This window comes from Lentzea chajnantorensis, assembly GCF_054300775.1.
In genome coordinates, this window is the sequence record NZ_JBSDZT010000002.1 from 7,731,640 (window position 1) to 7,957,596 (window position 225,957).

The following is a 225,957-nucleotide window of genomic DNA, read 5'->3' on the forward strand; positions in this document are numbered from 1 at the left end:
TGTCGCGCAACAAGGCCCGCAAGACGTTCACGACGCAGGATCTCGCCGACCAGACAAGTGGGGTGGAGTGCCGCAAGGACTCCGGTGTGGTGGACGAGATCCCGGGCGCCTACAAGGACATCGACACCGTGATGGCGAACCAGTCCGACCTGGTCGAGGTGGTCGCCAAGCTCAAGCAGGTGGTTTGTATCAAGGGTTGAATGTTTCCCCGGCGCGCGCATTGGAAAGCCTCCGGACAGCAGAGTTCCTGCCTGTCTTGGAGGTTTTCCATGTCAACGGGCGCCATCATCGGTCTGGTGGTCGCGGTTCTCGTGGTGCTGGTGGTCCTCGCGTTCGTGCTGAGGCCCGCCATGCAGCGCAAGAAGCTGCGCGACCGCTTCGGCCCCGAGTACGACCGCGCGGTCGCGGAAAGTGACGACAGGACGGCCGCGGAGAAGGAGCTCGCCGAGCGGGAGCACCGCCACAGCGAGTTCGACCTGAAGCCGCTTTCCCCTGCGGCGCAGGAGAGTTACCGCCGGCACTGGGCCACCGTGCAGGCCAAGTTCGTCGACTCGCCGAACACGGCGATCGCGGACGCCGACCGACTGGTGACCGACCTGATGGCCGAGCGCGGGTACCCCACCGAGGGGTACGAGGCGCAGCTGAGCGTGCTGTCCGTCGAGCACGCGCGGACGCTGGAGCACTACCGCAAGGCCCACGACATCTCCGAACGCCAGGAGATCGGCGAGGCGAGCACCGAGGACCTGCGCACCGCGATGGTGCACTACCGCGAGCTGTTCGACGACCTGCTCGAACGCGGCGCGGGTTCCCGCAAGGACGTTCCCCGGAAGGAGAAGAGCGATGTCTGAGGCCGTCCACTCACGGGCCGCGGCAGCGCAGGCACAGCAGGAGCAGAAGGACCAGACGGTGCGCGAGGAGCGGCGTGAGGAACGCGCCGCGCACGCCCAGCGCGAGGACATGCAGCGCGCCGACGCCCAGCGCGAGGGCACGCAGCGTGAAGGCGTGCAACGCGAGGGTGGTCAGCACGAGAACCTGGCCGCGCAACGGGAAACCCACCAGCGCGACGTCGTGCCGCAGCAGGCCCAGCGCCAGGAAACGCAGCGCCACGAGACCCACCGCCAGGACGCCGTGCGTCACGACGGCCGGGCGCAGGAGTCCGGACGCCAGACCCACACCCAGACCGCGCACACGGCGCAGGCCGAGCGCTCCCAGTCCGAGCGCCCCCAGGCCGAGCGGTTGCCGGGCCGGCTCGAGGACGAGTGGCAGGCGGTGCAGTTCGAGTTCGTCGACGACCCGCACGCCGCGGTGCGCAAGGCGGACGACCTCGTGCAGAAGGCGATCGAGGAGCTGACCTCGCGCCACCGCACGCTCTCCCAGCAGTGGAAGGGCGAGGGCAAGCACGAGACCGAGGAGCTGCGACTCGCGCTCCACCGCTATCGGGAACTGTTCAGGTCGCTCGTAGCGACCAGGTGATCCAACGCCCCGGCGCCGCGGCCGTAACAGGTTGCGGCGCCGGCAGGCATGTCCGCACCAGCTCGCCGGCGGTCAGCTGGGCAGCTCGCGGATCTCCATCTCCAGCACGTCGATCTCGTCGCTGATGGCCTCGTCGAGCATGTCGTCGAGCAGCTTGCGGCACTCCGCCGACCCGCACCGGGCCAGTCCCGTCCCGAAGCGCGGCACCTGCTCCCACCACACCGCCGGGTTGTTCCAGAACGACCCGGACCCCTGGTCGACGCCTTCGAGGCACCGCAGCCTCTGGTCGGTCTCCGGAAGTGAGCGGACGAACTCCACGAACAACGCCAGCGCGTCGGGGTTGCTCACCGGAACCGCGCCATAACCGCGCAGGCAGTCCTCCAGCTCAGCGAGGAACTCCGCCTTGAAGGACACGGCACACCCCCGCTCCTCCGCACCGCTGCGGACGTCTTGAGTTCGTGCCGTCAACAGTACCTCCGCAGCCTTTCCCGGAAACGAGTGCGAACGGGCGGTATCTTCCCGGGCCCAGGCAGGATTCCGGTGACCTTCAGTCACTTCTCCTGCCGTTCACGTGCCCTCGTGCGCAACGTGCCGGGACACGAGAACTCCGTTGTCCAGCTTGACGACCTGCGCGACGACCAGCTTGTCGACCGGGTCGCAGCCGGACGTGCCGCTGGCGTCGTCCCGGGCGAACGTCAGCCTCCCGGACGCGCCGTCGAAGTCACGCAAAGTACGCAGGTACTGGAAAACAGCCTGCCGGGCCTCACCGTGTTCAGCGGCGCGCGCGACGACCTTCACCGCATCATAGGCGAGGAGGATGTGTCCGTTGGGGCCCGAAAGAAATGCGCGCCGCACGTGCCGGTTCTGCGCTGTTTCGTAAAGCCGGAAGAACTGTTGCGTCGTTTGCGGAACTTGCGCCATGTCCGGCGTCCACGCGAACGTGGAGAAGTACAACCTCCCGTCGGCGAATTGTTTGACGCCCTCCAGGTCCGCGAAGTTCGTCGTCTCCAGTTGGGTGAGGTCGTCACCGCCGAAGACGACGGGGTCCTGGCAGTTGCCGTTGCCGCTGAGCTCGGTCAGCAGCCCGCCGATCTCCGCGGTGCGGCCGGTGTAGAGGATGAGCGGGTTGCGGGACTTGCCGCAGATGTCCATGACGACGTGCGCGAGCTGCGCGGCCACGGTTGTGCTCTCGTCGTAGCCGTGCATCCTGGGACGCAGCCGGCGTTCGAAGAGCTGCGCCAGATCGGCGCTGTACTCGTCTCCCGGGCTGTGCACGAGGTGCAGCGGGCGGCCGCGCAACGCCTCGGTGCGTTCGATGATCCGCGCGACGACCTCCGCCTGCCGGTCGTTGGACGGCGCGATGCGGAAGAAGTACGGCTTCTGGCTGTAGGTCGTCGACGACAGCGCCGACCCGACCATCGGGACGCCGACCTGGCGGTCCTTCGTGGGTGCCAGCGCCTGCAGCGCCGCGGCGGTGGAGGCGCGGCTCTGCCCGAGCCCGGTCACCGCGACGACGGTGCGGTCGCGTTCGGCGTAGGTCTTGATCTGCTCGGCGACCACCCTCGCGTGCGCCGACTCGCCGCCGAAGTTCGCGAGCACCAGGCGCACCAACGGGTTGCGGGCGATGCCGTCGAGCTGGTTCCACTCGTGCTGGGCGAGGTAGGCGCCGCGCAGCTCGTTCACGCCGGCCGACAGGTCGCGCTTCACCCGCTCCGTGGAGCTGAGCATGGTGGCGACGACGATCGTGACGCTGGGGCGGTCCTTGGCCTTCGCGACCCTGGCGTTCTCGTCGGCGATCAGCTGGGCCAGCTCGCCGACCTCGGCGTCGTCGCTGTTCTGCAGGGTCGGGTCGCCGTGGGCGAACCGGCCGGGCCGTTCGCTCATCCCGACGCACTGCACGTCATCCACTTTGGACAGACGGGTGCGGTGGCCGGACAGGTCGGCGACGAGCTCGCCGGGTTCGTAGATGCCGTAACGCAGGCAGTGGGTGCTGTTCTGGAGGTAGAACGCCGCGCCGTACCCCACGAGCAGCACCGCGACGAGGTAGACGACGACGCGGCGCACGCCGTTGCGGCCGGGCCAGTGCCGTGGGTACGGGTGGACGCCGACGGTGGACTGGCGCGGCAGCGGCGCGGGCGGTGAGGCGGGCGTGTTGTGCTCAAGCGCCCTCTTCGTCGCGCGGTAGGAGGTCAGGCGTTCCTCGGGACCGTGGAGCTCCTGGTGCGAGCGCAGCACCCGGTCGTACATCTCGACGGTCGGCCGCGCGGTGCGGCTGCGGGAACGCAGGTCCCACGTCGCGAGGACGGCGTCTTCGAGCAGCGCGGTCTCCGGGCGCACGACGCGGTCGACGTGGCGGTGCAGGGTCCGGCGGGCGCTGGTGCCGCGCAACCGCTGCCACCACGCGCGTGATTCCTCCTCACGTGGCTCTTCTCCCTCACCCGGCGGCATCGGGGCCTCGGCGATGGTGGCGAGCTCGGCGATCCAGCCGTCACCGCGTTCGTCGACGTGCGGCCGCAGCCGTTGTGCGACGAAGTGGACCTCGCCGAGCGCGAGCGCGTGGTAGAGCGCGTCCTCACGGCGGCCGAGGCTGTCGAAGCGCTCCTTCAGCAGCCGGTGCACGCCCACGTGCGAGAACTCGCCGTCCGGTGCCTCCCGCAGCCGCCGGGCGAGCAGGTCGCGCAGCAGCGGGTGCAGCACGAAGTCGTCGCCGTGGCGGGACGCGAAACTGAGCTGTGCCAGCAGAGCGCGCATGTTGTCGCGGTCCCACTCCCGCGGCAGCAGCGCGTGGACCACGTGCCGGTCCAGCACGCGCGGCGCGGCCAGGCGGGCGAAGATCTCGCGGGCGGCCTGGCGTTCCGGCATCTCCTCCGCACCGGGAATCCGCTGGAAGAACCGCAGCAGCAGGTAGTCGCCGACCGTGGCGTCCTGGAACGTCGTGGTCTCGTCGACCGGCAGGCGTTCGTCGAACACCGCGCGCACCGACGGCAGCACCTGGTCACGCGCGAACATGTACTGGACGAGCTGGATGGCCAAGCGGACCGCAAGCGGGTGCCCGTGCGTGACCTCGTGCAGCTCCTCGACGAGCGCCTCGGACTCCACGGTGCTGTTGCGGGCCCGGTTCCACTCGGCGAGGAACTGCCGCGTCTGCTCCGGCGTGAACGGCTTGAGCTGCACCGGCAGGAACATCGACTGGGCGGTCCGTTCGTTCTCGCACCGTTCCAGCCAGGCCGTGTGGTCGAGCTCGGCCTCGGGCAGCGGCGGGGCGGCCTGCTTGGTCGCGATGACTAGCAGCGGCACGTCCGGTTGCACGAGCCGGCGTTCCGCGAGCAGGTGCAGGAAGTCGGTGGGACGCGCGGCGGGCCGCGGGCGTTTCGGCGGCAGGTAGGAGTCGATGCCGTCGAGCAGGTCGGCGCCGTCGAGCAGCAGCAGGGAGTTCATCCTGCGGTAGCGGCGGAACCGGTACGCGGCCTGGACGTCCGCCAGGAACGCGGCGACCAGCACCCGGTCGAGCTCCAGCGTCTCCCCGGAGCGGTGCAGGCCCCACAGGTGCACGAGCGCCGCGTCGAACTTGGGCCGGTGCCCGCCCTTGAGCTCCTTGCCGGTGTGGTTCTCGAACCACCTCAGGGCGCGCGCGACCCGCGGGCCGCCGAGCAGCCACCGCAGCGGCTGCGGTGCGACGACCGCGAGACCGATGAGCCACAACAGCAACGGCCGCAGCACCTTGCCCAGGCCCTGGGCCGGGGGCAGCACCTCGACGACCTCCGCGGCGTCGGCGACCGCGACCAGCCGGGTCATCTGCTTGGCGGCGAGCTCGCGGGCGCGGTGGTGCGGGTCGTCGGCCGGTTCGCCGTGGAACGCGAGACGGGCGAGGTCGTAGCGCGGCAGCCGCATCCGGCCGAAGTCGGCGTGCCGGTAGGAGCGCAGCTGCTCGGCGGCGACGTCGAGGATGTCCTTGCAGGAGCGGGAGCCGGCCTTGTCGAGGTCGACGTGGGCGACCGGGGCCTCGCGGTAGCGCCTGCGGACGTGGTCGAGCAGCGAGGTCTTGCCGCTGCCGCCGGGACCGTACGCGACGACCACCGGCAGGGGGTGGTTGCCACGACGTTCGACCAGCGACTCGACCAGTCTGGTCAGCTCGTCTCTGCCGACGAGCCCGATCTCCGGTTCCAGCGCCATGGTCCCTAGACGCTCGCGAGGATGTATTTGTTCCGTTCCTAACGGTCTGCGTGCAGGCGTGCGACGAAGCTGAACCGATCACCCCGGTACAGCGAGCGCGCGCGTTCGATCGGATGGCCTTCCACGTCGTAGGAGACGCGGTGCAGCAACAGCATCGGCAAAGCGGGGTTCGTGCCGATCAGCAGTGCCTCGCGCGGGGTGGCGAGGACCGTCTCGACGCGTTCCTCTGCCTCGGCGAAGCGCACGCCGAGGCGTTCGGTGAGGCACGCGTAGAGCGAGCCGCCCGGGTCGAGCTTGTCGAGCAGGTCGGGGAAGCGGCGGCTGCTCAGGTAGGTCGACTCCAGGCCGATGCGCTCGTCGTCGGCGAGCAGCACGCGTTCGAGGTGGACGACCTTCTCGCCCGGTTCGAGCACCAGGTCGCGGGCGAGGCCCTCGTCGGCGCTGAGCTCCTCCAGCGTGATCACCGTGCGGGTGGGCTCCACCCCCTGCCTTCGCATGCCCTCGGTGTAGCTGACCAGCGACAACGGTTGCACGAGCTTGGGCGGGGCGACGAACGTGCCACTGCCCTGGCGGCGGAGGAGCTTGCCTTCGAGCACGAGCTCGCTGACCGCCTGGCGCAGCGTGACGCGCGAGACGGAGAACCGTTCGGCGAGCTCGCGTTCGGACGGCAGCACGGTACCTTCGCCGAGGGTCTCGACGAGGTCGAACAGCTCGGCCTTGACCGCGTAGTAGCGCGGAACTCGGCCGTGTTCTGGGATGCCCGCGCGAACAGGTCGATCAGCGCGGTGCGGCGGGACGCGGTTCACGTGGCGTGAGCCTACGTCACGCCCCGTGTGATCAGGCCGCGAGCTTCGGCGGGTCGGGGATCTTGTAGCCGGAAGATCCGATGTTGGCCTCCAGCGACTTGCGCCAGGCCCCCGTGTCGATCATCTTCTGCAGCGCGGCCTGGACCTTCGCCTTGCTCTCGGGGTCGTCGCGGCGCAGGCCGACGCCATACTCCTCCTTGCTGAACGGTTCGCCGACGACCCGCAGCAGCTCCGGGTTCTGCGCCGCGTATCCCGCCAGCAGGACGTCGTCGGTCGTGACGGCGTCGACGTTGTTGGCCAGCAGGGCGGTCACGCAGTCGCTGAACTTGGCGTACTCCTCCAGCTTCACGTCCTTCGCGAACTGCTCCTTCACGTAGGCCGCCGACGTGGAGCCGGCCGTGGAGCACAGCCGCAGGGTCGCGTTGAGCGACTTCGGGCCGGTGATGCGGTTCTCGTTCAGGCGCACCAGGAGGTCCTGGCCTGCGACGAAGTACGGGCCGACGAAGTCGATGACCTGCTTGCGCTTCTCCGTGATCGAGTAGGTCGAGACGACCATGTCGGCCTCACCGGTGGTCAGCAGCGTCTCCCGGTTGCCGGGCTGCGCCTCCTTCCAGGTGATGTTCTGCTCGTCGATGCCGATCTCCTTCGCGATGAACTTCGCGACGTCGACGTCGAACCCGCGGTAGGTGCCGTCGAGCCGGCGCACCGCCATGCCCGGCTGGTCGTAGGACACGGCGATGACGATGCGTTCGTTCTTGCTGACCCGGCCCACCATCGTGGACTCGTCACTGCCCGCGCACGAGGCCAGGAGCAGCACGGCCGCACATGTCGTCGCTACCAGGCGGAGGAGCGCTCTCGGCGTCATTCGTCCCTCTTACAGCTGGGTTCCACGGGCATGCGCCGATGCAACTTCCTGTGTGTGCTCGGCGATGTCGGAAACCTAGGCGGCCCGTGGACGCATGTCCATACCTCAGCGTGGATGAAACCTGCGGAATCGTTGCCGTAACCGGGGTCAGCGCAGCCGCCGCGGACCCGCGTCGTGCAACGAAGGAGGAGGTCCGAGCACTATTCGGGCACTGCTGACGAAAGCGCCTGCGGCAGAAGCAAGAACTGGTTCGAGCTTCAGCGAACGCACCTCCGGCAGGTCCTCCGCCAATGCCGCCAAACGGAGTACCAGGTCCTGGAGGGCTTTCAGGTCAGCGGGTTCGTCGCCGCGGTAGCCCGTCAGCAACGGTGCCGCCTTCGGTGCCGCGACGAGCTCCGCCGCGTCGGTGTCGGTCAGCGGTACCGCCCGGTAGGCCCGGTCGCCGAGCAGGTCGCTGACGACGCCGGACAGTCCGAACGAGACCAGCGTGCCGAAGCTGGGGTCGTCCTGCAGGCCCAGGACGCAGCTGACTCCCTTGGGCGCCATGCGTTGCACGTACACGTCCGGTTTGCCGGACAGCGCCGCGAGGTCCCGGTAGGCGGCCTTGACCGATTCCACCTGGGCGATGTCGAGCCGCACGCCGACCAGGTCCGTGCGGTGGCGCAGCCGTTCGCTGGTGGCCTTCATCGCGACTGGGTAGCCGAGCCCGGCCGCGGCCTGAGCAGCCTCTTCCGCGCTGTGGGCGATGCGGAACGGGACGACGTCGATGCCGTAGCACCTCAGCAGCTCGACGGCCGTGCGGTCGTCGATCGCGCGGTCGGTCGCCTCGATCCTCTCGTCCACAATGGATCTGGCCGCGGCCGCGTCGATGCCTTCCGGCCGCATGAAGTGGCCCTGGGGCGCGGCGCGCCATCGTGCATAACGAACCGCTCGCGCCAATGCGAGAACCGCGCGTTCCGGGCTCGCGTAACTGGGAATGGAGCCTTTCCCGGGAACCTTCAGCTCCTCGGGAATTCCTTCGACCGCGAGGAACGTCGACACGATCGGTTTCGTGCGGTGCGCGGCCTCTTTCAACGCGCGGGCATAGGCGGTGCCCGGAACCGCCACCGGCGGCACGAACACGACCACCAGCGCGTCGGTCTCGGGCCGTTCGAGGGCTTCCCGCACGGCCTTCGCGAACTCCTCCGGCGTGGCCTGGGCGCCGACGTCGACCGGGTCGCCCGCGAGCGCGAGGTCCTGGGCGAGCAGCGTGTCCGCGGCGAGCAGGCCGATGGCGGTGGAGTTGCCGACGACGGCGACCCGCTTGCCCTTCGGCAGCGGCTGGTGGGCCAGCAGCAGGGCGGTGTCGAAGAGCTGGGCCAGCGAGTCGACCCTGATCACGCCGGCCTGCTCGAACAACGCCTGGACGCTCGCCTCGTCGACCTTGACGCCGGTCGCGGCCAGGCCGGGCGTGACGGCGTGCCGGCCGGACTTCACGGCGACGATCGGCTTGGTGCGGCCGAGCCTGCGAGCGAGCCGGGCGAACTTGCGCGGGTTGCCGAAGGACTCCAGGTAGAGCAGCACGACGTCGGTGGCGGGGTCGGTCTCCCAGTACTGCAGCAGGTCGTTGCCGGAGACATCGGCCCGGTTGCCCGCCGACACGAACGTCGACAGCCCCAGGCCCCAGCCGGCGGCGTTGGCGAGGATGGCCGTGCCGAGCGCGCCGGACTGGCAGAAGAACCCCGCGCGGCCCTTCTCCGGCAGCTTCGGCGCGAGGCTCGCGTTCAGGCGGACCCTGGGGTCGAGGTTGAGCACGCCGAGGGCGTTGGGCCCCACGACCCGCATGCCGTGCGCCCTGGCCTCGGCCGCGAGCCGGCGTTCGGCGGACAGCCCGTCCGGCCCCGTCTCTCCGTAGCCGCTCGACACGACAACCAGCGCCTTCACGCCCTTCGCGAGGCACCCGTCCATGACCTCGTCGACACTGGCCGCCGGTACGGCGACGACGGCGAGGTCGACATCGTCGGGGATGTCGAGCACGGTCGGGTACGCCCGCACGCCCCGCACCGCGCGGTGCTCGGCGTTGACCGGGTAGACGGGCCCGTTGAAGTCGGCTTCGAGCAGGTTCTTGAGCACCGCGTGCCCGATCTTCGTCGGGTCGGTGGACGCCCCGATGACCGCGACGCTGCGCGGGTGCAGCAGGTTGTGCACGCTGCGCGCCTCGGCGGCCTGCTCGCGCGCCCTGGCGACGGCGACGGACTCGTCGGTCGGGTCGATCGCGAACTCCAGGTGCAGCACGCCCTCCTCGAACGCCCTGCTGACCTGGTAGCCGGCGTCGCGGAACACCCGGACCATCTGCCCGTTCTCGGCCAGCACCTCGGCCTCGAACCGGGCGAGCCCGACCTCCCTGGCCGCGGCCGCGAGGTGCTCCAGCAGGATGCTGCCGAGCCCGCGCCCCTGGTGCGCGTCCTCGACGACGAACGCGACCTCCGCCGACTCCCCGCGGTGCAGCCGGTCGAACCGGCCGACCGCGACGATGTCGTCGCCGAGCACCGCGATGAGCGCCACCCGGTCGTGGTGGTCGACCGTGCTGAACCGCTCGAGGTCGCGCTGCGGAATCCGCGGGTAGGGCCCGAAGTAGCGGAAGTACCGCGTCCGCTCGGACAGCCTGCCGTGGAACTCCCTGAGCTGCTCGGCGTCGTCCGGCGTGATCGGCCGCAGGTGCACGGTGCCGCCGTCGCTGAGGACGACGTCGGCCTCCCAGTGCCGCGGGAAGTCGAACGGATCCCTGTGCCCGTTCGTGTCGTCGGCCACTGGTGTCAGTCCCTCGGGTCGTCCGGGTCGAGTCCGTGCAGGGGGAACACCGCACGACGCGTCTCGCGGATCGCCCGGTCCACCGGCTCCTCCGCGTCCCCGCCCCACGGCTGGTGTCCAGGGTCGCACTCATCGGTCATCGACGCAGGCAGCGGCCAGCCGGGCGCGATGCGCGTCGCGTGCGCCACCCACTCCGCGGGCAACGGCCGGTGCACGTCCACATCGCGGTCCAGCACCGTCGCGAGCAGGTGCGTCCACGACCGCGGCACCACCCGCAGCAGCTCGTACCCGCCGCCGCCGAGAGCCAGCCACTTGAACCCGTGCTCGGTCACCAGCTCGCGGAACGCCTGGTAGATGGCCCGGTGCCCGTCCACGCTCAGCTCGAGGTCCGCCAGCGGGTCCTCCTTGTGCGTGTCGACCCCGCACTGCGTGACCAGCACCTGCGGCCGGAACGCCGTCAGCAGCGCCGGCACCGTCGCGTGGAACGCCCGCAACCACGCCCCGTCCTTCGTACCGGCCGGCAACGCCACGTTGACCGCACTCCCCTCGGCCCCCGCGCCGCCGACCTCACCGGCCCACCCGGTGCCCGGCCACAGGCTCATCGGGTGCTGGTGCAACGACACCGTCAACACCCGCGGGTCGTCCCAGAACGCCGTCTGCACCCCGTCCCCGTGGTGCACGTCGACGTCCACGTACGCGATGCGCTCGACCCCGTTGCGCAACAGCCACTCGATGGCCACCGCGCAGTCGTTGTAGACGCAGAACCCCGCCGCGCTGTCGGGCATGGCGTGGTGCAGCCCACCGGCGATGTTGACCGCCCGGTCGGCCTCCCCGCTCGCGATGGCCCGCGCCGCCCTCAGCGACCCGCCCACCACCAGCGCCGACGCCTCGTGCATCCGCTCGAACACCGGGTTGTCCGGCGTCCCCAGCCCGTGCCCCACGTCCCACCCGGCGGTGGGCGCCGCCTGCACCGCGCTCAGGTACCCCGGCCGGTGCACCAGCTCGATCTCCTCGTCGCCGGCCGGCTCCGGGACGAGCAGCTCCACGTCCTGCAGCACCCCGAGCGCCGTCGCGAGCCGCACCGTGAGGTCGAGCCGCACGGGGTTCAGCGGGTGGTCGCCACCGAGGTCGTACCCGAGGAAGGACCTGTCCCAGACAACAGCGGCTGGCTTACCCATGCCTGCAACCTACCCACCGATCGGCCCAACCCGTGATCACAACATGGTCGCCCCGTGTGCCCGTGCCCCGCCCGGCGCCTACAGTCCCCTCGCCGGGCGTGAACCCCCCACGGCCCCGGAACCGAACCCACCGAACAGGGGTCAGAGGCGACATGCACCCGCGACCAGCAGCAGCCCTCCTCCTCGCACTGGGCCTCGTCCTCACCGCCGCCACGGGCTGCGCGGAGCAGGTCAAGGGCTCGGCCGTCGCCGACACCAACGCGGTCCCCGAACCGGAGGCCCCGGTCTCCACCTCGAAGAAGCCGTCCACCAGCACCACGCAGAAGACCCCCTCCACCAGCAGCGTCCCGACCAAACCGGGCGACATCAAGATCGCCACCAAGAAGAAGACCGCCGGCCTCGAAACCTGCGGCGTCCTCAAGGCCGCCGACGTCGAGGCCGCGACCGGCGGCAAGTCCGCGGCGGACGGCGGCTGCATCCACACCCTCTCCAACCCCTCCGTGGTGGTGACCCAGATGGTCACCGTCCCCGAGGTGGTCGACGAGGAGGGCGAGAAGAAGCAGATCGAGATCGGCGGCAACACCGCCTGGCAGGTCGCCACCTCCAAAGAGGACTGCCAGGTCACCGTCATGCTGACCGACGACCCCACCGCCATCACCACCGCCTTCTCGGTGAGCGTTCTCGCCCTCGACGAACTGGACACCTGCGGCGCCGCCCTGAAACTCGCCACCGCCGGCTTCGACCGCATCCCGAACGCCTGACCCCGGACCAGCCATCCCGGCTGGTCACCCGTCAGCCCGTCGCCACCTCCCTGTCCAACGCACACCAGTTCGACCACGACCCGGCGTACAACGCCGCCGGCTCCTCCGCCGACGTGATCCCCGCCACCTCCAACGCGAGCACCACGGACGACGCGGTCACGCCCGACCCGCAGTACGCGCCGACGGCCACCGCACCGCCCGCCTCCGCCGGCACCCCGATCCCGGCGAACCGCTCCGCCAGTTCCTCCGCACCGAGCCACCGCCCGTCGGCCCCGACATGCCCGGCCGACGGCGCGTTGAGCGCCCCGGGAACGTGCCCCGCCTTCGGGTCCACGGGCTCGGTCTCCCCGCGGTACCGCTGCGGCGCCCGCGCGTCCAGCAGCACCCCGTCCCGCGCCAGCGCCGCCGCACCGTCCGCGTCCAGCACCGGCATCTGCCCGGCCCGCACCACGACGTCCCCCTCCTCCGGCACGACCTCCTCGGCGCTCACCGGCAACCCCGCCGCCTCCCAGGCGGCGAACCCGCCGTCCAGCACCGCCACGTCCCTGAACCCGGCCCACCGCAGGAGCCACCACACCCGCGCCGCCACCGAACCGTCACCCGCGTCATAGGCCACGACCCGGCCACCCTCACGCACCCCGGCACGCCGCAGCACCTCCTGCAGCCGCTCCGGATCGGGCAGCGGATGCCTGCCGCCCACCCCCGGCGGGGCGGACAACTCGGTGTCCAGGTCCACGTACACCGCGCCGGGCACGTGGCTGACCTCGTAGTCTTGGCGTCCGGGCGGCCCACCGAGCCGCCACCGGACATCCAGCACAACGGCCGCCGGCCGCGCACTCAGCGCGTCAGCGAGGGCTTCAGGAGTGATCAAGGCATGCACGGGTCACATCCTGCACCGCGCGGACACCTGTGTCCCCCGGCACGACTACCATTGACACCACACGAAGGGGAGCGGGTGTGAACGACCTCATCGACACCACGGAGATGTATCTCCGCACGATCTACGAGCTCGAAGAAGAAGGCGTGGTGCCCCTGCGCGCCCGCATCGCCGAGCGCCTCGGCCAAAGTGGACCGACTGTGAGCCAGACCGTCGGCCGCATGGAGCGCGACGGCCTGGTCGTCGTGGCGGAAGACCGTCACCTCGAACTCACCGACCAGGGCCGCAACCTGGCGATCGCCGTCATGCGCAAGCACCGGCTCGCCGAGCGACTCCTCGTGGACATCATCGGGCTCGAGTGGGAGCACGTCCACAGCGAGGCCTGCCGCTGGGAACACGTCATGAGCGAAGCGGTCGAACGCAAACTCATCAAACTCCTCGGCAACCCCACCACCTCCCCTTACGGCAACCCCATCCCCGGTCTCGACAAGCTGGGCGACGGCGAGCCCGCCCCGCCCGCCGAGGCGGACCTCGTGCGCATCGACGAGGTGGCCCGCCGCGGCGGTGGCCCCGTCGAGGTGCGCCGCATCGCCGAGCACGTCCAGCTCGACCCGGACCTGATGGCCGAACTGAAGGAGGCCGGCGTCATCCCCGGCGGCACCGTCAAGGTGGAGTCGCTCGGCAACGCCAAGGTCATCCAGGTGCGCGGCCCGAACGGCAACCTGGCCGAACTCGACCCGGCGGTCGCCCACGCCGTGCTGGTGCTCGCCCGGTGACCCAGGCGACGACGACTCCGGCCGCCAAGGCGGCGGAGACGTTCCACCGCCTGCACGGACGTGCACCTCACGGGGTCTGGTCGGCACCCGGCCGCGTCAACCTCATCGGCGAGCACACCGACTACAACGACGGCTACGTGCTGCCATTCGCCCTGCCCCACCGCACCGCGGTCGCGGCATCGCCCCGTGCCGACGGTGTGCTCGCTGTCAGCACGCTGGGCGACGACGGCGGGGTGCAGCACGCGGCGCCGGTCGCGGTCGCCGACCTAGCGCCTCGCACCATCCGCGGGTGGGCCGCGTACCCCGGCGGCGTCGCCTGGGCCCTGCGCGAACAGGGCCTCCCGGTGACCGCAGGAGCGGACCTCGTGATCGCGGGCGACGTGCCCGCCGGCGCGGGCTTGTCGTCCTCGCACGCCCTTGAATGCGCAGTCGCGCTCGCGCTGCTGGGCCTGGCGGACGTGACCGCCGAACGGCCGGACATCGCGCGCTGGGTGCAGCGGTCGGAGAACGACTTCGTGGGCGCGCCGACCGGCATCCTGGACCAGACGGCATCGCTGTCCTGCATCGAAGCGCACGCACTGTTTTACGACGTACGCTCCGGCAAGTCGGAGCAGGTCGCGTTCGACGCCGCCGCCAGCGGCCTTGAGGTGCTGGTTATCGACACCCGCGCCAGCCACTCCCACGTCGACGGCGGCTACGGCGCCCGGCGGGCGGGCTGCGAGCGGGCCGCCGGCATCCTCGGCGTTCCCGCGCTGCGCGACGTGGACATCACCGAGCTCGACGACGCGCTCGTCCGGCTGCCCGAAGAGCTGCGTCCGCTGGTGCGGCACGTGGTGACCGAGAACGATCGCGTCCTGCGGACCGTCGACCTGCTGCGCGCGGGCCGGCTCGCCGAGATCGGCCCTCTTCTTTCGGCGTCGCACGTGAGCCTTGACGAAGACTACCGAGTCTCCTGCCTCGAACTCGACGTCGCGGTCGAGGCGTCGAGGGCGGCCGGGGCGCTCGGCGCCCGGATGACCGGCGGCGGCTTCGGCGGCTCCGCGATCGCCCTCGTGCCCGTCGAACGGCACAACGCGGTCGAGCGGGCCGTGCTCGCCGCCTTCGCCGCGCGTTCGCTCGTGCGGCCGCGACTTTTCACGGCGGTTCCCTCTGCGGGCGCGGGCCGGGACAGGTAGCGGAAACCGATCTTGACGAGGATTGCGAGGACTGTGGTGAAGCTGCTCGTGACGGGCGGGGCCGGCTACGTCGGCAGCGTCTGCGCTGCGCGCCTGCTCGAAGCTGGGCACGAGGTGGTCGTGCTCGACGACCTCTCCACCGGCCACGAGGACGCCGTTCCCGCGGGTGCGCGCTTCGTGCGGGGTGACATCGCCGAGGTGATCGGCGACGTCCTCGCCGAGGGCTTCGACGGTGTGCTGCACTTCGCCGCGAAGTCCCTCGTCGGTGAGTCCATGCAGGACCCCGGGAAGTACTGGACGGGCAACGTCCTCACCGCGGTTCGCCTGCTCACCGCGATGAAGGAGCACGGCACGCCGAAGCTCGTCTTCTCCTCGACTGCCGCGACGTACGGCGAGCCGCGGGAGGTGCCGATCCCCGAGACCGCGCCCACGCAGCCCACCAACACCTACGGCGCCACCAAGCTGGCCATCGACCACGCGATCACGTCGTACGCCGCCGCCCACGGGCTGGCCGCGACGAGCCTGCGGTACTTCAACGTCGCCGGCGCCTACGGCAGCATCGGCGAGCGGCACGCGACCGAGACCCACCTGATCCCGCTCGTGCTGCAGGTCGCGCTCGGTCAGCGGGAGCACATCTCGATCTACGGCGAGGACTGGCCGACCGAGGACGGCACCTGCGTCCGCGACTACATCCACGTCACGGACCTCGCCGACGCCCACCTCCTGGCGCTCGACCACGCTACTGCCGGCGAGCACCGGATCTACAACCTCGGCAACGGCACGGGCTTCTCGGTGAAGCAGGTCATCGACACGTGCCGCGAGGTCACCGGCCACCCGATCCCCGCAGTCGTCGCACCGCGGCGGGCAGGAGACCCTGCTGTTCTCGTCGCCTCCGCCGAGCGGGCCCGCACCGAGCTCGGGTGGAAGCCCGAGCGCGCCGACCTCGCCGGCATCGTCCGCGACGCGTGGGAGTTCACCCGCGCCCGACACGGAGCCTGAACCACGATGACCGACTTCGCCTCTTTCGAGAGCTACAACTCCACCCCGCGGCTCGCGTCGCTCGCGCTGTCCCCGGACGGCACGCGGCTCGTCACCGTCGTCTCCTCGCTCGCGCCGGACGGCAAGACCTGGCAGGGCGCCCTCTGGGAGGTCGACCCCACCGGTGAGCGGGACGCCACCCGCCTCACCTACTCCACGAAGAGCGACGCCGCGCCGGTCTTCGCGCCGGACGGTTCGCTGCTGTTCCTGTCGAAGCGCCCGGACCCGCTCACGAAGCCGGACGAGGCCAAGGACAAGACGGCGCTGTGGCGGCTGCCGGTCCGCGGCGAGGCCGCCGAGGTGCTGCGGCCCGGCGGCGGGGTCGGCCAGGTGCGTGTCGCGGGCGAGACGCTGCTGCTGACGTCGTACGCGCACCGCCTCGCGGAGTTCGGCGGCGAAGACGACGCCAAGCGCAAGGCCCGCGAGGACGCCGGCGTGACGGCGATCCTGCACGAGTCCTACCCGATCCGGTACTGGGACTCCGACCTCGGCCCCAGCTACCCGCGGCTGTTCTCCGTCCCGCTGGACAGCCCGGCTGCCGAGCACGTCACCGCCCTCAGCGACGACTCCGAGAGCAGGCTGAGCGACGAGGACATCGCGCTCAGCCCCGACGGCAGGTGGGCCGTCCACGGGTACGCCGTCGACGTCAGTGCCGCCTACGGCCGCCGGACCGAGCTGCGGCTCGTCGCCACCGACGGCAGCTCCTCGCGGATCATCGCCTCCGAGGAAGGCTTCTCGTTCTTCGACGCCGCGTTCACCCACGGCTCCTCGGACGTGATCGCCATCCGGTTCCGCGAGTCCACCGCGGACGCGCCGTACCGCAGCAGCCTGGTGCGCATCGACCTGGCCGACGACTCGATCACGCCACTGGCGCCGGACTTCCAGGAAGAACCGGCGCACCCGGTGGTGAGCCCCGACTCCTCGGCCGTCTTCTTCGTCGCGAGCCACCTCGGGCACCAGCCGGTGTGGCGGCTCGACCTCGCCACGGGCGAGGTCACGAAGCTGACGCTCTCGGGTTACTACAGCGACGTGGTCGTGAGCCCGGACGGCGAGACGCTGTACGCACTGCGCAACTCGGTCGACCACCCGCCACAGCCCGTGCGGTTCGCCAGCACCGGAGCTGACCAGGACCCGGTGCGGCTGCCCGCCCCCGGTGCCCTGACCTCGGTGCCCGGCACGCTCACCGAGGTCTCCACCGTCGTGGCCGACGGCAGGACCGTCCGCGCCTGGCTGGTGCTGCCCGACGGTGCCTCCGCGGACTCCCCCGCCCCGCTGCTGCTCTGGGTCCACGGTGGACCCGTGATGAGCTGGAACGGCTGGACGTGGCGCTGGAACCCGTGGCTCATGGCCGCCCGCGGCTACGCCGTCCTGCTGCCCGACCCCGCGCTGTCCACGGGGTACGGGCCCGACTTCATCGCGGCCGGCTGGGGTCGCTGGGGCGCCGAGCCCTACACCGACCTCATGGCCATCACCGACGTGACCGTCGAGCGGCCCGAGATCGACGGCTCGCGCACCGCCGCCATGGGCGGGTCCTTCGGCGGTTACATGGCCAACTGGATCGCCACCCAGACCGACCGGTTCCGCGCGATCGTCACCCACGCCTCGCTGTGGCACCTCGACGCGTTCTCCGGCGCCACCGACGACTCGTACTTCTGGATGCGGGAGATGGGTGACCCCATCACCCGGCCCGAGCGGGTCCTCGCCAACTCCCCGCACCTGCGGGTCGCCGACATCAAGACGCCGATGCTCGTCATCCACGGGGACAAGGACTACCGGGTCCCCGTCGGCGAGGGGCAGCGGCTGTACTTCGACCTGGTCCGGCACGGCGTCACCGCGAAGTACCTTTACTTTCCTACGGAAAATCACTGGATTCTCACCCCCGGGAACTCTCGGGTCTGGTACGAGACGGTGTGGGCGTTCCTGGCCGAGCACGTCCTCGATCAGGAGTGGGAGCGGCCGGAGCTGCTCTGAGTTCCCGCGGAGAGCAGCTCGCGGGCGTTCAGGACGGCCTTGTCCGCCAGCGTCTTGAGCTCTTCGGGAGGCAGCGCGGCGCTCAGTGCGCCGCGCAACAGCCGCGCCAGCGCGTGGCCGAAGCAGGCTTCTTCGGCCACGTCGAGCGCGACCGACGCGAGTCCGCCGTCGCCGCGGTGGTAGGCGAAGAACGCCAGGAGACACGCGGGTTCCGCGCGTTCCGGTGACGGGCAGGACCTCGTGAGGTCGAGCCACAGCCGTTCGGCCGCCCTGGCGTTGTTCTGCACCGCGTACGACAGGCAGGCGTCACGCACCTCCGGGTGCGCCAGGGCTCTGCTCAACGCGACGATCTCCGCGTCGGACAACGGTCCCTTGCGTTGCTCCGAGGCGTCGATCGCGGCACGCACGCGACGGAGTTCCGCTGCCGGCTCAGGCGGTTCCTCGGTGTTCATCAGCTCGTCGAGCAGCACGGACCTGCGTTCGCGGGCCTCCACCGAGTCGAGCGTGACCACCGCTGCCAGCGCGGCGCGCGACTCGAACGTCACGTTGCCGTCGCTCGCGCACGCCGCGGCCACTGCGGACACCTGCGGGTCCGGCAACCGCCCGTGGCAGTCGAGGTCGAAGTAGCAGTACCACGGTGCGTCCTTCTCGCACGCATGCAGCCACACGGCTTCGAGGACATCGATGCCGTGCCCGCCGAGACTGTTCGCAAGTGCGGTGATCAGCGGCTCGTGCGGAAGCTCCTCCGGCATGTGCTCAGAGGGTGCGCTGATGACCGCGAGGATCACGCCCTCCGCGCCTTGCTCCAGGAGCGGCATTTCCAGCTGGGCCACCAGAAGCCCTCTATGTCGCGTGCGGGGCAGGTCGACGCGCATCGTCATGGAGACCGCGCCGTCCCGCAGGACCAGCACGACGAGCGACTCCGTCGGGTGGAAACCCATCAGGTGCGGGATGGCCGCGTAGAGGTCGCCGGGGGCGCGGAGGCGGATCGGTTTGGGGAGGGTTGTGGGCATGGTGCCACTGTGGCGGGTGGCTGGGCTGTGGGGCTTCGTTGATGTGGAAGCTGTGGATTACTCGTGAGTTGTGGACAGGTTGAGATCTTGGGGCGCTCGGGTTCGGGAGTGAGTGCTATCGTGCCGCGCTTCAGCCCTCACGAGACCGAAGCGCGGCACCACAGCTCAGAACGTCTGGAACAACGCGCGCCAGCCGCCGACGACCGGCAGCTCGACCGAGGTCCTGGCGAGGTCCAGCGAGAGGCCGGCACCCGGCTTCGGGCGCAGCGTGTAGTCGTAGTCGCTGGAGATCAGCACGAACTCGAGCCGGTGCCCGGCCTGCAGGACGTAGTCGTCCGGCACGATCGGCACGTCGACGTCGTAGAACTTGCCGGGTTTGACCGGCGAGGTCTTGTCGGGGCGTTCGCGGTTCTGCGGGTCGGTCCAGCCGCGGGTGATGACGTGCGACCTGCCGTCCGGAGCGCGGTCGACGAGCAGCGTCGTGACGTTGGCGGCGGGACGGTCGAACGCGACCCGCAGGTGCGCGGTCGACTTGCCGGACAGGCGCAACGGCTTCTGCGTCGGCTCGGTCGCGTAGGACAGGCGGTTCGGCGAGGTGGCCTGGTCGATCAACGACTCGGCTGTCTTCGTCGCGTCGTCGGTCAGGTTCTCCACGCCGTGGCCGGGTCGCAGGCCGAGGCCGCCCTTGGCCGGTCCGCCCGCGGACAGCCGCAGCCGCACGTCGGACGTGCCGGGGGCCGGCCAGTCCTTCTCGTCGACCCACGTCTTGTCCTCGCGCTGGATCGTCGCGCGCGGCTCCTTGTCGATGCCGTTGCGGTGGCCCCACAGGTACTGGGTGAACCAGCGGTTGAGGGTGCGGCGCCACTCGACCGAGCGGAGCGTGTCGGCGTCGGTGTGGCCGGACTGGTGCAGCCAGATCTTGTGCGGCACACCGACCTTCTTCAGCGCCGAGTACCACTGCTCGACGTGCGTCATCTTGACGTTCCAGTCGTTGAGCCCGTGGACGGCGAGGACGGCCGCACGCACCTTGCGGACGTCGTTGAGGTAGTTGCGCTTGTCCCAGAACCGGCTGTAGTCGCCGGTGATGCGGTCCTGGTCCTTCGCGATCTCGGCGATGATCGGCTTGCAGATCTCGCGGTCCGCGCGGGTGTAGACGTAGTCCGCGAGCACGTCGGCGTCCTCGCCCTGGAACGTGCCGGGGGCGACGACGGCGCCGTCCGCGCGGTAGTAGTCGTACCAGCTGGAGATCGCGGCGATCGGCACGATCGCTTCGAGGCCGCGGACGCCGGTGGAGGCGACGGCGTTGGGCAGCGTCCCGTTGTAGGAAACACCCATCATGCCGGTCTTGCCGGTCGACCACGTCGCCTTGATCGCCTCGCCCGTGGCGGTGCGTGCCGACGCACGGCCGTTGAGCCAGTCGACGACGACACGCGCGCCGATCGTCTCGTTGACGTCGCCCGTCGTTGGGCACCCCGTGGACTTGCCGGTGCCGAGCGACTCGGCGTACACGACGGCGTAGCCGCGTGAGATGAAATAGGACTCGTAACGACCCGACGTGATCGGGTTGGGACCGAGGGCTGCGGTGACGCGTTCGTCGGAGGAGGCTTTGAGCAGACGGCCGTTGCGCTTGTCGGGGACGTACAGCTCGACGTCGACGTTGTGGTTGGGAACGTCGTTGCCGCCGGAGAAGTACGGGCTGACCATGTAGACGACGGGGACCTTGAGCCCTCGTTCGGTGGCACGCGGCCGGACGACCTCGGTGTAGACCTCGTCGTCCTTGCCGTCGCGGTCGCTGTCGACCGGTGCGCGGACCCAGAGGCTCTCCTTGACCACGTCCTTCGGGTCGAAGACGGGTTGCGCCTCGCCGTCCTTGAACACCGGCCCCTCGGCAGCGGTGGCCGTGGCGGGCAGGAACGGCAGAACTAGCACCGCGGTCAGCAGTGCGACTCTTCGTGCGCCCCTCACGAGGCACCCCCAATGCGAAGCCGGGGACAGGGATTCGCCCTGCACCCTTCCCCGTGACTGCAAGACATGTCACCCGTCGAACGGCTCTTGACCTGAGAGCATGGACCGTGCCCATTTCCGACTTCGTCCACGCGTTGCCGAAGGCCGAGCTGCACGTCCACCTCGTGGGCGCGGCTTCCGTCGACACCGTCCTCGCGCTCGCCCGCAACCACCCAGGCGGTCCGGTTCCGACCGACGAGGCCGAGCTGCGGAAGTTCTACGAGTTCACGGACTTCCGGCACTTCATCACCGTGTACGGCGTCGTCAACGACCTCGTCACGACCGGTGAGGACGTTCGCACGCTGGTCGTCGGGTACGCGCGTGACGCGGCGCGGACCAACGTCCGGTACGCGGAAGTCACCGTGAGTGCGACGAGTCACCTGCGGGCCGGCATCGCGCCCGACGAGCTCGTCGAGGCGTTGGCCGCGGGACGGGCTGAGGCGTTGGAGCTGCACGGTGTGACATTGCAGTGGATCTTCGACGTGCCCGGCATCTGGGATCGCGACTGGGGCATGACGAGTGCGCGGTTCGCCACCGAGCACCGGCCGGAGGGGCTGGTCGGGTTCGGGCTCGGCGGGTTCGAGGCGGACTCGCCGCGGACGAAGTTCCGCGAGGCGTTCGCGATGGCGCGTGATGCCGGGCTGCACATGGTGCCGCATGCCGGCGAGACGATGCCGCCCAGCGAGATCTGGGCCGCGGTGCGGGACCTGCGTGCCGAACGGATTGGACACGGCGTCAGCGCGGTGCAGGACCCGGAGCTGCTGCGGTACCTCACCGACGAGGGCGTCGTGCTGGAGGTGTGCCCGACGTCGAACATCCGGACCGGCGCGGTCGCGTCGCTGGACGAGCACCCGTTGCCGCGGCTGGTGGAGGCCGGTGTGCCGGTGACGGTCAGCACCGACGACCCCGGCATGTTCCACACCGACCTCGACCGCGAGTACCTGGTGTGCCACGAGCAGTTCGGGTTCGGGAGCGATGAAGCTCGCGGAGCTGGCGCGAGCGGGAGTTCGGGCGTCGTTCGCGCCGGATGCGTTGAAGAAGCAGCTGTTGAAGGAGATCGACGCCGTATGACCACCGTGAACGTGGTGACGACGACCGTGGACTCCGCCGAGGCGGCGGAGTCGTTGGCGAGAGGGGTCGTCGAGGCACGGCTGGGCGCGTGTGTGCAAATCGTGCCGATCCGCAGCGTCTACCGGTGGGACGGTGAGGTGCGCGTCGACGACGAGTGGCAGTGCGTCGTGAAGACGTCTGCCGCTCGCATCGACGAGCTGATCGCGCACATCAAGAACCAGCACAGCTATGACGTGCCGGAGGTCGTCGTCACCCCCGTCGTCGGGGGCAACGACGATTACCTCCGCTGGGTCTCAGAGGAGACTTCGTAGGTGACGCGGGAGCGGCTCGGTGTGCAGGACGCCGAGTCGTTGCGTCGCCCTCGTCAACGCCACGTACAGCTCGCTCGGGGTCATGAGCTGCGGTTCGACGACGATGACGACGTCGAACTCCAGCCCCTTGGACGACCTCGGCGGCATCCAGCCGTCGCCGATCACGGCGATCGTGCGGCCGGGCAAAGCTTCGGCGTGTGCGTCGAGCTCGTCGCGGACCGCCGCTGAGAGGTCGGTGACGCGGCGGGCCCAGGGGCGGACGCCGGTGCTGCGCACTGACGTCGGTGCGGCGGCGTCGGGGTCGACGAGCTTCAGCACCGGGGTGGCGACGGCCATGATCTCGCCGGGAGTGCGGTAGTTGACCTCCAGCCTGCGGTAGGTGAAGCGGTCGAACACCGAGCCCCAGCTGCGGGCGCCGCCTGCGGCTTGGCGTTGCGCCAGGTCGCCGACGACGGTCATCGACCTGTTGGGGCAACGACGGAGCAGGACGCGCCAGTCCATTGCGGACAGCTCCTGTGCCTCGTCGACGACGACGTGGCCGTAGGTCCAGGTGCGGTCGTCGGCAGCTCGTTCGGCGAGCGTGCGGTGGTCGCGTGCCTCGTGCCGGTACGCGAGCGTCTCGGCGTTGACGAAGTCGGTGACGATGTACTCATCGTCGTCGGCACGCTCATCGATCGACAGCACGTCCATGACACCGCGGGCGTAGGCAAGTCCTTCCTCTTCCTCCCGCCGCGCCTGGCGTTCGGCTGAGCCGTCCGAGCCGAGCAGATCGGCGAGCTCGTCGAGCAGCGGCACATCGGACACCGTCCACGCGTCGGCGGCTTCGCGGTACAGCTCGGGTGCGCCGATCCGGTAGCACCGGCCCGCGTACAGGTCGGCGAGCAGCTGCTCGGGTGTGAGCTCCGGCCACAACCGGTCAACGGCGTCGCGCAATGCCGTGCTGTGGCGCAGCTCGTGCCGCACGTCCTCCTCGATCTCGGGCCAGTCGACGCCGATAAGCTTCATCGCCGGGGCGACGAAGCTCTTCGGCGAGAGCGAGGAAGAAGTACTTGCGTGCCGCGTTGTGCGGTAGCTCGTAGTACCGCGTCTTCTCGCGTGCGACGGCGGCGACGTGCGCGTCAAGGGGGACGACGACGTCCTCAAGCTCGATTTCGATGGGCTCGTCGGGGAGCTCCTGCCGGTCGGCCACGGCGACGGCCAGCAGGTCCAGCACTGATACATGGCCTTTGAGGTGTTGCAACGACGGGGTGTCCTCGACGTCGGTGACCACTCCGGGATAGAGCTCGCCGGGTGTTGCGAACACGACGTCGGTCTCCCCCAGCGATGGCAGCACGTCGCTGACGTAATGCAGGAAACCGGTGTTCGGTCCGACGATCAGGACGCCGTGGCGGGAAAGGCGCTCGCGGCGCGTGTACAGCAGGTACGCGACGCGGTGCAGCGCGACCGCGGTCTTGCCCGTGCCGGGGCCGCCTTCGATCACCAGCACGCCGGGGCCGGAGTAACGGATGATCTCGTCCTGCTCGGCCTGGATGGTCGAGACGATGTCGCGCATCGTCGCGGTCCGCGGCGCGTTGAGGGCGTCGAGCAATGCGGTCGCGTCGGCCAGCAGCTCGTCGTCGTGGAAATCGCGCAGCTCCCGGTCGCGGACGCGGAAGTGGCGGCGCAACACGAGGCCTTCCGGATTCGCGGCGGTCGCGGTGTAGAACGGCCGCGCCGCCGGCGCGCGCCAGTCCAGCAACAGCGGCTGGAACTCGTCGTCGAACAGGCCGACGCGCCCGATGTAGGTGCTTTCGCCGTTCTCCGAGTCGATCCGGCCGAAGCACAGACCGTCCTCCGCTGCGCGGTACTTGCCAATCTGCCTGGTCAGCACCTGGACGCTGGCTTCACGGTCCAGCCGTCCGGTGTGGGTGTCCCGCAGGGCGGCCGCAAGATCGGCGGCCGCTTTGTTCCGTTCCTGGTCGAGCTTTTCATACAGAGAGGTGATCCGTGCCTGTTCGCTCGCCAACACCTTGCCCCCCGTGATACAATAAATCTATCTTTCCGGAATATTCATTCCGAAACCCCAAATCTATTCTTTGTAGCACAGATTTGGCGTGCGCGGGAACCCCTTCGGGACTTATTTTCAGGGCAATGCGCGGGTAGTCCGAGCTGCGGGAACTGTCGCCGCTGCGGTGTGCGAACCAAGGATCTTGCTGATGCCTGTGCAGCGTTGGTTGTACGGTGCGTACTGCGGGAGAAATGTCGCCGGTGCGGAGTGGTGGGCATGAAGCTGGTTGTTCTCGGTGGCGGTGGGTTCCGCGTGCCGCTCGTATATCGCGCTTTGCTCGCCGACCGGTCCCCCGGCCGCGTCACCGAGGTCGTGCTGCACGACGTCGACGCCTCCAGGCTCGTGGCGATCAGCGGCGTTCTCGCCGAGCTCGCCGCCGATGTGCTGGATGCTCCCGTGGTGACGACGTCGACGGATCTCGACGAGGCGGTGCGTGGGGCGGACTTCGTGTTCTCGGCGATCCGCGTGGGCGGGCTCGACGGACGCGCGGCCGACGAGAGCGTCGCGGCCGGGCGCGGGGTGCTCGGGCAGGAGACGGTCGGGGCCGGCGGTGTGGCGTACGGGTTGCGCACTGTGCCGGTCGCGCTCGACATCGCACGTCGTATCTCGGTGCACGCGCCGGACGCGTGGGTCATCAACTTCACCAACCCTGCCGGCATGGTCACCGAAGCGATGGCCGCTCACCTCGGTCACCGGGTCATCGGCATCTGCGACTCCCCCGTCGGGCTCGGCCGGCGGGTCGCCCGCGCGGTCGGCGCGAGCCTCGACGACGCGTGGCTCGACTACGCCGGGCTCAACCACCTCGGCTGGCTGCGGGGTGTGCACGTGCGCGGGCGGGACGTGCTGCCGGATCTGCTGGCCGACACTGAGCAGCTGGAGTCGTTCGAGGAAGGCAAGCTCTTCGGGGCGGAGTGGCTGCGGACGCTGGGCGCGATTCCGAACGAATACCTGCACTACTACTACTTCACCCGCGAGGCGGTGGAGTCCGGTGCATCGCGTGGGGCGTTCCTGCTGGAGCAGCAGAAGCAGTTCTATGCGGCGCCGTCGTTGGCGAGCTGGGACCGGACGCGTCTGGAGCGTGAGCAGACGTACATGGCGGAGACTCGTGACGAGGAGCGGGACAGCAACGACCTCGACGGTGGCGGGTACGAGCAGGTCGCGCTCGCGTTGATGCACGCCATCGCGGCGGACAAGCGGACGACGTTGATCCTCAACGTGCCGAACAGGACGACGCTGTCGTGCCTGGACGCCGATGCGATCGTCGAGGTTCCGAGCTTGGTCGACGCCAACGGCGCGCGGCCTGTGGCGGTCAGCCAGCTGCCGGACGAGGGCGTCGGGCTCGTCACCGCGCTCAAGGTCGTCGAGCGCGCGACGATCAAGGCGGCTATCAGCGGCGAGCGCGCGCATGCCGTGAAGGCGCTGGCGCTGCATCCGCTGGTTGATTCCGTCAACGTTGCTCGGCGGATCGTGGACGCCCACCCGTTGCTGTCCGGGGCGTTCGGAGCACGCGGCGACTGATGTACCGGTGGCCGTTGCCGCACGGTGCCGGCGGCTTAACTACGCTCGTCGGCAAATGGACACCACCACTTCTCGCCGCGTGCCGCTCGTGATGGGCATCGCCGTGCTCGTGCTGCTGCTGGACCAGGCCACGAAGTTCTGGGCCGAGAACGCGCTGACCGGACGCGCGCCCATCCCGGTGCTCGGGGAGTTCTTGCAGCTCAGGCTTCTCTACAACCCCGGTGCCGCGTTCTCGATCGGCGCGGGGTCGACGTGGGTCTTCACCATCGTCGCCGCCGTGGCCGTCGTGTTCCTGACGCGGTACGGGCTGCAGCCGCAGACCCGGCTGCGGGCGGTCGCACTGGCGTTGATGCTGGGCGGCGCGACGACGCACCTGCTCGACCGGTTGTTCCGGCCGCCGGGTTTCGCGCGCGGGCACGTCGTCGACTTCATCGACTACAACGGCTGGTTCGTCGGCAACGTCGCGGACATCGCGCTTGTCTGCGGTGCGATCCTGCTCGTGCTGCTCAGCTTCCAGCCGCAGAAGCAGCCTGCCGAGTGAGCGCGTCGGCGCGGCGGGTCGTCTCAGGCAGCCGGTAGCGCGGGGCCAGGCGGAGCACCTCGGCGCACGCGCGGTCCAGGTCGATCTTGTGCCCGACCGACACGAACACCGGCTTCACACCGTCCTGCGTGCGCAGTGCGCGGCCGACGACCTCGTCGCCGTCGGCGCCGTCCATGACGAGGTCGCTCGTCGAGCCGCGCTTGTCGCCGGGCGGGTCGAACCTGCCCATCGGGTTCTTGGCCACGCCGATGCTCGGGATGCCGGTGTGCACGCCGAGGTGGCAGGCGAGACCGAACCGGCGCGGGTGGGCGACGCCCTGGCCGTCCGCGACCAGCAGGTCGGGGGTGACGGTGAGCTGGTCGAGGGCGCGTAGCAGCACCGGCATCTCGCGGAACGCGAAGAGCCCGGGGATGTACGGGAAGTCCGTGGTGTCCTCGACGACGACCTCGTCGAGGACGGCCAGCGTCGTTGCATCGAACACCACGCAGACGCCGACAACCGAGTCGTTGCAAAGGCCGGTGTCGCGGTAGCCGACGTCGAGGCCGGCGACGGTGTCGATGTGCAGGTCGGGGGCGCTGGTGGTGATCACCTGGTTGCGCAGGTGTTCTTGCAGCGCGATGGCGTCGTCAACCGTTCTGGGCCATTCCACGGGCGACAGTGTGCCGTGACGTGTCGTAGTGGGCGGCGAGGAGGTCGGCGCCGAAGTCACCGGAGTGTCGGCGCCACACGGTGTGGATGTGGTTGGCCTCGTTGGCCGTGTTGTCGTATTCGATGAGCAGCTCGGGACCTTGGACGCGGTAGTAGTGGCCTTCGCCGCGGCGCAGCGAGCCTTCCCACGAGAAGTGCAGGCGGTCGGGGTCGAGCGCGGCGAACTCGTCGTCGGCGAGCTCGAACGCGAGCCGGTCCAGGTAGAGGCGGACGATGTCGACGAGCAGCTCCCCCGCCTGTTTGCCGAGCTGCGCGGGTGTCACGCCGACGGGGTCGGACGGCGTGATGCGCGAGGCGTTGCCGGTGCGGATGTCGTGCGGGGCGGTGTCCGAGACAACGGCTAGGCCGCGAGCGGTCGGGCCCATGCGGTCGAGCAGCTCGCGGGCCAGTTCCTCCTCCAGCCGCAGCGGCTGGCTGACGACGCGGCCTCGGTAGGTGACGCGGGACGGGTTCGCGCCGAGGAAGAACGGGGTCGCCGAGACGCGGCCGTCGGCGACGATGACGTTCACGGACAGGTGGTGCCCCTCGACTCGCCACCCCCACGGTTCGTCGCCGCCGGGCGCGCCGAAGAGCACCGTCCAGTAGTCGCCGCTGTGCCGGTCGCGGTGGCCGCCCTCGCGGTGGTCGAGCACGTCTTCCAGAGCCATCACCGCCGCGACTTGTGCGTAGGCGTGTGGGCTCAGCACGGTCGCGAGCATGCCGTGAACGGCTTTGCGCTGATCACGTCGTAGCCCGCCGAACACGAGGCCGGAGCGGTCGCCGGGAGTGTAGGCCCAGCGGTGCCTGAGGTCGTCGTCGGTGATCGCGCGGACAGCTCGGTCGCGCTGGTCGTCGGCGAGCAAACCAATGTATTGGCGCGTGGCGTCAGCGACGTCGTGCAGCATCACTCGAACTTATAGGCCGGGCAGCTCGTTGCGCTGCTGATGACGTCGAGGTTCGTGTCACCGGGTGAGCACCGGGGCCTGCTTCCGTTCGATCCGGCGGGTCAGCGGTAGCAGCACCAGCGGGACCAGGACGGCGGCGGCCAGCGAGACGACGTTGCCGATCCGGTCAGCCACCGGCATGTGCCCCAGGTGGAACAGGTGGAAGGTCATGTGCGGCACCGCGAACACCAGGTAGCCGACCAGCACGGCCTGGGTCAGCGCGCGTTCGAGTGTCACCGCCGCGAACACCAGCATCACGCACAACGCGAGGTTCAGTGAGCCGAAGTCGCGCAGCAAGTGTTCGTTGAACGGCGGGAAGTAGGACACCCATGGGTTCGTGGGCAGCGGGAAGTTGTCGTAGAAGCTCTGCGGCGCTGCCAAGGGCCAGACGCCGATGACGGCTTGGACGACGGCGAGGAACGCGAGACCTGCGCGAAGAGTGCCCATGTAGATATGGACGAGACGCGAGCTCCTCTTGTGACGCGGTTGGGTGCTGGAAGCGATCCTCGGCGTGCTCGTGGAGCCGGGGGCCGGCAGCGGAGCAATCACCTGAGGGCGCCGGCGGTACCGCGCGTCACGTTGCGCAGCTCCGGCTGGACGGAGAGCGCCGAGCGGCTCGACAAGGTCGACGCGCCTTGGAAGAGCGTCCTCGCGTGCTCAAGCAGGTCGTTGAGACCGCGCAAACGTGAAAACCGCTTTTGCAATGAGTCTTTGGACGTCGTCGTCCAAAGACTCATTGCTAAGCAGCAGGTGAGGGCAGGGTGGTGAAGGTGATATATCGGTCGCGAGCTAAGCGTGGCAGGTGATGGGGCCGCCGTGGAGGATGGTCATGTCCTGCCAGACGCGGAGCAGTTCGAGGCGTTCGGAGAGCGGTTTGCCGTCGAGCTCGTGGTACGCGCGGTGGAGGTTGCCGACGAGTCGTTCGGACTCCTGCCACGACGAGAAGCGGGACGGGCCCGCGCCCTGGACGACCTGCAGAGGGGCGCGGCCGGCGGCGTGACCGGTGGCGGCGAGCTCGGACAGGTACGTCGTGTAGGCGACGAGGTCGTCGAGGACGCGGATGATGTCGGCGCCGCGCAGCAGCGGGCCGTGGCCGGGCACGAGGACCTCGGCGTCGAACGCGCGCAGGAACTCCAGGGCCGACAGGTAACCGCTGATGCTGCCCTCCGCGAGGAACGGCTGGCCGCCCGCGAACACCAGGTCACCGGTGAACAGCACGCGCTCGTCGGGCAGCCACACGACGGTGTCGCCGCGGGTGTGGGCGGGACCGGGGTGGTGCAGCTCGACGACGCGGTCGCCGAGGTGCAGCGTCAGGGACGAGGTGTAGGTGAGCGACGGCGGGCGCACTTCGAGGTGGCCGTAGTCCGGGCCGGTCAGCACCTGCGCGGCGAGCAGGCCGGCGGTGAGCACCTCGTCGCGGCAGGCGTCGTGGGCGACGATCACCGTCGACGAGGGGACCAGCCAGTTGCCGAAGGTGTGGTCGCCGTGGTGGTGGGTGTTCACGACGTAGTTGGGCGCAGCGTCGGACACCGTCGCCACCGAGGCGAGCAACGCGCGGTTGCGGGCCTCGGTGGACGTGGTGTCGACAAGCAGCAGCGTGCCGTCGGAGCCGACGACGACACCGGTGTTGTTGATCATCCAGGACCCGTCGGGCTGGACGTAGGCGTGGACGGACGGCGCGACCTCGACCAGTTCGGGCTTGCCGGGAGAAGGCTTCACCCGGCTGAGCCTAGTGAGGGGCGAGCCCGGTGAGGTCAGCCCTGGGCGATGTAGGCCTGGAGCTGGTCCTGGCTCTGTTCCAACTGTCCGATGCGGCTCTTCACGACGTCGCCGATGGACACGATGCCGACCAGTTCCCCTTCTGCCACAACGGGAACGTGGCGGAACCGCCGTTCGGTCATCACGACGGTCAGACTGTCCACTGTGTCCGAAGGCGTGCACGTGAAGACCTCGGCGGTCATGATCGACGACACCGGTGAGGTCAGCAGCCCGGCACCGGTTTCGTGCAGCCGGCGCACGACGTCGCGTTCCGACACGATGCCCACGACACCGGACGGGCCGACGACCACGATGGCGCCGACGTTGTGCTCCGCGAGTGTTCTGAGGAGATCGGACACCGGTGCGTCCGGGGCGATGGTCGCAACCGCAGAGCCCTTGGTCCGCAACACGTCAGCGATCCTCATCAGGCGCCTCCGATCCTGTCGGTCCGGTAGCACCTCAGGCTAGAGCGGATCCGGACAGAACGGGAGATCGTCCCACGAAGGGAGCAGGGGGACACGAGCAACGCGCGTCCCCCTGCCGTGGCCGCACCGGTTCGGGCGTCGGCTACGCGGATCCGCGGCGACGGGCGGCGAACTGGCGCGGCGGGACCACCGGAACCCGTTGCTGGGGCAACGCGAACCGGGTGTTCTGCTCGGCCGGCTGCTGGCCGCGCTTCTGGGCGCGGCGAGCGGCTCGGTTCGAGGGCGGGGTGGCAGCAGGCATGCGAAAGCCTCCTCTGTGACGAGGGCGTGCAAGGGCACGGCGGAAACGACAGCCGTGGAAAAGGACCCGCGAGAAGGGTCACCAAGAGCACACGCGGCAGCGGCGGAAGCGCTGCGGGGCTTCTCAGATGATGAGCATGACGGCAACGGTAGCGGCGCCGACCGGCGCCGCCAACCGATTTATCCGCGGGCGCGTGCGGCGGCCGCTCCGGCCCCCAGCATCACCAGGACAACCGTGACGATCGCCCACTTGCGGGACTTGGTCATCGGCGTGGTCTTCGGGTCGAGCGGGAAGCTCCGCACGGGACTGCGGTTCCCGCCGCGCCGCGCGTACCGGGACCGGCTGCGGCGAGGGTGCAGGTGCGGATGGCACCACCGCGGCGGGCGGGACGGCGGGGGCGACCGGTGCGGCCGGAACCGGGGCGGGCGTCGACACCCGGGGCGGCACAACGGGAACAGGTGCGGGCGCCGGTGGGACGTCCGGCTTCGGCGTGGGCGGTACCACCTGCGGTGGCATCGGCGCGGGCAGGCACCCGGCGCCGTCGATCAGGCCGAACGGCTGGTCGGTGGACAGCTCCACGGCGGCGCCGTCCGCGATCCGGTAGACGCGGCTGCGACCTTTGTAGCCGTTGTTCACCGCGTAGATCGTGCCCGCCGAGTCGATCGCGACGGCACCGTAGGTCGACTTGCCGGGCAGCCCCGCCACCTCGGCCCGCCGCACCGACCGCCCCGACACCGGGTCGAACGTCACGACCTCGCCCGGTCCGTGGCCCGCCGCCGAGACCCCGGTCAGCCCGCCGCCGGGTCCGGGGGTGAAGTCGTCCAGCGCGAGCGCCGGCCAGTCCAGCGCCACCGACCGCACGATCCGCAGGTAGGACGCGCTCGCCGGGTCGATGTCGATCGCGTGCAACCGGGCGTTGTCGCGCACGTAGAACGTCATCCCCACGACCGCGCCCGCGGACACGTCGTCGGTGCGGAACCACGGCGCCACGACCGGCCCGAGATCGTTGACCACGCCTTTGGTGTCGATGAGCACGACGTGCGTGGGATGCATCCAGCTGTGGTGGCCCTTCGAGGTGAGACCGACCAAGCGGCCCAGCACGGAGGAATAACCCAACGCATTCACCGAGTAGTCGATTCGCGCTACCGGGGTCACCCCACCGGATGACACGTCGAGCCGCGTGAGCGTCGACCACCCACCACGGTGAACCGCGCGGACCTGGAACGCGTCGCACGCCACCGGTGCGGCTTGGGCAACAGCGCTGGTGAGCGGGGTGGAAAGCGCGAGAAGAGCGGTGACGCCACCCAGGGCGAACGCATTCCTGCTCCACCGGAATGGAGCAGCTTGATACGACAACCGGGTAATTCTGCTGTTGCCGCGCATTCCCACCTGACCATTGCTCGTGACCGGACCGCGCTGTACCGGCCACAGTAGACCGTGGTCTAATCCCACACCAGAAAGGGGCCGAATTGAGTATTTACGTGTCCGGTCTGCTCTGGGTTCTCGGCGCGGCCGTGGTCTCGTCCGTCATCGTCGTCTTCACGCGCCGGTTCAACTCGGAGGAGGTCGGCGAGAAGAACCTCGCTGTCGGCGGCTCGGTGTTCAGCATCGTCGCCGGCCTGCACGCGGTGCTGACCGCGTTCATCCTCATCTCCCTGTTCGACGCGGCCAACGCCGCCGAGGAGCAGGTGCAGAAGGAGGCCAACGCGCTGGTCGCCGTCACCTGGTCGACCGGCTCGCTGCCCGAGCCGGCGAAGTCCCGCGTCGACCAGCTGGTCCGCAGCTACGTGCAGACCGTCGTCGACGAGGAGTGGCCGAAGATGCGCGAGGGCGAGAACGTCGACGGCAAGGGCTGGAACACCCTCAACCAGCTGCGGGACACCATCGCGGCGACCGCGCCGGACGGCGGCTGGCAGGAGGACCGCAAGACCGAGGCCGCGAACCAGCTGTGGGAGGTCTACCAGGCCCGCCAGGAGCGCGTCGACGCGGCCGACGGCGGCGTCAACCCCGTCGTCTGGCTCGCGCTGCTCATCGGCACCGGCCTGTCGCTGCTGTTCCCGTACCTGTTCGGTGGCCCGAACCTGGTGTCACAGCTGCTCATCACGGTCACGCTGAGCTCGACGCTGGTGCTGCTGCTGTTCGCGATACATCAGTTGCAGAACCCGTTCAGCGGCGGTGTGCAGATCTCACCGGACGCGTTCACCTCGACGCTCGACCGGCTCAGCTGACGGTTACCGCGACTCGGCCGTTCCGCCCGCTTCCTCGATCTCCACGGACAGCACCTCACCGTCGATGACGCTCGGCAACGGGTGCTCGCGGTCCGTCTGGGTGAAATAGCGGTTCGCGAACGCGCCGACCGCCCTGGTGGAAGCGGCGTCGACGCCACCGCCGATGACGCCGCCCAGGACCGGAACGCCCTTCACGACGACCGAACCGAGCTTTTTTGTACCGTATTTCGTGATGAGCGCCGAGGCGGCCTTCTTCGTGAACTGCTTGATGCCGACCTTTTTGAACAGTTCGGTTCCGGCATTGCCGAGCAGGCACAGCAGGATGGCCGTCTGCACTTCCTCGCTGTCGACGTCGTGGCCGCGCAAGGACGCGATCGACGCGATGAGGTGCGTCTGGATCACGTACGCGGCCGCGACGTTGGACGGCAGCGAGATCGGCAACGTGATCAGCCCGCCGAGGTTCGTGATGAACCCCTGCGCACCGGCCAGCGCCACGTGCGTGCGGACCAGGTGCCGGACCGCGGCGGTCTCGTCGCCCTTCTTCGCCAGGGCGTCGGTCGCGGCTTCGCGAGCGCTCTTGAACGGGCCGAACCCGTCCACACCGGCGCGCAGCAGGTAGTCGGCGATGCCCTGCTGAGCCTTGCTCAGCTCACCCTTGGAGTCGGCCACGACCCCGAGATTACGCGTCCGGGCGCCGCGGCGACGTGTCAACGGCCGGTAGCAGCGTTGTTCGTCGCCCTCAGCCTGGTGTGGTCACCGCGCCGGTGCTGCCGTCGACCGTGATGCGGTCACCGGTCCTGATCCGCGTCACGGCCTCGCGCACACCGACCACGGCGGGGATGCCGTACTCGCGGGCCACGACGGCGCCGTGCGAGTTCGCGCCGCCCATCTCCATCACGAGCCCGCCCGCGGTGAGGAACAAGGGCGTCCAGCCGGGGTCCGTCGACGGCGCCACGAGGATCTCGCCGGGTTCGAGGTGTGCGCCGACGGGGTCCATCACGACGCGCGCGGCTCCGGTGACGGTGCCCGCCGACGCCGGTGTGCCGACGAGGTCACCTTCCACCGCGGTGCCGTGGTGCACGGCTTCGGCGTCGGTGCCGTCGGAGAGCAGCACGCGCGGGATGTGCCGGCGCCGCATCTCACGGTCGTACACCTCACGCCGGCGGGCCACGACCTCGCGCAGATCACCCTGCGTGGAACGCAGTTCCTCGAAGTTCAGGAAGAACACGTCGTCGGCGGCCCGGAGCCGGCCCTGCGCCACCAAGTCCGCCCCGGCCCGGGCGATCCGCTCGCGCAGCACGCCGAACAGGGTGATCACCAGGTACTTCGGGTGCTCCCGCAGACCGGCGAGCACCCTCGTGCGGCGCAACGCGAAGCGCACGAACCAGCCGCGGCCCCACGAGCGCCGCGCCAGCGTCTCGATCATCGCCTCGGCCTCGGCGGCACCGCGGGCGAACACCGCGTCGGGAGCGGCGTCTGCGTCCTCCAGCAGCAGGAGGTTGCGCACCACGCCGATGACGTGCGCCGGGTCGTCCGACCAGCGCGGCAGTCCCAGGTCGATCTCGGCGACCGCCCGGTGCCCCCACTTCGCCAGGAACGCGTCCAGCGCCGCCGGGCGTTCACCGTTGCGGAACTGCCGCAGGGCGGCCGGGTCTCGGCGGATCTCCCGCGCGAGGTCCCACATCGCCAGGTCCATCTCGGTGGTGACGTTGTTCGGCAGGCCGCGCAGCACCGCCTGCAGCTCCCCCGGCCTGACGTCGACGACCTTGCCGACGAGCCCGAGCAGCGCGAACCCGGCGAGAGCGGTCGGTGCGAGCCGCGGCAGCACCGGGACGACGCACTGCCGCAACGCCTGCTCGACCGTCAGACCGGCGGCTTTCTCCAGGACCTCGCGTTCCAGTGCACGAGCGCCGCGTGCGGCCTTCTCCGGGTCGGCGAGCGCCCTCAGCACGGTCTGCGGCGCGTGGAAGCGGCGTGCGAGCCGGAGGACGCGCCGGAGCGCCGGCATCGGCGAGGAGCTCGTGACGGCGAACCGCGGGTCGTCGAACAGCCCGCGCAGCACCTCCGCCGACCGCGCCTCCATGACCCCGAGCAGCCGGGTGACGAACTCGCGGCCCACCCGGCTGCGCAGCACCTTGGTGACATCGAAGAAGATGCGCTCACCGACCTCCACATAGGACTGACTGGCCGGGTCGCCGATGACGATCTCGAACGCCGACCCGGCGATCTCCCGGAACACCGCGCGGCCCATCGGCGTGATCGGCCGTTCCAGCCCCTGGGCGAGGCTGAAGCAGAAGTAGGCGTGACCGGCTTTGTTGTTCTCCGGCAACGGGAACAGCGTCGTGATCGGCCGCGCCTGGGTGAGGTGGAGCGCGCCGGCGGCGTCGATCGCCCACTCGACGTCCTGCGGGCTGCCGTAGTGCGCCTGCGTCCTGCGGCCCAGCTCGGCGAGCGCGTGGACCTGGTCGTCGGTCAGGCACGGCCCGTCGGCGGCGTCGACCTCGACGTGCTCGGTGCCGCCGCCGGGCAGCGACCTGATGAGGAACCGCTTGTCCCCCGGGCGCCTCTGCACGATCTCGGTGCCGTCGACGACGAAGTGGTCCGGGTTCACCGCCCCGGACACGACCGCCTCGCCCAGGCCGGGGCTCGCGTCGATGACGACCTGGTCGCGCGTGCCGGTGACCGGGTTCGCGGTGAACAGCACGCCGGACACCGCGGACTGCACCATCCGCTGCACCACGACGGCGAGGTAGGTCGTGCGGTGGTCGATGCCGTTCGTCTCGCGGTAGCTGACGGCGCGGCCGGTCCACAGCGAGGCCCAGCACCGGCGCACCGCGTCGACCACGGCGTCCTCACCGACGACGTTGAGGAACGTGTCCTGCTGGCCCGCGAAGCTCGCGAACGGCAGGTCCTCGGCCGTGGCACTGGAACGCACCGCGACCGGGACGTCGTCGCCGAGGCCCCGGTACGCGGCGACGACCGCGTCCCTGATCTCCTGCGGCACCGGGGTTTCCAGCACGGTGCGGCGCGCGTTCCCCGGTGTGGTGCCCGCCGGCGCGCCGGCTCCCGCGACCGCGCGGTACGCGTCCGTGGTGACGCAAAAGCCCTGCGGCACCGGCAGGCCCGCTCGGGTGAGCTCGCCGAGGTTCGCCGCCTTGCCGCCCACGACGGCCGCCATCGTGCCGTCGATCTCCTCGAAGTCCCTGACGAACGCCATCGCAACCCCTCCGCGGTCTGCCCAGGGGATGACGCTACGAGCACACGGCAAGAAACTCAACATCTGATGAATAAATCACCTCTTCGCGGCGAACTCCCTGATCAGCGCGGCGATCTCGGTCAGCTCCTCCTCCAGCGCGAAGTGGCCGGTGTCGAACAGGCGCAGCTGCGCGTCGGGCAGGTCGCGCAGGTAGGCCCTGGCGCCGGGTTCGAGGAAGAACGGGTCGCCCTGGCCCCACACGATCAGCGTGGGCGGCTGGTGCTCGCGGAAGTACGCCTGCCACTGCGGGTACCGGGCGACGTTGGTGTGGTAGTCGAGGAGCAGGTCCACCTAGGGCTGCGGGCGCAGGTCGAGGTGGTGCTGGTCCAGCGTCCAGGTGTCCGGCGAGATCGACTCGGGGTCGCGGGCACCCTCCAGGTAGCCGAACCTCGTGTGCTCCGGCGCGAGCAGGGCGCGCGCGGCCTGCGGGTCGCTGTTGCCGATGAAGCCCTTGGCGAGGTCGGAGAGGCCGTCCTCGTAGGCGTTGCCGTTCTGGACGACGAGCCCCTTCACCCACTCCGGGTGGCGGGTCGCGACGCGGAAGCCGACCGGTGCGCCGAAGTCGAAGACGTACATGGTGAAACCGGTGAAGTTCAGCTCCTGCAGGAACTTCTCGACGGTGTCGGCGAGGAGGTCGAACGTGTGGTGCCGCTCCCCCGGCACCACGGTGTGGCCGGAGCCGGGGTGGTCGGGCGCCACGACGTGGAAGTCGTCCTTCAGCTCCTCGATGAGCCGCGCGTACTGGTGCGACGCGGACGGGAAGCCGTGCAGCAGCAGGAGTTTGGGCGCCGCGGGATCGCCCGCCTCCCGGTAGAAGACGGTGATCCGGCTGCCGCAGTGGCTGGCCGAGCAGGGTCTGCCCTGGTCGGAGGCCGTGGTGGAGCTGCGGGGGCAGGTGGAGGCGGCGGTGCTCGCCGCCCGTGACGGCACCGAACCGGACCTGGCGCCGTTGAACGCGGCGTTGCGCGGCGCTCCGGCGTTCGAGGTGCTGTCGTGGTCCGACGGCGTCGTGGTGTCCCGCGAACGCGCCGGGAACGAGGTCGCGCGGGCGCTCGGCCTGCTCGCGGGTGCGGCGGCGGAGCTGCTGGCGTCACCGGTCGTGCGGAAGGTGAAGACGTGCGAGGGGCCGGGCTGCCGGCTGCTGTTCGTGCCCGCGCACCCGCGACGCCGGTGGTGCGACCCCGCGACGTGCGGGAACCGGGTGCGGGTGGCGCGGTACTACCAGCGGCACAAGGACTAGCGCGCCGCCCTGGGCGTGAAGCGGTTCACCGGGACCGCCCGGCGGGGGTGAACAGGAAGCTGTCGCGGAAGTCGCCGTCACCCCGCCTCGTCGCCATCAGCCGCAGCTCCGGCATGAAGTGGAAGAACACCAGGGCACCCGACCGGTCCGGGTAGCCGAGCGTTTTCGGGAACGCCGGGTTCGTGCCGCCGAACCACAGCGGTGGCGCCCCGAACTCCTCTACCACCTCGGTCAGCACGCAGTCGCCCTCCCCGAGCACACCGGGAATCCGGCTGTCGGTGTCGAGCGTCAGCCAGCCCTGCCGGTGCGCGAGGTCGGCGTACACCGACGCCATCACGTCCTCGCTGCGGTACCCGAGCACCTCGTGCACGGCACCGGTCACCATCGCCGCGTTCGCCGCACCGCGCGTCACCAGTGCCTCCAGCTCGGCCTGCCACCGGTCCGTGCGGCTGTCGGCAAACGCCAAGGCGTCGAACAACGTCAGGATCACCGGCTCGCCGCCGTGCATGCCCGGCCGCCTGATCGCGGCGTTGAGCTGCTCGGACAGGTAATCGCGCAAGTCGTCGAACGAACGCATCCATCCCCCTGCGACAACACGGAAAGGGACGGCCGGGAGATGGCCGCCCCTTTGCCGTTGTTCTATCAGACGGCCCACATGCGAAACGCAAATGGCTCCACCGACGACAGGATGGTCAACAACCGGGGAGGGCAGATGGACGCCGAGCAGATCGTCGGGCACTGGGCGCCGCTGGAGCGGGTCGCCGTCGACTGGAGCGAAGCCTGCGAACGCTGCTGGCGCTGCGGATACCGGGCCTCGCTGGAACAGTGCCACATCGTGCCGACGTCGCTGGGTGGCACCGATGTGGTGTCGAACCTCGTGCTGCTGTGCGGCCGCTGCCACCGCGAGGCCCCGACGCACACCGATCCGCGCTACCTGTGGCGATGGCTGCGTGCGACGTCAGTGTCCTCGCACGACACTTACTGGACCATCCGCGGGTGGGCGGAGTTCGAGGTCATCTTCGGCCGCAAACCGTTGGAGTGCTTCAAAGAAGCCGCGGTCGACCACGGGACGTTGAACGCGGAGTGCCGCGAGCTGGCGGCTGACGAGTTCGCGAAGACCGTCGTGCAGTTCGGGGAGGGAAGGCTCAACCCGTCGACGATCGCGTGCGTGATCGCGGAGATCGAGAGGAAGCTGGCGGACCGCCACGGCATCGAGCTGCCGTGACGGTCCGCTCACCGCATCAGCTGCAGCCGGAGGTGCTGCCGCAGCCCTCGCACAGGTAGCACGAGCCGGCCGGACGCATCTTCGTGCCACAGGTCATGCACAACGGCGCGTCCGCCGCCTTGCCCAGGTGCAGCTCCAGCAGCTCGGTCGAGCTGCCGACCTGCTTCGGCGCCTCCGCGGGCGCGTCGACCTGGGTCGGCGCCGCCTCGACGGAACCACGCAGGCCCTCGAGGTCCACATCGGACGTCACCGGGGCGCCGTACTCGCCGGCGACCTGCGCCGAACGCTCGTCGGCGGTGAAGATGCCGAGCTGCGCGCGCTTGTCGTACGGCAGGTAGTCGAGCGCCAGGCGGCGGAACAGGTAGTCCAGCACCGAGGTCGCGATGCGCACGTCCGGGTCGTCGGTCATGCCCGCCGGCTCGAAGCGCAGGTTCTGGAACTTCGAGACGTAGAACTCCAGCGGGATGCCGTACTGCAGGCCCACCGAGATCGACATCGAGAACGCGTCCATCACACCGGCCAGCGTGGAGCCCTGCTTGCCGAGCTTGACGAACACCTCGCCGAGACCGTTGTCCGGGTAGGAGCCGGCGGTCAGGTAGCCCTCGGCGCCACCGACGGTGAACGACACGGTCTGCGACGGGCGCTTCTTCGGCAGGCGCTTGCGGACCGGGCGGTACTCGACGACCGTCTCCGTCGCGGCCTTCTTCTCCTCGGTCGCCTTCGCGCCCTTGCCCGCCGACAGCGGCTGGCCGACCTTGCAGTTGTCGCGGTAGATCGCGAGCGCCTTCAGGCCGAGCTTCCAGCCCTGGTAGTAGATCCCCTCGACGTCCTCGACGGTCGCCGTCTCCGGCATGTTGACCGTCTTGGAGATCGCGCCGGACAGGAACGGCTGCGTGGCCGCCATCATCCGCACGTGGCCCATGGGCGCGATGGAACGCTCGCCCATGGCGCAGTCGAAGACCTCGTAGTGCTCGCGGCGCAGGCCCGGCGCGTCCACGACGTGGCCGTGCTCGCCGATGAACTCGACGATCGCCTCGATCTGCTCGTCCTGGTAGCCCAGTGCCTTCAGCGCGCGCGGGACCGTCTGGTTGACGATCTGCATCGAGCCGCCGCCGACGAGCTTCTTGAACTTGACCAGCGCCAGGTCGGGCTCGATGCCGGTGGTGTCGCAGTCCATCATCAGGCCGATGGTGCCGGTGGGGGCCAGCACGGACGCCTGGGCGTTGCGCCAGCCGTTCTTCGCGCCGACCTCCAGGGCCTGCTGCCACGCCTCGGTCGCGACCTTGTGCACCGCCGAGTCGTTCGCGTGGTAGGTGCGGATCAGGTCGTTCGCCGCGGCGTGCTTGCGCATGACGCGCTGGTGCGCGGTGGCGTTGCGCTTGTAGCCGTCGTACGCGCCGACGATGCCCGCGAGCTCCGCGGAACGGCGGTAGGACACACCGGTCATCAGCGAGGTGATGGTCGCGGCGAGCGCGCGGCCGCCCTCGGAGTCGTACGCGTGGCCGGTGGCCATCAGCAGCGCGCCGAGGTTGGCGTAGCCGATGCCGAGCTGGCGGAACCTGCGGGTGGTGTCCGCGATCGGCTCGGTCGGGAAGTCCGCGAAGCAGATCGAGATGTCCATCGCGGTGATGATCAGCTCGACGGCCTTGGCGAACGTGACGGCGTCGAACTTGCCGTCGGCGCCGAGGAACTTCATCAGGTTCAGCGAGGCGAGGTTGCAGCTGGAGTTGTCCAGGTGCATGTACTCCGAGCACGGGTTGGACGCGGTGATGCGGCCCGACTCGGGGCAGGTGTGCCAGTCGTTGATCGTGTCGTCGTACTGGATGCCGGGGTCGGCGCACTCCCACGCGGCCTTGGCGAGCTTGCCGAACAGCTCCTTGGCGTCGATGCGCTCGATGACCTCGCCGGTCTGGCGGGCGCGCAGGCCGAAGTCGCCGCCGCTCTCGTAGGCGTGCATGAACTCGTCCGACACGCGGATCGAGTTGTTCGCGTTCTGGTACTGCACCGACACGATGTCCGCGCCACCGAGGTCCATGTCGAACCCGGCGTCGCGCAGCGCGCGGATCTTGTCCTCCTCGCGCGCCTTGGTCTCGATGAACTCGACCACGTCGGGGTGGTCGACGTCGAGGACGACCATCTTCGCGGCACGGCGGGTGGCGCCACCGGACTTGATGGTGCCCGCGGACGCGTCGGCGCCGCGCATGAACGACACCGGGCCGGACGCGGTGCCACCGGAGGACAGCAGCTCCTTGGAGGAGCGGATGCGCGAGAGGTTCAGGCCGGCACCGGAGCCGCCCTTGAAGATCAGGCCCTCCTCGCGGTACCAGTTCAGGATCGACTCCATGGTGTCGTCGACCGCGAGGATGAAGCAGGCGCTGACCTGCTGCGGCGACGACGTGCCGACGTTGAACCACACCGGCGAGTTGAAGCTGAACACCTGGTGCAGCAGCATGTACGTCAGCTCGTGCTCGAAGATCTCCGCGTCCTGCTCGCCCGCGAAGTACCCGTGCTCCTTGCCGGCGCCCACGTAGGTCTTCACCACGCGGTCGATGAGCTGGCGCAGCGACTGCTCGCGCTTCTCGCTGCCGACGGCACCGCGGAAGTACTTGCTGGTGACGATGTTCGTGGCGTTCACCGACCAGAACTCGGGGAACTCGACACCGCGCTGCTCGAAGTTCACCGAGCCGTCGCGCCAGTTCGTCATGACGACGTCGCGGCGCTCCCACGTGACCTCGTCATAGGGGTGGCGGCCCTCGGTGGTGTAGACGCGCTGGACCTTCAGCGCGGCAGCAGGCTTGGCAGCCGCCCGTGCGGCTGTCTTCTTGGCTGAGCCGCCGACGGTCTCGGTCACGGTGGATCTCCCTCGTGCTGGTGCTTCAGAAAGATGGTGTTGTCGCGCGCACTCAATGCGCGCGAATCACTGCTCCTGGGCCGCTTCGGCCCGGGCAGTGCGAAGATCGAGGATTTCCTTCTCGAAGTCCTCGACGGACGAGAAGGACCTGTAGACGCTCGCGAAGCGCAGATAAGCGACCTCGTCGAGCTCGCGCAGGGGCCCCAGAATGGCCAGCCCCACCTCGTGGCTCGGGATTTCCGCACATCCCGTCGACCGGATCGACTCTTCCACCCGCTGTGCGAGCACCTGGAACGCGTCCTCGTCGACCGGGCGGCCCTGGCACGCCCTGCGCACGCCGACGACCACCTTGTCGCGGCTGAAGGGCTCCGTCACCCCGGAGCGCTTGACCACGGCGAGAACCGCTTCCTCGACCGTGGTGAACCTGCGGCTGCAGCTGTTGCAGGAGCGGCGACGACGGATCACCTGACCCTCGTCCACCTCACGGGAGTCGACCACCCGCGAGTCCGAATGGCGGCAGAACGGACACCGCACGCCACCTCACCCCTTCCCCCGCGCAGCATTCGTCGCAGTAACCACACTGGTCGGGTTACCCACAACCTGTGGACTACTTACAACGGTGCAACCACTAGATGTAGGGGTAGAACCTAGATCGACGCCTGCGGGGATGCAAGTCGACACGACGCGTCGGCCATCACCCGGTTGGCGGAACCGCGAATGATCAGCGGCGATTACGCAAAGACGCCCGCACATGACGCTGCGTTGGCGTCACTGCGGGCGTGTCGGACACAAGATGTGGGGGCGCCTTACGGCGTGACACCCATCTGCTGGAGGTAGAGCACCCCAAGGGCGACGACGGTCAGCGCGCTCAGCACGCCGACGGCGATGAGCTCCAGGGTGGACTCGCGCTTCGACCGGACGTCGCACGAGCTCGACTCGCGCGCGGCCGGGACGACGACCGGGTGCGGCTTGGTGGCGGGGCGCCTGGGCATGACACGGGGACCCGAACGGAGTGGGCGGCCCGCTGCGACGTCCGCGTCTTCGACAACGCGCAACCGCTTCTCGACCAGAACCGCCATGACGCCCTCCATCGCAGGTCAAGCACCTTGATCGAACATGCGTTCTATCGAACGTCCGTGCGAATTTCTACCAGACCGCCTCTCGGGACGCCACAACACGCCGTCAAATACCTCGAACAGGTGTTTGATCTGCGCAGCAAACACGACTACCGTCGGGCAGGAAGATCGACGGAGGCCGGAATCCCATTCGAACTGGGGGCGGCGAGGAGGACAGCGACCGTGGCAGGCAAGACGATCGACCCAGACCCCGCTCTTGTCGAGCCGGCGGTGAGTGAGATCGCGGGCAACGCCGGTCTGACCCTGCGGCAGCGCAAGGTACTCGACGTGATCCGCGACTGGGTCGACCGCTTCGGCTACCCGCCGAGCGTGCGGGAGATCGGTGAGGCCGTCGGCCTGACCTCGACCTCGTCGGTGGCCTACCAGCTGCGCGCGCTGGAGCGGAAGGGCTTCCTGCGCCGCGACCCGAACCGCCCGCGCGCGGTGGGGATGCTGCCCACCGAGATCGACGCCGGTCTCGACCCGATGTCCAAGCCGACGCCCGCGTACGTGCCGATGGTCGGCCGGATCGCGGCAGGTGGCCCGATCCTGGCCGAGGAGTCGATCGAGGACGTGTTCCCGCTGCCGCGCGAGATCGTCGGTGAGGGCGAGCTGTTCCTGCTGCGCGTCGTCGGCGACTCGATGATCGACGCCGCGATCACCGACGGCGACTGGGTCGTGATCCGCAAGCAGCCGACGGCCGACCAGGGCGAGATCGTGGCCGCCATGATCGACGGCGAGGCCACGGTGAAGACGTTCAAGCGCAAGGACGGCCACGTGTGGTTGATGCCGCACAACCCGGCCTACCAGCCGATCAACGGCGACGAGGCCACCATCCTCGGCAAGGTCGTCACCGTGCTGCGGCGGCTTCCCTAGCTGCTCGGGCTGTCTCCGCGGGCGCGCTTCTTCTTCTCGAAGAAGTCGAGCCATTTCTGCCGCGTGGCCTCCATGTCCACGACGACGAAGCTGAAGAACTGCCCCATGTCCTTGAGGCGTGCACCCACTGGCGTGCCGAGACCGAAGATCTCGGCACCGTCCAGTGCGGTGCGCGCCCAGGTGGAGTTGCGCTGGGCGCTCGACAGCCACGCCCGGTACCAGATGTCGTCGTCGAGGTAGTAGCGCATGCGTTTGCCGTCGCGCTCGGCGCGCAGCAGTTCGAGCTCCTGCAGGTGAGCGGTGGAGCGTGAGATCGTGCCCGGGCTGACCGACAGCCGCAGCACCAGCTCCGTCGCGGTCAGGCTGCCCCTGTCGCACATGAAGACCTCGGCGAGGATCCGCGCCGCCGTGCGCGTCAGCCCGGTCTGCCGGAACACCGCGACCAGCCGCAGGTGGAACTCCTGCACCTCGCCGGGGCTGCGGTCGAACGAGTAGGCCTCGTCGTCGACGTCCAGGTCGTCCACCGCCGGCATCCGGCGCATGGCCCGTTCGCTCGCGGCCCGGTGCGCGGCACCCGGCAGGTAGTTGTTGTGGCCGCCGTTGCGCAGCACCTCGCGCTGGATCGTCGAGGCCGGCCTTTGCAACCGCCTGCCGATCTCGGAGTACCCCAGCCCGTCCCACAGCCACTGGGCGATGAGCTGCCGTTCCTCTTCATCCAGCCGTTTACCAGGCACGACCTCATCGTGCCTTGCCCCTCAAGCCATTGCAACGAGTCTTTTGACGACGTCCGCAAACGTTTTTAGCTTGAAGGGGAGAGAAACGGACTCGGTGCAAGGGGGAGCAATGCCGCTCAGTCCGATGACGTACCCGGACGGGCACGTCGGCTGGCGCGCGCACGACCACGCGAGCGTGCGTGCCGTGCTCGCGGACCACCGGTTCAGCATCCGGCCGGACCTGATGCACAACCCGTTCGGTCCGGGCAGTCCCGGTGACGCGCCGCCGTCGCCGCCCGGTGCGTTCACCGACCACGACCCGCCGGAGCACACCCGCTACCGCGGCCGGCTGACCGGGCAGTTCACCGTGCGGCGGATGCGGTTGCTCGCGCAGCGGCTGGAGGAAATCACCGCGGCGCAGCTCGACGAGCTCGCGGGTGCGGGGTCGCCGGCGGACCTCGTCGAGCACGTCGCGTCACCGGTGCCGGGGCTGATGATCTGCGAGCTGCTGGGCGTGCCCTACGAGCGGCGCGCCGAGTTCCAGCAGGACGCGGTGCTGCTGACCGGTGCCAGCGGCGCGGAGGCCGGTGAGGCCGAGGCGATGTTCGCGGCGTTCGAGCGGTTGCAGCGGTTCATGCTGGAGATGGTCGCGGCGAAGCGGGCCGCGCCGACCGACGACGTGCTCAGCGACCTGGTCAGCTCCGAGGCCGACGGCGGAGCCGCCGACCCGCTCTCCGACGACGAGATGGCCACGATGGGCATGGCGTTGCTCGGAGGTGGACTCGACACGACGACGAACATGCTGTCGCTCGGCACGCTGGAGCTGCTGCGCGACCGGGCACGGGTCGACGCGATGCTCGCCGGTCCCGACGCCGCCGTCGAGGAGCTGCTGCGATATATCAGTCTGACGCCGGTGACCGTGCGCACGGCGTTGGAGGACGTCGAGCTCGACGGCGTGCTCGTGCGCAAGGGCGACACCGTCACGGTCGAGCTGGGCTCAGCGAACCGCGACCCGGCGCGCTACGCCGATCCCGACGTCCTCGACCTGGCTCGCGGCTCGGCGGGGCATGTCGCGTTCGGGCACGGCATCCACCAGTGCATCGGGCAGCACCTGGCGCGGGTCGAGCTGAGGATCGCGTTCCCCGCGTTGTTCACGCGGTTCCCGAAGCTGCGGCTCGCCGTCGCGGAGGAGGAGCTGCCGCACCGCGCGAGCTTGGTGATCGGCGGCTTGGAGCGCCTGCCCGTCGCCTGGGACTGAGCAGCTGATATATCGGTTCTCACGCTCGGCGGCGCAGGCGCAGGCCGACGACGAGGGCGACGACGAGCACGATGCCGCCAAGGCCCAGCGCGAGCGGCCAGTTCTGCCACGACGAGCTCGTCGCGGTCTCCGCCGGCGACGCCTGCGACTGGTCCGCGGCGGGTGCCGGGGCCGTCGTCGTCGGCGTCGGGGCTGATTTCGCCAGAGCGGCAGCGCCCGCGACCGCGCGGATCGGGGTGCCGGCGCCTTCCGAGGCGGAGAGCAGGGTGCCGTCCGGGTCGAAGGCGATGGCCTCGCCCTGCGGCTCGTTCGGCAACGGCACGCGGACCGGGTCGCCGGACAGCGCCTTCACCAGGTCTCCGTCGGGGACCGGGTAGAGGTAGGCGTCGGTGTAGGTGCGCAGGGCGATGACGGAACCGTCGGCCGTCGACGCGGCACCCGTCACCAGGCGCGAGTCGAGGGTGCCCTCCAGCGGGCCGCCCGGCGTGTCGGTGGTCGACAGCGACACGCGCGCCACCTGCTCCAACGGCACCGATATATCAGTGCGCAGTGCTGCTGCCGGGCGGTAGACGAGCGCGGAGCCGAGCGGTTCCTTGGTGATGATGTACGGCGTGCCGGACCTGTCGAGGAGCAACGCCTCGGCGTCGTGCTTGCCGTCCGGGTACGTGAGGCGGAACCGCTCCACGGCACCTGTCGGCGAGACCTTGTGCAGGGCGACCGTGGAGCGGGTCTTGCCGTTGTCTCCGGTGTCGGACGCCCACAGGGTGCCGTCCGGCGCCATCGCCAGGTCCTCGACGTCGTAGGGGTCGACGGCCGCGGTGATCGTGCGCTTCACGACGCAGTCGCGGCCCATGACCTGGATGCGCAGCGTCCCGTTGTCGCTGTCGCTGACGGCGTAGAACTGCTTGCCGTCGGACGTGAGCCCGGAGAGCTCCTGCATGGCTACCGGGCACACGTCCACCGGTGGAGGCGGGAGGATCAAGCAGGTGATCCGTTCGTCGCGAACTCCTCGAGCACACCCGCGAGGTCCGGGCGCACGCGAGCGCTGAGCAACGTGCCCGACTCGGTGTGCTTCTCGGACAGCACCTCGCCGTCACGGTGCACGCGGGCGACGACCTCGCCGCGCGCGTACGGCACGTGCGCCTCGACCACGACCTCGGGCCGCGGCATCAGCTCGGCGACGCGGACCTTCAGCTCCTCGATGCCCACGCCCGAGTGCGCCGACACGAACGACGCGTCCGGGAACAGGTGCCGCAGCCGGGCCAGACCCAGGTCGCCCACCGCGTCGATCTTGTTGACGACCAGCAGCTCGCGCGGCATGGGCACGTCGTTGCGCTCGTTGATCTCGGCGAGCACCTCGCGCACCGCCTTGACCTGGCTCTCCGGCATGGCGTCGGAACCGTCGACCACGTGCACCAGCAGGTCGGCCTGGCCGACCTCCTCCAGCGTGGAGCGGAACGCCTCGACCAGCTGGTGCGGCAGGTGCCGGACGAAGCCGACCGTGTCGGTCAGCGTGTACGGCAGGCCCTCGGGCGTCAGCGCGCGGCGCGTCGTCGGGTCGAGGGTGGCGAACAGCGCGTCCTCCACCAGGACACCGGCGCCCGTCAGCGCGTTGAGCAGCGACGACTTGCCCGCGTTCGTGTACCCGGCGATGGCGACGCTCGGGATCTCGTTCGCGGTGCGGCGGCCCCGCTTGGTCTCGCGGATGACGCCGATCGCGGCGATCTCGCGGCGCAGCTTCGAGATGCGCGCGCGGATCCGGCGGCGGTCGGTCTCGATCTTGGTCTCACCGGGACCGCGCAGACCCACGCCGCCGTTGCCGCCGCCGGCACGACCACCGGCCTGCCGGGACAGCGACTCACCCCAGCCGCGCAGCCGCGGCATCAGGTACTGCAGCTGGGCCAGCTCGACCTGCGCCTTGCCCTCCTTGGACTGCGCGTGCTGCGCGAAGATGTCCAGGATGAGCGCGGTGCGGTCGATGACCTTGACCTTGAGCTTCTCCTCCAGCTGCCGCAGCTGGCCGGGCGAGAGCTCACCGTCGCAGATCACCGTGTCCGCGCCGGTCGCCTGCACCACGTCGCGCAGCTCGGAGACCTTGCCGGAGCCGATGTACGTCGCCGCGTCCGGTTTGTCACGCCGTTGCACGACGCCTTCGAGGACCTCGGAACCCGCGGTCTCGGCGAGGCGCGCGAGCTCGGCCATCGAGGCGTCGGAGTCGGCGGCCGTGCCCTCGGTCCACACCCCGACGAGCACGACCCGCTCCAGGCGGAGCTGCCGGTACTCGACCTCGGTGATGTCCTCGAGTTCGGTGGACAACCCCGCGACACGGCGCAGCGCGGCGCGTTCGGCGCGTTCGAAGTCGCCCGTGGAGAGGTTCTCCTCTTCCCACGTCGAGTCGAACTCCGGGTCGAACTCTGTGCTCTGGATGTTTTCCGTCATTTGCCCTTCATCGTCCCATGGACCGTCAGTCCCCCGGATACACCGCGAGGTAGATCGCCACACGGGGAACGTCCGGTCTGACCGGTTGCGCGGCCAGCTCATCCATCAACGCTGCGAGCCGCTGCTTTAGTTCCTCGGGGTCGACGGTGACGACCAGACGGCTCTGATCCACGTCACTGAGCCCGATGTCGGCGACCTCGCCGAGGAAAGCGTGCAACATCGCCTCGCCGACGGCCACCATGTTTTCGCTGTTGTCGAGCTCCCGTGACAATCCGGTCGACCGGTAGGGGATCTCCTTCGCGCCCCGGTTGCCCGCGCGCGGGGGCATCGCCTCCATGAACCCGGCGGCGACGAGCTTGCGCACGTGGTGCAGCGTCGTGGCCGGGTCCTTGCCGAGGCGCTGCGCCAGCTCCTTGTTGGTGAGGGGGCGTTCGAACGTCATGCGGATCATCCGCAGCCGCAGGTCGGAGCTGAGCGCGGCGGCCTCCTCGCTCGTCGCGGGACGCCGGTCCTTGTAGAGGGGCACGGGCGCAGTCTAAGTGATTGACAGTTTCCAATCACTGGGCGCAGACTCGCCGCCATGACGCTTTGGGGGCATCGGGACTTCCGCAGGCTGTGGGCCGGCGACACGATCAGCCAGTTCGGGTCGACGATCGGCCTGACGGTGATCCCGCTGCTCGCGGCGGGGGTGCTGAACGCGACTCCGTTCGAGATGGGCCTGCTGGCGGCGGCGGGCACGATGGCGTTCCTGCTGATCGGGCTGCCCGCGGGCGTGTGGGTCGACCGGGTGCGCCGCAAGCCGTTGATGATCGCGATGGACATCGCCCGCGCCGTGCTCATGCTCAGCGTGCCGGTGGCGTGGTGGCTGGGCGTGCTCGACCTGCCGCAGCTGGTCGTCGTGAGCCTGGCGGTGGGCGTGTGCACGGTGTTCTTCGACGTGGCCTACCAGTCGTACCTGCCGTCGCTGGTGGGACGCGACCAGCTCGTCGAGGGCAACTCGAAGCTGCAGGCCAGCATGTCGGTCGCGGAGGTCTCGGGGCCCGCGATCGGCGGGTACGTCGCACAGTTCCTCGGCGCCGCCAACGGCGTGCTCGCGACCGGCGTGGGCTACCTGAGCTCGGCGTTCTTCCTGTTCCGGATCTCCGCGGTGGAGCCGGTGCCGCACCGGCACGCCACACCGAACCTGCGCCGTGAGGTCATGGAGGGGCTGCGGTTCGTCTTCGGCAACGTGAACCTGCGCGCGATCGTGGCCTGCACCGGCACCTCGAACTTCTTCCACGGCGTCCAGAACGCCGTGCTGGTCCTCTTCCTGCTGAACGTCGCCGGGCTCAGCGAGGGCACCGCGGGGCTGGTGCTGAGCGCGGGCGGCGTCGGCGGCGTGGCCGGCGCGGCGGTGGCGTTCCGGCTGGGCACGGTGTTCGGGCAGGCCAGGATGATCTGGCTCGTGCCCGTGCTGACCTGGCCGTTCACCCTGGCGCTGCCGTTCGTCTCCGGCGGCTGGGGGCTCGTGCTGCCGATGGTGGGGCTCGCGATCTCGGTGTTCGGCGTCGTCGTCTACAACGTGGGCCAGGTGAGCTACCGGCAGGCGATCTGCCCCGACCACCTGCTGGGCCGGATGAACGCCTCGATCCGCTGGGTGGTGTGGGGTGCAACGCCGCTGGGCGCGCTCACCGGTGGTGCGCTCGGGTCGTGGATCGGCGTGGTGCCGACGCTGTGGGTCTCCTTGGTCGGCGCGGTGCTCGGGATGGTGTGGCTGCTGGTGTCGCCGCTGCGGTCTATGCGGGACCTGCCGGCCGCTACTAGCGTCGACGCCCATGGCTGACACGACGGTGCTGCGGGACGGTCTGCACTTCGGCGAGGGACCGCGGCGCGGCCCCGACGGTCGCCTGTACTACTCGGACTTCTACGCGGGCGAGGTGCACGCGCTCGACCTCGCGTCCGGTGCGGACGAGCTCGTCGTCGCCTTCGACGGCCAGCCGTCCGGGCTCGGCTGGCTGCCCGACGGCCGGCTGCTCGTCGTGTCGATGCTCGACCGCACCGTGCGGCGGCTGGAAGGCGACGACCTCGTCCTGCACGCCGATATATCGGATATCGCGGGCTACCACGCCAACGACATGCTCGTCGACGACGAGGGCCGCGCCTACGTGGGCAACTTCGGCTTCGACCTGCACGGGCTGATCGACGAGGTCGGCCTGCCGCGGTTGCTCGAACCGGACTTCGTCCCGCAGGGCGCGGCGCTCGCGCTGGTGCGGCCCGACGGGTCGGTCTCCGCCGCCGCCGAGGACCTCAAGTTCCCGAACGGCATGGCGCTGCTGCCCGACCCGACCGGTGAGTCGGAGAGCGGCAACATCCTCGTCGTCGCGGAGACCGTTGCGTTCAAGCTCACTTCATTTGCGGTCGACCGCAACGGATCGTTGCACAACCGCGGGACGTGGGCGGAGGTGGCGGAGCTCGGCATCGCGCCCGACGGCATCGCCGGCGACGGGGACGGCGTGTGGGTGGCGCCGTCGGTGCAACCGGCGGTGTTCCGGGTGACCGAGGGCGGCACGGTCACGCACCGGGTGGAGACGACGCAGAACTGCTTCGCCGTCGCCGTCGTCGGTGACAAGCTCGTCTGCCTCACCGCACCCGACTCGCACCCGAACGTGGTCAGGGCGGAGCGGCTCGGCCGGGTCGAGGTCTGCGACCTGAGGTGAACCGGAACTGATATATCGGATATCGCCCTAGGCGAGGGCATCCCACCACGACTTGTCGAGCTCACCGCGTGCCACGAACACCGCGGGACCGGTGAGTGTCGACGTCGTCGGCTCGATCGTGACGGTGACCTGGCCGCCGAGGACGTCGACGGTGGCCGAGCCGGTCGTCCTGCCCTGACCGGCGAGCCACGACGCGACGGCCGCGACGGTGCCGGTGCCGCAGGAGCGGGTCTCGCCGACACCGCGTTCGTGTACGCGCATCTTCAGCGCACCGCGGGTGGTGCCGCCGGAGCCGGCGTCGAGGACGTTGACCAGCTCGACGTTGACGCCGTGCGGGAACATCACCGGGTCGTGGCCGGGCGGGACGGTGAGGTCGAAGCCGTCGACCGGGACGTCGGTGACGCAGGCGAGGTGCGGGTTGCCGACGTCGACCGCGAAGCCGCCGATGCCGTGGCCGTCGACCGCGGCGATGGAGGTGCCGGTGACGCGCGCCGGGCCCATGTCGTTGGTGACCGAGCCGTCCGGGTGCGTGGTCACGGTCCGGTCCCCCGCCCGCGTGGCGACGACGAACGTGCCCTGCGGCTGGTGGCCCGCGTCGACCAGGTAGCGGGCGAAGACGCGCAGGCCGTTGCCGCACATCTCGGCGATGGAGCCGTCGGCGTTGCGGTAGTCCATGAACCACTGGCCGTCGGTCCGCACGACGCGCAGCACGCCGTCCGCGCCGAGGCCGCGCTGCCGGTCGCACAGCGCCTGCACGCGCGCCACCGTCAGGTCCAGCCGGTCGTCGAGGTCGGGCAGGACGACGAAGTCGTTCTCCGTGCCGTGCCCCTTCAGGAACTCCACGGCACCAGGTTACCGGCGGCCGCCACCAGGTCGGGGCGCGCACCGTCCAACCAGGTGATGCGCTGGTCGCGCCGGAACCAGGACCGCTGCCTGCGCACGAACCGGCGGGTGGCGCGCTTGGTCTCCTCGGCGGCGAAGTCGATCGTGCAGGCTCCGTCCATCGCGGACAGCACCTGCTGGTAGCCCAGCGCCCGCGAGGCGGTCCTGCCGTCGCGCAGGCCGAGCTTCACCAGCGCGCGGACCTCGTCCTCCAGGCCCGCCTCGAACATCAGGTCCACCCGCCGGTCCACGCGCGCGTCCAGTTCGGACACCTCGCGGTCAATGCCGATCTGGACGGTGCCGTAGCGGGCGGGACCGGGCTTGGGCAGGTTCGCCGAGAACGGCTGACCGGTGAGCTCGATGACCTCCAGCGCGCGCACGATGCGGCGGCCGTTCGACGGCAGGATCGCGATCGCGGCGACCGGGTCGAGCTCCCGCAGGCGCCGGTGCAGCACCTCGGGGCCGGCCGAGGCAAGCTCGGCCTCGAACCGCTCCCGCACCGCGTCGTCGGTGCCGGGGAACTTCAGGTCGTCGAGCACGGCCTGCACGTACAGCCCCGAGCCGCCGACGAGGACCGGCGGGCGTCCGGCGGCCAGTAGGCGTTCGACCACGGCGCGGGTCTCGCGCTGGTAGGCGGCGACGGAGGCGGTCTCGGTCACGTCGAGCACGTCGAGCAGGTGGTGCGGGATGCCGCGGCGGTCGGCGAGGGGCATCTTGGCCGTGCCGATGTCCATGCCGCGGTAGAGCTGCAGGGCGTCGGCGTTGACGACCTCTCCCCCGAACCGCTCGGCGAGGGCGACGGCCAGGTCGGACTTGCCGGTAGCGGTGGGGCCGACGACGGCGATCGGACTGATCACGGGCGCTCCCAGACTGCGACGTGGTAGCCCACGCCGAACGGTGCGAAGAACTCGGCGCTCGCGCAGCGCCACGGACCGGGCACGCCGGCGAGGACCTGCCACGCCGCGCGGCCCTGCGCGCCCAGCTCGCGGGCGAGGCCGGGGTCGAGTGCGAGCAGGCCGGCGGTGTCCGCGGCGGCCAGCAGGCGGTGGACGTGCTCGTCGAACGGTCCCGAACGCTCGTCGTCCGAACCGGGTGAGCGCGGGCCGTGACGGGTGGAGCCGTCGCCGAGGACGAGCAGACCGCACTCCTCGTCCGCGAGCTGCCGTCCGAACGAGACGCAGTCGGCCGCGGACCAGCCGGGCGGGACGAGCTCGACGCGTGACACCTCGACCGCGCAGCGTTCCCTCAGCCACCCGGTGACCAGCACCGGCAGCGGCAGCCGGGGGTCGGCGGGAGCATCACCCCCGAGGGTCACCGGCACGTCGACCCCGTAGCCGAGAAAAGTTCCCGACAACGGCGGCCGGTACGTCGCCCGGCCACCGGCGTCGACCGCGACGGCGATCCACGGACCAGGCAACTTCCCTGCCGCCGCAACGGTTGCGGCTCGCACGGAGGCGGTTTCTGCGGCGGCTCCGGCGACCAGTTCTGGCACCAGAAGCGGCGGGTGCGGCACCACCGCGGCACGGGTGATCACGACGAACCAGGCTACCTATCGTGGACTCCCAGTACCGAGTCGAGCCCTGACCTGTTTGAATGCGCGCGGGGAACTGGGGACGGGAGACCCTCCAGCGCCCGTATTGCATCGGCCCCGCCGCTGGCGGGGCGCTCGTGGCTGGCACGGGCGTCAGATGGGAGGAACCGGCGATGTCGGAGCAGGACAGCACACCGGAGACCGTCGCGGTCGCGACCGAGGTCGAGACCGTCACCGAGGTCGAGGGTGGAGTCGAGGAAACGCCGAAGGAGACCGCGGCGGCAACGCCTCCGGCCGTCCCCGTGGCGTCGGACCACCCTGACCGCTGGGGGCGCGTGGACGCCGACGGCACCGTTTACGTGAAGACCGAGGACGGCGAGCGCGTCGTCGGGTCGTGGCAGGCGGGCGAGCCGGTCGAGGGCCTCGCGCACTTCGCGCGCCGGTTCGACGACCTGCGCACCGAGGTCGAGCTGCTGGTGACGCGGCTCGCGTCCGGTGCCGGCGACCCGAAGCACGCCCTGACCAGCGCGAAGCACGTCAAGGAGCAGCTCGCCGAAGCCGCGGTGGTCGGCGACCTGAAGGCGCTGGCCGCCCGCGTCGAGCACGTGCTGGAGCGGGCCGAGGCGGGCATGGAGAAGGCGAAGGAGGCCAAGGAGGCCGCCCGCGCCCAGTCCGTCGCGCGCAAGCAGGCGCTGGTCGACGAGGCCGAGTCGATCGCGAACGAGTCGACCCAGTGGAAGGTCGCCGGCGACCGGCTGCGCCAGATCCTCGACGAGTGGAAGACCATCCGCGGCGTCGACCGCAAGACCGACGAGCAGCTGTGGCGCCGGTTCTCGAAGGCCCGTGACGCGTTCAACCGCCGTCGCGGCTCGCACTTCGCGGACCTCGACCGGCAGCGTTCGGTGGCGAAGTCCTCCAAGCAGTCCCTCGTCGAGGAGGCGGAGAAGCTCGTCGACTCCGACGACTGGGGTGCCACGGCCGGTCGCTACAAGGAGCTCATGGTCGAGTGGAAGGCCGCCGGGCGTGCGCCCAAGGAGGCCGACGACGCGCTGTGGCAGCGCTTCCGCGCCGCGCAGGACGCGTTCTTCCAGAAGCGCTCCGAGGCCTTCAGCGAGCGGGACGCCGAGTTCACGGCCAACGCGAAGCTGAAGGAGGAGCTGCTCGCCGAGGCCGAGACGATCGACCCGTCGGGCGACCTCGAGGCGGCCAGGGCACACCTGTACAAGATCCAGGAGCGCTGGGACGCCATCGGCAAGGTGCCGCGCGAGCGGATTCGCGAGCTCGAGGGCAAGCTGCGCTCGATCGAGGAGAGGGTGCGCGGCGCGGTCGACGCCCAGTGGCGTCGCTCCGACCCCGAGGCCGAGGCCCGCGTGGCGCAGTTCCGCGAGCGCGTGGAGCAGTTCGAGGCGCAGGCCGCCAAGGCCCGTGCCGCGGGCGACAAGCGCCGCACCGAGCAGGCAGAGGCGCAGGCCGCGCAGTGGCGTGAGTGGCTGGCCGCCGCTGAGCAGGCGCTGGCGACCCGCTAGTCAGGTTTGACGCACCGAGGGGCCCCTCCCATGCGGGAGGGGCCCCTCGGTGCGTTCAGCGGGCAATTCGCCAGCGTTGGCTCACGTCGTCGAGGCACTCTCCCGGCCTCCGCGTTCACCTTCGAGGCAAGAGGAAGCCGGGACCGTGCACCCGCTCAGAGCTGCGGCGGGCGGGACGCGGCCATCCGCAGCCACTTCACCAGCAGCACCAGCACGGCGACGACGGCGATGGTCAGGCCGAGGCCCGGACCGGGGCCGATCGTCTTGTTGCTGGTGGTGGTCTGCTGGGTCCAGATCGACAGCACACCGGTGACCGACGCCGCGAACAGGCCCAGCGAGCACACCCACGCGAGCGTCCAGCGGCGCACGGCGAGCGTGAGGCCGGAGCCGACCACGCCGACGCCGAGGGCGAGGAACGCGAACAGGCGCGGCAGGAACGTCTCGGACTCGCCCAGCACGACCTGCAGGCCGGTGTGCTCGCCGACCCACGGCAGGATCAGCGAGACGAGCAGGGCGAGCACCGCGATGGAGATCGTCAGCGCTCCGGTGCCGGGGTCGATGCGGCGGGCGGCGGTGCGTTCCACCTCGTCGATCTCCCTGCGCAGGTACTCCTCGTCGCTCACTGGGCAGCACATCCCGACACGGCGACGGGCAGCGGGGCCGGCTTGCCGAACGACGGCAGGCCCAAGCCGACGCCCTGGGTCTTGGGCTTGAGGCCCGCCTCCGACCGGTCACCCGCCCTGGTGCGGCGCCACGACAGCGGTTCGCCGTCGGCGACCAGGTAGTGCGGGGCGGCATAGGTGACGACGGTCTCGACGACGTCACCGGGGCGCGGTGCGGTGGTGCCGGGCGTGAAGTGCACGAGCCGGCCGTCGCGGGCGCGGCCGCTCATGCGGTGGGTCTCGGCGTCGCGCTTGCCCTCACCGGTGGCGACCAGGACCTCGACGGTGTGGCCGAGCTGCTCGGTGTTGAGCGAGTGGGTCATCTCGTTCTGCACCGCGACGAGGCGGTCGAAGCGTTCCTGCACGACGGCCTTCGGCAGCTGGTCGGGCAGGTCGGCGGCCGGGGTGCCGGGGCGCTTCGAGTACTGGAACGTGAACGCGGAGGAGAACCTGGCCCGGCGCACCACGTCGAGGGTGCCCTGGAAGTCCTCCTCGGTCTCGCCGGGGAAGCCCACGATGATGTCCGTGGTGATCGCGGCGTCCGGCATGGCTGCGCGGACCTTCTCGATGATGCCGAGGTACTTCTCGGTGCGGTACGAGCGGCGCATCGCCTTCAGCACCCGGTCCGAACCGGACTGCAGCGGCATGTGCAGCTGGTGGCACACGTTCGGCGTCTCGGCCATGGCGGCGATGACGTCGTCGGTGAAGTCCTTGGGGTGCGGCGAGGTGAAGCGCACCCGTTCGAGGCCGTCGATCTCGCCGCAGGCGCGCAGCAGCTTGCCGAACGCGAACCGGTCGCCGAACTCGACGCCGTAGGAGTTGACGTTCTGCCCCAGCAGCGTCACCTCCAGCACGCCCTCGTCGACCAGCGTCTGCACCTCGGCGAGCACGTCGCCGGGACGGCGGTCCTTCTCCTTGCCGCGCAACGACGGCACGATGCAGAACGTGCAGGTGTTGTTGCAGCCCACCGAGATCGACACCCAGCCCGAGTAGGCGGAGTCGCGGGCGGCCGGCAGCGCCGACGGGAACGTCTCCAGCGCGTCGAGGATCTCGACCTGCGCCTCCGAGTTGTGGCGGGCGCGTTCGAGCAGCACCGGCAGCGAGCCGATGTTGTGCGTGCCGAACACGACGTCCACCCACGGGGCGCGCCGCACGATCTCGCTGCGGTCCTTCTGCGCCAGGCAGCCGCCGACGGCGATCTGCATGCCGGGCTTGGCCGCCTTCTGCGGGGCCAGGTGCCCGAGGGTGCCGTAGAGCTTGTTGTCGGCGTTCTCGCGCACCGCGCAGGTGTTGAAGACGACGACGTCGGCCTGTTGGTCCTCAGCGGCCCGCTCGTACCCGGCGTCCTCCAGCAGACCGGCGAGCCGCTCGGAGTCGTGCACGTTCATCTGACACCCGAACGTGCGGATCTGGAAGGTCTTCTGAACCTGCACCGTGCTCACACCGACACGATAACGCCTGGTCAGCAGCCCCTCTCCGGCGGACCGGGCGCGCGGGCGCCCACGTCCGCCCTGACCAGGGGTTACCCGTTGACCACCGGTGAGCTGGTGAGACGGCTACCAACCTTTCGTCGGGTGCAGGCGGCGAACGTCCGCGTGGCACGATGCGCTGGTGCTGGGACGAGTGCATGCCGCCGTGAGCCTGCTGGCCGCCGCAACGGTCCTGACGGGCTGCAGCAGCACGCTCGAGGACGTCAAGATCACGATGGCGACCGGCCCGCAGGGCGGCGTCTACTACTCCCTGGGCAATGGCCTGGCCGACGCCTGGAGCGGGCGGCTGGGCATCGCGCGGCCGCAGGTCGTGGTGACGAACGGGTCGAAGGACAACGTGCTGCGCCTGGTCAACAACCAGGCGCAGGTCGGGTTCTCGCAGGCAGACGCCATCGAGGACGTGCCGGGCGGGTCGAAGCTGCGGGCGCTGGCCCGGATGCACGACGACTACCTGCAGGTGATCGTGCGGGCCGACCTGCCGGTGACGCGGTTCGCCGACCTGGCCGGGCTGCGGGTGTCGATCGGCGCCAGGGAGTCGGGTGTCGAGATCATCGCGAACAGCCTGCTGAAGGCGACGAACGTGAAGCCGCAGCAGCAGCTGAACCTCGGCCTGGACGCCTCGGCGGACGCGATGCGGGAGGGCAGGCTCGACGCGTTCTTCTGGTCCGGCGGCCTGCCGACCGGGAGCATCACGCGGCTCACCAGGGACCTCCAGGTGCGGATGCTCGACCTGAAGGACGTGCTGTCGTCGTTCCGCGAGCAGTACCCCGCCTACGGCTCGGCGACGCTGCCCGCGTCCATCTACAACCTGCCGTCCGGCCCGGTCATCACGCTCGTGGTGCGCAACTTCCTGCTCGTCACCGAATCCATGCCCGACGACGTGGCCGAGGCGCTGGTCCGGCAGTTGTTCGAGGCGCAGCCGGACCTGGTGAAGGCGCATTCGGCGGCGCGCACGATAGAGCAGCGGTCGGCGATCGAGACGTCGCCGGTGCAGCTGCACCCCGGTGCGGTCCGGTACTACCGCGACTTCAAGGTCTGAGCAGCAGCAACGCAGCTCCGCGATATCCAATATCCGATGTTCTAAATATTGGATATCGGATATCAGCTGCCCGTATATCGGATATCAGATGGCCGGTAGCTCGATCACGACCTTCAAGCCGCCGTCCTCTGGCGACTCCAGGCGGACGGTGCCGTTCACGCGTTCGACCACCAGCCGGACGATCGACAGCCCCAGACCGGAGCCGGGAACGTTCTGGTGGGCGGGGCTGCGCCAGAACCGGTCGGTCGCCCGGTCCAGTTCGTCGGGCTGCAACCCGGGGCCGTGGTCGGCCACCGACAGGCGGACGACGTCGCCTTCCTTGCGGACGTCGACGATGACGAGCGTGCCCTCCGGGGTGAACTTGAGGGCGTTGTCGAGCAGCGCGTCGAGCACCGTCTCGACGCCGCGCGGCGGGGCGAGGGCCATGCCGACGGGCTGGCCGTCGAGCACGAGGTGCACCTCCTTCGCGGCCGCGGCGGCCTGCCACGCGGACAGCCGGGCGGCCACGGACCTGTCGACGTCGACCGGCACCGGGTCCACCGAGCTCGACTCGGTGCGGGCCATGGCGAGCAGCTCGTCGAGGATGCGGTTGAGCCGGTCGGTCTCGCTCAGCGCCTCGACCTGGTGCACCTCGGCCTCGGCGTCGACGTGTCCCTCCAGGTTGGACAGTCGCAGCTTCAGCGCGGTCAACGGGTTGCGCAGCTGGTGCGAGGCGTCGGCGACGAAGGCGCGTTGCGCGGCGAGCACATCGCTGACGTTCGCGGCCATCTGGTCGAACGACCGGCTGAGCTGGCGCAGCTCCGGCGGACCGCTCTCGGCCCCCACCGGCGGCACCGGGCGGCCGGCCACGACGGCGGCGAGGAGCTTGCCGGTGGCGTCGTCAAGTGCCTGCACCGGGCGCAGCGTCCAGCGGACCACGGGCAGCGCCAGCAGCACCGCGAGCGCCAGCACCAGCAGGCTCGCCGCGAGCAGCAACGCCCACCAGGCCAGGATCTCGAAGCGGGTCTTCGACGTCGGCGAGAACGTGATCACCGCCCCGCGCACCTCGCCGTCGACCAGCACCGGCTCGGCGAGCACAACCTGGGTGTCGCTCCACGGCATGAAGAACGGCGGCGCCACCGGCAACCGGCCCGCCAGCGCCTTGCCGATCAGCTCCTGCACCGCCGGGTCGCCCAGCGCGAGGTCGCTGCGCGAGGCCACCAACGGCACCGTCGGCGCGTCACGGGCGACGACCGCGACGCCGATGCCGTAGATGTCGTCGTAGCGCTGGAAGCTCGGGCAGCATCAGGTGCGGCCGGTCGTCGATCAGCGGTCCCTGCGCGAGCGAGGCGAACCGGCTGGTGTCGGTCAGCCGGTCGAGGAACATCTCCTGCTGCTCCGCGGTCGCCACGCCACGGCCCAGCGGCACGCCGAGACCGACGAGCACCAGCACGATCAGGGCGAGCACCACGCCCAGCAGTCGAGACCTCACGGTGGGTCACCCAACCGCGACGGGACGCACCCGCGAAAGACGCGGCGACCCAGATCACACCAACTCACGCGCTCACGACACCTGACCCAGCCGGTACCCGACCCCGCGCACGGTCTCGAGCAGCGCGGGCCGGCCCAGCTTGGTGCGCAACGTCGCGACGTGCACGTCCAGTGTCCTGTTCGCACCCGACCACGTCCGCCCCCACACCTCGGCGAGGATCCGCTCCCGCGTGCACACCGCCCCGCCGGCCGCCATGACGAGCGCGAGCACCTGGAACTCCTTGCGCGAAAGAGCCACGGATTCACCCGCCACGGTGACCTCGTGGCGGCCCAGGTCGACGCGGACGTCGCCGGTCTCGAACACCTCCGTCGACGACGAGCCGGGCGCGACCGGGTCGGCACCGCGGCGGCGCCGCACCGCGTGCACCCGCGCGACCAGCTCCCCCACGTCGTAGGGCTTGACCAGGTAGTCGTCGGCCCCCGCGTGCAGGCCGAGGATGCGGTCGTCGATCTCCCCGCGGGCGGACACCACGATGATCGCCACGTCCGAGGCCGCTCTGATGGCACGGCACAGCGTCACGCCGTCCATGTCGGGCAGGCCCAGGTCGAGCAGCACCACGTCGACGCCCGCGAGACGGTCGAGGGTGCCGCGGCCGGTGGCCTGCCGGTCCACGTGGAAACCCCGTCTGGTCAGGGCCGGTACCAGCGCCTCCGCGACCCGGTCGTCGTCTTCGACCAGCAGCACGCGCACTTTCGCTACCTCCCGGGCAACCGATGTCTGCCTGTGACAGAGTTGAGACCCTAAGTCTTGCTCAATGCCCTGGACTGCTGTGGTGGCGGACACCTAGGTTTCCGCCAACGCCGACGACCCCTCATGGAGGACTGGATGACTGCCGCCTCTACCCCGCCGATGATCCGTGTGGCGGGTGTGGACAAGTTCTTCGGCCCGCTGCACGTGCTCAAGAACGTGCAGCTGGAGGTGCCGAAGGGGCAGGTCGTGGTCGTGCTCGGGCCGTCGGGTTCCGGCAAGTCGACCCTGTGCAGGACCATCAACCGCCTCGAACCGATCGACTCCGGTGTCATCGAGGTGGACGGCCAGCCGCTTCCCGCGGAGGGCAAGGAACTGGCTCGCCTGCGTGCCGACGTGGGCATGGTGTTCCAGTCCTTCAACCTCTTCGCGCACAAGACCATCGTCGAGAACGTGATGCTCGCGCCGGTCAAGGTGCGCAAGACCCCGGCCGCGGAGGCCCGCAGGACCGCGATGGAACTGCTCGAGCGCGTCGGCATCGCGAACCAGGCCGACAAGTTCCCGGCTCAGCTCTCCGGTGGTCAGCAGCAGCGCGCGGCGATCGCCCGTGCGCTCGCGATGAAGCCGAAGGTGATGCTGTTCGACGAGCCGACCTCCGCTTTGGACCCCGAGATGGTCCAGGAGGTGCTCGACGTCATGACCGGCCTCGCGAAGGACGGCATGACGATGCTCGTGGTCACCCACGAGATGGGCTTCGCCCGCAAGGCCGCAGACCGGGTGATCTTCATGTCCGACGGTGAAGTCGTCGAGGATTCCACCCCGGAAGAGTTCTTCTCGGCCCCGAAGTCCAACCGCGCGAAGGACTTCCTTGGCAAGATCCTGACTCACTAGTAGTCAGCTCACTTTTCGAACGAATGGCAGGAGAAGGACGATGAGGGTTCGCGCCCTTACGGCGGTACTGCTGGCGGGTGGCCTCGCCCTGACCGCGTGTGGCAAGGAAGGCACCGGCACCGACACGGCGGCGGCACCCGCCGGCGTCTTCGAGGTGGCCAAGGACGTCAAGGTCGAGGGCTCGCCGACGTTCGACAAGATCAAGTCGCGTGGTTCGCTGGTGGTCGGCGTCAAGGAGGACCAGCCGGGTCTGGGCTTCAAGGACCCGACGACCAACAAGTACACCGGCTTCGACATCGACATGGCGAAGCTGATCGCGGCGCAGCTGGGCTTCGACCCCGCGTCGAAGGTCGAGTTCAAGACGATCCAGTCGGCCGCCCGCGAGCAGGCGATCATCAACGGGGACATCGACTACTACGTCGGCACGTACTCGATCACCGCCGCCCGCAAGGAGAAGGTGTCCTTCGCCGGCCCGTACTACATCGCGGGCCAGGACCTGCTGGTGAAGAAGGACAACTCCGCCATCACCGGTCCGGACACCATCAAGGACAAGAAGGTCTGCTCGGTCACGGGCGCGACGCCGGCCAAGAAGCTGCGCGAGGACAAGCTGGTCCAGCCCGACACCAACGTGGTCGAGCTGCAGAGCTACTCGCTGTGCGTCACGAAGCTGCTCGACGGTGAGATCGACGCGGTCAGCACCGACGACGCGATCCTCAAGGGCTACGCGGCCGCCGAGCCGGACAAGCTGAAGGTCGTCGGCAAGACGTTCTCCACGGAGAAGTACGGCATCGGCCTGCCGAAGGACGACAAGGCGCTGCGCGACAAGGTCAACGAGATCCTCGAGAAGTCGCTGTCCGACGGCAAGTGGGACGACATCTACAAGAACACGCTGGGCAAGTCGGGCTCTGAGGGCAAGCACCCGACCCTCGAGAAGTACTGACGTTCCTCTGTGGCCGGTGGACTCGCACGGCGGGTTCACCGGCCGTTCCATTGACGACGGACGACGGCAAGGAAATCGATGGGCGTCCTCACCCGCAATCTCGACCTCTTCGTGGCTCACTTCGGGGAAACGCTGCGGCTGTTCGCGTTCTCCGCGGTGATCTCACTGCTGGCCGGTGTCTTCCTGGCCATGCTGCGCGTCAGCCCCGTCCCGGTGTTCCGCGGGGTCGGCACGCTGTACGTCACGGTGGTGCGCAACACCCCGCTGACCCTGGTGTTCGTGTTCTTCGTGTTCGCGTACCCGTACCTGGAGATCATCAAGTTCGAGTTCTTCACCGCCGCTGTCGTGGCGCTGTCGATCTACACCTCGGCGTTCGTCTGCGAGGTGGTCCGGTCGGGCATCAACACGGTGCCGGTCGGCCAGGCTGAGGCGTCCAGGGCGCTGGGGCTCACGTTCACCCAGATGCTCGGCAGCATCGTGCTGCCGCAGGCCATGCGGTCGGTCGTCCCGCCGATGGTGAGCACGTTCATCGCCCTGCTGAAGAACACCACCGTCGCGGCGGGCTTCTCGGTCCGGGAGGCGGGTGCCATCCGCGACGCGCTGTCGGAGGCCGGTGAGAGCACGCTGGTCGGCATGCTGTGGGTCGCCGGCATCTTCGTCCTGCTGGTCCTGCCGCTGACGTTCCTGCAGCGGGTTCTCGAAAAGCGCTGGAGCGTGGCCCGATGACCACCGTCCTCTTCGACGTCCCCGGTCCGCGGGCCAGGGTCCGGCACCGGCTGCTCGCGGTCGTCGGCATCGCCGCGATCGTCGCGTTCCTCGGCTACGTGATCTGGCGCTTCATCGACACCGGCCAGTTCGAGGGCCGCAAGTGGAGCTGGATCGAGTACAAGCAGATCCAGATCTCGCTGGTCGAGGCACTCGGCCGCACGCTCAGCGCGTTCGCGGTCGGCGCGGCGCTCGCGCTCGTGTTCGGTGCGGTCTTCGCCGCGGCCCGGCTGTCGGACCACCGGTGGGTCAGCGCTCCCGCCGCCGTGGTCGTCGAGCTGTTCCGGGCGATCCCGCTCGTCATCATGATGTTCTTCTTCTACTACGGCCTGCCGGCGACGGGCGTGAAGCTCACCGCCTTCACGTCCGTGGTGCTGAGCCTCATGCTGTACAACGGCTCGGTGCTCGCCGAGGTGTTCCGCGCGGGCATCAACTCGCTGCCCAAGGGGCAGGCGGAGGCCGCGTACGCGCTGGGCATGCGCAAGACGCAGGTGATGGTGTTCGTGCTGCTGCCGCAGGCGTTGCGGGCGATGATGCCGACCATCATCAGCCAGCTCGTCGTGCTGCTGAAGGACACCGCGCTCGGCTTCCTCATCACGTTCGAGGAGCTGCTGTACTGGGGCCGTCAGATCGGTGGTCAGCTGCAGTTCGGCCGTCCGCTGATCCCGACGATGATCGTGGTCGCGGCCACCTACATCGGACTGTGCCTGTTGCTGACGTGGTTCGCGAACTACCTGGAGAAGCGCAACCGCCGCAACAAGAAGGTCATCGCGCTGGAGAACGACAAGGCGGAGCTGGTGGTCATCGGGAACGACCACCAGGCTTGACGCCGGGCTGACCGGAACGGGGCGTGTCCACTTCGGACGCGCCCCGTTCGCGTCTCCGCGAGCCGGGGCTGGTCAGGCCGCGGCTCGTCGCTAGGACCGCCGGAACAGCTTGTTGCCGAGCCACACGACCGGGTCGTACTTGCGGTCGGCGACGCGTTCCTTCATCGGGATGAGCGCGTTGTCGGTGATGTGGATGTGCTCGGGGCACACCTCGCTGCAGCACTTGGTGATGTTGCAGTACCCGAGGCCGTGCTCGTCCTGCGCCTGGTCCACGCGGTCCGCGGTGTCGAGCGGGTGCATCTCCAGCTCGGCCACGCGCATCAGGAACCTCGGCCCGGAGAACGCCTCCTTGTTCTCCTCGTGGTCACGCACCACGTGGCAGGTGTTCTGGCACAGGAAGCACTCGATGCACTTGCGGAACTCCTGCGAGCGCTCGACGTCCACCTGCTGCATCCGGTACTCGCCCGGTGCGAGGTCCTTCGGCGGCTGGAACGACGGGACCTCGCGGGCCTTGGTGTAGTTGAAGGACACGTCGGTCACGAGGTCGCGGATGATCGGGAACGTCCGCATCGGCGTGACCGTGATCGTCTCGGTCTCGGAGAACACCGACATGCGCGTCATGCACAGCAGCCGCGGCCTGCCGTTGATCTCCGCGGAGCACGACCCGCACTTGCCGGCCTTGCAGTTCCACCGCACCGCGAGGTCCGGTGCCTGGGTGGCCTGCAGGCGGTGGATGATGTCGAGGACGACCTCGCCCTCGTTGACCTCGACGGTGAAGTCCTCCAGCCCGCCGCCGGTGTCGTCGCCGCGCCACACCCGGAACTTCCCCTGGTAGCTCATGACAGCTCCTCGGCGGTGAGGTACTTCTCCAGCTCGGTGCGGTCGAACAGGTCGAGCAGGTCGGACCGGATCGGGATCTGCGGTTTCTCCGCGACCTCCGCCCCGTCGCCGGACGCGGTGCACACCAGCAGCTTGCGCCGCCACTGCGCGTCCATCGACGGGTGGTCGTCGCGGGTGTGCCCGCCGCGGGACTCGGTCCGCAGCAGCGCGGCCTTCGCGACGCACTCCGACACCAGCAACATGTTCCTCAGGTCGAGCGCGAGGTGCCAGCCCGGGTTGAACTGCTGGTGGCCCTCGACGCTGAGCGAGCGGGCCCGTTCCTTGAGCTTCTCCAGGCGTTGCAGGGCTTCTTCCATCTCGCCCGCGCGCCGGATGATGCCGACGAGGTCGTTCATCGACTGCTGCAGCTCCATGTGCAGCGTGTACGGGTTCTCCCCGCCCTCCTGCTGGAAGGGCTTCAACGCGGTCGCACGCGCTTCGGTGACCGCCTCCTCGGCGACGGCAGGCCGTTCGCCCATCGAGCGCACGTACTCGGAGGCACCCGCACCTGCCCGCCGTCCGAAGACCAGCAGGTCCGACAACGAGTTGCCGCCCAGGCGGTTCGAGCCGTGCATGCCGCCGGAGACCTCACCGGCGGCGAAGAGCCCCGGCACGGCGGACGACCCGGTGTCCGGGTCGACCTCGACGCCGCCCATCACGTAGTGGCAGGTCGGGCCGACCTCCATGGGTTGCGCGGTGATGTCGACGTCGGCCAGCTCCTTGAACTGGTGGTGCATCGACGGCAGCCGGCGGCGGATCTCCTCGGCGGGCAACCGGGTCGACACGTCGAGGAAGACACCGCCGTGGGGTGACCCGCGCCCGGCCTTGACCTCGGAGTTGATCGCGCGCGCCACCTCGTCGCGCGGCAGCAGCTCCGGTGGGCGCCGGTTGTTCGCCTGGTCGGTGTACCAGCGGTCGGCTTCCTCCTCGTTGTCGGCGTACTTGTCCTTGAAGACGTCGGGGATGTAGTCGAACATGAACCGCTTGCCGTCAGAGTTGCGCAGCACGCCGCCGTCACCGCGGACGGACTCGGTGACGAGGATGCCCTTGACCGACGGCGGCCAGACCATCCCGGTGGGGTGGAACTGGATGAACTCCATGTTGATCAGCGAGGCGCCCGCGCGCAGGGCCAGCGCGTGGCCGTCGCCGGTGTACTCCCAGGAGTTCGAGGTGACCTTGAACGACTTGCCGATGCCGCCGGTCGCGAGGATCACCGCCGGTGCCTCGAACAGCACGAACCGGCCGGACTCGCGCCAGTAGCCGAACACGCCGGCGATCCGGTCGCCGTCCTTCACCAGGTCGGTGACGGTGAACTCCTGGAAGACCCGCAGGCGTTCCTCGTAGTCGCCGGACTCCTTGAAGTCGTCCTGCTGCAACGACACGATCTTCTGCTGCAGCGTGCGGATCAGCTCCAGGCCGGTGCGGTCACCGACGTGCGCGAGCCGCGGGTACTCGTGGCCGCCGAAGTTGCGCTGCGAGATGCGGCCGTCCTTGGTGCGGTCGAACAGCGCGCCGTAGGTCTCCAGCTCCCAGACCCGTTGCGGTGCCTCCTGCGCGTGCAGCTCGGCCATGCGCCAGTTGTTGAGGAACTTGCCGCCGCGCATGGTGTCGCGGAAGTGCACCTGCCAGTTGTCGTTCTCGTTCGCGTTGCCCATGGCGGCGGCGATGCCGCCCTCGGCCATGACGGTGTGGGCCTTGCCGAACAACGACTTGCAGAGGACAGCGGTGCGCATGCCGTGCTCACGGGCCTCGATCGCGGCGCGCAGACCGGCACCACCCGCGCCGATCACGAGGACGTCGAACGAATGCCTTTCCAGCTCGGGCAAAACCACTCCTTAGTTGATGAAGCGGAGGTCGGAGATCGTTCCCGAGGCGACCAGCGCGACGTAGAGGTCGGTGAGGCAGACGAAGATCAGCGAGGCCCACGCGAGCTGCATGTGCCGGTTGTTGAGCTTCGAGATCTGCGTCCACATCCAGTACCGGACCGGGTGCTTGGAGAAGTGCTTGAGCCGGCCGCCGGCGATGTGGCGGCACGAGTGGCACGACAGCGTGTACGCGGCAAGGAGGCTGACGTTGACGAGCAGGATGATGTTGCCGAGGCCCAGGCCGGTGCCGAACGCGAGCACCGCGTCGTAGATGTTGATCAGCAGCAGGAGCGAGGCCGCGTAGAAGAAGTAGCGGTGCAGGTTCTGCGCGATCAGCGGGAACCGGGTCTCGCCGGTGTACTTCGAGTGCGGCTCGGCCACGGCGCAGGCGGGCGGTGACGCCCAGGCCGCGCGGTAGTAGGCCTTGCGGTAGTAGTAGCAGGTGATCCGGAAGCCCAGCAGGAACGGGATGATCAGCAGCGGCGGGGTCAGGAAGCCGGGCAGTGCGGGGAACCACTGGCCGAAGTGCGAGGCTGCCGGGATGCACTCCTCGGTGAGGCACGGGGAGTACATCGGTGTGAGGTAGTGGTACTGGTCGACCCAGTAGTAGTCCCCCTGGAACGTGCGGAACGCCGCGTAGATCGAGATGAGCAGCAGCCCGACGAATGTCGTCAGCGGCGGCAACCACCATCGGTCCGTGCGCAGAGTCCTGGCGGCGATCTCTGCCCTCGCCATTGCTCACCTTTCTGGGGGTCCACGCCGTTGTGGAGGAACGACAGCGGCCCCCGCGTCTAGCGGGGGCCGTGTGATCAGCTCGGATCAGGTCCGGTGCCGGTAGCCACCGAGTCCTTCGTCGTCCGCGTCCTTCCACAACGACTCGTCGTAGGGCGTGTCTGGCACGACCACGACCTCGCGTTCCACCAGAGGCGCTTCACGCTGCCTCGGGGTGCTCAGGTCGACGAGCTCGGTGGCGTCGATGTCCATGCGTTCAACGTCGTTGGCGAGCCGCTGCACGGCCGCCACATCGCCGTACCTGGCTCGCAGCGAGCTGACGCAGTGCCGCATCTGACCGATGACCCGGCGCAGTTCGACGATCTCCGTGGACGTCATGGGGACACCTCCGTTCCAAGGTCGTGCCCCGCACTCTGCCCAATCTCAAGCCATGTGACAAGCACCACACGCCAACATTCGACACTGGCCGCCTCCCACTTACTGAATCGTTTTTGTGTCGGCGACCAGCCATGACTTACTGTGTGTGGCGTCACGCCCGTCTGTGGGACGCCACCGTTGTCGTCTCGTAAGGGCCCCACCACGGCCCGTGATGACCCGGAGATCCCCATGAGCGCTGTGCATCCCGTACTGACCGAGGTGACACGCAGGATTGCCGCCCGCAGCGCGGACTCCCGCCGCGTCTACCTCGAACGAGTGACCGCGGCCGCGCAGGACGGCACGTCCCGGTCCGGCTTCGCGTGCAGCAACCTCGCGCACGGCTTCGCCGGGATCACCGGTGGCGACAAGGCCGCGCTGCGCGCGCTGCGCAAGTCGAACATCGCGATCGTGTCCTCCTACAACGACATGCTGTCGGCCCACCAGCCGTTCCAGGAGTACCCGTCCTGGATCAAGGACTCGGTCCGCGCCGCCGGCGGGGTGTCCCAGTTCGCGGGCGGTGTGCCCGCGATGTGCGACGGCATCACGCAGGGCCGTGAGGGCATGGAGCTGTCGCTGTTCAGCCGCGACGTCATCGCCATGTCCACCGGTGTAGCGCTGTCGCACGAGATGTTCGACGCCGCCGTGCTGCTCGGCGTGTGCGACAAGATCGTGCCGGGCCTGCTGATCGGCGCCCTGTCGTTCGGCCACCTGCCGTCGATCCTGGTGCCCGCGGGACCGATGGAGTCGGGTCTGTCGAACAAGGAGAAGGCCCGCGTCCGGCAGCTGTACGCGGAGGGCAAGGCGACCCGCGAGGAGCTGCTCGACGCCGAGGCCGCGTCGTACCACTCCCCCGGCACCTGCACGTTCTACGGCACCGCGAACTCGAACCAGATGGTCGTCGAGGTCATGGGCCTGCACCTGCCGGGCGCGTCGTTCGTGCCGCCGGGCACGCCGTTGCGCCGCGCGCTGACCGAGCACGCGGGCCGCCGTGCCGTCGAGATGGCCAAGGGCGAGTCGTACACGCCGATCGCGCACATCGTCGACGAGAAGGCCGTCGTCAACGGCGTGGTGGCGCTGCTGGCGACCGGCGGCTCGACGAACCACACCATGCACCTCGTTGCGGTGGCCGCGGCGGCGGGCATCGAGCTGAGCTGGGACGACTTCTCCGACCTGTCGTCGGTCGTGCCGCTGATCGCGCGGGTCTACCCGAACGGCAGCGCCGACATCAACCACTTCCAGGCCGCGGGCGGCGTGCAGTTCGTGGTGGGCACGCTGCTCGACGCGGGCCTGCTGCACGGTGACGTGAACACCGTGGCGGGCTTCGGGCTGGACCGCTACCGCCAGGAGCCGGCGCTGGTCGACGGTGAGCTGGTGTGGCTCGACGGCCCCGGTCACAGCCTCGACGAGAACGTCCTGCGCCCCGCCTCGGCCCCGTTCGCCGCCGACGGTGGCCTGCGGATGCTGTCGGGCAACCTGGGCCGTTCGGTCATCAAGGTGTCGGCGGTGGCGGAGGAGAACCACGTCGTCGAGGCCCCCGCCCGCGTGTTCACCACGCAGGAGGCGTTCCAGGAGGCGTTCAAAGCCGGCGAGCTCGACCGGGACGTGGTCGTCGTCGTCCGCCAGCAGGGCCCGCAGGCCAACGGCATGCCCGAGCTGCACAAGCTGACCCCGCCGCTGGGCGTGCTGATGGACCGCGGCTACCGGGTCGCGCTCGTGACCGACGGCCGCATGTCCGGCGCTTCTGGCAAGATCCCGGCCGCCATCCAGCTCACCCCGGAAGCCGCCATCGGTGGCCCGCTCGGCCGGGTCCGCGACGGTGACGTCGTCCGCCTCGACGCCACCGCAGGAACCCTCGAGGTCCAGGTCTCCGCCGACGAGCTCGCCGAACGCCCACTCGTCGACTTCCCGCCGACCGGCCGTGAATGGGTCGGCACGGGCCGCGAGCTCTTCGCGGCACTGCGCCGGAGCGTCGGCCCAGCCGACCGCGGGGCAACCGTGTTCGGCCCCATCACCGCCGACCACTTCGCCCCGGTCACCCACCACTAGCCCATATATTGCCGCCTCCCCTACTCGCTGACCTGCGTCTTAGCAATGACTCGTTTGCGGTCGACGGCAAACGAGTCATTGCTAAGGCACGTCGAAGCTCGGGCCGGCGGCGTCGAGCTACCCCCGCTCACCAGCTCCGCCCAGCCCACGGCCGCCCAGCTCAACGACCTTTGCAACCAGTCTTTTGCGGACGTCCGCAAACGTTTTTTGCATCCGGGGTCGGTGAGCTCGGCACGGCAAACGAGCTCGGCTTTGCATCCGCGAGACCGCTGCAGCAGGGTGGGCGGCACAGCACGCAGCACGCGATATATCGGTTTTCGATCAAGGAGAGCACCAGTGACCAGCGGTGACATTTCGAGGGCGACCACCGGGGCGGACCTGCTCGCGTTGTCGCCCGTCATCCCCGTCGTCGTGGTCGACGACGCCGACCACGCCGTGCCGCTCGCGCAGGCACTGCTGCGCGGGGGCGTCCGCGTCATCGAGCTCACGCTGCGCACGCCGGCCGCGCTCGCCGCGATCGAGAACGTCGCCCGCGAGGTGCCGGAGATCGTGATCGGCGCGGGCACCGTCACCGCGCCCGAGCACGCCGAGCAGGCGGCGAAGGCGGGGGCGGCGTTCCTCGTCACGCCCGGTACGACCGACCGGGTCCTCGACGCCGCCGACGCGACCGGGCTGCCGTACCTGCCCGGTGCCGCGACCGTGTCCGAGGTGATGCGGCTGCTGGAACGCGGGCTCGACGCGCTCAAGTTCTTCCCGGCCGAGGCCGCGGGCGGTGTCGACTACCTGAAGTCGATCGGCGGCCCGATCCCGCACGTCCGGTTCTGCCCCACCGGCGGCATCACCCCGCAGACGGCGCCGAACTACCTGAAGCTGCCCAACGTCGGCTGCGTCGGCGGCTCCTGGCTCGCCCCCAAGGACGCCCTGCAGGCAGGCGACTGGGACCGCGTCGAGGCCCTCGCCCGCGAGGCGAGCCAGCTCGGCTAGCCCGGCGGCGCCACGAGCACGGCGTCGAAAGGCGTCGTGCTCATCGGTTCAGGACCACAGAGCGGCGACGAGCTCGGCCCGTCCCGTGATGCCGAGCTTGCGGTAGGCGCTCGACAGGTGCAGCTCGACCGTGCGGCGGGTGAGGTGCAGGGTCTCGGCGATCTGCCGGTTCGTCTGCCCCTGCGCCGCCATCCGCGCGACCCGGTTCTCCTGCTTGGTCAGGCCCTGCACCTGGTCGCCCTCGTCGCGCACCTCGTCTCCCGCGAGCTTGGCCAGCGGGTGCGCGCTGAGCTGGCGGGCCAGGTCGAACGCGCGGCGCAGGTGCGGGGCCGCGGCGTCGGTGCGGCCCTTGCGGCGCAGGTGGTGCCCCAGCCAGTACAGCGACTGCGCGTGCAGCAGCCGGTGCGGTGTCCCGGCGAGCACCTGTTCGGCCTCGGCGAGGACGTCGGCGTCGTCGGTGCTGATGCCGACGCTCATCAACGCCGTCCCGACCACCCGCGGCGACCCCCACCGCTTGGCCAGGTCGAACTCCTCGTGCGCGAGCCGCGCGGCGTCATCCCGGTTGCCCACCACCAGGTGCGCGCGCACGGCGTGGTGCCGCCACGCCATCAGCGCCGGGTTCGGCATCTCCCGCGCGACCAGGCGGCGACCGGCTTCCAGCAGGTCCTCCAGCGCACCCTCCGCGTGGCACGACGCGAGCTTGAGCCGGCCCCGCGCGTAGAGGACGTTGATGTGCTGCAACAGTTCCCCGTCCGCGGTGACCAACGGGGCGGCTTCGTCGAACTGTCCCATCTCGACACACACCTCGGCGAGCTTCGCGGAGGCGAGCAGGACCGCGGGGCAGTCGAGGTTGCCGGTCGAGACCGGCGGCGTCAGGAACGTGTAGGCGCGTGCGAGGTCGCCACCGTTGTGGAACGCGCAGCCGCGGGCGATTGTGCTGAGCATGCCGCGGCGCAGGTGCGGGTCGTTCGAGACCGGCGCGGTGCTGTGGGTGAGCCAGAGCTTGGCGATGTGCTCCGGGTCGTCGCCGAGCACCGGCACCAGGAACGTGAACAGGTAGGGCTCACCGAAGACGTCGACCCAGCCGCCCTCCAACGCCTCGAGCGCGTGCCCGACGGCCTCCGTGGACGAGTCACCACCGCGGGCGTTGCCGACCGCCAGCAACGCCGACCGCGCGCGCCGCAGGTCCGGGTCCTGCGGGACCTCGCCGACGAGGTCTTCGAAGTACTTGCCCGCGCAGTTCGCGATCTGCGCGTCGCGGTTCGCCGAGAGCAGGTACGTGGTGCAGACGAGGTTCCAGACCAGGTCGCGGTCCTCGGGCAGCAACCGCGCGATGACCATGATCGCGAGCGACACCGCGAAGTGGGCGTCCGAGCCCGTGCACATGCGCTGGATCAACGACAACGCGACGGTGGCAGCGAGCTGCGGGTCCTCGCACCGCATCAACGCGTCGCGCACCCGGTCGCGGCCGAGCCTGTTGTCCCCCAGGTGTTCGGCGTGCCCGAGCTCGACCTCGACCGACAGCCGGTCCTGTTCGGACAGGTGTTCTTCGAGCGCCCGTTCGAGGTGCTCGACCCCGCCGGCCTGGCCGACCCGTCCGCTTTCGAGTTGGTGACCGCCAAGGCGCAGGTGAACTCGGTGCGGGCGATCGGCCAGAACGTGGAACTACCGGACCGCGAGGTGCTGGTACTGCTCGCCCGGCATTCGCTGTGGCAGAAGCCGACCAGCCGGGAGGCCTCCGACCGGGGCAGGGACGCCCAGGTCCGCAAGGTGGCGGGTCAGCTCGCCGCCGAGCACACCCAGCTGTCCCGGGCAGTGACCGACGCCGCCGCGCAGCTCGGCGTGGCTCTGCCGGCGGAGCCGACAGCCGAGCAGAAGTCGTGGGCGAACGCCGTCTCGTCCAGCTCGGGCGATGAGCTCGACCGCATGTTCGCGAACCTGGCGCGCGCCGCGGACGGCTCGCTCATCGTCGAGGTCGCCCAAGCTCGCGCAACGACCAGGAGTGCCCCCGCCCGCACCGCCGCGCAGACCGGCCTGACGCTCCTGCTCAAGCACATGCTGCTGCTGGAGAGCACGGGCCTGGTGAAGGCGACGTCCCTGCAGATGACCGAGGCACCGGTCGCCCAGGCCAAGCAGAACACCCCGCCGCCACCCGGCGACTCCTCCACGAGCATCGGCTTCCTCACCGGCATCGCCGTGCTCGTCGTCGTCGGCGCCGGAACCCTCTGGCTCGTCCGCGCCGTCGGCCACCACGGCGAGCACCGCCGCTGATATATCGGCTGAGCGCTCGCCAACCGATATATCAGCACTCCGCCCTTAGCTCTCGCTGTAGCTCTGCACCCACCGGAAGCAGCCTTTGCAATGACTCATTTGCGGTCGTCGTCAAAAGACTGGTTGCTAGAGGCCAGGTCAGCGCGGTATTAGTTCGCCAGCTGTCGGATGACGAGGTCGTCAGCAGTGGGAGGTGTCGACGCGGTCGACGATGTGTGCCTCGGTGGGGTCGACGGCTTCCCACCTGTCGACGAGCCGGTCGATCACGGCGGCCGGCACGGGTTCCGGACGGGAGCGGTTGCGGGCGTGGATCACGTCCTTCGGTGCTTCCAGCCCGACGAGCGTGATTCGCGCGCGGTAGTCCGCCGCGAGCCCGATGCAACGGTCACGGAGCTGCCGCGAGATGTTGGTCGCGTTCCACACGAACCGCTCCTTCGCCCGCAGCAGCACCCGCGCTTCTTCGAACGCAGCCGCCGCCACGGCCCGTTGGTCGCCATCGGGAGCGATACCGAGCCGTGTGCGCACGGCGTCCAAACTCACCACGGGCCAGCCCGGCCGATGGGTGGCAATCCAGTGGTCCTTCCCGACACCGGGCAGACCCGACAGCACGGTCACCTCGACGCGCGTGTCGTCGTAGGCGGCGTAACCGGGGTCGCGGCCAGGCGTTCGGAAGTACTGGAACCGGGCGTGGTCCGACGGGAACTCCCGCGGCCGGTCCAGGCACGCGCGTTCGCGGCAGTACTCCTCGAACAGCGCGATGTTCTCCAGCACCGACGCGGCGTCACCGCAGATCCGGCCGAGGATGTCGGCGCGGGCGAGCGTCGCCAGGTCGTCGTTGCGCGCGAGCAGGCTCACCCGGAACGCGATGTGGTCGAGGTCCGGCCGTTCCAGCGCCCAGAACGGCACTTGGTGGTGGCGCACCAGGGCGGCGACGTGCTCACGCCACTCGATCGGCCGCCCCATCTCCCACAGCAGCCGGCGCGCCATCAGGTCCCCGGCCCGCGAGTGGCCGTGTGCGGTGATCCGGCCGTCCTCGACCTGCGTGCGGAACGGTTTCGCCACGTCGTGCAGCAGCACCGCCGCGAACAACCGCACCCGGTCCGCCTCCGGTCGCGCCCGCCACTCCGGCAGCTCGGCCAACGCCTCGCACGCCATTCGCGTGTGCGTCGCAACGTCTCCCTCGGCGTGATGTACCGAGTCCTGCGGAACACCTTCCAACGCGCGCACCCAGGCGAACTCGTCACGCACCGCATCCCAGTCCAGCGTCCACGATGGACCGGCTGGGCAGAGCTGCTCAAACACGGTCCACCACCCGGTTCGGCAGGGCAGGCCGGTCCTGCCAATGGCTGCCCGAGTGCAGCACGGCGGTGAGGAACGTCGGGCGCACCCACTTGTACCGCTCGACCGTACGACCGTCCTCCTCCACCTTGATGTAGAGGCCTTCCATGTCGTCGTCGGAATCCGTTTCCGCGACAACGACATCCGGGTCCTGTCCGGCCGAGCGCGCCGCCTCCACCAAGACGTCACGCCATCGCGCCGTGCGGCACGTCGACGGCCCGACCAACGCCTTCAGGTCCTTGAGCGCCCGCAACGGACCTTCGTGCAGCACGGGCACGGACACCACGGGCGTGCCCGCGAGCACGCGCCGGCGTTCCGGAGTGGACAGGAACTCGCCGGTCTCCCGGTCGAGCAGGTCGAACTCGCAGAAGTGGTGCGGCAGCGCGTCGTAGAACACGGTGTGCTTGGCGTACAACCATTCCCCGTACAGCACGAAACGTGAGCCGAGCCGTTCGTGCAGCACCGCCTGATGCGTCGCGGCCCACGCCTTGAGCGGCGCGAACTGCCGTTCGCGCGGCCCACCGGTCAGGTAGTGGCCGCGGGACTGGAGCCGCAGCACGCCGTCGGGCGTGAAGCTGATGCCCGCGTTGGCACCGTCGAGCTTCTCCTCGACGACGAGGTGCCGTCCCGCGATCGCACGGAACGGCACCTGGTCGAGGTCCTCGTCGCCCGGTTGCAGGCGCGAGCCCTGGAGGTGGGGCGTCCGCGGGTACTTGCGCAACATGCCCCGATTTGTAGCCCGCCGCGGCAGGCGGGGGCGAACGGTTTACGCCTGGCCGACGAACGCCGCCTTGTCGGAGCCGAAGCTCGGTTCGAACACGAGCTGCATCTCGCCCGGCTGCGTGCCGGCGGTGTCGAACACCCGTTCCGCCTTCTGCCCGTTGAACTGCGCGTCGTTGCCGAGCACCAGTCCGACGAACGCGGCGATGGCGGTGACGTTGTTGAAGATGATGACCGGCCGACCACGACACCGGCCGTGAACAGCACGAACAGCGCGAAGATCCACCTACGGACACCGCCCGATCGAGTTAACGCGGGCGCGGCACCCGACTTCCGAAGGTAGCGGCGCGGATACGATCCGTACACGCTGGCCCGGTTGGATGCCATTTCCCGAAAGGACCCTGCAATGGCACGACGACTCCTCGGAACCCTGCTCGCGGCGATCGCCGCGATCGGCGCGACGACGGCACCCGCTCAGGCCGCTGTCGACTTCACCGGCATCGTGGCGCTCAACAACTGCTCCGGCTCACTGGTCCGGCTGCCGTCCTCGACGGCGGCGGACAAGGCGCTCGTGCTCACGAACGGGCACTGCGTCAAGCTGATGAAGGCCGGCGAGGTGATCGTCAACCAGACCGTGTCCCGCAGCTTCAGCCTGCTCGGCGGGTCCGGCTCGAAGATCGCGACCCTCACCGGCACCAAGCTCGTCTACGCGACGATGACGGGCACGGACGCCGCGCTCTACCAGCTCAACACGACCTACGGGCAGATCCAGCAGCAGTACGGCAGCCGTGCGCTGGAACTGTCGGCCTCGCACCCCGTTGCCCAGACGGACATCCGTGTCGTCTCCGGCTACTGGAAGCGGATCTACTCCTGCCAGATCGACGGGTTCGTGCACCAGCTCAGGGAGGACGCCTGGACCTGGCGCGACTCCATCCGCTACACGTCCGCGTGCAACACGATCGGCGGAACCTCGGGCTCGCCGATCATCGACAACACCAGCGGCAAGGTCGTCGGCGTCAACAACACCGGCAACGAGAGCGGTGGCCGCTGCACGATGAACAACCCGTGCGAGGTGGACGCCGCCGGCCAGGTGACCGTCCGGCGCGGCATCAACTACGGCCAGCAGACGTTCGGCTTCGTCTCCTGCTTCGGCCCCGGAACGACGCTCGACCTGTCGTTGCCGGACTGCGCGGTCGCGAAGCCGTAGGCACGGCGGAAGCCGGGACGCCCCTTGCCGCGTCCCGGCTTCCTGGTCCGCGCACTACCGCGCCGCGCGGACGATCATGTCGGCGACGGCCTCCGGGTGCGACACCGCGACCGAGTGCGAGGCGTCGCGGACCTCGACGACGGCCTTGGCGTGGGCGCGCTCGGCCATCCACCGCTGCGCCGCGACCGGGATGTTCTTGTCCTTGCCCGCGTTCACGAAGTACGACGGGATCGCGTGCCACGCGGGCTCACCGGCGCCCTCCGACAGCGCGGAGTCGTTGACCGGCCGTTGCGTCGCCGCGGCCAGCGTCGCCTCACGGCGGGGGACGTCGGCGGCGAACTGCTGCCAGTACTCGTCCTGCTGGATCGCGAGGTCCTTGGTGCCGTCACCGAGGTCGATGACCTGCAGCGTGTCGCCGAGCGTGCTGCCGGGGAACTTGTTCGACAGCTCCAGCGCGCTCTCGCCCTTCTCCGGCGCGAACGCGGCGACGTAGACCAGCGACTTCACGTTCTGGTTGCCCAGCGCGGCCTGCGACCCGACCATGCCGCCGTAGGAGTGACCGGCCAGCACGACGGGACCCTCGATCGAGGCGAGGACCCTGCGCAGGTAGTTGGCGTCGTAGGTCAGGCCGCGCAGCGGGTTCGCCACCGCGACGACCGGGAATCCCTTGCGCTGCAGGCGTTCCACGACCCCGTTCCAGCTGGAGGCGTCCGCGAACGCGCCGTGCACCAGCACGATGGTCGGCTTCTTGGCGCCGGGCTTTTCGGTCTTCTCCGCGGCACCGGCACCCGACGGAACGGCGGCGGCCAGGGCCAGCAGGGTCCCCAGAACGGCGAAAACCTTGCGAACTCGCATTGCTCTCTCACTCTCGTCCGGCACCGGGTGATGGTGCATCGTGCTCGATTAAGTCGTGCACGATGTAAACTACCGGACGAGTTACCTCGTATGCGATGTAATTCAGCTCACTGGCGTTCGGCGCCGTGCTTCACCCGGTGCAGGGCCTTGCGCAGGACCTCGATCTCCTGGGCGTCCATGCCGAGCGCCTGGCTCAGCCGGGTGGTGATCTCCGCACCGATCCACCTGAGCTCACGGCCCTTGTCGGTGAGCTGGACCAGCACCGAACGCTCGTCATCGGGGTGCGTGACGCGCACCAGCAGCCCGCTCTTCTCCAGCCGTTTGATCAACGGCGACAGGGTGCTGTACTCCAGGTCGAGCTCCTGGACGAGTTCCCTGATCGGCCGCGAGTCCCGCTCCCACAGCAGCAGCATCACCAGGAACTGCGGGTAGGTGATGCCGGCCTTGTCCAGGATCGGCCGGTAAAACCCGGTGACCGCCCGCGACGTCGTGTAGAGGTCGAAGCACAGCAGTTCGGAGACCGTGGGGGTCACAGCGGGCGACGCCTCGGGAGTGGTGCTCACGTGGTTCAGGCTACTCGTGACGAACCGGACGAGCGGCAAGATCGGTCACCGGCCGTCGATCACCGGTTCGGGCCACGGGAGCACAGTCAGCTCCGGCCACTGAGCACGCCACCGCCGGGTCTTCTCCTCGTAGACACCGCGAGGAGCGAGCACCGGGTTCGGGCGGACTACGAGGGTGAACACGTCGGCCAGCCCGTGTGGCGCGTAGACCCGCCACCGGTCGCCTTCGAGCCTGATGCCCACGCAACAGGTCGTGGCGGCGAACGAGTCGATGGCCGCCTCGGTTGAAGTGTGGGGCGCGCAGGGCACGCCGAACCGGTCCTCGTACCAGAGGTGCACACGAGCCTCGTTGCGGATCTCGACGTCCACCGGCAGGTCGCCGAAAACCCGCGCGCCGGCCTCGATGACCTCGTTCTCGGCGGCCCAGCCGAGGTCGGAGTCGTCGAAGTAGAACAGGTCGTAGTCCTTGATGCCCTCGCCCGACGGGCAACCGGTGATGACGTTCCACACCGTCTGGACCACGCAGCCCGCCGTGAGGTACCAACCCGGCAGGCCCAGTCCCGCGGCCCGGGTCAGGACCTCGACCAGCAGCTCGTTGCGCGCGAGGACCGCACGCAACGCCATGACCTGGTCGTCCACCGGTAACCGGGCGAGCGCGGCCCCGTGCTGCACGGGCCTACGACCAGGGCTCGTCCAGCGCCGAGGCCTCGTCCCCGGCGGCACGCAGCTCGTCGCGCACCACCCGGTACGCGAGGCCTTCCGCGTATCCCTTGCGCGCCAACGCCCCCACGAGACGGCGTATCTTCGCCGTCTCGTCCACACCGGACATGGTGCGCAGCCGTTTGCGGACCAGCTCGCGGGCCTTCTCCTCCTCGGCCTCACCGTCGACGGCGGCGACGGCCTCGGCCACCACCTCGTCGGCGACGCCCTTGCGGCGCAGCTCCATGGTGAGGGCGCGGCGGCCGAGACCGTTGTAGTTGTGCCGCGACTGCACCCACATCTCCGCGAACTGCGCGTCGTCGATCAGGCCGGCGCGGTCGAACTTGCCGAGGACGACCTCGGCCACGCCTTCGCTGATCCCCTTGCGCAGCAACGCGTCGTGCAGCTCGCGCCGGGACCGGGCACGAGCGGTGAGCAGCGCGTAGCAGATGTCGCGCGCCTTGCGCTGCTCCTCAGCCTCGTCCAACGCGGAACTCAGAACTCGACGGGAGCCGCGGGTGCCGACTCGTCGGCGTCGAGCGTGGCGCCGATGCCGAGCTTGTCCTTGATCCGCTTCTCGATCTCGTTCGCGATGTCCGGGTTCTCCAGCAGGAACTTGCGGGCGTTCTCCTTGCCCTGGCCGAGCTGGTCGCCCTCGTAGGTGTACCAGGCACCGGACTTGCGCAGGATGCCCTGGTCGACGCCCATGTCGATGAGCGAGCCCTCGCGGCTGACGCCCTTGCCGTAGAGGATGTCGAACTCGGCCTGCTTGAACGGCGGCGCGACCTTGTTCTTCACGACCTTGACCCTGGTGCGGTTGCCGACGGGCTCGCCGCCGTCCTTCAGGGTCTCGATGCGGCGGACGTCCAGGCGCACGGAGGCGTAGAACTTCAGCGCCTTACCACCGGTCGTGGTCTCCGGGGAGCCGAACATCACGCCGATCTTCTCGCGCAGCTGGTTGATGAAGATCGCGGTCGTGTTGGACGCGCTGAGCGCACCGGTGATCTTGCGCAGCGCCTGGCTCATCAGGCGGGCCTGCAGACCGACGTGGTTGTCGCCCATCTCGCCCTCGATCTCGGCGCGCGGCACGAGGGCGGCGACCGAGTCGATGACCAGGATGTCGAGCGCACCGGAGCGGACCAGCATGTCCGCGATCTCCAGGGCCTGCTCACCGGTGTCGGGCTGGGAGACCAGCAGCGCGTCGGTGTCGACGCCCAGCTTCTTCGCGTACTCCGGGTCGAGCGCGTGCTCGGCGTCGATGAACGCCGCGATGCCACCGGCCTTCTGGGCGTTCGCCACGGCGTGCAGCGCCACGGTCGTCTTACCGGAGGACTCCGGACCGTAGATCTCGACGACACGACCCCTCGGCAGACCACCGATGCCGAGCGCCACGTCCAGGGCGATCGCACCGGTCGGGATCACCTCGATCGGAGCGCGGCCCTCTTCGCCGAGGCGCATCACGGAGCCCTTGCCGAACTGCTTGTCGATCTGCGCCAGGGCCAGCTCGAGCGCCTTGTCCCGGTCGGGTGCTGCGGGTGCCATCTTGGGTCCACCTTTTGTCGTCTGCCGTTGCTTCGTCATGTTGGACCTGACGCTACTGGCGGGGTCTGACAATTTTGCGAAGCCGGGGGTCGGGCCCACTGTAGCCGAACACGTGTTCGAGCACACGTGACACTCCGGCCCGCGAGGTCAGCGGCGGTTTTCGGGGATTTCGAACGCCTCGCACACGGCGACCCAGACCGCTTTCGCGTCGATCCCGGCCTCCAGCGCCTGGTCGGCGGTGCGGCCGCCGAGCGACGACAGCACGTGGTCGCGGGCGATCATCTCCCCCCTGACCTCGCCGAACTCCCCCGACATCAGCTTGCGGAACATGGTGAGGCGCACGCACAGACCCTAACGGGCGGTCCTGCGCAGCGACGCGAAGAGGCAGACGACGAGCAGCGGCAGCGCGGTGAACCCCACGATCAGCCCGAGCGCGGCGTACGACCACGCCGTCACGACGACACCGGCCACCGCGCCACCCACGGCGCCGCCGACGTTCATCATCAGATCGGACAGCCCCTGCGCCGCGGGGCGCTCGTCCACACTCACGGACTCCGTGAGCAGCGCGGACCCCGACACCAGCCCCGCCGACCAGCCGAACCCGAGCACCACCAGGCCCGCGGCGAGCTGCGGGGCGTCGTGCGAGGGCGCCATGCCCGCGATCGCGGCGGCCGCTACGACCAGCGACGCCCCGATGGCGAGCACCGGCACCCGGCCCAGCCGGTCCGCCAGCCACCCGAACAACGGGCTCGCCGCGTACATCGCGGCCACGTGCAGGCTGATCACGATGCCGACCACGCGCAACGACGACCCGGCGTGGTTCATGTGGACCGGTGTCATCGACATCAGCCCGACCATCGCCGTGTGGCACAACATCACCCCAACGAGTGCAAGCCGTGCCATCGGCCCGAGCGATCCCCAGATCCGCACCCCACCGGGCGCCCCGCCGCCGGAGCAGTGCGCCGGTTGCACCGGCCGGGTGCTCCTGACCACCACCAACGGGTCGGGGCGCAGGCCGAGCTGGATGCCTAGCACCGCGATCCCGAGCACCAGCGCGGAGAGGACGAACGGCCCGACGCCCACCGGCAGCCCGATCGCGGCCGTCACCCGACCGGCTGGATCCGCGAGGTTCGGCCCGACGATCGCGCCGATCATGGCCGCCCACACCACGCGCGACAGCTCACGCGCACGGCGTTGTGGGTGCGCGAGATCCGTTGCGGCATAACGAGCCGCGAGGTTCGCACTCGACGCACCGCCGAACAGGAGGAGTCCCACTAACAACATGGGCCACCATCCGAGGGCCACGGCGACAGCGGCGACCAACGCACCGATAGCGCCCATGCCGTAGCCGAGGGTCAACGCCGGGCGGCGCCCGCGCCGTTGTGCGAGACGGGCGCCGGGCAGGGCGAGCAGTGCGGCTCCGGCGACGGCCGCGGTCTGCGCGAGCCCGCCGACGGCGTCGGACCCGGACAGCGACGCGGCGATCAGCGTGCTGATCGCGAGGCCGATCGTCATCGCGGCCGACCCCATGATCTGGGTGCCGGTCAGGACCCGAACGACCTTGCGCTGCACGCGTTCGACCTGCGGCGCGACGGTCACCATGATCGCGATCGTGGCACGCCGGGGCGCCCCGCCGACAGGGCCGTTGCGGTTACTCCCCCGGTTGGACGGACTTCTCGAAGAAGTCGGCGACCTCGTCGGGCTTGAGCTCGTCGGCGTTCTCCTCGGCGTGCTTGGTGAGGATGCCGAACATGGGGCGGCCCTTGGCCGTGAAGACCAGCACGCCGGTGCCGCTCGAGGTGGCCGCCCGGTAGGTGCCCTCCAGGCCGTTGCCGGTCCAGTCGGCCTCGACCCGGTCGGTCTGGAACGACCTCACGACGGCGTCGGCGTTGTTCTCGGCGCCGGTGACGCTGTCGGTGAGGATGTACTGGACCTCGTAGCCGTCGCGGACCGCGCAGCTCACGACCGTGCCCTTGATCTCGTCCATGCCGGTGATCTGCGCGGAGTCGGCCTTCTCGCAGCCGCCGCCGTCGGGCACGGTGCCGGCGAGCTGGCGCAGGCAGCGGGTGAAGCCCTGGCCGTCCTGGGTGACGTCGTCCTTGCACTCATCGGCGCTGGGCAGGTCGGGGCCGGACAGCGCGAAGACCGCGCCGATGACGCCGGCGACCAGCACGACCACGCCGCCGATGCCGAGCAGGACCTTCTTGCTGTCCTTCTTCTGCACCTGCTGGGGGACGGGGAAGTTCATCGGGTAGCTGCCGCTGACCGACGGGTTCACCGGGTAGGGGCCGGTGACCGGGTAGCTGCCGCTGGCGGAGTAGGCGCCGCTGGTGCTCGGGTTGACCGGGTGCGAACCGCTCGCGGTGGGGCCGACCGGGTACGAGCCGCTGGTGGTGGGGCCGACCGAGTGCGGAGCGCTCACGGCCGGGCTGACCGGCGTGGTCACGACCGTGGGCGGCTCGTCGTACCGGGGCTTGTCGTCCTCGGCCTTCAGGGTGATCGTCGCGCGGTCCACGGCGAGAGCACCGGACGCGACGATGGTCTCGGGGTGGTCGGGGTTGGTCGGGACGATGCCGACCTTCTCCGCGATGGTCTGCGCGACCAGCGGCATCCGGCAGGAGCCGCCGACGAGGTAGACGTGCTCGGGCGTGACGCCGGCCCTGCGGACGGTGGAGATGAGCAGCTCGGTGCTGCGGATCAGGCTGGGCCGGATCAGCGCCTCCAGCTCGTCGCGCGTGACGACGACCTTCTCGAACGGCTCCGGCATCATCACCTCGACCTGGGGCAGCTCGGAGAGGTCCTCCTTCGCGAGCCGCAGCTCCTCGCGCAGGCCGAGGCGGGCGCGGTGGTCGTCGGTGGTGACCGGGCGCAGCAGCCGCTGCCAGCCAGCCGGGTCCTTGTGCGAGACGGTGCGGCCGATGTGCTCCAGCAGCGCCTCGTCCACGTCCAGGCCACCGACGTCGCTGAGGCTGCCGTCGGCGAGGATGCGGTGCTCCGCGTCGAGCACGGAAACGTCGAACGTGTCGGCGCCGAAGTCGTAGACCGCGAGCGGGCGGCCACCGCCGAGCGAGGCCACCGCGATGGCCTCGGGGACGGGCACGAGCTCACCGGTCATGCCCGCGAGCCGTGCGGCGGACAGGAGCTTGTTGCGCCTGGTCGGGCCCCATTCGGCCGGGTGGGTCAGGCGGATCTCGTCGAGCTGCCCGCCCTGCAGCAGCGGGGTCACCGCCTCCATCACGCGTGCGTAGACGGCCGCGAGCGCGTCGTTGAGCGGGAGCTGCGTGCCGGCGAGCTTGATCGTGGGCTTGTCGATGTGGCGCTTGGGCGTGGCCTCGTAGCGCGACGGGTCCTGCCGGGACCGGCGTTCGGCCTCCCTGCCGACGAGCAGGGTGCCGTCCTCGTCGAGGTAGACCGACGAGGGCATGGTCGGCCCCCCGTCCACATCCACGACACCGTGGTCGGACAGCACCGCAACCGTGTTGGCGGTGCCCAGGTCGACGGACAGGACGCGCACCGGTCTCCCCTCACAGACGTTCGGGGGTGATCGTGCCACAGGGGGCTCCGGCGGGTGCTCGGACCTGCGCAATCAGAAATTGTCAGACCCCGGCGTCATGATGGTCTCCATGGACGTGACGAAGGCATTCTCACCGGCGACCAGGCAGTGGTTCGCCGGGGCCTTCGCGGCGCCCACCCAGGCGCAGACGGGTGCGTGGGCGGCCGCTGCGGCGGGCGAGCACGCGCTGGTCATCGCACCGACGGGCTCGGGCAAGACGCTGGCCGCGTTCCTGTGGGCGCTGGACCGGCTGGCGTCGGCCGCGGTCCCGGAAGAGCCGCGGCGGCGGTGCCGGGTGCTGTACGTGTCGCCGCTGAAGGCGCTGGCCGTGGACGTGGAGCGGAACCTGCGGGCGCCGCTGACGGGCATCCGGCAGGCGGCGCAGCGGCTGGGGCTGGCGGAACCGTCGATCACGGTGGGCATGCGCACGGGTGACACGTCGCCCGAGGAGCGGCGGGCGTTCGGGCGGACCCCGCCGGACGTGCTGGTGACGACGCCGGAGTCGTTGTTCCTGCTGCTCACGTCCTCGGCGCGGGAGTCGCTGCGCGGGGTGGAGACGGTGATCGTCGACGAGGTGCACGCGGTGGCGGGCACCAAGCGCGGCGCGCACCTGGCGTTGTCACTCGAACGGCTGGACTCGCTGCTGGAACGGCCGGCGCAGCGGATCGGGCTGTCGGCCACGGTGCGGCCGGTCGAGGAGATCAGCACGTTCCTCGCCGGTGGGCGGCCGGTGTCGGTGGTGCAGCCGAAGACCCCGAAGACCATCCAGGTCGAGGTGGAGGTGCCGGTCGAGGACATGTCGGTGCTCGGCCAGCCGACGGGTGAGGTGTCGGGGTCGGCGGCCGGTGCCGAGCAGCGCACGTCGATCTGGCCGTCGGTCGAGGCGCGGATCCTGGAGCTGGTGCGGGCGCACCGGTCGACGATCGTGTTCGCGAACTCGCGCCGGCTCGCGGAGCGACTCACGGCGCGGCTGAACGAGCTCGACGAGGAGGCGGCCGCGGCCGCGGAGGGCACCGGGCCGGAGTCGTTCCCGGCGGAGGCGATCGGGCAGTCGGGGCTGACGGTGCAGAAGTCCGCGTCGGTGGCCCGTGCGCACCACGGGTCGATGTCGCGGGAGCAGCGCACCGCCGTGGAGGAGGACCTGAAGTCGGGGCGGCTGCCGTGCGTGGTGGCCACGTCGTCGCTGGAGCTCGGCATCGACATGGGCGCGGTCGACCTGGTGGTGCAGGTGGAGGCGCCGCCGTCGGTCGCGTCGGGTCTGCAGCGCGTCGGCCGCGCGGGTCACCAGGTGGGCGCGGTGTCGCGGGGCGTGATGTTCCCGAAGTTCCGCGGCGACCTGGTGTCGTGCGCGGTGGTGGCCGAGCGGATGCAGAGCGGTGCGATCGAGGCGGTGCGGTTCCCGCGCAACCCGCTGGACGTGCTGGCGCAGCACATCGTCGCGATGGTGGCCATGGAGGCGTGGCCGGTCGACGAGCTGACGGCGCTGGTGCGGCGGGCGGCACCGTTCGCGGGACTGCCGGACTCGGCGTTGCACGCGGTGCTGGACATGCTGTCGGGCCGGTACCCGTCGGAGGAGTTCGGCGAGCTGCGGCCGCGGATCACGTGGGACCGGGTGAACTCCGAGCTGCGCGGCCGTCCTGGTTCGCAGCGGCTGGCGGTCACCTCCGGCGGCACGATCCCCGACCGCGGGCTGTTCGCGGTGATGACGCCGCCGTCGGAGAACGGTCCCGGGTCGCGGGTCGGTGAGCTCGACGAGGAGATGGTCTACGAGTCGCGGGTGGGCGACACGTTCCTGCTGGGCACGTCGTCGTGGCGGGTCGAGGACATCACGCACGACCGGGTGATCGTGGTGCCCGCTCCCGGCCAGCCGGCGCGGATGCCGTTCTGGAAGGGCGACGCGCCGGGCCGGCCGCTGGAACTGGGCCGTGCCATGGGGAAGTTCCTGCGCGAGGTGTCCACGATGGAGGACGCGGCGGCGCGTGCCCGTGCGGCCTCGGCGGGGCTGGACGAGTGGGCGACGGACAACCTGCTGGCGTACCTGGGTGAGCAGCGGGAGGCCACGCGGCACGTGCCGAACGACCGGACCGTGCTGGTGGAGCGGTTCCGCGACGAGCTGGGCGACTGGCGGCTCGTGGTGCACTCGCCGTTCGGCGCGCAGGTGAACGCGCCGTGGGCCCTCGCGATCGCGGCACGGTTGCGGGAGCGGCGCGGGGTCGAGGCGCAGACGGCGCACTCGGACGACGGCATCGTCCTGCGGCTGCCCGACGCGCTGGACGCCGACGGGCAGGAGGTCACCGCGAGCGCGGAGGACGTGCTGCTGGACCCGGACGAGGTCGAGCAGATCGTGGTCGCCGAGGTCGGTGGCTCGGCGTTGTTCGCGGCCCGGTTCCGCGAGTGCGCGGCCCGGTCGCTGTTGCTGCCCCGTCGCGACCCGCGCCGGCGCACCCCGTTGTGGCAGCAGCGGCAGCGTTCGGCGCAGCTGTTGTCGGTGGCCTCGAAGTACGAGCGTTTTCCCGTTGTGCTGGAAGCGATGCGCGAGTGCCTGCAGGACGTCTACGACGTGCCGGGCCTGCGTGAGCTGATGTCGGACGTGCGCGCGCGGCGGGTGCGCGTGGTCGAGGTGGAGACGCCGTCGCCGTCGCCGTTCGCCCGCAGTCTTCTCTTCGGGTACGTCGGCATGTTCCTCTACGAGCTCGACGCGCCGCTCGCCGAACGCCGCGCGGCCGCGTTGTCACTCGACTCGACGCTGCTGGCCGAGCTGCTGGGCTCCGAGGCGATCCGCGAGCTGCTCGACCCCGAGGTGGTCGCAGAGGTCGAGCAGAGCCTGCAGCGCCTGTCCGCGGACCGCCGTCCCCGGCACGCGGAGGACACCGCGGACCTGTTGCGGTTCCTGGGAGACCTCTCCGACGCGGAGGCGGCGGAGCGCGGTGTGCCGCGGGAGTGGCTGGACGAGCTGGTGGCGGAGCGCCGTGCGATCCGTGTCCGCATCGCCGGTGAGGAACGCACGATCGCCATCGAGGACGCGGGCCGGGTGCGCGACGCGTTGGGCGTGGCACTGCCTGTCGGTGTCCCGGAGGCCTTCACCGAACCGGTCGCCGATCCGCTCGGCGACCTGCTGAACCGCTACACCCGCACCCACGGCCCGTTCGCCGCCACCGAGCCCGCGGCCCGTTTCGGCCTGGGTGTGGCCGTCGTGACGGGTGTGCTGGAACGCATGGCCGCCACCGGCCGCCTGGTCCGCGGTGAGCTGCGCCCCGGCGGCACCCACACCGAGTACTGCGACGCCGACGTGCTGCGCCGCCTGCGCCGCGGCTCCCTGGCCCGCCTGCGTTCCGAGGTCGAGCCGGTCGAGCCCGCCGCGCTCGGCCGTTTCCTGCCCGCGTGGCACGGTCTCGGCCGCCGCCTGCGCTCCGCCCCGACCGCCGACGACGTGTTCTCCGTCGTCGAACAGCTCGCCGGCGCCCCATTGCCCGCAAGTGCGCTGGAGTCGTTGCTGCTGCCGTCGCGCCTGCCCGGCTACTACCCGGCCCTGCTCGACGAGCTGACCGCGTCCGGCGAGGTCACCTGGACCGGCTGCGGTTCCCTGTCCGGTGGCGACGGCTGGATCGCGCTGGCCCCCACCGACGTGGCCGACCTGCTGCTGCCCGACCTGGTGCCGGAGTCGATCCCCGAGTCCCCGTTGCACACCGCGGTGCTGGAGTCCCTGTCCGGCGGCGCGCTCTTCTTCCGCCAGGTCGTCGACCGCACCTCGCTGTCCGTGCAGTGCACCGACGCCGAGGTCGTCGGCACCCTCTGGGACCTGGTCTGGGCGGGCCTGGCCACGAACGACACCCTGGCCCCGCTGCGCGCCCTGGTCTCCGGCGGCGGCGCCGCCCACAAGTCCCGCCGCGCCACCCCGCGCGGCCGCTACGCCCGCCTGCGCGCCGCCCGCCCCGACCTGCCCTCCCGCACCGGCCCGCCATCAGCGGCCGGCCGCTGGTCCCTCGCCGTCGCCCCGGCCGCCGACCCGACCCGCCGCGCCGCCGCCCGCGCCGAGTCGTTCCTCGAACGCCACGGCGTCCTCACCCGCGGCGCCCTCGACACCGAGCGCGTGACCGGCGGCTTCAGCTCCGTCTACCGCGTCCTGCGCGCCATGGAGGAGTCCGGTCAGGTCATCCGCGGCTACGTCGTGGAAGGCCTGGGCGCCGCCCAGTTCGCCGCCCGCGGCGCCGTCGACCGCCTCCGCACCCTCTCCCGCTCCCCGGGCCAACCCGCACAGGCGGACCAGCCCGCCGTGGTCCTGGCCGCAGCCGACCCGGCCCAGCCCTACGGCGCCGCCCTCACCTGGCCCACCCCACTCGGCGAAGGCAAACACCGCCCCGCCCGCAAAGCCGGTGCCCTGGCCGTCCTGGTCGACGGCACCCCGGCCCTCTACGTGGAACGCGGCGGCAAGTCCCTGCTCTCCTTCACCGACGACGACCAAACCCTCCGCACCGCCGCAACCGCCCTGAGCCGCGCAGTCCGCGACGGCTGGCTGGGCCAACTGGCCGTCCAACGCGCCGACGGCGAATCCGCCCTCACCTCCCACCTGGCCACCGTCCTGCAAGAGGCCGGCTTCCGCGCCACCCCGAAGGGCCTCCGCCTCCGCGCCTGACCCCACCCCAGAGCCGGATTGGCGTAGGCAACATGGGTGGCGCGCGGCTGTGGCCGGGCGCGAGTTGGCCAGGGCGCGGATTGGCCGGGCCGCGGCGTGGCGAGGGTCCAGGTTGGCGGGACGCGGGTTGGCAGGGGCGCGGGTTGGCAGGGGCGCAGGTCGTCCGGGCGCAGGTCGTCCGGAGTGCGGCGTGACAGAAAGGTGCGGGTTAGCGGAGCGCGGCGCGAGCAGGCACGCACGGCTTGGCGCGGCACCACTTGGCCGAGTGCGATTGGTCAGGTGCAGCCAGCAAACTTCCGCTGGTGCCCGATCACCCGGTCCGGCTCAACAAGCCTGCTGATGCCGACCCGAGCAGCGTTGGCTGACTCGATGGGCGCGCTTCACCCAGCACGATCTCCAATCCAAGTGCGACACCCGATCCTGCGCTACCGCCGAGCCCAGCCCGCCGAGCCGAGCACTCCCGACTCACCACGTCGCAGATGCCACCCACTCATCGACGACAGTCCACAGTCGACAACCCGCGCTGACATCTCACCCGCCCTGCAACTCCACCCATCTCACTCGGCACTGGCCGTGCTGACCCGGCTTCCGTCAGCTGGCTCGAACCGTGTCTGCTCGTCGACCTTCCTCCTCACCTCAAATCCGAACCCTGGCCGCACCCCCGCGTTCCTCCGCATTGCGGGCGGGCGAACTGACGGATCAGGACATCGTTCGGCGGGTGCATGTGGAAGAAGACGACAGACAGGGCGGATCAGGACAAGGTTCACCCGTTGGAGTGACAGGCAACGAGCATCAGGCCGGGAAGAGGGAGCTGTAGGCGTTGAGTGCGGGTTGGCCGCCGAGGTGGGCGTAGAGGACGGTGGAGTTGCGGTCGATCTCGCCTGAGCTCACGAGGTGGATGAGGCCGGCCAGGGACTTGCCCTCGTAGACGGGGTCGGTGATCATGCCTTCGAGCTGGGCGCCGAGGCGCATGGCGTCGAGGGTGGTGTCGTCGGCCAGGCCGTAGACGCCGGCGTGGAAGCGGTCGTCGAGGAGGATGTCCTCTTCGGACACCGTGGTGTTGCGGAGCTTGGCGGTGTTGTGGGCGATGCGGGTGATCTGGGCGAGGGTTTCCGCGGGCTTCGCGGAGGCGTCGATGCCCAGGACGCGGCGGTTGGGGTCGCCTGCGAAGCCGGCGACCATGCCGGCCTGGGTGCTGCCGGTGACCGAGCAGACGATGATGGTGTCGAAGAAGACGCCGAGCTGGGCCTCTTGTTCGCGGACCTCGTCGGCCCAGGTTGCGAAGCCCATGCCGCCCAAGGGGTGGTCGGAGGCGCCTGCCGGGATCGGGTAGGGGGTGCCGCCGGCGGCGCGGACGTCGTTGATGGCCTGTTCCCAGGCGGGTTTGACGCCGATGCCGAAGTCGGCGTTCACGAGGCGGACGTCGGCGCCCATCATGCGGCTCAGCAGGATGTTGCCCACGCGGTCGTGGCCGGTGTCGGTCCAGTCGACCCAGCTTTCCTGCACCAGCACGGCTTTGAGGCCGGCGCGGGCGGCTGCGGCGGCCACCTGGCGGGTGTGGTTGGACTGGATGCCGCCGATGGAGACGAGGGTGTCGCAGCCGGTGGCGAGGGCGTCGGCGACGAGGTACTCGAGTTTGCGGGTCTTGTTGCCGCCGTAGGCGAGGCCGGAGTTGCAGTCCTCGCGCTTGGCCCAGACCGCGGCGCCGCCGAGGTGAGCGGTCAGGCGGTCGAGGCGGTGGACCGGGGACGGGCCGAAGAGCAGCGGGAACCTGTTCACAGCTCCTCCAGGAGGGTGCCCCAGTTCTCGTCCACGAGAAGAGCGGCCTGTTTGTCGTCGCGTCGTTCGCAGGCCTCGATGATCTGCTGGTGCTGGGTCACCGAGTGGCGGGCGTGGGGGGACGAGAAGCGGTTGTGCTCGGCGCGGCGGACGAGTGGGGTGAAGCGGTCGATGGTGGCGGTGATCGCGAAGTTGTCGCAGCGGTGAACGGCGACGGCGTGGAACTCGTCGTCGGCGGCGAGGGCAGCTACGGCGTCGTTGGCGTCGAGGGCCTTCTTGAACGCCTTGTTGGCGGTGTGCATGGCGGTGAAGTCGTCGTCGGTCATCCGGGGGACGGCGAGGCCGGCGGCGAGGGCGTGCATCGTCTGGACGACGACGAGGGCGTCGCGCACGGGTTCTGCTTCCAGTGCGGTGACGCGGGTGTAGGCGTGTGGTTTGGTCTCGACGAGGCCTTCGTCGGTGAGGGTCGCCAGGGCTTCGCGCACCGGGGTGCGGGAGAGGCCGAGTTTCTGGGCCAGCTCGACGTCCTTGATGGCGGTGCCCGGTTCGAGGTCGCCGCGCACGATCGCCGACCTGATCTCCGCCGCAGCTCGCTCTTTCAGCGACCCATATCCAATATATTGCATATTGGTGAGAGTAGGGTGGGTCACAGGCAAACGCAACCGGCCGCAGCACGAGGTGTGCTGCGGCCGGGAAGTGGGACGACGTAGAGCTAGGTGACCGGCAGAATCCGGCCGAGCACGGCGAACGGGCGCGGGTCGCCGGTGAACTGGTAGTGCCGCAGCACGTCCTGGAACCCGACGCGGCGGTACAGCTTCCACGCCTTGCTCGGGCCTTCGGGGGTGGACAGCAGCACGCGCGAGGAGGAAACGCCGTCCAGCAGCCTGCGCAGCAGCTCCTCGCCGAGGCCACGACCCTGGGCGCGCGGCAGCACGTGCAGCTCGGTGAGCTCGAAGTAGTCCTGGAGCCACTCGTTGACGACCGAGGGCGACGAGACGGCCATGAGGCCGCGCCGCACCTGTTCGTGCCACCACTGCCCGGTGGCGCCGCGGTAGCCGTAGCCGATGCCGACGAGCTCGTCCTGCTCCCCCACCGCGACCACGCAGCGCCAGTCCTCGCGCATCATGTGCGCGAGCCACATCGGGGCGCGCTGCTCGACGGTGCCGGGCGGGTAGTTCATCGCGGTCACGTACAGCTCGAGCGCCTCGCTCAGTCGCACGTTCAGCTCGGCGGCGCTCATCTCGACGATGCGCTCCAGGCGTGGCGACGCGGTCATTGCGCGACCACCGCCACGCGGCCGCCGGTCAGCTCGACCAGCTCCGCGAACGTCGTGGGGTACACGGCGCGGGGGTGCCCGGCGGCGGCCCAGACCTCCTCGTAGCCCGACAGCGACTCGTCGACCAGCGTCTCGATCGGCGCCGGGTGCCCGACCGGGGAGACGCCGCCGATCACCTGGCCCGTGTGCTCGCGCACGAAGTCGGGGTCGGCGCGCTTGACCGCGTCCGCGCCCACCAGCCCGGCCACCAGCGCGGTGTCCGCGCGGTGCGCGCCGGAGGTCAGCACCAGCAGCGGGGTCGCGACGCCGTCGCGGACGGCGGCGAACAGCAGGCTGTTCGCGATCGCGCCCACCGGCACCCCCACCGCCTCGGCTGCGGCGGCCGCCGTGCGCACCGCGTCGGACAGCACGACGATGCGCGCCGCGGCGGCGGGCGGCAGAGCGGCGGCGACTTTGCGGATCCCGGGGTGCTCCGCAGGGTTTTCGACAGCACTCACCACACCATCAGACCACGAGCGGGCGCTGAGCGGTGGGCCGGGTTGAGGAATCCATCGGCCGGGAGCTACGCTGGAGAGGGCTCGAACATGTGTTCGAGTCGCACAATGCCTCGGAGGTGGGGTGGGGGAAGCACCCCACCTCCGAGAGCCGCCGGCTTCCCCTCGGCGGAGACGTCGTTCACCGACGCCACGAGGAGGCCGAGATGTCAGCACCAGCCTTCCCGATCCCCTTGCCCCCCGCTTCAGCGCTCGCGTTGCTGCAGCAGGCACGCGACTCGCTCGCCGAGGCGGAACGCACCCCCGACCCACCGGAGCGGTTCGCCGCCGCCTACCTGGCCGCTCTGCGCGCCGCGGCGGCGGTGCTCGCGTTGCGCGGACGCCCGCACCGCGGGCGTTCCAGGCCTACGAGCGCGTGGGTGTTGCTTGCCGCGATAGCACCGGAGATGCGGGAGTGGGCGGCGTTCTTCGCGGAGTGGTCTTCGACGCGCGCCGCTGTGCTCGCGGGGATCACACGCCACGTCAACGCGCGCACGGCCGACGACTTGGTGAGGCAGACCGAGCAGTTCGTCGGTCTGGTGGGTCACGTGATGAACGAGGGCAGGCGGTGAACGCACTGGAAGTGTTGCGGCGTGAGGCTGATCTGCTCGTCATGTCCGCGCTCGGCCAGCCCACGCACAAGGGCGTGCCCGCCTGTCCCGGCCTGAACCTGGGCGAGACCGTGCGGCACGTCGGCAGCGGCTACCACTGGACGTTGGAGTACCTGCGCGTCAGGGAGGAGCCGCGGCGGTGGCAGCGCCACCCCGCGGACGGGCAGGACCTGCTGGACTTCACGCGTTCGGGTGCCGAGGCCGTGATCGCGGAGCTCGCCGCGCACGACGAGGACGAGCCGTGCGCGACGTGGTGGCCCGAACAGCGGAACTACGGCTTCTGGCGGCGCCGGCTCGCGCACGAGACCACGGTGCACCGCATGGACGTGCAGGGCGCCGCGGGCTTGGCGGCCGGCCCGGTCGGCGACGAGGTCGCGCTCGACGGCGTCGACGAGGTGCTCACGTTGTGGCTGGGGCACAAGCTCGACACCCTCGGTGTGCGGGGGTCGCGTGACGAGCTGGTCGCCGTGCGCGTCGAGGACCACGTGTGGCTCACCCGGTGCGGGCCGCAGGGCGCTTCGGCGTGGCGGGTCGAGCCAGAGGACGCCGACCACGCCGACGCACTGGTGACGGCGAGCCCGATGACGATGTACCGCTGGCTGTGGGGTCGCCTGCCCGACCGGATGATCGAGGTCTACGGCGACCACGACGCCATCGCGCAGCTGTGGGCGCTACTGCGGCTCGCGACCAAGTGACACCGAGGCGGTCTCCCCGCCCGCTGCCGAGATCAGCCGGTAGCGGGCGCGGCGGCCGTCGAAGTCCAGCAGTGCCACGGAGTTCCCGAAGTGCGGGCCGGTGGTCTTGCGCCACCGCACGACGTCCTCCGGCACACCGGCGAACGTGGCGAGCCGGCGGAACACCCGTCCGGCGCCGCGTGACCACGACAGCCGGAACGCCGGGCGCAACGCCTTGGGCGCCTCGTTGTGCACCGGCGAGCACACGAGCTGCGTCACCGTTGCCTTGGCGGGCACGGGGAAGTCGGCTTCGGCGACGTAGCTGTGGTGGACGTCGCCGGACAGCACGTTCACGGTGGCGCAGCCGTTGTCGGCCGCGTTGCGGATCATCCGGGTCAGCCGGTCGAACGACTCGCGAAACGCGGGCCAGTGCTCCAGGTCGAGCACCTGGCGGACCTGCTCGGCGGCTTTGCCCTGCCAGCCGGGTTTGCGCGCGCCGACCTCGTTGATGGACTGGAAGTGGCTGAGCGCGTGCGGCATCAGCCACGGCAGCGACGAGCCGATCAGCAGGTGGTCGTAGTCGCCCTCGGAGTTGCGTTCGAGCCATTCGAACTCCGCGTCGCTGACCATCTGCCTGCGGTCGTCCTCCAGGATGCGGCCGCAGCGCGTGTCGATCATCAGCAGCCGGATGCGGTCGAAGTCGCGCCGGTAGCTCCACCGCGTGGACTTGCGGCCCTCGTTCTCCTTGTCGGCCTGCTCGGCGAACTCCTCCAGCATCGGCTGCACGTCGGTGCCCTGCGCCTTCACCTTGGCGTACAAGGGATCGCGGGCGAGCTCGTCCGGGGCGAGGTTGCCGATGTGCTGGTACACCCAGTACGAGGACAGCGCGCCGCGGATGCGGTCGCGCCACCACGGCTTGTCCTGCATCCGCTGCTTCCAGGCGGAGGAGGTGTTCCAGTCGTCGCGCACGTCGTGGTCGTCGAAGATCATCGACGTCGGCACGACCGACAGCAGCCAGCGGATCTCCGGGTCGCCCCAGGTCTCGTGGTAGAGCCGGGCGTACTCGGAGAAGTGCACGACCTCGCCGTCGGGTTCCTCCGAACCGCGGCGGTGCTCGCGCAGCCACCGCTTGGTGCCCTCGGTCGGTTCGTCGGCGTAGACCTGGTCTCCCAGCAGGAGCAACGCCTGCGGCCACTCCTCCTCCGGCTGGCGCATCAGCCGTTGCGCGAAGGCGTCGAGGGCGTCGGGGCCCAGCGGCTGGTCGGGGGCGGCGCGGCAGGAACCGAACGCGATGCGGCGCACCCGGCCGGTGCGGATGACCGGTTTCGGGAAGTCGCTGCCCGGCTCCGGCCAGACCAGCTCGCGGTCGAGCCGGACGTCGTACTCGGTGCGGGGCCCCAGGTTCTCGATGCGCACCAGGGCGTAGTGCTGGCGGCCCACCTGGAACGTCCTCGCCGTGTGGCCGGCGATGGTCACCTCACACGCCGCGTCCGTCTCGACCCACACCGTGGCCGAGGTCGAGTCGACGTACCTGAGGAGCGGTCCGAGCACCAGCTTCGTCACCCGCGAGACAGTACCCTCGTACGAGTGGAAATCACGTTCGACGCCGCAGATCCCTCCGCGCTGGCGGCGTTCTGGTCCGAGCTCGCGGGCGACGAGGTCGAGCTGACGTTCGTGTGGAGCGACGCGCCGAAGATCGAGAAGAACCGGGTGCACCTCGACCTGGCGTCGACCTCGCCGCAGAACCAGGCGGACATCGTGGCGCGGGCGGTGGAACTGGGTGCCGAGCACGCCGACGTCGGACAGCGCGATGTGCCGTGGGTGGTGCTGAGAGACCCGCAGGGCAACGAGTTCTGCGTGCTCGAACCTCGTCCCGAGTACACCGGTGCGATCGCGGCGGTGGTCGTCGACGCGCACGACCCGCTCGCGGCGGCGCGGGCGACCGGGCACCCGGTGGTGCGCAGCGGGGACGGGTTCGCCTCGGTGCGGCCGGAGGCCGGCGGGCCGTGGCTGGAGTTCGTGCGCACCGATGACGCCGACCCGTTCACGAACCGCGTCCGCGTGCGGTGGGCCGCCGCCGTGTCCTGACCGGTGTGGCGTTGCACACCACCGATGTGCGATATCCGGTATATCAGTCAGCTGGGGCGCAGCCGGTGCTCACGCCGATATACCGGATATCGCACATCGCACATCGCTTGCTGAACGCAGCTACAGCGCGGCGAGGCGTTCGCGGAGGGTGTCGAGGCCCATCGAGCCCATCTCCAGCGACTGCTGGTGGAACTGCTTGAGGTCGAAGTCCGCGCCCTTGCGGGCACGGGCGTCCTCGCGGGCGGCGAGCCAGAGGCGTTCGCCGATCTTGTACGCCGGGGCCTGGCCGGGCCAGCCGAGGTAGCGGTCGATCTCGTCGTGGACGTGCGCGGCCTCGGTCAGCGTCCTGGTGAGCATGAACTCCAGGCCCAGCTCGGGCGTCCAGCGCTCACCGGGGTGGAACCCGGTCCCCTGCGGGATCTCCAGCTCCAGGTGCATGCCGATGTCGATGATGACGCGGGCGGCGCGGAACAGGTGCGCGTCGAGCATGCCGAGCAGGTCGCCGTCGTCGTCGAGGTAGCCGAGCTCGCGCATGAGGCGTTCCGAGTACAGCGCCCAGCCCTCGCCGTGACCCGACACCCAGCACATGAGGCGCTGGAAGTCGTTCAAGCTCTCCGACTGGTACACCGCCGTCGCGCACTGGAGGTGGTGCCCCGGCACGCCCTCGTGGTAGACCGTCGAGGTCTCCCGCCACGTCGGGAACACCGTCTTGCCCTCGGCGACCGACCACCACATGCGGCCGGGCCGGGAGAAGTCCGCGGTCGGCGGCGTGTAGTAGGCGCCGACGCCACCGCCGGGCGGGGCGATCTTGCACTCGAGGTTCATCAGCGCGTCCGGCAGGTCGAAGTGCACGTCGCGCAGGTCGAGCAGGGCCTTGTCGGACAGCTCCTGCATCCACGCCCGCAGGCCGTCCTGGCCGTGCACCTGGTAGCGGGGGTGCTCGTCGAGATATGCCGCCGTCTCCGCGAGCGAGGCGCCGGGCTTGAGCCGTGCCGCGACCTCCTTCATCTCCGCCTCGATGGAGAGGAACTCCTCCCAGCCCCACGCGTAGGCCTCGGCCAGGTCGAGCTTCGAGCCGGTGAAGTAGCGGGAGCCGAGGCGGTAGCGCTCCTCGCCGACGGCGTCCTTCTCGGGTGCGAGCGGTGCCAGCGACGTGCGCAGGAATGAGGCGAAGTCGGCGTAGGCGGCGGACGCGGCCGCGGCACCGGAGTCGAGGTCGGCGCGCACCGAGCCGGGGACGTCCGCCTTGGCGACGAAGGAGCCGAAGAACGTGCCGGCCCACGTGTCGCACTGGTCGGCCACCTTGGTCACCTGGCGCAGCGCGGACACGTTCCCGCGGGCCGCGGCGGCCGACAGCGAGGCCCGCAGACCGGACAGGGAGGCAGGTACCGCCGCGAGACGCCGCCCGATCGTGGCCCATTGCCCGGGCGTGTCGGTCGGCATCTGGTCGAAGATGTCGCGGACCGACTGGATGGGGCTCGCGATCACGTTCAGCGAGGATTCGGTGAGGCCGGCGGCGTACAGCTCGCGTTCGAGGCCGACCCGTTCCTGGAACACGGCTTTCGCCGCCGCTTCAGAAGCATCCGCGGGGTCGGCGGCCGTGATGTCGGCGAGTGCGCGGGCGGCGACCTCGTCGCGTGCCGCGTGCCCTTCCGGGGAGAAGTCCGTCAGCTGGTCGTCGGAACCGGCGAAGCCCAGGCTGGTGGCCGTGATGGGGTCGAGCGCCACGTGGTCGGTGACGAACTTGTTGCTGATGTCGTGCACGGATGCCATGGCCGCAGACGCTACCTCGCGGTGATCGACGCCAAAAGGTAGTTAGTCAAGCTCACGACCAAAGGAGGGACTGCGTCGTCCCGGCCGTCCTGGCAGGATGTCCGCCGTGCGTAGATCCTCGGCACTGCTCGTGCCGGTCTTCCTGCTGCTCACCCTGTTCTCGTTGAGCGGTTGCGTTCGCGTGTACGCGGCGATGGCCGTGTCCGACGACGACCGCGTCTCGGGTGAGATCGTCGCGGCCACCCCGCCCACGCAGGACAACGACCCCGGTCCCCAGCTCAAGGTGCCGCCGGAGCTCGCGAGCCGCGTCACCACCAAGCCGTACCGGGTGGAGTCGTACGCGGGCACGCAGCTGTTCTTCAACGGGTTGTCGTTCGAGGAGATGCGCACGCTCTCCACCGCCACCAGCTCGTCGAACAGCCGCTACAGCCTGAACTTCCGGCGCTCCGGCGACCTGGTCACGCTGTCGGGCTCGGTCGACCTGACCCAGGTGCCGGTGGAACGCGCGGACATCCAGGTCAAGGTCAGCTTCCCCGGCCGGGTCGTGAACACCAACGGCCGGGAGGAGGAGAACAACACGATCGCGTGGTCTCCGAAACCCGGTCAGGCGTCGATGCTGCAGGCCACCGTGCAGTACGCGGGCGAGAACTCCAGCTCGTTCCTCGGCTGGGTGTTGCTCGTCGCGGGTCTCACCGGCGGTGCGGCGCTGATCGTCGTCGTGCTCGCGCTCCTCGCGCACAAGCGCAACGTGACGGTCTAGGCGCGCGTCACCAGGCCCAGGCGGCCCAGGACCTCGCGCGTCGCCTTGGCCCGGTTCATCGTGTAGAAGTGCAGCGCCGGCACGCCCTCGTCGAGCAGGCGCCGGCACATCTCGGTGGCGATGTCGATGCCGGTCGCGCGGAACCCGGCCGGGTCGTCGGCGTAGCGGTCCAGCCGGCGTGCCAGCTCCACCGGCAGGTCGGCGCCGGACAGCTCCACGATCTTCGTGAGCGCGCGCGGCGACAGGATCGGCATGATCCCCGGCAGCAACGTCGCCGTGCAGCCCGTCGCCGCCACGCTGTCGCGCATCCGCAGGAACGGCTCCGGTTCGTGGAACAGCTGCGCCACCGCGTAGTCCGCGCCGGCGTTCAGCTTGCGCACCAGGAACTTCACGTCGGTCGCGAGGTCACCGGAGCGCGGGTGCCCGTACGGGAACGCCGCCACGCCCACGCAGAAGTCGCCGAGCTCGCGCACGAGCCGCACGAGCTCCTCCGCGTAGGTCAGGCCCTGCGGGTGCGCGACCCACTCGCCCATCGGGTCGCCAGGGGGGTCGCCGCGCAGCGCCAGCACGTTGCGCACGCCGACCGCCGCGTACCAGCCGATGACGTTGCGCAGCTCGGCCACCGAGTGGTCGACGGCGGTGAGGTGGGCGACCGGCAGCAGCGTCGTCTCCTGGGCGACGCGGGCGGTGGCGCGGATCGTGCGGTCGCGGCTCGAACCGCCGGCGCCGTAGGTGATCGAGACGAACGCCGGGTCGAACGCCTCCAGCTCGCGCACGGCGGTCCACAGGACACGCTCGTCGTCCGCGTTCCTCGGCGGGAGGAACTCGACCGAGAACTTGGGGGACTGCCCCTGCAGCCGCTCCACCACCGACGTCATGGTCCCCACCCTAATGGGTCGTCCGCCTGGTGGGACGGTGGCTCACGATGTGGACGGGGTCGCCCCGACGTGCGGGTGGCACCCGACACAGCGGACCATGGAGGGGTGTCCCACCACCCCGTCGACGTCGCACTGCCCGCGCACGTCGAAGAAGCGCTGACCACGTACCTGGCCTCCCGGCGCGCGTCGGGCGAGGCGATGGACCCGAGCTTCGCGAGCGCGGTGGACGCGCTGTCCGGGTTCGTGCTGGGCGGCGGCAAGCGCATCCGCCCGACCTACGCGTGGTGGGGGTGGCGCGCGGCGGGGGGCGACCCCGACGGCGAGCCTCGCCGGTGAGGTGCTCACCGCGGTCAGCTCGCTGGAGCTGATCCAGGCGTGCGCGTTGATCCACGACGACCTGATGGACGCCTCCTCGGTGCGCCGGGGCAAGCCGACCGTGCACATCGCGTTCGGCGAGCGGCACCGCGAGCAGGGCTGGCTCGGTTCGCCGGAGCGGTTCGGCATGTCGGCGGCGGTGCTCATCGGTGACATCGCACTGGCCTGGGCCGACGACATGCTCTTCGCCGCCGGGCTGCCGTCGGACGTGCTGCGCCGGCTGAGCGAGCCGTGGCGGGACATGCGCACCGAGATGCTCGCCGGCCAGTACCTCGACGTCCTCACGCAGGCGCGGGGCGACTCGTCGGCGGACGCGGCGGTGCGGATCGACCGGCTCAAGACCGCCGCCTACACCGTCGAACGGCCGCTGCACATGGGCGCGGCGATGGCCGGCGGCTCGCCGGAGCTGGTCGACGGGCTGCGGGCGTTCGGTGCCGACATCGGCGTCGCGTTCCAGCTGCGCGACGACCTGCTCGGCGTGTTCGGCGACCCCGGGGTGACCGGCAAGCCCGCGGGCGACGACCTCGCCGAGGGCAAGCGCACCCTGCTCGTGGCGCTGGGCATGCAGTTCGGTGCCGATGTGTTGGACATCGCGCTCGGCAAGCCGGACCTCGACCTCGCCACCGTCGAGGAGGTCCGCCGCCAGCTCGTCGAGGTCGGCGCCGTCGACGCCGTCGAGGAACGCATCGAGGACCTCACCAAGAGCGCCCTCGCCGCGCTCGACGACGCCCCCGTCGCGGAACCGGCCGCCGCGAAGCTCGCCGAGCTCGCGATCAGCTCGACGAAGCGGACCTTCTGAGGACGACCGCCGCTCGTCGGCCGTGTGCGCTGATTAACTCCTCGTGACCAGTGGGGGCCGTTGCTTGCTGACGCTTCCGCGCCTTGTGCAACGATGTTCGGGCGATGGCTGCAACCCCGTCCCTTCCCCGCACGAGCTCCGAGGTGTCTCCACAGGAGCCTCTTGAAGCTGTGCTCGAGAAGAACCCCTACGCCATCCCCATCCGCACGACCATGCTCGGCCTGCTGGGCGTCGCGCTGATCGCGCTGGGCGGAATGGGCGCGGGCGCGATCCTGCAACGGGACCCGCTGCTCACGAAGGTCGGGCTGAGCTGGCTGCGCTACGGCCACGGCCACGACCTGGCCAACATGGTGCTCTACATCGGCCTGGGCCTCGTCATCTGGGCGTGGGTCCGCCTGGGCCGCCTCGTGCGGTGGGGCGAGATCGGTGACTTCGCGGTGCTGGTCGCGGTGACGGTGTGGACGTTGCCGTTGCTGTTCGCACCGCCGCTGTTCAGCAAGGACATCTACAGCTACCTCGCGCAGGGCCAGCTCGCGCTGACCGGCTACGACCCGTACGAGGTCGGGCCCGCGGTGCTGCAGAGCACCCTGAGCGACAACGTCAGCTGGGTCTGGCAGCACACGCCGGCACCGTACGGGCCGCTGTTCATCCTGGTCGCGAAGGCGATCGTGTGGGCGACCGACGCGAGCGTGATCCTCGGCGTCGTCGCGATGCGCTTCGCGCTGGCCGGCGGGCTGGTGCTGCTGTGCTGGGCGCTGCCCGGCATCGCGCGGCACCTGGGCGGGAAGTCGGCGATCGCGCTGTGGCTGGTGGCGGCCAACCCGCTGCTGCTGATCCACCTGGTCGGCGGCGCGCACAACGACCTCCTGATGATCGGGCTGATGGCCGCCGGTGTGCTGCTGGTGCTCGACCGCAGGCACGTGCTGGGCTTCGTGCTGCTCGGCCTCGCGTTCTCGGTGAAGGCGACGGCGGTCGTGGTCGTGCCGTTCCTGGTGTGGATCTGGGCGGCGCGGCTGGAGGGCGACAAGCGCGCCCGGTTCCGCAAGGCGCTGCTGCCCGGTGTGGCGGCGTTCGCCGGGGCGTTCCTCGCGTGCACGCTCGTCGCGGGGGTGGGCCTCGGCTGGATACCGGCGCTGCGCAGCTCGTCGATGATCATCAACTGGCTGTCGGTCCCGAGCGCGGTCGGCGACTTCGTGCGGATGGTCGTCAACTGGTTCGTCTACGTCGACGGCGGCATCTTCCTCGGCGTCGCACGGGCCCTCGGGTCGATCGTGCTCGTCTGGATCGCGTACACGCAGTGGTGGGCGTCGCGTGACGGCGAGGTCCGCAACGCCATCCGCCGCGGCGCGGTGACGATGCTGGCGGTCGCGCTGCTGTCCCCCGCCACGCTGCCGTGGTACTTCAGCTGGCCGCTGGCGCTGGCCGCCGGGTTCGCGTGGACCACGGGCGCGCTGGTGGCGGTGTCGCTGGCCTCGGTGTTCCTGCTGCTGGTGACGTTCCCCAACGGCGACACCGCGCTGTACTCGTGGGGCTACCTGTTCTTCGCGTTGCTGGTGTCTGCGCTCGCGGCGAGGTCGCTGGTGAAGCCGGACCCGTTCGGCCTGTCCACCCGCTACGAATGAGCGCCGGCACAGCAGGCCGGGTGGTGCTCGCCCGAGCGTCCACCGGATGAGGCCGGCGTTACCCGGCGGCGTTCGGCGTCGCGGGCGGGCACGTCGGGTCAGGGGTTCCGGACGCCTCTGGTCTGCGGAGACGCCCGGAACCGCCGCATCGGGTGATCTAGAAGCCCATCGCCTGGGCGCGTCGCTTCACCTCACGCCCACGGTCTCCGCGCAATGCTTCGATCGGAGTGCCGGGGAGGCTGTCGTCCTCCGCGAACAGCCAGCGCAGGATCTCGTTCGTCGAGAAGCCCTGGTCGCGCAGCACCGTGATGGTGCCGGGCAGCCCCTTCACCACCCCCGCGGCGGCGAGGAAGGCTTCGGGAACGACGAGGACGCCGTCGCGCCGCTCGGCGAGCAGCTGCCCGTCGCGCAGCATTTGGTGGACCCGGGTGACCGGAAGTCCCAATCGGTCGGCCACCTCCGGGAGGGGAAGAACCTCCAGGTCGGCAGCCAGTACATCCGCAGCGGCAGGAATCGCACTCACGGGGGTCACGATGCCATAACTCAACTGTGAACGCCCTTCCGCCAACCGGGTCATCCTGAGCTTTACCATCTCGCACTGTGGAGAGGTCGGTTTCGAACGTGATGGGTGGACTGCTGGAGCAGCGCTACCGGGTGGACTCCGTGCTCGCGCGCGGTGGCATGTCCACCGTCTATCGAGGTCGCGACACCCGCCTTGACCGCGAGGTCGCCGTGAAGGTGATGGATCCGCGCCTGACCGCGGACCCCGCTTTCGTCGCGCGCTTCGAACGCGAGGCGCGCGCGTCGGCGCAGCTGCACCACCCGGCCGTGGTGTCGGTGCACGACCAGGGCGTCGACGGTGACCAGGTGTACCTGGTGATGGAGCTGATCGACGGCGGCAACCTCCGCGACCTGCTCAACCAGCGCGGCAAGCTCCCTCCCGCCACGGCGCTCAGCGTGCTGGGCCCGGTGCTGTCCGCGCTGGGTGCGGCCCACCGCGCCGGCCTGGTGCACCGCGACGTGAAGCCGGAGAACGTGCTGATCGGGTCGGCCGGCCAGGTGAAGGTCGCCGACTTCGGGCTGGCGCGCGCGATCGGTGAGAACGGCATCACCAGCGACAGCGAGATCCTCGGCACCGTCGCCTACCTTTCACCCGAACAGGTGGAGACGGGTTCGGCGGACGCGCGCAGTGACGTGTACTCGGCCGGGATCGTGCTCTACGAGATGCTGGCCGGGCAGGCGCCCTACCGCGGCGAGACCCCCATCTCCGTCGCTTACCGGCACGTGACCTCGGACGTCCCGTCGATCCCCGAGATCCCGCTGGCCCTGGACACGCTCGTGCGCAAGGCGACGCGGCGCGACCCGGCGCTGCGGCCGGCGAACGCGGACGCGTTCCTCGCCGAGCTCGAACGCGTGGGCGCGGAGCTGGGCCTGACGCCGCAGCCGGTGCCCGTTCCCGGTACGGCGCCCGAGAACGACAGGACCGTCGTGATGCGCCCCGTCCCGGTGGCCGTCGGTGTGACGCCGGTGGCCGTGGCCGAGGCGACGACGCCGGTGCGCAAGCCGGCGATGACGACGGTCAACACCGGTCCTCCCCCGGCCGCGACGGCCACCCGCACGATGCAGCGGCCCGAACCGCCCCGCCGGCGCCCCCCTGAGCGCAAGAAGAAGGTCGACGCGGCCGAGGAGGAGCGCAAGCGCAAGAAGCGGCTGATGACCATCTGGGGGTCCGTTGCCGCGGTGCTGGTGCTGATCGCCGGGCTGTTCTCCTGGTACCTCAGCGCGGGCCGCTGGACGACCGTGCCGGAGGTGTCGGGTCAGTCGGAGACGAACGCGACCCGGTTGCTGTCGAGCGCCGACCTCACGCCGCTGGTCGTGCGGGAGCCGTCGAACACGGTGCCGCTGGGTCAGGTCATCCGCACCGAGCCGGGCAACGGCACCGAGATGCGCAAGAGCGAGTCGGTGAAGCTCATCGTGTCGCGGGGCAAGCCGGTCGTGCCGTTCGTGACCGTCGGCGTCGAGGTGGAGGTCGCGACCAAGGAGGTCGAGGCGGTCGGTCTGACGGCGACCAAGGACCCGGCGAAGGACGCGTTCCACGAGACCGTGCCGATCGGCAAGGTCGTGGCGCTCGACCCGCGGCCCGGTACGGCGCTGGAGATCGGCAAGCCGGTCACGCTGGTGCTGAGCAAGGGCCCGGCGCCGCGGGTGACCGTGCCGGACCTGAAGGGCAAGAAGAGGGACGAGGCGTTCGCCGAGCTGCAGCGCCTGGGCCTCGAACCGGTGGAGGCGGGCCAGAACGGCGGCAACCCCGACGACCTGCGGGTCACCCGGACCGATCCCGCGGCCAACACGGTGCTGGAGGTCGGGTCGAGCAAGCGCGTCACGGTGTTCTTCGAGGACACCAGCGAGGTCGAGGTGCCGGACGTGACCCGCAAGAAGGTCCGCGAGGCCAAGGAGGAGCTCGAACGCCTCGGCTTCAAGGTCAAGGTCGAGTTCAACAAGAGCGGCAACGCGACCGTCGTGAACCAGGACCCGCAGCCGCGCAGCAAGGTGCGCCGCGGTACCGAGATCACGATCATCGGTCTCTGACCGTGAGAACACGGAGGGCCCCGCGTTCTCGACGCGGGGCCCTCCGTTCTTCAGCCGGTCTTCAGGAAACCTACGAGCGCAGCATCTCCGCGACGAGGAACGCCAGCTCCAGTGACTGCTGGGTGTTCAGGCGCGGGTCGCAGGCCGTCTCGTAGCGGCCGGCCAGGTCGGCGTCGGAGATCTCCTGGGCGCCGCCCAGGCACTCGGTGACGTCCTCGCCGGTCAGCTCGATGTGGATGCCGCCGGGGTGGGTGCCCAGGCGCCGGTGCACCTCGAAGAAGCCCTGCACCTCGTCGACGATGCGGTCGAAGTGGCGGGTCTTGTAGCCGGTGCTCGACTCGTGGGTGTTGCCGTGCATCGGGTCGCACTGCCAGATGACCTTGTGGCCGCTGGCCTCGACCTTCTCCACGATCGCCGGGAGCACGTCGCGGACCTTCTGGTTGCCCATGCGCGAGATGAGCGTCAGGCGGCCCGGTTCGCCCCGCGGGTCGAGGCGCTCGACGTACTCCACGGCCATCTCCGGCGACGTCGACGGGCCGATCTTCAGGCCGATCGGGTTGGCCAGCAGCTCCGCGAACGCGATGTGCGCGCCGTCGAGCTGGCGGGTGCGCTCACCGATCCACACGAAGTGCGACGACAGGTCGTACAGCCTGGGCTGCTCACCGGTGGTGTCCAGGCGCAGCAGGGCGCGCTCGTAGTCGAGCAGCAGCGCCTCGTGCGAGGCGAAGATCTCGGTGCCGTGCAGCGACTGGTCGGTGACCCCGCACGCCGACATGAACCGCAGGCCGCGGTCGATCTCACCGGCCAGCGCCTCGTAGCGCTCACCGGCGGGCGAGGTGCGCACGAAGTCGCGGTTCCAGTCGTGCACGCGGTGCAGGTCGGCCAGACCCGCGCCGGTCAGCGCCCGCAGCAGGTTCATCGCGGCACCGGCGTTGGCGTACGCGCGGATCATGCGACCGGGGTCCGGGACACGGGCCTCGGGCGTGGCCACCAGGGAGTTGATGATGTCGCCGCGGTAGGACGGCAGGCCGAGGGCGTCGATGTTCGACGAACGCGGCTTGGCGTACTGGCCGGCGATGCGGCCGACCTTCACCACCGGCAGGCTCGCGCCGTAGGTCAGTACCACGGCCATCTGCAGCAGGGTCCGGATGTTCGCGCGGATGTGCGGCTCGGTGTTGTCCGCGAACGTCTCCGCGCAGTCACCACCCTGCAGCAGAAACGCCTGACCGTTCGCGACCTGCGCCAGTTGCGTGTGCAGCCGGTCGATCTCGGCGGGCACGGTGATCGGCGGCACGCTCTCGAGCACCGTCCGCACACGACGCACCTGTTCGGCGTCGGGCCACTCCGGCTGCTGGGCGGCCGGGCGCGACAGGGCGTCGTCCAGGCGCTTGCGCATCTCGGGAGGCAGCGGCGGAAGCTCGGGAAGCGTGTCGATGGGCACGTCCACGGTCCAGTTCACGCTGCTCAGCTTAGTTGTTCCACACTGAGAGACCGGGTCGGCCCTGTCAGCCGCCCGCCGAAGATCACGACCGCGGCCACGACCGGTTGACGAGCGGCTTTGCCCGGTCGTCTGTCAGTTGTCAACGATCGGCAGCGGCAGCTGGCCTCTGCCCTGTTGAGACGTCACATTGCATGATTGCCACATGAATGCCACCCGATTGGATGACCGCACCGCGGCCCGGCTGCTGGCCATCGCGATCGACAACGTCCAGCGCGACCACCCCGTGCACTGGACCCACGTGATCGACAACGACGACCGGCTGGTGCCGCAACGGGTGCTGCACCCGGTGTTCGCCGGGTCGTTCGACTGGCACTCCTGCGTGCACCAGACGTGGCTCGCGGTGCGGCTGCTGCGGTTGCGGCCGGAGCTGGAGGGCGCGGACCTGGCGCGGGACGTGCTGGACAAGCTGATCACGCAGGACAACTGCGCCGTGGAGGCCGCGTTCTTCGCCTCACCGGCGGGCCGGTACTGGGAGCGGCCCTACGGGTGGGCGTGGTTGCTGCTGCTCGACGCGGAGCTGCGGTCGTCCGGGCTGCCGTGGTCGGTGGCGCCGATCGCGGACGTGCTGCGCGACCGGTGGCTGGAGTGGGTCTCGGCGGCCCGGTTGCCGATCCGGACGGGGACGCACAGCAACACGGCGTTCGCGACCGGGCTGGTGTTCGACGCGGCTCAGGCGAACGGCGACACCGAGCTGGTCACCGCGTGCGCCGAGGCGGCGTTGCGCTGGCACGGCGACGAGAAGGCGTACGGCGGGTTCGAACCGGACGCCGCCGACTTCCTGTCCCCCGCGCTGACGACGGCCGACCTGATGCGGCGCGCGCTGGGCACCGGCGAGTTCGCCGCCTGGCTCGACGCCTACCTGCCGGAGCTGGACGCGGAACGGTGGCGGTCGCTGCGTGAGCCGTTCCCGGTCGACGACCCCAGTGACCCGTACGGCTCGCACCTGGCCGGGCTCGCGTTGTCGCGCGCCTGGAACTGGGAGGCGATCGCCGACGCGGTGCCGGCCGGGCACCGGTACGCGGACCTGGCGCGCACGGCCTCCGCCGCACACCGCGAAGCCGGGTGGACCTACGTGTTCGGCGGCCACGGCTACATGGCTGACCACTGGCTCGGCACCTTCGCCGCCTACCTCGACGTCAAAGCCTTCTGACCAGCACAAATCGCCACTCATGCAAAAGACGTTTGCGGTCGTCCGCAAACGTCTTTTGCACAACTGATATATCGGTTGCCCGTGAGCTACCGGGTCAGGCGCCGAAGAAGACCTCGGCCTCTTCGTAGCGCTCGGCCGGGACGGTCTTGAGCTCGGCCGTGGCCTCGGAGAGCTTCACGCGCACGATCTCGGTGCCGCGCAGCGCGACCATGGTGCCGAAGTCACCGGCGGCGACGGCGTCGACGGCGTGCAGGCCGAAGCGGGTCGCGAGCACGCGGTCGTAGGCGGTCGGCGTGCCACCGCGCTGGATGTGGCCGAGGACGGCCGCGCGGGACTCCTTGCCGGTGCGGTCCGCGATCTCCTCCGCGAGCCACTGGCCGACACCGCCGAGGCGGACGTGGCCGAACGCGTCGCGCTCACCGGAGTGCAGCACCTCGGCGCCGCCCTCGGGGATCGCGCCCTCGGCGACGACGATGATCGGCGCGAACTCGCTCTCGAAGCGGCGCTCGACGTGCTCGACGACCTTGTCGACGCTGAACGGGCGCTCCGGGACGAGGATGACGTTCGCGCCACCGGCGAGACCGGAGTGCAGCGCGATCCAGCCCGCGTGCCGGCCCATGACCTCGACGACGAGCGCACGGTGGTGCGACTCGGCCGTGGTGCGCAGGCGGTCGATGGCCTCGGTCGCGATGTGGACGGCCGTGTCGAAGCCGAACGTGTAGTCCGTGGCGCCGAGGTCGTTGTCGATCGTCTTCGGCACGCCGACGACGCCGATGCCGTCGTCGGTCAGGCGCTTGGCGACACCGAGGGTGTCCTCGCCGCCGATCGCGATGATGGCGTCGACGTTGTTCGCCGCGATGGTCTCGCGGATGCGGTCGACACCGCCCTCGACCTTGTAGGGGTTCGTGCGCGACGAGCCCAGGATCGTGCCACCGCGGGTCAGGATCTCCTCGACGTCCGCGAGGTCGATCGACTTGGTGAGGTTCTCGATCGGGCCCTGCCACCCGTTGCGGAACCCGACGATCTCCCAGCCGTGTGCCTTGATGCCCTTGCGGACCACGGCCCGGATCACGGCGTTCAGACCGGGGCAGTCACCACCGCCAGTGAGCACACCGATGCGCATCTGCTTCCCCATCTCTCGTGTTCTGTGTCACGCAGACTTTCACGAGCTGTATCGGTGCAGCAATGCGGGTCTCACTTACCGGACCGGAAAACCGGTTTTCTGCCGGTGTTCCTCGATCACCTTCCAGCGCGCGAGGTTGTGCCGCGCGTCGGCCAGGGCGTCGTGGGCGTCGGCGGGAGGGGCGGGCAGCTTGGGGCGGCCGACGTCGTCCCAGCGTTGCCGCAAGTCGCGGGTGAACCGGGGCAGGGCGCGCGGCAACGCCGGCATGGCGCCCCACAGCTGCGCCAGCGCCACGTGGTCGTAGGCGGCGAACCACGCCCACAGCTCGACGTCGTCGCGCGCGGCGTTGCGGGCGCCGAGGAAGTCGAGCAGGTCCTCGCGGATGCGGGCGCGGCTGCGCCACGCCTTGTCCGCGGGTGAGGGCAGCTGGTTGAGGACGTTCTGCCGCACCCACGGACCCGCGCGCTCGGGGTCGAACTCGGTGGACACGGCGTAGAACTCGCGGCCTTCCTCGTCGACCACACCGATCGACACCAGGTCGATCGTCACCCCGTCCTCGATGAACTCACAGTCGTAGAAGAACCGCACCGCGACACCCTAGGGTGCCGCTCAGCTCGCCTTCTTCTCGGGCACCCGGTCGGCCTTCCCGCCCTGCTCGGACGCGTTGCCGGGCAGCTCCTTGGCCTTGGCCGCGTAGACGTCGACGTACTCCTGGCCGGAGAGCTCCATGAGCGCGTACATGATCTCGTCGGTGATCGACCGCAGCACGAACCGGTCGCCGGACAGGCCCTCGTAGCGCGAGAAGTCGAGCGGCTTGCCGATCTTGATGCGGATCGGGTGCGGCTTCCACATCCTCGAGCCGATGGGGTTGGCCTTGTCCGTGCCGAACATCGCCACGGGGATGACCGGCGCACCGGACTCCAGCGCGATCCACGCGACCCCGACCTTGCCCTTGTAGAGGCGGGCGTCGGGCGAACGGGTGCCCTCGGGGTAGATGCCGAGCAGCTTGCCCTCGCGCACGATCCGCACACCGGTGTCGAGGGCGCCCTGCGCGGCGGAGGCGCTGGACCGGTCGATCGGCACCTGGCCGACGCCGGAGAAGAACCACTTCTGCAGCTTGCCCTTGATCCCCGTGCCGGTGAAGTACTCGATCTTCGCGGGGAAGGTGACCCGCCGCGACAGCATCAGCGGCAGGAAGAACGAGTCGGAGACGGCGAGGTGGTTGCTCGCCAGGATGGCGCCACCCTCCTTGGGGATGTTCTCGGCGCCCTCGATGATCTTCGGCTGGAAGAACAGCCGCAGAACCGGTCCCAGGAGGACGTGCTTCATCAACCAGTACAGCACTTTGGGAAGCGCCTCCCTAGACCCCGCGAACCTTGATCCCGGCAACCAGCCTACGGAGCCGACCGCTGCTCACACAACGAGTCCCGCGGTTGTGCGTCACGGGCGTGACTGAGCCGACTGCCGTAACCCGCAACACATCCGCTCCGTGCAACGATGAGGGGTCAGAGGGTTGCGGCACATGGAGAGGCTCTGGATGAACGCCCGGCGCGACTCGACCGACGGCCCCGAGAACGTCGACGAGCTCTTTGCCGAGATCGTCGCGGGTCTCGAGCGGGACGGGGTCGGCAAGGACTGGCTCGACCTCGACGAGGCGGGCACGGAGGACGTGAGGACGCGGACCGAGGACCGGGACGACCCGGCCGAGGACGTGCTCCCCGAACCGGAGGACGACGACCGCGACCGGTCCGAAGCCGACGAGCACTACGTGCCGCCGGAGCCGCCGCCGTTCCCGGTGCTGCGCGCCTCGACGATCGTGGCGCTGCTGATCCTGGTGCTGGGCATCGTGCTGCTGGTGGCCCCCGGGCTCTTCGGGTTGCACGCGAGCCTGGGCACGCCGCTGTCGCTCGTGGCCCTGTGCGCGGGCATCGGCCTGCTGATCCTGCGCATGCGCAACACCCCGCCGCCGGACTCGGGCTGGGACGACGGCGCCCAGGTGTGACACCTCACGGCCGGGTTCGTAACGGCGTGATAACGGCCACTCATACCTTCAGATAACGTTTCGGCGGTGCTTATGGTGCCGGCATGGACCAGATGCAGCACCTGATGATGGCCCGCGCCCTGGCGACCACTGAGCAAGAAGGACGCCGACCGCGCCAAGCGCCGCCGGCCGCGCATCCTGCGCGTGCTCGGCCGCTGACACCCAGACCACCGCTTCTCCGAGCTGACGCAGGGGTCCCCCGCGAAGGGGGACCCCTTGCTTTCATTCTCCTCGCGAAGACCGACAGTCCCGCGGCCCCCGATGGGCAAAACTGGGCATTTCGGGCCAAGTGTTCGCGGCGGGCGAACAGACCCCGACACGCTCCGCGACACTCCTCACGCGATATATCAGCTGGCCTCAGCTAGCCCCATAGCTCTTAGCTACCGCCGCAGCCAGTAACCAGACGCCGCCGAGCCCAAACTCGACTGAGCTGACCTGCTGCTTTGCAACAAGTCTTTTGACGACGTCCGCAAAAGACTCGTTGCAAAGGTGTGGCGGGCGCGGCGTCAGTCGGAGGACGACGAGCGGTGCGGGTGGAGGGCGCTCGGCTTGTGGACGGCGTCGCGGCCGCTCTTGGCGCTGCGGACGCGGTACTGCGGCTCGTCCTCGGACGCCTTCACCTTGCGGCCGGCGGCCTGCTTCTCGGTGGTGATCTCCTCCTCCACCTCGCCGTGCGTGCGGCTGCCGTGACTCGACCACTCGACCTCGTCGCCGGGCTTGTACGGGTGCTCGCTCATCGTCCGACCCTTCGTCGCGTTGCGTCGTTCGGCGTAACCACGGGTACCCGGCCGCCAGGGATCGACACGGAGGAGAGGACACGCACGTGGGTGACGAGGAGCAGACGCGCAAGGAGTTCGGCGAGGCCGTGAACATGACCGCGAGCCAGCTGGAGAAGTGGCTCGGCACCGCCGAGTCGAAGGAGGTCGGTGACAAGAGCGGCGGCGAGTCGACCGGGCACGCGTCCGGTCGCCGCATCGTCGCGCTGCTGCAGGCCAAGAAGGCCGATCTGACCGATGACGACTACGGGCACATGCGCAAGGTGGTCGGCTACGTGCACCGCCACCTCGCCCAGCGGCCCGACCAGCCCACCAGCGAGATCGAGAGCAGCCGGTGGCGCTACTCGCTCATGAACTGGGGCCACGACCCCCTGAAGAGCTGACTCAGGGGCGGTGGTGGTTGCGGGCCATCGACGACACCGTCTCGCGGGCCAGGGTCGCCGCACCGACGATGCCGGCGTCGTCGCCGAGCTGCGCGGTGCGGATCCTGGCCAGCGGGCGGTGACCGGCGCCGGTCACGACGGCGGCGTAGCGCTCGCGGGCGTCGTCGAGGAACAGCGGCGCCGACTCCGACACCCCTCCCCCGATGACGATCACCTCGGGGTCGTAGACGTCGGCGACCAGCGCCAGGCCCTCGCCGAGCCAGCGCGCCAGGTCGGCCATCGCGCGTTGCGCCAACGGGTCACCGTCGCGTGCGGCACCGGCGACTCGACGACCCGTCACGGCGCGTGAGTCGCCTGCGGCCTCACGGCCGAGCACGGTCGAGATGCCGGGGTGCTTGGCCAGCAGCTCCACGGCGGTCGCACTCAGTGCCGTCCCGCTGCAGTAGCGCTCCCAGCAGCCGTTCTTGCCGCACGGGCACGGACGGCCGTCGGGCACCACGCGCAGATGACCGAGCTCGGGTGCAACGCCGTACGCGCCGCGGAACACCTCGCCGTCCAGCAGCAGGGCCGCGCCGATACCGGTCCCGATGGCCACCAGAACAGCGGTCTTGGCGCCGCGAGCGGCACCGAAGCGGTGTTCGGCCAGCGCGGCGGCGTTCGCGTCGTGTTCCAGCACGACGGGCAGGCCGAGGCGGTCGCTCATGCGGTCGGCGACGTTCATCTGCCGCCACGCCAGGTGCGGCGCGAACCGCACCGTGCGGCGGTCCGAGGCGATGAACCCGGCGACGGCGAGGCCGACGGCGTCCACCGCGTGCCGGGCCGCGACCTCTTCCACGGCGGCGACGAGCGCGTCTTCGAGAGCGCGTTCACCAGCGGGTGTCGGTGCGCGCGAGGTGTCGAGCACGGACCCACGCGCGTCCACGACACCAGCGCGCACACTGGTGCCCCCGATATCGACTCCGACGGTGAGCACTAGTCGGTCTTCCTGACGACCTTGATGTGCTGAACGCGCTGCCCGGCGTCAGCGGGTTCGGCCGGTTCGGCCGGTTCGGCCGGTGCGGGCGTGCCCGGTTCGCGCAGAGCGGCCCGCAGCACCGCCACCAGCCCGGCGGCGTGCTCCGCGGCCTTCGCGGCGAGCTCGGAACGGTCGCCGCGCAGCAGTGCGACGCCGTTGCACACCGGGCACCAGCCGCACGTCTCCGGCGCGTGCGCGCCATCGCCCGCTTCGGCCACGCGCTGCAGCCACGGCTGCATGCGCTCGGCGGCGGTGTCGATGAGCAGCCGCAGCTCCTCGGCGAGCTTGCCGTTGTTCTCGGTCATGAAAAACTCCTGATCAGCGCCACGAGGTCAACGCCACAGCGCCGGGTCCGGCCGGAACCCCACCGTCACGCCGGCCGAGTCCATCTCCGCACCGGTCACGATGCAGCGCCTCAGCAACGAGGGCAGCGCCACGAGCCGACGCCGGCCATCGACGGTCAGCGCCAGGTCGTCGCCCACGCGCGCAAGGTCCAGTTCCGTGTCATCGGCCAGCGGCAACGCGATCCGCAGCGAGTATCGGGCGTCGAGCCCGCGTCCGCTGCCCGACACCTCCAGCAGCGACTCCGACACCGCGGCACCGGGCAACGGGTCCTCGTCGCCGTACAGCTGCGCCGCGACCTCCAGCAACGCCGTCACGCCCACGGGTTCGGACGCGCGGTGGTCGACCGTGCGGATCTCGCCGATGCCGGTCAGCTCGGCGAGCACCGCGTCCTGCTCGTGCCGCCGGGTCCGCAGCCACGTGGCGGCCGCGCCGCGCGCCGGTCCCGGTGACGGCACCAGCCGGTTCGCGATCACGCTGTCGACCCGGATCCCCTGCAGCGCCAACGCGGTCAGCGTCCGCCGGGTCTCCGCGGCGACCACGCGTTCGGGCGTGAGCACCAGCCGCACCGAGCACGAGGACGGGTCCGCGAGCATCGACCGCAGCGCGTCCAGCCGCTCCGCCAGCCGGCTCAGCGCGTCCGCCGTCGCGTCCCACTTCTCGACGGTGCCGGTACCCGCGACACCGGCCAGCAGGCCGCGCACCACGCGCCGGTGCGTCGGGAAGAGCCTCTCCAGGTAGCCCGCGAACGCCTCGGGCAGCGACAGCAGCCGCAGCGTCTCCGCCGTCGGACCGCAGTCGACGACCACGACCTCCCACGGCCCGGCCGCGGCGAGCCTGCGCACCTCCGCCAGCGCGAGGAGCTCCTCCACGCCCGGCAGGACGGTCAGCTCCTCGGCGTCGAGCTCGTCGACCCCGGCGCCGGCCAGCACGGTGCGCAGGTGCCCGCGCAGGTCACCCCAGGCGTCGTCGACGAGTCCGCGGGGGTCGATCTGGCAGGCGAACAGGCCGCCTGCACCGTCCACTTCGGACGGGGCGGCACCCAGGCGCACGTCGAGCGCGTCGCCCAGGGAGTGCGCGGGATCGGTCGACACCACGAGCGCCTTGCGGCCGTGCGCCGCGAGCGTCGCCGCCGTCGCGGCGGCCAGGGTGGTCTTGCCGACCCCGCCCTTGCCGGTGAAGAGCAGGACCCGGCTCAAGCCGCCTTCTCCGCGCGCTTCTTGAGCTCCTTGAGCGCGGTGTCGAGGATCAGCTTCTCGGCCTTGCGGCGGAACAGCCCGATCATCGGGATCACCAGCTGCACCGACAGCGTGTAGGTGACCTTGGTGCCGGTCCCCGACGGCTCCAGCACGTAGCTGCCGTGCTGCGACTTCTGCATGGTGCCCTTGACGAGGTCCCAGCGCACCGAGAGGCCGTCGGGCGCCCAGTCGTACCTCAGCGTGTACTCGTCCTTCACGGGACCCTGGTCGATCGCGAACCGCACCTGCTCGGCGCGGCCGTCGTCGCGGGTGTCGAGGACCTCGACCTCCTTCATCCCGTTCGCCCAGTCCGGGTACGACGGGAAGTCCGCGATGATCGCCATGATCTTCTCAGGCGGCGCGTCGATGACGATGGACTGAGTGGACTCGTCGGCCATGGAACAGGAGGCTACTCGCGTCTTTACCAGTTGAGGACGTGAGGCTTGCCGCTGCGCTGGAAGTGCCCGACGTTGATGCAATCGGTGTAGCCGACGCGCACCCGGCGGGCCAGCGGCTGGTGCACGTGCCCGAACACCGACCAGCGCGGGCGTTCCCGCACGATCTTGTCCAGCGCCGGCCGCGAGCCCCACTCCGGGCGGCGCGCGACGACGTCGTAGGTCAGGTCGGGGACCTGCGGCGGGATGTGCGTGCACAGCACGTCGACCTCCCCCATCCGGTCCAGCGCGGCCGCCATGTCCTGCTCGGTGCGCAGGTACGGGAACCAGGGCGCGTCGGGGTTGCGCACGTGTCCCGGCATGAGCAGCCCGCCGCCCGCGAACCCGAACCGCAGGCCGCCGATCTCCACCGCGGCGCCGTCGACGACGTGCACGCCGTCGCGGGCGAACCGCGGCCACAGGTGCGGACTGTCCACATTGCCCGGTGTCGCGTACGTCGGCGCGGACATCGCCCCGAACAACGCGTGGTACTGCTCCAGCACCGCTTCCTCCACGACCGCGCGGGCGTCGTCCAGACCGTCCCACAGGGACCGGACGTAGCCCGCGGTGTCGGCGCGCCGGGTGCCGCGGCGCAGCTCGGCGAAGACCCCGACCTTCTCCGGGCCGAACACGCGGCCCATGATGCCCTTGGAGTGGTCGTAGTAGTCCACGAAGTCGATGAGGTCGCCCAGCACGACGAGCGCGTCCGCCCCGTCACCGGCACGCGCCAGCGCCTCCGCGTTGCCGTGCACATCCGAAACCACGTGAACCCGCACGGTCCCAACCTAGTTCAACGGGCGCACCGGGGTTTCACGAGACACGTGCCACTGTCGATCACCCGGCCGGAGGGCAGCCGGCCGGACGGCCGTCCTCCAGGGTCAGCTTGAGGCCGAGTGCCACGGACTTGGCGGCGAGCTGGCGGCGTTGCACCTCACGGCGCGCGCTGCGCGGAGTGAGCGACCCGGCGGGCGGATCAGCGCGGAGGAAGTAGTGCAGCAGGGTGCCGTCGAGCATCGGCTCGAGCCAGACCTCCATGGTGCCCACGAGCGCGCCGCCCACCGTCCAGCGCAGGCCCTCCTGGCCCCGGTCTGCGTAGACGTCGAGCTCCAGGTCCGGCCAGAACGCCCGCCACGACGACGGCACGGAGAAGGCTGCGGCGACCACGCTGGGCGGGACCGCCAGGAATGTCTCGTCGACGACGTCCACACTGGCCATGGGGTCAAAAGGTAACGGAAGGGCGTACCAACCTTTGTATCGCCGGAATCACACGCTAAGTTTCCCCACCAGTAACAAATCATCGTACGGAGGTTGACGTGCGCGAGTTCAGCGTCCCCGCCACCGCCGCAGTGGCTCCTGAGGAGAACCTCACCGACATGGTGTGGGCCAACGCGGAACGGTTCGGCAACGCCGTCAGCTTCCGCAGGCAGGTCGACGGCACCTGGGTCGACATCACCGCGCGGGACTTCGCCGCGCAGGTCATGGCGGTCGCCAAGGGCATGATCGCCGCCGGCCTGGAGCACGGCGACCGCGTCGGCCTGGTGTCGAAGACCCGCTACGAGTGGTCGCTGCTCGACTTCGCCATCTGGGCGGCGGGCGGCGTGGTCGTGCCGATCTACGAGACCTCGTCGGCAGGCCAGATCCAGTGGATCCTGTCCGACTCGGGCGCGAAGGCGGTGTTCGTCGAGGCCGCGCAGCACCGCGCGCTGGTCGACGAGGTCGTCGGCACGCTGCCCGAGCTGCGGCACGTGTGGCAGATCGAGGGCTCCGCGCCCGCCGTCGACGAGCTGACGGCGCTGGGTGCCGAGATCACCGACGAGCAGGTGCACGAGCGCCGCGGCCAGGTGAAGGCGGACGAGACGGCGACGCTCGTCTACACCTCCGGCACCACCGGCCGCCCCAAGGGCTGCACGCTGACGCACCGCAACCTGCTGTCCGAGGTGCGGTCGGCGCTGTCGCGGTTCCCGGAGATCCTCGCGGCCGGCAACTCGCTGCTGCTGTTCCTGCCGCTCGCGCACATCCTGGCGCGTGCCCTGTACCTCGCGTGCGTGTACTCGCGTGCCACGCTGGGCCACACCGCGGACGTGCAGAACCTCGTCGGCGACCTCGGCCAGTTCCGCCCGACGTTCGTCGTCGCCGTGCCGCGCGTGTTCGAGAAGGTCTACAACGGCGCCAAGCAGAAGGCGCACGCCGGCGGCAAGGGCAAGATCTTCGACGCCGCCGAGGCCACCTCGGTCGCCTACAGCCAGGCGCTCGACGACGGCGGCCCCGGCTTCGGCCTGCGGGTCAAGCACGCCGTGTTCGACAAGCTGGTGTTCTCGAAGCTGCGCGCCGCGCTCGGTGGCCGCGCGGTCGCCGCAGTGTCCGGTGGTGCGCCGCTGGGCGACCGGTTGTCGCACTTCTTCCGCGGCGCGGGCATCCCGGTCTACGAGGGCTACGGCCTGACCGAGACGTCGGCGGCGGCGTGCGTGACGTTCAAGGGCCAGGAGAAGGTCGGCACGGTCGGCCTGCCGGTGCCCGGCACGTCGGTGCGCATCGCCGAGGACGGCGAGATCCTCATCAAGGGCGACATCGTCTTCACCGGCTACTGGAACAACGAGGCCGCCACCGAGGAGGCGCTGGAGGACGGCTGGTTCCACACCGGTGACATCGGCGAGCTCGACGGCGAGGGCTTCCTGAGGATCACCGGGCGCAAGAAGGAGATCATCGTCACCGCCGGTGGCAAGAACGTCTCCCCCGCACAGCTCGAGGACCGCATCCGGGCGCACCCGCTGATCTCGCAGTGCATGGTCGTCGGCGACAAGCAGCCGTTCATCGGCGCGCTGATCACGATCGACCCGGAGTTCTTCCCGGCGTGGAAGGAGTCGCACGGCAAGCCGGCCTCGGCCGAGGTGCCCGACCTGGTCGAGGACCCCGACCTGCTGGCCGAGATCCAGGCCGTGGTGGACGAGGCGAACAGGTCGGTGTCCAAGGCGGAGGCGATCCGCAAGTTCCGCGTGCTGCCGGTGGACTTCACCGAGGCCGGTGGCGAGATGACGCCGTCGCTGAAGCTGAAGCGGTCGGTCGTGGCGAACACGTACGCCTCCGACATCGACGCGATCTACGCGAAGTAGGTCCTGAACAGCGCGAAAGGCCCAGGAGCTGGAAGAGAGCTCCTGGGCCTTTCGACCCCCAGCGATCGTGATCCGCGAACCTCCGCGGAACCCGAGAAGTGTTGTTGCCCCGGCCCCCCGACCGGGACGAGTAGAAGACTGCCGGACGGCGCTGACGTATCGCTGACGCGCCGATGTCACTCGGCGACAGCGCGCTAATAGGCTGTGAGTGAGACGGGATCATCCGGCGCGCGTAGGGGGAAGGCAATGACCTCGGGTCCGCAGTTCCGGCTGCTCGGCCCGATGGAGGTGCGCCTGGGCGACTCCGCCGTCCTGCTCCGCGCCGGCAAGCACCGGGCGTTGCTCGCGGCGCTGCTGCTGCGGCCCAACCGCGTGGTGCCCGTGACGGAACTGGTCGAGCACGTGTGGGGTGACGCGCCGCCCGCGCGGACGCGGGGCACGTTGCAGACGTACGTGATGCGGTTGCGTGCCGCGCTGGGCGACCCGTCGCTGATCCAGACCGCCGCCGACGGCTACCGGATGCGCGTCGACCCGTTGGCCGTGGACGTCCACCGGTTCGCCGACGCGGCGGCACGCGGACGAGCGGCGGCGGCGAACGACCTGGTCAAGGCGCGGAAAGCGTTTGCTGAAGCGTTGGAGCTGTGGCGCGGGCCGGTGCTGTCGGACGTGCCTTCGGAGACGTTGTACGCCGAGCACGCGCCGCGGTTGACCGAGCTGCTGATGACCGTGCACGAGCAGCGGGTCGACGTGGAGCTCGCGCTGGGCAACCACGCGGACCTGGTGCCGGAGCTGTTCGCGCTGACGCGGGACCACCCGTTGCGCGAGCGGTTCTGGGGGCAGCTGATGCTCGCGCTGTACCGCAGCAGCCGGCAGGCGGAGGCGCTGGAGGCGTTCCGGCAGCTCGACCGGACCCTGGACGAGCAGCTCGGGATCGACCCGTCGGCCGAGCTGCGGGCGTTGCACCAGGCGATCCTGGTCCGCTCACCCGAGCTCGCGGCACCGGTGCCGGAACGGGCACCCGACCGCGCGCCGCCGTCACCGCTGCAGCTGCCGGCGGACACCCCGGACTTCACCGGGCGGGAACGGCACGTCGAGCGGATCACGGCGCTGGTCACCGGGGCACTGGGCAACGCGGTGCCGATCGTGACGCTGGCGGGGCCACCGGGGGTGGGCAAGACGACGCTGGCCGTGCGGGTGGCGCACGTGCTGCGGGACCGGTTCCCCGACGGGCAGCTGTACGTCGACCTGCGCGGATACGCGCTGGGCCCGCCCGCGGACGGGGTGGACGTGCTGTCGCGGTTCCTGCGGGCGCTGGGCGTGCCGCCGGACGAGATCCCACCGGACGCGGACGAGCAGAGCACGATGCTGCGGTCGTTGCTGTCGGGCCGGCGGGTGCTGCTGGTGCTCGACAACGCCTCCGCGCCCGACCAGGTGCGGGCGCTGCTGCCGGGGACGGCGTCGTGCCCGGTGATCGTGACCTCGCGCGACGACCTGCGCGGGCTGATCGCCATGAACGGCGCGCGGACCGTGCCGGTGGACGTGTTCACGCCGGGCGAGTCGGTGGCGTTGCTGGAGAAGCTGCTGGGACCGGGTGAGCACGCGGAGCTGGCCGCGCGGTGCGGGCACCTGCCGCTGGCGCTGCGGGTGGCGGCGGCGTACCTGGCCGGGCGCGACGACGTGACGATCTCGGGTTCGCCGATCGAGCTCGCCTACGCCGCGCTGCCACCGGCGCCGCAGCGGTTGTTCCGGTTGCTGTCGCTGGTGCCGGGACCGGACTTCACCGCGGAGGCCGCGTCCGCGCTGGCCGACGTGGACGCCGAGGGCCTGCTGACGGTGCTGGTGATCGCGAACCTGGTGGTGTCGCCCGCTCCGGGTCGCTACCGGTTCCACGACGAGCTGATGCACTACGCGGCGTCGCTGCGGGCGGAGCTGGACACGCCGGCCGAGCAGCAGGCGGCGCTGACGGCGTTGCTCGACCACTACGTGCGCGGCGCAGAACGCTGCGCCGAGCTGCTCTACCCCGGCATCCTGCGGCTGCCGTCGACGGCGTCGGGCCCGGTGCCGCGGATCTCGACGCAGGCCGACGCGCTGGCGTGGCTCGACGCCGAACGCCCGAACCTGACCGCCGCCATCCGGCACGCCGCCCTGCACGGCCCGGCCCCCGTGGCGTTCCAGCTGGCCGACGCGCTGCGCGGCTACCTGTGGATCGGACAGCACGTCGGCGAATGGCTCGCGACCGCCCACCACGGCCTGCAGGCCGCCCAGGCGTCCGCACACCGCCCGGCGGAGGCGGCGATGCACGCGAACCTCGGCACCCTCTACCTGCGGCTCGGCGAGTACGCGCGGTCCGTCGACCACCACAGCCGGGCCGTGGAGCTGTACCGCGCGCTGGGCGACAAGGACGCCGAGGCGGGCGTGCTGAACAACCTCAGCCTCGTCTACCGCCGCTCCGGTCAGCTCGGTGCCGCGAAGGACGCCCTGCTGCGGTGCCTGGAGATGCTGCGCTCGGAGGACAGCGTCAGCACGGGCCTGTACAACCTCGGTCAGCTGGCCGTCGAGCTGGGTGAGGTCGACGAGGCCGTGGAGCACTTCACCCAGGCCCTGGCGCTGGCGCCGAACGCCGACGGTCACACCTACCTCGGCATGGCGCTGCGCCTGCAGGGCCGTCACGACGAGGCCCGCGCTCACCTGACCCGTGCCCTGGAGATCGGCAACGTCCCCGCCGGCGAGGCCGAGACCCTGGAGAACCTCGCCGCCCTGGAACTCGCCGAGGGCAACGCCGACCTCGCCCTCTCCCTCGCCTCACGCGCGCTGGCGCTGGTCGCCGACGGCGGTGACCAGCAGGTGGCGGCGTCGGTGCGGATCACGCTCGGCGAGGTCCACCGGGCGCTGGCCCAGCTCGACGGGGCCGTGGAGTACCTGGACCAGGCGCTCGCGACGGCCCGGCGCATCGGGTACGCCTCCGGTGAGGTGCGGGCGTTGATCGTGCTCGCGGCGGTGCGGCGCGACCTCGGGTCGGACGTGGAAGCTCGCTCGGCTGCCGCTGAGGCGATCCGGCGCAGCACCGAGCTAGGTCTGCACGCCCTGGAGACGCGAGCTCGCGCGCTCAGCTGAGACGCGCCGGCGCCAGCGAGCTGAGCTCAGCGAGCTGGAGCTTGGTGAGCTGGAGCTTGGCATGAGCTGAGCTTGGCGCGAGCTATCGCGCCATATCCCATATCCAATACATCAGTCTGCTGCCGACGGTTAGCTGCTGATGACAACGTTGTCATATGTGACCAGCTGAGCATTGCCGTCCGTAGCTAGGCGATATATCGGGTATTGGATATGGCGTATCGGATACCGGTCAGCCGATGAGCTGCTGGAGCCGGTGAGCGAGCTGGTCCCACTGCCAGTGGGTGCTCACCCAGTCCCGGCCGGCGCGGCCCATCTCGGTGGCCATAGCGGGGTCGGCGAGCAGGGCGGCGACCTTGGTGGCGACGTCGTCGACGTCGCGGCCGTCGACGACGTTGCCGGTGATGCCGTCGCGGACCGTCTCGGGTGCGCCGCCGGACCGTCCGGCGACGACGGGCAGACCGGTCGCGGACGCTTCGAGGTAGACGATGCCGAGGCCTTCGACGTCGAGGCCGCGGCCACGGGTGCGGCAGGGCATCGCGAAGACGTCACCGGCGTTGTAGTGGGCCGGCAGCTCCTCCCACGGCACCGAGCCGGTCAGCACGACGTTGCCCGCCTGGCCGGTTTCGGCGACGAGGGCGTCGAGCTTCGCGCGGTAGGGGCCGCCGCCGACGATCAGCAGGGCCGCGTCCGGCACCGAGCGGCGGATCAGCGGGAGCGCGCGGATGAGGACGTCCTGACCCTTGCGCGGCACGAGGCGGGACACGCAGACGACGACCGGGCGGTCGCCGAGGCCGTAGCGGCGGCGGAGCTCCGCGCGTGCGGCCGGGTCGGGGCGGTAGAGGTCCGTGTCCACACCGGACGGCAGGTGTTCGAGGGCGGCGAGCGGGCCGAACGCCGCCGCGAAGCGGGAGCGGGTGTAGCGGCTGACGTAGGTCACGACGTCCACACCGGATCCGATGGCGCGCAACGCCTGGCTGGCCACGGGCAGCATCGACCAGCCGACCTCGTGGCCGTGGGTGCTCGCGACCGACCGGCTCAGGCCGAGGCGCGGTGCCAGCAGTGCGAGCGGGGCGGCCGCGCCGAACCAGGCGGCGTCGCACGACTCGGTGCGCGCGATGGCACGGGCGCGGCGCAGCACGTCGGGGGTCGGCAGCATCAGCGACGTCGGGTGCCGCACGACGGGGAACGGCTGGCGCGCGTCGAACTCGGCGTCGCCCTTCCACTTCGGCGCGTAGACCACGAGCGAGTCGGCGGGCAGGCGGGTCGCCAGTGCGTGCAGGTAGGCCTGGATGCCACCGGGGCGGGGCGGGAAGTCGTTGGTCACCAGCAAGGTTCGGCGCACGGACCAACGCTATCCGATCGTGGTCCGCAGGAAGTCGCGCCAGTCCGCCACGTCCACGGCGCGGGCGTCCACAGCGGACAGCGACGCGTTGCGCAGGAAGAACTCGACGACGCCGCGCTCCCCCAGCCGCGACTGCAGGTACACCACGACCGAGTACGCCTGCTGGTAGGCGAGGTCGCGGCCGGGGCCGGTGAAGTCGGTGGGCAACGCGGACACGTCGGCCGTCAGCAGCGGCGCCGCCTCCCGCAGCGGCAGCCCGGTCGCCTGGAACGCCACCCAGTCCGCGAACCCCTCCACCAGCCACAGCGGCGCCGAGTCCGACGTCTGGTCGCGGGTCGCGACGTGGGTGATCTCGTGCCGCAGCAGCACGCCCAGCTCCAGGTCCGACAACGGCGCCACCCGCACCCGGTTGAGCACCACCCGTTGCGCGGCGCCGTCGCGGATGGCGATGCCCGCCATGTCCTTGAACGCCGGCCCGACCAGCGACACCAGCTCGGCGTCCGAGGCGGGGATGACGACGTCGACGCGCCGCGACCAGCTCAGCCCACGACCGATATCCAATACATTGGATACGGCTGCTACCGCTTCGTCGAGCAACCCTTGCACCCGCGCCGCCAGCTCCCCGTCACAGGAACTGCTGGTCACCGTACCCATCGCCGCCGAGCGCGAGATTGCTGTGCAATCGGGTGTTGCGGTCGACGGCAACTCAACGGCGCTGGGGTGCAACGCCACGTTGAGGCTGAGCAGGAACGTGACGACGACCAGCACCGCCAACACCGTCCTGAAGCGCCTCACGCGCGCAACGCTAGCCGTCGATGCGACGAATAACCGCGATGGGCCCGATGGCGTCGATCGGCGCGATCTTCACCGGCTGCCCCTCGGTGGAGGCGTGCACAGCGCGCGCGTTGTCGACCGCCATGGCCACGTGCGAGCGGCTGGCGTAGTAGATGATCAGGTCACCGGCTCGGACGTCGGAGCGCGACACCGCGCGTCCGACCGAGGCCTGTCCCCCGGACGTGCGGGGCAGGGCCACGTTCGCAGCGGCGTACGCCTTCATCGTGAGCCCGGCGCAGTCCCACTGGTCGAGCCCGGTGGCGCCGTAGCGGTACTCGTCCCCGCGCTGCTCCAGCGCGAACTGCAGCGCGATCCCGGCGGCACCACTTGGCACGCTGACCCGCGACCGGTCGCCCGGATCCCGCAGCTGCTGCACGACCGGCGCGGGCAGCCGTGCCAGTGCCGTGCGCACCTCGTCGACCTGGCCCTGCAACGCCCGCTTGCGGGCCTCCAGGTCGGCCTTCAGCCGTTCCGCCGCCTCGGTGGCCGCGGCGGCACGCGAGCGCGCGTTCTCCGCCACCTGGTGGGCCTGCCGCGCCTTCTCCACCGCGCCGGACAGCCGCGCGAGCGAGTCGGCCTTGTCCTCAGCCAGGATTCGCATCATCTCGAGCCGCAGCAGGAAGTCCTGCTGCGAGTCCGCGACGAGCAGCGCGGAGAGCTGGTTGAACCGCGCGCCCTCGAACGACGCCTCGGTCAGCAGGTCGACCTGGCCGCGGAAGCCCTCCTCGTCGGCCTTGGCCTGCACCTCGATCTGCTGCGCCGCCGCGACGTCCGCCGTGGCGCGTTCGAGCTCGGCCCTGCGCAGCGTGAGGTCCTCCTGCGCGCGCAGCACCTCCTCGTTCAGCTTGGTCGCCTGCTCGGTCAGCTGGGCGTACCTGCGGGCGGGGTCGGCGGGTTGCGCTGCCGAGGACACCGCCGGGGCGGCGCAGCAGAGCAGCACGACAACCAGAGCACCGCGGGTGAGCTTGCGCGACAGCACGTCGCCGATCCCCTTCGCGTCACACAGTTCCAAGATCGACGCGAGCAGGCTACCGCGTGACTAAACGCGACCGAGCCGGGCCAGCAACACCGCGGACGGCACCGGGTGCGCACCACGTCGGCGCACCGAGTCGGCGACCGCGCGATCCGACGTCACCACCACCACCGGCCGCCCCTCCGGCTCGGCGGTGACCAACGCGCGAATGACGTCATCAGCGAGAACACCGGGATCGCTGAAGAGCACCCGCACGCCGCGAGGCGCCGCCGCGGGCACGGCGACCACTCCGGCGCCGTCGAACACCAGCGTCACCTCGGCACCGGTGCGCGCGGCGAGCACCGCGAGCTGGTGCACGAGCCGGTCGCGCTGATCGGACAACGACAGCTCCGGGTAACCGGTCTTCGTGACGTTGTAGCCGTCCACGACGAGGTGCACGGCCGGCAACGCCAGCAACCGGTCCAGCGCCGCCGGGTCCTCCACCCGTCCCACCGCGCCCTGCGACGCCGACGCACCGCGCACGAGGTCGGCTGGACGTGGTCCGGAGCCGCCCAGCGCCAGCTCCCGCCGCAGTCCCGTCACCGCGCCGTCGAGGGTGTCCACCAGCAGCGCGAGCCGCACCTCGTCGGCCTGCCGGGCCTCCCGCGCCGACTGCCGGGCGACCTCGGCGTCCGCGATCGCCCGTTGCGCCTTGCCCCGCTCGGTCTCCGCACGTTCCCGTTCCCGGTCGCGCTCCGCGGTCAGCCGCTTCAGCTCCTCGGCCGTGCGTTCCCGCACGCGTTCGACCTCGGCCGCCGCCGCCTCGGCCGCGTCCTTGGCCTCGCGCAGCTTCACGCCCTGTTCGCGCAACCGCTTGCGCAGCCGTTCCAGCTCGACCTCGGCGTCCGCGCGCACGCGTTCGGCGGCGCCGTCGAGCTGGCTGCGTTCGGCGCGCAGCCGTTCGAGCTCGCCCTCCAGCCGTTCCGAGCGCACGACCGCCGCGTCCCGCTCGGCCCGCAGCGTCGCGTCGCCGACCCGCCGCGACACCAGCTCCACGTAGTGCGGTGCGACCTCGTCCCCGGTCAGCACGGCGGCCGCGGCGGCGGCCACCGGGTCCGGCGAGGTCACCTCCAGCGTCGACGGCCGGTTCTTGCGCAGCCACTCCACGACGGCGGTGCGGAAGTTCGCCGAGTCGCGCAGCCCGGCCACGACCTGCGCGCCGCCGAGCCGGGCGCGTTTGGTCGGCGCGAACTTGGCCACGGGCCGCAGGTGCTGCGGCACGTCGACCTTCGCCATCTCCCCGAGGGCGTCGGCGCCGAGCTCCGCGAGCCGCATCCGCAGCGGCTCCGGCAGCGCACCCCAGTCCACAGTGGACTCGCCCACCTCGTCGGCGGGCGGGTCGTACTCGGGCTCGGGCATCGGGTCTGGCACCGTTACAGGCTAGAGCCCCCGCGCTTGAGCAGCGCACGGACATCTCCGGCCTCCGGCACGCCGATCTCCTCGAAGATCGCCAGGGCCTGCTCCCACGCACCTTCGCGACCGTGTCCGAGCACCTGCAGTGAACGGGCTTCACCGAGTCGGCAGCCGTTGCGTCGATGCAGGTCAACGGCCTCCTGGGCGAACTTCAGCGCCCGGTCGGGATCATCGGCCAGGTGCAGCGTCGCCAACGCGGTCAGCGCCGTGCCCTCGATCAGGCCGTAGCCGTGCTCCCGTGCCATGGCCAGCGCCTGGTGCAGGTGTTCGGCGCGGCCCGTTGCCCTTCCGAGACCCGCGAGCGCCTGCGCCTCGCCGTGTTTGTAGCCGATGCGCTGGGCAACGGACACCGCACGCCGGTACTCCTCCTCCGCGGCCGGATCACCGAGCCGCAGCAGCGCGGCGCCGATGCCGTGCCGTGCGTCGACCTCACCGCCGGGGTCGTTCACCTCCAGGGCGATCTGCAACGCCTCCCGGCCGGCCTCCACCGCCAGGTCGAGCCGCCCGGCCTCGCGGTGCACGGCGGAGACGTCGTCGAGCAGGTACGACTCCAGGCCGCGCTGGCCCAGCGCCCTGATGTCCACCAGCGCCTGCTCGAACGTCACCACCGCCTCGTCCAGCCGCCCCAGGTCGCGCAGCGCACAGCCCAGCTCGGCGATCGGGCGCCCGTTCTTCACGCCGATCTGCTGGTAGAGCGCGAAGGACCGGCGGTGGTGCGCCTCGGCGTCCCGCAACCGGCCGCGCATCCAGCACGTGGACCCGAGCTGGGACAACGCGTGCGCCTCCCGCCGCAGCTGCCCCAGCTCGTGGCTGAGCTCGGCGACCCTGAGGTAGCTCTCGGCGGCGCGGTCGGTGTCGCCGACCTCGCGGGAGACGTGGCCGAGGACCGTGAGGAACCGGAGCGTGCCGGCGGGCCAGTCGTCGCGTTCGGCCAGGTCGAGCGCCTGCTGGACCAACCCCAGCGCTTCGCTGGAACGACCGGAGTACATGCGTGCGATCGCCTCGCTCGCCAGTGCCGCCGCCTCGCCGCGCATCTCCCCCTCTTGCCGTGCGGACGCAAGCCCGGCCTCGCGCACCACGGCCCAGCTCGCGTGATCACGGCGTGCGGCGAAGAAGCTGTGCGTCGCGTCGGCGAGCCGCCAGGCGAACGGACCGGTGGCGGCGATCGCGACGAGGTTTGTCTTCTCGGCGACCAACCAGGCCAAGGCCTCCGCCGACGTCTCGAACGTGCGGCCGTCCGTTGCCTCGAACAGCACGTCGTCGGCGACGTAACACATGCGCGAGGCGTTGGCCGCTGTACCGATGTGCCACAACGCCAGCCGTGCGCGCAGTGCGTTCGTCTCCTCCTCCGTCAGCAGATCACGTGCGTACAGGCGCACGAGGTCGTGGAGGTGATAGCGATCACCTTGGCGTTCCACGAGGTTCGCCGTGACCAGCTGGTCGAGGCCGGTGCCGAGCAGTGCGGCCACCTCGGCCGTGAAGTCGTGTCCTGCGATGGCGCCCAACCGCCTGAACAGCTCTTGTGCTGCTGCGGGCAGCGAACGGAACGAGAGGTCGAGTGCTGCGCGCACGGCGAGACGTTCGTCGTCGTCGACTCGCAACGCCGCGAGCCTGCCTTCTTCTTCGCGCAGCTCGTCGACCAGGTCCGCGACCGATCCGGTGGCGTTCGCCGCGGCGATCCTCAGCGCGAGCGGGAGGTGGCCGCACAACCGGGCCAGCTCGGGCAGCTCGGGTGCGTCGCCGAGCATGCCGCGCAGCAGCGCGACGGCCTCCTCCGGCGCCATGACGTCCAGCAGCACCGGCCACGCGTCTAGACCGGAGAGCCGGTTGCGGCTGGTGATCACGACGCGGCAGCCCTCCGCGCCGGGCAGCAGCGGTGCGACCTGGGCGGCGGTCGCGGCGTTGTCCAGCACGACCAGCATCCGCCGGTCGCGCAACAACATGCGGTAGAGGTCGGTCTGCTGCTCCAGCTGCTGCGGGATGCGCGGCCCGGCGATGCCCAGTGCGCGCAGGAACCGCGCCAGCACGTCGCCGGGCGGCAACGGCGGGGTGTCCCGGTCGAAGCCGCGCAGGTTCGCGTAGAGCTGGCCGTCGGGGAACTGGTCGGCGACCGTGTGCGCGTGGTGCAGCGCCAACGCCGTCTTGCCGACGCCTGCTGTGCCGTCGATCGCGGTGATGACGACCGTTCGCCCGATGGCGCCGAGCTCGGCCAACGCGGACGCACGGCCGGTGAAGTTCGGCAGGTCCGCGGGCAACTGGTGCGGCACAACGCGCTGGGTCGGCTCCGATGTGACGCCCCGCAGCTCACGCGGTCGTTGGCGGTGCGGGTAGCGGTCGACCAGGTCGGCCAGCTCGGCGGAGACGTCCTCGCCGAGGCGCAGCCGGCGTTCCAGGTGGTCTTCGACGACCTCCAGGCGCTCCTCCTCCAGTGCGGCGCGGACATCGCTCCACGGCGGGGCCGCGGGCAGGTCGGCGAGGGGTTCCTGCTGCCACAACGCCAGCGCTGCTTCGAACAAACGGGCCGCTGCCGCGTCGTCGTCCAGAGCGCGCGCGTTCGCGACGAGGTGGCGGAAGTGGTGCAGATCGACGTCGTCAGGTCCTGCTTCGAGCACATAGCCGTCCGCGCGCGTGGAGACCACGATGCCGTCCAGCGCCTGCCGCAACCGGAAGACGTGCTGGTGCAGCGCGTTGACGTGCATGGGCTTCTCGTCGGCACCCCACATCGACTCGATCAGGCGTTCCGACCGCACCACGTGGCCGGGCTGCAGGGCGAGCGCCGCGAGCAGCGACCGCTGCCGAACGCTGAGGGGCAGGCCGGAAGGTCCCAGGAGCGTGATCCGCACACCGGTGAGGCTAGCTCCAAAAATTGTCAGACCCCGTCGCTAACGTCAGCGGGGTGACCGGTCAACTGTCCTTCGACGAGCTCGGGACGCCGCTGCGCGACACGACGTTCGTCGTCTTCGACCTGGAGACGACGGGAGGAAGTGCCGAGCAGGACGCCGTCACCGAGATCGGCGCGGTGAAGGTGCGCGGCGGCGAGGTGATCGGCGAGTTCGCCACGCTCGTCGACCCCGAGCGCGGCATCCCGCCGCAGGTCGCGCAGCTGACGGGGATCACGCAGCTGATGGTGACCGGTGCGCCCCGGATGCAGACGGTGCTGCCCGCGTTCCTGGAGTTCGCGGCCGGAGCGGTGCTGGTCGCGCACAACTCCGGGTTCGACGTCGGGTTCGTCAAGGCGGCGTGCGAGCGGCAGGGCTACCGGTGGCCGAAGCCGCCGGTGGTGTGCACGGTGCGACTGGCGCGACGGGTGCTGAGCCGCGACGAGGCGCCGTCGTGCCGCCTGTCGGCGCTGGCGGACCTGTTCCACACGCGGACCCGGCCGACGCACCGGGCACTGGCCGATGCGCGCACCACGGTCGAGGTGCTGCACGCGTTGCTGGAGCGCGTGGGCAACGTGGGGGTGCACTCGCTGGAGGAGCTGCTGGCGTACCTGCCGGAGGTGACGCCGGAGCAGCGCCGCAAGCGCTCCCTGGCCGCGCACCTGCCGTCGGTGCCCGGCGTGTACCTCTTCCGCGGGCCCAAGGAGGAGGTGCTGTACGTCGGCACGGCGTCGGACCTGCGGCGGCGGGTGCGGCAGTACTTCACCGCGAGCGAGGGCAGACGCCGGCTGCGCGAGATGGTCGCGCTCGCGGTGCGGGTCGACGCCGTCGAGTGCGCTCATTCGCTGGAGGCCGAGGTGCGCGAGCTGCGGCTGCTGCGCGCGCACCGCCCCGCGTACAACAAGAGGTCGAAGAACCCGCACCACGCGTGGTGGCTGGTGCTGACCGACGAGCCGTTCCCCCGGTTGTCGCTGGTCCGCACCCCGCGCGACGGTGCGCTGGGCCCGTTCCGCACCCGCCGTGCGGCCGAGTCGGTGGCGGACGCGCTGCTCGACGCCGTGCCGCTGCGGTCGTGCACGCTCAAGATCCCGGCCACGAACCAGCGCGCCTCGCCGTGCGCCCTGGCCGAGCTCGGCCGCTGCCAGGCCCCCTGCGCAGGCCGGCAGACCGTGGAGGAGTACTCCCCCGCCGTCGTGGCGGTGCGCGACCTGGTGGTGGGCCGCAGCGCGGACCCGTTGCGCGGTCTCGCGGAGCAGCTGGGCTCCCTGGCCACGGCCGAGCGCTTCGAGGAGGCCGCCACCCGCCGCGACCGCCTCGCGGGCCTCGTCCGCTCGCTGGACCGCGCCCAGCGCCTCGCCGCGCTGGCCGCCCTGCCGCAGCTCGTGGCCGCCCGCCCGGACCGCGACGGTGGCTGGGAGTTCTCAGTCGTCCGCTACGGCCGGCTGGCCTCGGCCGGTGTCGCCCGCCGCGGCACCCGCCCGATGCCGGTGGTCGACGCGCTGGTGGCCTCGGCGGAGACGGTCATCCCGACCGCGGGCCCGTTGCGCGGTGCGCCGCCGGAGGAGACCGGGGTGGTGCTGCGCTGGCTCGACCAGCCCGGTACCCGCCTGGTGTACGCGGACGAACCGTGGGCCTCACCGGCCGGTGCGGCGGCGGCATGGGTGCCGTGGGCTGAGCAGGCGTCGAGCGCACGCCCGCTGGTGGACCGCTGGCACTGAGGCGGTCCGGTGCGCGGGAGGTCGGTGTCGCGGGAGCGTGCGGAGTTCGTGGCGCTCGCGATCAGCGGGTAGGGCAGACTACGGGTGCTTTGGTACCCGTAGTGAGACCCGAGGAGGACGCCGTGGTCACCGCCATCGTGCTGATCCAGGCCGCCGCCGAGCGCATTCCCGAGGCGGCGCAGGAGATCGCCGACATCGACGGAGTCACGGAGGTGTACTCCTGCGCCGGTGACGTGGACCTGATCGCGCTGGTCAAGGTCAGCAAGCACGAGGACCTCGCCGCGCTGGTGCCGGGCAAGATCAGCAAGGTCGAGGGCGTGCTGAACACCGACACGCACATCGCGTTCCGCAGCTACTCGAAGCGGGACGACGAGGCGGCGTTCGCGATCGGCCTGGACGACGCGCAGTAGCCGAAGACGCATGCGAAAAGCCCCCGTGGAGATCGTCCACGGGGGCTTTTCACTGCTTCAGCAGGCTCAGGCCTTGGGGTCGGAGGGCTTGCCGGCCAGCTCACCCGCGGTGTCCTCGGCGCTGATGCCTTCGGAGACGTGCGCCCTGCGGCGTGCGTTCTCCAGGGCCACGGTCTCTTCGACCGGGTCCGGCGACCAGGTGCTGCCCGCGACCGGGTGCCCGGCCGAACCGAGCTTGTTCATCTTCTTCGGCACCGACGCGCCCTGATAGGCCAGGGGGATCGGATGACCGTGGTCGTCCACCGGGCCCAGCGGCTGGTGGACCTCGATGAACTCACCGTGCGGCAACCGCTTGATGATGCCGGTCTCCACACCGTGCTCCAGCACCTCACGGTCCGCCCGCTGCAACCCGATGCAGGTGCGGTACGCGATGAAGTACGCGATCGGCGGCAGGACCAGCATGCCGATGCGGCCCATCCACGTCGTCAGGTTCAACGAGATGTCGAACTGGTAGGCGAAGATGTCGTTCGCGCCCATCAGCAGCAACACCATGAAGTACGTGATCGCCATCCACCCCAGCGCCGTGCGCACCGGCACGTCACGCGGGCGCTGCAACAGGTTGTGATGCGCGTAGTCCTTGGTCATCCGCCGTTCGATCCACGGGTACACCGCCGCGATCCCGGTCAGCAGCGGCAGACCGAGGATGAACGGCAGGAACGGCGCGGGGATCGTGTAGTTGCCCAGGTAGAACTCCCACGCCGGCCAGATGCGCACCAGGCCGTCGGTCCAGCCCATGTACCAGTCCGGCTGCGACCCCGCCGAGACCTGCGCCGGGTTGTACGGGCCGATGTTCCAGATCGGGTTGATCTGGAACACCCCGCCCATGATCGCGATGACACCCACGACGACGGCGAAGAACCCGCCGCCCTTCGCCGCGAACACCGGCATGATCCGCACACCGACGACGTTGGTCTCCTTGCGGCCCACACCCGGGAACTGGGTGTGCTTCTGGTACCACACCAGACCCAGGTGCGCACCGATCAACCCCAGGATGATCGCCGGGATGAGCAGGATGTGCGCGGTGTAGAGCAACGGGATGATGTCCGTGCCCGGGAACTCACCGCCGAACATCAACCAGTTCAGCCACGTGCCGATCACCGGGAACGAGATCAGCAGCGCCGCCATCACCCGCAGGCCGGTGCCGGAGAGCAGGTCGTCGGGCAGCGAGTAGCCCAGGAAACCCTCGATCGCACCGAGCATGAACAACACGATGCCGATGACCCAGTTGATCTCACGCGGCTTGCGGAACGCACCGGTGAAGAAGATCCGGAACATGTGCACCACGATCGCCGCCATGAACAGCAACGCAGCCCAGTGGTGCACCTGACGCACGAACAACCCGCCACGGGTCTCGAACGAGATGTCCAGCGTGGACGCGAACGCCCGCGACATCTCGATCCCCCGCAGGTTCTCGAACGCCCCGTTGTAGGTGACCTCCGTCATCGACGGGTCGAAGAACAACGCCAGGTACGTACCCGACAACAACAACACGATGAAGCTGTACAGGGCGATCTCACCGAGCAGGAACGACCAGTGCGTCGGGAACACCTTGTTCAGCTGCTTGCGCAGCCCGGAGGCCGCGTGGAACCGCTCATCGGCAGCGTTGGCCGCCGCCCCTGCGACGCGCGCGGCCGCGTTGGCCGGCTTCGTCGGCGTGGTGATGGCACTCATGACTTACGCTCCCAGAACGCCGGACCCACAGCCTCGATGAAGTCACTGCGGGCAACCAAGTATCCCTCTTCGTCCACAGTGATCGGAAGCTGTGGGAGAGGACGGGTCGCCGGCCCGAACCGCGGCTTGGCGTACTCGAACACGTCGAACTGCGACTGGTGGCACGGGCAGAGCAGCAGACCGGTCTGCTGCTCGAACAGCGAGGTCGGGCAACCCAGGTGCGTGCAGATCTTCGAGTACGCGTACAGGTCGCCGTAGTTGAAGTCCTCCTGGCCCGCGCGCTTCGTGATCGCCTGGTTCGGCCGCATGCGGATGAGCATGACCGGAGCGTCGGCCCGCTTGAGGGCGGCGACCAGTGCGTGCTCGTCGTTCCGCTCGGACTCGCGGAACGGGAAGACCGTCTCGAAGCCGCCCGGCTCGACGTCCTCGGGACGCACCAGGGAGACCTCGTGGAAGTTGCCGGTGTGGCGGCGGAGATAGACCTTCTCGCCCTTCTCCGCCTTCCAGCCGGTGTGCCAGAGCGAGTTCTTGGTCTCGCTGTCGGAGTGCGGGTTCTTGACCAGCGCGCCCAGCGGGACGACGGCCACGCCCAGGCCCAGCACGCCCGCGCCGAGACCGGCGGTGCGCTTGATCAGGCTGCGGCGGCCGATGCCGCTGCGCTGGCCCGCGTCGGACAGCTCGGCCACCAGGGTGGCGCGGTCGACCGCGGTCGACGGGCCGTCGTGGCGCTGCTGCACCGCGAGCTCGTCGGGGAGGAACTTCTTGGTGTAGAGCAGCGCGCCGACGCCCAGGCCCAGCACGGACAGGCCGAGGAACAGGCCGATCAGCGGGTTGTACAGGTTGTGCAGGAGGTGGCCCTCGGCGTTGGACGGGGACTCGTACTCCCACGGCCAGAAGAGGAACACGCCGAGGAAGGCGAGGCCGGACAGCGCCGAGATCAGGAACCAGATGGCCACCTGGCGCTGGGCGCGGCGCTCGGCGCGCGTGCCCTCGACCGGCCACTTCTCCTCGTAGTGGACGAGCTCGACGCCGTCCATCCTGGTGCCGAGCTTGACGAGGTCGTCCCGGCTCATCTCCGCGAGCTCTGCCTCGCTGGGCAGCTCGGTCGGCTTGTCGCCGCTCATGCCTTGGCTCCGATCCAGAGGGTCACGCCGATGAGCGCGGCGATGCCCACGATGAACGCGATCAAGCCCTCGGAGACGGGTCCGAACCCACCCAGGGCGTTACCGCCGGAGTTGTTGTTCCCGTCGGTGACCGACTTGACGTACGCGATGATGTCTTTCTTCTCTTCCGGCGTGAGCTGGCGCTCGCCGAACTTCGGCATGTTCTGCGGGCCGCTCAGCATCGCCGTGTAGATCTGGTCCTCGGTGACGCCGTCGAGCGCCGGCGCGAACTTGCCGGACGACAGCGCGCCACCACGCCCCGTGAAGTTGTGGCAGCTGGCGCAGTTGAGGCGGAAGAGCTCGCCACCGCGCGCCGGGTTGTCGCCGCGCAGGGCCTCGCCGGACTCGGAGGGCTTCTTCGGGCCCGCGCCGCCGTTGGCGTCGATGTAGGCCATCAGCGCGTTGATCTCCTCGGGGGAGAGCTTCGCGGGCTTGCGGATGGCCTGCGCCTCCTGCCGCGCCATGGGCATGCGGCCGGAGGAAGTCTGGAAGTAGACCGCGGCGTCACCGACGCCGACGAGGCTCGGCCCGCGGCTCTCGACACCCTCCAGGGACCTGCCGTGGCAGCTCTGGCAGGTGTTCAGGTAGATCTGCTCGCCCTGGCGGACCAGGGCGTCCTGCTGCTGTGCCTGCGCGGTCTGCGCGGTGGGCGCGAACGCGGTGAACAGCAGGCCGGCGCTCAGCAGGCCGAACCCCAGTGCGAGCAGGCCGGCGACCCGGCGGCGCAGCTTCGTGCGGGCGCCGCGGGGGCGTTTCGTAGTGGTGGTCATGGTGTGCGGCAACCCTTGCTGTCAGTTCGGGAGCTCGTGGCTTGGCTGTGTGCCGACTGGGTCAGGGCACGATGTAGATGATGGCGAACAGGCCGATCCACACGACGTCGACGAAGTGCCAGTAGTACGACACGACGATGGCGGAGGTGGCCTGAGCCGGCGTGAACTTGCTGAGCTTCGTCCGGATCAACAGGTAGACGAACGCGATCAGACCGCCGATGACGTGCAGGCCGTGGAAGCCGGTCGTCAGGTAGAAGACGGTGCCGTAGGCCGACGACGGGATCGTCGTGCCGTGCTCGACCAGCTCGACGTACTCACCCGCCTGGCCGCCCACGAAGATCGCGCCCATGATCAGCGTCACGATGTACCAGCGACGCAGACCGAAGACGTCACCGCGCTCCGCTGCGAACACGCCCCACTGACAGGTGAAGGACGACGCGACCAGGATGATCGTGAAGACCGACGCGTAGGGGACGTTCAGGTGGGTCGGAGGCGGGGGCCAAGGTCCCTCGTTCTGGGCCTTCACCGTGAAGAACATGGCGAAGAGGCCAGCGAAGAACATGAGCTCGCTGGACAGCCAGACGATCGTGCCGACGCTGACCATGTTCGGGCGGTTCAGCGAGTGCACGCGCTGGCCGATTGAAGGCGCTGCCGTGGTCACGAGCAGCATTATTGCCTGCGCTATTTCCGCCCGCCCATCGGGTCCTGGGCGGATCATGGGTCGGCTGGGTCACACGGCGCGTGACCCAGGAGGAGGTCAAAGGGATGGGCTTGCTGGGCCGATTGCGGGAACTGCTGCACCGGCGGGACGAACCGGTGCTGTCCTTGAACGATCCGGACCTCGTCGTGGTCGTCGAGGCGTTCGACGTCGTGGAGGCCGATTCGGCCGCTCTGGCGCGGTCGCCGCGGTGGCGGGCCGACGAGCTCGCGGTGTTGCGGCACCACGTCCGCATCCCGCCTGACCAGGTAGAACGCGCGCGGGAGCTGCTGGAGCCGGACGGCTGGGTGCTCGTCGCCGGTGATATATCGCATATCAGCCGGGTGCAGAAGCTGGACGCGCTGCACTGCGCGCAGGAGCGGTCGCGGATGGCGTCGCTGGCGCAGCGGCTCGGCGGTGACGCCCTGGGGTGGGACGCCCTGCAACCGGCCCGATAGCATCGCCGCGACCTTGGTCACTTTCTTCACGACCCAGTCAGCAGTAGCAGTGGAGGATCGAGAGATGAGCACGCAGACCACGAAGATCCTGGTGTTCAGCCACCGACCCGAGGTGCGTGAGACGATCATCACTGCCGTCGGCCGCCGCCCGGCGCCGGACCTGCCCCGCGTGGACTACGTCGAGGCCGGCGCGATCGCCGACGTGCTGTACGAGGTGGACAACGGCACCGTCGACCTGCTGATCCTCGACGGCGAGGCGCAGCCGACCGGTGGCATGGGCCTGTCCCGCCAGCTCAAGGACGAGATCACGAACTGCCCGCCGATCGTCGTGGCCGTGCGCCGCAAGGACGACCGGTGGCTCGCGACCTGGTCGCAGGCCGACGCGGTGCTGGTGCACCCGCTGGACCCGCTGGCCGCCGCCGAGACCGTGGCAGAGGTGCTGCGGGGCTCGGCTGTTCCCGTCGTCAGGGGCTGAGCCCGCGATGGGCGAGCGCACCTGGCCGTCGCTGCTCAACCGCCTGCTCGACGGTGTCGACCTGACCGCCGACGACACGGCCTGGGGCATGGACCGGGTCATGTCGGGCGAGGCGACGCCGGCGCAGATCTCGGCGTTCGTCGTCGCGTTGCGCGCGAAGGGCGAGACGCCGGAGGAGGTCGACGGCCTGGCGACGATGATGCTCAGCCACGCCCGCCGCTTCGACGTGGGCGTGCGCGCGACCGACATCGTGGGCACCGGCGGCGATCATTCCGGTTCGGTGAACATCTCGACGATGGCCGCGATCGTCACGGCCGCGGCGGGCGTCCCGGTGGTCAAGCACGGCAACCGGGCGGCGTCGTCGCAGTGCGGCACGGCGGACGTGCTGGAGGCGCTGGGCGTCGCGATCGACCTGCCGCCGGAGGGCGTGCGGGCGACCGTGGCGGAGCTGGGCATCGGGTTCTGCTTCGCGCCGGTGTTCCACCCCGGCTTCCGGCACGCGGGCCCGGTGCGGCGGGAGATCGGCATCCCGACGTCGTTCAACCTGCTCGGGCCGCTCACGAACCCGGCGCAGCCGCAGGTCGGCCTGATCGGCTGCGCGCGGGCGGTCGCGGCTCCGCTGATCGCGGGGGTGTTCGCACGCCGCCGCAACACGGCGCTGGTCGTGCGCGGTGACGACGGCCTCGACGAGATCACGACCACCACGACGACGTCGGCGTGGCTCGCGCAGGACGGCGAGGTGCGCGAGGAGCGGATCGACCCGGCGGTGCTGGGTGTGCAGCCCGCGCGCGAGGAGGACCTGAAGGGCGGCGACGCGTCGGTCAACGCCCAGGTGGTCCGCGACCTGGTGGCCGGCAAGACGGGTTCCGTGCGCGACGCGGTGCTCGTGAACGCGGCGGGCGCCATCGCGGCGCACGGCGGGTTCTCGGACGACCTGCACGCCGACCTGGCTGCTTCGCTGGGCCGTGCCGCCGAGGCGGTCGACTCGGGTGCGGCGAGCACGCTGCTGGGCCGTTGGGTGGAGCTTCTCGACGTCCCTGAAGGGCTGAGACCACCCGGTTCGGTCACGCGGCGCGTTCGGCGCGTGACCGGGCCGGTGCGGCTGCCGCAGTGGCGTAGTCCGTGCGAGTGACGGCCCGGAGATGCGCGCCACGTGGTAACCCGGCGGCAACCGCCACCTGGAATGCTGGAGCCATGGTCCTCTACCCGGTGATGAAGCACGTCGTCGCGCGCGCAGCCCGCATGGTCTACCGCCCGGTGGTCGACGGTCTGGAGAACGTCCCGACCGACGGCCCCGTCATCCTGGCGGCGAACCACCTCAGCTTCATCGACAGCGTCGTGATCCCCATGGTGGTGCCGCGGCGCGTGTCGTTCCTGGCGAAGGCCGAGTACTTCACCGGCACCGGGGTCAAGGGCGCGATGTCCCGCTGGTTCTTCTCGTCGCTGGGCCACGTGCCGGTGCACCGCGGCAAGGGCCGTGACGCCCGTGCCGCGCTCGACACGGCGGCGGAGATCCTGGCGCGCGGGGACGCGTTCGCCATTTACCCCGAGGGCACCCGCTCGCTCGACGGCATGTTGCACCGCGGTCGCACCGGTGTCGCGCGCATGGCGCTGGAGTCGGGTGCGCCGGTCGTGCCGGTCGGCATCATCGGCACGGACAAGGTCCAGCCGGTCGGCAGCCGGTTCCCGAAGATCGTCCCGGTGACCGTGCGGTTCGGCGAGCCGCTCGACTTCAGCCGCTACGACGGCATGCAGGAGTCGCTGCCGGTGCTGCGCAGCGTCACCGACGAGATCATCTACCGCATCCTCGACCTGAGCGGCCAGGAGTACGTCGACGCGTACCAGAAGACCCCGGTCGCCGCTTAGACCGCTCACGGCCCGCTGAGGCCGTCGCAGGGACCATGTCGAAGGCCCTCCCCCGCTGGCGCGAGCACAGCGACGGGAGGGCCTTCGTGCGAGATGCGGGACGCCGTGCACGACCGAGGCCCCCTCCGCGAACAGAGGGGGCCTCGGTAGAGCAAATATCCGATATATCGGATATCAGTCGTGGTTGGGTCCGGTGTGGTACTCGAACACCAGGCCGCCGACGGTGATCAGCACGAGGATGATCGCGATCACGAGCAGCCACACGTGCCAGAACGCCACCGCGACACCCGCGGTCGCCGCCGCGGCGGCGAGGCCGATCGGCCAGTACGAGCCGGGGCTGAAGAAGCCCAGCTCACCGGCACCGTCGGAGACCTCGGCCTCGGGGTTGTCCTCGGGACGGACCTCGATGCGGCGAGCGACGAACCGGAAGTAGGTGCCGACGATGAGCGCCAGACCACCGGTGAGCGCGAGCGCCACCGTGCCGGCGGGCTCGACCGCGCCGGTCGCCTGGTGCGTCCAGTAGCCGTAGACGACGGCCATCAGGAACGAGAAGGCCATCACCAGGTCGAATACGCGAGCTTCGATCTTCATCGCGGGGCGTCCCTACTTCTGACCCGCGCCGGACGCCTCACGGGCGGTCCGGTCGGTGTTGAACGGGGTGGTCGTGGTGGCCAGCGGCGAGCACCAGTCCTTGCAGCCCACCTTGGCGAGCGCCTCGGCCGTGGTGTACGGCTTGCCCGTCTTCTCGTTCGTCTCCTTGCGGAACCCGATGTACTTGTCGAAGTCCGCCTGCTCCAGGGCGCGGACCTCGAAGTTCATCACCGCGTGGTAGGAGCCGCACAGCTCGGCGCACCGGCCGACGAACGCACCGGGACGCTTGATCTCGTCGATCTGGAAGACGTTGTCCTGGTTGTTCTTCTTCGGGTCCGGGAAGACGTCCCGCTTGAAGTGGAACTCCGGCACGAAGAACGAGTGGATGACGTCCGTCGACTCCAGGGTGAACTGGACGCGCTTGCCGGCCGGGAGCACCAGGATCGGGACCTCACCCGAGGTGCCGACCGTGCTGACGACGTTGCCCGCCTCGGTCTTGTGGTCCGGGTACTGGAACTCCCAGTTCCACTGGAACGCGATGACGTCGACGTTCACGTCCGGCTTGCCCGACTTGTCCGTCACGTAGTTCTGCGTGACGGCCGTGAAGTAGAACAGCACCGCCACGATCACCGTCGGCACGACGATGAGCACGATCTCCAGCGGGAGGTTGTACGCCGTCTGACGCGGCAGCTCCTCCGACTTCTTGCGGTGGAACGCCACCGACCACAGGATCAGACCCCACACGATGACGCCGACGACGAGCGCGGCGATCACGGACCAGGTCCAGAGCTCGCGCATCTTCTCGGCCTGCGGCGTGACGGCCACCGGCCAGCCGAAGCGCAGCACCTCGTCCGTGGAGCAACCGGTGGCCCCGATACCGACCAGGCCCACCAGGCCAGCGGTTTTCGCCAGCCGGGATGCCCTGGTGCCCTCCTTCAGGCCCACTGCTCGCCCGCCTCCTCGTTCCATGCCAACGGATCAAGCGGGAGCGTAGCCCAGCGCGGGAGGGCTCACCCCTCGGGGGCACCGCCGCTGCGGTGCAGTTTCGGTCACACAGAGCCCCTTCGGCATACTGGGGACTTCCCCCTTCGTATTTCTGAGAGGTGCGAGAGCCTTGTGCGGCCTGGCAGGACTTGTATGCCCTAGCGAGAACGAGGCCGAGAGCGCCCGCCCGGCGGTGGAGTCCGCACTGCGCTGCATGCGGCACCGCGGCCCGGACGAGAGCGGCACGCGGCGGGTGGACGAGGTCGTCTTCGGGTTCAACCGCCTGGCGATCATCGACATCGAGCACTCCCACCAGCCGCTGACCTGGGGACCGCCGGAGTCGCCGAACCGGTACACGATCAACTTCAACGGCGAGGTCTACAACTACCTGGAGCTGCGCGCCGAGCTCACCGAGAAGCACGGCGCGGTCTTCCACACCGACGGCGACACCGAGACGATCGTCGCCGCCTACCACTACTTCGGCCCCGCGGCGATCTCGAAGCTGCGCGGCATGTTCGCCTTCATCATCTGGGACGCCGAGCGCAGGGTGCTGTTCGGCGGCCGCGACCCGTTCGGCATCAAGCCGCTGTACTGGGCGCAGGGGGCGCTGGGCGTCGCGTTCTCCAGCGAGAAGAAGATCCTGCTGGAGATCTCCCGCACGCTGGCCATCAACCCGCAGCTCAACGTGAAGGGCCTGCAGCAGTACCTGACGCTGCAGTACGTGCCGGAGCCCGACTCGCTGCACGACTCGATCCACCGGGTCGAGTCCGGTCACTCGTTCACGCTGGTCCCCGGTGAGGCGCCGCGGTTCGAGCGGTACTTCCCGGCCGAGTTCCGGGTGCGCACCGTCCGCAGCGAGGCGGAGGCCGACGCGCTGTACGACGAGATCACCGCCGCGCTGCGCGACTCGGTCGCCAAGCACATGCGCGCGGACGTGACGGTCGGCTCGTTCCTGTCCGGCGGCATCGACTCCACCGTGGTCGCGGCGCTGGCCAAGGAGCACAACCCGGACCTGATCACGTTCACCACGGGGTTCGAGCGCCAGGGCTTCTCCGAGGTCGACGTGGCGGCGGAGTCGGCGGCGCTGATCGGCGTGAAGCACGTCGTGCGCACGGTCAGCCCGCAGGAGATGATGGACTCCCTGCCGCTGATCACCTGGTACCTCGACGACCCGGTGGCGGACCCGGCGCTGGTGCCGCTGTGGTTCATCGCGCGGGAGGCGCGCCGGCACGTCAAGGTCGTGCTGTCCGGTGAGGGCGCGGACGAGCTGTTCGGCGGGTACACGATCTACCGCGAGCCGTTGTCGCTGTCGGCGTTCGAGAAGGTGCCGGGGGCGCTGCGCAAGGCGATGGGCAAGGTGTCGACGAAGATCCCGCAGGGCGTGCGCGGCAAGGACCTGCTGCGCCGGGGCGCGCTGACGCTGGAGGAGCGCTACTACGGCAACGCGCGCATCTTCCTCGACCCGCAGCTGCGGGAGGTCCTGCGCACGTACGACCCGAACACCTCGCACAGGGACGTGACGGCCCAGCCGTACCGCGAGTCGCGGCACTGGGACCCGGTCACGCGCATGCAGCACGTCGACCTGTTCACCTGGCTGCGCGGCGACATCCTGGTCAAGGCCGACAAGATGACCATGGCGAACTCGCTGGAGCTGCGCGTCCCGTTCCTGGACCCGGAGGTCTTCAAGATCGCCTCGCAGATCCCGAGCGAGCTGAAGATCACGAAGGACACCACGAAGTTCGCGTTGCGCAAGGCGATCCGCGACATCGTGCCCGCGCACGTGCTGAACCGCCGCAAGCTCGGCTTCCCCGTGCCGATCCGGCACTGGCTCAAGGACGAGATGCACGACTGGGCGGTCGAGCACGTGCGCGCGTCGCAGACCGACCAGTACATCGACAAGCAGGCGGTGCTGCGGCTGATCGAGGAGCACCGGTCGGGCGTGCTCGACCACAGCCGCCGCATCTGGGCGCTGCTGGTGTTCATGATCTGGCACGGCATCTTCGTCGAGAACCGCATCACGCCGGTGGTGCCGGAGCCGCACTACCCGGTCAAGCTCTAGCCAGGACGCGAAAGGGCCCCTCCGCGGAGGGGCCCTTTCGTTCGGCGGTGGTTACCGGCGGCCCTGTGCGCTGCACATCGCGTAGGAGCTGACGACGGTCTCCGGTGCCGCCATGAGCTCCAGGTAGCGGTCGAGCTCGTCGTCGGACAGCGGGAGCTTCGCGCGGGCCTGGCGTGCGCTGGCGGCGAGCAGCCGGCAGCCCGACGAGCCGCCCTGCCACTCCTGCACCTCGCGGGAGCCGCTGACGTCGTGCATTCCGACGTCCTGCAGCGCGCGTTCGACGCGGGCGCCCCAGGCGAGTTCGGCACCGGCCTGGTCGAGCAGCGTGAGCAGGGCGTTCTTCACCCGCATGATGAGCTTGGCGTCGTCGGGGGCGGCGGCGAGGACCTCCAGCGGGAGGCAGTCGAACTCGTCGAGCACGAGCCAGCCGCCGGGGCGCAGCGCGTCGCGCAGCTTGCGCAGGACGAGGTCGCGGGCCGGGAGGTGGAAGAGCACGCCGCGGGCGTGGACCAGGTCGAACGCGTTGCCCGGCAATATGTTGGACACCACGTCGTGTTCGAGAACGGTGACGTTGTCGCGCTCCCGCAGCCGCGAGACGTCGAGGTCGGTGACCGTCACGTGCCCGGACGGGGCGACGACGTCGGCGAGCCAGTTCGCCACCGATCCGCCACCGCCACCGATCTCGAGGCAGCGCCAGCCGTCTGTGATGCCGAGCCGCTCGACGCGGGCGAAGGTGCCCGCGTCGAGCAGGGAGCTCAGCGCGTCGAACTGCGGGTCGAGCGACTCACCGGAGTCGCCTAACAGGTACGTCCCCATTGTCCGATCATGGCAGGACCGGGGCGATCTCCTCAGCCGCTTCGCCGCCGAACGCGCCGCGGATGCGGGCGAGGGCGGGCTCGCGCTCGAGCTTCCACTCCTGCGTGCCGACGGTCTCGAGGACCTCGACGGCGATCAGGGAGCCGAGCTGAGCTGCGCGTTCCAGGCCCAGGCCCGCGGAGGTGCCGGCGAGGAACCCGGCGCGGAAGCCGTCGCCGACACCGGTCGGGTCGGTCTTCGCGACCTCGGGGACGGCGGGCACGTGCAGCGAGGAGCCGTCGCGGTCGACGATCTCCACGCCCTTGGCGCCGAGGGTGGTGACCCGGCGGCCGACCCTGGACAGCACGTCGGCCTCGGTCCAGCCGGTCTTCTGGAGCAGCAGCTCCCACTCGTAGTCGTTGCTGAACAGGTACTCGGCGCCCTCGACGAACGTGCGCGCCTGCTCGCCGTCCATGCGGGCCAGCTGCTGCGACGGGTCGACGGCGAAGCGGTAGCCGCGCTGACGGCACTCCTCGGCATGGCGGAGCATGGCGGCGGGGTCGTCCGGGCTGATCACGACGAGCTCGAGGTCGGCGACCCTGTTCGCGATCGGGGCCAGCTCGATGTTGCGGGCCTCGGCCATCGCGCCGGCGTAGAAGGAGGCGATCTGGCACATGTCGTCGTCCGTGGTGCAGACGAACCGCGCGGTGTGCGCGACCTCGGAGACGTACACGCCGGAGGTGTCGACGCCGTGCCGTTCCAGCCACGAGCGGTAGTCGTCGAAGTCCTTGCCGACGGCGCCCACGAGCACCGGCCGCATCCCCAGCACACCGAGACCGAACGCGATGTTCGCGCCGATGCCGCCGCGGCGGACGACGAGGTCGTCGACCAGGAAGCTCAGCGACACCCGGTCGAGGCGCTCCGCGACCAGCTGGTCCGCGAACCGGCCGGGGAAGTGCATGAGATGGTCGGTCGCGATGCTGCCGCACACGGCTACCGGCACCAGTCGGCCCTCACTTTCTTGTTGCTCGACGCGCGGCTGACCCGGACGAGTGCAGCCGCGAAGACTACTGTTTGGTAGGGCTTTCGCAGGTCACAGCACCGACATACGGTCGAGCGGTGACGATCCCCGAGGCGACCACGATGACCGAGCTGATCGACGACTGCGCGCAGCTCCCCTTCGCTCTGACCCACCCCGAGCACCCCCTGCCCGCACCGCGGGCGGCCGCGGCCTGGCTGATCGACGACCGCAGCACGAGCCAGGTCGAGGGCCTGGCCGAGTACGGCGTCTGACCGCTCGGAGCCCGGACAGCAGGTCCACACAGCGCGAGGCCGCGTTCCCGTCGTGCGGGAACGCGGCCTCGCGCATTGGTCGCCTTAGTGGAACGAGTCGCCGCAGGCGCAGGACCCGCCGGCGTTCGGGTTGTCGATCGTGAAGCCCTGCTTCTCGATCGTGTCCACGAAGTCGATGACGGCGCCTTCGACGTACGGGGCGCTCATGCGGTCAACGGCGACCTTCATGCCGTTGAAGTCCACCATCGCGTCGCCGTCGAGCGTGCGCTCGTCGAAGAACAGCTGGTACTTCAGGCCGGCACAACCACCGGGCTGGACGGCGATGCGCAGGTGCATGTCGTCGCGGCCCTCCTGGTCGAGCAGCGCCTTGGCCTTGACGGCGGCCGCATCGGTCAGCGTCACGCCGTGGGTCGGCGCCTCGGAGGTCGAAGCGGCATCCTGAGCGGTCGTCATGGCTCTCCTAAGAGGTCCTTTGCGGGCGGTTCGCCCTTCAACAACACGGGCGTTCCCCGCTTTGTTCCGCTCTCCATGGTCCCACAACACGGCCCCTTGTCGAACGTCACGTGGGCCACCCTCCAGCCACCAGCGACGACGCCGACCGATATATCAGTCGGCGGGTCAGTGCGACCACTGCCGGGCCACGTGCCGTGCCGTTGCAACGAGACTTTTGCGGGCGTCCGCAATCGATTTTTGCACGGAGCCGACGTGCTCGGAGACGGAGTAGGCGTCCTGGACGCCAGCGGCGGCCATCTCGCGGCGGCCGACGCTGACCTGGCCGGCGATGGCGATGCAGGGGACGGCGCGGTCGGCCGCTCCGGCGGCGACGGCGGTGATGAGCTTGCCGCGCAGGGACTGCCAGTCGAAGCTGCCCTCGCCGGTGACGACGAGGTCGGCGGCGTCGAGTGCGGCGTCGAGGGCGGTGAGCTCGCGGACGAGGCCGGCGCCGGACCGCACGGTCGCGCCGAGGGTGAGCAGGGCGGCGCCGAGACCTCCGGCAGCTCCGGCGCCTGATATATCGGATACGGGCTTCAGGACGTCCATGGCGGCGAGCTTGGCTTCGAGGCGTTCCACAGCTTCCGGGGACGCGCCCTTCTGCGGGCCGAACGTGCGGGCGGCGCCGTGCGGGCCGAGCAGCGGGTTCTCCACGTCCGATGCGGCCACCAGCGATATATCAGTCAGCTCGACGGCGGCGTCGGCCAACGCGGCGAGCATGCCCGCGCCGCCGTCGGTAGTGCCGGAGCCGCCGAGGCCGACGACGATGACATCGTTGTCAGCCGCAGCTGCCGCGATGAGCTCGCCGACGCCGTGGGTCGTGGCGGTCTCGCAGGACGCGGCGCGCAGCTCGGCCGGGACGAGGTGCAGGCCGCACGCCTCCGCGGACTCGACGTACGCGGTGCGCTTGCCGTCGTGGGTGTGCCGCAGCCAGCGTGCTTCGACCGGCGTGCCGAGTGGGCCGGTGACGGTGGTGTGTTGGACATCGCCGTCGAGTGCGGCGTGCAGAACCTCGACGAAGCCGGGGCCGCCGTCGGCGAGCGGGCGCCGCACGACGACGTCGTCCGGCTTGGCCTCGTGCCAGCCGGTGGCGATGGCGTCGGCGGCCTCGCGGGCGGTCAGGGTGCCGCCGAAGCAGTCCGGGGCGATGAGTACGCGCACCTCGCGAAAGGTACAGAAGAACCACTGCCCTACCCTGGTGCCGTGAGGTTCCTGCGCCGCAACTCCGACGACACCGCCACCGCCACCGAAGCACCCGCGACGGAGGCCGAGCTCGCCGAGCCGCTCGACCGGAACCGGACCGCGGGCAAGGGCCGTGCGACGCCGAAGCGCCGGGAAGCGCAGGCCCGGCGCAGCGGTCCCGTCCCGCCGCCGCCCCGCACGCAGCGCGAGGCGTTCAAGCGCATGCGCGGCAACAAGGTGAGCAAGGAAGAGCGCCGTGCCGCGGCCGCCGACCGCCGTGCGCGGATGATGGCGGGCGACGAGAAGTACCTGCCGGTGCGCGACCGCGGGCCGGTCAAGGCCTACATCCGCGACTTGGTCGACTCGCGCCGCAACCTCATGGGCCTGTTCATGCCGCTCGCGATCCTGGTGTTCGTGGCGCTGCTGACGCCGTCGCTGGCGGTGCAGCGGTACGCGACGCTGGCGACGACGTTCATGCTGATCGCGATGATCATCGAGGGCTTCGTCCTCGGCCGGATCGTCACGAAGCGGGTGCGGGCGAAGTTCCCGACCGAGCCGATCAAGGGCATCTCGATCGGCTGGTACGCGTTCATCCGCGCGAGCCAGCTGCGCAAGCTGCGCATCCCCAAGCCGCGCGTGGGCCCCGGCGACGCCGTCAAGTAGGTGGTCCGGCTGTCACTGCCGGAGCGGCTGCGGTGGGACCACAACGCGTGGTACCGCCGCTGGCTGCTCCGGCAGTTGCCGTCCGGGGCCGGGTCGGCGCTGGACGTGGGCTGCGGGCTCGGTGACCTCGCCCGGTCGGTCGACGCGCGGAGCGTCACGGCGATCGACGCGAACGAGCGCATGGTCGAGCGCGCCAGTGCGACGAGCACGCGCGTGCGGTGGGTCCACGGCGACGTCCTCACGCACGACCTGGGGCGGTTCGACGTCGTCACGGCCGAGGCGAGCCTGCACCACCTGCCGTTGCGCGAGGGGCTCGCGCGGCTGGCCGGGCTGACCGCGCCGGGCGGGCGGCTGGTCGTCGTGGGGCTGTACTCGCTCGCCACGAAGGCCGAGCTGGTGGTGGAGGCCGTCGCGCTGCCCGCGAACGCGCTCGTCGGGATCGCGAAGTGGGCCACCGGTCAGCGCACCGGTGCGCACGACTCGGAGATGCCGGTCGTGTGGACCGCTCCGACGTTGGCCGAGATCCGCGCGGCGGCGCGGGAGAGCACGCCCGGTGCGCGCGTGCGCAGGCGGTTGTTCTGGCGGTACACGCTGGTCTGGGACGCTCCCGAAGTTCATTAGCAAGCCGAAGGAACTCGGACTAAGCTCCGATGTATGAAGTTCCGTCGTCTTGGCCGCAGCGGCCTGAGCGTCAGCGAGATCACCTACGGCAACTGGCTCACGCACGGTTCGCAGATCGAGGAGGACCAAGCGCACGCCTGCGTGAAGGCGGCGCTGGAGTCCGGCATCACGACCTTCGACACCGCCGACGTCTACGCGAACACCGCGGCGGAGTCGGTGCTCGGCCGGGCGCTCAAGGGCGAACGGCGCGAGTCCCTGGAGCTGCTCACGAAGGTCTACTGGCCGACCGGCCCCGGCGGTCCCAACGACCGCGGCCTGGGCCGCAAGCACGTCATGGAGTCGGCCAACGCCTCCCTGAAGCGCCTGCAGACCGACTACGTCGACCTCTACCAGGCCCACCGGTACGACCACTCGGTGCCGCTGGAGGAGACGATGCTGGCGTTCGCCGACCTCGTCCGCCAGGGCAAGGTCCTCTACGTCGGTGTCTCCGAGTGGACCGCCGAGCAGATCACCCGCGGTGCCGCGCTGGCCCGTGAGCTCAAGGTGCCGTTCGTGTCGCACCAGCCGCAGTACTCGATGCTGTGGCGCGTCATCGAACCGCAGGTCGTGCCGGTGTGCGAGCGCGAGGGCATCAGCCAGATCGTGTTCTCCCCGATCGCGCAGGGCGTCCTGACCGGCAAGTACCTGCCGGGTGCCGAGGCGCCGGCGGGCTCGCGGCTGGCCGACGAGCGCGGGTCGCAGATGATCGCCCGCTGGGTGCGCGACGACGTGCTGACCGCGGTGCAGCAGCTCAAGCCGATCGCCGACGAGGTGGGCGTCACGATGGCGCAGCTCGCGGTGGCGTGGGTGCTCAAGAACCCGAACGTCGCGTCCGCGATCATCGGTGCCTCGCGGCCGGAGCAGGTCGTCGAGAACGTCAAGGCGGTCGACGTCGAGCTCGACGACGAGGTGCTGAAGAAGATCGACGGCGTGCTCGAGGGCGTCGTCACGGACGACCCGAGGCTCACCGCCGCCGGCTGATCCTCAGCCCGCGGGGTGCAGGCTCATCGGGCCGTACACCTCGGACTCCGCGCGCAGGAGCGTGACCTGCTCGACCCCGGCGTCGAGCAGGTCGCGCCACCCGGCGCTGAACCACTCCTCCGCCTCCGCCTGGTCGGCGAACACCACGTCCGGGCCGGCCACGTCCCGGCCCTGTGCATCCTGGTAGCGCCAGCGGAACTCCATGGACGAAGGCTAACCCTTGACCACCAGAACGCTCGTGCTCGGCGGCGCCCGTTCGGGCAAGTCCGCGCACGCGGAAGGCCTGCTCACGGACGCGACCGTGACATATGTCGCAACGGCGCGCCGCTACCCCGACGACCCGGACTGGGACGCGCGCATCGCCAAGCACGTCGCCCGCCGCCCGTCCACCTGGCACACCGTGGAGGCGCCCGCGTCCGGTGACCTGTCGGCGTTGCTCACCGCGACGTCGTACGACGACCCGCCGATCCTGGTCGACGACCTGTCGACGTGGCTGGTGGGCGCGCTCGACGACGCCGGCGCGTGGGAGGGCCACGGCATCGGCGCGGTCGAACGCGCCGTCGACGAGCTCGTCGGCTCCATCGCCACCTGCCGGGCGCGGCTCGTGCTGGTGAGCGCGGAGGTCGGCCTCGGCGTCGTTCCGTCGACGCGCTCTGGCAGGCTCTTCCGCGACCACCTCGGTGCGCTCAACGCGCGCGTCGCCGGGGTGTGCGACGAGGTGCTGCTGCTCGTCGCCGGCATCCCGCTGAGACTGCGATGAGGAGTGACCAGGTGAGCACCGAGTTCCCGCCGGTGGAGGCGCCGGACGAGACCGCTCTGCGCGAGGCGCGAGCCAGGCACGCGGTGCTGACCAAGCCGGTCGGCTCGCTCGGCCGCCTGGAGGACCTCGGCATGTGGGTCGCGGCGTGCCAGGGCGTCGTGCCGCCCAAGCCGTTCGTGCGGCCGCGGGTCGTGGTGTTCGCGGGTGACCACGGCATCACCGCGCAGGGCGTGTCGGCGTACCCGAGCGAGGTGACCGGGCAGATGGTCGCCAACTTCCTGACCGGCGGCGCCGCGGTGAACGTCCTCGCGCAGGTCGCGGGAGCCACCGTGCGCGTGGTCGACATGGCCGTCGACTCCGACACCCCCGCCGCGGTCAGCGCGCACAAGGTGCGGCGCTCGTCCGGGTCGATCGACCGCGAGGACGCGCTCACCCGCGAGCAGTGCGAGGCGGCCATCGCGGCCGGTCGCGCCGTCGCCGACGAGGAGGTCGACTCGGGCGCCGACGTGCTCGTCGCGGGCGACATGGGCATCGGCAACACGACGCCGGCGGCGGTGCTGATCGCGTCGCTGACCGGGTCGGAGCCGGTCGCGGTCGTCGGCCGCGGCACCGGCATCGACGACCAGGCGTGGATGCGCAAGACGGCGGCGATCCGCGACGCGCTGCGCCGGGCGCGGCTGGTGATCAGCGACCCGGTGGCGTTGCTGGCCACGGCCAGTGGCGCGGACATCGCGGCGATGGCCGGGTTCCTGGCCCAGGCGGCGGTGCGCAAGACCCCGGTGGTGCTCGACGGCGTCGTCGTCGGTGCGGCCGCGGTGGTGGCCGAGGAGCTGGCGCCGGGTGCGCGCGAGTGGTGGGTCGCCGGGCACGAGTCGGCCGAGCCCGCGCACGCGATCGCACTGGGGCACCTGAACCTGAAGCCGCTGCTGGAGTTCGGCATGCGGCTCGGCGAGGGCTCCGGTGCGGTGGCGGCGCTGCCGTTGCTCAGCGCCGCGGTGAAGGTGCTCGCGGAGATGGCGACGTTCGAGAGCGCCGGTGTCACGGCCCGCGAGGACCAGCACGTGCTGGAGAAGCAGCTCGACGGTGTCGACGATGACGACGACGCAGAGCTGAGCCGCCGGGAACCGAGCCGCGAAGAACCGGCTGAGTGAAGCTCGCCCTCTCCTGGCTGACGGTCCTGCCGATCCGCGTCGACGCCGTCGACGGCGTCGCGGCTCGGCGGGCCATCAGCTGGGCACCGGTCGTCGGCCTGCTGCTCGGCGCGTTCGCGGCTGGTGTGCTGGAGCTGCTCGCGATATCCGATATATCAGCGCTGGTGGCTGGGTTCCTGGTCGTCGGCGTCGTAGCTCTGGTGTCGCGCGGCATGCACGTCGACGGGCTCGCCGACGTCGCCGACGGCCTCGGTTGCTACGGGCCGCCCGAGCGGGCGCTGAAGGTCATGAAGGACGGCGGCGCCGGGCCGTTCGGCGTCGTCACGTTGATCGTGGTGCTCGGAAGCTCAGGCAGCGGCGCTGCCCCAGGCCCACTGGGGAACGGTGCTGCTGGCGTTCGCGGTGAGCCGGGCCGCGTTCGGGATCTGCTGCCTGCGCGGCGTGCCCGCGGCTCGGCCGGAGGGGCTCGGCGCGCTCGTCGCGGGCACGCAGCACCCGGCGGTCGTCGCCGGCACGTGGGTGGTGCTCGCCGTCGCGGCGGTTCCGCTCGGGGTGCGCGCCGTCGTCGCCGTCGTCGCCGCGGCCCTGCTGGTGTGGTTGCTCGTGCGGCACACCGTGCGGCGGTTCGGCGGCATCACCGGTGATGTGCTCGGTGCTGCCGCCGAACTCGCACTGCTCGTCGTGCTGGTCGTCTCCGGGTAGGGGACCTGACCAGGACGGGGACCTAGCCGAGCACCGTCATCCAGCCGTGGGTGTCGGCGACGTGGCCGTGCTGCAGGCCGGTCAGGCGCTCGCGCAGCTTCATGGTCACCGAGCCGGTGCCGCCGTCGGCGATGGAGAACTCGCCACCGGCGTGCTTGACGTGGCCGACGGGGGTGATGACGGCGGCCGTGCCGCACGCGAAGACCTCGGTGAGCTCACCGGAAGCGTTCGCCTTCTCCCACTCGTCGGTCGAGATGCGCCGTTCCTCGACGGTCAGGCCGAGGTCGGACGCCAGCCGCAGCAGCGAGCTCCGGGTGATGCCGGGAAGCAGCGTGCCGGTCAGCTCGGGGGTGACGACCTTGTCGCCGTAGACGAAGAACAGGTTCATGCCGCCCATCTCCTCGACCCAGCGGCGTTCCACCGCGTCGAGCCAGACGACCTGGTCGCACCCCTTCTCCGCGGCCTGCGCCTGCGCCACCAGGGACGCGGCGTAGTTGCCGGCGAACTTGGCCGCGCCGGTGCCACCGGGGGCCGCGCGGACGTACTCGGTCGAGAGCCACACGCTCACCGGGCGGACGCCGCTCGCGAAGTAGGAGCCGGCGGGGGAGGCGATCAGCACGTAGAGGTACTCGGACGAGGGTCGCACGCCGAGTCCCTTCTCCGTCGAGATCATGAAGGGCCGCAGGTAGAGCGACTCCTCGGGCGCCGAGGGCACCCAGTGGCCGTCGACGGCGAGGATCTGCCGCACCGACTCGAGGAACAGCTCGTCGGGGAAGCTCGGGCATGGCCATGCGGCGAGCCGACGCGCGGAAGCGCTCGGCGTTCGCCTCAGGGCGGAAGGACGCGATCGAACCGTCGGGCTGCCGGTAGGCCTTGAGCCCTTCGAAGATCGCCTGGCCGTAGTGCAGCACCATTGCCGCGGGGTCCAGTGCGAGGGTGGAGTACGGGCCGACCTCTGCGTCGTGCCAGCCCTGCTCGCGGTTCCAGCGGATCGTCACCATGTGGTCGGTGAAGTGCTGCCCGAAGCCCGGCTTGGCAAGCACCTCCGCTACGCGTTCCGGGGTCGCCGGCTGCGGGTGGGAGGTCCGGGTGAAAGGCAACGCGCTCGTCATGTGAGCACGGTAATACGCAGGTCGGGATACGGAAAATCGTCTTCCCAAAACTCGGACGTCCTACTAAGTCACACCGGTTAGAGTCCCCGACCATGACCGAGCAGGAACGATCTTCGAAGGGTGCTGACGTCCGCACCGTGCTGCAGGCCGCGCTGCTCGTGCTGGGCACCGGGCTGACGCTGCTCGACGGCTACGTGCTCGGCGGGGCCGGCGGTGTCGTGGGCGCCGTGTTCCTGGCCGTCTTCTTCCTCGCCGGGTACTACGGCATCAGCAAGGACAAGCCCTCTACGAACGGCCGGGTGTACGGGCTGGTGGCGTGTGTCGGCGTGACGCTGCTCGTCTTCCTCTCAGCGACGCTGTAGCGCCGATCAGCCCCGTGCCGGCGCCCACTCCCGCGAGCGAGATGAGCAGCGCGGGCACCGGCGTGCTCATGGCGAGCAGCACGGAGAGCCCGAGCCCGAGGCAGGCGGTGCGCATGGGCCACGTGCGGTCGTTCTGCAGCAACACGCGCGCCGACGCGTTCGTGAACGCGTAGTAGAAGAGCGTCGCGCACGCCGCCACGCCCAGCGCGATCGACAACGGCATGACGACCACCGCGAGCGCGCACGCGGCCACGACCACGACCGACAGCACCGCGGGCTTGAGGCGGCCCGGCAGGTCGCCGTCCTCCACCAGCCCGGTCAGCGTCCGGTGCGCCGACGCGAGCACGAAGTGCAACGCGGTCACCCCGGCCACCGCGGCGGCGATCTGCACGAGCGGCACCAGCGCCGCCGCGTCCGCCGCGACGAGCGCGTCCCGCAGCGGCGCGGGCGACAGGGCGAGGCGCGCGCTGCCGAGCTGGCGCAGCACACCGGCGCCCACGGCCAGGTACACCGCGAACGGCAGTCCGACCAGGACGGGGATGGCGATCCGCAGCACACCCGGCGGGTGCGGCCGCTCACCGCGGTGCGGGGCGGTGACGCGCTCGAAGCCGGTGAACGCCACGAACATCAGGCCGGCGGCACCGACGAGCTCGTTGGCGCTGCCCGTCTCCCCCGCCGACGGCACCGGCGGGATGGCGAAGCTCGCCACGGCCACGAGCACCAGCACGCCGAGCACGACCACCGCGGCCGCCGTGCTGACGCCGACGTCCCAGCGGAACCCGGCCGCGCCCAGCAGCGCCGTGGCCGCCACGAGGACGAGCGCACCGGCCAGCGGCTGGTCCGGCACCACGTACGCGCCGAACATCACCGCCACCGCCGCCGCCATCGCGCACCGGCCGAGCAGGTGCGCGCTCGCTGTCATCCGTGCGGGCCACACACCGAGCTGAGCACGTACGTATCCGTAACCGCCGCCGACGTCGGGGTAGGCACGGGACTGGTCCGCTGTCGAGAAGGCCGAGCACAGGGCGGCTGCCGCGGAGATGGCCAGCGCCGGGAGCAGCCACCAGCCCGCAAGACCTGCGGCGGGAACGAATCCGGCGAAGACCCCCGCACCGAGCACCGCGGGCAGACCGAGCGCGATCGCCGCTGCGATCTCGCGAGGCGTGTGGGTCACGGGGTACACATTCGCAGATGGGGCATCAGGCCGTAACCACCCGGTCGAATGACGCACGGATCGGGCGAACACGCCCGGTTCGGACACTCTTAGCAACTGTCAACGTCACGGATTGCCGCCGAACGAGGCGGGGCTCGGCATTGGCGGCGCACTCCGACCTTTAGCATAGGTCACGATTCCGAGCACACATACCACGCACAACCCCATGGAGCAGCACGTGACAGCCCCGAAGCTGGCCCTCACCGAAGGTGACCTGAGCACCACCGCCGCGGACGCAGTCGTCGTGGGCACCCTGCAGGGTGCGGACGGTCTGGAGCTCGCGCCCGGTGCCGAAGCGGTCGACGCCGCGTTCGACGGCGCGCTGCTCGAGGTGCTCGGCACCCTGCGCGCGACGGGCAAGGCCGACGAGCTCGTCAAGGTGCCGACGTTCGGCAAGATCTCCGCCCCGCTCGTCCTGGCCGTCGGCCTGGGCAAGACCGCGGGCGAGGAGCAGGTGCGCCGCGCGTCCGGTGTCGCCGCCCGCGCGCTCGCCGGCAAGAAGCGCGCCGTGAACACCCTGGGCGCGCTGCACGTCGGTGCCGCCGCCGAGGGCACCCTGCTCGGCGCGTACTCGTTCACCGAGTACAAGTCGGACAAGGGCGAGGCCGCGGTCGTGAAGGTCGACCTGCACGCCGCCGGTTCCAAGGAGAACAAGGCCGCGCTGAAGGCCGCCGTCGCGATCGCCGAGTCGGTCGCCATCGCACGCGACTTCATCAACACCCCGCCGAACGACCTCTACCCCGGTTCGTTCGCCGACCGCGCCGCGAAGCTCGCGACCGCCGCCGGTCTCGACGTCGAGGTGCTGGACGAGAAGGCGCTGAAGAAGCAGGGCTTCGGCGGCATCCTGGGCGTCGGCGGCGGCTCGACCCGCCAGCCGCGCCTCGTGCGCATCTCCTACAAGGGTGCCAAGGCCACCAAGAAGGTCGCCCTGGTCGGCAAGGGCATCACGTTCGACACCGGCGGCATCTCGATCAAGCCGGCCGCGGGCATGGACGAGATGACCTCGGACATGTCCGGTGCCGCCGCGATCGTCGCCTCGATGGTGCTCGCCGCGAAGCTCAAGTACCCGCTGGAGATCATCGCCTCGATCCCGATGGCGGAGAACATGCCCTCCGGCGACGCCTACCGCCCCGGTGACGTGCTCACCATGTACGGCGGCAAGACCGTCGAGGTGCTCAACACCGACGCCGAGGGCCGGCTGATCCTGTCCGACGCGATCGTGCGCGCCTGCGAGGACGGCCCCGACTACCTGATCGAGACCGCGACGCTGACCGGCGCGCAGGTCGTGGCGCTGGGCAAGCGCACGTCCGGTGTCATGGGCTCGGAGGAGTTCCGCGACCGCGTCGCCCGCATCGGCACCGCCGTCGGCGAGTCGGCGTGGGCCATGCCGCTGCCGGAGGAGCTGCGCGCCGACCTCGACTCGCGCCTCGCGGACCTCGCGAACGTCACCGGTCACCGGTGGGGCGGCATGCTCGCCGCGGGCCTGTTCCTGCGCGAGTTCGTGGCCGAGGGCGTGCAGTGGGCGCACATCGACATCGCCGGCCCGGCGTTCCACACCGGCGGCCCCTACGGCTACACCTCCAAGGGCGGCACGGGCGTCCCGGTCCGCACGATCGCGGCGGTGCTCGCCGACATCGCGGCCAACGGCTGAGGTGACCGGGTCCCGCGATCGTCCGGCGTGGACGGTCGCGGGACCGCGTGTGGGGACACGCCTCTCGCCGGGTTTGGGCACACCGCCCGAGGAGAGGAGTATTTCCGCATGGGGACGCATCGCTACGAGGTCGAGGTCGTCTGGACGGGCAACACCGGCAGCGGCACCGCCGGCTACAAGGCCTACGAACGCGCGCACGAGGTGCGGGCACCGGGCAAGGAGACGATCCCCGGGTCGTCGGACCCGGCGTTCCGCGGCGACCCGGCGCGCTACAACCCCGAGGAGCTGCTCCTCGCGTCGCTGTCGCAGTGCCACATGCTGTGGTTCCTGCACCTCGCGTCGCTCAACGGGGTGGTCGTGACGGACTACCGCGACCAGGCAGGCGGCACCATGGCCGAGCACCCGGACGGGTCGGGCCGCTTCACCGAGGTCCTGCTGAAGCCGGTCGTGACCGTGGCCGACCCGGAGATGCGGGCCACCGCGCAGGCGTTGCACGAGAAGGCGCACTCGATGTGCTTCATCGCGGCGAGCGTGAACTTCCCGGTGCGGCATGAGCCGACGGTGCGGTGAAACCGGGCTTCCACCCCATCGGGGACGTCGCGCGCAGGGCCGTGCCGCACGGGCTCGCCCCGATGTCCGATGAGGACCGGGAACGGCTGCTCGGCGAGTTCTGGGCCGAGGTCACCGACGGGCTCACCGGCCACCCCGCGTTCGCCGAGCACCTGCACCGGCTGGTCGAGGTCGAGGCGGCAGGCCGCTGCACGGCGCGGGCGACGGCGAGCGAGGCGTGCTAGCCGTTGCCCAGCTTCTTCTGGCGCGCGGTGTAGTCGCGCATGCGCTTGGGGTAGCCGACGATGCCCGCGTCGTAGATCGGCATGCCGTGCTTGCGGGCGAACGAGCGGGCGGCGTCGGTGCTCGCGACGCGGCGGCGGGTCCACTCGCCGTCGTGCGCGACCAGGACCACAGTGGTTTCGGTCACCGTGGTCTTCGGCTCGACGTAGGCCTCCACCCCCTGACGGCTCCTCGTCCACTCCTCGAGGTGGCTCGTGTCCTGGTTGGACGCGGTGCGCAGCACTCCAGGACGTGGTTTCCTGCGGAAACGGTCGAACAGCCCCATCGGGCACCTCCTGCGACTCCCTCCACCATGGTGCCAGGAAGGGGTGTCATGAGTAGGTGAATGATCAGAAAGCCAGCCGGGTGGCCCATGCCGGATCACCACGCTCCGGCAACTAGTGACAAGATGGCCGCGTACCTCGCGCGCACCCGCGCGTAGTAAGTAATCCCGAGGAGATCCGAAGTGACTTCGCCGGAACTGGAGTCGGCCACCAACGCCGATCTCGTCATCCTCGGCGGTGGTTCGGGTGGCTACGCCTGCGCGTTCCGCGCGGCCGAGCTCGGCCTGTCCGTCGTCCTGGTCGAGAAGGACAAGCTGGGTGGCACGTGCCTGCACCGCGGCTGCATCCCGACCAAGGCGCTGCTGCACGCGGCCGAGGTCGCGGACAACGCCCGCGAAGGCGACCAGTTCGGTGTGAAGAGCTCGCTCGAGGGCATCGACATCGCCGGCGTGAACTCGTACAAGGACGGTGTGGTCTCGCGGCTCTACAAGGGCCTGCAGGGACTCGCGAAGGCCAACAAGGTCACCTTCGTCGAGGGCGCCGGCACGTTCGTCGGCCCGAACACCGTCGTGGTGGACGGTCAGCGCTACACCGGCAAGAACGTGGTGCTCGCGACCGGTTCGTACGCGCGCAGCCTGCCCGGTCTGGAGATCGGCGGCCGCGTGATCACCAGCGACCAGGCGCTCACCCTGGACTTCATCCCGGAGAAGGTCGTCGTCCTGGGCGGCGGCGTCATCGGCGTGGAGTTCGCGAGCGTGTGGCGGTCGTTCGGCGCCGAGGTCACCATCGTCGAGGCGCTGCCCCGGCTGGTGCCCGCCGAGGACGAGTACGCCTCCAAGCAGCTGGAGCGCGCGTTCCGCAAGCGCGGGATCAAGTTCAAGACCGGCGTGAAGTTCACCGGCGCCACCCAGTCCGACTCGGGCGTGTCCGTCACGCTGGAGAACGGCGACGTCCTCGACGCCGACCTGCTGCTCGTCGCGGTCGGCCGCGGCCCGAACAGCGCGGGGCACGGCTACGAGGAGGCCGGCATCACGATCGACCGCGGGTTCGTCGTCACCGACGAGCGGCTGCGCACGAACCTGCCGGGCGTCTACGCCGTCGGCGACATCGTGCCGGGCCTGCAGCTCGCGCACCGCGGTTTCCAGCAGGGCATCTTCGTGGCCGAGGAGATCGCGGGCCAGAACCCGAAGGTGATCGACGAGGCGGGGATCCCGCGCGTCACCTACTGCAAGCCCGAGGTCGCCTCCGTCGGTCTCACCGAGGCCGCCGCGAAGGAGAAGTACGGCTCCGCCGAGACGTTCGTGTACGACCTCGCGGGCAACGGCAAGAGCCAGATCCTCAAGACCGCCGGCGGCGTGAAGCTCGTCAAGGCGCCCGACGGCCCGGTCGTCGGCATCACCATGGTCGGCGAGCGCGTCGGCGAACTCATCGGTGAGGCCCAGCTGATCTACAGCTGGGAGGCTTACCCGGACGACGTGGCCCCGCTGGTCCACGCCCACCCGACCCAGACTGAAGCCCTCGGCGAGGCGTTCCTCGCCCTGGCCGGCAAGCCGCTGCACGTGCACGGCTGACCGCTTCCCATCCAAGTCAGCCACACGAGAGCACGAGGAGTCAGCGAACAATGGCCTTCTCCGTCCAGATGCCCGCACTCGGTGAGAGTGTCACCGAGGGCACGGTCACCCGGTGGTTGAAGCAGGAAGGCGACCGGGTGGAGGTGGACGAGCCGTTGCTCGAGGTGTCCACCGACAAGGTCGACACCGAGATCCCCTCCCCCGCGGCGGGCGTCCTGCAGAAGATCGTCGCCCAGGAGGACGACACCGTCGAGGTCGGCGGCGAGCTCGCGGTCATCGGCGACGGTGACGGCGGTTCGTCCGACTCGGCCCCGGCTCCCGAGCAGGAGTCCGCTCCCGAGCAGGAGGAGCCGCAGCAGACGCAGCCTTCCGGGCAGCAGCCCTCCGAGGAAGCCCAGGAGGCGCCCGCGGCCCCGGCGCAGTCCGGTGGTTCGGCCGAGGGCACCGACGTCACGATGCCCGCGCTCGGCGAGTCCGTGACCGAGGGCACCGTCACCCGCTGGCTGAAGCAGGTCGGCGACAGCGTCGACGTCGACGAGCCGCTGCTCGAGGTCTCGACCGACAAGGTCGACACCGAGATCCCCTCCCCGGTCGCCGGCACGCTGCTGGAGATCACCGCCGGTGAGGACGAGACCGTCGAGGTCGGCGGCAAGCTCGCCGTCATCGGCTCCGGCAGCCCGGCCCAGTCGGCGCCCGCACCGGAGTCGAAGCCGGAGCCCGAGCAGGAAGCCCCCGCGCCGAAGCAGGAGGCACCCGCTCCCGCCCAGCAGCAGGAGGCGCCGAAGCAGGAAGAGGCACCGAAGCAGCAGGCACCGGCCCCGCAGGCCGCCCCGCAGCAGTCGGCTCCGGCCACCTCCGGCGACGACGCCAACGGCACGCCGTACGTCACGCCGCTGGTGCGCAAGCTCGCGTCGGAGAACGGCATCGACCTGGGCTCGCTGAAGGGCACCGGTGTCGGTGGCCGCATCCGCAAGCAGGACGTGCTGGCCGCGGTCGAGGCCAAGAAGGCCCCGGCTCCCGCGCCCGCCGCCGCTGCTCCGGCCGCCGCCGCTCCCGCCGGCCGCACCGCCACCCCGGCCGCGGCCGACGACTCGGGCAAGCGCGGCACCGTGCAGAAGCTCCCGCGCCTGCGTCAGATCGTCGCGCAGCGCACCCGCGAGTCGCTGCAGATGTCGGCCCAGCTCACCCAGGTGTTCGAGGTCGACGTCACCAAGATCGCCCGCCTGCGCAACCAGGCGAAGAAGGCGTTCGAGGCGCGGGAGGGCGCGAAGCTCACGTTCCTGCCGTTCTTCGCCAAGGCCGCCATCGAGGCGCTCAAGGCCCACCCGGTGCTCAACGCGTCGATCGACGAGGAGCGCAAGGAGGTCACCTACCACGGTGCCGAGCACCTCGGTCTGGCGATCGACACGGAGCGCGGCCTGCTCAACGCCGTGATCCACAACGCCGGTGACCTGAACCTGTCGGGCATCGCCCACAAGATCGGTGACCTGGCCGCGCGGGCGCGGTCGAACAAGCTCACGCCGGACGAGCTGACCGGTGGCACGTTCTCGCTGACCAACCTGGGCAGCAACGGCGCGCTCTTCGACACCCCGATCATCCAGCAGCCGCAGGTCGGCATCCTGGGCGTCGGCGTCGTGAAGAAGCGCCCGGTCGTCCTGACCGACGAGGACGGCAACGACACCATCGCGATCCGCTCGATGATGTACCTCGCGCTCACCTACGACCACCGCCTGGTCGACGGTGCGGACGCGGGCCGCTTCCTCACGACGGTGAAGAACCGCCTGGAGGAAGGCTCGTTCGAGGCCGACCTCGGTCTCTGACATATCGCACATCGCTCGTAGCTGAAGGCCATCCCGGTTTGTCCGGGGTGGCCTTCAGCACATTTGCCGCCACTGTGCAGCGGCTGGTCGTCTGCGGAACGATTCAGGCATGCGAGTTGTCATCGCGGGATCGTCGGGCCTGATCGGAACGAGCCTGGTGGCGTCGATGCGCGCCGCCGGTCACGAGGTGCTGCGGCTGGTGCGCCGCAGGGCCGCCGCGCCGGACGAGCGCGGCTGGGACCCGTACGCCGGCCGCGTCGACGACGGCACGTTCGACGGCGTCGACGCCGTCGTCAACCTCTGCGGTGCGGGCATCGGCGACAAGCGGTGGGACGACGCGCGCAAGCAGGTGCTGCACGACAGCCGGATCGTGCCGGCGGAGGTGCTGTCGGCGGCGGTCGTCGAGCACGGGGTGCCGGTGCTGGTGAGCTCGTCGGGTGCGCACTTCTACGGCGACACCGGGTCGCGGCTCGCCGACGAGGACGCCCCGGCCGGGCACACGTTCATGTCGCGGCTGACCCAGCAGTGGGAGGCGGCGACGGCGGTGGCGCAGGAGGCCGGCGTGCGGGTCGTGCTGATGCGCACGGCGGTCGTCATCTCCCCCACCGGCGGGGTGTTCGGGCGGTTGAAGCCGGTGTTCCAGCTCTTCCTCGGCGGCAAGCTCGGGTCGGGTGAGCAGTACTTCCCGTGGGTGTCGCTGGACGACGTCGTCTCCGCCTACCGGTTCGTGGTCGAGCACGACGACGTCCGCGGGCCGGTCAACGTGGCCGGGCCGGCGCCGGTGACGAACGCCGAGTTCACCAGGGCGGTGGCGGCGGCGCTGGGCCGGCCTGCGCCGTGGTCGGTGCCCGCGTTCGCGCTGAAGGCGCTGCTCGGTGGCGAGATGGCGGAGGAGCTGCTGCTCACCGGGCCGGGGCTGACGCCGAAGGTGCTGGAGAGCCGCGGGTTCACGTTCCTGCACCCGGCGCTGTCGGCGGCGTTGAACGCGGCGGTCGCATGACGCGCGCACTGGGCGCCGTGCTGGTGATCTCCTGGGTGTTGCTCGGACTGCCCGAGGTCACCGGGCTCGACGTGTGGGTGCACGACGCCCTGCCGCGGCCGGAGTGGCTGCGGGCGGTGGCGTTCGCGGTGAGCCTGGTGCTGGGGCCGACGATCGGGTGGGCGTTCGCGGCGGTGCTCGCCGTGCTGGCGTGGCGGCGGCGCGACACCCGGCTGTGGAAGGCGCTCGCGCTGCACGCGCTCTGCTCGGCGACGGTGCTGACGCGGTGGCTGTTCGACCGCGTCCGGCCGCTGGAGTACCACCTGCCCAGCTACCCGAGCGGGCACACGGTGGCGGTGGCGTCGGTGGCGTTCACGCTGGTGGTGCTGTTCCGCCGGGGCGTGCTGTGGGCGGTGCTCGCGGTGCTGGTGGCGGGCTTCGCGCGGATCGTGCTGGAGATGCACTGGGTGACCGACGTCATCGGCGCGGTGCTGGGTGTGACGGGGGTCGGCATCCTGGTCGGCCTCGCGCTGGGGTTGGTAACGTCGGTACGTGAACTCGTGCCGCACCTCGCCAGACCCCGTCGTCGTCCGTGAGCTGGGCCTCATCGACTACATGGCGGCGTGGGACCTGCAGAAGGAGATCGCGGAGGCGCGTGCCGGCGGTACCGGCCCTGACACGCTCCTGCTGCTCGAACACCCGCCGGTCTACACGTGCGGTCGGCGCACGCTCGACGAGGAACGGCCCGTCGGCGGCGACACCCCGGTCGTCGACGTCGACCGCGGCGGCAAGATCACCTGGCACGGCCCCGGCCAGCTCGTGGGCTACCCGATCGTCCGGCTGGCCGAGCCGATGGACGTCGTCGACTACGTGCGGCGCGTCGAGCAGGGCCTGATCGAGGTGTGCGACCGGCTGGGCGTGCACACCGGCCGGGTCGAGGGCCGCAGCGGCGTGTGGCTGCCCGCCGACGACCGCGGCCCGGAGCGCAAGGTCGCCGCGATCGGCATCCGCGTGCAGCGCGGCGTGACCATGCACGGCTTCGAGATCAACTGCAACGCGAGCCTCGACGCGTTCGGCGACATCATCCCGTGCGGCATCAAGGACGCGGGGGTCGCGTCGCTGTCGCACGAGCTCGGCCGCGACGTCACCGTCGCCGAGGTCCTGCCGCTCGCCCGTGACGCGGTGCTGGCCGCGCTCGACGGCACGCTCCCCCTGACGGACCGCACTTTGGCCCGCTCTGGACCCGTCGCTCCGGGTATCACCTTCGCTAGCATTCCGTAGCCCCGCGCGGGCCGCGGGTTTGCGGAGGAGGGTGCGTCGTGAAGCTTTCCCGACGCCAGTTGTTCACGGCTGCCGGTGTTACGGCATTCGCATCATCGGGACTGTGGGCGAGCACGGGCGCGGCGGCGGTGGCCGCGCCCGTGCGGGCCTGGAGCGGCGAGGTGCGCGTCGGTGACTGGGAGCAGTACTACCTGGGCCTCGACGGCGGAGCTCATCAGAGAGCACTCGATGTATTGGACATCGCACATCGCGACGGCGTCCGAGCTGACGAGCAGAACCTGATGGTGCCGGTCGAAGCTGTGCGCCGGGCTGCTCTGGAGCTCGGTGACCACGCGGCCGCCGACGTGCTGCGCGACCGGTTCGAGCTCGACTCGCCGTCGATGCTCGGGCGCGGGCTCACGCTCGTGCTCGGTCAGGGCGGCCTGGAGCAGCGCTACCTCGACGACCCCGGCCTACAGCTGCGATATATCGGATGTCGGTGGCGGTTCGCGAGCTACGTGCTGCCGATGCCGGCAGCAGTGCGCGCAGCTCTGAGCTGATGTCCCGTACGCGATATATGGGATATCAGGTGAGCTGTGGAGCTACGTCGGCGGCGATCTCGGTGATGTGGTCGAGGTCGGCCAGGTCCAGCACCTGCAGGTAGACGCGCTGGATCCCGGTCTGCTCGCGCCAGCGGCCGATGCGGTCGACGACCTCCGCCGGGCTGCCGGCGAGGCCGTCGGCCTTGAGCTCGTCGAGCTCGCGGTCGATGGCGGCGGCCCGGCGGGCGACCTCGGCGTCGGTGCGGCCGACGCACGCGACGAGCGCGACCGAACGGATGATCTCCGCCGGGTCGCGGTCGATCTCGGCGCAGGCGGCGTCGACGCGGGCGAACTGCTCGACCGCCTTGTCCATGCCGGTGAACGGCAGGTTGAACTCGGTGGCGTACGACGCGGCCAGCGCCGGGGTGCGGCGGGCGCCCGTGCCGCCGACCAGCACCGGGATCTGCTCCTGAGCGGGCTTGGGCAGCGCGGGCGAGTCGGTCAGCGAGTAGTGCCTGCCCTCGAACGAGAACGTGCCGCCGAGCGGTGTCTCCCAGAGGCCGGTGATGATGGCGAGCTGCTCCTCGTACCGCTCGAAGCGCTCCCCCAGCGCCGGGAACGGGATGCCGTAGGCGGTGTGCTCTGCCTCGTACCAGCCGGCGCCGATGCCGAACTCCACGCGGCCGCCGGACATCTGGTCGACCTGGGCGACGCTGATGGCGAGCGGGCCGGGGTAGCGGAACGTCGCGGCGGTCATCAGCGTGCCCAGGCGGATCGTCGACGTGTCCCTGGCCAGGCCCGCGAACGTGATCCACGGGTCCGTGGGACCGGGCAGGCCGTCGGCCGAGCCCATCTTCAGGTAGTGGTCGGAGCGGAAGAAGGCGCCGTAGCCGGCGTCCTCCGCGGTCCGCGCCACCCGGAGCAGGTCGTCGTAGCTCGCCCCCTGCTGGGGCTCGGTGAAGATGCGAAGTTCCACATCCCGAACCTAGTCGGCGGAGAAGCGCGGCGCAGGGACGGCGGCACCGTCCGGGGTGAACACCCCGCGCGCCACCAGGTGCGGGTGCGACGCCGCCTCCTCCAGCGACAGCACCGGTGTCACGCAGGCGTCGGTGCCGGCGAACACGTCGGCCCACTCGTCGCGGGTCCGGCTCAGGAACACCTCCGCGAACGCCTTGCGCAGCAACGGCCACCCGTCCCGGTCGAGCTGCGCGGGCAGGTCCTCGCCCGACAGCCCGAGCCCGGCCAGCAGCAGCGCGTAGAACTGCGGCTCCAGCGACCCCACCGCCACCGAACCGCCGTCCGCGCACTCGTAGAGCGAGTAGAACGGGCAGCCGCCGTCCAGCAGGTTCGCGTCGGGGGCGTCGGTCCACACCGACTGCGCCTTCATCGACCAGATCATCTGCGCGAGCGAGGCCACCCCGTCGACGATCGCCGCGTCGACGACCTGGCCGCGGCCGGTGCGCTGGCGTTCCCACAGCGCCGCCAGCACGCCCAGCACCAGGTACAGCGAGCCGCCGCCGAAGTCACCGACGAGGTTCAGCGGTGGTTTGCCGATGGCGTGCAGCACCCCGGTCACCGACAGGTAGTTGATGTCGTGCCCTGCGCGCTGGGCCAGCGGGCCGTCCTGGCCCCAGCCGGTCATCCGCGCGTAGACCAGACCGGGGTTGACCGCGAGGCAGTCGGACGGGCCGAGCCCGAGCCGTTCCAGCACACCGGGCCGGAAGCCCTCGACCACCACGTCGGCCGAGGCGATCAGCGACAGCACCTCGGACCTGCCCGAGGCCGACTTCAGGTCCGCGGTCACCGAACGCCTGCCGCGCAACAGGAAGTCGCGGGAGGCGTCCGGCACCACGGACAGGCCGCCGGACGGGCGCTCGACGCGCACGACCTCCGCGCCGAGGTCCGCGAGCAGCATCGCGCCGTGCGGACCGGGCCCGATGCCGCCGAACTCGACGACCCGCAGGCCCTGCAACGGGTTCATCAGGCCGCTTCGGCGACGGGCGCGTCGAAGGACAGCCGCGGGCCGAAGATGGCGCCCTGCGACTCGGCCAGGCCGCGCATCGCCTTGGCGTGGTTGCCGAAGTCCGGGTGCGCGAGCGCCGCGCGCAGGGCGTCCGCGCTCTCCCAGAGGGCGATGTTGATGTAGGAGGTCGGCTCGTCGAGCTGGCGCGACAGCGTGTACTTGACCAGACCGGGCTGGGCGCGCAGGAACTCGGCCGTGGAGTCGAAGGCCTTCTCGAACTCCTCGGGCTCGCCGGTGAGCTTGAAGCGGTTGACGAAGGTGATCATCGCGAGGCACTCCCCAATCGGACCGGACACCTGCGAAGACCATGCACACCGCGTCTTGAGACGTGCTCAAGGAACGCCCGCCAGGCTCGTCGGCATGCGCATCATCGATCTGTCTTCCCCCATTGACGCATCCGCGTACGAAGCGGACCCGGTGACGCACGAGGTGCTCACGGCCGCCCAGGGTGCCGAACACATGGCCGAGCAGCTGAAGGCGCGGCTCGGCATCGAGTTCGACGTCTCCGTGCTGCGGGACTCGGAGTTCCTGACGCTGGACCGGATCAGCCTCACCTCCCACACCGGCACCCACGTCGACGCTCCCAGCCACTACGGCTCGAAGACCACCTACGGCACCGGCGTCCCGCGCCACATCGACGAGATGCCGCTGGAGTGGTTCCACAACCCCGGCGTGAAGCTCGACGTGCGCGGCCACGGCACCGGCGTCATCGGCCCCGAGGTGCTGGAGAAGGAGTTCGCCCGCATCGGCTACACGCCCAAGCCGATGGACGTCGTCATCCTCGACACCGGCGCTGCCGAGCACGCGGGCACCCAGACCTACTTCACCGACTACACCGGGCTCGACGGCCCTGCCACGAACCTGTTGCTGGACCTCGGGGTCAAGGTGATCGCCACCGACGCGTTCAGCCTCGACGCGCCGTTCCCCGACATCGTGAAGCGCTACCTGGCGACCGGGGACGAGGGCGTGCTGTGGCCCGCGCACTTCGCCGGCCGCGACCGCGAGTACTGCCAGATCGAACGCCTCGCGAACCTGGACGCGTTGCCGGACTTCGGTTTCACCGTCGTCGCGTTCCCGGTGAAGATCAAGGGTGCCGGCGCGGGCTGGACGAGGGCCGTCGCCCTTCTCGACGACTAGCTCTCAAGTGAGAGCTGAATCACCATACCTACCGTGAAGGTATGGAAAACAACGAAATATGGCCACCGGAGAACGAAGACCACATCGTCCGCGGGATCGACTGAACGCCGCCAAAGGGCCGCCCTTCCCCCAGGAGTCACTCCGGGAGAGGGCGGCCCTTTTACGTCTTGGGAACCGTTGTCACGCGAGGCGGGCGCGGGCGGTCTCGACGGAGTCCGCGGCGTCCAGCAGCGGCAGCACGGCCGAGGCGCCCGACCGGACGGCCTTCGTGCGCCGCGCGAACGACGTCAGCGTCTGCCCGGGACCGGCCTCCACCAGCAGCACGTCGTGCATCGCCACGAGCTCGTTCAGCGCCGGCCCGAAGTACACGGCGTCGGTCAGCTGCCGCGTCCAGAACCGCGCGGACGACGCGTCGGCCTCGGTCATCAGCTTGCCCGTGTACCCGGAGTAGAGCGGCAGCCGCGGCGCGCGCGGGGACACGGTCCACGCGGCCAGCGCCTCGTCGACGGCGGGCTGCATCGCCGGACTGTGGAACGGGGTCGTGGCCGGCACGGTGACGACGACGTACTCATCGGCCTCCAGCCGCGCCCGCACCCGCGCGAGCGGTTCGTCGGGCCCGGCCAGCATCGTCTGCCGCGCCGAGTTCACCGCGGCGATGGCGACGTCGCCCTCCAGGTACGGCAGCAGGTCGGCCTCGGAGGCGGCGACGGCGAGCATCCCGCCGGACGGGATCGACACCGCCGACACGACCCGGTCGCGCACCAGCGACACGGCCTCGGGCAGCGTGAACACCCCGGCCAGGGTCGCCGCGACGACCTCGCCGGCGGAGTGCCCGATCAGCGCGACCGGTCGCACGCCCCACGACAGGACCAGGCGCCCCAGCGCGTAGTCGACCGCGTACAGCAGCGGCTGCGCGCGGGACACGTGGTCGATGTCGTCGCCGGCGAGCCAGTCCGCGCAGGCCACCGACCCGACCTCGCCGAACAGCTCGACCACCTCGTCGACGGCCGCGGTGAACACCGGTTCGGTGCCGTACAGCAACGCCGCCATCCGCGGGTACTGCGACCCCTGCCCGGGAAACATCAGTGCTACGTCCACAGAAAGCCTCCAGAAAAGCGACAGGGGCCGCGAGGAAGACCTCACGACCCCTGTGCGGGTGACATCACCTGTACTCGCGGACCACCATGGCGGAGTTGAAGCCGCCCTTGCCGCGCCCGAGCACCAGAGCGGCCTTCACCTTGCCGTGCCGCGCCTCGTTCATCACGAGGTCGATCTCGTACTCCGGCACCGGGTTCTCGACGTTGACGGTCGGCGGGATCGCGCTCCAGTAGATGGAGAGGATCGCCGAGGCCACGTCCAGGGACCCGCCACCGGCGAAGAGGCGGCCGGTCATGGTCTTCGGCGCCGTCACCGGCACGCCGTACGGCCCGAAGATGGCCTTGATCGCGTCGGCCTCCGCCTTGTCGAGCTCCGGGATGCCCGCCGCGTCGGCGAACACCACGTCGATCTCCGAGGCGTCCATGCCGGCGTCACGCAGCGCCAGCTCGGCGGCGCGCTTCAGCCCCGGCTCCCGCGACGGCATCTTCGAGTCGAACGTCGAGGCGTACCCGACGATCTCGCCGTAGATGCGCGTCCCCGGCCGTCCCGCCGCCGACTCCGGCGTCTCGACGACCATGATCGCACCGCCCTCACCGGCGACGTACCCGGAGGCGTCGCGGTCGAACGGCAGGTAGGCGCGCTTCGGGTTGTTGTTGCGCGACAGGCAACCCGACGCCTGGTGGGCGACCCACGCCCACGGGCACAGCGAGGAGTCCATGCCGCCGGTCAGCGCGAGCTGCACGCCCTTGCGCAGCTGCCGGCGGGCGTGACCGATGGAGTCGATGCCACCGGCCTGCTCGGACACCACGACCGCGCCGGGACCGCGCGTGCCGTGCCGGATGGAGATCTGCCCCGTGTTGACCGCGTAGAACCACGCGAACGACTGGTACGCCGAGACGTACTCCGGGCCCTGGTGCCACAGCTTCTGCAGTTCGCGCTGCCCGAACTCGTACCCGCCCGCCGTCGCCGCGGTGATCACCGCGATGTCGGTGTCGGGGATGTCGTTCGGCTGCACACCCGCACCACGCAACGCCCAGTCCGTGCCGACCAGTGTCAGCCGCGTCATGTGGTCCGTCTGCGGCAGCAGGCGACCCTGCAGGTGCCGCCCTGCCTCGAAGCCGGGCACCTCGCCGGCGATCTTCGCCCAGTAGTTCGCGCTGTCGAACCGGGTGATCGGCTTGATCGCCGCCTCACCGTGCAGGGTCGCCCGCCAGTACGCGGTCGGCCCCAATCCGTTCGGCGACGCGATGCCGATTCCCGTCACCACCGCCCGAGTCACCGGCCTGCCCCTTCCACCTTCTTGAGCACCATGGCGCTCTGGAACCCACCGAAACCACTGCCCACGGTCAGGAGCGTGTCGACCTTCTTCTCACGCGCCACCAGCGGCGTGTAGTCGAGGTCGCACTCCGGGTCCTGCTCGTGGAGGTTCGCCGTCGGCGGGATGAGGTCCTGCTCGAACGCCAGCAGCGAGCCGACGATCTCCAGGGACCCGATCGCACCCAGCGAGTGCCCGATCATCGACTTGAAGCCGGAGACCGGGGTCTTGTAGGCGTGCGCACCGAGAGAGCGCTTGAACGCCGCTGTCTCGTGCAGGTCGTTCTGCTTGGTGCCCGACCCGTGCGCGTTGATGTAGCCGACGTCCGTGGCGTCCGACCGCGCCTGCTTCAGCGCGATGTTGATGGCGTCGGACATCTCGATGCCCTCGGGGTGCAGGCCCGTCATGTGGTAGGCGTTGCACCGGGAGGCGAAGCCGGCGACCTCACCGTAGATGTGGGCGCCGCGGGCACGGGCGTGCTCCAGCTCCTCCAGCACGATGATCGCGCAACCCTCGCCCAGCACCAGGCCGTCGCGGGTCTTGTCGAACGGCCGGCACGCCGTTGTCGGGTCGTCGTTGCGGGTGCTGGACGCGCGGATCACGTCGAAGCACACCACGGTGATCGGGGAGAGCGGGGCCTCGGTGCCGCCGGTGACGACGACGTCCGCGGAGCCCTCCATGATCAGCTCGGCCGCGTAGCCCACCGAGTCGAGACCGGAGGTGCAGCCCGTGGAGACCACGGACACCGGTCCCTCGGCACCGACCGTCCACGCCAGCTCCGTCGCCATCGAGGACGGCGTGAAGTAGTCGTAGAGGTGCGGGACCGCGTAGGACTGGTCGACCTCCCAGTACTTGCCCCGGTCGGAGCCGACGATGAACTCGCGCTCCAGCGAGGTCGTGCAGCCGACTGCGGTGCCGAGCGAGACACCGATGCGGCCGGGGTCGAGCTGGTCGAACTCGATGCCGGAGTCGGACATCGCCTCACGACCCGCGACGACCGCGAACTGCGCGGCCCGGTCGAGCCGGCGGATCTCCTGCGGCGTCAAGCCTTCGCGCACTGGGTCGAAATCTGCTTCCCCCGCCATGCGGGAGCGGTACGGAGACGCGTCGAAGTGCGTGATGTTGCGAGTCGCCGTACGCCCTTCGGACAGCAGTTTCCAATACGCCTTCGTTCCGATGCCACCAGGTGCGACCACGCCCACCCCGGTGATGACGGCGCGACGACTCATCGGACACCTCCAATCGCCTTCTGTGCGGACACGGTCTGCTCCAATCTCGGACAGGGCACGGGAGCGACACCTGTTTCTGCCGAATGAACCGATGGTGAAACGGCCCGATCGAGGCCACCTCGAACGACGGCGTAGGACCCCTGTACGAGGCCGGCCCCCGCATCGGCCGCGAACAGCTGCTTCGCGGCCGCCGCGCCGTCGTCGTGACAACCAAATCCAAGGGGCACACCGGTTTCCGCGACCGAGGAGATGATCTCGCCGATCTGGTCCGGCCACAGCTTGCCCGCTGTGTCGTGCAGCAACACGGTTTCCGCCCCAGCCTCCGCGGCCGACAGCACGACCTCCAACGCGTGTTCGGGGTCGGTCAGCCAGCCGTCGAAGAAGTCCCGCGCCTCCACGACCACTCGTCGTTCGGCGCGCACGAGCTGACGCACGGCGTCTCGGACCACCGAAATGCCGTGCCCTTGGACAACCACCGCCACCGCGGGTGTTTCCGCGGCCAGCAGTGCGTCGAGGTCCTCCGCACCGCCCGACGCGATGAGGGTGGCGATCCGCAACCGGAGCTCGACGGCCGCCCGGCGGTAGAACGACCGGGTGGGTCTTCCTCCGTCGACGAACGCGACGCCGAGCGCGTCGAGGCGCCGCACCGCGACCAGCCCGTCCGAGGTGGACTGGCCGGCGCGGCGCAGCGAGATGTCGTAGAGGTCCATCTAGAACCCCGACAACAGCACTCGGGAGGCCTCGATCTCGTACGCGCAGTGCCCCACGTCGGAAGGGCAACCCCTGCGCTGGTGCTCGACCGCGGCCTTCTCCAGGTACGTGGAGACCACGTAGAGCCCGTTGCGGCTCGCAGCGCGTGCAGCGGCGGTGAGCAAGTCCGCGCCAGCCAACCTCATCACGTCACCCCTGTCATCCGTTCTCGGCGAATTCCTTCGCGTGCCGGAGGGTCGTGAGGCTGTTGGTGCCCAGCGCGTGGCGGATCAGCTCGCGGGCGCGCTCGATCGTCCCGTCCGCTCCCAGCACCTCGGGAACCACCTCGGGCCGGATGACGACCGTGTGGTGCGAGGTCGCCTCGATCCCGGCCTCGACACCGTCGCCGATGTCGCGGAACGTCCACCGGCCGACGTGCGCCGCCATGATCGGCGGCGTGTGCGTCTGCTTGTAGACGATGCCGTCGTACGGGGTGCAGACCCGCACCGAGTGCGTGGTGTGGATCGACCCGTCCGGGCTGCGCGTGTCCATCTCCATGGACTGCACACCGGTGACGGCCTCCGTGAGGTCCAGCCGGGCGACGTGCGGCAGGCGCTGCGGCCACAGGTCTGACCGGTACAGGAACTCGTAGACGTCCTTGCGGCTCGCGTGGATCGTGATGCTGTCGGAGAACGACAGCACCAGCTTGTCGTAGTCGTCGCCGTACTCGGCCGCCCGCTTGAGGGCGGCGAGCTCGGCGTCGCTGTTGTTGTTGACGGCGGTCAGGATGACGTCGACCGCCTCGGGCTGCGCCGCGGTGAAGTGGTGGAGCAGATCGACCCGGGTCGCCGAGTCGGCGATCGGGACGATCCGCCACTCCCCACCCATCGTCTTCACCGGTGCGGCAGAGCGCTCCTGCTGGAACTCGATGCGCAGGTTCGCCGGGTCCAGCTCACGGCGGGACGTCCACGTGCGCACGTCACCGTTGGCGAAAGCGTGCAACCGCAACCGCTCGGTCGAGCCGTCCCGTTCGAACACCTCGGCGTGCACCGTGGGTCCGAAGATGTACGGCCAGGTCGTCACGTCCGCGACCAGGTCGTACACCACCTTGGCGGGAGCCCCGATCATGACCGTGTGCGTGGTGGTGTGCGTCATGTCCGTCTCCGTATCCGAGTCGCCGGCGTCAGGCCGCGATCTGCCCGTTGACCTTGTCCAGCAGCTGACGCGGTGTCTCCAGGTACGCCATCTCGTCGTCGGCGATGGCGACCCCGTGCTTGCGCTTGATCAGCGCGACCGTCTCCAGCAGGGCGAGCGAGTCGAAGCCCAGCTCGAGGAACGGGATGTCGAGAATGTCCTGGCCCTGCTTGAACGAGTCGTCGTCGCCCGCGGCCTCGTTGAGGATCTCCTTGAGGCCCTCGATGCTCAGTGCGCTCACGGCTAGCTTCCTTTCCTCCAGCGGGCGGTTTCCGCGCGCCCACCAGTGAGGTTGCCAGCGCGCGGCTGTGCACCGCTGGAGATGTCCTCGAAGAAATTGTTGCCGCACAACGAAAAACGGCCCCCGCCACAGGGTGACGGGGGCCGCTGGAACGACACTCAGGCCAGAAGTCGTTGCAACTGACGGGTTTCCGCGCTGTCCAGCCGCGGGTCGGACGTGAGGATGGCGTGCTGCAGCCCCTGCAGCCGGGACGAGGGCTCGACGCCGAGCTCCTCGATCAGGGTGTTGCGCAGCGCCTTGAACGCGTCCAGCGCCTGCCACTGCCGGCCGGCCCGGAACAGCGAGATCATGTACTGCGCGCACAGGTTCTCGTTCATCGGGTTCTGCACGGTCAGCACGGACAGCTCGCTCAGCAGCGACTTGTGCCTGCCCAGCCGCAGCTCGGCGTCGATGCGCGCCTCGAGCACGCCCAGCCGGGCCTCCTCCAGCCGCACGACCTCGATGCTCAGCGGCATGCCGGGGCGCACGTCGACGACGGCCGGGCCGCGCCACATCTCCAGCGCCTGGCGCAGCAGCCGGGACGCGGAGGCGAAGTCCTCGACCTCGCTCGCCTGCTGGCCGGCGCGGGCCAGGCGTTCGAACTCGTGCACGTCGACGGCCTCCTCCGGCACGTCGAGCAGGTAGCCGCCGTACCGGGTGACCAGCACCTCCTTCGCGGCGTTCGCACCGTCGGCGGAGAGTGCGTCGCCGATGAGCTTGCGCAGCTGCAGGACGTAGGTCTGCAGGGTGGTCCGCGCACTGCGCGGCGGCCGGTCGCCCCAGAGCTCCTCGATGAGGGTCGGGACGGACACGACCTGCCCGGAGTGCAGCGCGAGCAGCGCCAGGACCTGCCGCGGCTTGGCCGCGGTGGGCGTCACCGAGCGACCGTTCACCTTGGCCTCGACGGGCCCCAGGACCTTGATCTGCATCGCGACCCCTCCTTCGGTTCCGAGCACACCGTTAGTCTGCTCGGCCCAACGCGCGGGCGTTAGTGCGGAGGTCCCCGATCTCAGATGAGTTCGACCCGTGACGGGTATGAAAACTTCATACCGCTGCGCATTAGCCGGTAACTACCGACCCATTACCGCAGGTCCGCATGATTACCCACATCAGCCGACTCGCAAACATCGGAGATGCAGATGTCCGCCACCGCCACCGTGGAGCACCTGGCTTCCGTCAGTCCCGCCACCGACGACTCCGACGACATGAAGATCTACCAGTTCGACCGTGAGGCCTCGATGGACATCATCATCTGGAGCTGCTGCAGCAGCGGCACCTGCGTCGTCGGCAGCCAGTACACGGCCTACGACGAGGTCCTCGCGGCATGAGACACGAGCTGGCCGAACCGGGCGACGAGAAGATCGGTTTCAAACGACACCTCCAGCCGCAGATCGTGCGCGGTGAGGCGGTGTACCTGATCGGCGAGTCAGGGGTGACCGCTGTTGCGGGGACCCACGTCGAAACGCTCGCCCACCTCCTCGACGGCACCCGCGACCTCGCGGGCCTGCTGCGCGACGTCCCCGCCGAACTGACCGCCGACAAGGTGGCGCGCATGCTCGAGCGCCTCACCGCCGCCGGCCTGATCAGCAGGCGGGGCGGCCAGGACGGTTCGGCCGGCACCGAGGCCGCGCTCGCCTACTGGGACGCGGCGGGCCTCGACCCGTGTGACGCGGTGGCGGCGACGACGACGTCGCTCGTCTCCGTGGTCGCGGTCGGCGACATCGACCACGAGCCGCTCGAACGGGCGTTGCAGCGCAACGGACTCGCGATCACCCCGGGCGGTGGTGACCTGACCGTCGTCGTCTGCGCGGACTACCTGGCACCGGAGCTGCGCGAGATCGACGCGGCCCACCGCGCCGCGGGCATCCCGTGGCTGCTGGTCAAACCGGTCGGCGCGCAGGTGTGCGTGGGCCCGTTCTTCACCCCCGGCGACGGGCCGTGCTGGCGCTGCCTGGCCGTGCGGCTGTCGGCCAACCGCAAGGCGGAGGCCCACATCCGGGCCCGCTGCGGGCAGACCGGTCCCGCGCCGCGCCCGGCCATCGGGCTGCCGTCGCTCGTGCACATGGCGCTGGAGACCGCCGCGGTCGAGGCCACCAAGTGGCTCGCCGGCCTGCGGCCGCCCGAGCAGCGGTCCATCTGGAGCTACGACAGCCTGACCATGAAGGTCACCCAGCACGAGGTGCGGGCCCGCCCGCAGTGCCAGGGCTGCGGTGACCCCGGGATCGTCGCCCGCAGGACGTTCGAGCCGGTCGAGCTGTTCAGCCGCGTGAAGCGCTCCTGCGACGGTGGCGGCCACCGGTCGTCGTCGCCGCAGGAGGTGCTCGACACCTACCGGCACCTGGTCGGCCCGGTCACCGGGATCATCAAGGAGATCCGGCGCAACGAGACGGGGCCCGCGTTCTTCAACTCCTACCAGTCCGGCACGAACATCGCCGCGGCCGGCGAGGGCCTTGAGGGCCTGCGGTCGGCGTTGCGCGCGGACAGCGGCGGCAAGGGCGTGACGCCGCTCGACGCCGAGGTCGGCGCGCTGTGCGAGGCAGTGGAACGCCGCAGCGGCGCGTACTTCGGCGAGGAGGCCGCGGTCCGCGGCAGCTACCGCTCGCTCGGCACCGCCGCACTGCACCCCGACGCGGTGCAGCTCTACCACCCCCGCCAGTACGCGACCCGGCAGGAGTGGAACGCGGACCACTCGTCGTTCCAGCACGTCACCGCCCCGTTCGACGAGGACGAGGTGATGGACTGGACGCCGCTGTGGTCGCTCACCGGTCAGCGCCACAGGTTCCTGCCCACCGGCCTGCTCTACTTCGGCGCCCCCTGTCCGCCGAGTGTCACGTCCAACTCCAACGGCTGCGCCGCGGGCAGCAGCGTGGAGGACGCGGTGCTGCAAGGCCTGCTGGAACTCGTGGAACGCGACGCCGTGTCGATCTGGTGGTACAACCGCACGCCGGTGCCGGGCATGGACCTGGACGCGTTCGGCGACCCGTGGATCGACGAGCTGCGCGCGGTGCACGCGGGCCTGGGCCGTGAGGTGTGGCTGCTCGACGTCACCTCCGACCTCGGCGTGCCCACCATGGTCGCGGTGTCCCGCCGCACGAGCGGGCCGCGCGAGGACATCATGTTCGGCTGCGGCGCGCACCTGGACCCGCGGCTGGCTGCGCGCCGGGCGCTCACCGAGCTCAACCAGTGCATGCCGATGGTGTGCGACCCGGTCGACATGTGCCGGTTCGACGTCGACATGCGGCGCTGGTTCGAGACCGCGCGCCTGGCCGAGCAGCCCTACCTGGCACCGGACCCGGACGTACCGGCCCGCGCACCGCGGTTCCACACCTACGTCCACCGGCCGGACCTGCTCGACGACATCCGGGCGATCCAGGACGTGCTGGAGGCGAAGGGCATGGAGCTGCTCGTGCTCGACCAGACCCGTCCCGACGTGGGACTCCCGGTGGTGCGGGTGGTCGTGCCGGGACTGCGGCACTTCTGGTCGAGGTTCGCTCAAGGGCGGCTCTACGACGTACCTGTACAACTGGGACGACTGGCCCGGCCCAGGAGTTACGACGAGCTCAACCCGATTCCCTTGTTCATGTGAGCACCTTGCAGAGCGGAGGCGCCGTGGTGACCACGCAGTCGCACGTCCCGTCCGGGCGCCCGCTGTGGTCGCTGCTGGAGGACGCCTTCGTGGACGAGGGGAGCGAGACGCTGACCGTGCACGGCCGGTGGGGCGCCATCGAGCTCGCGGACACCAGTCCGCTGGTGCGCGAGGCGCTGCACCGGATGAGCCTCGGACCGGTCGCGCTGGAGAACATCTCGGCGCTGCACGACAACTTCGTGCGCTGGAAGACCGGTTCGGGGCCGTGCCTGATCTGGCGCAAGCTCAAGAGCACGCTGGACCAGCTGGGCGGCTGCGTCGTGCCGTCGCTCGGGCTGAACGACGGTGCCGGCCCGATCCTGTCCGTCGTGGCGGTGACCGGTGACGCGGTGTTCACGCTCCCGCACCTCGGTGAGCGCGCGGTCGTGGGCGTGCGGCCGGGCACCGAGATCGAACGGCTGAACGGCGACCAGGCCCTGGCGTGCCCCGGTCAGCCCTACCAGGTGATCCTGCACAGCGCGCCGGCCACCGAGATCACGAAGGCCCTGCTCGCCGCCGACAGCACCGTCGTGGAGGTCGCGGAGGCGCTGCAGGTCGACGCGGAGCTGGTCGCCGACGTCGTCGCCTACCTGGCCGGTGCGGGGCTCGTGGTCGCGACAGAGGGCTGAACGGGTCATGTTGCTCCGATCGGCGAGCCGGAACCCGGGACCCGCACAGGTCCCGCCCGTATCATGGCCGCGTCCCGAACCTCGTGTGGGAGCCGCTGTGACGCAACGACTGGAACGCTCATCGGTGTCCCGTCGTCTGGCGTACGTCGTCATCAGCGTGGTCTTCGCCAACTACCTGGGCAACGCGTTCATCTCCGTCCTGCAGACCGGTGTGGAGCCGGCGTGGACCGCGGGTGCGCTCGCCTGCCTGCTCGCCATCGGGTTCCTGCAGCTGCGGGTGTTCTCCCGGCCGAGCGCGAACCTGCGTTCCGGCAAGGCCTACCTGGCGCTCGGGGCGATGGCGGCGCTGGTGTACGCGCCGATGCCGCTGCTGCACTCCGCCTGGGCCGGCATGCCGGGGTTCTTCGCGGGCAGTGCGCTGCTGGTGCTGCCCGGCCGGGTGCGCTGGGTCGTCTTCGGCGTGGTCGCGCTCAGCAACGGCGCGATCCAGGCCGCTTACGTCGACAGCCCGTCCTCGCTGGCCTACTACGTGCTGTCACCGCTGGTCGCGGGCCTCGTCGTGTACGGCCTGTCACGGCTCCCGTCGCTGGTCAAGCAGCTGGAGACGGTCCGGTCCGAGCTGCGCGGAGCTCGCCGTGTCGCAGGAGCGGCTGCGGTTCGCGCGGGACCTGCACGACCTGCTCGGGTTCAGCCTGTCGGCGATCACGCTGAAGGTGGAGCTGGCGCGCAGGCTGATCGGCGAGCAGACCGAACGGGCGTTGCGCGAGCTGGCCGAGGTGCTGGGCATCGCCCGCGAGGCGCTGACGGACGTTCGTGCGGTGGCGTCGAGCTACCGCGAGCTGTCGCTGGCCGACGAGATCGAGTCGGCGCGGTCCGTGCTCACCGCGGCGGGCGTCGCGACGACCATCGAGACCGACCTCGCCGAGCTGTCCCCGCGCTCCCGGACCGTGCTCGCCACGGTGCTGCGCGAGGGCGTGACGAACCTGCTGCGGCACAGCGAGGCCACCCGCTGCACCATCACCGTCTCCGGGACGGGGCCGGTGGTGTCGATCGACATCGTCAACGACGGCGCCCCCGCCCGGCTGGGCACCGACCGCGGCAGCGGCCTGGCGAACCTCGCCACCCGCGCCACGGCGATCGGCGGGTCGCTGCGCGCCGAGGTGGACGCCGGCACCCACCGGTTGCACGCCGAGGTGCCGGCCGAGCCGCGGCCGGAGGAACCGTCGCGGACCCGCAGGTTCGCCGGAACGCCGATGGCGACCCGGTTCGCGCAGGTGCTGTTCACGGCGGTGGTGGTCGGCTACGGCCTGATGTCGCTCGCGCAGGTGGCGTTCGACCTGCCGCGCATCGGGCTGCCGGGCATGGCGGCCGAGGTGCTCGGCACCGCGGGCGTGGTCGGGCTGGTCGTGGCGGTCGTGGGCCGTCCGCACAAGCGGCTGAACCTCGTGAGCACCGTCGCCGTGCTCGCCGGCCTGGCCGTCTGCGTGTACGTGCCGGTGCTGCTGTACGGGAACGCGCTGATGAGCGTGCCGGGCTTCCTCGCGGGGTCGGCCGCGCTGCTGCTCCCCCGCCCGTACGGCTGGGCGGCGTTCCTCGCGGTCGTCGGCGGCCAGTACTTCGTCTACACCGCGACCGGGTTCACCGGTGCCTGGGTGGCGTACGGCATCATCGCCGCGACGAACCACGGGCTGGTGCTCTACGCGTTGACCCGGCTGCGGTCGATGGTGACCGAGCTGCACGAGGCGCGCGAGGAGCTGGCCACGGCGGCGGTCGCCCAGGAACGGCTGCGGTTCGCACGCGACCTGCACGACCTGCTCGGCTACAGCCTCTCCGCGATCACGCTGAAGAGCGAGCTCACGCACCGGCTGGTCACCCTCGACCCCGGCCGGGCCCGGCAGGAGCTTCTCCGAGGTGCTGGAGATCTCCCGGCAGGCGCTCGCGGACGTGCGGTCGGTGGCGCTGAGCTACCGCGAGCTGTCGTTCGACGAGGAGACCCAGTCGGCGCAGGCGCTGCTGACCGCGGCCGACATCGCGGTCACCGTGCGGATCGACGCGTGCGACAAGCTGCCCAAGGACGTGAAGGTGACGCTCGCGACCGTGCTGCGCGAGGGCGTGACGAACCTGCTGCGGCACAGCAAGGCCGAGCACTGCGAGATCGTGCTGTCGAGCTCGCCGGAGCTGGTGCGGATGGACATCGTCAACGACGGCATCCCGGAGACGGCGTGCAGGTCGCGGGACGGCAGCGGCATCGGCAACCTCACCACCCGCGTCCGCGCGCTCGGCGGTGACCTGCACGCGGGCCTGCTGCCCGACCAGAAGTTCCGGTTGCGCGCGGAGATCCCGCTGCCGGTCAGCTGAGGCGGCCTCCGCTCGGTCTCCCGTCGTTCGGCACCTGATCACCTCGGCCGCACACCGGAACAAGTGGACATGCGATCGGCGGGTGACCTGCGTGCAGGTCACCCGCCGAGGACAGCGCGTCTACCGGAAGCTCACCGGGGTCCGGCTGCCGGTCACAGCATCTCCAGGACCGCGCAGCCCCAGCTGTAGCCGGCGCCCACGCCGAACATGACGATCCGCTGACCGGACGTCGCCTTGCCGCTCCGCACCAGGTGGTCGAGGCTCGCGAACTGGTCACCGGCGCCGAGGTGCCCGACCGTGCGGCTCCACTCCCACGTGGTGCGCTCCGGTTCGAGGTCGTAGGGGCGCAGGTAGTTCACGTCGAGCCGGCGGCGGCCGAAGTGCGGCAGGATCACCCAGTCGGCGTCGCCGAGCTTCATGTCGGCGTCGGCGAGCGCCTCCTCCACGACCCTGGCCTGACCGGCGTTGGCCTTGTTGATGCCGTAGGACAGGCCGAACTCGCGGCTGAACGTGTGCTTGGCCTCCTCGAAGTCCACCGGGATGCGGTGCGAGAACGGCGCCAGCCCGAACGGCACGTCGCCGCGGTGCAGCGGTTCGAGGTCGGAGTCGGCGTTGATGGCCAGCGAGAGCACCTGCGCGAACCCGCCCCTGCTGGTCAGCACGATCGCGGAAGCGCCGTCGCCGTACGGGGTTCCCGGGTCGGTGCGCCACCGGTCGATGCCGGGCAGGCAGAAGCGGTCCGACGTGGTCAGCAGGGCGTCGCGGCCCGGTCGTGCCGCCAGGTAGGACACCGCGAGGTCCAGCGCGGCCATGCCGCCGTTGGACATCTGCCGGATCTCCAGCGCCAGGCAGGAGTTCCTGACCGTCTCGCGCTGGATGTAGGAGCCGACGGGCCACAGGTCCTGGCCCTGGTGGTAGGTGGTGGCGTGCAGGATGAGGTCGATGTCGGCCGGTCCCGACCGGCCCCGTTCCAGCGCGACCTGGGCGGCGGCGACCGCCATCTCGGCCGCCGACTCGGTCGGGGACACGGCCACCGACTCGACGTCCGTGCGCGCGACGAGCTTCGGCTCGCACTCCCCCGACGCGATCGCGTCCGCGACCGACAGCGTCGCGGGCAGGCGCACCCCGCTGCCACTGACGAAGATGTCCTTCACTCGCACCGCGGTCAGACCTCCTTCAGCGCGCGGGCGACCCGCACGACGCGTTCTGCCTGCACCCCGGCCGCCCGCAACGTCACGTCGCAGACCGGCCGGTTGTCCGCACCCAGCACGTGGGACGTGCCGTAGGGGTTGAAGTCGCCACCGGGCGGCACGATGATCCCGCCGAAGTGGCAGACCATGTTGTAGATCGACACCAGCGTGGTCTCCATGCCGCCGTGGGTGCTGCCGCCCGAGGTGAACGCGCTGTAGACCTTGTTCGCGAGCAGGCCGCTGAACCACGCGGGCCCGAGGGTGTCGATGAACTGCTTGAGCTGCGCCGAGACGTTGCCGAAGCGGGTGGGCGTGCCGAGGATGACGGCGTCGGCCCACAGCACGTCGTCGACGGCCGCGATCGGCACGTCGGCGGTGTCGAGCAGGTGCGCCTTCCAGGCGGGCCGCGACTCGACGACCGTGGCGGGCGCCAGCTCCGCCGCGCGCACCAGCCGCACCTCAGCGCCGTGCTTCTCCGCCGTCTCGACCATCTCCGTGGCCAGCCGGTGGATCGTTCCCGTCGAGGAGTAGTACACGACTGTCACGTTGACGCTGCGTTCCATGGCGCATCCCTTCGCAAGGCAGCTGTCCTCACCCTTGCCGGGTGGCCTTGATGTGGCGTGGAGCGCGACATGAACGCCGGGGGATATGGTGTCGCGCGGAGGGGCGCGATGATCAGGGTTCTGCTCGCGGAGGACATGCACATGGTGCGCGGTGCTCTCATCGCGCTGCTCAACCTCGAACCGGACATCGAGGTCGTGGCCGAGGTGCAGCTCCGGCGACAAGATCGTGCCGGCGGTGCGGCAGCACGGCCCGGACGTCTGCGTGATCGACATCGACCTGCCGATCCTCGACGGGCTGAGTGCCGCGGCGACGATCCGCGAGTCGATGCCACAGGTCAGGACGTTGATGCTGACCTCGCTCGGCCGGCCGGGGACGTTGCGGCGGGCGTTGGCGGCCAGGGTGGACGGTTTCCTGCTGAAGGACGCGCCGCCCGGTGAGCTCGCCGACGCGATCCGCCGCGTCGCCGCGGGGGAACGGGTCGTGGACAGCCAGCTGGCACTGGCCGCGTGGGACCGCGGCGAGTGCCCGCTCACCGACCGCGAGCTGGAGGTGCTGCGGCTCGCGGCCAACGGTGCCGACGCGCCGGACATCGCGACCGCGCTGTCGTTGTCGGTCGGCACGGTGCGCAACTACCTGACGACGACCATGACCAAGCTCAACGCCCGCAACCGGGTGGACGCCATCCGCATCGCCGACGACGCCGGCTGGCTGTGACGGGTCCGCGGACGGCACGGCTCACGCCGCCCGCTGCAGGCTGCCGCGCAGGTCGAACCCGGGCCGCGCGACGATCTCGGGGGTGAGGGTGTTGCCGCCCTCGAGGACCCTGCGGGCCATGATGAAGTCGATCGGCTTGTTGTAGGCCTCGACACCGACCAGCTTGTCGCCGCGGAAGCAGAACACCGAGAACCGGCCCTCCGCGGGGTCGCCGACGGTGACCGCGCGGTCGTGGCCCTCGGTGAGGCCCGCGATCTGCAGCTTCACGTCGTACTGGTCGCTCCAGAACCACGGCAGCGCGGTGTAGGGCTCGGCGCTGCCCAGGATCGCCCCGGCCACGCAGGTGGCCTGGTCGGTGGCGTTCTGCACGGACTCCAGGCGGGTGAGCCCGCCGGTGAGCGTGCTGGCGAACCGGGCGCAGTCACCGACGGCGTGCACGCGCTGGTCGACGGTGCGCAGGTGCGCGTCGACCACGATGCCGTTGTCGGTGGCGAGCCCGGAGCGCTGCGCGACCTCGGTGTTGGGCAGGACGCCGATGCCGGCGACGACCAGGTCGGCCACCAGCACCGTGCCGTCGGTCAGCTCGACGAGGCCCTCCCGGACGGCGGCGACGCCCCGGCCGGTCAGGACCTGCACGCCCTCCGACCGGTGCCGGTTGACGAGCTGCCGCGCGGTCTCCGGTGTGACGGCGCGCTGCATCACCTGCGGCTGGGTCTCGACGACGGTCACCTCGTGGCGCAGCTTGCGCACCACGGCGGCGAGCTCGAGGCCGATGAACCCGCCGCCGATGACGACGACGTCGAGCCCGACCTGCCCGTCGAGCCGCTGCCGGAGCACGTCCGCGTCGGCGACCGAGCGCAGGTTCAGCACGTGCTCGGCGCCGGGGATGGACAACGGCCGCGGCCGCGCCCCCGTGGCGAACACCAGGTGGTCGTAGCCGATGGTGCGCGCACAGCCCAGCACCGCGACCCGTGCGGACCGGTCGACGCCCAGCACCCGCTCGCCGGTGACGAGCTTGATGCCGTGGTCCTCGTAGTAGGAGTCCTGCCGCAGCACCAGCCCGGCGAGGTCGGTCTCCCCCGCCAGGTAGGCCTTCGTGAGAGGGGGCCGCTGGTAGGGCTTCTGGGCTTCGTCACCGATGAGGGTGATGGGGCCGCGGTGCCCCTGCTCGCGCAGGGACACCGCGACCTGGCAGCCCGCCTGCCCGGCCCCGACGACGACTACCGACTCGCCGCGCATGTCAGTAGTTGCCCAGCCCGCCGCAGACGTTGAGCGCCTGCGCGGTGATCGAGGACGCGGTGTCCGTCGTCAGGTACGTCACGAGACCGGCGACCTCTTCCGGCGTGCTGTACCGACCCAGCGGGATCTTGGCGTTGAACTTCTCGAGGACCTCGTCCTCGCTGACACCCCAGTGGTTGGCGTAGCCCTGGCGGACCCGGCCGGCCATCGGCGTCTCGACGTAGCCGGGGCACACCGCGTTGACGGTGATGCCGGACTTGGCGAGCTCGATGCCGACGGCCTTGGTGAAGCCGACGACGCCGTGCTTGGAGGCCGAGTAGGGCGCGGCGAACACGACGCCCTGCTTGCCGCCGGTGGAGGCGATGTTGATGATCCGGCCCCAGCTCTGCTCCACCATCTTGCCGGTGCTCAGCACCTCCTTGGTGAAGCGGAAGACGCCGTTGAGGTTGGTGTCGATGACGTCCAGCCACAGGTCCTCGTCGAGCTCGGCGGTGATGCCACCGCCGCCGCGGCCCGCGTTGTTGACGAGGATCTCGACCGGGCCGAACGTGTCGACGGCCTTCCGCACCGCGCCGCGGATGTCCTCTGTGGACGTCACGTCGGCTGCGGCGCCGTCGGCCTCGCAGCCCTCTTCCCTGAGCTGCTTCACCGTGGTGGTGACGTTCTCGGCGGTGCGGGCCACGACGAACACCGCGTGCCCCTGCTGACCGAGGCTGCGCGCGACCTCGAGGCCGATCCCACTGGTGGCGCCCGTGACCAGGGCGACCCGTCGCTTGCTCATGCTCTTCTCTCCCTCGGGGTTGCTGCTCGGCCTCAGAGTTGCTTCTCGGGCATGTGCACGACGAGCCCGTCCTGCTCCTCGGTCACCGGGAGCTGGCAGCTCAACCGGCTGTTCTCCCTGCGCTCGCAGGCCGTGAAGTAGAGGAGCTCGTCCTCGACCTGGTGCATCGGCGCCAACGGCTTGGTGTTCTCCGGGTCGACGTACACGTGGCACGTGCCGCAGGAGGCGCCGCCGCCGCACTGGGCGACGATCCCCTTGACACCGTTGAGAACCGCGCCGCGCATCACGGTGTCTTCCTGGGCAACGTCGACGACGGTCTCGACACCGTCGTGCGCTACGTAAGTGATCTTTGGCATGGCAGTTCTCCCACGGATCTGCGGCTCGCCGGACGTGCTCCACCTTGGGCGGTCGCGCTGTGCGCCCGGTGGAGGTCACCTTGAACGCTCCTGCTCCGCTGGCGTTCAAGGACCTGTTGCGACGCTGGGGTGTCGGCGCACACCCACACGCGGAGGTTCCACCGTGCCCCTCAGGGAGTTCTACGACCAGCAGGTGAACTGGTCACCGCCGTTCGAGGACGGCCTTGAACGCGCGACGGTCGTCGTGCCACGCGACTACTCCGACCCGGACGGTCCCAGGCTGACCATCGCGCTCGCCCGGCTGAAGGCCACCGACTCGGCGCGGCGGCGTGGCGTGCTGCTCGCGGTCAACGGTGGTCCCGGCGGCGACGGTGGTGACGGACTGGGGCTGATCAAGCACTTCGGGGCGCGCCTCAGGTCCGCCTACGACCTCATCGGGTTCGACCCGCGCGGGTACGGCGAGTCGACCAAGCTCTACAGCGAGGTCACGATCCCCAAGGCGCCGTTCGACAGCCGGCCGCCGGACTCGCTGTTCGAGCAGCTGGCCGAGGACATGCGGCTGCGCGAGCTCGGCTGCCAGAAGGCGGGCGGGGAGCTGCGGCCGCACATCACGACCCGCAACACCGCCCGCGACATGGACCTGGTCCGGGTCGTGCTGGGCGAGGAGAAGATCTCATTCGTCGGCTACGCGTACGGCACGTACGTCGGTGCGGTGTACGGGACGATGTTCCCCGAGCACCTCGACCGCACGGTGCTCGACTCGTGCATCAACCCGCAGTGGACCTGGCGCCAGCAGTTCGTCACGCAGGCGGAGGCGGTCTACCGCAACGTCGAGCTGTGGGCGGAGTGGACAGCGGAGCGCGACGGGCACTTCCACCTCGGCACGAACGCCGCGGACGTCATCGCCGAGGTCGAGAAGGTCGTGGCGGCGCTCGACGAGCAGGGCCAGGTGCACCTCAGGACGCTGCTCGACGGCGCGGTCGGCACCAGGGCCACGGACCGGGCGCAGTGGGACTCGCTGGGCTACCTCATCGGCGACCTGAACACCGCGCTCGGCGACGGCAACCTCGACAAGGCGAAGACGTTGATCGTCGGGCAGGGCACGTGGCGGCCGCAGGACTCCGAGGGCGACCTGCGGGTCGGGGTGCTGGAGGCCATCACGCTGGAGACGTACTGGCCGCAGGACCTGGAGGTCTACTACGCCGACGTCCGCAAGCACCGGGCCACGCACCCGTACGGCTACGGGGTCCTGCGGGCGCAGCCGTGGGTCGGTGCGTTCCGGACGTTCGAGAGCCTCGAACCGCCGACGGAGCTCGCGCAGCCCGGTTACCCCAAGGGCCTGGTGGTGCAGGCCGACGGCGACCCGATGGACCGCGTCGAGGGCGGCGTCGAGCTCGCCGCGCTGCTGGACCACCCGCTGGTCGTCGTCGAGGACTCCGGTGACCACGAGGTGTACGCGCTGGCCGGCAACGAGGTCCTCGACGCCCTGGTCGACGACTACCTCGTCGACGGCGTGCTCCCGCGGAGCGGGCACACCCGGATCCCGGGACACGTGCGGCGCCCGGACATCCCGAAGGACTGAGCAACGCGAAAGGGGCCCCGCTCTTCGTGAGCGGGGCCCCTTTGCGCGTGCGGTCAGTCCTCCGCGGGCAGGTCCCACGTGACCGGCAGCTCCCAGAGGCCGTAGATCACGGCGCCCTCCTTGCGGGGGATCTCCAGGAACGGCTTCGCCAGGCGCAGCGACGGGATGCGCTGGAACAGCGTCGTCCACACCAGCTGCATCTCCAGCCGCGCGAGGTCGGCGCCGATGCAGTGGTGCAGGCCGTGGCCGAACCCGAGGTGCTTGCGGGTGCCGCGCTCCAGGATCAGCTTCTCCGGCTCCGGGAAGACCTCCGGGTCGCGGTTGCCGTTGAGGCCCAGGCACAGGATGCCGTCGCCGGCCTTGATGGTCTTGCCGGCGATCTCGATGTCCTCCAGCGCGACGCGCGGGATGGCGGTGTCACCGATGGTCGCGATGCGCACCAGCTCCTCGACGGCCGGCTCGATCATGCCCTCGGGGTCGTCGAGCAGCTTCTGCAGCTCCTCCGGGTGCTCCAGCAGCGCCGCGGTGCCCAGCGACAGCATCGAGGCCGTGGTCTCGTGGCCGCCGTTCATCAGCAGGCGGATCATGTTGAACAGGTCGCGGCGCGTGTACTCCTCGCCGGAGGCCGCGTACTCGGCCATCGCCCTCGACAGCAGGTCCTCGCCGGGCTCCTGCTCCTTCAACGTGATCAGCTTGTCGACGTAGGCGTTCACCTCGACGATCGCCGCCTGGCGCTGCTCGGGTGTCGAGTGCCCGCCCAGCAGGCAGGTGCCGTGCTCGATGAAGAAGTCGTGCTCGTCCTGCGGGATGCCGAGCAGCTCGCAGATGACCGTCATCGGCACGGCGAGCGAGAACTCGCGGTGGAAGTCGATGGGCGGGGTCATCGTGAGGATCTTGTCGATGTACTCGTCGACGATCTCCTGGATGCGCCCGCGCAGCCGCTTCACCTGGCGGTTGGTGAACGTCACCGCCGCCTTGCGCCGGGTCTTGGTGTGCTCGGGGTTGTCGTAGCCGATGAACGACGTCTCGGTGCGGAACTCCGGCGGCGCGATGAAGTAGAACGGGAAGTTGTCGTGCTTGCGGGAGGCGCTGATCCGCGGGTCGGTCAGGAGCTGCTTGATCGTGTGGTAGCCGCTGATCGTCCAGATCCGCAGGCCGGACCCGGTCAGCGTGACCTCGACGACGTCCTCCTCCGCCATCTGCGCGTACTGCGCGGGCGGGGTGAACGGGCACTGGCGCTTGTACGGGAACGTGTCCACACCGGGCTCGGTGGCGCTGCTGGTCATCTTTCGGTTCCTCCTGGTTCGGGTTGGCTCACGCCAGGTCAGCGCCGCCATCGAGCGTGATGATCTGACCGGTCACCCACGAGCTCGCCGGCTCGGCGAAGCGGGTGATCCACGGGACGACGTCGTCGACCTCACCGGTGCGCCCCAGCGGGGTCTGCGAGGCCTGGAAGCCGAAGTAGCCCTCGACCTCCTCGGGGCTCAGGCCGTTGGCCGCGTAGACCTCGGTGCGCACGGCGGCGGGCGCGACCGCGTTGACGCGGATGCCCTGCGGGGCGAAGCTCGAGCGCCCAGCTGCGCACCAGGCTGTCCACGGCGGCCTTGCTGGCGCCGTACACGCCGCCGCCGGGCACGGCGATGTGGCCCGCGTTGCTCGAGACGAACACGATGCTGCCGCCGGGCGAGGTCAGCTGCGGCAGCAGCTTGGCGGTCAGCACCAGCGGGCCGACCAGGTTGGTCTCCAGCACGTCGCGGGCCGTGCCGAGGTCGAAACCGGCGACCGGGGTGAACCGGAAGATCCCGGCGTTGTGCACGAGCACGTCGACCTTGCCGCCACCGAGCTTCACGGCGTCGACGACCTTCTGCGCGCCCTCCTCGGTGGTCACGTCGGCGACCACGGCGGTGATGGCCGGGTGCAGCGCGACGACCTCGGTGAGCCGGTTCTCGCGGCGGCCGGTGATGATCACGTTCGCGGCGCCGAGGTCGGCGAACGCCAGCGCCGCCGCGCGGCCGATGCCGGTTCCCCCACCCGTCACGACGACCTGCTGTCCGGCAAATGGTGCGTCCGACATGACGCCTCCAGCTTCTTTCTCTCCTGTAAGAGCAGTCGCCGCCAACCCTGCTCGGTGTTCCTTGAGTCCAGGTCCAGCAGTGACGGAAACCCTGTGGGGCATGGACATCACGGGACGATGGCGCGCACGGGTCGGCCGGCCGGGTGGCGATGCGGTCAGCGAGCTCGGTTTCGCGGACGACGGCACGGCCGCGCTCCTGGGCGGTGGCACGGGGTCCGGCACCTGGACGGCGACCGGGCCCGGCACGTTCTCCTACCGGATCACCGAGGAGATGGCCGAGCCGCCCGGCACCGTCGAGATCGCCCAGGACGCCGTGCTGAGCGGTGACGCGTTCGTCAGCACCGGGATCACGACAGTGCGCCGTGCGGATGGCAGCACCATCCGCACGGCGCACGTCAGGATCGCCGCGATCAGGAGAACCTGACCGTCACGTTCCCGGTGTAGGCGCCGGAGAGCAGCGACAGCAACGCCTGCGGCGCCGCCTTGACCCCGCCCTCGACGATCGTGTGCGGGAAGACGAACTTCCCCTCCTGCAACCACTGTCCGAAGTGGACCACCCAGTCCTGGATCTGCTCCGGCAGGTGGTAGCAGGCGAACGGGCGGATCTCCAGGTGCTTCGTGATGGCCGTCATCAGGTCGAGCCGCGGGTGCTCGGCCGAGCCACCGGCCTGGTTGGCCAGCGCACCGCACAGCGCGAACCGGGCGTGCGGGCGGGCGGCCTGGACCGCCGCCTCGAACTGCTCGCCGCCGACGTTGTCGAAGAACACGCTGATGCCGTCCGGTGCCAGCTCGCGCAGCCGGTCGGCCACCGGGCCGTCCTTGTAGTTGAACGCGGCGTCGAAGCCCAGCTCGTTCACCAGCCAGTCGACCTTGGCCTGCGAGCCGGCCGAGCCGATCACCCTGGCACCGCGGGCTTTCGCGATCTGCCCGGCGAGCGACCCGACACCGCCGGCGGCGCCGGTGACGAACACGACGTCGCCCTCACCGGCCTGCGCGATGGTCGCCATGCCGTAGTAGGCGGTGGGGCCCTGCGACAGGAAGTACACCGGTGACGGCACGTGGTGAGGGTTCTGCTTGATGAACTGCTGCGCGGGCCCGGACCAGTACTCCTGCCACGGCCCGAACGACTGCACCAGGTCGCCGACCGCGAGGTCGGGGCTGTTCGACTTCACCACGGTGCCCACGCCACCGGCGCCGGCGGGCTCGCCGACCTTCCACGGCGGCACGCCGGGGATCTGGCAGTCGGCCCGCATGAACTCCTTGAAGGCGGCCGCCACCGACACGTAGCCGACGCGCACCAGCACCTCACCGTCGCCGATCTCGGGGACGGCCACCTCGACGAGGTCGAAGTGCTCGGGGGTCAGGTCGTCCTCGACGTGCTTGGCGAGCCTGACCTCCCACTGCTTCTCGGGGATGCTCATGACTCTCCTTGGTTCTCCAGCCCCCACGTGACGGGGAAGGTGACGAGTGAGTGGTTGATCTCGCCCTGGTGCCACCGCAGGTCCTCGTACGGCACGGCGAGCCGCAGGTCCGGGAAGCGGCGGGTCAGGCCCTCGATGGCGATCGCCATCTCCATGCGCCCCAGCTGCTTGCCGAGGCAGTAGTGCACGCCGTGCCCGAACGCGATGTGCGGGTTGGTGGCGCGGTCGATGTCGAGCACGTCGGGGTTCTCGAAGACCGCGGCGTCCCGGTTCGCCGACGACAGCACGAAGAACACCGCGTCGCCCTTCGCGATCCTCTGCCCGCCGAGCTCCAGGTCCTCCGCCGCGATGCGGTGGAACCCGGTGGTGTCGGTGGCGAAGAGGTTGACGTGCCGCAGCAGCTCCTCGACGGCCGCCGGGATCAGCGACGGGTCGGCGACCAGGCGCCGCCAGGTGTCCGGGTGGTCGTGCAGCAGCGCCAGCACCGAGTTGGAGATCTGGTTGGCTGCCGTGTCGAAGCCGGCGCCGATCAGCGTGAACGCGAACGTCACCAGCTCCTGCTCGCTGAGCTTGTCGTCGTCGTCCCGCGCGGAGATCAGGTCGGACAGCATGTCCTGGCCGGGCTTCTCGCGCTTCTGCGCGATCAGGCCCATGACGTACCCGGCGAGCCGCCCGAACGCCCGCATCGGCGCCTCCGGGTCGTTCTCGTCGAACGTCGCGAACGCCCGCGCGTCGGTCTCGAAGATCTTCAGGTCCTCGGTGGGCACGCCGAGCAGGTCACCGATGACGGTGAGCGGCAACGGGACGCAGAGCTTCTCGACGAGGTCGACCGGCCCGCCGTCGAGCTCGACGGCGTCCAGCAGCTCGTCGCACACCTTCTGCACGCCCGCGCGCATCGCCTCGACCTTGCGGACGGTGAACGCGCCCATCACGAGCTTGCGCAGCCGGGAGTGCTCGGACCCGTCCAGCGAGATGATCATCTCGGGGGTGGTGGTCATGGCGCCGCCGACCTGGGGAGCACCCTCGGCGCACGTCAACGCGCGGCTCAGCCTGGGGTCGGCGAGCCCGGCGCGGACGTCGGAGTAGCCGGTGACCACCCAGGTCGGCGTGCCGGTGTTGGTGCGCACCTTGGCAACGGGGCACGTGGCGCGCAGCTCGTCGTACTTCGGGTCCGGGCCGCGGTAGGAGGAACCGCTGAACGGGAACTCCTCGTCCAGTTCAAGGGGCAGCACGGGACACCTCCGGGAAATTTCGGCCTGGCCTCGCGCCGAACCCTGCTCCGCGCACCTCGAAGGCGGCTCGAAACCCGGATGTCGACCGGGGTTCGAGGTTTCGTCCCTACCTTCGCGCCATGGACACTGCACTCGTGCCGTTCCGGGTCGAGGTTCCCGACTCCGAACTGGCGGACCTCACCCGGCGACTGGCGGCGACCAGGTGGCCGGACGCGGAGACCGTGGACGACTGGTCGCAGGGCATGCCGCTGGCCTACGCCAAGGAACTGGCCGAGTACTGGGCGAGCGTCTACGACTGGCGCGCCACCGAGGCCCGGTTGAACGCCGTCCCCCAGTTCAAGACCGAGATCGACGGTGTCGGGATCCACTTCCTGCACGCCCGCTCCCCGCACCCGGACGCGAAGCCGTTGCTGCTCACACACGGCTGGCCCGGTTCGGTCGCCGAGTTCCTCGACGTCATCGAGCCGCTGACCAACCCGCCGGACCCGGCCGACGCGTTCCACGTCGTCGCGCCCTCGTTGCCCGGCTACGGTTTCAGCGACAAGCCGACCGGCACCGGCTGGACGCTGGAGAAGATCGCCGCCTCCCTCGTCACGCTGATGGGACGTGTCGGCTACGACAGGTTCTACGCGCACGGCAACGACTGGGGCTCGTTCATCACGGGCATCCTCGGCCACATCGCGCCCGGCCACGTCGAGGCGATCCACCTCGTCATGCCGTTCGCGTCCGCCCCCGAGGCGGAGGTCCAGCTGACGCAACGGGACTACGAGGGCCTGGGTGCGCTCAAGGAGTTCGCCGCGAAGGAGTCCGCGTACGCGGCGGTGATGAACACCAAGCCGCAGTCGCTGGCCTACGGGCTCACCGACTCCCCCGTCGGCCAGCTCGGCTGGGCCGGCGAGAAGTACTGGTCCTGGAGCGACCACGACGGTGACGCGGAGAAGATCATCCCCCGCGACCGGATCCTCGACATGGTGTCGGTGTGCTGGTTCACCGCCACCGCCGCGTCCTCGGGCCGGCTGTACTGGGAGAGCTACAACAAGTCGCCGCTGACGCAGGTGTCCGTGCCGACCGGGTTCTCGGTGTTCCCCGCCGACGCGCGGATGCCCAGGGCGTGGGCCGAGCACCGGTTCACCGACCTGCGCTACTGGCGGGAGATGCCGTCCGGCGGTCACTTCCCCGCGCTGGAGAACCCGGTCGTCCTGGTCGAGGAGCTGCGGACGTTCTTCCGGCTGGTGCGCGCATGACGGCGACGCTGAACAGGCCCGGTGCCAAGCTCGGGCTCGTTCTGGCGGTGTGCTGCCTGGCGCAGTTCATGAACGTGCTGGACGCGTCGGTCATGAACGTCGCGCTGCCCTCGATCTACGAGGACCTCGGGTTCGAGCGGCACGACCTGCAGTGGGTGAACAGCGCGTACACCATCGCGGTGTGCGGCTTCCTGCTGCTGGGCGGGCGGCTCGCCGACCTGTTCGGGCAGCGCCGGGTGTTCCTGCTCGGTGCCGCGCTGTTCACGGTCGCGAGCGCCGTCGGCGGCATGGCGACCTCGCCCGGCACCCTGATCGCGGCCCGCGGCTTCCAGGGCCTGGGCGCGGCCGTGATGGCACCGGCCTCGCTCACGGTCCTGGGCACCACGTTCACCGACCCCACCGCCCGCGCGAAGGCGTTCGGCTGGTGGAGCGCGGTGTCCGGTACGGGTGGCGCGGTCGGCGTGCTGCTCGGCGGCATCGTCACCGAGTCGCTGGGCTGGCGGTGGGTGCTGCTGATCAACGTGCCGCTCGGCATCGCGCTGGTGTCGATGATCCGCGGCGCCGTGCCGGAGACACCCAGCAACGGGGGCCGCAAGAGCCTCGACGTACCGGGTGCGATCACCGTGACGATCGGCCTGATGGCACTGGTCTACGGCATCGCGCAGTCGCACGAGCTGGGCTGGGGCTCCTGGCAGGTCGCCGGGTCGCTCGCGCTCTCCGTGGTCCTGTTCGCGTTCTTCCTGCGCCAGCAGACGGTGTCGGCCCACCCGCTGATGCCGCTCGGCATCTTCCGCAACCGCTCGGTGACCGCGACGAACGTCGTGGCGTTCTTCGCGATCGCGGCCCTGTTCAGCACCTTCTACTTCCTCACCCTGGTGCTGCAGCAGGTGATGGGGCTGAGCGCGCTCGCGACCGGCCTCGGCTACCTGCCGCTGTCGATCGGCATCGCGCTGGGCGGGTTCGGCGTGGCGCGGATCGTCCCGAGGATCGGACCGCGGCCGGTGCTGCTCGCGGGGCTGCTCTCGGCGACCGCCGGCCTGCTGTGGGTGTCCACAGCGGACGAGACGTCGACGTTCCTCGGCACGATCCTCGTGCCGACGACGGTGCTGGGCCTCGGCATGGGCGCGGTGCTGAACGCGACCACGAACGCCGCCACGTCCGGTGTCCCGCGCGAGCAGGCGGGCCTCGCGTCCGGGCTGCTGAACACGATCCGGCAGATGGGCAGCGCGATCGGCCTGGTCGTGCTCGCGACGATGTCGTCGGCCCGTGCGGACTCGTTGCTGGCCGCCGGTGAACCGTTGCGGCACTCGCTCGGGTCCGGGTACGGGCTCGCGTTGCTCGGTGCGGGCGTCTTCACCTTCTGCGGAGCGCTGGCGGCACTCGCCGTACCCCGCAAGAAGTAGCCGCACAACGAGAACGGCCCCCGGAAAGCTTCCCGGGGGCCGTTCTTCGTGTGTCAGAAACCCTTGCCGTGCAGGTCCACGGGCAGCTCGACGAGCCGGTGGTTCATGTCGGCGCGCTGCCACCGCAGCTCCTCCTCCGGCACCGCGAGCCGGGCGGCCGGGAAGCGCCGGGTCAGCTCCTCCAGCGCGGCGGTCAGCTCGATGCGGGCCAGCGGGGCGCCGAGGCAGCGGTGGATGCCGTGCCCGAAGGCGACGTGCGCGTTGCCGGTGCGGGAGAGGTCGAGCACGTCCGGGTCGGCGAACAGGGTCTCGTCGCGGTTGGCCGAGCTCGTCGACACGAACACCGCGTCGCCCTTGGGGATCGTGACCCCGAACAACGCGACGTCCTCCGCGGCGATCCGCGGCAGGCCCGTGGTGTCGTTGGTGGACAACGCGATCCAGCGCAGCAGCTCCTCGACCGCGGCCGGCACCTCCTCCGGGTGCCCGCCCAGCCGCACCCACCCGTCGCGGTGGTGGCCGAGCAGGGTCAGCACCGAACTGGCGAGGTGGCACGCCGTGGAGTCGCCGCCCGCGCCGAGCAGCGTGTAGCCGAGGCCGATCAGCTCGTCGACCGCCAGGCCGTCGTCGCCGATCCGGACCTGCGTCAGCGCCGACAGCACGTCGTCGCCGGGGGCGCGCAGCTTGCCGAACACCAGCGCCGCCATGTACTCGCCGAGCTGCTCCCCCGCCGCGGCCGCGACCTCCGGTGCGTCCACGGCGGCGAACTCCCGGATCAGCCGCGCGAACGTGTCGCGTTCGGCGGCGGGCACACCGAGCAGCTCGCTGATCGCGGTGATGGCCAGCGGGAACGTGAACGTCCCCAGCAGGTCGACCGGTCCCTGCCTGGCCTCGTCGTCGGCGCGGTCCAGCAACTCTCCCACCAGCTGCTGGATTCTCGGTCGCATGGACTCGACCCGGTCCACCGAGAACGCCTGCGACACCAGGTCGCGCAGCCGGGTGTGCGCGGGCGGGTCGAGGGAGATGATCATGCCTGGCGGTGCCTGGAAGAGACCGGGGAACACCGGCGCGCCCGGTTCGTAGGACGCCGCGCGGGAGAACCGCACGTCGTCGAGAACGGCGCGGACCGCGTCCTGCGTGGTGGCGACCCAGCAGTGGCCGCCACCGGCGGCGGGCAGGCGCACGACCGGGCTCGTCGCGCGGAACCGCGCGAACTCCGGCGCCGGACCGCGGTAGCTGGATCCGGGAACGGGAAAGGTGACCACCGTGCGCTCCTCACGCTCATGGGATGTTTCCGCACGTTAGGAGTGGTGGCCTGAACCCCGGTCCAGCGCGGTTCGAGTGACCGAGTGGACGCTGAGCGTGATCGGCCATCCAGGCGAACCATCCCCATTCTGGAGATCAACCATGACCATCCTCGTCACCGGAGCGCGCGGCAACGTGGGCCGCCGCGTGCTCCAGCGGCTCTACGCGGCGGGTCACAGCCTCCGCGCGTCCGGCCGAAACCCCGCGGAGCTCGACGTCCCCGAGGGCGTGGAGACCGTCACCCTCGACCTCACCGACCAGGAGACGTTCGTCGCGGCCCTCGCCGGTGTCTCCAAGGTGCTGCTCTACGCGGAGCCGGACGGCATCACGCAGTTCCTCGACGAGGCCGAGAAGGCGGGCGTCGAGCGCGTCGTGCTGCTGTCGTCGAACACCGTCGGCCTCCCGGGCGCCGACGAGGACCCGCTGGCACACCACCACAAGGTCGTGGAGGAGGCCGTCGTCGCGTCGGGCCTGACCTACACGATCCTGCGGCCGGGTGCCTTCATGAGCAACGCGTTCGGCTGGAGCTACGCGCTGCAGGCCGGCGACACGATCGACCAGGTCTTCCCCGAGGCGCAGGTCGCCCCGGTGCACGAGGACGACATCGCCGACGTGGCCGTGGTCGCGTTGACGGAGAAGAAGCTGGAGGACGAGGTCGTCGACCTCACCGGGCCGGAGTCGCTCACGTTCCGGCGGGAGCTGGAGATCGTCGGCGAGGTGCTCGGCCGCGAGCTCGTGGTCAACGGCCTGACCCGCGAGGAGGGTGAGGCGCAGATGAGCGCCTTCGTGCCGCCGCCCGTGCTGACCTCGCTGCTGAACCAGTGGGAGGCCGCGGTCGGTGTCCCTGCGGAGACCGGCGCGACCGCCGAGCGGATCACCGGAAAGCCGGCCCGCACGTTCCGCCAGTGGGTGGAGGAGCACGCCTCGTTCCTGGTGTGACCCCGTGCCGGAGCCGGGGCGGCGGACCTGCCCCGGCTCCGGCCGCGCGTCAGACCCGCGTCATCGTGAACGTGATGGCCGACGTGCCCAGGTTCGTGCCGTCGGCGAGGAAGAACGTCGACGGGCCGGAGCTGATGAAGCCGTGCGGTCCGCTTTGGACGGCGTCCTGGTCGAAGTCGACGTAGGCGAAGTAGGCGCCGTTCTCGTCGTAGACCTTCTCCCCGCGGAACTTGTAGTGGAACGTGGTGGCGCCGGTCCACCACCACGAGCCCTTGGTGGTGGTGTTCTGCTCGTTGGTGAGGAACACGCTGCCGTTGGCCTTGAACACCAGCTTGGTCGGGTGGTCCCCGTCCGTGCGGGTCACGTGACCGGTCCAGCTGCCGACCGGTGTGCAGCCCGTCGCGTTCGCGGCCGTGGTCAGGCCCGTTAACGCGAGCAGGACCACGGCTGTGACCGCTGCTGCGCGCATGAGGGCGGTCGACCGTTTCGGAGTGAACGTCTGCATCTGTGTGGCTCCCAACCCAGGTTGCTTGCGACGGACGCGCGCAACCGTGGACGACTTCCCTCGGCGCAAACTCCAGAACGGCTCGAACGCGGTGTTTTCCGTTGCGGCCCAAGCCCATCTCGACCCGGGCAACGCAAAGTTCTCATTACTCAAGGGCTGACAGGGAGGACGCCGTGACAGATCGGGAGACAGAGCTCTGCGACCTGTTCGGGGAGGTGCTCGGAGTGCCGGGGATCGAGCCGCAGGACCACTTCTTCGACCTGGGGGGCCATTCACTGCTCGCGTCGAAGCTGGTCAAGCAGCTCCACGAGCGGTACGGCGTCCGCGTCCCGTTGCGCAGCTTCTACGAGGACCCGACGGCGCGCGCCGTCGCCAAGCAGCTGGACCAGGCAGCCTAGGAGTTCGACATGCGGTGGAATGACCTGTACATCGCCGGTGTGGGCACATACCTGCCCGAGCAGGTCGAGACGGTGGACGACGCCATCGCGGCCGGCCGGTACACGGAAGAGAAGAAGGCCATGAACGGCTACCGGGAGCTGCGCGTCGCCGCTCCGGGCGAGACCGGTCCCGTCATGGCGGCGAAAGCCGGTCTGGAAGCCGTGGAGCGCTCCGGCCTGAGCCCGCTGGACTTCGGCCTGACCGTGCACGCCTCCCTGTCGCACCAGGGGCTCGACCTCTGGACGCCGGCGAGCTACGTGCAGGCCAACACCGTCGGCGGCACCGGGCCCGCGTTCGAGGTCAAGCAGGGCTGCAACGGTTTCATGGCCGCGGTGGACCTCGCGGCGTCGTACCTGTCGTCGCACCGGGACACCTCGGCCGCGCTCGTGACGGCGGGCGACGCGTTCCACCTGCCGTACTTCGACCGGTGGGCGTCGGAGGAGCAGAACGTCAACGGCGACGGCGCGGGGGCGCTGGTGCTGTCCAACCGCTCCGGTTTCGCGCGGGTCCGCTCGATCCACTCCCACGCCGACTCCACCCTGGAGCAGATGTCGCGCGGGTTCCAGCCGTGGACCACCGGACCGTTCCTCGACGGCCGGACCCTGCAGCTCAACAGCGGTGTCGAGGACTTCCTGCGCAACGCCGACGTCGACCTCGACGACATGATCGCGCGGATCGGCGGCGGGGTGCGGCACTCGCTCAAGATGGCGTTGTACGAAGCGGAGATCGAGCTCGCGGACGCGCGGTTCTTCCTGCACCAGCAGCTCGCGGAGACCATCGTCACGCACGGGATCTGCGGTCTCCTGGGGGTCGACCGCGCTTCCACGACCTACGACTGGGCCAAGCAGTACAGCATGGTCGGCACCGCGGACATCGCGATCGGCCTCGACCACGTGCTGGCCGAGCGCGACCCGAAGCCGGGCGACCTGGTCGTCCTGCAGTCCTCCGGCGCCGGCTACGTCTGGACCGCCGCGGTGCTGGAGATCCTGGAAGTCCCGTCCTGGCTCTAGCGGACGCGTCGAAAGGGGCGGGCTCTCCCTGCGAGCCCGCCCCTTTCCGCGTGTCCTGACCCGCTCAGACGTAGAGCGCCTTCGAGCTCCAGTCCGGTTCCGGCAGCGCCTTGCGGTCGGTCTTGCCGTTGCTCGTGATCGGCAGCTCGTCCACCACGACGAACCCGGCCGGCACCATGTGCTCCGGTGCGCTCGCACGCATGTGGGCACGCAGCGAGCGCTTGTCGATCCCCTCGTCGGAGGGCACCACCCACGCCACCAGCCTGCGGTCACCGCTGGGGTGGGTGCGCACGCCCACCGCCGCGGCGCGCACCTGCGGGTGTTCGGTGAGCGCGTTCTCGACCTCGCCCGGTTCGATGCGGAACCCGCGCAGCTTGAACTGGTCGTCCATCCGGCCGAGGAACTCGACGACGCCGTCCGGGCGCCGCCGGGCCTGGTCGCCGGTGCGGTAGTAGCGCACGCCGTTCCAGCTGCCGCGCACGAACCGCTCCTCGGTGAGGTCCGGGCGCTGCCAGTAGCCGCGGCCCACCTGGGCGCCGCCCGCCCACAGCTCGCCCGCGGTGCCGTCGGGCACCGGTGTCCCGTCGTCGCCGACGATGACGACGTCGGTGTTCTGCAGCTGCCTGCCGATCGGGAGGGTGCCGCCGAGGTCCTCGTCCGCGCCGACGCGGTGGCAGGTGACGAACGTGGTGGTCTCGGTCGGGCCGTAGCAGTTGATGATCTGCACGGTCGGCAGCGCCTCCCGCAGCCGCCGGATGTGCGGCACGGACAGGACGTCACCGCCGGACATGACCGTGTGCAGGCCTTTGAACGCGTCGACGTCCACGTCGATCTGCCGGTGGAAGAGCGCCGCGGTGAGGAACAGGACGGTGATCTCGTTGGTGCGCAGCAGGTCGCCGAGCTCCTCCGCCTGCACCACACCGGGTGGGGCGAGCACGAGCCGGGCGCCGTTGAGCAGGGCGGCCCAGATCTCGAACGTGGCGGCGTCGAACGCCACCGTGGCGAGCTGGAGGAACCGGTCCTGTGCGGTGATCTCCAGGTAGTTCGGCGCCGTGACGAGGTTCGCGATGTTGCGGTGCTCCACCATCGCCGCCTTGGGCCGGCCCGTCGAGCCGGAGGTGAACATCAGGTACGCCACGTCCTCCGGTGCCACGACCGGGAGTGCGTCCACAGTGGACCTCGACCCGCGCGGCGGCACCTTCAGCGTGGTGAACCCGGCGGAGAACCGGCCCACCACGACGGACACCTGCGCGTCGGCGAGCATCATCGACACCCGCGCCTCGGGGTCCTCGGGATCGATCGGCACGTACGCGGCGCCGGCCTTGAGCACGCCGAGCAGTGCCACGACGAGCTGCGCCGACCGTTCCAGGCACACCGCCACCCGGTCGCCGGACCGCACACCGGCCTCGACGAGCTCGCCGGCGAGCGCGTCGGACCACCTGTCCAGCTCCGCGTACGTCACGACGTCGTGTCCCGCGGACAGCGCGACCGCGTCGGGCGTCCTGGCCGCCCGGCAGCGGAACGCGTCGGTCACCGATGCAGACATGCCCCAGCTCCTCTCGCTTTGTGCCATCCTCCGCAACCCGCCTCGAAGCCGCCTCGGGTCACAACTGGCGCTACAGGGGTGCTTGAGCTGCGCGAACAACACTCAGCGCGTCCGCTGCCCCACCTCATCGGAGGCGTCCCCCATGAACGTCCGCAAGAAGGCCATGGCCGCCGTGGCCGCCTGTGCGCTGGCAGTACCCGTCGTCGCCGCCGCCGGTGCCACCGCGAAGCCCAGCTACGAGAACGCGCTCGTCGGCCGCTGGGACCTCACCGTCACCATCCACATCGAACAGCCGCCGCTGCTGACGCCGCTGTTCTGCGACTTCACCGCCGACTACCAGCTGCACTGCGAGACCAAGCCCGGCTACCCCGACCACCTCGAGGGCCGGGGCGTCTGGACGGCGGCGAAGGACGGCCAGTTCAGCTTCTGGATCACCCACCACGCGCACCGCGACGAGAACGGCAACCCGGTCGGCTCGATCAACGCGAGCCACCTGGGCAAGATCAGCGCGAACAAGAAGAAGTTCAGCACCAAGGCACACACCTACATCAACATGAACGACGGCACCCCGTGGCAGGGCCCCGTCGACGTCGAGGGCGCCGCGTTCCGCATCTGACCCCCCGTCACACCCCGTCACCCCACAGGCCCCCACCACCCGTGTGGGGGCCTGTTCTCGTGCACGCGGGGGCCCCGCGTTCCCCCAGGAGGCACGCGGGGCCCCCGCGTGCTCACAGCAGAGGGCCCCGGACGGGTGGTCCGGGGCCCATTGCGACAGCGGGTGGAACTACGCCTTGGCGGGTTCCTCAGCGCCTTCGGCGGCACCGTCCTCGGCGGGAGCGCCCCACTCCTCCTGCTTCAGCCAGCGCGGCAGGAAGGAGGCGAGCAGCAGCGCGAGGGCCGCGAAGCCGAAGCCGACGTACAGCGTGGTGCGGAACGCGTCCGTGAAGGACTGGCCCGCGGCCTGGTGCGTGTACCTGTCGGCGACGGCCTTGGCCTGCGGGTCGGCCTGCAGGGCGGCGCACGCCGCCGCACCGGACTCCGGCGTGCCGGCGAACCCGCTGACGGCGCAGGTCTTGAACGCGCCGGCCAGCTCGTCCGCCCTGGCGTCGGCGACACCGGCTGCCACGAGCTCCTGGCGGACCTGCGGGGTCAGCGACTCCGCGTTGGTCGCGCCGTGGGAGGCCAGCGGCGAGAAGAACGCCAGCGTCACGACCGAGATGCCGACCGCGAAACCGAGCTGCTGCTTGGTGTTGATCAGGCCGGAGGCCGCACCCGCGTCCTCGTGCGGCACCTCCTGCAGTGCGAACAGCGCGATCGGGGTGGCCGTCATGCCGAAGCCGAGGCCGATGAGCAGCAGCCCGGGAACCAGGCCCCAGCTCGTGACGTCGGGGCTGACCGAGAACAGCAGCACCGCGACACCGACGGCGATGACGACGGCACCGACCTGCAGGACGGCGCGGCCGAACTTCGGCACCAGCGCGATGACCGAGGCCGACGCGGTGATGAACGCACCGATGCAGAACGCCAGCAGCGTGACACCGGTCCGCAGCGGCGAGAAGCCGAGACCCTCCTGCAGGTACAGGTAGAGCGCCAGCATGAACATGCCGGTGAAGCTGAACATGCCCAGCATCAGCGCGAGGGCCGCGGAGAAGCTGCGGGACTTGAACAGGTTCAGCGGCACGAGCGGCATGCCGTCCTTGCGCTGCTTGGCCTTCTCGTAGGCGACGAAGCCGATGAAGCCGACGACGGAGGCGGCCATCAGCACGAAGCCCCAGGCCGGCCAGTGCAGCTCGCGGCCGAAGGTCAGCGGGAACAGCAGGGCCGTGAGGCTGACGGTCGCGAGGACGACGCCGACGAGGTCGAGGCGGATGCGGCTCGGGGCCTTCGACTCGTTGATGTACTTCCAGCCCAGCACGTAGCCGAGGATGCCGATCGGGACGTTGACCAGGAAGATCGTCCGCCAGTCCCAGCCGAAGACGTTCCAGGCGACCAGGAGGCCACCGACGAGCGGCGCGATCGTGGCCGCGAGACCACCGATGGTGCCCTGGATGGCGAAGACCGCGCCCTTCTCCTTGTCGGGGAAGGTGACGTGGATGATCGACATGACCTGCGGCACCATCAGGCCGGCCGCGAGGCCCTGCGCGAGGCGGGAGGCCACGAGCATCTCCGGATTGATCGAGATGCCGCACAGGAACGACGTGAGGACGAAGCCGAGGACGCCGAGCTGGAACATCCGGCGGCGGCCGTAGATGTCACCGAGGCGACCGCCGGTGATCAGTGTGAGGGCGAACGCGAAGACGTAGCCCGCGGTGATCCACTGCAGCTGCACGAAGCTCGCGCCCATGCCGTGCTGGATCGCGGGGAGTGCGACGTTGACGATGCTGCCGTCCAGCATGTCCATGAACGTCGCGACGGTCATGATGATGAACGCGATCCAGCGGCGCGGGTCGGCCGCCGGCGCGTCGACGACCGCAGCCGCCTGCGCAGCGGCAGCCGCCGGTGGCGACTCCAGGTCGGGGTTGGTGTTGGTGGAGGTCACGATTTCTCCTCAGATGACTGATGTTCCGCTGCGCACGGCAGGGGGTGGGTCAGGACTCGTCGTGGCTGGAGAGCCGGTCTTGTTGAACGAGGTCCCACCTCCTGCCTCCAAACGACGACTGCCGGTCGAGCTACCAGGGTGATCCCCTCCGCTTGAGTCCCGGTCAGGTCGCGGCGGAGCGGAACGACGGCACGCCTGCGGCCCCGGCGCCGCGCAGTGGCGCCGGGGCCGGTTCTCCCGGCGTCAGCCGAAGAGCGACGCCGGGTAGGTGCGCACGGACGCGGTCTCGTACCGCAGCGCGACGTGGCTGGAGCAGCTCACGACGTCGCGCCAGAACCGTTGCAGCGCACCACCTTCCGCGAGGCCACCGGTGCCGGCGGCCCGCACCAGGCCACCGGTCGCGTCGACCAGGACCTCGGCCACGTAGGCGACGTTGCGCTCGTTGCGCGCCATCGCGGCCGGGGTGAACTCGCGGTCGTCGAGCACCCTGGCGTTCTGCTCCACGAGCAGCTTCGCCGACTCGACCTGACCGGACGCGCGGACCAGGTCGACCGCGGACGTGACGGACTGCTTCTTCCCCGACAGCACCGAGACGCACGCGTCGAGCGCTCCCATCGCCGCTCCGACGGCCGGTGCGACGAACGTGAGGCCGCCGACCGCCTGGAACGGGACGTTGTGGCTCGGCACCGGCGACCAGCTGGTGCCGGTGAGCAGGTCGGCGCGGTTCAGCGACAGGTGGGACGGCACGAAGACGTCGTCCACCACGACGGAATGGCTGCTGGTCGCCTTCATCCCGACGCTGTCCCACGTCCTGAGGACCGTGAGGTCGCCGCGCGGCACCGCGAAGAAGCGGCCCTCGTCACCGACCATGCCGCACAGCAGCGCCCAGTCGGCGAAGTCCACGCCGCTGACGTAGGTCCACCGGCCGCTGAGCCGGTGGCCGCCGTCCACGACCGTGCCCTTGCCCATGGGCGGCTGGCCGGTGACGACGAACGTGTCCGGGCCGGACGCCCAGATCTCGTCGTGGCCCTCTTCGGGCAGCAGCCCGGCGAACCGGGAGGAGTACGCCGACAGCGACGCGCACCACGCGGCGGCCGAGCAGCCCTGCCCCACGGTGATGACGGCCTCGGTCAGCTCCGCGAACGTGCCCTGCGAGCCGCCGCGCCCGGCTGCGACGAAGTGCCGCGCGAACCCGGCGTCGCGCAGTGCCTCCACGACCTCGGGGGCCAGCTCGCGGGTGGTGTCGGCCTGCACCGCGTGCTCCGCGGCGATCAGCTTGACCTTCTCCGCGGCGGCGGCCAGCCCGGTTTGTTGAGCAGTCACCTCGTCACCTCCTGGGTGTGCAGGTCACGCGGCCTGGACGGGCAGGTCGCGGTGGATCGTGCGGGACCTGGTGTAGAGCTGTCCGTCGATGCGCACGAGCACGTCCTCGATGGAGAACGTGGGCTCGAACGACACCTGGCCGTCCAGCGTGGTGCGGGTGACGAGCGAGGCGTAGCTGACGTTCAGCGTGTTCTCGTCGACCTCCTCGACCAGGTAGTGGTCGTTCCAGTGCCGCACGGCGACCCCCTTGTAGCGGGGCAGCGCGGCGCTGGCGCCGGCGATCAGGGCGGCACGGCCCTCGACCTTCTCGCCGCGGTGGGCGTGGTCGGTGACGCCGTCCTCGGTGAACGTCTGGGCGTAGCCCTCCACGTCCAACGCGTCGAGCAGCCGCATCTGCCGGGCGTAGAACGTCTGGACCTCGATGTAGACCGCAACGGAGGCGGCAACACTGGCTGGGGACACGACAACTCCTCGGTCTGCCGGGTTTCGCTACCGCGAATATGGGTGGCGGCACTGGACATCCGGTCGAGCCGTCCTGGTTCGACCTCGGTTCGATCGGCGGTTGAGACAAACCGGTCACGGTGAACAGCGACATCACCCGCAACCCAACCCCGCGAGGAGGGCCACATGGCCTCAACTCCCGATGTCGCCAAGTCGGTGACGGTCGAGGCGACGATCGAGCAGGCGTTCGCGATCTTCGCCGGACGGCCGATCGAGTGGTGGCCGGAGTCGCACGTCTTCGTCAAGGACCGGCAGGCCATCACGATCGAGCCGTTCGTCGGCGGCCGCTACTTCGAGCGCGGCGCTGACGGCGAGGAGATCGCCTGGGGCACCATCACCGAGTGGGACCCGCCGAAGCGCCTCGTCATGACGTGGCGGGTCGGCCCCTACTGGCAGCCGATCTTCGAGGACGACAAGGCGTCGTTCATCAAGGTGGACTTCGAGGTCGTCGGCCCGGCCACGACGAAGGTCACGCTGACGCACGCCGACCTGCACCGCCACGGCGAGATCGCCGAGAGCATCCACAAGGCCCTCGACGGTCCGTCCCCCGGCGAGACGCTGGAGAAGTACGCCGGCGTCGTCGACCGCCACGTCCCCAAGGCGGCCTGAGGCACCCCGGCGCAGGAACGGAGAATGGCCGCCCCGCAGGTTCGGGGCGGCCATTCTCCGTTGTTCAGGCGCCCAGTTCGAGCGCCTCGTCGTGGGTGCGGTCGACGACGCTCTTGACGTCGACGATCCGGCCGAGCTGCTTGATGAGCTGGGCCGGCGTGCGGCCGGGTTGCAGGTCGACCACGACGTCGAGGCGCGACAGCTCACCGCGCTCGGCGGGGCCGAGGCTCAGCGACTCGACCTCGACGCCGCGGCTGGAGAACAGCACCACGATCCGGGCGAGCGCACCGGGGTCGTTGCGCAGCAGCAGGGACAGCGAATGTCTGGTCATCACTCTTCCTCGTCGAACAGGGGGCGGATTCCTCGTGCGGCCATGACCTCGTCGTTGCCGGTGCCGGCGGGCACCATCGGCCAGACCTGGGCGTCCTGCCCCACCACGAAGTCGATGACGACCGGCCGGTCCCGCACGGACATGGCCTCCAGGATGACGTCGTCCACTTCGGACTGCGTGGTGCAGCGGAGCCCGACGCAGCCCAGCGCCTCCGCCAGCTTGACGAAGTCGGGGTGCCGGTCGTGCGTGCCGAGCCGGGTGTTGGAGTACCGGCCCTCGTAGAACAGGGTCTGCCACTGCCGGACCATGCCGAGGTTGCCGTTGTTGATGATCGCGACCTTGATCGGGATGCCCTCGGCGGCGCAGGTGGCGAGCTCCTGGTTGGTCATCTGGAAGCAGCCGTCGCCGTCGATCGCCCACACCGTGCGGTCGGGCGCGCCGGTCTGCGCTCCCATGGCGGCGGGCACGGCGAACCCCATCGTGCCCGCGCCACCGGAGTTGATGAACGAGCCGGGGCGTTCGTAGCGCACGTACTGGGCGGCCCACATCTGGTGCTGGCCGACGCCCGAGGTGTAGATCGCCTCGGGGCCGACGAGCGTGCTGAGCCGTTCGATGACGTACTGCGGTGCGAGCGCGCCGTCCTCGGGGTGGTCGTAGCCGAGCGGGTAGGTGGTGCGCAGGCCGTCGAGGTAGGCCCACCACTCGGTGAGGTCGGGGACGTGGGAGACGACCGCGTTGAGGGCGGCGAGCACGTCGCGGCAGTCGCCGACGATGCCGACGTCGGCCTTGCGGTTCTTGGAGATCTCGGCCGGGTCGATGTCGGCGTGCACCACCGCGGCGTGCGGGGCGAAGTGCGGCAGCGACCCGGTGACCCGGTCGTCGAACCGGGTCCCCAGCGCGATCAGCAGGTCGGCCCGCTGGAGGGCGGCGACGGCGGGCACCGTGCCGTGCATGCCCGGCATCCCCAGGTGCTGGCGGTGCGAGTCGGGGAACGCGCCGCGCGCCATCAGCGTGGTGACGACCGGGATGCCGGTGGAGTTCGCGAGCTTGAGCAGCTCCGCCGCGGCACCGGAGCGGACCACTCCCCCGCCCACGTAGAACACCGGGCGCTTCGACGTGCCCATGAGCTGGGCGGCGGTGCGGACCTGCACCGGCGAGAGCGCCGGGCGGGACTGCGCGACGGGCTTGGGCGGGGTGTAGGTGGTGGTGGCGGCCAGCACGTCCTTGGGCAGGTCCACCAGCACCGGTCCCGGCCGTCCGGTGGCGGCGAGCCGGAACGCCTCGGCCACCACCCGCGGGATGTCGGCCGGGTCGTGCACCTGGAAGCTGTGCTTGGTGATCGGCAGCGTGATGCTGCGGATGTCCGCCTCCTGGAAGGCGTCCGTGCCGATCACCGACCGGCTGACCTGGCCGGTGATCGCCACGATCGGCACGGAGTCCATGTAGGCGTCCGCGATCGGCGTGACCAGGTTCGTCGCCCCCGGACCCGACGTCGCCATGCACACCCCGACCCGCCCGGTGGCCTGCGCGTACCCCTGCGCGGCGTGCCCGGCGCCCTGCTCGTGCCGCACCAGCACGTGCCGGATCTTCGAGTCGAACAGCGGGTCGTACGCGGGCAGGATCGCCCCACCGGGCATCCCGAAGATCACCTCGCAGCCCACGTCCTCAAGCGCTTTGATCAACGCACCTGCACCGGTGGTCTCCACGATGTGCTCCCGACGGGGGTTCAGCCCGCGAGCTGACGCTCCAGCTGGCGAGGGGACAGGGGCTTGTCGAGCGACGGTTCGGAGCTCAGGATCGCCCGCTGCAACTGACGCAGCCTTTCGGACGGCTCAAGCCCGAGCTCCTCGATGAGCGTGTCCCGCAGCGCCTGGTAGGCCTCCAGCGACTTCCACTGCCGGCCGGCCCGGTAGAGCGCGAGCATGTACTGCGCGCACAGGTTCTCGTGCATGGGGTGCTGCGCGGTGAGCACGGACAGCTCGCTCAGCAGCGACTGGTGCTTGCCCAGCTGCAGGTCGGCCTCGATGCGCGTCTCCAGCACGCCCAGGCGGCTCTCCTGCAGGCGGGTGACCTCCATGCCCAGCCGCACGCCGATCTGCACGTCCACGAGCACCGGGCCGCGCCACACGTCGGCGGCGTTGCGCAGCAGCCGGGAGGCGGACTCCAGGTCACCGATCTCGAACGCGCGCTGACCCGCGGTGGCGAGCCGCTCGTAGCTGCGGACGTCCACGGCCTCCGGCGGCACGTCCAGCATGTAGCCGCCGTACCGGGTGACCAGGACGTTCTTCGCGACACCGGGACCCTCGCCCGGCATGGCCGCCTCGATGCGCCGCCGCACCTGCAGCACGTAGGTCTGCAGCGTGGTGAGCGCGCTGCGCGGCGGTGTCATCCCCCAGAGCTCTTCGATCAACGTCGGGACCGTGACGACGTGCCCGGCCTGCAGGCCCAGCAGCGAGAGCACCTGACGGGGCTTCACCGCGCTCGGCGCGATCGAGACGCCGTTCTCCCGTGCCTCCAGCGGTCCCAGAACCTTGATCTCCATTGGATCCTCCCCTGACAGCGGCGGTCGACTTGGTCGTGCCACCAAGTTCACCTGAGCGGGGCTATCGCACGCCACGTATCCCGCCACGACTCTCGGATGGCGAACTACTGCGGCCAGCGTGAAAAATTCATATGCTCAAACGAACCCAAACAGATCCGTCCGGTAAGCACGCGAACACATGCGGTGACTGTTGCCGAAAATACTGGTCCTTTCGCGTGAAATTGAGCTGCGAGTCAATGCGAAACAACGATCTGCACCGATACAGTAAGTCAGACCTGACTGCTCTGGTCTGTCTAGTATTCGGGCCTGAGCGCACGTCGTGATCACGAGAGTGCTGCGTCTGCTCTTGGGCGGTTTGCTCTTGGGGGGCACGTTGATTGCATCGCCTGCGATACCGAGATACCGCGCGGTCATCGTCGCCCTGTTCGCCGGTGTCTGCCTGACGGACCTGACCCGCGCTCTGCTGCTCGCCGGCGACACCCCCGAATTGGTGGTCTCGGCCATTGATTTCTCACTGCTAGTCGTACTGCAACTGACCTATTTCGGGCAGCTGTCGGTACTCCGCAGGCACCTGGTGCTGGCCGCGCAGGCCCTGCTGCTGGTGCTGCCGCACGTCGCGTTCGGGCATTCCTGGGCGGGTGTGGCGGGCCTGGTGGCGGGCAACGCCCTGGTCGTGCTGCGCCCGTTCTTCGGCTGGTCGCTGTTCATCCTGACCGTGATCGCCACCGGTCTCGCCCAAGCAGCGCACGGCGAGGCCATGATGGCCACCGCCGCGACCGCGTTGCTACTGGCAGGCCTGGCCACGGGTTTCGCGACGCACCGCCCGGTCCCCGCCGCCCCCGTCGCGGCACCCCCGGACCCGCTGCCCCTGGACGCGGTCGACACCACCGTCGCCGCCGTGGCCGCCGAACGCCTCCGCGTGGCCCGCGACCTGCACGACCTGCTCGGCTACAGCCTCAGCGCGATCAAGCTGAAGAGCGAGCTCGCGCACCGCATCGTCGCCGACAGCCCCGACCACGCCAAGCAGCACATCAGCGAGATCCTCACCATCACCCACCACGCCCTGGCCGACGTCCGTTCCCTGGCCCGCGCCTACCGCCCGCTCTCGCTCGCAGACATCTCGAACTCCGCCAAGGCGATGCTCGCGGCCTCCGACATCGACGTCCGCGTCGAGCTCGACCACGACCCGCTGCCCGAGGCCATCGAGACCGTGCTGTCCGCGGTGCTCTGCGAGGCCGTGACGAACGTCCTGCGCCACAGCGACGCCAGCACCTGCACCATCGGCGTCCACCAGCGCGGCGGCACGGTCCTGCTCGACGTCGTCAACGACGGCGCCGCCGTCCGCTCCACCTCGCTCGACTGCAACGGCGTCCGCAACCAGGCCGAACGCGTCCAAGCCGCCGGCGGCACCTTCACCGCCCGCCACACCGGCGACGGCTCGTTCCACGTGCACGCCGCGATCCCGTGCGTCCCGGCCCGCGCCAACGCACACCCTCAGGTGTAGCTACACCGATATATCAGTTGCGCCCAGCCCTCCAGTCGCGCTCCTCACAGCCCTCTGACCTGCACCTTTGCAACGACTCTTTTGCGGACGTCGTCCAAAGACTCGTTGCAAAGTTGCTCAACCGCCAGGTAGCTCACCGCCGGCAGCTCGCCTCAGATAGCTCGCGTCAGACAGCTACCCCTTTGCAACTGGTCTTTTGCGGACGTCGTCCAAAGAGTCATTGCAAAGGGTGAGCTGTCAGAGCAGCCCGGTCAGAACCAGCCGGACTTGCGGGCGATGCGGACGGCGTCGACCCGGTTGCGGGCGTCGAGCTTGGCCGTCGCGGCCGTCAGGTAGTTGCGCACGGTGCCGACGGACAGGAACAGCGTCGTGGCTATCTCCATGGCGTCGGCGCCGTCGGAGGCGAGCCGCAGCACCTCGAAGCTTCTCGCGGCGTGAGCGGGCACTCGTCGGTGTCCCACGCCGAGAGGGCGAGCTGCGAGTCGATCACCCTGCGGCCTACGGAGACGCCGCGGATGGCGTCCGCGAGCTCGCTGACGGGAGCGTCCTTGAGGATGAAACCGTTGACGCGGGCGTTCAACGCGCGGCGCAGCGTTCCCGGCCGGCCGAGGCTCGTGAGAATCAGCGTCCGGGTGTCAGGGGCGGTGTCGTGGATGACGGTGGCGGCGGAAAGGCCGTCCATGCCGGGGAGGTCGATGTCGAGCACCGCGACGTCCGGTTTGTTCTTCTCCACCGCCGCGATGATTTCGTCACCGGTCGCGACGGACGCGACGACCTCAATATCCGGTTCGAGGTTCAACAAAGCGACCAAAGCGCCCCGGACCATTTGCACGTCCTCGGCGAGCAGCACTCTGATCATCCGACCCCCTAGCTTGCCCCCAGGTCACCATTTTGAGTTTTACACTCGGTGACCATGCAGGACAAGCATCGGGACCCATTGCGGCCAGCGTTACTCCGAATGCGCTATGAGCAATTAATGTTGCCGATCACCAGATGACCGCGGGTCACCGGACGCTCACTCCTCGCTCGGTTTCCGAAACGCGAACCGGTCCGCTCGAGTGGCACCCGAGCGGACCGGTGGAGCATGCACCTCGCGAAGATCAGCGCGTTTCGCCCCACCGCTCCAGCAGTTCGAGTCCGCCGTCAACGGTGATGACTTGACCCTGAATCCAGGAGGCCTCGTCGGTGCACAGCAATGCGACCGCGTTCGCGATGTCCTCCGGCAGGGTCACCCGCCCGGACGGGCTCTTGATGGCGAGCCGGTCGACCAGGTCGGGGTCGATGTTCATGGGGCCGTTGTCGACGACGGTGGTGACGACGGCGTTGACGGCCACCCGGTACCAGGCCATCTCCAGGGCGAGTGTGCGGATCACGCCGTGCACCGGTGTCACGGTGTAGCCGGCGACGACCACCCGCCCGCCGTCGACGAAGGCCTTGGCCAGCGGCTCCACGACGTTGAGCAACGGCGTGAGGTCGGGCGAGACGGCGTGGTGCACGAACACGTCGAGCTGACCTCGCTCCTCCTTGACCCGGTCGAGGAGCAGGCGCACCGAGTGCTCGTCGGTGATGTCCAGCTGGGTGACCGTCACCGAGCCGGGCTTGCCCGCGAGCACGAGCTTCGCGCGCTCCAGGTCGACGTCGTCGGCAGAGGTCGTGAGGATGACGTGGGCGCCGTTGTCGCAGAGCTTGCTCGCGATGGCGAGACCGAGCCCGTGGGTCCCCGCCGTCACCAGCGCTAGCTTGCCGTCGAGTCCCAGGCGCGTGTTGACCGGTTCGATCATGATGCTGACCACCTCGTTGTCCGCGTGGTGATCGACGTTGCGCCGGGCCGCTAGGGCGGAACTCGACTACTTCTTGCGCAGTCCCTCCAGCACCCGCAGGATCGCGCTTTCGACCTCGCGGCCCGTGCGCTTCGGGTCGGACGAGCTGGCGATGGTGCTCGCGCCCGCGGACAGCGCCCCGAACAGCAGCCGCGCCATGATCTCCACCGGCGCCTCCTCGATCTCACCGGCGTCCACGAGCAGCTGCACGGCGGTGCGCAGCAGGCCGAAGCTGAAGTGCTCCTCCGCCTCGCGCCAGCGTTCCCAGCCCATCACCACCGGCGCTTCGTGCACGATGATCCGCTGGTATTCGGGGTCGAGGCACTTGCGGACGTAGGCGCGCAACCCGGCGACCGCGATGTCCCACGGTTCGCCCTCGCCGGTCACCAGAGCCGCCAGCGGCTCGATCGACTTCGTCTCGACCTGCGCGAACGCCGCCTCGAACAACGCCTGCTTGCCGCTGAAGTGGTGGTAAAGCGCGCCTTTCGTCACACGTGCGCGTTTGACGACCTCGTCGAGTGACGTGCCGGCGTAGCCGCGTTTGGTGAACAGGTCGACCGCGCTGTCGACCAGCGCCTGCCTGGTCGACTCCGAGTACTCGGCCCGTCGGTTTCGCACGGACGAAACGTAGCTCACATACCGGCGGTACGTACCGGTGGTATGGTCGTGTCATACCGAAGGTATGCGAGAAACCGGGGGTACGAACCATGGCCTGGGCCGATCACTACCGACGCCGCGACGCGCTCGACGCCGTGCTGCACGACGCCCGTCGCGACCCGTCCGCGCCGCTCATCGTGGATCCGGACGTGTTCTCCTCGCTCGACGAACTGCTGCTGGCGCTCGACCACCGCTGGCACAACAAGCTGACCGCGCGCATGGAGGCCGCCGCGCTCGACGGCCCCGTCGACGAGGACCGGGTGACCGCGGAGCTCGCGGCCGACGAGCCGGTCTTGCGAGCGGTACTCGACGCCCACCTTCCGCTCGGCAGTTACCGGGCGGTAGGAATGACCCCATGAGTCGTTGGACCGACGCGGACATCCCCGACCAGACCGGCCGCACCGTGCTGGTGACCGGTGCGAACTCAGGTCTCGGCCTGCGCACCGCCCAGGTGCTGGCGGACAAAGGCGCCCACGTGCTGATGGGCTGCCGCTCCACCGAACGCGGTGAGGCGGCCCGGCGCCAGGTCAGGGGGTCCGCCGAGGTCCTCCCGCTCGACCTCGCCGACCTGGCCTCCGTCCGCGCCGCGGCCCACCGGGTCGGCACGCTCGACGTCCTGGTCAACAACGCCGGCATCATGGCCGTCCCGCTCGGCCGGACGGCCGACGGCTTCGAGCGCCAGTTCGGCACCAACCACCTCGGCCACGCGGCCCTGACGTTCCTGCTGCTCCCCGTGCTGCGGCAACGGCCAGGCGCGCGGGTGGTGACCGTGGCGTCGATCATGCACAAGTACGGCCGCATGAACTTCGACGACCCGAACTGGGAACACCGCTCGTACCACGCCGCCGCCGCGTACTCCCAGTCGAAGCTCGCCAACATCCTGTTCGCACGCGAGCTGGACCGCCGCTGCCCGGACGTGGCGTCGATCGGCGCGCACCCCGGCATGACGGCCACCGAGCTGACCAACAACATGGCCAGCGCGCACCGGTCGTCGGTGATGCGCCTCGGCGGCCGCCTGAGCCACCTGTTCTCGCAGTCGGTGGAGATGGGCGCGCTGCCGCAGCTCTACGCGGCGACCTCACCGGACGCGCACGGCGGCCTCTACTACGGGCCAGGCGGTTTCAACGGCCTGCGCGGCCACCCCGCGATCGCCGGGATGACCCCGGCGGCTCGCGACGACCTCGCCGCGAGCCGCCTCTGGGACCTCACCGTCAAGCTGACCGGGATCACCCCCGACCTGCCGTAGGCGGGAAGGGCCGGGCCGGTGCCCCCGCTTGGGGGGAGTCGGAGGACACCGGCTACCCGGTCGTCACCTCCGGGCGAGGAACAGTCTCGGCGCGGCGCGTTGTTCATGGTCGACACGACTCGCGTGAACAACAGATCGTGAACAACGAGGCTGCTCCACCCGGCGTCCGGCACGGCGTCCCACCGTCGGACGTGCGTGACGCCGGACACGCGGGGGCGCAGCGTAGGGTGAGGTGGTGACTGTGGTACCAGAGGGTCGGAAGCTGCTGCGGCTCGAGGTCCGCAACAGCCAGACGCCGATCGAGAAGAAGCCGTCTTGGATCAAGACGCGCGCGAAGATGGGCCCCGAATACCGGGAGCTCAAGGGTCTGGTCAAACGCGAAGGCCTCCACACGGTCTGCGAAGAGGCCGGCTGTCCCAACATCTATGAGTGCTGGGAAGACCGCGAGGCCACGTTCCTGATCGGCGGCGAGCAGTGCACGCGGCGCTGCGACTTCTGCCAGATCGACACCGGCAAGCCCGCCGACCTCGACCGCGACGAGCCCCGCCGCGTCGCCGAGTCGGTCCAGGCGATGGGCCTGCGCTACTCCACGGTCACCGGCGTCGCGCGCGACGACCTGGCCGACGGCGGCGCGTGGCTGTACGCCGAGACCGTCCGCCAGATCCACGAGATGAACCCCGGCACGGGCGTCGAGCTGCTGATCCCGGACTTCAACGCGGTCCCGGAGCAGCTGACCGAGGTCTTCGAGTCCCGTCCCGAGGTGCTCGCGCACAACCTGGAGACGGTGCCGCGGATCTTCAAGCGCATCCGTCCCGCGTTCCGCTACGAGCGCTCCCTCGAGGTGATCACGAAGGCCCGCGAGTTCGGCCTGGTCACGAAGTCGAACCTGATCCTCGGCATGGGCGAGACGCCGGAGGAGGTCACCGAGGCGCTCGCCGACCTGCACGACGCGGGCTGCGACATCATCACCATCACCCAGTACCTGCGCCCGTCGCCGCGGCACCACCCGGTGGAGCGCTGGGTGAAGCCCGAGGAGTTCGTCCAGCACAAGGAGACGGCCGAGGAGATCGGCTTCCTCGGTGTGATGGCCGGGCCGCTGGTCCGCTCCTCCTACCGCGCCGGCCGCCTGTACGCGCAGGCCAAGCAGAAGCGCGGCGAAGAGCTGCCGGAGAACCTCCAGCACCTGCTCACCGTGTCGGCCTCGCAGGAGATCACGAGCCTGCTCGCGCCCCGCTGACCCTCAGCTCCACGACGACAGCGCCCAACTGATATATCGGCAGCTCACGCCGATGTACCGGTTGGGCGCTGTTGTTCGCTGACCCCTTTGCAATGAGTCTTTTGCGGACGTGCGCAAACGTATTTTGCGTGCAGCTGATATATCGGTGAGCTTCGAGCTGGCCAGACCGGGGGAGCTAGCTGAAGCGGACCTCGCCGACGACGACGCCGTCGAGCTCGCGGATGAAGTCGGCGCCGAACGCGCTCGACGGGGTGTGGGCGCCGGGGGCGACGCCGGTGACCTTGCCGATGGCGCGCAGCACGGAGTCGGCGGTGAGGCTGTAGGCGTTCGGGGTGGTGAGGGCGCAGTCGACCTTGGTGGAGGCGTCCCAGGCCTCGCCGAACACCTCGGCGCGGGTGGTGGCGCGCTTGCGTTCGTCGGGGCCCTTGACCTTGGCGGCGACGGTCTTGGCGGCGTTCTGCACGAACGGCGCCTGCAGGACCGGGGCGAACACCTTCTGCAGCCGCCCCAGCGCGCCGGGCACGAGGGTGAACGTCGTGATGTTCGGGATACCGGTCGAGCGGTGGGCGGTGCTCACGTCGCCCCACGGGATGCTGCCGACCTCGCGCGGGCCGGAGCGGAAGTAGGCGGTGCGCCTGCGGTGTCCGATGCGGACGCTCTTCAACGCACCGTCCTCGCGGATGCGGCCACCGACCGCGGCGGCCTCGACGGAGGTCTTCGTGGTGCCCGCGCTCGCTCCCCCGCCGACGACGAACGCGAGGTCGAGGTGGGTCGCGGTCGGCAGGGCGTTCTTCAGGATCGCGGCCACGCAGTCGGTGGGGACGACGTCGAAACCCGCGCCGGGGAGCAGCACGATGCCGGCCTTGCGCGCGTCGGCGTCGCGTAGGGCGATGGACTCGAAGACGTCGATCTCACCGGTGATGTCGAGGTAGTGCGTGCCGGTCTTGAGGCACGCGTCGACCATGGCGGTCGCGGTGTGGGCGAACGGGCCGGCGCAGTGCACGACGGCGTCGACGTCCTCCAGGTGCGCGCGGGCCTGCGAGAGGTCGAACGCGCGGTGTTCCAGGCCGAGGGCGGCGGCGATCGGCTCGACCTTCTCGGCGGAGCGGCCCGCGAGGACCGGTCGTTCGCCGCGCTTGACGGCGAGCTCGGCGATGAGCCGGCCGGTGTACCCGTTGGCTCCGTAGACCATCCACGTCATGCCGCGACCTTACCGGCGAGTAGCGTCGCGGGAAGCGACCAAAGAGCCGATCAGCAGCACGGCGCCCACGCCGATGACGGGCAATGCCCAGTACAGCCGACGCAGGCGCAGGTCACCGCAGATGTCCACATAGGCCGATCCCATCGCGGCGGCGGCCGACTCGTCGAAGCCGATGCCCAGGCCGTTGCCGCACTGCACGAGCGCACCGCTCGGCGACTCGACGGCCAGCGCCACGAACAAGATCGCGCTCCCACCCAGGAGGAACGCAAGACCGACCACGACGGCGAACGTGCGCAGTGACATGAGGGGAAGCTACGTCCCGGTTGGACTCGGGGATAGCCCTGGTCAGCCGCATTGGGGGTTGGTCCCCTAATCCCCCGCTGAACGCTGTCGCGGCTCTCGCACGCCCGTTACGACAGAGAACCCGTTGCGCTGCTCCACTCGGCCGGACCGGTGTCCGTCCCGTGTGGACCGCCGAACACGACGGGAAGCTCACGGACGCTGACCATGATGTCGTTGTGCGTCACGGCCGGCGGCCCGTCGCCGGCGAACCGGGCGCGCGGGAACCGTGCGGTGAGCTGCCGCAGCACGGTCTCGGTCTCCAGCCGCGCCAGCCCCGACCCCAGGCAGAAGTGCGGACCGTGACCGAACGACGCGTGCCCCGTCGCCGCCCGGTCGACCCGGTACCGCGCGGCGTCCTCGTGCGCGACCGGGCAGCGTCCGGCTGCGCCGAGGTTGATGAGCAGCAGCGTGCCCTCCGGCACCACCACACCGCCGATCTCGACCGGCTCGGTGGTGATCCGGTGCGTGGCGCTGCGGACCGGTGAGTTCTGCCGCAGCGTCTCCTCGACGAGAACCGGCACCAACTCGGGTTCGGCCGCGACCCGCTCCCACAGACCGTGGTCGACCGCGTCGTGGATGACGTTGGTGATGAGACCCGCCGTCGTCTCGTGGCCCGCTACTACGAGGAGGAACGCCATCGCCATGAGCTCGTCGTGGGTCAACCGGTCGCCGTCGTCGTCGGCTGCCACCAACGCACCGAACAGCGAGCTTTCGTCCAGGCCGCCGCCGCTCAGCAGAGCGTGGAAGTAACCGCCCAGCGCGTCGCTGGCCGGCTGCGACACCTCCGGCTCCATCGACATCATCGTCTCGATCAACGTCCGCACGCGCGCACGGTCACCCTCGGGCACACCGAGCACCTCGCCGATGATGTGCAACGGCACCGGCACGGCGACCGCGGCGACGACGTCGACCTCCTCCCCCACCGGCAGCGCGCCGACGAGCTCCGCGGTGACCTGCTCCACGCGCGGGGCGAGCCGCTGCACCGCCGGCCAGGTGAACGCCTTGGCCGCGAGCCCGCGCAACCGGGCGTGCTTCGGGTTGTCGCTGTTGAGCATGCTCGGCCCGAACAGCCCCGCGAACTCGGTCTGGGTGCTGCCGAGCGCGGCGAGCTGGCGTTTCATCTCCCGCTGCAAGGCGTCGCTGTCCTTCGACAGCCGCCGGTCGGTCAGCAGCCTGCGGGTGAGCTCCAGCCCGACGGTGACGACCTGCAGGCGCACGCCGTTCGGCAGCGTCACCGGGTGCACGGGCCCGGACGCGCGCGCTTCGTCCTCGATGCGGTGGTGCTCACGAGCCCGCAGCTCGCCGCCGGTCAACAGGTTCGTCATGGCCTCTCCGTCTTCCCCGGACCCGCGGTCACCGCAGTGCGTCGAACACGCCGATCGTCTCCACCGCGGGCAGCCGCGGCGGCGAGGCGGCGATCGCCCTGCGCCCCAGCACCCAGTCGGGCAGGTGGTGCCGCAACGCCACCCGCCCCTCCGGCGTGATGTCGACCGGCGCGGCCATGCCGTGGTCGATCGCGCGGTCGGGCTTCACCCAGCTGATCCAGCCGCGCAGCCGCAGGACCTCCAGCGCCTCGGCGTCCCACTGCTTCGCGGGCCGGTGCTCCAGGTACCAGCTGGTGGCGCCGCGGTGCACCCCGCCCTGCTCGACCAGCGCGAGCAGCTTCACCTGCTCCTGCGTGACGGTGCCGAGGTCGGGCCGCGGCGTCTTGCCCCTGCGCTTCACGAGTCGTCGTCCTTCGGAGGTGGTGGGCCCAAACGTCCCCGACAGGCCGTAAAAGTACGGCACCGACCTGGCCGGTTCCAGATGCCACCACGATCGGAGTCGCACCACCGGCAGAAGAACGGGGCGAGGTGCGTCAACGCACCTCGCCCCGTCTGAGATGGGCGACACCGAGGCCCTTTCAAACCGCTTCGCCCCTGTTCAGCGGCTGTCGTGGAGTTCCGCCTCGTAGCAGACGCCCTTGAAACGACGCTCACTGCGGTGATCGCGCGCTTCGAGGAACTAGCGGACAGTTGACCGGTCGTGTGATCACCCGGCCGTCGGCGCGAGCCGCGCCCTCTACTTAGCTGCGGTCATCTTTGCCTTGCGGCAGGCGAGTTCACTTGTGACTCGGTTCAGCTTCGCCGGCGCTACGTACAAGTACTCGAAGATGGCCTCAATGAATTCGTTAGCGGCAACTACGTCTTCAGGGTTAACCGTAAGGCCAGAGATATGCGCACCGAAATTTCCTAGCTGTCTCAAGTAATCGGCCATATCCGAGAAGACACCCGGCAAGGACTTGTCAGTAGCCAGCTGCTTTAGCTTTCCGAATAGATTCCCATCGCCAATCAAGCCGTGCTCGATGCACAACGCCTCAAGTGTTCCCCTCAGGCCAAGTGCATAAAATTCGCTGTCGATAGCGCGTACACGCTGGGCCTTCTCGTACTCTGCTCGAACATTCGGTGGGACCAAGCTGAAGTCTTGAACTTGCGGATACAGAATCATGTAGGCGTAATCGTCTTCTTCGCCTTCGGGATGCCTTCCACCTTCACTCTCATAGGTGCAGAGGTGAAGGACCTGCAGTGCGCACATCGCATCACCACAACGTGAAGGTCCCAGACGATGGGATAACCTTCATGATTCTCGACGTTTCCTTGCTCTGCCGCCTCGTTCGATACCTTTGTCAAACTGTGCTTGGCCCCGCAGTGCCTGCAATCCACCGCTACCTCCCCAGCTAAATTTCTGGCAAGTAGGCCTATCGTTGGTTACGCGTAGCCCGTTACTGCATCTACTTAGGCCGTAGTCAAGAAAATACATGAGGAGCGAGCGAGCCAGCCACTCACACACGGAGAGCTACTCCGACCGCAGCCCGGCCTCACCACAGGACAGGTCATCCGCTCTCCATCGATCAGGTGATCGATCCTCCTACTCCGGTAGGCGGACGTACGCTTCTACCGATCCTCCGCCAGGTCGCCCTAGGTATGGTGCCTAACGAGTGCTCTTGCGAGGAGGGGTCCACATGCCGACTGAAGGCGAAGTTCCCTGGCAGATCGTTGAGCACACGTCAGCGAAGCACGACATCTACCGGCGGTATCTGCGGCGCTGGTTTCCCATCCTCATCGGTGGTGGTAACGCCTACCCGTCCGCCACCTACGCCGAGGGTTTCTCCGGGCCTGGCATCTACAAGGCCGGCGAACCCGGTTCACCGGTTATCGCGCTCAAGGCACTTCATGACAAGGTGGACGCTTCGAAGGGCATCAGCCGCTTCCTCTTCATCGACGACGATCCTCGTTGCATCAGCTTGCTCAAGCAGCAGCTCGCTCCGATCGTCGAGGACTCACCGCGGACGCCCCAGACCATGCCGATCACGGTGCAGCAAGGTAAGTGCGAAGAGACGTTTGAAGACGCGCTCACCGGCATCAACGCCTGGGGTCAGCCGATCTTGGCGATCCTCGACTCATGGGGGAACGCGCCGGTCTCCTACCGCGTGCTCCAACGCTTGGCCGCGAACCCGGCGAGCGAAGTCATCGTCACCTTCAAGCCGCACCACTTCGTGCGCTTCGTGACGGCCCTCAGTGAGGATGCCGACGAGGTGTTCGGCGGCAATCCAGAGTGGCGCCAGGTGACAAACGCGGGTAACGGCGCTGCCAAACGCCGGCACATCCTCGACTGCTATCGACGCACCCTGAAGGCGGCGGGGTTCCGCTTCCTCCTCGACTTTGAGCTGGTAGATCGCCGCGGCGATCCGCTGTACCTCGTGTTCGGTACCAACCATCCGAAGGGGGTCGAGGTGATGAAGGACGCCCTATGGGAGGTCGACCGCTCCTTCGGCATCGGCTTCCGCGACCCGCGGGATCAGCAGGACGAAGGGCTCTTCGAACTCGATGAGCCGCAGCTTGGGCCGCTGGGCAGGCTTCTCCTGCCGCAGATCGAGAAAGCTGGCCAGAAGGGGCTGCAGGTGCACAAGCTGAAGGACTACGTGCAGTTCGAGACTGTGTTTCGCTTCCAGCAGATCATCAGGACGATCGCGATGCTCCGCGAGGAGCGCAAGGTTGAGACGTCTCCCCCAACCGGGCGCATCAAGTACGACTCGTGGGTACGCATCCCGCCTGAGTCCTAGATGGCCTTGAGCTCGAAGCTGCGTGCAGCGGTCGGCATCTCGCTGTGTACGCGCCCATCGAGCTCGCGGCCCCCAGCCTTCGGGTGACGGCCACCCCACTGCTTATGGAAGAAGGCAACCCCTTCAGCCGCGCAAGAGTCCCGGATACCGCGCACCCACTGCGGATCGCACGGTCGTGATCCTGGCCCCGATTCTCCCCCGGTGATCACCCAGTGGATGCAGCTGAGCTTCCAACGACGGAAGCGGTCCGAGGAGGGGTTCAGCGGAGATGAAGCGCACTGCGGCACCGACGCCCCGCAGGTCATCGACACGAGGTAGCTGGCTCTCGTCTTCGACCGAGACCCCCATCCACAGATTCGAGGGCCAGTCCAGCCGGTCAGCCATCCGGCGAAGGCGTGCCGAACGCTTCGTGAGCACCTGGTAGGTGTGCTGTGGGGTCTCCCGCATCACGGTGAAGACATCCCGCACGAAACCGATCGGCACCTTGGCGTGGAACAAGTCCGACATCGAGTTCACGAAGACCACCCGCGGCCGACGCCACCGGTACGGCAGCTCGAGCGCGTCCGGGTGGACGGCGACGCCGAAGCCTGGGCCGGAAGTCCGCGGATCACCGTCAGTCTGGTACTTGGCAGCGCCCATCGCCTTGAGCCGCTTGGAGAGCGTCAGCGCGTAGCAGTTGTCGCAGCCCTTCGAGATGCGGTCACAGCCGGTGGTGGGATTCCACGTCGCTTCGGTCCACTCGATCGGACTGCTGTCAGACATGGCTCTCCATCTCAGGGCGGAAGTCGATGCTACTGATCTGTCAGCAGCACCGACCATGCGGGCTCCGCAGCCGCAAGAGCCTGCTCAGCGATGCGCCTTCTCGAACTCCTCGATGATGTTCGTAGGGATGCGCCCACGATCGGAGAGTTCGTGGCCGGTGGCTTTGGCCCACTCGCGAATAGCCTTCGTCTGCTCCTTGGTACGGGACTCGGCCACGATGGTGCGGCTGGAGCTCGTAGCCCTCTTGGAGCGGCCACTCGTGCGGCGGGCGCTGGCGACGAAGTCAACCAGGGCGTCACGGAGCTTCGCAGCGTTGTCCTGCTTCAGATCGATCTCGTAGGTGACACCGTCCAAGCCGAAGCTCACGGCTTCGACATCTTCGGCGGTGCTGCCATCGACAGTACGGCGGGCGAAGAAGCGCAGGGCGGCGATCGAGGACGAGCGCCAAGTGCTGCTTCGGGCTCACTACGCCGGTGCTGTCCCTCAGGATCTGCTCGCCAGCGAGATGCAACGGTTCACGCGCGAGTTGACTCAGGCGGATGGACAACTGCGAGTGGCTGGCGCGGCGACGGCGGACGTCTCTTTGACGCTACAGCTGGCGCTGAAGGCGGTAGCTGGTTGTGATGTGGCGTACGTGGGGGCACCGAACCAAATCCGGCGTCAGATCAACCGCGGGTTCTTCGAGAAGCTGCTCATCGCCGCGGATGGATCGGTCGAGCGAGCAGTGCTCAACGAGCCGTTCAGAACGCTTTTGGAAGCGCGTAGTCCGCTTCAGGGAGGGTTCGAAGGTGCCAAAAGGGGTGTGGCCGAAGGTGCGGAAACTAGCGGCACCGAAGGGCGCGCATCGCCTTCGGCGGTTCTTCGGACGTCGTTCGACGACAATATCACGCTAAGCAACCAAAAAACCACGCACCGTAGAGGCATCCCTTTGGTGCGTGGTTTGAAAGACGTACTTGTGGTGGGCGCGACAGGGTTCGAACCTGCGACCGCTCGGGTGTAAACCGAGTGCTCTTCCGCTGAGCTACACGCCCGTGCCGCCCGCCGCCACCACGGCGCCGGACAGGTACATCATGCCTTCAAGGAGGCTACGGCCTTCTTCCAGCCTTCCTGATCGCGGGCCTCACCGGGGCCGTTGACCTCGGCGAAGCGCACCACACCCCCGGTGTCGACCAGGAACGTGCCCCGCACCGCCATGCCGACCGCGTCGTTGAACACGCCGTAGGCCTGCGCGACGGCGCCGTGCGGCCAGAAGTCCGACAGCAGCGGGAAGGAGTAGCCCTCCTGCGTCGCCCAGGCCTTCAGGGCGAACACGCTGTCGACCGACACGCCGAGCACCTGGACGTTCTCGTCCTCGTAGGCCGCGATCTCGTCGCGCACCTGGCACAGCTCGCCGTGGCAGGTGCCGCTGAAGGCGAACGGGTAGAAGACCAGGAGCACGTTCTTCGAGCCGCGGAACGACGACAGCGTCACCGGCTGCTTGTTGTAGTCGTTGAGCGTGAAGTCCGGGGCTTGTGAACCGACCTCGACCGCCATGAAGGAAGACCTCTCCGGTTGACACACGACTGAACCACGGACGGGTGACAACCGCCCGTGGGTCACAGCCTATGCGGGCCGTGCTCGAGTCAGCGCTTGGCCTTGGCGGACTTCGGCCACACCAGCCTCGTGCCGGCCCAGTCGTCGGCCACGCTGATGTTCGAGGTCTGCGAGAGGCCCGCAGTCCCGGAGGCGTCGGCGATGTCACTCGGCTCGACGTGGCCGGTACGGCCCGTCTTCGGGGTCAGCACCCAGATGATGCCGTCCTCTGCCAGGAGGTTGGTGGCTTCGAGCAAGGAGTCCACCAGGTCGCCATCGTCCTCCCGGAACCAGAGCAAGACGACGTTCACCGTCTCGTCGGCCTCCTCGTCGAGGATGTCGGCCCCGATCTGCTCTTCGACCGCTGCGCGGAGGGCGTCGTCGACGTCCTCGTCCCAGCCGATCTCCTGGACGACCATGCCCGATTCGATCCCGAGCTTCTCGGCGACGCCGATCTTGCCGGCGTCTTCCGCGGCGACCACGGTTTTCACTCCTCCAACTACGCAAGGGCGACAGCCCGTGAAGACTGTCGCCGGATGGTCCACTACACGGGACAGCGAACACTGTCGGCTACCCCCGGCGCAACTGTTGACCACGTGACACGCCGTGTGGGGGACCCCTGTGAAGGTGCTTAGACTGGCACCAGGCATGCTCTACATACCTCTTATCGCGCGCGCGTGAGCGACACGATCCAGAACTACCGATCAGTAGCGGTGACGAAGTCGTCGCGCAAGGACAACGATAGGAGCGCGTGGCACGGTTTTCCGGGCCAGCGCGTGTACCGCCAACGAAGCCGAGGAGACACCTTGAGCCCGCAGAACACAGGCCCCGAGCGGGTACGTGTCATTCGCGACGGCCTGGCAGCGCACCTGCCGGACATCGACCCCGAAGAGACGGCCGAGTGGCTCGAGTCGTTCGACGAGGTCCTCAAGGGTGGCGGACAGCAGCGCGCTCGGTACCTGATGCTGCGGCTGCTGGAGCGCGCGGGCGAGAACCAGGTCGGCATGCCCTCGCTGATCAGCACCGACTACGTCAACACCATCCCCACCGAGCGGGAGCCGTGGTTCCCCGGTGACGAGGAGGTGGAGCGCCGTTACCGCGCGTGGATCCGCTGGAACGCCGCGATGACCGTGCACCGCGCGCAGCGACCCGGCGTGGGTGTCGGTGGCCACATCTCGACGTACGCGTCCAGCGCGTCGCTCTACGAGGTCGGCTTCAACCACTTCTTCCGCGGCAAGAACCACCCCGGTGGCGGCGACCAGATCTTCATCCAGGGGCACGCCTCCCCCGGCGTCTACGCCCGCGCGTACCTGGAGGGGCGCCTGTCCGAGCACCAGCTCGACGGCTTCCGCCAGGAGTACTCGCACGCCGGTCCCGGTGGCGGCCTGCCGTCGTACCCGCACCCGCGGCTGATGCCGGACTTCTGGGAGTTCCCCACGGTCTCGATGGGCATCGGCCCGATGAACGCGATCTACCAGGCGCGGTTCAACCGCTACCTGCACGACCGCGGCTTCAAGGACACCTCCGACCAGCACGTGTGGGCGTTCCTCGGCGACGGTGAGATGGACGAGCCGGAGTCGCGCGGCCTGCTGCAGCTGGCGGCGAACGAGCAGCTCGACAACCTGACGTTCGTGGTCAACTGCAACCTGCAGCGCCTCGACGGCCCGGTGCGCGGCAACGGCAAGATCATCCAGGAGCTGGAGTCGTTCTTCCGCGGTGCCGGCTGGAACGTCATCAAGGTCGTGTGGGGCCGCGAGTGGGACGCGCTGCTGCACGCGGACCGCGACGGCGCGCTCGTGAACCTGATGAACAACACGCCCGACGGCGACTACCAGACCTACAAGGCGAACGACGGCGCGTACGTCAAGGAGCACTTCTTCGGCCGCGACCCGCGCACGAAGGCCCTCGTCGACGCCATGAGCGACGACGAGGTGTGGAACCTCAAGCGCGGCGGTCACGACTACCGCAAGGTCTACGCGGCGTACAAGGCGGCGACCGAGACCGTCGGCCAGCCGACCGTGATCCTCGCCAAGACCATCAAGGGCTACTCGCTCGGCCCGCACTTCGCGGCCCGCAACGCGACGCACCAGATGAAGAAGATGACCCTGCAGGACCTGAAGGGCTTCCGCGACAGCCTGCGCATCCCGATCACGGACGAGCAGCTCGAGGCCGACCCGTACCTGCCGCCGTACTACCACCCCGGGCAGGACTCGCCGGAGATCCAGTACATGCAGGAACGCCGCCGTCAGCTGGGCGGGTTCGTGCCGGAGCGCCGCACGAAGTCCAAGGCGCTGGTGCTGCCGGGCGACAAGGTCTACGAGGGCGTGCGCCGCGGTTCCGGCAAGCAGGAGGTCGCCACGACGATGGCGTTCGTCCGGCTCGTCCGCGACCTCGCGAAGGACCCGGAGATCGGCCCGCGCATCGTGCCGATCATCCCGGACGAGGCACGAACGTTCGGCATGGACTCCATGTTCCCGACGCAGAAGATCTACAACCCGAACGGCCAGGCGTACACCTCGGTGGACGCCAACCTGATGCTCGCCTACAAGGAGTCCGAGCAGGGCCAGATCCTGCACGAGGGCATCAACGAGGCGGGTTCCACGGCGTCGTTCACGGCGGTCGGCACGTCCTACGCCACGCAGGGCGAGCCGATGATCCCGATCTACATCTTCTACTCGATGTTCGGCTTCCAGCGCACCGGTGACGGCCTGTGGGCGGCGGCGGACCAGATGGCGCGCGGCTTCGTGCTCGGTGCCACCGCGGGCCGCACGACGCTGACCGGTGAGGGCCTGCAGCACGCCGACGGCCACTCGCTGCTGCTGGCGCACACGAACCCGGCCGTGATCGCGTACGACCCGGCGTGGTCGTTCGAGGTGGCGCACATCGTCAAGGACGGTCTGCGCAGGATGTACGGCGAGAACGCCGAGAACATCTTCTACTACATGACGGTCTACAACGAGCCGTACGTGCAGCCGGCCGAGCCGGAGGGCCTGGACGTGGAGGGCCTGCTGCGGGGCCTGTACAAGTACCAGGACGGCCCGGCGACGCCCGGTCCGCGCGCGCAGATCCTCGGCTCCGGTGTGGGCCTGCCGTGGGCGCTCAAGGCCCAGCAGATGCTGTCCGACGACTGGGGCGTCTCCGCGGACGTGTGGTCCGCCACGTCGTACTCGGAGCTGCGCCGCGAGGCCGTGGAGACCGACCGCCACAACCTGCTGCACGTGGACGCCGAGCCGCGCGTGCCGTACGTGACGCAGGTGCTGAAGGACGTGCAGGGCCCGGTCATCGCGGTGTCCGACTGGGCGTCGGCGATCCCTGACCTGATCCGCCCGTACGTGCCGACCGACATGACGACGCTGGGCACGGACGGCTTCGGCTTCTCCGACACCCGCCCGGCAGCCCGCCGGCACTTCCTGGTGGACGCGGAGTCGGTCGTCGTCGCGACGCTGGCGGCGCTGGCCAAGCGCGGTGAGGTGGAGCGGTCGAAGGTCGTCGAGGCGGCGCGCAAGTACAAGATCGACGACGTGCAGGCGGCGGGGCCGTCCACGTCGGACGCGGGTCTCGCGTAGGTCTTCGTCCTCCGGAGGGCCGTTCCACTTCGCGTGGAACGGCCCTCCGGCCATTTCAGCGCGACTGTGGCGACCGGAGCCGTCCTCGCCCACACGATCACCGCGAACGGGTGTGGCTGGAGATCCACGGGCCGCTCAGCGCCCCCCGCCCCCATCGACGGCGTACTCGGTGAACCGGCCTGCGACCGTGAACCCGAGTCGGCGGTAGACCGGCTCGCCTTCCTCCGACGCCTGCAAGACGGCGATGCGGTACCCCTCGGCGCGTGCGGTGTGCAAGGCGGCCAATGTGATCGCGCCGCCGTAGCCGCGGCGGCGGTCCGTGGCGAGGGTGGCGATGTTGTAGATGCCGGCGACGCCCGCGTGCAGGAACACCTCCGCGGTGCAGACCGCCCGGCCGCCGACGTAGCCGACGAGGTAGCGGGCCTGGCTGCGCAACGCGTGCGCGGCGGTGGCGGCGTAGAACTCGCGGACCGTGGCGGCGGGCGGGGTCCAGTTGGCGGCCAGGACGGTGGCGTAGTCGGCGAGCTCGGCCTCGGTGGTGACGCGGCGGAGGTCGAGGCCGTCGGCGTGGGGTTCGGGGAGGTCGTCCGGCAGTTCCGCCCACATCGCCGCCTCGGTCTCGGCCGCGGTCAGACCGGCCTGGGTGAGCAGGGTGGCGAGGCCGGGTGGCGTGGTGGTGGGGCCGACCCACCAGGAGAACGGGCGTCCGGTCGCCTTCAGCGCCGCCACCGTCTCCGCGATGCGGGTGGCGGCGGTGACCGGGGTGAAGCGGGCGGTGGCGACGATGTTGAACGTGTCGTCGGCCAGGCCGCTGTCGGCGACGAGGAGGTCGCCGGTCCGCGTCACGGTCGCGCCCGGCAGGTGGCGGTGGAGGTGGCAGGCGTGCTCGGCGAGGTTCTGCTCCGCGCTCGCCGTCAGGTCGGTGGTGAGCTCGCGCAACGGCCCGCCGTCGCCGTCGTTCCGCACCAGGACGAAGCTCGCTGATATATCGGATACGGCGGTGAGCTCGACGAGCTCGTCACGGACCGGGAGCAGGCGGTCGACGAGGAGTTGGACCTGCTCGTCGAGGCGTTCGGGGCCTCGGTGGACGAGCTTCCACACGTGGCGCCGCGGGAGGTCGTGCTCGGGTTGTTCGCTGTCGCGGACGAGCACCTCATCCGGTTCCAGGCCCAGCCGCCGGGTGATCTCGGCGGCGGGCACGGTGTCGCTCGTGAGGGCGAAGTAGCTGTACTGCTCGACTCGCACGACGGGCATCCGACCACGACGCAGCAGTAGCTCGCGACCGATATATCAGTTCACCGGCACGTCCCCTGTTGCAAAAGACGTTTGCGGACGTCCGCAAACGTCTTTTGCAACAGGGTGAGTAACCGCTGGTCAGCGAGCTACTGGCACTGGGCGACGGGCTGGGCGGCGAACAGGGGCTGGTCGGCGCGGGCGTCGAGGAGCAACGGGATGAGCGCGCGGGCCTCCTGCTTCAGCGGCACGATGCGGTCGCCGCCGCGCAGGTACTGCGACTTGATGCCGTGCAGTTCAAGCTGTCGCGGTACTCCGAGTACTGGGCGCCGGTCACGACGTAGCCGCACGGCGGGGTGGCCAGCACGTCCGAGGGGTCCGGGGCCTGGTTGTCGGCGCCGCCGAAGTACACCGGCCCGGACCGCACGGCACGCGAGGCGGCGTTGGCGGACTCGATGGCCGAGCGGTTCTCGCGGACGAACGACCGGGTGCCGTCGAGGGCCTTCAGGTGCGAGTCGACGCGGAACGCCGGGGTGCCGTCGGCGTTCGTCTCGACCAGCAGGCCCATGCCGTGCTTGAGGCCGCCGGTGTTGCGCAGGATGCGTTCCTGGCCGTCGCCCGCGACCTGGCGGATCGGCTCACCGGTCACCGGGTCGACGTAGATGCCGTAGACACCGGAGGTGCGGCCGGCTGCCTCGACCGACGGGCGGACGTACGAGCGGGACAGCGTCTCGGACAGGTCGTGCACGCCGGGGGCGACGTTGAGGTTGCGCGGCCACAGCCAGAGGACGTCCTTCACGTAGTACGGCGCGGTCGGGCCGAACTCGTGCAGGTCGTGGATGACGTCGGGCTGGAAGTCGCGGATCACGGCGGCCATCGCGCGGGCCTCGGCGGTGCGCAGCAGCAGGTGGTCGCGGTTGACGTCGATGCCGGAGGAGTTGCCCCGCGTGTCGAGGGCGCGGCCGTCGGGGTTGGCGTTCGGGACGAACAGGTAGGTCACCGGGCCGGTGCGCGGCAGGGAGCGCATGCGGATGAGGCACGCCTCGCGGCCCGCCGGCTCGTCGCCGTGCTGGGAGCAGATGAACAGCACCACGGTGCGGGCCGAGGCGGGGCCGACCCGCACGAGCTGCACGGGACGGCCCTGCAGGGTGGTGCCGATCCGGGTGAGCGGCAGGCCCAGCGAGCGCAGGTAGGCCTGTTCCTCGGACTCGGTGGTCCACCTGCCGGTGAGCTCGAACCCGGTGCGCGGCTCAGGAGCCGCCGCGGCGGTGGCCGGGACGGTGACCAGCAACGACAGTGCGGCGAGTAACGCGATCAGTCCCCTCATAGGGGAGACTTTGCCGCCTGTGTCAACCGGCGGGCGGTGCGGTTCCAGTCGATGAAACCGTGGACCACCAGGCCCGCGAAGATCACGTAGACGAACGCGCTGAAGTACAGGCCCGACTGGACCTGCAGCGGCACGCCGACCGCGTCGACCACCAGCCACACCAGCCAGAACTCCACCAGCCCCAGGCCCTGCAGCGCGAACGCGAGCACGGTGCCGACGAAGATCGCGGCGTCCGGCCACGGCGCCCACGAGGCGTCCAGCGCGTCCAGGAGCAGCGCGAACGCGACCGTGCCCACGACGAAGACGCCGGCGACGACACCGCGTTCGAGCCAGGAGCCCTTGCGCACCACGACGCCGAACACCGGGTCACGCCGGCGCACCCACGCGTACCAGCCGTAGAGCGCGATCAGCCCGACGACGACCTGCCGCGTGGCCAGCCCGCCCAGGTGCGAGGACAGGTAGACCGTGAACAGCAGCGCCACCGAGACGAGCTGAACCGGCCAGGTCAGGAGTGAACGGCGCTGCGCCAGGAAGACGACGGCGAGTGCCAGCACCTGCCCGACCAGCTCGGTGTACGCGATCTTCTGCCCGAAGATCGTCAGTCCCATCTCGTACCACACGGCTTGTTCCCCCGTGGTTCAGTCGCCGTATACCGGTGTTTCCTACCTTGCCACCATGTCATCCTCCTTAGCACTGGCGCTCGTGCCTTTGTTCCTCACTCCGGCCGCGACGCCGGTCATCACACCGACGGTGGTCACCCGGACGTTCGAGGAACCCGCCGACGCGGACGACCCGGCCATCTGGGTGAACCCGCGCGACCCGGAACGCAGTGTGGTGCTGGGCACGCTCAAGGAAGGCGGCCTGGCGGCGTTCGACCTGAACGGCCGCACGATCGGCGTGAGCCCGGCACCGCTGCCGCCGTCACCGGGGGCCAAGCCCGGCCGGTACAACAACGTCGACGTGCTCGGGAACCTCGCGTTCGTGAGCGACCGGGGGCGCGACCGCATCCGGGTGTTCCAAGTGGACGAACGCGGTGCGAGGGACGTCACGGCCCCGGCGACCAGGCCGGTGTTCGCGAAGACCGAGGCCGAGGTCGAGGAGCAGCGCACCGCCTACGGCCTCGCGGCGGGCCGGGTGCACGGCACGGACGTCGTCGTCACCAGCCGCCGCAACGAGACGAGCATCGCGCTGCTGCACGTCGTCAGGGGCGCGCGGTACGACACCCGCAAGGTGTCCACCCTGGAGCTGCCGGACACCTTCACCCTGCCCGACGGCACGCGCTGGACGGTCTGCGGCGAGCCCGGTGAGGGCCCGCAGGTCGAGGGCATGGTCGTCGACGAGGCCACCGGCACCCTCTACGCAGCCCAGGAGGACGTCGGGATCTGGCGCATCCCGTTGCGCGCCAACGGTTTCGGCACGCCACAGCTCGTCGACAGGGTCCGCGCGTTCGGCGCGCCGCAGAAGTACGACCCGGCGACCGAGGAGTGCGTGGCCGACGGCCCGGACCCCGGCTTCGGCGGCAGGTGGCTCGAAGCCGACGCCGAGGGGCTCGCGATCGCCGGTGACGTGCTGCTCGCCTCCAGCCAGGGCGACTCCCGGTTCGTCGTGTACCGCAAAGCCGACATGAAGCCGCTCAAGGACTTCCGGGTCGAGGACGTCGAGCACTCCGACGGCGCCGACGTCGTGCTCGGCAAGCTGAACCTGCTCGTCGTCCACGACGGGGAACGCGAGAACGGCACCGGATTCGCCTTCGTCCGGCATAACCTGTCCCGATGGGGACTTTGAGCCAGGACGCGCTCAACAGGGCACTGATCGAACGCCAGCTGCTGCGCGAGCGCGCCGAGACGAGCGCGCTCGCCACGATCGAGCACCTCTTCGGCGTCCAGGCGCAGGAACCGAAGTCGCCCTACGTCGGCCTGTGGAGCAGGGTCGAGGGTTTCCGGCCCGCCGAGCTCGAAGACCTGCTCACCGGTCGCCAGGCCGTCCGCATGCTGCTCATGCGCGGCACGATCCACCTGGTCAGCGCACGGGACGCGCTCGGACTGCGCCCGCTCACCCAGCTCAAGCTCGACCGCGAGCTGCGGAGCGGCCCGTTCGCGAAACGGCTGCGGGGCCTCGACTTCGACGAGATCGCCGAGGCCGGCCGCGAGATCCTCGACGACACCGCCATGGGCACCGCCGACGCCGGCAAGCTGCTGCAGGCGCGCTGGCCCGACCGCGAGCACACCGTCCTGGGCAACGTCCTGCGCAACAAGCTCGC

The 225,957-nt window shown here is 70.2% G+C and carries 224 protein-coding genes, 1 tRNA gene and 4 pseudogenes (2 of these 229 cut by a window edge); 89 read left to right on the plus strand and 140 right to left on the minus strand.

Annotated features, from left to right (window positions below; genetic code table 11):
• The 3 genes from ACVDFE_RS36900 to ACVDFE_RS36910 all read left to right on the plus strand — a co-directional run.
• On the plus strand, positions 1–200 hold the final stretch of the coding sequence (locus ACVDFE_RS36900; protein WP_458433694.1) for an RtcB family protein. It extends 979 nt beyond the left edge of the window; the window shows 200 of its 1,179 coding nt (coding positions 980–1,179); its start codon lies off the left edge, out of view; the stop codon is at positions 198–200.
• A gap of 69 nt (positions 201–269) precedes the next feature.
• Positions 270–848 carry a hypothetical protein gene (locus ACVDFE_RS36905; protein ID WP_360398378.1) on the plus strand — a complete coding sequence of 193 codons (579 nt, stop codon included), beginning with the start codon at positions 270–272 and terminating at the stop codon, positions 846–848.
• Positions 841–1,473, plus strand: coding sequence for a hypothetical protein (locus tag ACVDFE_RS36910; protein ID WP_458433695.1), 633 nt, complete (start codon positions 841–843; stop codon positions 1,471–1,473). Before ACVDFE_RS36905 ends, ACVDFE_RS36910 begins: the two co-directional genes overlap by 8 nt.
• Positions 1,474–1,545: 72 nt before the next feature.
• Here ACVDFE_RS36910 and ACVDFE_RS36915 read toward each other — a convergent pair whose 3' ends face one another.
• The 6 genes from ACVDFE_RS36915 to ACVDFE_RS36940 form a co-directional block, all read right to left on the minus strand.
• Positions 1,546–1,887, minus strand: coding sequence for a hypothetical protein (locus ACVDFE_RS36915; protein WP_360398382.1), 342 nt, complete (start codon positions 1,885–1,887; stop codon positions 1,546–1,548).
• Between the two features lie 153 nt (positions 1,888–2,040).
• Entirely contained in the window at positions 2,041–5,646 is a 3,606-nt protein-coding gene (locus ACVDFE_RS36920; protein ID WP_458433696.1) for a hypothetical protein, read from the minus strand.
• Positions 5,647–5,684: 38 nt separating this feature from the next.
• Positions 5,685–6,452, minus strand: coding sequence for a GntR family transcriptional regulator (locus ACVDFE_RS36925; protein WP_360398386.1), 768 nt, complete (start codon positions 6,450–6,452; stop codon positions 5,685–5,687).
• Positions 6,453–6,483: 31 nt separating this feature from the next.
• A complete protein-coding gene (locus ACVDFE_RS36930) occupies positions 6,484–7,269 on the minus strand; it encodes a glutamate ABC transporter substrate-binding protein (RefSeq protein ID WP_360398388.1) in 786 nt (261 codons plus the stop codon).
• A gap of 195 nt (positions 7,270–7,464) precedes the next feature.
• The gene (locus ACVDFE_RS36935) at positions 7,465–10,107 is read right to left on the minus strand and encodes a bifunctional acetate--CoA ligase family protein/GNAT family N-acetyltransferase (protein WP_458433697.1); all 2,643 of its coding nucleotides are present in this window, start codon (positions 10,105–10,107) and stop codon (positions 7,465–7,467) included.
• Positions 10,108–10,112: 5 nt separating this feature from the next.
• Positions 10,113–11,285, minus strand: a complete 1,173-nt coding sequence (locus tag ACVDFE_RS36940; RefSeq protein ID WP_458433698.1) for an acetoin utilization protein AcuC — start codon at positions 11,283–11,285, stop codon at positions 10,113–10,115.
• A 152-nt stretch (positions 11,286–11,437) separates the two neighbouring features.
• Here ACVDFE_RS36940 and ACVDFE_RS36945 point away from each other — a divergent pair, with 152 nt between their 5' ends.
• Positions 11,438–12,046, plus strand: coding sequence for a hypothetical protein (locus ACVDFE_RS36945; protein ID WP_458433699.1), 609 nt, complete (start codon positions 11,438–11,440; stop codon positions 12,044–12,046).
• 31 nt (positions 12,047–12,077) lie between these two features.
• Here ACVDFE_RS36945 and ACVDFE_RS36950 read toward each other — a convergent pair whose 3' ends face one another.
• Positions 12,078–12,926, minus strand: a complete 849-nt coding sequence (locus ACVDFE_RS36950; protein ID WP_458433700.1) for a sulfurtransferase — start codon at positions 12,924–12,926, stop codon at positions 12,078–12,080.
• A 77-nt stretch (positions 12,927–13,003) separates the two neighbouring features.
• Between ACVDFE_RS36950 and ACVDFE_RS36955 the strand changes: the two genes are divergently transcribed.
• The 4 genes from ACVDFE_RS36955 to ACVDFE_RS36970 are packed head-to-tail and all read left to right on the plus strand — an operon-like array spanning position 13,004 to position 17,883.
• On the plus strand, positions 13,004–13,699 hold the full coding sequence (locus ACVDFE_RS36955) for an iron dependent repressor, metal binding and dimerization domain protein (RefSeq protein WP_458433701.1): 696 nt from the start codon (positions 13,004–13,006) through the stop codon (positions 13,697–13,699).
• A complete protein-coding gene (galK, locus tag ACVDFE_RS36960) occupies positions 13,696–14,874 on the plus strand; it encodes a galactokinase (RefSeq protein WP_458433702.1) in 1,179 nt (392 codons plus the stop codon). Before ACVDFE_RS36955 ends, galK begins: the two co-directional genes overlap by 4 nt.
• Before the next feature lie 36 nt (positions 14,875–14,910).
• Positions 14,911–15,873, plus strand: coding sequence for a UDP-glucose 4-epimerase GalE (galE, locus tag ACVDFE_RS36965; RefSeq protein WP_360398402.1), 963 nt, complete (start codon positions 14,911–14,913; stop codon positions 15,871–15,873).
• Between the two features lie 6 nt (positions 15,874–15,879).
• A complete protein-coding gene (locus ACVDFE_RS36970) occupies positions 15,880–17,883 on the plus strand; it encodes a S9 family peptidase (RefSeq protein WP_458433703.1) in 2,004 nt (667 codons plus the stop codon).
• Here ACVDFE_RS36970 and ACVDFE_RS36975 read toward each other — a convergent pair.
• Together ACVDFE_RS36975 and ACVDFE_RS36980 are read right to left on the minus strand one after the other, a co-directional pair.
• Positions 17,853–18,896, minus strand: a complete 1,044-nt coding sequence (locus ACVDFE_RS36975; RefSeq protein ID WP_458433704.1) for a DUF4192 domain-containing protein — start codon at positions 18,894–18,896, stop codon at positions 17,853–17,855. The genes ACVDFE_RS36970 and ACVDFE_RS36975 overlap by 31 nt on opposite strands.
• Positions 18,897–19,061: 165 nt before the next feature.
• Positions 19,062–20,861 (minus strand): Xaa-Pro dipeptidyl-peptidase, encoded by a 1,800-nt coding sequence (locus ACVDFE_RS36980; protein ID WP_458433705.1) that lies wholly within the window; start codon positions 20,859–20,861, stop codon positions 19,062–19,064.
• A 107-nt stretch (positions 20,862–20,968) separates the two neighbouring features.
• Between ACVDFE_RS36980 and add the strand changes: the two genes are divergently transcribed.
• Entirely contained in the window at positions 20,969–22,282 is a 1,314-nt protein-coding gene (gene add / locus ACVDFE_RS36985) for an adenosine deaminase (RefSeq protein WP_458433706.1), read from the plus strand.
• Here add and ACVDFE_RS36990 read toward each other — a convergent pair.
• Both ACVDFE_RS36990 and ACVDFE_RS36995 read right to left on the minus strand, forming a co-directional pair.
• Positions 22,265–23,287 carry an ATP-binding domain-containing protein gene (locus ACVDFE_RS36990; RefSeq protein ID WP_458433707.1) on the minus strand — a complete coding sequence of 341 codons (1,023 nt, stop codon included), beginning with the start codon at positions 23,285–23,287 and terminating at the stop codon, positions 22,265–22,267. The two genes, add and ACVDFE_RS36990, sit on opposite strands and share 18 nt — an antisense overlap.
• Positions 23,199–24,287 (minus strand): HelD family protein, encoded by a 1,089-nt coding sequence (locus ACVDFE_RS36995; protein ID WP_458433708.1) that lies wholly within the window; start codon positions 24,285–24,287, stop codon positions 23,199–23,201. The genes ACVDFE_RS36990 and ACVDFE_RS36995 overlap by 89 nt, the downstream gene beginning before the upstream one ends.
• A 258-nt stretch (positions 24,288–24,545) precedes the next feature.
• Between ACVDFE_RS36995 and ACVDFE_RS37000 the strand changes: the two genes are divergently transcribed.
• Entirely contained in the window at positions 24,546–25,847 is a 1,302-nt protein-coding gene (locus tag ACVDFE_RS37000) for a 6-phospho-beta-glucosidase (RefSeq protein ID WP_458433709.1), read from the plus strand.
• 55 nt (positions 25,848–25,902) lie between these two features.
• Positions 25,903–26,388 carry a signal peptidase II gene (gene lspA / locus ACVDFE_RS37005; protein ID WP_458433710.1) on the plus strand — a complete coding sequence of 162 codons (486 nt, stop codon included), beginning with the start codon at positions 25,903–25,905 and terminating at the stop codon, positions 26,386–26,388.
• Here lspA and ACVDFE_RS37010 read toward each other — a convergent pair.
• The 7 genes from ACVDFE_RS37010 to ACVDFE_RS37040 form a co-directional block, all read right to left on the minus strand.
• Positions 26,354–27,037: an endonuclease V gene (locus ACVDFE_RS37010; protein ID WP_458433711.1), complete on the minus strand. Its 684-nt coding sequence runs from the start codon at positions 27,035–27,037 to the stop codon at positions 26,354–26,356. The two genes, lspA and ACVDFE_RS37010, sit on opposite strands and share 35 nt — an antisense overlap.
• On the minus strand, positions 27,015–27,980 hold the full coding sequence (locus tag ACVDFE_RS37015) for a DUF3500 domain-containing protein (RefSeq protein WP_458433712.1): 966 nt from the start codon (positions 27,978–27,980) through the stop codon (positions 27,015–27,017). The genes ACVDFE_RS37010 and ACVDFE_RS37015 overlap by 23 nt, the downstream gene beginning before the upstream one ends.
• A gap of 57 nt (positions 27,981–28,037) precedes the next feature.
• Entirely contained in the window at positions 28,038–28,466 is a 429-nt protein-coding gene (locus tag ACVDFE_RS37020) for a hypothetical protein (protein ID WP_458433713.1), read from the minus strand.
• Positions 28,467–28,808: 342 nt separating this feature from the next.
• Entirely contained in the window at positions 28,809–29,738 is a 930-nt protein-coding gene (locus ACVDFE_RS37025) for an MBL fold metallo-hydrolase (protein ID WP_458433714.1), read from the minus strand.
• A gap of 35 nt (positions 29,739–29,773) precedes the next feature.
• Complete coding sequence (locus ACVDFE_RS37030; RefSeq protein ID WP_458433715.1) at positions 29,774–30,202, minus strand: CBS domain-containing protein; 429 nt, start codon at positions 30,200–30,202, stop codon at positions 29,774–29,776.
• Between the two features lie 142 nt (positions 30,203–30,344).
• Positions 30,345–30,503: a hypothetical protein gene (locus tag ACVDFE_RS37035; protein WP_360398432.1), complete on the minus strand. Its 159-nt coding sequence runs from the start codon at positions 30,501–30,503 to the stop codon at positions 30,345–30,347.
• A 123-nt stretch (positions 30,504–30,626) separates the two neighbouring features.
• The gene (locus tag ACVDFE_RS37040) at positions 30,627–31,556 is read right to left on the minus strand and encodes a hypothetical protein (RefSeq protein ID WP_458433716.1); all 930 of its coding nucleotides are present in this window, start codon (positions 31,554–31,556) and stop codon (positions 30,627–30,629) included.
• Between the two features lie 416 nt (positions 31,557–31,972).
• On the opposite strand from ACVDFE_RS37040, the gene ACVDFE_RS37045 reads away from it, so the two are divergent.
• Positions 31,973–32,731 (plus strand): bestrophin-like domain, encoded by a 759-nt coding sequence (locus tag ACVDFE_RS37045; protein WP_360398436.1) that lies wholly within the window; start codon positions 31,973–31,975, stop codon positions 32,729–32,731.
• A gap of 3 nt (positions 32,732–32,734) precedes the next feature.
• Here ACVDFE_RS37045 and ACVDFE_RS37050 read toward each other — a convergent pair whose 3' ends face one another.
• The 4 genes from ACVDFE_RS37050 to ACVDFE_RS37065 all read right to left on the minus strand — a co-directional run bounded on the left by ACVDFE_RS37050 (position 32,735) and on the right by ACVDFE_RS37065 (position 36,917).
• Positions 32,735–33,400 (minus strand): EcsC family protein, encoded by a 666-nt coding sequence (locus ACVDFE_RS37050; RefSeq protein WP_458433717.1) that lies wholly within the window; start codon positions 33,398–33,400, stop codon positions 32,735–32,737.
• 70 nt (positions 33,401–33,470) lie between these two features.
• A complete protein-coding gene (locus ACVDFE_RS37055; RefSeq protein WP_458433718.1) occupies positions 33,471–35,948 on the minus strand; it encodes a PEP/pyruvate-binding domain-containing protein in 2,478 nt (825 codons plus the stop codon).
• Between the two features lie 75 nt (positions 35,949–36,023).
• On the minus strand, positions 36,024–36,278 hold the full coding sequence (locus tag ACVDFE_RS37060) for an alpha/beta fold hydrolase (RefSeq protein WP_458433719.1): 255 nt from the start codon (positions 36,276–36,278) through the stop codon (positions 36,024–36,026).
• The gene (locus ACVDFE_RS37065; protein ID WP_458433720.1) at positions 36,279–36,917 is read right to left on the minus strand and encodes an alpha/beta fold hydrolase; all 639 of its coding nucleotides are present in this window, start codon (positions 36,915–36,917) and stop codon (positions 36,279–36,281) included.
• Between ACVDFE_RS37065 and ACVDFE_RS37070 the strand changes: the two genes are divergently transcribed.
• Positions 36,865–37,227: a CGNR zinc finger domain-containing protein gene (locus ACVDFE_RS37070; protein WP_458433721.1), complete on the plus strand. Its 363-nt coding sequence runs from the start codon at positions 36,865–36,867 to the stop codon at positions 37,225–37,227. The two genes, ACVDFE_RS37065 and ACVDFE_RS37070, sit on opposite strands and share 53 nt — an antisense overlap.
• 25 nt (positions 37,228–37,252) lie before the next feature.
• Here ACVDFE_RS37070 and ACVDFE_RS37075 read toward each other — a convergent pair whose 3' ends face one another.
• Positions 37,253–37,786 carry a hypothetical protein gene (locus ACVDFE_RS37075; RefSeq protein ID WP_360398446.1) on the minus strand — a complete coding sequence of 178 codons (534 nt, stop codon included), beginning with the start codon at positions 37,784–37,786 and terminating at the stop codon, positions 37,253–37,255.
• Positions 37,787–37,939: 153 nt separating this feature from the next.
• Here ACVDFE_RS37075 and ACVDFE_RS37080 point away from each other — a divergent pair, with 153 nt between their 5' ends.
• On the plus strand, positions 37,940–38,452 hold the full coding sequence (locus ACVDFE_RS37080; RefSeq protein WP_360398448.1) for an HNH endonuclease: 513 nt from the start codon (positions 37,940–37,942) through the stop codon (positions 38,450–38,452).
• Between the two features lie 16 nt (positions 38,453–38,468).
• Here ACVDFE_RS37080 and ACVDFE_RS37085 read toward each other — a convergent pair whose 3' ends face one another.
• The 3 genes from ACVDFE_RS37085 to ACVDFE_RS37095 form a co-directional block, all read right to left on the minus strand.
• A complete protein-coding gene (locus ACVDFE_RS37085; protein ID WP_360398450.1) occupies positions 38,469–41,303 on the minus strand; it encodes a vitamin B12-dependent ribonucleotide reductase in 2,835 nt (944 codons plus the stop codon).
• A gap of 66 nt (positions 41,304–41,369) precedes the next feature.
• A complete protein-coding gene (gene nrdR / locus ACVDFE_RS37090) occupies positions 41,370–41,837 on the minus strand; it encodes a transcriptional regulator NrdR (RefSeq protein ID WP_065913411.1) in 468 nt (155 codons plus the stop codon).
• A gap of 272 nt (positions 41,838–42,109) precedes the next feature.
• The gene (locus ACVDFE_RS37095) at positions 42,110–42,382 is read right to left on the minus strand and encodes a hypothetical protein (protein WP_458433722.1); all 273 of its coding nucleotides are present in this window, start codon (positions 42,380–42,382) and stop codon (positions 42,110–42,112) included.
• Between the two features lie 234 nt (positions 42,383–42,616).
• On the opposite strand from ACVDFE_RS37095, the gene lexA reads away from it, so the two are divergent.
• Positions 42,617–43,294 carry a transcriptional repressor LexA gene (gene lexA / locus ACVDFE_RS37100; protein ID WP_360398604.1) on the plus strand — a complete coding sequence of 226 codons (678 nt, stop codon included), beginning with the start codon at positions 42,617–42,619 and terminating at the stop codon, positions 43,292–43,294.
• On the opposite strand, the gene ACVDFE_RS37105 is transcribed toward lexA, so the two are convergent.
• On the minus strand, positions 43,291–44,028 hold the full coding sequence (locus tag ACVDFE_RS37105) for a helix-turn-helix domain-containing protein (protein WP_458433723.1): 738 nt from the start codon (positions 44,026–44,028) through the stop codon (positions 43,291–43,293). The genes lexA and ACVDFE_RS37105 overlap by 4 nt on opposite strands.
• Before the next feature lie 109 nt (positions 44,029–44,137).
• Here ACVDFE_RS37105 and ACVDFE_RS37110 point away from each other — a divergent pair, with 109 nt between their 5' ends.
• The gene (locus ACVDFE_RS37110; protein WP_458433724.1) at positions 44,138–45,265 is read left to right on the plus strand and encodes a cytochrome P450; all 1,128 of its coding nucleotides are present in this window, start codon (positions 44,138–44,140) and stop codon (positions 45,263–45,265) included.
• 19 nt (positions 45,266–45,284) lie between these two features.
• On the opposite strand, the gene ACVDFE_RS37115 is transcribed toward ACVDFE_RS37110, so the two are convergent.
• Genes ACVDFE_RS37115 through ACVDFE_RS37125 form a run of 3 tightly spaced genes read right to left on the minus strand, consistent with a single transcriptional unit; the run spans position 45,285 to position 48,230 of the window.
• A complete protein-coding gene (locus ACVDFE_RS37115) occupies positions 45,285–46,205 on the minus strand; it encodes a hypothetical protein (protein ID WP_458433725.1) in 921 nt (306 codons plus the stop codon).
• 38 nt (positions 46,206–46,243) lie between these two features.
• Positions 46,244–47,704 (minus strand): GTPase HflX, encoded by a 1,461-nt coding sequence (hflX, locus tag ACVDFE_RS37120; RefSeq protein ID WP_360398460.1) that lies wholly within the window; start codon positions 47,702–47,704, stop codon positions 46,244–46,246.
• 25 nt (positions 47,705–47,729) lie between these two features.
• Positions 47,730–48,230, minus strand: a complete 501-nt coding sequence (locus tag ACVDFE_RS37125) for an ArsR/SmtB family transcription factor (protein WP_360398462.1) — start codon at positions 48,228–48,230, stop codon at positions 47,730–47,732.
• A gap of 54 nt (positions 48,231–48,284) precedes the next feature.
• On the opposite strand from ACVDFE_RS37125, the gene ACVDFE_RS37130 reads away from it, so the two are divergent.
• Positions 48,285–49,526, plus strand: coding sequence for an MFS transporter (locus ACVDFE_RS37130; protein WP_458433726.1), 1,242 nt, complete (start codon positions 48,285–48,287; stop codon positions 49,524–49,526).
• A complete protein-coding gene (locus ACVDFE_RS37135; protein ID WP_458433727.1) occupies positions 49,519–50,400 on the plus strand; it encodes an SMP-30/gluconolactonase/LRE family protein in 882 nt (293 codons plus the stop codon). The genes ACVDFE_RS37130 and ACVDFE_RS37135 overlap by 8 nt, the downstream gene beginning before the upstream one ends.
• Before the next feature lie 27 nt (positions 50,401–50,427).
• On the opposite strand, the gene dapF is transcribed toward ACVDFE_RS37135, so the two are convergent.
• From dapF to ACVDFE_RS37150, 3 genes are read right to left on the minus strand one after another with little or no spacing between them, the layout of a single operon-like run.
• On the minus strand, positions 50,428–51,243 hold the full coding sequence (dapF, locus tag ACVDFE_RS37140; protein ID WP_458433728.1) for a diaminopimelate epimerase: 816 nt from the start codon (positions 51,241–51,243) through the stop codon (positions 50,428–50,430).
• The gene (gene miaA, locus ACVDFE_RS37145) at positions 51,231–52,139 is read right to left on the minus strand and encodes a tRNA (adenosine(37)-N6)-dimethylallyltransferase MiaA (protein WP_458433729.1); all 909 of its coding nucleotides are present in this window, start codon (positions 52,137–52,139) and stop codon (positions 51,231–51,233) included. The genes dapF and miaA overlap by 13 nt, the downstream gene beginning before the upstream one ends.
• Positions 52,136–52,816, minus strand: coding sequence for a class III extradiol dioxygenase subunit B-like domain-containing protein (locus tag ACVDFE_RS37150; RefSeq protein WP_458433730.1), 681 nt, complete (start codon positions 52,814–52,816; stop codon positions 52,136–52,138). The genes miaA and ACVDFE_RS37150 overlap by 4 nt, the downstream gene beginning before the upstream one ends.
• Before the next feature lie 170 nt (positions 52,817–52,986).
• Between ACVDFE_RS37150 and ACVDFE_RS37155 the strand changes: the two genes are divergently transcribed.
• Positions 52,987–54,339 carry a DUF349 domain-containing protein gene (locus tag ACVDFE_RS37155; protein WP_458433731.1) on the plus strand — a complete coding sequence of 451 codons (1,353 nt, stop codon included), beginning with the start codon at positions 52,987–52,989 and terminating at the stop codon, positions 54,337–54,339.
• Positions 54,340–54,494: 155 nt separating this feature from the next.
• Here the strand turns inward: ACVDFE_RS37155 and ACVDFE_RS37160 are convergent, their stop codons facing one another.
• Both ACVDFE_RS37160 and miaB read right to left on the minus strand, forming a co-directional pair.
• A complete protein-coding gene (locus ACVDFE_RS37160) occupies positions 54,495–54,962 on the minus strand; it encodes an Rv2732c family membrane protein (RefSeq protein ID WP_360398476.1) in 468 nt (155 codons plus the stop codon).
• Entirely contained in the window at positions 54,959–56,443 is a 1,485-nt protein-coding gene (miaB, locus tag ACVDFE_RS37165; RefSeq protein WP_458433732.1) for a tRNA (N6-isopentenyl adenosine(37)-C2)-methylthiotransferase MiaB, read from the minus strand. Before miaB ends, ACVDFE_RS37160 begins: the two co-directional genes overlap by 4 nt.
• 169 nt (positions 56,444–56,612) lie before the next feature.
• On the opposite strand from miaB, the gene ACVDFE_RS37170 reads away from it, so the two are divergent.
• Positions 56,613–57,530: a TAXI family TRAP transporter solute-binding subunit gene (locus ACVDFE_RS37170; RefSeq protein WP_360398478.1), complete on the plus strand. Its 918-nt coding sequence runs from the start codon at positions 56,613–56,615 to the stop codon at positions 57,528–57,530.
• Between the two features lie 84 nt (positions 57,531–57,614).
• Here the strand turns inward: ACVDFE_RS37170 and ACVDFE_RS37175 are convergent, their stop codons facing one another.
• The 3 genes from ACVDFE_RS37175 to ACVDFE_RS37185 all read right to left on the minus strand — a co-directional run bounded on the left by ACVDFE_RS37175 (position 57,615) and on the right by ACVDFE_RS37185 (position 59,751).
• Positions 57,615–58,730: a sensor histidine kinase gene (locus tag ACVDFE_RS37175; RefSeq protein WP_458433733.1), complete on the minus strand. Its 1,116-nt coding sequence runs from the start codon at positions 58,728–58,730 to the stop codon at positions 57,615–57,617.
• Positions 58,731–58,749: 19 nt separating this feature from the next.
• Entirely contained in the window at positions 58,750–59,001 is a 252-nt protein-coding gene (locus ACVDFE_RS37180; RefSeq protein ID WP_458433734.1) for a hypothetical protein, read from the minus strand.
• Between the two features lie 72 nt (positions 59,002–59,073).
• Entirely contained in the window at positions 59,074–59,751 is a 678-nt protein-coding gene (locus tag ACVDFE_RS37185; RefSeq protein ID WP_065913426.1) for a response regulator transcription factor, read from the minus strand.
• Between the two features lie 159 nt (positions 59,752–59,910).
• Here ACVDFE_RS37185 and ACVDFE_RS37190 point away from each other — a divergent pair, with 159 nt between their 5' ends.
• From ACVDFE_RS37190 to ACVDFE_RS37205, 4 genes are all read left to right on the plus strand, one after another.
• Positions 59,911–60,639, plus strand: a complete 729-nt coding sequence (locus tag ACVDFE_RS37190) for an amino acid ABC transporter ATP-binding protein (protein ID WP_360398608.1) — start codon at positions 59,911–59,913, stop codon at positions 60,637–60,639.
• 40 nt (positions 60,640–60,679) lie between these two features.
• The gene (locus ACVDFE_RS37195; RefSeq protein WP_360398482.1) at positions 60,680–61,579 is read left to right on the plus strand and encodes a glutamate ABC transporter substrate-binding protein; all 900 of its coding nucleotides are present in this window, start codon (positions 60,680–60,682) and stop codon (positions 61,577–61,579) included.
• A gap of 78 nt (positions 61,580–61,657) precedes the next feature.
• On the plus strand, positions 61,658–62,305 hold the full coding sequence (locus tag ACVDFE_RS37200; RefSeq protein WP_360398484.1) for an amino acid ABC transporter permease: 648 nt from the start codon (positions 61,658–61,660) through the stop codon (positions 62,303–62,305).
• The gene (locus ACVDFE_RS37205) at positions 62,302–63,171 is read left to right on the plus strand and encodes an amino acid ABC transporter permease (RefSeq protein ID WP_360398486.1); all 870 of its coding nucleotides are present in this window, start codon (positions 62,302–62,304) and stop codon (positions 63,169–63,171) included. Before ACVDFE_RS37200 ends, ACVDFE_RS37205 begins: the two co-directional genes overlap by 4 nt.
• 90 nt (positions 63,172–63,261) lie before the next feature.
• On the opposite strand, the gene ACVDFE_RS37210 is transcribed toward ACVDFE_RS37205, so the two are convergent.
• The 4 genes from ACVDFE_RS37210 to ACVDFE_RS37225 form a co-directional block, all read right to left on the minus strand.
• Positions 63,262–64,011 (minus strand): succinate dehydrogenase/fumarate reductase iron-sulfur subunit, encoded by a 750-nt coding sequence (locus tag ACVDFE_RS37210; protein ID WP_360398488.1) that lies wholly within the window; start codon positions 64,009–64,011, stop codon positions 63,262–63,264.
• Entirely contained in the window at positions 64,008–65,876 is a 1,869-nt protein-coding gene (locus tag ACVDFE_RS37215; RefSeq protein ID WP_458433735.1) for a fumarate reductase/succinate dehydrogenase flavoprotein subunit, read from the minus strand. Before ACVDFE_RS37215 ends, ACVDFE_RS37210 begins: the two co-directional genes overlap by 4 nt.
• Before the next feature lie 9 nt (positions 65,877–65,885).
• Positions 65,886–66,650, minus strand: coding sequence for a hypothetical protein (locus ACVDFE_RS37220; RefSeq protein WP_360398492.1), 765 nt, complete (start codon positions 66,648–66,650; stop codon positions 65,886–65,888).
• 84 nt (positions 66,651–66,734) lie between these two features.
• On the minus strand, positions 66,735–67,025 hold the full coding sequence (locus ACVDFE_RS37225) for a hypothetical protein (protein WP_360398494.1): 291 nt from the start codon (positions 67,023–67,025) through the stop codon (positions 66,735–66,737).
• 228 nt (positions 67,026–67,253) lie between these two features.
• On the opposite strand from ACVDFE_RS37225, the gene edd reads away from it, so the two are divergent.
• A complete protein-coding gene (edd, locus tag ACVDFE_RS37230; RefSeq protein ID WP_360398496.1) occupies positions 67,254–69,110 on the plus strand; it encodes a phosphogluconate dehydratase in 1,857 nt (618 codons plus the stop codon).
• A gap of 336 nt (positions 69,111–69,446) precedes the next feature.
• Positions 69,447–70,094 carry a bifunctional 4-hydroxy-2-oxoglutarate aldolase/2-dehydro-3-deoxy-phosphogluconate aldolase gene (eda, locus tag ACVDFE_RS37235; protein ID WP_458433736.1) on the plus strand — a complete coding sequence of 216 codons (648 nt, stop codon included), beginning with the start codon at positions 69,447–69,449 and terminating at the stop codon, positions 70,092–70,094.
• 48 nt (positions 70,095–70,142) lie between these two features.
• Here the strand turns inward: eda and ACVDFE_RS37240 are convergent, their stop codons facing one another.
• The gene (locus ACVDFE_RS37240; RefSeq protein WP_458433737.1) at positions 70,143–71,552 is read right to left on the minus strand and encodes a helix-turn-helix transcriptional regulator; all 1,410 of its coding nucleotides are present in this window, start codon (positions 71,550–71,552) and stop codon (positions 70,143–70,145) included.
• 39 nt (positions 71,553–71,591) lie between these two features.
• Between ACVDFE_RS37240 and ACVDFE_RS37245 the strand changes: the two genes are divergently transcribed.
• Complete coding sequence (locus tag ACVDFE_RS37245; protein ID WP_458433738.1) at positions 71,592–72,365, plus strand: DUF4142 domain-containing protein; 774 nt, start codon at positions 71,592–71,594, stop codon at positions 72,363–72,365.
• A 180-nt stretch (positions 72,366–72,545) separates the two neighbouring features.
• Here the strand turns inward: ACVDFE_RS37245 and ACVDFE_RS37250 are convergent, their stop codons facing one another.
• From ACVDFE_RS37250 to ACVDFE_RS37260, 3 genes are read right to left on the minus strand one after another with little or no spacing between them, the layout of a single operon-like run.
• Positions 72,546–73,667, minus strand: coding sequence for an AAA family ATPase (locus tag ACVDFE_RS37250; RefSeq protein ID WP_458433739.1), 1,122 nt, complete (start codon positions 73,665–73,667; stop codon positions 72,546–72,548).
• Entirely contained in the window at positions 73,660–74,427 is a 768-nt protein-coding gene (locus ACVDFE_RS37255) for an RNA ligase family protein (RefSeq protein WP_458433740.1), read from the minus strand. The genes ACVDFE_RS37250 and ACVDFE_RS37255 overlap by 8 nt, the downstream gene beginning before the upstream one ends.
• Positions 74,428–74,469: 42 nt before the next feature.
• Entirely contained in the window at positions 74,470–74,709 is a 240-nt protein-coding gene (locus tag ACVDFE_RS37260) for a hypothetical protein (protein WP_458433741.1), read from the minus strand.
• Positions 74,710–74,829: 120 nt separating this feature from the next.
• On the opposite strand from ACVDFE_RS37260, the gene ACVDFE_RS37265 reads away from it, so the two are divergent.
• On the plus strand, positions 74,830–75,630 hold the full coding sequence (locus ACVDFE_RS37265) for a S1 family peptidase (RefSeq protein WP_458433742.1): 801 nt from the start codon (positions 74,830–74,832) through the stop codon (positions 75,628–75,630).
• 54 nt (positions 75,631–75,684) lie between these two features.
• On the opposite strand, the gene ACVDFE_RS37270 is transcribed toward ACVDFE_RS37265, so the two are convergent.
• The 8 genes from ACVDFE_RS37270 to ACVDFE_RS37305 form a co-directional block, all read right to left on the minus strand.
• Positions 75,685–76,485, minus strand: a complete 801-nt coding sequence (locus ACVDFE_RS37270) for an alpha/beta fold hydrolase (protein ID WP_458433743.1) — start codon at positions 76,483–76,485, stop codon at positions 75,685–75,687.
• Between the two features lie 107 nt (positions 76,486–76,592).
• Positions 76,593–77,048 carry a MarR family winged helix-turn-helix transcriptional regulator gene (locus tag ACVDFE_RS37275; protein WP_360398516.1) on the minus strand — a complete coding sequence of 152 codons (456 nt, stop codon included), beginning with the start codon at positions 77,046–77,048 and terminating at the stop codon, positions 76,593–76,595.
• A 45-nt stretch (positions 77,049–77,093) separates the two neighbouring features.
• Positions 77,094–77,720, minus strand: coding sequence for a nucleotidyltransferase family protein (locus tag ACVDFE_RS37280; RefSeq protein ID WP_458433744.1), 627 nt, complete (start codon positions 77,718–77,720; stop codon positions 77,094–77,096).
• A 4-nt stretch (positions 77,721–77,724) separates the two neighbouring features.
• Complete coding sequence (locus tag ACVDFE_RS37285; RefSeq protein ID WP_458433745.1) at positions 77,725–78,234, minus strand: regulatory protein RecX; 510 nt, start codon at positions 78,232–78,234, stop codon at positions 77,725–77,727.
• Between the two features lie 8 nt (positions 78,235–78,242).
• Complete coding sequence (gene recA, locus ACVDFE_RS37290; RefSeq protein ID WP_360398522.1) at positions 78,243–79,289, minus strand: recombinase RecA; 1,047 nt, start codon at positions 79,287–79,289, stop codon at positions 78,243–78,245.
• A 147-nt stretch (positions 79,290–79,436) separates the two neighbouring features.
• A complete protein-coding gene (locus ACVDFE_RS37295; protein WP_360398524.1) occupies positions 79,437–79,631 on the minus strand; it encodes a DUF3046 domain-containing protein in 195 nt (64 codons plus the stop codon).
• Between the two features lie 9 nt (positions 79,632–79,640).
• Complete coding sequence (locus ACVDFE_RS37300; protein WP_458433746.1) at positions 79,641–80,891, minus strand: MFS transporter; 1,251 nt, start codon at positions 80,889–80,891, stop codon at positions 79,641–79,643.
• Between the two features lie 49 nt (positions 80,892–80,940).
• Positions 80,941–82,803, minus strand: a complete 1,863-nt coding sequence (locus ACVDFE_RS37305) for an Hsp70 family protein (protein ID WP_458433747.1) — start codon at positions 82,801–82,803, stop codon at positions 80,941–80,943.
• Positions 82,804–82,912: 109 nt separating this feature from the next.
• Between ACVDFE_RS37305 and ACVDFE_RS37310 the strand changes: the two genes are divergently transcribed.
• Positions 82,913–87,475 carry an ATP-dependent helicase gene (locus ACVDFE_RS37310; protein ID WP_458433748.1) on the plus strand — a complete coding sequence of 1,521 codons (4,563 nt, stop codon included), beginning with the start codon at positions 82,913–82,915 and terminating at the stop codon, positions 87,473–87,475.
• A gap of 792 nt (positions 87,476–88,267) precedes the next feature.
• Here the strand turns inward: ACVDFE_RS37310 and ACVDFE_RS37315 are convergent.
• The 4 genes from ACVDFE_RS37315 to ACVDFE_RS37330 all read right to left on the minus strand — a co-directional run bounded on the left by ACVDFE_RS37315 (position 88,268) and on the right by ACVDFE_RS37330 (position 91,027).
• On the minus strand, positions 88,268–89,254 hold the full coding sequence (locus tag ACVDFE_RS37315) for a 1-aminocyclopropane-1-carboxylate deaminase (RefSeq protein ID WP_458433749.1): 987 nt from the start codon (positions 89,252–89,254) through the stop codon (positions 88,268–88,270).
• Positions 89,251–89,880, minus strand: a complete 630-nt coding sequence (locus ACVDFE_RS37320) for a GntR family transcriptional regulator (protein WP_360398534.1) — start codon at positions 89,878–89,880, stop codon at positions 89,251–89,253. The genes ACVDFE_RS37315 and ACVDFE_RS37320 overlap by 4 nt, the downstream gene beginning before the upstream one ends.
• Positions 89,881–89,966: 86 nt before the next feature.
• Entirely contained in the window at positions 89,967–90,530 is a 564-nt protein-coding gene (locus ACVDFE_RS37325) for a GNAT family N-acetyltransferase (RefSeq protein WP_458433750.1), read from the minus strand.
• A complete protein-coding gene (locus ACVDFE_RS37330; protein WP_360398538.1) occupies positions 90,527–91,027 on the minus strand; it encodes a YbaK/EbsC family protein in 501 nt (166 codons plus the stop codon). Before ACVDFE_RS37330 ends, ACVDFE_RS37325 begins: the two co-directional genes overlap by 4 nt.
• A 203-nt stretch (positions 91,028–91,230) precedes the next feature.
• On the opposite strand from ACVDFE_RS37330, the gene ACVDFE_RS37335 reads away from it, so the two are divergent.
• Together ACVDFE_RS37335 and ACVDFE_RS37340 are read left to right on the plus strand one after the other, a co-directional pair.
• Positions 91,231–91,635 (plus strand): SAV_6107 family HEPN domain-containing protein, encoded by a 405-nt coding sequence (locus ACVDFE_RS37335; protein WP_360398540.1) that lies wholly within the window; start codon positions 91,231–91,233, stop codon positions 91,633–91,635.
• The gene (locus ACVDFE_RS37340; RefSeq protein WP_458433751.1) at positions 91,632–92,369 is read left to right on the plus strand and encodes a maleylpyruvate isomerase N-terminal domain-containing protein; all 738 of its coding nucleotides are present in this window, start codon (positions 91,632–91,634) and stop codon (positions 92,367–92,369) included. The genes ACVDFE_RS37335 and ACVDFE_RS37340 overlap by 4 nt, the downstream gene beginning before the upstream one ends.
• On the opposite strand, the gene ACVDFE_RS37345 is transcribed toward ACVDFE_RS37340, so the two are convergent.
• Positions 92,346–93,911: an alkaline phosphatase D family protein gene (locus tag ACVDFE_RS37345; protein WP_458433752.1), complete on the minus strand. Its 1,566-nt coding sequence runs from the start codon at positions 93,909–93,911 to the stop codon at positions 92,346–92,348. The genes ACVDFE_RS37340 and ACVDFE_RS37345 overlap by 24 nt on opposite strands.
• Positions 93,912–93,935: 24 nt before the next feature.
• On the opposite strand from ACVDFE_RS37345, the gene ACVDFE_RS37350 reads away from it, so the two are divergent.
• Positions 93,936–94,436 carry a VOC family protein gene (locus ACVDFE_RS37350; protein WP_360398546.1) on the plus strand — a complete coding sequence of 167 codons (501 nt, stop codon included), beginning with the start codon at positions 93,936–93,938 and terminating at the stop codon, positions 94,434–94,436.
• Positions 94,437–94,556: 120 nt separating this feature from the next.
• Here ACVDFE_RS37350 and ACVDFE_RS37355 read toward each other — a convergent pair whose 3' ends face one another.
• Positions 94,557–96,209, minus strand: a complete 1,653-nt coding sequence (locus tag ACVDFE_RS37355; RefSeq protein WP_360398548.1) for a DUF885 domain-containing protein — start codon at positions 96,207–96,209, stop codon at positions 94,557–94,559.
• A gap of 97 nt (positions 96,210–96,306) precedes the next feature.
• On the opposite strand from ACVDFE_RS37355, the gene ACVDFE_RS37360 reads away from it, so the two are divergent.
• Entirely contained in the window at positions 96,307–96,969 is a 663-nt protein-coding gene (locus ACVDFE_RS37360; protein WP_458433753.1) for a DUF3153 domain-containing protein, read from the plus strand.
• Here the strand turns inward: ACVDFE_RS37360 and metF are convergent.
• Positions 96,966–97,847, minus strand: a complete 882-nt coding sequence (gene metF / locus ACVDFE_RS37365; protein ID WP_360398552.1) for a methylenetetrahydrofolate reductase [NAD(P)H] — start codon at positions 97,845–97,847, stop codon at positions 96,966–96,968. The two genes, ACVDFE_RS37360 and metF, sit on opposite strands and share 4 nt — an antisense overlap.
• A gap of 105 nt (positions 97,848–97,952) precedes the next feature.
• Here metF and ACVDFE_RS37370 point away from each other — a divergent pair.
• Positions 97,953–99,021: pseudogene (locus ACVDFE_RS37370) on the plus strand (polyprenyl synthetase family protein).
• 170 nt (positions 99,022–99,191) lie between these two features.
• Positions 99,192–100,643, plus strand: coding sequence for a polyprenol phosphomannose-dependent alpha 1,6 mannosyltransferase MptB (gene mptB / locus ACVDFE_RS37375; RefSeq protein WP_458433754.1), 1,452 nt, complete (start codon positions 99,192–99,194; stop codon positions 100,641–100,643).
• 157 nt (positions 100,644–100,800) lie between these two features.
• Here the strand turns inward: mptB and ACVDFE_RS37380 are convergent, their stop codons facing one another.
• Positions 100,801–101,166: an Rv2175c family DNA-binding protein gene (locus ACVDFE_RS37380; protein ID WP_360398556.1), complete on the minus strand. Its 366-nt coding sequence runs from the start codon at positions 101,164–101,166 to the stop codon at positions 100,801–100,803.
• 77 nt (positions 101,167–101,243) lie between these two features.
• On the opposite strand from ACVDFE_RS37380, the gene pknB reads away from it, so the two are divergent.
• A complete protein-coding gene (gene pknB / locus ACVDFE_RS37385) occupies positions 101,244–103,232 on the plus strand; it encodes a Stk1 family PASTA domain-containing Ser/Thr kinase (RefSeq protein WP_360398558.1) in 1,989 nt (662 codons plus the stop codon).
• A 70-nt stretch (positions 103,233–103,302) separates the two neighbouring features.
• Here pknB and ACVDFE_RS37390 read toward each other — a convergent pair whose 3' ends face one another.
• Positions 103,303–104,691 carry a class II 3-deoxy-7-phosphoheptulonate synthase gene (locus tag ACVDFE_RS37390; protein WP_360398560.1) on the minus strand — a complete coding sequence of 463 codons (1,389 nt, stop codon included), beginning with the start codon at positions 104,689–104,691 and terminating at the stop codon, positions 103,303–103,305.
• Between the two features lie 184 nt (positions 104,692–104,875).
• Between ACVDFE_RS37390 and ACVDFE_RS37395 the strand changes: the two genes are divergently transcribed.
• Positions 104,876–105,883 (plus strand): DUF2891 domain-containing protein, encoded by a 1,008-nt coding sequence (locus ACVDFE_RS37395; protein WP_360398562.1) that lies wholly within the window; start codon positions 104,876–104,878, stop codon positions 105,881–105,883.
• A gap of 94 nt (positions 105,884–105,977) precedes the next feature.
• On the opposite strand, the gene ACVDFE_RS37400 is transcribed toward ACVDFE_RS37395, so the two are convergent.
• The 3 genes from ACVDFE_RS37400 to ACVDFE_RS37410 form a co-directional block, all read right to left on the minus strand.
• Positions 105,978–107,006 carry a 6-phosphofructokinase gene (locus tag ACVDFE_RS37400; RefSeq protein WP_360398612.1) on the minus strand — a complete coding sequence of 343 codons (1,029 nt, stop codon included), beginning with the start codon at positions 107,004–107,006 and terminating at the stop codon, positions 105,978–105,980.
• A gap of 75 nt (positions 107,007–107,081) precedes the next feature.
• The gene (locus tag ACVDFE_RS37405) at positions 107,082–107,594 is read right to left on the minus strand and encodes a polyadenylate-specific 3'-exoribonuclease AS (protein ID WP_360398564.1); all 513 of its coding nucleotides are present in this window, start codon (positions 107,592–107,594) and stop codon (positions 107,082–107,084) included.
• 21 nt (positions 107,595–107,615) lie between these two features.
• Complete coding sequence (locus ACVDFE_RS37410) at positions 107,616–108,350, minus strand: lysophospholipid acyltransferase family protein (protein ID WP_360398566.1); 735 nt, start codon at positions 108,348–108,350, stop codon at positions 107,616–107,618.
• A gap of 178 nt (positions 108,351–108,528) precedes the next feature.
• Between ACVDFE_RS37410 and ACVDFE_RS37415 the strand changes: the two genes are divergently transcribed.
• Entirely contained in the window at positions 108,529–109,008 is a 480-nt protein-coding gene (locus ACVDFE_RS37415; RefSeq protein ID WP_458433755.1) for a hypothetical protein, read from the plus strand.
• Positions 109,009–109,553: 545 nt separating this feature from the next.
• On the opposite strand, the gene ACVDFE_RS37420 is transcribed toward ACVDFE_RS37415, so the two are convergent.
• Positions 109,554–109,784: a DUF2945 domain-containing protein gene (locus tag ACVDFE_RS37420; protein ID WP_458433756.1), complete on the minus strand. Its 231-nt coding sequence runs from the start codon at positions 109,782–109,784 to the stop codon at positions 109,554–109,556.
• A gap of 86 nt (positions 109,785–109,870) precedes the next feature.
• Between ACVDFE_RS37420 and ACVDFE_RS37425 the strand changes: the two genes are divergently transcribed.
• The gene (locus ACVDFE_RS37425) at positions 109,871–110,206 is read left to right on the plus strand and encodes a DUF3140 domain-containing protein (RefSeq protein WP_360398572.1); all 336 of its coding nucleotides are present in this window, start codon (positions 109,871–109,873) and stop codon (positions 110,204–110,206) included.
• A 1-nt stretch (position 110,207) separates the two neighbouring features.
• On the opposite strand, the gene ACVDFE_RS37430 is transcribed toward ACVDFE_RS37425, so the two are convergent.
• From ACVDFE_RS37430 to ACVDFE_RS37455, 6 genes are read right to left on the minus strand one after another with little or no spacing between them, the layout of a single operon-like run.
• Positions 110,208–111,179: an ROK family glucokinase gene (locus ACVDFE_RS37430; RefSeq protein WP_458433757.1), complete on the minus strand. Its 972-nt coding sequence runs from the start codon at positions 111,177–111,179 to the stop codon at positions 110,208–110,210.
• Positions 111,179–111,526: a hypothetical protein gene (locus ACVDFE_RS37435; protein WP_458433758.1), complete on the minus strand. Its 348-nt coding sequence runs from the start codon at positions 111,524–111,526 to the stop codon at positions 111,179–111,181. The genes ACVDFE_RS37430 and ACVDFE_RS37435 overlap by 1 nt, the downstream gene beginning before the upstream one ends.
• Positions 111,527–111,553: 27 nt before the next feature.
• Positions 111,554–112,762, minus strand: a complete 1,209-nt coding sequence (locus ACVDFE_RS37440; RefSeq protein ID WP_458433759.1) for an ArsA family ATPase — start codon at positions 112,760–112,762, stop codon at positions 111,554–111,556.
• Entirely contained in the window at positions 112,759–113,199 is a 441-nt protein-coding gene (locus tag ACVDFE_RS37445; protein WP_360398580.1) for an SRPBCC family protein, read from the minus strand. Before ACVDFE_RS37445 ends, ACVDFE_RS37440 begins: the two co-directional genes overlap by 4 nt.
• A 23-nt stretch (positions 113,200–113,222) precedes the next feature.
• Positions 113,223–114,011 (minus strand): metallophosphoesterase family protein, encoded by a 789-nt coding sequence (locus ACVDFE_RS37450; RefSeq protein WP_458433760.1) that lies wholly within the window; start codon positions 114,009–114,011, stop codon positions 113,223–113,225.
• 58 nt (positions 114,012–114,069) lie between these two features.
• A complete protein-coding gene (locus ACVDFE_RS37455; RefSeq protein ID WP_360398584.1) occupies positions 114,070–114,450 on the minus strand; it encodes a polyketide cyclase / dehydrase and lipid transport in 381 nt (126 codons plus the stop codon).
• 98 nt (positions 114,451–114,548) lie between these two features.
• Here ACVDFE_RS37455 and ACVDFE_RS37460 point away from each other — a divergent pair, with 98 nt between their 5' ends.
• On the plus strand, positions 114,549–116,345 hold the full coding sequence (locus tag ACVDFE_RS37460) for an AMP-dependent synthetase/ligase (protein WP_360398586.1): 1,797 nt from the start codon (positions 114,549–114,551) through the stop codon (positions 116,343–116,345).
• A gap of 246 nt (positions 116,346–116,591) precedes the next feature.
• Positions 116,592–119,459 carry a BTAD domain-containing putative transcriptional regulator gene (locus tag ACVDFE_RS37465; protein ID WP_458433761.1) on the plus strand — a complete coding sequence of 956 codons (2,868 nt, stop codon included), beginning with the start codon at positions 116,592–116,594 and terminating at the stop codon, positions 119,457–119,459.
• A 229-nt stretch (positions 119,460–119,688) separates the two neighbouring features.
• Here ACVDFE_RS37465 and ACVDFE_RS37470 read toward each other — a convergent pair whose 3' ends face one another.
• From ACVDFE_RS37470 to ACVDFE_RS37490, 5 genes are all read right to left on the minus strand, one after another.
• Entirely contained in the window at positions 119,689–120,801 is a 1,113-nt protein-coding gene (locus ACVDFE_RS37470) for a glycosyltransferase family 4 protein (protein WP_458433762.1), read from the minus strand.
• Between the two features lie 9 nt (positions 120,802–120,810).
• On the minus strand, positions 120,811–121,455 hold the full coding sequence (locus ACVDFE_RS37475; protein ID WP_458434460.1) for a basic secretory protein-like protein: 645 nt from the start codon (positions 121,453–121,455) through the stop codon (positions 120,811–120,813).
• Between the two features lie 151 nt (positions 121,456–121,606).
• Positions 121,607–122,647, minus strand: coding sequence for an NlpC/P60 family protein (locus tag ACVDFE_RS37480; protein ID WP_458433763.1), 1,041 nt, complete (start codon positions 122,645–122,647; stop codon positions 121,607–121,609).
• A gap of 27 nt (positions 122,648–122,674) precedes the next feature.
• Complete coding sequence (locus ACVDFE_RS37485; RefSeq protein WP_360398614.1) at positions 122,675–124,006, minus strand: NYN domain-containing protein; 1,332 nt, start codon at positions 124,004–124,006, stop codon at positions 122,675–122,677.
• A gap of 14 nt (positions 124,007–124,020) precedes the next feature.
• Positions 124,021–126,903: a tetratricopeptide repeat protein gene (locus ACVDFE_RS37490; protein WP_458433764.1), complete on the minus strand. Its 2,883-nt coding sequence runs from the start codon at positions 126,901–126,903 to the stop codon at positions 124,021–124,023.
• A gap of 53 nt (positions 126,904–126,956) precedes the next feature.
• Here ACVDFE_RS37490 and ACVDFE_RS37495 point away from each other — a divergent pair, with 53 nt between their 5' ends.
• Entirely contained in the window at positions 126,957–128,657 is a 1,701-nt protein-coding gene (locus ACVDFE_RS37495; RefSeq protein WP_360398598.1) for a DEDD exonuclease domain-containing protein, read from the plus strand.
• Positions 128,658–128,779: 122 nt separating this feature from the next.
• Positions 128,780–129,067, plus strand: coding sequence for an Lrp/AsnC family transcriptional regulator (locus ACVDFE_RS37500; RefSeq protein ID WP_360398600.1), 288 nt, complete (start codon positions 128,780–128,782; stop codon positions 129,065–129,067).
• Between the two features lie 66 nt (positions 129,068–129,133).
• Here the strand turns inward: ACVDFE_RS37500 and qcrB are convergent, their stop codons facing one another.
• From qcrB to ctaE, 4 genes are all read right to left on the minus strand, one after another.
• Positions 129,134–130,798 carry a cytochrome bc1 complex cytochrome b subunit gene (gene qcrB / locus ACVDFE_RS37505; protein WP_458432935.1) on the minus strand — a complete coding sequence of 555 codons (1,665 nt, stop codon included), beginning with the start codon at positions 130,796–130,798 and terminating at the stop codon, positions 129,134–129,136.
• Positions 130,795–131,922: a cytochrome bc1 complex Rieske iron-sulfur subunit gene (gene qcrA, locus ACVDFE_RS37510; RefSeq protein ID WP_458433765.1), complete on the minus strand. Its 1,128-nt coding sequence runs from the start codon at positions 131,920–131,922 to the stop codon at positions 130,795–130,797. The genes qcrB and qcrA overlap by 4 nt, the downstream gene beginning before the upstream one ends.
• Positions 131,919–132,731 carry a cytochrome bc1 complex diheme cytochrome c subunit gene (qcrC, locus tag ACVDFE_RS37515; RefSeq protein WP_360397440.1) on the minus strand — a complete coding sequence of 271 codons (813 nt, stop codon included), beginning with the start codon at positions 132,729–132,731 and terminating at the stop codon, positions 131,919–131,921. The genes qcrA and qcrC overlap by 4 nt, the downstream gene beginning before the upstream one ends.
• A gap of 61 nt (positions 132,732–132,792) precedes the next feature.
• Positions 132,793–133,401, minus strand: coding sequence for an aa3-type cytochrome oxidase subunit III (gene ctaE / locus ACVDFE_RS37520; RefSeq protein ID WP_285647246.1), 609 nt, complete (start codon positions 133,399–133,401; stop codon positions 132,793–132,795).
• 95 nt (positions 133,402–133,496) lie between these two features.
• Here ctaE and ACVDFE_RS37525 point away from each other — a divergent pair, with 95 nt between their 5' ends.
• The 4 genes from ACVDFE_RS37525 (at position 133,497) to ACVDFE_RS37540 (ending at position 136,227) form a co-directional block, all read left to right on the plus strand.
• Positions 133,497–133,886: a hypothetical protein gene (locus ACVDFE_RS37525; protein ID WP_360397438.1), complete on the plus strand. Its 390-nt coding sequence runs from the start codon at positions 133,497–133,499 to the stop codon at positions 133,884–133,886.
• A 64-nt stretch (positions 133,887–133,950) separates the two neighbouring features.
• Positions 133,951–134,361 carry a hypothetical protein gene (locus tag ACVDFE_RS37530; RefSeq protein ID WP_360397437.1) on the plus strand — a complete coding sequence of 137 codons (411 nt, stop codon included), beginning with the start codon at positions 133,951–133,953 and terminating at the stop codon, positions 134,359–134,361.
• 7 nt (positions 134,362–134,368) lie between these two features.
• On the plus strand, positions 134,369–135,493 hold the full coding sequence (trpD, locus tag ACVDFE_RS37535; RefSeq protein WP_458433766.1) for an anthranilate phosphoribosyltransferase: 1,125 nt from the start codon (positions 134,369–134,371) through the stop codon (positions 135,491–135,493).
• Positions 135,494–135,555: 62 nt separating this feature from the next.
• Positions 135,556–136,227, plus strand: coding sequence for a lysophospholipid acyltransferase family protein (locus ACVDFE_RS37540; RefSeq protein WP_458433767.1), 672 nt, complete (start codon positions 135,556–135,558; stop codon positions 136,225–136,227).
• A gap of 174 nt (positions 136,228–136,401) precedes the next feature.
• Here the strand turns inward: ACVDFE_RS37540 and ACVDFE_RS37545 are convergent, their stop codons facing one another.
• Together ACVDFE_RS37545 and ctaC are read right to left on the minus strand one after the other, a co-directional pair.
• On the minus strand, positions 136,402–136,818 hold the full coding sequence (locus ACVDFE_RS37545; RefSeq protein ID WP_360397431.1) for a cytochrome c oxidase subunit 4: 417 nt from the start codon (positions 136,816–136,818) through the stop codon (positions 136,402–136,404).
• Positions 136,819–136,830: 12 nt separating this feature from the next.
• Entirely contained in the window at positions 136,831–137,763 is a 933-nt protein-coding gene (gene ctaC, locus ACVDFE_RS37550; RefSeq protein WP_360397429.1) for an aa3-type cytochrome oxidase subunit II, read from the minus strand.
• A 169-nt stretch (positions 137,764–137,932) separates the two neighbouring features.
• Between ctaC and asnB the strand changes: the two genes are divergently transcribed.
• Complete coding sequence (asnB, locus tag ACVDFE_RS37555; protein WP_360397427.1) at positions 137,933–139,861, plus strand: asparagine synthase (glutamine-hydrolyzing); 1,929 nt, start codon at positions 137,933–137,935, stop codon at positions 139,859–139,861.
• A gap of 51 nt (positions 139,862–139,912) precedes the next feature.
• Here the strand turns inward: asnB and ACVDFE_RS37560 are convergent, their stop codons facing one another.
• Entirely contained in the window at positions 139,913–140,677 is a 765-nt protein-coding gene (locus ACVDFE_RS37560; protein WP_360397425.1) for a class I SAM-dependent methyltransferase, read from the minus strand.
• 7 nt (positions 140,678–140,684) lie between these two features.
• Entirely contained in the window at positions 140,685–141,617 is a 933-nt protein-coding gene (locus ACVDFE_RS37565; protein ID WP_360397460.1) for a carbohydrate kinase family protein, read from the minus strand.
• A gap of 158 nt (positions 141,618–141,775) precedes the next feature.
• Here ACVDFE_RS37565 and ACVDFE_RS37570 point away from each other — a divergent pair, with 158 nt between their 5' ends.
• Positions 141,776–141,949 carry a hypothetical protein gene (locus tag ACVDFE_RS37570; protein ID WP_360397423.1) on the plus strand — a complete coding sequence of 58 codons (174 nt, stop codon included), beginning with the start codon at positions 141,776–141,778 and terminating at the stop codon, positions 141,947–141,949.
• A gap of 84 nt (positions 141,950–142,033) precedes the next feature.
• Here the strand turns inward: ACVDFE_RS37570 and ACVDFE_RS37575 are convergent, their stop codons facing one another.
• Both ACVDFE_RS37575 and ACVDFE_RS37580 read right to left on the minus strand, forming a co-directional pair.
• The gene (locus ACVDFE_RS37575) at positions 142,034–142,402 is read right to left on the minus strand and encodes a HesB/IscA family protein (protein WP_053737629.1); all 369 of its coding nucleotides are present in this window, start codon (positions 142,400–142,402) and stop codon (positions 142,034–142,036) included.
• Between the two features lie 165 nt (positions 142,403–142,567).
• Positions 142,568–143,602: a glycerate kinase family protein gene (locus tag ACVDFE_RS37580; RefSeq protein WP_458433768.1), complete on the minus strand. Its 1,035-nt coding sequence runs from the start codon at positions 143,600–143,602 to the stop codon at positions 142,568–142,570.
• Positions 143,603–143,644: 42 nt separating this feature from the next.
• Here ACVDFE_RS37580 and ACVDFE_RS37585 point away from each other — a divergent pair, with 42 nt between their 5' ends.
• The 3 genes from ACVDFE_RS37585 to ACVDFE_RS37595 are packed head-to-tail and all read left to right on the plus strand — an operon-like array spanning position 143,645 to position 145,927.
• Positions 143,645–144,286 (plus strand): DUF3043 domain-containing protein, encoded by a 642-nt coding sequence (locus ACVDFE_RS37585; RefSeq protein WP_360397419.1) that lies wholly within the window; start codon positions 143,645–143,647, stop codon positions 144,284–144,286.
• Entirely contained in the window at positions 144,287–144,907 is a 621-nt protein-coding gene (locus ACVDFE_RS37590; RefSeq protein ID WP_458433769.1) for a class I SAM-dependent methyltransferase, read from the plus strand.
• Positions 144,908–144,940: 33 nt separating this feature from the next.
• The gene (locus ACVDFE_RS37595) at positions 144,941–145,927 is read left to right on the plus strand and encodes an aldo/keto reductase family protein (RefSeq protein WP_360397415.1); all 987 of its coding nucleotides are present in this window, start codon (positions 144,941–144,943) and stop codon (positions 145,925–145,927) included.
• Positions 145,928–145,930: 3 nt separating this feature from the next.
• Here the strand turns inward: ACVDFE_RS37595 and ACVDFE_RS37600 are convergent, their stop codons facing one another.
• On the minus strand, positions 145,931–146,131 hold the full coding sequence (locus tag ACVDFE_RS37600; RefSeq protein WP_360397413.1) for a hypothetical protein: 201 nt from the start codon (positions 146,129–146,131) through the stop codon (positions 145,931–145,933).
• Between the two features lie 16 nt (positions 146,132–146,147).
• On the opposite strand from ACVDFE_RS37600, the gene cobU reads away from it, so the two are divergent.
• From cobU to ACVDFE_RS37620, 4 genes and pseudogenes are all read left to right on the plus strand, one after another.
• A complete protein-coding gene (gene cobU / locus ACVDFE_RS37605; protein ID WP_360397411.1) occupies positions 146,148–146,687 on the plus strand; it encodes a bifunctional adenosylcobinamide kinase/adenosylcobinamide-phosphate guanylyltransferase in 540 nt (179 codons plus the stop codon).
• On the plus strand, positions 146,684–147,838 hold the full coding sequence (gene cobT / locus ACVDFE_RS37610) for a nicotinate-nucleotide--dimethylbenzimidazole phosphoribosyltransferase (protein WP_458433770.1): 1,155 nt from the start codon (positions 146,684–146,686) through the stop codon (positions 147,836–147,838). Before cobU ends, cobT begins: the two co-directional genes overlap by 4 nt.
• Positions 147,835–148,125: pseudogene (locus tag ACVDFE_RS37615) on the plus strand (adenosylcobinamide-GDP ribazoletransferase); the annotation flags it as partial. The gene cobT and the pseudogene ACVDFE_RS37615, both read left to right, overlap by 4 nt.
• A gap of 97 nt (positions 148,126–148,222) precedes the next feature.
• Complete coding sequence (locus tag ACVDFE_RS37620) at positions 148,223–148,540, plus strand: adenosylcobinamide-GDP ribazoletransferase (protein ID WP_458433771.1); 318 nt, start codon at positions 148,223–148,225, stop codon at positions 148,538–148,540.
• Between the two features lie 22 nt (positions 148,541–148,562).
• Here the strand turns inward: ACVDFE_RS37620 and ACVDFE_RS37625 are convergent, their stop codons facing one another.
• Positions 148,563–149,372 carry a branched-chain amino acid aminotransferase gene (locus ACVDFE_RS37625; RefSeq protein WP_458434461.1) on the minus strand — a complete coding sequence of 270 codons (810 nt, stop codon included), beginning with the start codon at positions 149,370–149,372 and terminating at the stop codon, positions 148,563–148,565.
• A gap of 372 nt (positions 149,373–149,744) precedes the next feature.
• Here ACVDFE_RS37625 and ACVDFE_RS37630 point away from each other — a divergent pair, with 372 nt between their 5' ends.
• Positions 149,745–150,014 carry a hypothetical protein gene (locus ACVDFE_RS37630; RefSeq protein ID WP_458433772.1) on the plus strand — a complete coding sequence of 90 codons (270 nt, stop codon included), beginning with the start codon at positions 149,745–149,747 and terminating at the stop codon, positions 150,012–150,014.
• Here ACVDFE_RS37630 and ACVDFE_RS37635 read toward each other — a convergent pair.
• Positions 149,938–151,188 (minus strand): amino acid permease, encoded by a 1,251-nt coding sequence (locus tag ACVDFE_RS37635; RefSeq protein ID WP_458433773.1) that lies wholly within the window; start codon positions 151,186–151,188, stop codon positions 149,938–149,940. The genes ACVDFE_RS37630 and ACVDFE_RS37635 overlap by 77 nt on opposite strands.
• Positions 151,189–151,405: 217 nt before the next feature.
• Between ACVDFE_RS37635 and ACVDFE_RS37640 the strand changes: the two genes are divergently transcribed.
• From ACVDFE_RS37640 to ACVDFE_RS37650, 3 genes are all read left to right on the plus strand, one after another.
• A complete protein-coding gene (locus ACVDFE_RS37640) occupies positions 151,406–152,878 on the plus strand; it encodes a leucyl aminopeptidase (protein ID WP_360397399.1) in 1,473 nt (490 codons plus the stop codon).
• A 108-nt stretch (positions 152,879–152,986) separates the two neighbouring features.
• The gene (locus ACVDFE_RS37645; protein ID WP_458433774.1) at positions 152,987–153,448 is read left to right on the plus strand and encodes an OsmC family protein; all 462 of its coding nucleotides are present in this window, start codon (positions 152,987–152,989) and stop codon (positions 153,446–153,448) included.
• The gene (locus ACVDFE_RS37650; protein WP_458433775.1) at positions 153,445–153,672 is read left to right on the plus strand and encodes a hypothetical protein; all 228 of its coding nucleotides are present in this window, start codon (positions 153,445–153,447) and stop codon (positions 153,670–153,672) included. The genes ACVDFE_RS37645 and ACVDFE_RS37650 overlap by 4 nt, the downstream gene beginning before the upstream one ends.
• Here the strand turns inward: ACVDFE_RS37650 and ACVDFE_RS37655 are convergent.
• Complete coding sequence (locus ACVDFE_RS37655) at positions 153,669–153,995, minus strand: oxidoreductase (protein WP_360397393.1); 327 nt, start codon at positions 153,993–153,995, stop codon at positions 153,669–153,671. The genes ACVDFE_RS37650 and ACVDFE_RS37655 overlap by 4 nt on opposite strands.
• Positions 153,996–154,175: 180 nt before the next feature.
• On the opposite strand from ACVDFE_RS37655, the gene lpdA reads away from it, so the two are divergent.
• From lpdA to ACVDFE_RS37685, 6 genes are all read left to right on the plus strand, one after another.
• Complete coding sequence (lpdA, locus tag ACVDFE_RS37660) at positions 154,176–155,564, plus strand: dihydrolipoyl dehydrogenase (protein WP_458433776.1); 1,389 nt, start codon at positions 154,176–154,178, stop codon at positions 155,562–155,564.
• Positions 155,565–155,614: 50 nt separating this feature from the next.
• Positions 155,615–157,384 carry a 2-oxoglutarate dehydrogenase, E2 component, dihydrolipoamide succinyltransferase gene (gene sucB / locus ACVDFE_RS37665; RefSeq protein WP_458433777.1) on the plus strand — a complete coding sequence of 590 codons (1,770 nt, stop codon included), beginning with the start codon at positions 155,615–155,617 and terminating at the stop codon, positions 157,382–157,384.
• Between the two features lie 109 nt (positions 157,385–157,493).
• Positions 157,494–158,384 carry a TIGR01777 family oxidoreductase gene (locus tag ACVDFE_RS37670; protein WP_458433778.1) on the plus strand — a complete coding sequence of 297 codons (891 nt, stop codon included), beginning with the start codon at positions 157,494–157,496 and terminating at the stop codon, positions 158,382–158,384.
• Positions 158,381–158,959, plus strand: coding sequence for a phosphatase PAP2 family protein (locus ACVDFE_RS37675; protein ID WP_360397385.1), 579 nt, complete (start codon positions 158,381–158,383; stop codon positions 158,957–158,959). The genes ACVDFE_RS37670 and ACVDFE_RS37675 overlap by 4 nt, the downstream gene beginning before the upstream one ends.
• Positions 158,916–159,644: a lipoyl(octanoyl) transferase LipB gene (lipB, locus tag ACVDFE_RS37680; RefSeq protein ID WP_360397383.1), complete on the plus strand. Its 729-nt coding sequence runs from the start codon at positions 158,916–158,918 to the stop codon at positions 159,642–159,644. Before ACVDFE_RS37675 ends, lipB begins: the two co-directional genes overlap by 44 nt.
• Positions 159,645–159,682: 38 nt before the next feature.
• On the plus strand, positions 159,683–160,183 hold the full coding sequence (locus ACVDFE_RS37685; protein WP_458433779.1) for a hypothetical protein: 501 nt from the start codon (positions 159,683–159,685) through the stop codon (positions 160,181–160,183).
• Between the two features lie 25 nt (positions 160,184–160,208).
• On the opposite strand, the gene ACVDFE_RS37690 is transcribed toward ACVDFE_RS37685, so the two are convergent.
• The 3 genes from ACVDFE_RS37690 to ACVDFE_RS37700 are packed head-to-tail and all read right to left on the minus strand — an operon-like array spanning position 160,209 to position 162,454.
• On the minus strand, positions 160,209–161,141 hold the full coding sequence (locus ACVDFE_RS37690) for an LLM class F420-dependent oxidoreductase (protein WP_458433780.1): 933 nt from the start codon (positions 161,139–161,141) through the stop codon (positions 160,209–160,211).
• A 9-nt stretch (positions 161,142–161,150) separates the two neighbouring features.
• The gene (locus tag ACVDFE_RS37695; protein WP_360397458.1) at positions 161,151–162,149 is read right to left on the minus strand and encodes a CaiB/BaiF CoA transferase family protein; all 999 of its coding nucleotides are present in this window, start codon (positions 162,147–162,149) and stop codon (positions 161,151–161,153) included.
• Positions 162,146–162,454, minus strand: a complete 309-nt coding sequence (locus tag ACVDFE_RS37700) for an antibiotic biosynthesis monooxygenase family protein (protein WP_360397456.1) — start codon at positions 162,452–162,454, stop codon at positions 162,146–162,148. The genes ACVDFE_RS37695 and ACVDFE_RS37700 overlap by 4 nt, the downstream gene beginning before the upstream one ends.
• A gap of 94 nt (positions 162,455–162,548) precedes the next feature.
• On the opposite strand from ACVDFE_RS37700, the gene ACVDFE_RS37705 reads away from it, so the two are divergent.
• Complete coding sequence (locus ACVDFE_RS37705) at positions 162,549–163,325, plus strand: cyclase family protein (RefSeq protein ID WP_360397377.1); 777 nt, start codon at positions 162,549–162,551, stop codon at positions 163,323–163,325.
• A gap of 180 nt (positions 163,326–163,505) precedes the next feature.
• Here ACVDFE_RS37705 and ACVDFE_RS37710 read toward each other — a convergent pair whose 3' ends face one another.
• The 8 genes from ACVDFE_RS37710 to ACVDFE_RS37745 form a co-directional block, all read right to left on the minus strand.
• Positions 163,506–164,423 (minus strand): acyltransferase domain-containing protein, encoded by a 918-nt coding sequence (locus ACVDFE_RS37710; RefSeq protein WP_458433781.1) that lies wholly within the window; start codon positions 164,421–164,423, stop codon positions 163,506–163,508.
• A 64-nt stretch (positions 164,424–164,487) separates the two neighbouring features.
• A complete protein-coding gene (locus tag ACVDFE_RS37715) occupies positions 164,488–165,702 on the minus strand; it encodes a ketosynthase chain-length factor (RefSeq protein ID WP_360397373.1) in 1,215 nt (404 codons plus the stop codon).
• Positions 165,699–166,967, minus strand: coding sequence for a beta-ketoacyl-[acyl-carrier-protein] synthase family protein (locus ACVDFE_RS37720; protein WP_360397371.1), 1,269 nt, complete (start codon positions 166,965–166,967; stop codon positions 165,699–165,701). Before ACVDFE_RS37720 ends, ACVDFE_RS37715 begins: the two co-directional genes overlap by 4 nt.
• On the minus strand, positions 166,964–167,677 hold the full coding sequence (locus ACVDFE_RS37725) for a hypothetical protein (protein ID WP_458433782.1): 714 nt from the start codon (positions 167,675–167,677) through the stop codon (positions 166,964–166,966). The genes ACVDFE_RS37720 and ACVDFE_RS37725 overlap by 4 nt, the downstream gene beginning before the upstream one ends.
• Complete coding sequence (locus tag ACVDFE_RS37730) at positions 167,678–167,863, minus strand: hypothetical protein (RefSeq protein WP_360397367.1); 186 nt, start codon at positions 167,861–167,863, stop codon at positions 167,678–167,680.
• A gap of 13 nt (positions 167,864–167,876) precedes the next feature.
• A complete protein-coding gene (locus tag ACVDFE_RS37735; protein ID WP_360397365.1) occupies positions 167,877–168,812 on the minus strand; it encodes an aromatase/cyclase in 936 nt (311 codons plus the stop codon).
• A 28-nt stretch (positions 168,813–168,840) separates the two neighbouring features.
• Positions 168,841–169,092, minus strand: a complete 252-nt coding sequence (locus tag ACVDFE_RS37740) for an acyl carrier protein (protein ID WP_360397363.1) — start codon at positions 169,090–169,092, stop codon at positions 168,841–168,843.
• Positions 169,093–169,250: 158 nt separating this feature from the next.
• Positions 169,251–170,060 carry an AfsR/SARP family transcriptional regulator gene (locus ACVDFE_RS37745; protein WP_360397361.1) on the minus strand — a complete coding sequence of 270 codons (810 nt, stop codon included), beginning with the start codon at positions 170,058–170,060 and terminating at the stop codon, positions 169,251–169,253.
• A gap of 210 nt (positions 170,061–170,270) precedes the next feature.
• On the opposite strand from ACVDFE_RS37745, the gene ACVDFE_RS37750 reads away from it, so the two are divergent.
• Genes ACVDFE_RS37750 through ACVDFE_RS37760 form a run of 3 tightly spaced genes read left to right on the plus strand, consistent with a single transcriptional unit; the run spans position 170,271 to position 173,385 of the window.
• Entirely contained in the window at positions 170,271–170,459 is a 189-nt protein-coding gene (locus ACVDFE_RS37750) for a hypothetical protein (protein WP_360397359.1), read from the plus strand.
• Positions 170,456–172,717 carry a TOMM precursor leader peptide-binding protein gene (locus ACVDFE_RS37755; protein WP_458433783.1) on the plus strand — a complete coding sequence of 754 codons (2,262 nt, stop codon included), beginning with the start codon at positions 170,456–170,458 and terminating at the stop codon, positions 172,715–172,717. The genes ACVDFE_RS37750 and ACVDFE_RS37755 overlap by 4 nt, the downstream gene beginning before the upstream one ends.
• Positions 172,714–173,385: a hypothetical protein gene (locus ACVDFE_RS37760; RefSeq protein ID WP_360397355.1), complete on the plus strand. Its 672-nt coding sequence runs from the start codon at positions 172,714–172,716 to the stop codon at positions 173,383–173,385. The genes ACVDFE_RS37755 and ACVDFE_RS37760 overlap by 4 nt, the downstream gene beginning before the upstream one ends.
• Before the next feature lie 318 nt (positions 173,386–173,703).
• Here ACVDFE_RS37760 and ACVDFE_RS37765 read toward each other — a convergent pair whose 3' ends face one another.
• Positions 173,704–173,862: a hypothetical protein gene (locus tag ACVDFE_RS37765; RefSeq protein ID WP_458433784.1), complete on the minus strand. Its 159-nt coding sequence runs from the start codon at positions 173,860–173,862 to the stop codon at positions 173,704–173,706.
• A 158-nt stretch (positions 173,863–174,020) separates the two neighbouring features.
• Between ACVDFE_RS37765 and ACVDFE_RS37770 the strand changes: the two genes are divergently transcribed.
• Positions 174,021–175,673, plus strand: coding sequence for a histidine kinase (locus ACVDFE_RS37770; protein ID WP_458433785.1), 1,653 nt, complete (start codon positions 174,021–174,023; stop codon positions 175,671–175,673).
• 222 nt (positions 175,674–175,895) lie between these two features.
• Here ACVDFE_RS37770 and ACVDFE_RS37775 read toward each other — a convergent pair whose 3' ends face one another.
• Together ACVDFE_RS37775 and ACVDFE_RS37780 are read right to left on the minus strand one after the other, a co-directional pair.
• A complete protein-coding gene (locus ACVDFE_RS37775; protein WP_360397351.1) occupies positions 175,896–176,903 on the minus strand; it encodes a ketoacyl-ACP synthase III family protein in 1,008 nt (335 codons plus the stop codon).
• A 5-nt stretch (positions 176,904–176,908) separates the two neighbouring features.
• Positions 176,909–177,496 carry an NAD(P)H-dependent oxidoreductase gene (locus ACVDFE_RS37780; protein WP_360397349.1) on the minus strand — a complete coding sequence of 196 codons (588 nt, stop codon included), beginning with the start codon at positions 177,494–177,496 and terminating at the stop codon, positions 176,909–176,911.
• Positions 177,497–177,604: 108 nt separating this feature from the next.
• Between ACVDFE_RS37780 and ACVDFE_RS37785 the strand changes: the two are divergent.
• Positions 177,605–178,211 (plus strand): annotated as a pseudogene (locus ACVDFE_RS37785) (response regulator transcription factor).
• Between the two features lie 21 nt (positions 178,212–178,232).
• On the opposite strand, the gene ACVDFE_RS37790 reads toward ACVDFE_RS37785, so the two are convergent.
• Genes ACVDFE_RS37790 through ACVDFE_RS37800 form a run of 3 tightly spaced genes read right to left on the minus strand, consistent with a single transcriptional unit; the run spans position 178,233 to position 180,587 of the window.
• Positions 178,233–179,450, minus strand: coding sequence for an NAD(P)/FAD-dependent oxidoreductase (locus ACVDFE_RS37790; RefSeq protein ID WP_458433786.1), 1,218 nt, complete (start codon positions 179,448–179,450; stop codon positions 178,233–178,235).
• A 1-nt stretch (position 179,451) separates the two neighbouring features.
• Positions 179,452–180,231 (minus strand): SDR family NAD(P)-dependent oxidoreductase, encoded by a 780-nt coding sequence (locus ACVDFE_RS37795; RefSeq protein ID WP_458433787.1) that lies wholly within the window; start codon positions 180,229–180,231, stop codon positions 179,452–179,454.
• 32 nt (positions 180,232–180,263) lie between these two features.
• Positions 180,264–180,587: a 2Fe-2S iron-sulfur cluster-binding protein gene (locus tag ACVDFE_RS37800; RefSeq protein WP_360397341.1), complete on the minus strand. Its 324-nt coding sequence runs from the start codon at positions 180,585–180,587 to the stop codon at positions 180,264–180,266.
• Between the two features lie 163 nt (positions 180,588–180,750).
• Here ACVDFE_RS37800 and ACVDFE_RS37805 point away from each other — a divergent pair, with 163 nt between their 5' ends.
• Positions 180,751–182,169 carry an alpha/beta fold hydrolase gene (locus tag ACVDFE_RS37805; RefSeq protein WP_458433788.1) on the plus strand — a complete coding sequence of 473 codons (1,419 nt, stop codon included), beginning with the start codon at positions 180,751–180,753 and terminating at the stop codon, positions 182,167–182,169.
• Between the two features lie 53 nt (positions 182,170–182,222).
• Here the strand turns inward: ACVDFE_RS37805 and ACVDFE_RS37810 are convergent, their stop codons facing one another.
• The 3 genes from ACVDFE_RS37810 to ACVDFE_RS37820 are packed head-to-tail and all read right to left on the minus strand — an operon-like array spanning position 182,223 to position 184,243.
• A complete protein-coding gene (locus ACVDFE_RS37810; protein WP_360397337.1) occupies positions 182,223–183,455 on the minus strand; it encodes a cytochrome P450 in 1,233 nt (410 codons plus the stop codon).
• A 28-nt stretch (positions 183,456–183,483) separates the two neighbouring features.
• Positions 183,484–183,657 (minus strand): SDR family oxidoreductase, encoded by a 174-nt coding sequence (locus ACVDFE_RS37815; protein WP_458434462.1) that lies wholly within the window; start codon positions 183,655–183,657, stop codon positions 183,484–183,486.
• Positions 183,587–184,243, minus strand: a complete 657-nt coding sequence (locus ACVDFE_RS37820) for an SDR family oxidoreductase (RefSeq protein ID WP_458433789.1) — start codon at positions 184,241–184,243, stop codon at positions 183,587–183,589. Before ACVDFE_RS37820 ends, ACVDFE_RS37815 begins: the two co-directional genes overlap by 71 nt.
• 79 nt (positions 184,244–184,322) lie before the next feature.
• Between ACVDFE_RS37820 and ACVDFE_RS37825 the strand changes: the two genes are divergently transcribed.
• Positions 184,323–184,667, plus strand: coding sequence for a hypothetical protein (locus tag ACVDFE_RS37825; RefSeq protein WP_458433790.1), 345 nt, complete (start codon positions 184,323–184,325; stop codon positions 184,665–184,667).
• Here ACVDFE_RS37825 and ACVDFE_RS37830 read toward each other — a convergent pair.
• Both ACVDFE_RS37830 and ACVDFE_RS37835 read right to left on the minus strand, forming a co-directional pair.
• A complete protein-coding gene (locus tag ACVDFE_RS37830) occupies positions 184,654–185,664 on the minus strand; it encodes an NADP-dependent oxidoreductase (protein ID WP_360397331.1) in 1,011 nt (336 codons plus the stop codon). The two genes, ACVDFE_RS37825 and ACVDFE_RS37830, sit on opposite strands and share 14 nt — an antisense overlap.
• Positions 185,661–186,896 carry a cytochrome P450 gene (locus tag ACVDFE_RS37835; protein WP_458433791.1) on the minus strand — a complete coding sequence of 412 codons (1,236 nt, stop codon included), beginning with the start codon at positions 186,894–186,896 and terminating at the stop codon, positions 185,661–185,663. The genes ACVDFE_RS37830 and ACVDFE_RS37835 overlap by 4 nt, the downstream gene beginning before the upstream one ends.
• Positions 186,897–187,015: 119 nt before the next feature.
• On the opposite strand from ACVDFE_RS37835, the gene ACVDFE_RS37840 reads away from it, so the two are divergent.
• Positions 187,016–188,140, plus strand: coding sequence for an epoxide hydrolase family protein (locus ACVDFE_RS37840; protein ID WP_458433792.1), 1,125 nt, complete (start codon positions 187,016–187,018; stop codon positions 188,138–188,140).
• Positions 188,137–189,543, plus strand: coding sequence for an MFS transporter (locus ACVDFE_RS37845; protein ID WP_458433793.1), 1,407 nt, complete (start codon positions 188,137–188,139; stop codon positions 189,541–189,543). The genes ACVDFE_RS37840 and ACVDFE_RS37845 overlap by 4 nt, the downstream gene beginning before the upstream one ends.
• 53 nt (positions 189,544–189,596) lie before the next feature.
• Here ACVDFE_RS37845 and ACVDFE_RS37850 read toward each other — a convergent pair whose 3' ends face one another.
• Positions 189,597–190,805 carry a cytochrome P450 gene (locus tag ACVDFE_RS37850; RefSeq protein WP_458433794.1) on the minus strand — a complete coding sequence of 403 codons (1,209 nt, stop codon included), beginning with the start codon at positions 190,803–190,805 and terminating at the stop codon, positions 189,597–189,599.
• A gap of 142 nt (positions 190,806–190,947) precedes the next feature.
• Here ACVDFE_RS37850 and ACVDFE_RS37855 point away from each other — a divergent pair, with 142 nt between their 5' ends.
• The gene (locus ACVDFE_RS37855) at positions 190,948–191,784 is read left to right on the plus strand and encodes an NAD(P)H-binding protein (protein WP_458433795.1); all 837 of its coding nucleotides are present in this window, start codon (positions 190,948–190,950) and stop codon (positions 191,782–191,784) included.
• A 49-nt stretch (positions 191,785–191,833) separates the two neighbouring features.
• Here ACVDFE_RS37855 and ACVDFE_RS37860 read toward each other — a convergent pair whose 3' ends face one another.
• Positions 191,834–192,289: a hypothetical protein gene (locus ACVDFE_RS37860; protein ID WP_458433796.1), complete on the minus strand. Its 456-nt coding sequence runs from the start codon at positions 192,287–192,289 to the stop codon at positions 191,834–191,836.
• Between the two features lie 173 nt (positions 192,290–192,462).
• Between ACVDFE_RS37860 and ACVDFE_RS37865 the strand changes: the two genes are divergently transcribed.
• The gene (locus tag ACVDFE_RS37865; RefSeq protein ID WP_360397317.1) at positions 192,463–192,687 is read left to right on the plus strand and encodes an acyl carrier protein; all 225 of its coding nucleotides are present in this window, start codon (positions 192,463–192,465) and stop codon (positions 192,685–192,687) included.
• Positions 192,688–192,696: 9 nt separating this feature from the next.
• Complete coding sequence (locus tag ACVDFE_RS37870; RefSeq protein ID WP_360397315.1) at positions 192,697–193,737, plus strand: ketoacyl-ACP synthase III family protein; 1,041 nt, start codon at positions 192,697–192,699, stop codon at positions 193,735–193,737.
• Between the two features lie 64 nt (positions 193,738–193,801).
• Here ACVDFE_RS37870 and ACVDFE_RS37875 read toward each other — a convergent pair whose 3' ends face one another.
• Positions 193,802–195,283, minus strand: a complete 1,482-nt coding sequence (locus ACVDFE_RS37875) for an amino acid adenylation domain-containing protein (protein ID WP_458433797.1) — start codon at positions 195,281–195,283, stop codon at positions 193,802–193,804.
• Between the two features lie 142 nt (positions 195,284–195,425).
• On the opposite strand from ACVDFE_RS37875, the gene ACVDFE_RS37880 reads away from it, so the two are divergent.
• The gene (locus ACVDFE_RS37880) at positions 195,426–195,899 is read left to right on the plus strand and encodes a hypothetical protein (RefSeq protein WP_360397311.1); all 474 of its coding nucleotides are present in this window, start codon (positions 195,426–195,428) and stop codon (positions 195,897–195,899) included.
• Between the two features lie 168 nt (positions 195,900–196,067).
• Here ACVDFE_RS37880 and ACVDFE_RS37885 read toward each other — a convergent pair whose 3' ends face one another.
• The 3 genes from ACVDFE_RS37885 to ACVDFE_RS37895 all read right to left on the minus strand — a co-directional run bounded on the left by ACVDFE_RS37885 (position 196,068) and on the right by ACVDFE_RS37895 (position 199,607).
• Positions 196,068–197,822, minus strand: coding sequence for an MFS transporter (locus ACVDFE_RS37885; RefSeq protein ID WP_458433798.1), 1,755 nt, complete (start codon positions 197,820–197,822; stop codon positions 196,068–196,070).
• Positions 197,823–198,065: 243 nt separating this feature from the next.
• Positions 198,066–199,145 (minus strand): hydrolase, encoded by a 1,080-nt coding sequence (locus tag ACVDFE_RS37890; protein ID WP_458433799.1) that lies wholly within the window; start codon positions 199,143–199,145, stop codon positions 198,066–198,068.
• A gap of 24 nt (positions 199,146–199,169) precedes the next feature.
• Positions 199,170–199,607, minus strand: a complete 438-nt coding sequence (locus tag ACVDFE_RS37895; RefSeq protein WP_360397303.1) for a nuclear transport factor 2 family protein — start codon at positions 199,605–199,607, stop codon at positions 199,170–199,172.
• 165 nt (positions 199,608–199,772) lie between these two features.
• On the opposite strand from ACVDFE_RS37895, the gene ACVDFE_RS37900 reads away from it, so the two are divergent.
• Positions 199,773–200,255, plus strand: a complete 483-nt coding sequence (locus ACVDFE_RS37900; RefSeq protein WP_360397301.1) for an SRPBCC domain-containing protein — start codon at positions 199,773–199,775, stop codon at positions 200,253–200,255.
• A 64-nt stretch (positions 200,256–200,319) separates the two neighbouring features.
• Here the strand turns inward: ACVDFE_RS37900 and ilvN are convergent, their stop codons facing one another.
• The 3 genes from ilvN to ACVDFE_RS37915 are packed head-to-tail and all read right to left on the minus strand — an operon-like array spanning position 200,320 to position 203,128.
• Complete coding sequence (gene ilvN, locus ACVDFE_RS37905) at positions 200,320–200,586, minus strand: acetolactate synthase small subunit (protein ID WP_360397299.1); 267 nt, start codon at positions 200,584–200,586, stop codon at positions 200,320–200,322.
• Entirely contained in the window at positions 200,586–202,292 is a 1,707-nt protein-coding gene (locus ACVDFE_RS37910; protein ID WP_458433800.1) for an acetolactate synthase large subunit, read from the minus strand. Before ACVDFE_RS37910 ends, ilvN begins: the two co-directional genes overlap by 1 nt.
• A 20-nt stretch (positions 202,293–202,312) precedes the next feature.
• Positions 202,313–203,128 carry an AfsR/SARP family transcriptional regulator gene (locus ACVDFE_RS37915; RefSeq protein WP_360397297.1) on the minus strand — a complete coding sequence of 272 codons (816 nt, stop codon included), beginning with the start codon at positions 203,126–203,128 and terminating at the stop codon, positions 202,313–202,315.
• A gap of 373 nt (positions 203,129–203,501) precedes the next feature.
• Between ACVDFE_RS37915 and ACVDFE_RS37920 the strand changes: the two genes are divergently transcribed.
• Positions 203,502–204,632 carry a sensor histidine kinase gene (locus ACVDFE_RS37920; protein ID WP_458433801.1) on the plus strand — a complete coding sequence of 377 codons (1,131 nt, stop codon included), beginning with the start codon at positions 203,502–203,504 and terminating at the stop codon, positions 204,630–204,632.
• Between the two features lie 251 nt (positions 204,633–204,883).
• On the opposite strand, the pseudogene ACVDFE_RS37925 reads toward ACVDFE_RS37920, so the two are convergent.
• The 3 genes and pseudogenes from ACVDFE_RS37925 to ACVDFE_RS37935 form a co-directional block, all read right to left on the minus strand.
• Positions 204,884–205,491: pseudogene (locus ACVDFE_RS37925) on the minus strand (response regulator).
• Between the two features lie 241 nt (positions 205,492–205,732).
• The gene (locus ACVDFE_RS37930) at positions 205,733–206,413 is read right to left on the minus strand and encodes an SDR family NAD(P)-dependent oxidoreductase (protein WP_360397291.1); all 681 of its coding nucleotides are present in this window, start codon (positions 206,411–206,413) and stop codon (positions 205,733–205,735) included.
• A 66-nt stretch (positions 206,414–206,479) separates the two neighbouring features.
• Complete coding sequence (locus ACVDFE_RS37935; protein WP_360397289.1) at positions 206,480–207,070, minus strand: TetR/AcrR family transcriptional regulator; 591 nt, start codon at positions 207,068–207,070, stop codon at positions 206,480–206,482.
• An 89-nt stretch (positions 207,071–207,159) separates the two neighbouring features.
• On the opposite strand from ACVDFE_RS37935, the gene ACVDFE_RS37940 reads away from it, so the two are divergent.
• From ACVDFE_RS37940 to lipA, 3 genes are all read left to right on the plus strand, one after another.
• Positions 207,160–207,468, plus strand: a complete 309-nt coding sequence (locus ACVDFE_RS37940; RefSeq protein WP_360397287.1) for a hypothetical protein — start codon at positions 207,160–207,162, stop codon at positions 207,466–207,468.
• A complete protein-coding gene (locus tag ACVDFE_RS37945; RefSeq protein ID WP_360397285.1) occupies positions 207,465–208,355 on the plus strand; it encodes an oxidoreductase in 891 nt (296 codons plus the stop codon). Before ACVDFE_RS37940 ends, ACVDFE_RS37945 begins: the two co-directional genes overlap by 4 nt.
• 235 nt (positions 208,356–208,590) lie before the next feature.
• Entirely contained in the window at positions 208,591–209,592 is a 1,002-nt protein-coding gene (gene lipA / locus ACVDFE_RS37950) for a lipoyl synthase (RefSeq protein ID WP_360397283.1), read from the plus strand.
• Positions 209,593–209,767: 175 nt separating this feature from the next.
• Here lipA and ACVDFE_RS37955 read toward each other — a convergent pair whose 3' ends face one another.
• The 5 genes from ACVDFE_RS37955 to ACVDFE_RS37975 all read right to left on the minus strand — a co-directional run bounded on the left by ACVDFE_RS37955 (position 209,768) and on the right by ACVDFE_RS37975 (position 213,709).
• Complete coding sequence (locus ACVDFE_RS37955; RefSeq protein ID WP_458433802.1) at positions 209,768–210,793, minus strand: saccharopine dehydrogenase family protein; 1,026 nt, start codon at positions 210,791–210,793, stop codon at positions 209,768–209,770.
• A gap of 9 nt (positions 210,794–210,802) precedes the next feature.
• On the minus strand, positions 210,803–211,096 hold the full coding sequence (locus tag ACVDFE_RS37960; protein WP_360397279.1) for a hypothetical protein: 294 nt from the start codon (positions 211,094–211,096) through the stop codon (positions 210,803–210,805).
• 107 nt (positions 211,097–211,203) lie between these two features.
• The gene (locus ACVDFE_RS37965; RefSeq protein ID WP_458433803.1) at positions 211,204–212,460 is read right to left on the minus strand and encodes a cytochrome P450; all 1,257 of its coding nucleotides are present in this window, start codon (positions 212,458–212,460) and stop codon (positions 211,204–211,206) included.
• A 28-nt stretch (positions 212,461–212,488) separates the two neighbouring features.
• Complete coding sequence (locus tag ACVDFE_RS37970; RefSeq protein WP_360397275.1) at positions 212,489–212,860, minus strand: hypothetical protein; 372 nt, start codon at positions 212,858–212,860, stop codon at positions 212,489–212,491.
• A 336-nt stretch (positions 212,861–213,196) separates the two neighbouring features.
• A complete protein-coding gene (locus ACVDFE_RS37975; RefSeq protein ID WP_458433804.1) occupies positions 213,197–213,709 on the minus strand; it encodes a DUF4145 domain-containing protein in 513 nt (170 codons plus the stop codon).
• 427 nt (positions 213,710–214,136) lie between these two features.
• On the opposite strand from ACVDFE_RS37975, the gene ACVDFE_RS37980 reads away from it, so the two are divergent.
• Positions 214,137–215,237 (plus strand): three-Cys-motif partner protein TcmP, encoded by a 1,101-nt coding sequence (locus ACVDFE_RS37980; protein WP_458433805.1) that lies wholly within the window; start codon positions 214,137–214,139, stop codon positions 215,235–215,237.
• On the opposite strand, the gene ACVDFE_RS37985 is transcribed toward ACVDFE_RS37980, so the two are convergent.
• From ACVDFE_RS37985 to ACVDFE_RS38010, 6 genes are all read right to left on the minus strand, one after another.
• Positions 215,234–215,446, minus strand: a complete 213-nt coding sequence (locus ACVDFE_RS37985; protein WP_458433806.1) for a DUF5131 family protein — start codon at positions 215,444–215,446, stop codon at positions 215,234–215,236. The two genes, ACVDFE_RS37980 and ACVDFE_RS37985, sit on opposite strands and share 4 nt — an antisense overlap.
• On the minus strand, positions 215,361–215,999 hold the full coding sequence (locus tag ACVDFE_RS37990) for a DUF5131 family protein (RefSeq protein WP_458433807.1): 639 nt from the start codon (positions 215,997–215,999) through the stop codon (positions 215,361–215,363). Before ACVDFE_RS37990 ends, ACVDFE_RS37985 begins: the two co-directional genes overlap by 86 nt.
• A gap of 84 nt (positions 216,000–216,083) precedes the next feature.
• A complete protein-coding gene (locus ACVDFE_RS37995) occupies positions 216,084–216,431 on the minus strand; it encodes a histone-like nucleoid-structuring protein Lsr2 (protein ID WP_458434463.1) in 348 nt (115 codons plus the stop codon).
• 524 nt (positions 216,432–216,955) lie between these two features.
• Positions 216,956–217,030, minus strand: a tRNA-Val gene (locus tag ACVDFE_RS38000).
• A 37-nt stretch (positions 217,031–217,067) separates the two neighbouring features.
• The gene (locus tag ACVDFE_RS38005; RefSeq protein WP_458433808.1) at positions 217,068–217,532 is read right to left on the minus strand and encodes a peroxiredoxin; all 465 of its coding nucleotides are present in this window, start codon (positions 217,530–217,532) and stop codon (positions 217,068–217,070) included.
• A gap of 89 nt (positions 217,533–217,621) precedes the next feature.
• On the minus strand, positions 217,622–218,053 hold the full coding sequence (locus ACVDFE_RS38010; protein WP_360397271.1) for a DUF3052 domain-containing protein: 432 nt from the start codon (positions 218,051–218,053) through the stop codon (positions 217,622–217,624).
• A gap of 324 nt (positions 218,054–218,377) precedes the next feature.
• Here ACVDFE_RS38010 and aceE point away from each other — a divergent pair, with 324 nt between their 5' ends.
• Positions 218,378–221,137 carry a pyruvate dehydrogenase (acetyl-transferring), homodimeric type gene (gene aceE, locus ACVDFE_RS38015; RefSeq protein ID WP_458433809.1) on the plus strand — a complete coding sequence of 920 codons (2,760 nt, stop codon included), beginning with the start codon at positions 218,378–218,380 and terminating at the stop codon, positions 221,135–221,137.
• Between the two features lie 135 nt (positions 221,138–221,272).
• Here the strand turns inward: aceE and ACVDFE_RS38020 are convergent, their stop codons facing one another.
• From ACVDFE_RS38020 to pnuC, 3 genes are all read right to left on the minus strand, one after another.
• Positions 221,273–222,391, minus strand: coding sequence for a GNAT family N-acetyltransferase (locus tag ACVDFE_RS38020; protein ID WP_458433810.1), 1,119 nt, complete (start codon positions 222,389–222,391; stop codon positions 221,273–221,275).
• Positions 222,392–222,611: 220 nt separating this feature from the next.
• The gene (locus ACVDFE_RS38025) at positions 222,612–223,697 is read right to left on the minus strand and encodes a M14 family metallopeptidase (RefSeq protein ID WP_458433811.1); all 1,086 of its coding nucleotides are present in this window, start codon (positions 223,695–223,697) and stop codon (positions 222,612–222,614) included.
• Complete coding sequence (pnuC, locus tag ACVDFE_RS38030) at positions 223,694–224,305, minus strand: nicotinamide riboside transporter PnuC (RefSeq protein ID WP_458434464.1); 612 nt, start codon at positions 224,303–224,305, stop codon at positions 223,694–223,696. The genes ACVDFE_RS38025 and pnuC overlap by 4 nt, the downstream gene beginning before the upstream one ends.
• A gap of 67 nt (positions 224,306–224,372) precedes the next feature.
• Between pnuC and ACVDFE_RS38035 the strand changes: the two genes are divergently transcribed.
• On the plus strand, positions 224,373–225,482 hold the full coding sequence (locus tag ACVDFE_RS38035) for a phytase (RefSeq protein WP_458433812.1): 1,110 nt from the start codon (positions 224,373–224,375) through the stop codon (positions 225,480–225,482).
• A protein-coding gene (locus tag ACVDFE_RS38040; RefSeq protein ID WP_458433813.1) for a winged helix DNA-binding domain-containing protein crosses the window boundary here: on the plus strand, positions 225,470–225,957 show its start. 550 nt of this gene lie beyond the right edge of the window; the window shows 488 of its 1,038 coding nt (coding positions 1–488); the start codon lies at positions 225,470–225,472; the stop codon falls past the right edge of the window. The genes ACVDFE_RS38035 and ACVDFE_RS38040 overlap by 13 nt, the downstream gene beginning before the upstream one ends.

Coding starts and splice junctions, on each gene's coding strand:
- ACVDFE_RS36905 (WP_360398378.1), top strand. CDS start 270: ATGTCAACGGGCGCCATCATCGGTCTGGTGGTCGCGGTTCTCGTGGTG.
- ACVDFE_RS36910 (WP_458433695.1), top strand. CDS start 841: ATGTCTGAGGCCGTCCACTCACGGGCCGCGGCAGCGCAGGCACAGCAG.
- ACVDFE_RS36920 (WP_458433696.1), bottom strand. CDS start 5,646: ATGGCGCTGGAACCGGAGATCGGGCTCGTCGGCAGAGACGAGCTGACC.
- ACVDFE_RS36940 (WP_458433698.1), bottom strand. CDS start 11,285: ATGGGTAAGCCAGCCGCTGTTGTCTGGGACAGGTCCTTCCTCGGGTAC.
- ACVDFE_RS36945 (WP_458433699.1), top strand. CDS start 11,438: ATGCACCCGCGACCAGCAGCAGCCCTCCTCCTCGCACTGGGCCTCGTC.
- ACVDFE_RS36970 (WP_458433703.1), top strand. CDS start 15,880: ATGACCGACTTCGCCTCTTTCGAGAGCTACAACTCCACCCCGCGGCTC.
- ACVDFE_RS36975 (WP_458433704.1), bottom strand. CDS start 18,896: ATGCCCACAACCCTCCCCAAACCGATCCGCCTCCGCGCCCCCGGCGAC.
- ACVDFE_RS36990 (WP_458433707.1), bottom strand. CDS start 23,287: ATGAAGCTTATCGGCGTCGACTGGCCCGAGATCGAGGAGGACGTGCGG.
- ACVDFE_RS37000 (WP_458433709.1), top strand. CDS start 24,546: ATGAAGCTGGTTGTTCTCGGTGGCGGTGGGTTCCGCGTGCCGCTCGTA.
- lspA (WP_458433710.1), top strand. CDS start 25,903: ATGGACACCACCACTTCTCGCCGCGTGCCGCTCGTGATGGGCATCGCC.
- ACVDFE_RS37015 (WP_458433712.1), bottom strand. CDS start 27,980: ATGCTGCACGACGTCGCTGACGCCACGCGCCAATACATTGGTTTGCTC.
- ACVDFE_RS37020 (WP_458433713.1), bottom strand. CDS start 28,466: ATGGGCACTCTTCGCGCAGGTCTCGCGTTCCTCGCCGTCGTCCAAGCC.
- ACVDFE_RS37030 (WP_458433715.1), bottom strand. CDS start 30,202: ATGAGGATCGCTGACGTGTTGCGGACCAAGGGCTCTGCGGTTGCGACC.
- ACVDFE_RS37035 (WP_360398432.1), bottom strand. CDS start 30,503: ATGCCTGCTGCCACCCCGCCCTCGAACCGAGCCGCTCGCCGCGCCCAG.
- ACVDFE_RS37040 (WP_458433716.1), bottom strand. CDS start 31,556: ATGCATCCCACGCACGTCGTGCTCATCGACACCAAAGGCGTGGTCAAC.
- ACVDFE_RS37055 (WP_458433718.1), bottom strand. CDS start 35,948: ATGGCGTTCGTCAGGGACTTCGAGGAGATCGACGGCACGATGGCGGCC.
- ACVDFE_RS37080 (WP_360398448.1), top strand. CDS start 37,940: ATGGACGCCGAGCAGATCGTCGGGCACTGGGCGCCGCTGGAGCGGGTC.
- ACVDFE_RS37095 (WP_458433722.1), bottom strand. CDS start 42,382: ATGGCGGTTCTGGTCGAGAAGCGGTTGCGCGTTGTCGAAGACGCGGAC.
- ACVDFE_RS37110 (WP_458433724.1), top strand. CDS start 44,138: ATGCCGCTCAGTCCGATGACGTACCCGGACGGGCACGTCGGCTGGCGC.
- ACVDFE_RS37115 (WP_458433725.1), bottom strand. CDS start 46,205: ATGCAGGAGCTCTCCGGGCTCACGTCCGACGGCAAGCAGTTCTACGCC.
- hflX (WP_360398460.1), bottom strand. CDS start 47,704: ATGACGGAAAACATCCAGAGCACAGAGTTCGACCCGGAGTTCGACTCG.
- ACVDFE_RS37130 (WP_458433726.1), top strand. CDS start 48,285: ATGACGCTTTGGGGGCATCGGGACTTCCGCAGGCTGTGGGCCGGCGAC.
- ACVDFE_RS37135 (WP_458433727.1), top strand. CDS start 49,519: ATGGCTGACACGACGGTGCTGCGGGACGGTCTGCACTTCGGCGAGGGA.
- ACVDFE_RS37155 (WP_458433731.1), top strand. CDS start 52,987: ATGTCGGAGCAGGACAGCACACCGGAGACCGTCGCGGTCGCGACCGAG.
- ACVDFE_RS37190 (WP_360398608.1), top strand. CDS start 59,911: ATGATCCGTGTGGCGGGTGTGGACAAGTTCTTCGGCCCGCTGCACGTG.
- ACVDFE_RS37195 (WP_360398482.1), top strand. CDS start 60,680: ATGAGGGTTCGCGCCCTTACGGCGGTACTGCTGGCGGGTGGCCTCGCC.
- ACVDFE_RS37200 (WP_360398484.1), top strand. CDS start 61,658: ATGGGCGTCCTCACCCGCAATCTCGACCTCTTCGTGGCTCACTTCGGG.
- ACVDFE_RS37205 (WP_360398486.1), top strand. CDS start 62,302: ATGACCACCGTCCTCTTCGACGTCCCCGGTCCGCGGGCCAGGGTCCGG.
- ACVDFE_RS37210 (WP_360398488.1), bottom strand. CDS start 64,011: ATGAGCTACCAGGGGAAGTTCCGGGTGTGGCGCGGCGACGACACCGGC.
- ACVDFE_RS37220 (WP_360398492.1), bottom strand. CDS start 66,650: ATGGCGAGGGCAGAGATCGCCGCCAGGACTCTGCGCACGGACCGATGG.
- ACVDFE_RS37225 (WP_360398494.1), bottom strand. CDS start 67,025: ATGACGTCCACGGAGATCGTCGAACTGCGCCGGGTCATCGGTCAGATG.
- edd (WP_360398496.1), top strand. CDS start 67,254: ATGAGCGCTGTGCATCCCGTACTGACCGAGGTGACACGCAGGATTGCC.
- ACVDFE_RS37255 (WP_458433740.1), bottom strand. CDS start 74,427: ATGTTGCGCAAGTACCCGCGGACGCCCCACCTCCAGGGCTCGCGCCTG.
- ACVDFE_RS37265 (WP_458433742.1), top strand. CDS start 74,830: ATGGCACGACGACTCCTCGGAACCCTGCTCGCGGCGATCGCCGCGATC.
- ACVDFE_RS37270 (WP_458433743.1), bottom strand. CDS start 76,485: ATGCGAGTTCGCAAGGTTTTCGCCGTTCTGGGGACCCTGCTGGCCCTG.
- recA (WP_360398522.1), bottom strand. CDS start 79,289: ATGGCACCCGCAGCACCCGACCGGGACAAGGCGCTCGAGCTGGCCCTG.
- ACVDFE_RS37300 (WP_458433746.1), bottom strand. CDS start 80,891: ATGGTGACCGTCGCGCCGCAGGTCGAACGCGTGCAGCGCAAGGTCGTT.
- ACVDFE_RS37310 (WP_458433748.1), top strand. CDS start 82,913: ATGGACGTGACGAAGGCATTCTCACCGGCGACCAGGCAGTGGTTCGCC.
- ACVDFE_RS37320 (WP_360398534.1), bottom strand. CDS start 89,880: ATGCAATATATTGGATATGGGTCGCTGAAAGAGCGAGCTGCGGCGGAG.
- ACVDFE_RS37325 (WP_458433750.1), bottom strand. CDS start 90,530: ATGACCGCGTCGCCACGCCTGGAGCGCATCGTCGAGATGAGCGCCGCC.
- ACVDFE_RS37335 (WP_360398540.1), top strand. CDS start 91,231: ATGTCAGCACCAGCCTTCCCGATCCCCTTGCCCCCCGCTTCAGCGCTC.
- ACVDFE_RS37355 (WP_360398548.1), bottom strand. CDS start 96,209: ATGGCATCCGTGCACGACATCAGCAACAAGTTCGTCACCGACCACGTG.
- ACVDFE_RS37360 (WP_458433753.1), top strand. CDS start 96,307: ATGTCCGCCGTGCGTAGATCCTCGGCACTGCTCGTGCCGGTCTTCCTG.
- metF (WP_360398552.1), bottom strand. CDS start 97,847: ATGACGTCGGTGGTGGAGCGGCTGCAGGGGCAGTCCCCCAAGTTCTCG.
- ACVDFE_RS37395 (WP_360398562.1), top strand. CDS start 104,876: ATGAATGCCACCCGATTGGATGACCGCACCGCGGCCCGGCTGCTGGCC.
- ACVDFE_RS37400 (WP_360398612.1), bottom strand. CDS start 107,006: ATGCGCATCGGTGTGCTCACTGGCGGTGGTGACTGCCCCGGTCTGAAC.
- ACVDFE_RS37415 (WP_458433755.1), top strand. CDS start 108,529: ATGGAGAGGCTCTGGATGAACGCCCGGCGCGACTCGACCGACGGCCCC.
- ACVDFE_RS37420 (WP_458433756.1), bottom strand. CDS start 109,784: ATGAGCGAGCACCCGTACAAGCCCGGCGACGAGGTCGAGTGGTCGAGT.
- ACVDFE_RS37435 (WP_458433758.1), bottom strand. CDS start 111,526: ATGACCGAGAACAACGGCAAGCTCGCCGAGGAGCTGCGGCTGCTCATC.
- ACVDFE_RS37445 (WP_360398580.1), bottom strand. CDS start 113,199: ATGGCCGACGAGTCCACTCAGTCCATCGTCATCGACGCGCCGCCTGAG.
- ACVDFE_RS37455 (WP_360398584.1), bottom strand. CDS start 114,450: ATGGCCAGTGTGGACGTCGTCGACGAGACATTCCTGGCGGTCCCGCCC.
- ACVDFE_RS37465 (WP_458433761.1), top strand. CDS start 116,592: ATGACCTCGGGTCCGCAGTTCCGGCTGCTCGGCCCGATGGAGGTGCGC.
- ACVDFE_RS37475 (WP_458434460.1), bottom strand. CDS start 121,455: ATGGGTACGGTGACCAGCAGTTCCTGTGACGGGGAGCTGGCGGCGCGG.
- ACVDFE_RS37485 (WP_360398614.1), bottom strand. CDS start 124,006: ATGCCCGAGCCCGAGTACGACCCGCCCGCCGACGAGGTGGGCGAGTCC.
- qcrB (WP_458432935.1), bottom strand. CDS start 130,798: ATGAGTGCCATCACCACGCCGACGAAGCCGGCCAACGCGGCCGCGCGC.
- qcrA (WP_458433765.1), bottom strand. CDS start 131,922: ATGAGCGGCGACAAGCCGACCGAGCTGCCCAGCGAGGCAGAGCTCGCG.
- qcrC (WP_360397440.1), bottom strand. CDS start 132,731: ATGACCACCACTACGAAACGCCCCCGCGGCGCCCGCACGAAGCTGCGC.
- ctaE (WP_285647246.1), bottom strand. CDS start 133,401: ATGCTGCTCGTGACCACGGCAGCGCCTTCAATCGGCCAGCGCGTGCAC.
- ACVDFE_RS37525 (WP_360397438.1), top strand. CDS start 133,497: ATGGGCTTGCTGGGCCGATTGCGGGAACTGCTGCACCGGCGGGACGAA.
- ACVDFE_RS37530 (WP_360397437.1), top strand. CDS start 133,951: ATGAGCACGCAGACCACGAAGATCCTGGTGTTCAGCCACCGACCCGAG.
- trpD (WP_458433766.1), top strand. CDS start 134,369: ATGGGCGAGCGCACCTGGCCGTCGCTGCTCAACCGCCTGCTCGACGGT.
- ACVDFE_RS37540 (WP_458433767.1), top strand. CDS start 135,556: ATGGTCCTCTACCCGGTGATGAAGCACGTCGTCGCGCGCGCAGCCCGC.
- ACVDFE_RS37545 (WP_360397431.1), bottom strand. CDS start 136,818: ATGAAGATCGAAGCTCGCGTATTCGACCTGGTGATGGCCTTCTCGTTC.
- ACVDFE_RS37560 (WP_360397425.1), bottom strand. CDS start 140,677: ATGGGGACGTACCTGTTAGGCGACTCCGGTGAGTCGCTCGACCCGCAG.
- ACVDFE_RS37565 (WP_360397460.1), bottom strand. CDS start 141,617: ATGCACTTCCCCGGCCGGTTCGCGGACCAGCTGGTCGCGGAGCGCCTC.
- ACVDFE_RS37575 (WP_053737629.1), bottom strand. CDS start 142,402: ATGACGACCGCTCAGGATGCCGCTTCGACCTCCGAGGCGCCGACCCAC.
- ACVDFE_RS37595 (WP_360397415.1), top strand. CDS start 144,941: ATGAAGTTCCGTCGTCTTGGCCGCAGCGGCCTGAGCGTCAGCGAGATC.
- ACVDFE_RS37600 (WP_360397413.1), bottom strand. CDS start 146,131: ATGGAGTTCCGCTGGCGCTACCAGGATGCACAGGGCCGGGACGTGGCC.
- cobT (WP_458433770.1), top strand. CDS start 146,684: ATGAGGAGTGACCAGGTGAGCACCGAGTTCCCGCCGGTGGAGGCGCCG.
- ACVDFE_RS37630 (WP_458433772.1), top strand. CDS start 149,745: ATGACCGAGCAGGAACGATCTTCGAAGGGTGCTGACGTCCGCACCGTG.
- ACVDFE_RS37645 (WP_458433774.1), top strand. CDS start 152,987: ATGGGGACGCATCGCTACGAGGTCGAGGTCGTCTGGACGGGCAACACC.
- ACVDFE_RS37655 (WP_360397393.1), bottom strand. CDS start 153,995: ATGGGGCTGTTCGACCGTTTCCGCAGGAAACCACGTCCTGGAGTGCTG.
- sucB (WP_458433777.1), top strand. CDS start 155,615: ATGGCCTTCTCCGTCCAGATGCCCGCACTCGGTGAGAGTGTCACCGAG.
- ACVDFE_RS37670 (WP_458433778.1), top strand. CDS start 157,494: ATGCGAGTTGTCATCGCGGGATCGTCGGGCCTGATCGGAACGAGCCTG.
- ACVDFE_RS37675 (WP_360397385.1), top strand. CDS start 158,381: ATGACGCGCGCACTGGGCGCCGTGCTGGTGATCTCCTGGGTGTTGCTC.
- ACVDFE_RS37700 (WP_360397456.1), bottom strand. CDS start 162,454: ATGATCACCTTCGTCAACCGCTTCAAGCTCACCGGCGAGCCCGAGGAG.
- ACVDFE_RS37705 (WP_360397377.1), top strand. CDS start 162,549: ATGCGCATCATCGATCTGTCTTCCCCCATTGACGCATCCGCGTACGAA.
- ACVDFE_RS37720 (WP_360397371.1), bottom strand. CDS start 166,967: ATGAGTCGTCGCGCCGTCATCACCGGGGTGGGCGTGGTCGCACCTGGT.
- ACVDFE_RS37725 (WP_458433782.1), bottom strand. CDS start 167,677: ATGGACCTCTACGACATCTCGCTGCGCCGCGCCGGCCAGTCCACCTCG.
- ACVDFE_RS37730 (WP_360397367.1), bottom strand. CDS start 167,863: ATGAGGTTGGCTGGCGCGGACTTGCTCACCGCCGCTGCACGCGCTGCG.
- ACVDFE_RS37735 (WP_360397365.1), bottom strand. CDS start 168,812: ATGACGCACACCACCACGCACACGGTCATGATCGGGGCTCCCGCCAAG.
- ACVDFE_RS37745 (WP_360397361.1), bottom strand. CDS start 170,060: ATGCAGATCAAGGTCCTGGGGCCCGTCGAGGCCAAGGTGAACGGTCGC.
- ACVDFE_RS37750 (WP_360397359.1), top strand. CDS start 170,271: ATGTCCGCCACCGCCACCGTGGAGCACCTGGCTTCCGTCAGTCCCGCC.
- ACVDFE_RS37755 (WP_458433783.1), top strand. CDS start 170,456: ATGAGACACGAGCTGGCCGAACCGGGCGACGAGAAGATCGGTTTCAAA.
- ACVDFE_RS37780 (WP_360397349.1), bottom strand. CDS start 177,496: ATGGAACGCAGCGTCAACGTGACAGTCGTGTACTACTCCTCGACGGGA.
- ACVDFE_RS37790 (WP_458433786.1), bottom strand. CDS start 179,450: ATGCGCGGCGAGTCGGTAGTCGTCGTCGGGGCCGGGCAGGCGGGCTGC.
- ACVDFE_RS37795 (WP_458433787.1), bottom strand. CDS start 180,231: ATGAGCAAGCGACGGGTCGCCCTGGTCACGGGCGCCACCAGTGGGATC.
- ACVDFE_RS37800 (WP_360397341.1), bottom strand. CDS start 180,587: ATGCCAAAGATCACTTACGTAGCGCACGACGGTGTCGAGACCGTCGTC.
- ACVDFE_RS37810 (WP_360397337.1), bottom strand. CDS start 183,455: ATGACCAGCAGCGCCACCGAGCCCGGTGTGGACACGTTCCCGTACAAG.
- ACVDFE_RS37820 (WP_458433789.1), bottom strand. CDS start 184,243: ATGTCGGACGCACCATTTGCCGGACAGCAGGTCGTCGTGACGGGTGGG.
- ACVDFE_RS37830 (WP_360397331.1), bottom strand. CDS start 185,664: ATGAGCATCCCCGAGAAGCAGTGGGAGGTCAGGCTCGCCAAGCACGTC.
- ACVDFE_RS37840 (WP_458433792.1), top strand. CDS start 187,016: ATGGACACTGCACTCGTGCCGTTCCGGGTCGAGGTTCCCGACTCCGAA.
- ACVDFE_RS37845 (WP_458433793.1), top strand. CDS start 188,137: ATGACGGCGACGCTGAACAGGCCCGGTGCCAAGCTCGGGCTCGTTCTG.
- ACVDFE_RS37855 (WP_458433795.1), top strand. CDS start 190,948: ATGACCATCCTCGTCACCGGAGCGCGCGGCAACGTGGGCCGCCGCGTG.
- ACVDFE_RS37860 (WP_458433796.1), bottom strand. CDS start 192,289: ATGCAGACGTTCACTCCGAAACGGTCGACCGCCCTCATGCGCGCAGCA.
- ACVDFE_RS37870 (WP_360397315.1), top strand. CDS start 192,697: ATGCGGTGGAATGACCTGTACATCGCCGGTGTGGGCACATACCTGCCC.
- ACVDFE_RS37875 (WP_458433797.1), bottom strand. CDS start 195,283: ATGTCTGCATCGGTGACCGACGCGTTCCGCTGCCGGGCGGCCAGGACG.
- ACVDFE_RS37880 (WP_360397311.1), top strand. CDS start 195,426: ATGAACGTCCGCAAGAAGGCCATGGCCGCCGTGGCCGCCTGTGCGCTG.
- ACVDFE_RS37900 (WP_360397301.1), top strand. CDS start 199,773: ATGGCCTCAACTCCCGATGTCGCCAAGTCGGTGACGGTCGAGGCGACG.
- ilvN (WP_360397299.1), bottom strand. CDS start 200,586: ATGACCAGACATTCGCTGTCCCTGCTGCTGCGCAACGACCCCGGTGCG.
- ACVDFE_RS37915 (WP_360397297.1), bottom strand. CDS start 203,128: ATGGAGATCAAGGTTCTGGGACCGCTGGAGGCACGGGAGAACGGCGTC.
- ACVDFE_RS37930 (WP_360397291.1), bottom strand. CDS start 206,413: ATGATCGAACCGGTCAACACGCGCCTGGGACTCGACGGCAAGCTAGCG.
- ACVDFE_RS37940 (WP_360397287.1), top strand. CDS start 207,160: ATGGCCTGGGCCGATCACTACCGACGCCGCGACGCGCTCGACGCCGTG.
- ACVDFE_RS37945 (WP_360397285.1), top strand. CDS start 207,465: ATGAGTCGTTGGACCGACGCGGACATCCCCGACCAGACCGGCCGCACC.
- ACVDFE_RS37955 (WP_458433802.1), bottom strand. CDS start 210,793: ATGACGTGGATGGTCTACGGAGCCAACGGGTACACCGGCCGGCTCATC.
- ACVDFE_RS37960 (WP_360397279.1), bottom strand. CDS start 211,096: ATGTCACTGCGCACGTTCGCCGTCGTGGTCGGTCTTGCGTTCCTCCTG.
- ACVDFE_RS37965 (WP_458433803.1), bottom strand. CDS start 212,460: ATGACGAACCTGTTGACCGGCGGCGAGCTGCGGGCTCGTGAGCACCAC.
- ACVDFE_RS37975 (WP_458433804.1), bottom strand. CDS start 213,709: ATGTGCGCACTGCAGGTCCTTCACCTCTGCACCTATGAGAGTGAAGGT.
- ACVDFE_RS37980 (WP_458433805.1), top strand. CDS start 214,137: ATGCCGACTGAAGGCGAAGTTCCCTGGCAGATCGTTGAGCACACGTCA.
- ACVDFE_RS37990 (WP_458433807.1), bottom strand. CDS start 215,999: ATGTCTGACAGCAGTCCGATCGAGTGGACCGAAGCGACGTGGAATCCC.
- ACVDFE_RS38005 (WP_458433808.1), bottom strand. CDS start 217,532: ATGGCGGTCGAGGTCGGTTCACAAGCCCCGGACTTCACGCTCAACGAC.
- ACVDFE_RS38020 (WP_458433810.1), bottom strand. CDS start 222,391: ATGCCCGTCGTGCGAGTCGAGCAGTACAGCTACTTCGCCCTCACGAGC.
- ACVDFE_RS38025 (WP_458433811.1), bottom strand. CDS start 223,697: ATGAGGGGACTGATCGCGTTACTCGCCGCACTGTCGTTGCTGGTCACC.
- pnuC (WP_458434464.1), bottom strand. CDS start 224,305: ATGGGACTGACGATCTTCGGGCAGAAGATCGCGTACACCGAGCTGGTC.
- ACVDFE_RS38035 (WP_458433812.1), top strand. CDS start 224,373: ATGTCATCCTCCTTAGCACTGGCGCTCGTGCCTTTGTTCCTCACTCCG.